Source organism: Enterobacter sp. B79-1 (genome assembly GCF_057444735.1).
On the sequence record NZ_JBYAZJ010000001.1, the window covers coordinates 1 to 229,542 of the forward strand.

General features: G+C 53.8%; 219 protein-coding genes, 2 tRNA genes, 1 other RNA gene, 2 pseudogenes and 1 other annotated feature (1 of these 225 only partly in view). Of the genes and pseudogenes, 147 read left to right on the forward strand and 77 right to left on the reverse strand.

Annotated features, from left to right (window positions below):
* The 12 genes from AC2T6E_RS00005 to AC2T6E_RS00060 all read left to right on the forward strand — a co-directional run.
* Positions 1-948, forward strand: a 948-nt coding sequence (locus AC2T6E_RS00005) for a type VI secretion system Vgr family protein (protein ID WP_486690077.1), incomplete at its 5' end; no start/stop codon positions are given.
* A gap of 75 nt (positions 949-1,023) precedes the next feature.
* Positions 1,024-1,464 (forward strand): DcrB-related protein, encoded by a 441-nt coding sequence (locus tag AC2T6E_RS00010; protein WP_182400746.1) that lies wholly within the window; start codon positions 1,024-1,026, stop codon positions 1,462-1,464.
* Between the two features lie 3 nt (positions 1,465-1,467).
* Positions 1,468-5,877 carry an RHS repeat-associated core domain-containing protein gene (locus AC2T6E_RS00015; RefSeq protein WP_486690079.1) on the forward strand — a complete coding sequence of 1,470 codons (4,410 nt, stop codon included), beginning with the start codon at positions 1,468-1,470 and terminating at the stop codon, positions 5,875-5,877.
* Positions 5,878-5,879: 2 nt separating this feature from the next.
* Complete coding sequence (locus AC2T6E_RS00020) at positions 5,880-6,329, forward strand: hypothetical protein (RefSeq protein ID WP_126816992.1); 450 nt, start codon at positions 5,880-5,882, stop codon at positions 6,327-6,329.
* A gap of 93 nt (positions 6,330-6,422) precedes the next feature.
* On the forward strand, positions 6,423-6,845 hold the full coding sequence (locus tag AC2T6E_RS00025) for a hypothetical protein (RefSeq protein WP_486690081.1): 423 nt from the start codon (positions 6,423-6,425) through the stop codon (positions 6,843-6,845).
* A 364-nt stretch (positions 6,846-7,209) separates the two neighbouring features.
* Positions 7,210-7,416: a hypothetical protein gene (locus AC2T6E_RS00030; RefSeq protein ID WP_486690083.1), complete on the forward strand. Its 207-nt coding sequence runs from the start codon at positions 7,210-7,212 to the stop codon at positions 7,414-7,416.
* Between the two features lie 565 nt (positions 7,417-7,981).
* Complete coding sequence (locus AC2T6E_RS00035; RefSeq protein WP_126817000.1) at positions 7,982-8,227, forward strand: hypothetical protein; 246 nt, start codon at positions 7,982-7,984, stop codon at positions 8,225-8,227.
* Between the two features lie 145 nt (positions 8,228-8,372).
* Entirely contained in the window at positions 8,373-8,855 is a 483-nt protein-coding gene (locus AC2T6E_RS00040; protein ID WP_486690085.1) for a hypothetical protein, read from the forward strand.
* A 26-nt stretch (positions 8,856-8,881) separates the two neighbouring features.
* Positions 8,882-9,358 (forward strand): hypothetical protein, encoded by a 477-nt coding sequence (locus AC2T6E_RS00045; protein WP_486690087.1) that lies wholly within the window; start codon positions 8,882-8,884, stop codon positions 9,356-9,358.
* Positions 9,359-9,440: 82 nt separating this feature from the next.
* Positions 9,441-9,821: a hypothetical protein gene (locus AC2T6E_RS00050; RefSeq protein WP_108417836.1), complete on the forward strand. Its 381-nt coding sequence runs from the start codon at positions 9,441-9,443 to the stop codon at positions 9,819-9,821.
* A gap of 16 nt (positions 9,822-9,837) precedes the next feature.
* Positions 9,838-10,203: a hypothetical protein gene (locus AC2T6E_RS00055; protein WP_486690090.1), complete on the forward strand. Its 366-nt coding sequence runs from the start codon at positions 9,838-9,840 to the stop codon at positions 10,201-10,203.
* A 99-nt stretch (positions 10,204-10,302) separates the two neighbouring features.
* Positions 10,303-10,596 (forward strand): YciI family protein, encoded by a 294-nt coding sequence (locus AC2T6E_RS00060; protein ID WP_103791397.1) that lies wholly within the window; start codon positions 10,303-10,305, stop codon positions 10,594-10,596.
* Between the two features lie 54 nt (positions 10,597-10,650).
* Here the strand turns inward: AC2T6E_RS00060 and ychF are convergent, their stop codons facing one another.
* Both ychF and pth read right to left on the reverse strand, forming a co-directional pair.
* The gene (gene ychF / locus AC2T6E_RS00065; protein ID WP_010432886.1) at positions 10,651-11,745 is read right to left on the reverse strand and encodes a redox-regulated ATPase YchF; all 1,095 of its coding nucleotides are present in this window, start codon (positions 11,743-11,745) and stop codon (positions 10,651-10,653) included.
* 126 nt (positions 11,746-11,871) lie between these two features.
* The gene (gene pth / locus AC2T6E_RS00070; RefSeq protein WP_095451149.1) at positions 11,872-12,456 is read right to left on the reverse strand and encodes an aminoacyl-tRNA hydrolase; all 585 of its coding nucleotides are present in this window, start codon (positions 12,454-12,456) and stop codon (positions 11,872-11,874) included.
* Positions 12,457-12,730: 274 nt separating this feature from the next.
* Here pth and ychH point away from each other — a divergent pair, with 274 nt between their 5' ends.
* Positions 12,731-13,006, forward strand: coding sequence for a stress-induced protein YchH (gene ychH / locus AC2T6E_RS00075; RefSeq protein ID WP_042713911.1), 276 nt, complete (start codon positions 12,731-12,733; stop codon positions 13,004-13,006).
* Positions 13,007-13,126: 120 nt separating this feature from the next.
* Positions 13,127-14,185: a MerR family transcriptional regulator gene (locus AC2T6E_RS00080; protein WP_486690094.1), complete on the forward strand. Its 1,059-nt coding sequence runs from the start codon at positions 13,127-13,129 to the stop codon at positions 14,183-14,185.
* Here the strand turns inward: AC2T6E_RS00080 and dauA are convergent.
* The 4 genes from dauA to lolB form a co-directional block, all read right to left on the reverse strand.
* A complete protein-coding gene (gene dauA, locus AC2T6E_RS00085) occupies positions 14,171-15,850 on the reverse strand; it encodes a C4-dicarboxylic acid transporter DauA (protein ID WP_464357723.1) in 1,680 nt (559 codons plus the stop codon). The genes AC2T6E_RS00080 and dauA overlap by 15 nt on opposite strands.
* A 124-nt stretch (positions 15,851-15,974) precedes the next feature.
* Positions 15,975-16,922 (reverse strand): ribose-phosphate diphosphokinase, encoded by a 948-nt coding sequence (prs, locus tag AC2T6E_RS00090; RefSeq protein ID WP_003856663.1) that lies wholly within the window; start codon positions 16,920-16,922, stop codon positions 15,975-15,977.
* A 125-nt stretch (positions 16,923-17,047) separates the two neighbouring features.
* The gene (gene ispE / locus AC2T6E_RS00095; RefSeq protein ID WP_486690097.1) at positions 17,048-17,917 is read right to left on the reverse strand and encodes a 4-(cytidine 5'-diphospho)-2-C-methyl-D-erythritol kinase; all 870 of its coding nucleotides are present in this window, start codon (positions 17,915-17,917) and stop codon (positions 17,048-17,050) included.
* A complete protein-coding gene (gene lolB, locus AC2T6E_RS00100) occupies positions 17,914-18,525 on the reverse strand; it encodes a lipoprotein insertase outer membrane protein LolB (RefSeq protein WP_010432909.1) in 612 nt (203 codons plus the stop codon). Before lolB ends, ispE begins: the two co-directional genes overlap by 4 nt.
* A 201-nt stretch (positions 18,526-18,726) precedes the next feature.
* On the opposite strand from lolB, the gene hemA reads away from it, so the two are divergent.
* From hemA to kdsA, 6 genes and pseudogenes are all read left to right on the forward strand, one after another.
* Positions 18,727-19,983 carry a glutamyl-tRNA reductase gene (hemA, locus tag AC2T6E_RS00105; protein WP_010432912.1) on the forward strand — a complete coding sequence of 419 codons (1,257 nt, stop codon included), beginning with the start codon at positions 18,727-18,729 and terminating at the stop codon, positions 19,981-19,983.
* 41 nt (positions 19,984-20,024) lie between these two features.
* Entirely contained in the window at positions 20,025-21,107 is a 1,083-nt protein-coding gene (gene prfA / locus AC2T6E_RS00110) for a peptide chain release factor 1 (RefSeq protein WP_486690100.1), read from the forward strand.
* Positions 21,107-21,937, forward strand: a complete 831-nt coding sequence (gene prmC, locus AC2T6E_RS00115) for a peptide chain release factor N(5)-glutamine methyltransferase (RefSeq protein ID WP_486690103.1) — start codon at positions 21,107-21,109, stop codon at positions 21,935-21,937. The genes prfA and prmC overlap by 1 nt, the downstream gene beginning before the upstream one ends.
* Positions 21,913-22,056 (forward strand): annotated as a pseudogene (locus AC2T6E_RS00120) (SirB2 family protein); the annotation flags it as partial. The gene prmC and the pseudogene AC2T6E_RS00120, both read left to right, overlap by 25 nt.
* Before the next feature lie 14 nt (positions 22,057-22,070).
* On the forward strand, positions 22,071-22,880 hold the full coding sequence (gene sirB1 / locus AC2T6E_RS00125; protein ID WP_089599489.1) for an invasion regulator SirB1: 810 nt from the start codon (positions 22,071-22,073) through the stop codon (positions 22,878-22,880).
* A 36-nt stretch (positions 22,881-22,916) separates the two neighbouring features.
* Complete coding sequence (gene kdsA / locus AC2T6E_RS00130; RefSeq protein ID WP_029741601.1) at positions 22,917-23,771, forward strand: 3-deoxy-8-phosphooctulonate synthase; 855 nt, start codon at positions 22,917-22,919, stop codon at positions 23,769-23,771.
* A gap of 94 nt (positions 23,772-23,865) precedes the next feature.
* Here the strand turns inward: kdsA and chaA are convergent, their stop codons facing one another.
* Positions 23,866-24,966: a sodium-potassium/proton antiporter ChaA gene (gene chaA / locus AC2T6E_RS00135; protein ID WP_010432924.1), complete on the reverse strand. Its 1,101-nt coding sequence runs from the start codon at positions 24,964-24,966 to the stop codon at positions 23,866-23,868.
* A gap of 270 nt (positions 24,967-25,236) precedes the next feature.
* Between chaA and chaB the strand changes: the two genes are divergently transcribed.
* Together chaB and AC2T6E_RS00145 are read left to right on the forward strand one after the other, a co-directional pair.
* Entirely contained in the window at positions 25,237-25,467 is a 231-nt protein-coding gene (chaB, locus tag AC2T6E_RS00140; protein WP_042715159.1) for a putative cation transport regulator ChaB, read from the forward strand.
* A 177-nt stretch (positions 25,468-25,644) separates the two neighbouring features.
* On the forward strand, positions 25,645-26,340 hold the full coding sequence (locus tag AC2T6E_RS00145; RefSeq protein WP_089601438.1) for a gamma-glutamylcyclotransferase: 696 nt from the start codon (positions 25,645-25,647) through the stop codon (positions 26,338-26,340).
* Between the two features lie 30 nt (positions 26,341-26,370).
* On the opposite strand, the gene AC2T6E_RS00150 is transcribed toward AC2T6E_RS00145, so the two are convergent.
* From AC2T6E_RS00150 to AC2T6E_RS00160, 3 genes are all read right to left on the reverse strand, one after another.
* Entirely contained in the window at positions 26,371-26,610 is a 240-nt protein-coding gene (locus tag AC2T6E_RS00150) for a hypothetical protein (RefSeq protein WP_486690108.1), read from the reverse strand.
* Between the two features lie 194 nt (positions 26,611-26,804).
* Complete coding sequence (locus AC2T6E_RS00155; RefSeq protein ID WP_486690111.1) at positions 26,805-28,589, reverse strand: methyl-accepting chemotaxis protein; 1,785 nt, start codon at positions 28,587-28,589, stop codon at positions 26,805-26,807.
* Positions 28,590-28,695: 106 nt separating this feature from the next.
* Positions 28,696-29,049, reverse strand: coding sequence for a DsrE/DsrF/TusD sulfur relay family protein (locus AC2T6E_RS00160; protein WP_108417817.1), 354 nt, complete (start codon positions 29,047-29,049; stop codon positions 28,696-28,698).
* 73 nt (positions 29,050-29,122) lie between these two features.
* Here AC2T6E_RS00160 and nasR point away from each other — a divergent pair, with 73 nt between their 5' ends.
* The 7 genes from nasR to AC2T6E_RS00195 all read left to right on the forward strand — a co-directional run bounded on the left by nasR (position 29,123) and on the right by AC2T6E_RS00195 (position 41,544).
* Entirely contained in the window at positions 29,123-30,307 is a 1,185-nt protein-coding gene (nasR, locus tag AC2T6E_RS00165) for a nitrate regulatory protein NasR (RefSeq protein ID WP_375147954.1), read from the forward strand.
* 227 nt (positions 30,308-30,534) lie between these two features.
* Positions 30,535-31,782, forward strand: coding sequence for a CmpA/NrtA family ABC transporter substrate-binding protein (locus AC2T6E_RS00170; protein ID WP_486690114.1), 1,248 nt, complete (start codon positions 30,535-30,537; stop codon positions 31,780-31,782).
* A gap of 2 nt (positions 31,783-31,784) precedes the next feature.
* Positions 31,785-32,663: a nitrate ABC transporter permease gene (gene ntrB / locus AC2T6E_RS00175; protein WP_431643492.1), complete on the forward strand. Its 879-nt coding sequence runs from the start codon at positions 31,785-31,787 to the stop codon at positions 32,661-32,663.
* A 9-nt stretch (positions 32,664-32,672) separates the two neighbouring features.
* Positions 32,673-33,461: an ABC transporter ATP-binding protein gene (locus tag AC2T6E_RS00180; protein ID WP_486690116.1), complete on the forward strand. Its 789-nt coding sequence runs from the start codon at positions 32,673-32,675 to the stop codon at positions 33,459-33,461.
* A 13-nt stretch (positions 33,462-33,474) separates the two neighbouring features.
* A complete protein-coding gene (gene nirB / locus AC2T6E_RS00185; RefSeq protein WP_486690118.1) occupies positions 33,475-37,461 on the forward strand; it encodes a nitrite reductase large subunit NirB in 3,987 nt (1,328 codons plus the stop codon).
* Positions 37,458-39,935 carry a nitrate reductase gene (locus AC2T6E_RS00190; RefSeq protein WP_486690120.1) on the forward strand — a complete coding sequence of 826 codons (2,478 nt, stop codon included), beginning with the start codon at positions 37,458-37,460 and terminating at the stop codon, positions 39,933-39,935. The genes nirB and AC2T6E_RS00190 overlap by 4 nt, the downstream gene beginning before the upstream one ends.
* Positions 39,936-40,137: 202 nt before the next feature.
* A complete protein-coding gene (locus AC2T6E_RS00195; RefSeq protein WP_174339697.1) occupies positions 40,138-41,544 on the forward strand; it encodes a YchO/YchP family invasin in 1,407 nt (468 codons plus the stop codon).
* A gap of 1 nt (position 41,545) precedes the next feature.
* Here the strand turns inward: AC2T6E_RS00195 and narL are convergent, their stop codons facing one another.
* Both narL and narX read right to left on the reverse strand, forming a co-directional pair.
* Positions 41,546-42,196, reverse strand: a complete 651-nt coding sequence (narL, locus tag AC2T6E_RS00200; protein ID WP_028018756.1) for a two-component system response regulator NarL — start codon at positions 42,194-42,196, stop codon at positions 41,546-41,548.
* Positions 42,189-43,985 (reverse strand): nitrate/nitrite two-component system sensor histidine kinase NarX, encoded by a 1,797-nt coding sequence (gene narX, locus AC2T6E_RS00205; RefSeq protein ID WP_486690123.1) that lies wholly within the window; start codon positions 43,983-43,985, stop codon positions 42,189-42,191. Before narX ends, narL begins: the two co-directional genes overlap by 8 nt.
* A 309-nt stretch (positions 43,986-44,294) precedes the next feature.
* On the opposite strand from narX, the gene AC2T6E_RS00210 reads away from it, so the two are divergent.
* The 5 genes from AC2T6E_RS00210 (at position 44,295) to narI (ending at position 52,732) form a co-directional block, all read left to right on the forward strand.
* Positions 44,295-45,692: a NarK family nitrate/nitrite MFS transporter gene (locus AC2T6E_RS00210; RefSeq protein WP_108417810.1), complete on the forward strand. Its 1,398-nt coding sequence runs from the start codon at positions 44,295-44,297 to the stop codon at positions 45,690-45,692.
* Between the two features lie 380 nt (positions 45,693-46,072).
* On the forward strand, positions 46,073-49,816 hold the full coding sequence (locus tag AC2T6E_RS00215; RefSeq protein ID WP_486690126.1) for a nitrate reductase subunit alpha: 3,744 nt from the start codon (positions 46,073-46,075) through the stop codon (positions 49,814-49,816).
* Positions 49,813-51,348 carry a nitrate reductase subunit beta gene (gene narH / locus AC2T6E_RS00220; RefSeq protein ID WP_089599043.1) on the forward strand — a complete coding sequence of 512 codons (1,536 nt, stop codon included), beginning with the start codon at positions 49,813-49,815 and terminating at the stop codon, positions 51,346-51,348. The genes AC2T6E_RS00215 and narH overlap by 4 nt, the downstream gene beginning before the upstream one ends.
* Positions 51,345-52,055: a nitrate reductase molybdenum cofactor assembly chaperone gene (narJ, locus tag AC2T6E_RS00225; protein WP_454539563.1), complete on the forward strand. Its 711-nt coding sequence runs from the start codon at positions 51,345-51,347 to the stop codon at positions 52,053-52,055. The genes narH and narJ overlap by 4 nt, the downstream gene beginning before the upstream one ends.
* Positions 52,055-52,732 (forward strand): respiratory nitrate reductase subunit gamma, encoded by a 678-nt coding sequence (gene narI, locus AC2T6E_RS00230; RefSeq protein ID WP_010432973.1) that lies wholly within the window; start codon positions 52,055-52,057, stop codon positions 52,730-52,732. The genes narJ and narI overlap by 1 nt, the downstream gene beginning before the upstream one ends.
* Here the strand turns inward: narI and AC2T6E_RS00235 are convergent.
* Positions 52,729-53,625 (reverse strand): DMT family transporter, encoded by an 897-nt coding sequence (locus AC2T6E_RS00235; RefSeq protein WP_108417807.1) that lies wholly within the window; start codon positions 53,623-53,625, stop codon positions 52,729-52,731. The two genes, narI and AC2T6E_RS00235, sit on opposite strands and share 4 nt — an antisense overlap.
* 107 nt (positions 53,626-53,732) lie before the next feature.
* Between AC2T6E_RS00235 and AC2T6E_RS00240 the strand changes: the two genes are divergently transcribed.
* Positions 53,733-54,176 carry an Lrp/AsnC family transcriptional regulator gene (locus AC2T6E_RS00240; protein ID WP_010432979.1) on the forward strand — a complete coding sequence of 148 codons (444 nt, stop codon included), beginning with the start codon at positions 53,733-53,735 and terminating at the stop codon, positions 54,174-54,176.
* A gap of 96 nt (positions 54,177-54,272) precedes the next feature.
* On the opposite strand, the gene AC2T6E_RS00245 is transcribed toward AC2T6E_RS00240, so the two are convergent.
* The 5 genes from AC2T6E_RS00245 to AC2T6E_RS00265 form a co-directional block, all read right to left on the reverse strand.
* Positions 54,273-54,403, reverse strand: a non-coding RNA gene (locus AC2T6E_RS00245) — RtT sRNA.
* Between the two features lie 45 nt (positions 54,404-54,448).
* Positions 54,449-54,533, reverse strand: a tRNA-Tyr gene (locus tag AC2T6E_RS00250).
* A 35-nt stretch (positions 54,534-54,568) separates the two neighbouring features.
* Positions 54,569-54,653, reverse strand: a tRNA-Tyr gene (locus AC2T6E_RS00255).
* Positions 54,654-54,810: 157 nt separating this feature from the next.
* Positions 54,811-55,653, reverse strand: a complete 843-nt coding sequence (purU, locus tag AC2T6E_RS00260; RefSeq protein WP_010432980.1) for a formyltetrahydrofolate deformylase — start codon at positions 55,651-55,653, stop codon at positions 54,811-54,813.
* Positions 55,654-55,701: 48 nt separating this feature from the next.
* Positions 55,702-56,160, reverse strand: a complete 459-nt coding sequence (locus tag AC2T6E_RS00265; RefSeq protein WP_416719173.1) for a YchJ family protein — start codon at positions 56,158-56,160, stop codon at positions 55,702-55,704.
* A 113-nt stretch (positions 56,161-56,273) separates the two neighbouring features.
* On the opposite strand from AC2T6E_RS00265, the gene rssA reads away from it, so the two are divergent.
* The 3 genes from rssA (at position 56,274) to galU (ending at position 59,390) form a co-directional block, all read left to right on the forward strand.
* Complete coding sequence (gene rssA / locus AC2T6E_RS00270) at positions 56,274-57,176, forward strand: patatin-like phospholipase RssA (protein WP_174339693.1); 903 nt, start codon at positions 56,274-56,276, stop codon at positions 57,174-57,176.
* A gap of 92 nt (positions 57,177-57,268) precedes the next feature.
* Positions 57,269-58,282, forward strand: coding sequence for a two-component system response regulator RssB (gene rssB / locus AC2T6E_RS00275; protein WP_042716774.1), 1,014 nt, complete (start codon positions 57,269-57,271; stop codon positions 58,280-58,282).
* A gap of 199 nt (positions 58,283-58,481) precedes the next feature.
* Complete coding sequence (gene galU / locus AC2T6E_RS00280; RefSeq protein WP_010432990.1) at positions 58,482-59,390, forward strand: UTP--glucose-1-phosphate uridylyltransferase GalU; 909 nt, start codon at positions 58,482-58,484, stop codon at positions 59,388-59,390.
* 205 nt (positions 59,391-59,595) lie between these two features.
* On the opposite strand, the gene hns is transcribed toward galU, so the two are convergent.
* Positions 59,596-60,009 carry a histone-like nucleoid-structuring protein H-NS gene (hns, locus tag AC2T6E_RS00285; protein WP_003856724.1) on the reverse strand — a complete coding sequence of 138 codons (414 nt, stop codon included), beginning with the start codon at positions 60,007-60,009 and terminating at the stop codon, positions 59,596-59,598.
* A gap of 550 nt (positions 60,010-60,559) precedes the next feature.
* Here hns and tdk point away from each other — a divergent pair.
* The gene (gene tdk / locus AC2T6E_RS00290; protein ID WP_010432994.1) at positions 60,560-61,174 is read left to right on the forward strand and encodes a thymidine kinase; all 615 of its coding nucleotides are present in this window, start codon (positions 60,560-60,562) and stop codon (positions 61,172-61,174) included.
* Between the two features lie 75 nt (positions 61,175-61,249).
* Here tdk and adhE read toward each other — a convergent pair whose 3' ends face one another.
* Positions 61,250-63,928, reverse strand: a complete 2,679-nt coding sequence (adhE, locus tag AC2T6E_RS00295; RefSeq protein WP_108417803.1) for a bifunctional acetaldehyde-CoA/alcohol dehydrogenase — start codon at positions 63,926-63,928, stop codon at positions 61,250-61,252.
* 478 nt (positions 63,929-64,406) lie between these two features.
* Between adhE and AC2T6E_RS00300 the strand changes: the two genes are divergently transcribed.
* The 7 genes from AC2T6E_RS00300 (at position 64,407) to AC2T6E_RS00330 (ending at position 72,290) form a co-directional block, all read left to right on the forward strand.
* Entirely contained in the window at positions 64,407-65,054 is a 648-nt protein-coding gene (locus tag AC2T6E_RS00300; protein WP_010433000.1) for a YchE family NAAT transporter, read from the forward strand.
* Between the two features lie 771 nt (positions 65,055-65,825).
* A complete protein-coding gene (gene oppA, locus AC2T6E_RS00305) occupies positions 65,826-67,454 on the forward strand; it encodes an oligopeptide ABC transporter substrate-binding protein OppA (RefSeq protein ID WP_010433002.1) in 1,629 nt (542 codons plus the stop codon).
* A gap of 84 nt (positions 67,455-67,538) precedes the next feature.
* Entirely contained in the window at positions 67,539-68,459 is a 921-nt protein-coding gene (gene oppB / locus AC2T6E_RS00310) for an oligopeptide ABC transporter permease OppB (protein WP_089599049.1), read from the forward strand.
* A gap of 12 nt (positions 68,460-68,471) precedes the next feature.
* A complete protein-coding gene (gene oppC / locus AC2T6E_RS00315) occupies positions 68,472-69,380 on the forward strand; it encodes an oligopeptide ABC transporter permease OppC (protein WP_014884161.1) in 909 nt (302 codons plus the stop codon).
* An 11-nt stretch (positions 69,381-69,391) separates the two neighbouring features.
* Positions 69,392-70,405, forward strand: a complete 1,014-nt coding sequence (oppD, locus tag AC2T6E_RS00320) for an ABC transporter ATP-binding protein (protein ID WP_120158320.1) — start codon at positions 69,392-69,394, stop codon at positions 70,403-70,405.
* The gene (oppF, locus tag AC2T6E_RS00325) at positions 70,402-71,406 is read left to right on the forward strand and encodes a murein tripeptide/oligopeptide ABC transporter ATP-binding protein OppF (protein WP_010433006.1); all 1,005 of its coding nucleotides are present in this window, start codon (positions 70,402-70,404) and stop codon (positions 71,404-71,406) included. The genes oppD and oppF overlap by 4 nt, the downstream gene beginning before the upstream one ends.
* Before the next feature lie 14 nt (positions 71,407-71,420).
* Complete coding sequence (locus AC2T6E_RS00330) at positions 71,421-72,290, forward strand: ion transporter (protein ID WP_182400729.1); 870 nt, start codon at positions 71,421-71,423, stop codon at positions 72,288-72,290.
* A gap of 31 nt (positions 72,291-72,321) precedes the next feature.
* Here the strand turns inward: AC2T6E_RS00330 and AC2T6E_RS00335 are convergent, their stop codons facing one another.
* A complete protein-coding gene (locus AC2T6E_RS00335) occupies positions 72,322-72,651 on the reverse strand; it encodes an HI1450 family dsDNA-mimic protein (protein WP_148401187.1) in 330 nt (109 codons plus the stop codon).
* A 33-nt stretch (positions 72,652-72,684) separates the two neighbouring features.
* The gene (gene cls / locus AC2T6E_RS00340; protein WP_089599052.1) at positions 72,685-74,145 is read right to left on the reverse strand and encodes a cardiolipin synthase; all 1,461 of its coding nucleotides are present in this window, start codon (positions 74,143-74,145) and stop codon (positions 72,685-72,687) included.
* Positions 74,146-74,288: 143 nt separating this feature from the next.
* On the opposite strand from cls, the gene AC2T6E_RS00345 reads away from it, so the two are divergent.
* From AC2T6E_RS00345 to leuE, 3 genes are all read left to right on the forward strand, one after another.
* Positions 74,289-74,462 carry a YciY family protein gene (locus tag AC2T6E_RS00345; protein WP_017384232.1) on the forward strand — a complete coding sequence of 58 codons (174 nt, stop codon included), beginning with the start codon at positions 74,289-74,291 and terminating at the stop codon, positions 74,460-74,462.
* A gap of 127 nt (positions 74,463-74,589) precedes the next feature.
* A complete protein-coding gene (locus AC2T6E_RS00350) occupies positions 74,590-75,000 on the forward strand; it encodes an Exc2 family lipoprotein (RefSeq protein ID WP_126816961.1) in 411 nt (136 codons plus the stop codon).
* Between the two features lie 69 nt (positions 75,001-75,069).
* Entirely contained in the window at positions 75,070-75,705 is a 636-nt protein-coding gene (gene leuE / locus AC2T6E_RS00355; RefSeq protein WP_089599054.1) for a leucine efflux protein LeuE, read from the forward strand.
* Between the two features lie 109 nt (positions 75,706-75,814).
* Here the strand turns inward: leuE and AC2T6E_RS00360 are convergent, their stop codons facing one another.
* Both AC2T6E_RS00360 and AC2T6E_RS00365 read right to left on the reverse strand, forming a co-directional pair.
* Positions 75,815-76,825 (reverse strand): phage integrase, encoded by a 1,011-nt coding sequence (locus tag AC2T6E_RS00360; protein WP_486690137.1) that lies wholly within the window; start codon positions 76,823-76,825, stop codon positions 75,815-75,817.
* A 96-nt stretch (positions 76,826-76,921) separates the two neighbouring features.
* On the reverse strand, positions 76,922-77,218 hold the full coding sequence (locus AC2T6E_RS00365) for a helix-turn-helix domain-containing protein (RefSeq protein WP_000613396.1): 297 nt from the start codon (positions 77,216-77,218) through the stop codon (positions 76,922-76,924).
* A gap of 135 nt (positions 77,219-77,353) precedes the next feature.
* Here AC2T6E_RS00365 and AC2T6E_RS00370 point away from each other — a divergent pair, with 135 nt between their 5' ends.
* The 6 genes from AC2T6E_RS00370 to AC2T6E_RS00395 all read left to right on the forward strand — a co-directional run bounded on the left by AC2T6E_RS00370 (position 77,354) and on the right by AC2T6E_RS00395 (position 82,541).
* The gene (locus tag AC2T6E_RS00370) at positions 77,354-77,629 is read left to right on the forward strand and encodes a regulatory phage cox family protein (protein ID WP_047723235.1); all 276 of its coding nucleotides are present in this window, start codon (positions 77,354-77,356) and stop codon (positions 77,627-77,629) included.
* Positions 77,630-77,795: 166 nt separating this feature from the next.
* The gene (locus AC2T6E_RS00375) at positions 77,796-78,296 is read left to right on the forward strand and encodes a hypothetical protein (RefSeq protein WP_029883441.1); all 501 of its coding nucleotides are present in this window, start codon (positions 77,796-77,798) and stop codon (positions 78,294-78,296) included.
* 66 nt (positions 78,297-78,362) lie between these two features.
* Positions 78,363-78,572, forward strand: a complete 210-nt coding sequence (locus tag AC2T6E_RS00380) for a DUF2732 family protein (protein ID WP_486690140.1) — start codon at positions 78,363-78,365, stop codon at positions 78,570-78,572.
* Positions 78,573-78,603: 31 nt separating this feature from the next.
* A complete protein-coding gene (locus AC2T6E_RS00385; protein WP_062934567.1) occupies positions 78,604-78,867 on the forward strand; it encodes a DUF5405 family protein in 264 nt (87 codons plus the stop codon).
* A 1-nt stretch (position 78,868) separates the two neighbouring features.
* Complete coding sequence (locus AC2T6E_RS00390; RefSeq protein WP_486690143.1) at positions 78,869-81,154, forward strand: replication endonuclease; 2,286 nt, start codon at positions 78,869-78,871, stop codon at positions 81,152-81,154.
* Between the two features lie 103 nt (positions 81,155-81,257).
* Positions 81,258-82,541: a hypothetical protein gene (locus AC2T6E_RS00395; RefSeq protein WP_486690145.1), complete on the forward strand. Its 1,284-nt coding sequence runs from the start codon at positions 81,258-81,260 to the stop codon at positions 82,539-82,541.
* A gap of 335 nt (positions 82,542-82,876) precedes the next feature.
* On the opposite strand, the gene AC2T6E_RS00400 is transcribed toward AC2T6E_RS00395, so the two are convergent.
* Both AC2T6E_RS00400 and AC2T6E_RS00405 read right to left on the reverse strand, forming a co-directional pair.
* The gene (locus AC2T6E_RS00400; RefSeq protein WP_486690147.1) at positions 82,877-83,902 is read right to left on the reverse strand and encodes a phage portal protein; all 1,026 of its coding nucleotides are present in this window, start codon (positions 83,900-83,902) and stop codon (positions 82,877-82,879) included.
* Position 83,903: 1 nt separating this feature from the next.
* Positions 83,904-85,673, reverse strand: a complete 1,770-nt coding sequence (locus AC2T6E_RS00405) for a terminase ATPase subunit family protein (RefSeq protein WP_486690149.1) — start codon at positions 85,671-85,673, stop codon at positions 83,904-83,906.
* Positions 85,674-85,839: 166 nt separating this feature from the next.
* On the opposite strand from AC2T6E_RS00405, the gene AC2T6E_RS00410 reads away from it, so the two are divergent.
* From AC2T6E_RS00410 to AC2T6E_RS00460, 11 genes are all read left to right on the forward strand, one after another.
* A complete protein-coding gene (locus tag AC2T6E_RS00410; RefSeq protein ID WP_486690151.1) occupies positions 85,840-86,694 on the forward strand; it encodes a GPO family capsid scaffolding protein in 855 nt (284 codons plus the stop codon).
* 55 nt (positions 86,695-86,749) lie between these two features.
* A complete protein-coding gene (locus AC2T6E_RS00415) occupies positions 86,750-87,817 on the forward strand; it encodes a phage major capsid protein, P2 family (protein ID WP_193136869.1) in 1,068 nt (355 codons plus the stop codon).
* Between the two features lie 3 nt (positions 87,818-87,820).
* On the forward strand, positions 87,821-88,576 hold the full coding sequence (locus tag AC2T6E_RS00420) for a phage terminase small subunit (RefSeq protein WP_486690154.1): 756 nt from the start codon (positions 87,821-87,823) through the stop codon (positions 88,574-88,576).
* 99 nt (positions 88,577-88,675) lie between these two features.
* Positions 88,676-89,182 (forward strand): head completion/stabilization protein, encoded by a 507-nt coding sequence (locus tag AC2T6E_RS00425; RefSeq protein WP_333027861.1) that lies wholly within the window; start codon positions 88,676-88,678, stop codon positions 89,180-89,182.
* Positions 89,182-89,385: a tail protein X gene (locus AC2T6E_RS00430; protein WP_486690156.1), complete on the forward strand. Its 204-nt coding sequence runs from the start codon at positions 89,182-89,184 to the stop codon at positions 89,383-89,385. Before AC2T6E_RS00425 ends, AC2T6E_RS00430 begins: the two co-directional genes overlap by 1 nt.
* Positions 89,376-89,597, forward strand: a complete 222-nt coding sequence (locus AC2T6E_RS00435; protein ID WP_017382980.1) for a phage holin family protein — start codon at positions 89,376-89,378, stop codon at positions 89,595-89,597. The genes AC2T6E_RS00430 and AC2T6E_RS00435 overlap by 10 nt, the downstream gene beginning before the upstream one ends.
* On the forward strand, positions 89,581-90,090 hold the full coding sequence (locus AC2T6E_RS00440; protein WP_486690158.1) for a lysozyme: 510 nt from the start codon (positions 89,581-89,583) through the stop codon (positions 90,088-90,090). The genes AC2T6E_RS00435 and AC2T6E_RS00440 overlap by 17 nt, the downstream gene beginning before the upstream one ends.
* A complete protein-coding gene (gene lysB, locus AC2T6E_RS00445) occupies positions 90,087-90,512 on the forward strand; it encodes an Rz-like lysis system protein LysB (RefSeq protein ID WP_486690160.1) in 426 nt (141 codons plus the stop codon). The genes AC2T6E_RS00440 and lysB overlap by 4 nt, the downstream gene beginning before the upstream one ends.
* Positions 90,400-90,645: an Rz1-like lysis system protein LysC gene (gene lysC / locus AC2T6E_RS00450; RefSeq protein WP_486690162.1), complete on the forward strand. Its 246-nt coding sequence runs from the start codon at positions 90,400-90,402 to the stop codon at positions 90,643-90,645. Before lysB ends, lysC begins: the two co-directional genes overlap by 113 nt.
* Positions 90,608-91,075: a phage tail protein gene (locus AC2T6E_RS00455; protein WP_486690164.1), complete on the forward strand. Its 468-nt coding sequence runs from the start codon at positions 90,608-90,610 to the stop codon at positions 91,073-91,075. The genes lysC and AC2T6E_RS00455 overlap by 38 nt, the downstream gene beginning before the upstream one ends.
* Positions 91,068-91,532, forward strand: coding sequence for a phage virion morphogenesis protein (locus AC2T6E_RS00460; RefSeq protein WP_486690166.1), 465 nt, complete (start codon positions 91,068-91,070; stop codon positions 91,530-91,532). Before AC2T6E_RS00455 ends, AC2T6E_RS00460 begins: the two co-directional genes overlap by 8 nt.
* Positions 91,533-91,550: 18 nt before the next feature.
* Here the strand turns inward: AC2T6E_RS00460 and AC2T6E_RS00465 are convergent, their stop codons facing one another.
* Both AC2T6E_RS00465 and AC2T6E_RS00470 read right to left on the reverse strand, forming a co-directional pair.
* A complete protein-coding gene (locus AC2T6E_RS00465) occupies positions 91,551-92,225 on the reverse strand; it encodes a HEPN domain-containing protein (RefSeq protein ID WP_486690168.1) in 675 nt (224 codons plus the stop codon).
* Positions 92,222-93,265, reverse strand: a complete 1,044-nt coding sequence (locus AC2T6E_RS00470; protein ID WP_486690169.1) for a GmrSD restriction endonuclease domain-containing protein — start codon at positions 93,263-93,265, stop codon at positions 92,222-92,224. The genes AC2T6E_RS00465 and AC2T6E_RS00470 overlap by 4 nt, the downstream gene beginning before the upstream one ends.
* A 342-nt stretch (positions 93,266-93,607) precedes the next feature.
* Here AC2T6E_RS00470 and AC2T6E_RS00475 point away from each other — a divergent pair, with 342 nt between their 5' ends.
* From AC2T6E_RS00475 to AC2T6E_RS00500, 6 genes are read left to right on the forward strand one after another with little or no spacing between them, the layout of a single operon-like run.
* A complete protein-coding gene (locus AC2T6E_RS00475) occupies positions 93,608-94,249 on the forward strand; it encodes a phage baseplate assembly protein V (RefSeq protein ID WP_486690171.1) in 642 nt (213 codons plus the stop codon).
* Positions 94,246-94,596, forward strand: coding sequence for a GPW/gp25 family protein (locus tag AC2T6E_RS00480; RefSeq protein ID WP_486690173.1), 351 nt, complete (start codon positions 94,246-94,248; stop codon positions 94,594-94,596). Before AC2T6E_RS00475 ends, AC2T6E_RS00480 begins: the two co-directional genes overlap by 4 nt.
* A gap of 5 nt (positions 94,597-94,601) precedes the next feature.
* Positions 94,602-95,510, forward strand: coding sequence for a baseplate assembly protein (locus tag AC2T6E_RS00485; protein ID WP_486690175.1), 909 nt, complete (start codon positions 94,602-94,604; stop codon positions 95,508-95,510).
* A complete protein-coding gene (locus AC2T6E_RS00490; protein WP_058686971.1) occupies positions 95,503-96,033 on the forward strand; it encodes a phage tail protein I in 531 nt (176 codons plus the stop codon). Before AC2T6E_RS00485 ends, AC2T6E_RS00490 begins: the two co-directional genes overlap by 8 nt.
* Positions 96,034-96,044: 11 nt before the next feature.
* Entirely contained in the window at positions 96,045-97,877 is a 1,833-nt protein-coding gene (locus AC2T6E_RS00495) for a tail fiber protein (protein ID WP_486690177.1), read from the forward strand.
* Between the two features lie 2 nt (positions 97,878-97,879).
* The gene (locus AC2T6E_RS00500) at positions 97,880-98,395 is read left to right on the forward strand and encodes a tail fiber assembly protein (protein ID WP_486690179.1); all 516 of its coding nucleotides are present in this window, start codon (positions 97,880-97,882) and stop codon (positions 98,393-98,395) included.
* 23 nt (positions 98,396-98,418) lie between these two features.
* On the opposite strand, the gene AC2T6E_RS00505 is transcribed toward AC2T6E_RS00500, so the two are convergent.
* Positions 98,419-98,541 carry a hypothetical protein gene (locus AC2T6E_RS00505; RefSeq protein ID WP_255303433.1) on the reverse strand — a complete coding sequence of 41 codons (123 nt, stop codon included), beginning with the start codon at positions 98,539-98,541 and terminating at the stop codon, positions 98,419-98,421.
* Positions 98,542-98,768: 227 nt separating this feature from the next.
* Between AC2T6E_RS00505 and AC2T6E_RS00510 the strand changes: the two genes are divergently transcribed.
* From AC2T6E_RS00510 to AC2T6E_RS00545, 8 genes are all read left to right on the forward strand, one after another.
* Positions 98,769-99,962 carry a phage tail sheath protein gene (locus AC2T6E_RS00510; RefSeq protein ID WP_486690182.1) on the forward strand — a complete coding sequence of 398 codons (1,194 nt, stop codon included), beginning with the start codon at positions 98,769-98,771 and terminating at the stop codon, positions 99,960-99,962.
* A gap of 12 nt (positions 99,963-99,974) precedes the next feature.
* Entirely contained in the window at positions 99,975-100,493 is a 519-nt protein-coding gene (locus AC2T6E_RS00515) for a phage major tail tube protein (RefSeq protein WP_032666293.1), read from the forward strand.
* A 56-nt stretch (positions 100,494-100,549) separates the two neighbouring features.
* Positions 100,550-100,843, forward strand: a complete 294-nt coding sequence (locus tag AC2T6E_RS00520) for a phage tail assembly protein (RefSeq protein WP_063214425.1) — start codon at positions 100,550-100,552, stop codon at positions 100,841-100,843.
* A gap of 32 nt (positions 100,844-100,875) precedes the next feature.
* Positions 100,876-100,998 carry a GpE family phage tail protein gene (locus tag AC2T6E_RS00525; RefSeq protein WP_032658721.1) on the forward strand — a complete coding sequence of 41 codons (123 nt, stop codon included), beginning with the start codon at positions 100,876-100,878 and terminating at the stop codon, positions 100,996-100,998.
* Positions 100,988-103,435: a phage tail tape measure protein gene (locus AC2T6E_RS00530; RefSeq protein ID WP_486690185.1), complete on the forward strand. Its 2,448-nt coding sequence runs from the start codon at positions 100,988-100,990 to the stop codon at positions 103,433-103,435. Before AC2T6E_RS00525 ends, AC2T6E_RS00530 begins: the two co-directional genes overlap by 11 nt.
* Before the next feature lie 13 nt (positions 103,436-103,448).
* A complete protein-coding gene (locus AC2T6E_RS00535) occupies positions 103,449-103,913 on the forward strand; it encodes a phage tail protein (protein ID WP_032658712.1) in 465 nt (154 codons plus the stop codon).
* Entirely contained in the window at positions 103,910-105,079 is a 1,170-nt protein-coding gene (locus AC2T6E_RS00540; RefSeq protein WP_486690188.1) for a phage late control D family protein, read from the forward strand. The genes AC2T6E_RS00535 and AC2T6E_RS00540 overlap by 4 nt, the downstream gene beginning before the upstream one ends.
* Positions 105,080-105,155: 76 nt before the next feature.
* The gene (locus AC2T6E_RS00545) at positions 105,156-105,377 is read left to right on the forward strand and encodes a DNA-binding transcriptional regulator (protein ID WP_180260804.1); all 222 of its coding nucleotides are present in this window, start codon (positions 105,156-105,158) and stop codon (positions 105,375-105,377) included.
* Positions 105,378-105,450: 73 nt separating this feature from the next.
* Here AC2T6E_RS00545 and AC2T6E_RS00550 read toward each other — a convergent pair whose 3' ends face one another.
* Entirely contained in the window at positions 105,451-107,490 is a 2,040-nt protein-coding gene (locus AC2T6E_RS00550; RefSeq protein WP_486690191.1) for a hypothetical protein, read from the reverse strand.
* 430 nt (positions 107,491-107,920) lie between these two features.
* On the opposite strand from AC2T6E_RS00550, the gene AC2T6E_RS00555 reads away from it, so the two are divergent.
* Positions 107,921-108,874, forward strand: a complete 954-nt coding sequence (locus AC2T6E_RS00555) for a bifunctional helix-turn-helix transcriptional regulator/GNAT family N-acetyltransferase (RefSeq protein ID WP_486690193.1) — start codon at positions 107,921-107,923, stop codon at positions 108,872-108,874.
* A gap of 39 nt (positions 108,875-108,913) precedes the next feature.
* Here AC2T6E_RS00555 and AC2T6E_RS00560 read toward each other — a convergent pair whose 3' ends face one another.
* A complete protein-coding gene (locus AC2T6E_RS00560) occupies positions 108,914-109,210 on the reverse strand; it encodes a YciI family protein (protein ID WP_089600585.1) in 297 nt (98 codons plus the stop codon).
* Between the two features lie 221 nt (positions 109,211-109,431).
* On the opposite strand from AC2T6E_RS00560, the gene tonB reads away from it, so the two are divergent.
* Positions 109,432-110,154: a TonB system transport protein TonB gene (gene tonB / locus AC2T6E_RS00565; protein ID WP_486691170.1), complete on the forward strand. Its 723-nt coding sequence runs from the start codon at positions 109,432-109,434 to the stop codon at positions 110,152-110,154.
* Positions 110,155-110,190: 36 nt separating this feature from the next.
* Here tonB and yciA read toward each other — a convergent pair whose 3' ends face one another.
* The 4 genes and pseudogenes from yciA to AC2T6E_RS00585 form a co-directional block, all read right to left on the reverse strand.
* Positions 110,191-110,586, reverse strand: a complete 396-nt coding sequence (gene yciA, locus AC2T6E_RS00570) for an acyl-CoA thioester hydrolase YciA (RefSeq protein ID WP_089600589.1) — start codon at positions 110,584-110,586, stop codon at positions 110,191-110,193.
* Between the two features lie 96 nt (positions 110,587-110,682).
* Positions 110,683-111,222, reverse strand: coding sequence for a septation protein A (locus AC2T6E_RS00575; protein ID WP_486690196.1), 540 nt, complete (start codon positions 111,220-111,222; stop codon positions 110,683-110,685).
* Positions 111,223-111,235: 13 nt separating this feature from the next.
* Complete coding sequence (locus AC2T6E_RS00580; protein WP_042719117.1) at positions 111,236-111,979, reverse strand: YciC family protein; 744 nt, start codon at positions 111,977-111,979, stop codon at positions 111,236-111,238.
* Positions 111,980-112,004: 25 nt separating this feature from the next.
* Positions 112,005-112,094: pseudogene (locus AC2T6E_RS00585) on the reverse strand (YkgJ family cysteine cluster protein); the annotation flags it as partial.
* 183 nt (positions 112,095-112,277) lie between these two features.
* Here AC2T6E_RS00585 and ompW point away from each other — a divergent pair.
* On the forward strand, positions 112,278-112,910 hold the full coding sequence (gene ompW / locus AC2T6E_RS00590) for an outer membrane protein OmpW (protein ID WP_010433029.1): 633 nt from the start codon (positions 112,278-112,280) through the stop codon (positions 112,908-112,910).
* 43 nt (positions 112,911-112,953) lie between these two features.
* Here ompW and yedF read toward each other — a convergent pair whose 3' ends face one another.
* The 8 genes from yedF to trpL form a co-directional block, all read right to left on the reverse strand.
* A complete protein-coding gene (gene yedF, locus AC2T6E_RS00595; protein WP_003856774.1) occupies positions 112,954-113,187 on the reverse strand; it encodes a sulfurtransferase-like selenium metabolism protein YedF in 234 nt (77 codons plus the stop codon).
* Positions 113,184-114,395, reverse strand: coding sequence for a selenium metabolism membrane protein YedE/FdhT (gene yedE, locus AC2T6E_RS00600; RefSeq protein WP_108417798.1), 1,212 nt, complete (start codon positions 114,393-114,395; stop codon positions 113,184-113,186). Before yedE ends, yedF begins: the two co-directional genes overlap by 4 nt.
* A gap of 169 nt (positions 114,396-114,564) precedes the next feature.
* Entirely contained in the window at positions 114,565-115,374 is an 810-nt protein-coding gene (trpA, locus tag AC2T6E_RS00605; RefSeq protein WP_042719119.1) for a tryptophan synthase subunit alpha, read from the reverse strand.
* Positions 115,374-116,567 (reverse strand): tryptophan synthase subunit beta, encoded by a 1,194-nt coding sequence (gene trpB / locus AC2T6E_RS00610; protein WP_010431806.1) that lies wholly within the window; start codon positions 116,565-116,567, stop codon positions 115,374-115,376. The genes trpA and trpB overlap by 1 nt, the downstream gene beginning before the upstream one ends.
* Positions 116,568-116,577: 10 nt before the next feature.
* The gene (trpCF, locus tag AC2T6E_RS00615; RefSeq protein WP_458667028.1) at positions 116,578-117,936 is read right to left on the reverse strand and encodes a bifunctional indole-3-glycerol-phosphate synthase TrpC/phosphoribosylanthranilate isomerase TrpF; all 1,359 of its coding nucleotides are present in this window, start codon (positions 117,934-117,936) and stop codon (positions 116,578-116,580) included.
* A 3-nt stretch (positions 117,937-117,939) separates the two neighbouring features.
* On the reverse strand, positions 117,940-119,535 hold the full coding sequence (gene trpD, locus AC2T6E_RS00620) for a bifunctional anthranilate synthase glutamate amidotransferase component TrpG/anthranilate phosphoribosyltransferase TrpD (RefSeq protein ID WP_089600596.1): 1,596 nt from the start codon (positions 119,533-119,535) through the stop codon (positions 117,940-117,942).
* The gene (locus AC2T6E_RS00625; protein WP_148401194.1) at positions 119,535-121,097 is read right to left on the reverse strand and encodes an anthranilate synthase component 1; all 1,563 of its coding nucleotides are present in this window, start codon (positions 121,095-121,097) and stop codon (positions 119,535-119,537) included. Before AC2T6E_RS00625 ends, trpD begins: the two co-directional genes overlap by 1 nt.
* Before the next feature lie 23 nt (positions 121,098-121,120).
* Positions 121,121-121,215: a sequence feature (Trp leader region), on the reverse strand.
* Positions 121,192-121,236, reverse strand: coding sequence for a trp operon leader peptide (gene trpL / locus AC2T6E_RS00630; RefSeq protein ID WP_106993556.1), 45 nt, complete (start codon positions 121,234-121,236; stop codon positions 121,192-121,194). It overlaps the preceding feature by 24 nt.
* Before the next feature lie 139 nt (positions 121,237-121,375).
* Between trpL and rnm the strand changes: the two genes are divergently transcribed.
* Complete coding sequence (gene rnm, locus AC2T6E_RS00635) at positions 121,376-122,257, forward strand: RNase RNM (protein WP_174339680.1); 882 nt, start codon at positions 121,376-121,378, stop codon at positions 122,255-122,257.
* Complete coding sequence (locus tag AC2T6E_RS00640) at positions 122,254-122,874, forward strand: L-threonylcarbamoyladenylate synthase (protein WP_003856793.1); 621 nt, start codon at positions 122,254-122,256, stop codon at positions 122,872-122,874. Before rnm ends, AC2T6E_RS00640 begins: the two co-directional genes overlap by 4 nt.
* A 36-nt stretch (positions 122,875-122,910) precedes the next feature.
* Here AC2T6E_RS00640 and AC2T6E_RS00645 read toward each other — a convergent pair whose 3' ends face one another.
* Entirely contained in the window at positions 122,911-123,555 is a 645-nt protein-coding gene (locus AC2T6E_RS00645; protein WP_312960050.1) for a LysE family translocator, read from the reverse strand.
* A 428-nt stretch (positions 123,556-123,983) separates the two neighbouring features.
* Between AC2T6E_RS00645 and rluB the strand changes: the two genes are divergently transcribed.
* The gene (rluB, locus tag AC2T6E_RS00650) at positions 123,984-124,859 is read left to right on the forward strand and encodes a 23S rRNA pseudouridine(2605) synthase RluB (RefSeq protein ID WP_008502809.1); all 876 of its coding nucleotides are present in this window, start codon (positions 123,984-123,986) and stop codon (positions 124,857-124,859) included.
* Positions 124,860-124,894: 35 nt separating this feature from the next.
* Here the strand turns inward: rluB and cobO are convergent, their stop codons facing one another.
* Both cobO and AC2T6E_RS00660 read right to left on the reverse strand, forming a co-directional pair.
* Positions 124,895-125,485: a cob(I)yrinic acid a,c-diamide adenosyltransferase gene (gene cobO, locus AC2T6E_RS00655; protein WP_108417791.1), complete on the reverse strand. Its 591-nt coding sequence runs from the start codon at positions 125,483-125,485 to the stop codon at positions 124,895-124,897.
* A complete protein-coding gene (locus AC2T6E_RS00660) occupies positions 125,482-126,243 on the reverse strand; it encodes a YciK family oxidoreductase (protein ID WP_126546007.1) in 762 nt (253 codons plus the stop codon). The genes cobO and AC2T6E_RS00660 overlap by 4 nt, the downstream gene beginning before the upstream one ends.
* Positions 126,244-126,495: 252 nt before the next feature.
* Between AC2T6E_RS00660 and sohB the strand changes: the two genes are divergently transcribed.
* Positions 126,496-127,542 (forward strand): protease SohB, encoded by a 1,047-nt coding sequence (gene sohB, locus AC2T6E_RS00665; RefSeq protein WP_253178701.1) that lies wholly within the window; start codon positions 126,496-126,498, stop codon positions 127,540-127,542.
* 34 nt (positions 127,543-127,576) lie between these two features.
* Here sohB and AC2T6E_RS00670 read toward each other — a convergent pair whose 3' ends face one another.
* Positions 127,577-127,828 carry a YciN family protein gene (locus AC2T6E_RS00670; RefSeq protein WP_010431772.1) on the reverse strand — a complete coding sequence of 84 codons (252 nt, stop codon included), beginning with the start codon at positions 127,826-127,828 and terminating at the stop codon, positions 127,577-127,579.
* 399 nt (positions 127,829-128,227) lie between these two features.
* Here AC2T6E_RS00670 and topA point away from each other — a divergent pair, with 399 nt between their 5' ends.
* The 5 genes from topA to acnA all read left to right on the forward strand — a co-directional run bounded on the left by topA (position 128,228) and on the right by acnA (position 135,717).
* A complete protein-coding gene (topA, locus tag AC2T6E_RS00675; protein WP_108417789.1) occupies positions 128,228-130,825 on the forward strand; it encodes a type I DNA topoisomerase in 2,598 nt (865 codons plus the stop codon).
* 188 nt (positions 130,826-131,013) lie between these two features.
* On the forward strand, positions 131,014-131,988 hold the full coding sequence (cysB, locus tag AC2T6E_RS00680) for an HTH-type transcriptional regulator CysB (RefSeq protein ID WP_010431770.1): 975 nt from the start codon (positions 131,014-131,016) through the stop codon (positions 131,986-131,988).
* Positions 131,989-132,325: 337 nt separating this feature from the next.
* Positions 132,326-132,466 (forward strand): YmiA family putative membrane protein, encoded by a 141-nt coding sequence (locus AC2T6E_RS00685; RefSeq protein ID WP_218307473.1) that lies wholly within the window; start codon positions 132,326-132,328, stop codon positions 132,464-132,466.
* A gap of 312 nt (positions 132,467-132,778) precedes the next feature.
* Complete coding sequence (ymiC, locus tag AC2T6E_RS00690) at positions 132,779-132,877, forward strand: small membrane protein YmiC (RefSeq protein ID WP_042713577.1); 99 nt, start codon at positions 132,779-132,781, stop codon at positions 132,875-132,877.
* Between the two features lie 164 nt (positions 132,878-133,041).
* Positions 133,042-135,717, forward strand: a complete 2,676-nt coding sequence (acnA, locus tag AC2T6E_RS00695; RefSeq protein ID WP_486690205.1) for an aconitate hydratase AcnA — start codon at positions 133,042-133,044, stop codon at positions 135,715-135,717.
* A 37-nt stretch (positions 135,718-135,754) separates the two neighbouring features.
* On the opposite strand, the gene ribA is transcribed toward acnA, so the two are convergent.
* Entirely contained in the window at positions 135,755-136,345 is a 591-nt protein-coding gene (gene ribA / locus AC2T6E_RS00700; RefSeq protein ID WP_013096372.1) for a GTP cyclohydrolase II, read from the reverse strand.
* Positions 136,346-136,542: 197 nt separating this feature from the next.
* On the opposite strand from ribA, the gene pgpB reads away from it, so the two are divergent.
* The 5 genes from pgpB to yciH all read left to right on the forward strand — a co-directional run bounded on the left by pgpB (position 136,543) and on the right by yciH (position 140,192).
* A complete protein-coding gene (gene pgpB / locus AC2T6E_RS00705) occupies positions 136,543-137,310 on the forward strand; it encodes a phosphatidylglycerophosphatase B (RefSeq protein WP_100166145.1) in 768 nt (255 codons plus the stop codon).
* 148 nt (positions 137,311-137,458) lie between these two features.
* Complete coding sequence (locus AC2T6E_RS00710; RefSeq protein ID WP_010431755.1) at positions 137,459-137,767, forward strand: LapA family protein; 309 nt, start codon at positions 137,459-137,461, stop codon at positions 137,765-137,767.
* Positions 137,768-137,773: 6 nt separating this feature from the next.
* Entirely contained in the window at positions 137,774-138,943 is a 1,170-nt protein-coding gene (gene lapB / locus AC2T6E_RS00715; RefSeq protein WP_100166146.1) for a lipopolysaccharide assembly protein LapB, read from the forward strand.
* Positions 138,944-139,128: 185 nt separating this feature from the next.
* Complete coding sequence (gene pyrF / locus AC2T6E_RS00720; protein ID WP_148401204.1) at positions 139,129-139,866, forward strand: orotidine-5'-phosphate decarboxylase; 738 nt, start codon at positions 139,129-139,131, stop codon at positions 139,864-139,866.
* On the forward strand, positions 139,866-140,192 hold the full coding sequence (gene yciH / locus AC2T6E_RS00725; protein WP_108417787.1) for a stress response translation initiation inhibitor YciH: 327 nt from the start codon (positions 139,866-139,868) through the stop codon (positions 140,190-140,192). The genes pyrF and yciH overlap by 1 nt, the downstream gene beginning before the upstream one ends.
* Before the next feature lie 102 nt (positions 140,193-140,294).
* Here yciH and osmB read toward each other — a convergent pair whose 3' ends face one another.
* The 3 genes from osmB to AC2T6E_RS00740 all read right to left on the reverse strand — a co-directional run bounded on the left by osmB (position 140,295) and on the right by AC2T6E_RS00740 (position 141,758).
* Positions 140,295-140,513 (reverse strand): osmotically-inducible lipoprotein OsmB, encoded by a 219-nt coding sequence (osmB, locus tag AC2T6E_RS00730; RefSeq protein ID WP_010431738.1) that lies wholly within the window; start codon positions 140,511-140,513, stop codon positions 140,295-140,297.
* Between the two features lie 267 nt (positions 140,514-140,780).
* Positions 140,781-141,533, reverse strand: coding sequence for a DNA-binding transcriptional regulator YciT (gene yciT, locus AC2T6E_RS00735; protein WP_108417786.1), 753 nt, complete (start codon positions 141,531-141,533; stop codon positions 140,781-140,783).
* Between the two features lie 42 nt (positions 141,534-141,575).
* The gene (locus AC2T6E_RS00740; RefSeq protein ID WP_486690211.1) at positions 141,576-141,758 is read right to left on the reverse strand and encodes a YciZ family protein; all 183 of its coding nucleotides are present in this window, start codon (positions 141,756-141,758) and stop codon (positions 141,576-141,578) included.
* A gap of 193 nt (positions 141,759-141,951) precedes the next feature.
* On the opposite strand from AC2T6E_RS00740, the gene AC2T6E_RS00745 reads away from it, so the two are divergent.
* Complete coding sequence (locus tag AC2T6E_RS00745) at positions 141,952-142,821, forward strand: crotonase/enoyl-CoA hydratase family protein (RefSeq protein WP_120158298.1); 870 nt, start codon at positions 141,952-141,954, stop codon at positions 142,819-142,821.
* On the opposite strand, the gene pdeR is transcribed toward AC2T6E_RS00745, so the two are convergent.
* The 7 genes from pdeR to crrC form a co-directional block, all read right to left on the reverse strand.
* The gene (pdeR, locus tag AC2T6E_RS00750) at positions 142,818-144,806 is read right to left on the reverse strand and encodes a cyclic di-GMP phosphodiesterase (RefSeq protein WP_100166150.1); all 1,989 of its coding nucleotides are present in this window, start codon (positions 144,804-144,806) and stop codon (positions 142,818-142,820) included. The genes AC2T6E_RS00745 and pdeR overlap by 4 nt on opposite strands.
* A 318-nt stretch (positions 144,807-145,124) precedes the next feature.
* Positions 145,125-147,059, reverse strand: a complete 1,935-nt coding sequence (locus tag AC2T6E_RS00755; protein ID WP_182400717.1) for an exoribonuclease II — start codon at positions 147,057-147,059, stop codon at positions 145,125-145,127.
* An 88-nt stretch (positions 147,060-147,147) separates the two neighbouring features.
* Entirely contained in the window at positions 147,148-148,134 is a 987-nt protein-coding gene (locus AC2T6E_RS00760; protein ID WP_120158296.1) for a CMD domain-containing protein, read from the reverse strand.
* A gap of 157 nt (positions 148,135-148,291) precedes the next feature.
* Positions 148,292-149,080, reverse strand: a complete 789-nt coding sequence (gene fabI, locus AC2T6E_RS00765) for an enoyl-ACP reductase FabI (RefSeq protein ID WP_014832208.1) — start codon at positions 149,078-149,080, stop codon at positions 148,292-148,294.
* Positions 149,081-149,350: 270 nt separating this feature from the next.
* Positions 149,351-152,446 (reverse strand): multidrug efflux RND transporter permease subunit, encoded by a 3,096-nt coding sequence (locus AC2T6E_RS00770; RefSeq protein ID WP_316383614.1) that lies wholly within the window; start codon positions 152,444-152,446, stop codon positions 149,351-149,353.
* 4 nt (positions 152,447-152,450) lie between these two features.
* Positions 152,451-153,362, reverse strand: a complete 912-nt coding sequence (locus tag AC2T6E_RS00775) for an ABC transporter six-transmembrane domain-containing protein (protein WP_423240774.1) — start codon at positions 153,360-153,362, stop codon at positions 152,451-152,453.
* A 123-nt stretch (positions 153,363-153,485) separates the two neighbouring features.
* Positions 153,486-153,872: a colistin resistant protein CrrC gene (gene crrC / locus AC2T6E_RS00780; RefSeq protein WP_120158359.1), complete on the reverse strand. Its 387-nt coding sequence runs from the start codon at positions 153,870-153,872 to the stop codon at positions 153,486-153,488.
* Positions 153,873-154,145: 273 nt separating this feature from the next.
* On the opposite strand from crrC, the gene AC2T6E_RS00785 reads away from it, so the two are divergent.
* Together AC2T6E_RS00785 and AC2T6E_RS00790 are read left to right on the forward strand one after the other, a co-directional pair.
* Positions 154,146-154,850 carry a response regulator gene (locus tag AC2T6E_RS00785; protein WP_126816211.1) on the forward strand — a complete coding sequence of 235 codons (705 nt, stop codon included), beginning with the start codon at positions 154,146-154,148 and terminating at the stop codon, positions 154,848-154,850.
* Positions 154,847-155,911: an ATP-binding protein gene (locus AC2T6E_RS00790; protein ID WP_174339670.1), complete on the forward strand. Its 1,065-nt coding sequence runs from the start codon at positions 154,847-154,849 to the stop codon at positions 155,909-155,911. Before AC2T6E_RS00785 ends, AC2T6E_RS00790 begins: the two co-directional genes overlap by 4 nt.
* Here the strand turns inward: AC2T6E_RS00790 and AC2T6E_RS00795 are convergent.
* The 7 genes from AC2T6E_RS00795 to pspF form a co-directional block, all read right to left on the reverse strand.
* Positions 155,892-156,833, reverse strand: a complete 942-nt coding sequence (locus AC2T6E_RS00795; RefSeq protein ID WP_174339669.1) for an ATP-grasp fold amidoligase family protein — start codon at positions 156,831-156,833, stop codon at positions 155,892-155,894. The genes AC2T6E_RS00790 and AC2T6E_RS00795 overlap by 20 nt on opposite strands.
* 180 nt (positions 156,834-157,013) lie before the next feature.
* Positions 157,014-157,820, reverse strand: a complete 807-nt coding sequence (gene sapF, locus AC2T6E_RS00800) for a putrescine export ABC transporter ATP-binding protein SapF (RefSeq protein WP_089600634.1) — start codon at positions 157,818-157,820, stop codon at positions 157,014-157,016.
* Position 157,821: 1 nt separating this feature from the next.
* Positions 157,822-158,814: a putrescine export ABC transporter ATP-binding protein SapD gene (gene sapD / locus AC2T6E_RS00805; protein WP_089600637.1), complete on the reverse strand. Its 993-nt coding sequence runs from the start codon at positions 158,812-158,814 to the stop codon at positions 157,822-157,824.
* The gene (gene sapC / locus AC2T6E_RS00810) at positions 158,814-159,704 is read right to left on the reverse strand and encodes a putrescine export ABC transporter permease SapC (protein ID WP_089600639.1); all 891 of its coding nucleotides are present in this window, start codon (positions 159,702-159,704) and stop codon (positions 158,814-158,816) included. Before sapC ends, sapD begins: the two co-directional genes overlap by 1 nt.
* Positions 159,691-160,656: a putrescine export ABC transporter permease SapB gene (sapB, locus tag AC2T6E_RS00815; RefSeq protein ID WP_458667016.1), complete on the reverse strand. Its 966-nt coding sequence runs from the start codon at positions 160,654-160,656 to the stop codon at positions 159,691-159,693. Before sapB ends, sapC begins: the two co-directional genes overlap by 14 nt.
* A complete protein-coding gene (gene sapA / locus AC2T6E_RS00820; protein ID WP_108417778.1) occupies positions 160,653-162,293 on the reverse strand; it encodes an ABC transporter substrate-binding protein SapA in 1,641 nt (546 codons plus the stop codon). The genes sapB and sapA overlap by 4 nt, the downstream gene beginning before the upstream one ends.
* Positions 162,294-162,381: 88 nt before the next feature.
* Complete coding sequence (gene pspF / locus AC2T6E_RS00825; RefSeq protein WP_089600643.1) at positions 162,382-163,359, reverse strand: phage shock protein operon transcriptional activator; 978 nt, start codon at positions 163,357-163,359, stop codon at positions 162,382-162,384.
* 166 nt (positions 163,360-163,525) lie between these two features.
* Here pspF and pspA point away from each other — a divergent pair, with 166 nt between their 5' ends.
* The 15 genes from pspA to AC2T6E_RS00900 all read left to right on the forward strand — a co-directional run bounded on the left by pspA (position 163,526) and on the right by AC2T6E_RS00900 (position 177,964).
* Positions 163,526-164,194, forward strand: a complete 669-nt coding sequence (gene pspA / locus AC2T6E_RS00830; protein ID WP_010431699.1) for a phage shock protein PspA — start codon at positions 163,526-163,528, stop codon at positions 164,192-164,194.
* A 49-nt stretch (positions 164,195-164,243) separates the two neighbouring features.
* Positions 164,244-164,468, forward strand: a complete 225-nt coding sequence (gene pspB / locus AC2T6E_RS00835) for an envelope stress response membrane protein PspB (RefSeq protein ID WP_010431698.1) — start codon at positions 164,244-164,246, stop codon at positions 164,466-164,468.
* Positions 164,468-164,827, forward strand: coding sequence for an envelope stress response membrane protein PspC (gene pspC / locus AC2T6E_RS00840; protein ID WP_089600645.1), 360 nt, complete (start codon positions 164,468-164,470; stop codon positions 164,825-164,827). Before pspB ends, pspC begins: the two co-directional genes overlap by 1 nt.
* A gap of 12 nt (positions 164,828-164,839) precedes the next feature.
* Positions 164,840-165,061, forward strand: coding sequence for a phage shock protein PspD (gene pspD / locus AC2T6E_RS00845; protein ID WP_010431696.1), 222 nt, complete (start codon positions 164,840-164,842; stop codon positions 165,059-165,061).
* A 200-nt stretch (positions 165,062-165,261) separates the two neighbouring features.
* The gene (locus AC2T6E_RS00850; RefSeq protein ID WP_431643230.1) at positions 165,262-166,959 is read left to right on the forward strand and encodes a sugar phosphorylase; all 1,698 of its coding nucleotides are present in this window, start codon (positions 165,262-165,264) and stop codon (positions 166,957-166,959) included.
* A gap of 14 nt (positions 166,960-166,973) precedes the next feature.
* Positions 166,974-168,266, forward strand: coding sequence for an ABC transporter substrate-binding protein (locus AC2T6E_RS00855; RefSeq protein WP_486690223.1), 1,293 nt, complete (start codon positions 166,974-166,976; stop codon positions 168,264-168,266).
* Positions 168,267-168,287: 21 nt separating this feature from the next.
* Entirely contained in the window at positions 168,288-169,169 is an 882-nt protein-coding gene (locus tag AC2T6E_RS00860; RefSeq protein WP_100166161.1) for a carbohydrate ABC transporter permease, read from the forward strand.
* The gene (locus AC2T6E_RS00865; protein ID WP_120158286.1) at positions 169,156-169,998 is read left to right on the forward strand and encodes a carbohydrate ABC transporter permease; all 843 of its coding nucleotides are present in this window, start codon (positions 169,156-169,158) and stop codon (positions 169,996-169,998) included. The genes AC2T6E_RS00860 and AC2T6E_RS00865 overlap by 14 nt, the downstream gene beginning before the upstream one ends.
* Positions 169,999-170,026: 28 nt before the next feature.
* Positions 170,027-171,079, forward strand: a complete 1,053-nt coding sequence (gene ycjQ, locus AC2T6E_RS00870) for a D-guloside 3-dehydrogenase (RefSeq protein ID WP_431643235.1) — start codon at positions 170,027-170,029, stop codon at positions 171,077-171,079.
* 17 nt (positions 171,080-171,096) lie between these two features.
* Positions 171,097-171,885 carry a 3-dehydro-D-guloside 4-epimerase gene (gene ycjR, locus AC2T6E_RS00875; RefSeq protein WP_458667012.1) on the forward strand — a complete coding sequence of 263 codons (789 nt, stop codon included), beginning with the start codon at positions 171,097-171,099 and terminating at the stop codon, positions 171,883-171,885.
* 11 nt (positions 171,886-171,896) lie between these two features.
* The gene (gene ycjS, locus AC2T6E_RS00880) at positions 171,897-172,955 is read left to right on the forward strand and encodes a D-glucoside 3-dehydrogenase (RefSeq protein WP_431643239.1); all 1,059 of its coding nucleotides are present in this window, start codon (positions 171,897-171,899) and stop codon (positions 172,953-172,955) included.
* Positions 172,949-175,231: a glycoside hydrolase family 65 protein gene (locus AC2T6E_RS00885; RefSeq protein ID WP_431643241.1), complete on the forward strand. Its 2,283-nt coding sequence runs from the start codon at positions 172,949-172,951 to the stop codon at positions 175,229-175,231. The genes ycjS and AC2T6E_RS00885 overlap by 7 nt, the downstream gene beginning before the upstream one ends.
* Positions 175,221-175,898, forward strand: coding sequence for a beta-phosphoglucomutase (gene pgmB / locus AC2T6E_RS00890; protein ID WP_312960010.1), 678 nt, complete (start codon positions 175,221-175,223; stop codon positions 175,896-175,898). Before AC2T6E_RS00885 ends, pgmB begins: the two co-directional genes overlap by 11 nt.
* A 2-nt stretch (positions 175,899-175,900) precedes the next feature.
* Positions 175,901-176,983, forward strand: coding sequence for an ABC transporter ATP-binding protein (locus AC2T6E_RS00895; protein WP_126816223.1), 1,083 nt, complete (start codon positions 175,901-175,903; stop codon positions 176,981-176,983).
* 66 nt (positions 176,984-177,049) lie between these two features.
* Positions 177,050-177,964: an OmpG family monomeric porin gene (locus AC2T6E_RS00900; RefSeq protein WP_348572801.1), complete on the forward strand. Its 915-nt coding sequence runs from the start codon at positions 177,050-177,052 to the stop codon at positions 177,962-177,964.
* A 34-nt stretch (positions 177,965-177,998) separates the two neighbouring features.
* On the opposite strand, the gene AC2T6E_RS00905 is transcribed toward AC2T6E_RS00900, so the two are convergent.
* Positions 177,999-179,009 (reverse strand): LacI family DNA-binding transcriptional regulator, encoded by a 1,011-nt coding sequence (locus tag AC2T6E_RS00905; RefSeq protein WP_108417766.1) that lies wholly within the window; start codon positions 179,007-179,009, stop codon positions 177,999-178,001.
* Positions 179,010-179,162: 153 nt separating this feature from the next.
* On the opposite strand from AC2T6E_RS00905, the gene AC2T6E_RS00910 reads away from it, so the two are divergent.
* From AC2T6E_RS00910 to tyrR, 3 genes are all read left to right on the forward strand, one after another.
* A complete protein-coding gene (locus AC2T6E_RS00910) occupies positions 179,163-180,560 on the forward strand; it encodes a YcjX family GTP-binding protein (RefSeq protein ID WP_120158278.1) in 1,398 nt (465 codons plus the stop codon).
* The gene (locus AC2T6E_RS00915; protein ID WP_100166171.1) at positions 180,557-181,609 is read left to right on the forward strand and encodes a YcjF family protein; all 1,053 of its coding nucleotides are present in this window, start codon (positions 180,557-180,559) and stop codon (positions 181,607-181,609) included. Before AC2T6E_RS00910 ends, AC2T6E_RS00915 begins: the two co-directional genes overlap by 4 nt.
* A 113-nt stretch (positions 181,610-181,722) precedes the next feature.
* On the forward strand, positions 181,723-183,264 hold the full coding sequence (gene tyrR, locus AC2T6E_RS00920; protein ID WP_174339659.1) for a transcriptional regulator TyrR: 1,542 nt from the start codon (positions 181,723-181,725) through the stop codon (positions 183,262-183,264).
* A gap of 37 nt (positions 183,265-183,301) precedes the next feature.
* Here the strand turns inward: tyrR and AC2T6E_RS00925 are convergent, their stop codons facing one another.
* Both AC2T6E_RS00925 and tpx read right to left on the reverse strand, forming a co-directional pair.
* On the reverse strand, positions 183,302-184,510 hold the full coding sequence (locus AC2T6E_RS00925) for an aldose 1-epimerase family protein (protein WP_214605214.1): 1,209 nt from the start codon (positions 184,508-184,510) through the stop codon (positions 183,302-183,304).
* A 283-nt stretch (positions 184,511-184,793) separates the two neighbouring features.
* Positions 184,794-185,300: a thiol peroxidase gene (tpx, locus tag AC2T6E_RS00930; RefSeq protein ID WP_108417762.1), complete on the reverse strand. Its 507-nt coding sequence runs from the start codon at positions 185,298-185,300 to the stop codon at positions 184,794-184,796.
* A 107-nt stretch (positions 185,301-185,407) separates the two neighbouring features.
* Between tpx and ycjG the strand changes: the two genes are divergently transcribed.
* Positions 185,408-186,373: an L-Ala-D/L-Glu epimerase gene (gene ycjG, locus AC2T6E_RS00935; RefSeq protein WP_431643249.1), complete on the forward strand. Its 966-nt coding sequence runs from the start codon at positions 185,408-185,410 to the stop codon at positions 186,371-186,373.
* Here ycjG and mpaA read toward each other — a convergent pair.
* Complete coding sequence (gene mpaA / locus AC2T6E_RS00940) at positions 186,364-187,077, reverse strand: murein tripeptide amidase MpaA (RefSeq protein WP_431643251.1); 714 nt, start codon at positions 187,075-187,077, stop codon at positions 186,364-186,366. The two genes, ycjG and mpaA, sit on opposite strands and share 10 nt — an antisense overlap.
* A gap of 185 nt (positions 187,078-187,262) precedes the next feature.
* Between mpaA and AC2T6E_RS00945 the strand changes: the two genes are divergently transcribed.
* The 24 genes from AC2T6E_RS00945 (at position 187,263) to AC2T6E_RS01060 (ending at position 218,196) form a co-directional block, all read left to right on the forward strand.
* Complete coding sequence (locus tag AC2T6E_RS00945) at positions 187,263-188,879, forward strand: peptide ABC transporter substrate-binding protein (RefSeq protein ID WP_431643253.1); 1,617 nt, start codon at positions 187,263-187,265, stop codon at positions 188,877-188,879.
* A gap of 701 nt (positions 188,880-189,580) precedes the next feature.
* A complete protein-coding gene (gene tssB / locus AC2T6E_RS00950) occupies positions 189,581-190,072 on the forward strand; it encodes a type VI secretion system contractile sheath small subunit (RefSeq protein ID WP_174339655.1) in 492 nt (163 codons plus the stop codon).
* Positions 190,073-190,106: 34 nt separating this feature from the next.
* On the forward strand, positions 190,107-191,648 hold the full coding sequence (tssC, locus tag AC2T6E_RS00955) for a type VI secretion system contractile sheath large subunit (RefSeq protein WP_376765392.1): 1,542 nt from the start codon (positions 190,107-190,109) through the stop codon (positions 191,646-191,648).
* Between the two features lie 13 nt (positions 191,649-191,661).
* Positions 191,662-192,999, forward strand: coding sequence for a type VI secretion system baseplate subunit TssK (gene tssK, locus AC2T6E_RS00960; protein ID WP_174339653.1), 1,338 nt, complete (start codon positions 191,662-191,664; stop codon positions 192,997-192,999).
* Positions 192,996-193,649 (forward strand): type VI secretion system protein TssL, short form, encoded by a 654-nt coding sequence (gene tssL / locus AC2T6E_RS00965; protein WP_174339652.1) that lies wholly within the window; start codon positions 192,996-192,998, stop codon positions 193,647-193,649. Before tssK ends, tssL begins: the two co-directional genes overlap by 4 nt.
* A 3-nt stretch (positions 193,650-193,652) precedes the next feature.
* Positions 193,653-195,374: an OmpA family protein gene (locus tag AC2T6E_RS00970; protein WP_431643257.1), complete on the forward strand. Its 1,722-nt coding sequence runs from the start codon at positions 193,653-193,655 to the stop codon at positions 195,372-195,374.
* 5 nt (positions 195,375-195,379) lie between these two features.
* On the forward strand, positions 195,380-195,871 hold the full coding sequence (gene hcp, locus AC2T6E_RS00975) for a type VI secretion system effector Hcp (protein WP_042716788.1): 492 nt from the start codon (positions 195,380-195,382) through the stop codon (positions 195,869-195,871).
* Between the two features lie 161 nt (positions 195,872-196,032).
* The gene (gene tssH / locus AC2T6E_RS00980; protein ID WP_431643259.1) at positions 196,033-198,675 is read left to right on the forward strand and encodes a type VI secretion system ATPase TssH; all 2,643 of its coding nucleotides are present in this window, start codon (positions 196,033-196,035) and stop codon (positions 198,673-198,675) included.
* Position 198,676: 1 nt separating this feature from the next.
* Positions 198,677-199,249, forward strand: coding sequence for a DUF2778 domain-containing protein (locus AC2T6E_RS00985; protein WP_427353090.1), 573 nt, complete (start codon positions 198,677-198,679; stop codon positions 199,247-199,249).
* A 29-nt stretch (positions 199,250-199,278) separates the two neighbouring features.
* Positions 199,279-199,506: a hypothetical protein gene (locus AC2T6E_RS00990; RefSeq protein ID WP_427353089.1), complete on the forward strand. Its 228-nt coding sequence runs from the start codon at positions 199,279-199,281 to the stop codon at positions 199,504-199,506.
* Positions 199,507-199,584: 78 nt separating this feature from the next.
* Complete coding sequence (locus tag AC2T6E_RS00995) at positions 199,585-202,098, forward strand: type VI secretion system Vgr family protein (RefSeq protein ID WP_431643260.1); 2,514 nt, start codon at positions 199,585-199,587, stop codon at positions 202,096-202,098.
* 43 nt (positions 202,099-202,141) lie between these two features.
* On the forward strand, positions 202,142-204,364 hold the full coding sequence (locus AC2T6E_RS01000) for a hypothetical protein (RefSeq protein WP_486690236.1): 2,223 nt from the start codon (positions 202,142-202,144) through the stop codon (positions 204,362-204,364).
* Positions 204,365-204,369: 5 nt separating this feature from the next.
* Positions 204,370-205,212, forward strand: a complete 843-nt coding sequence (locus AC2T6E_RS01005; protein ID WP_032643626.1) for a formylglycine-generating enzyme family protein — start codon at positions 204,370-204,372, stop codon at positions 205,210-205,212.
* A gap of 36 nt (positions 205,213-205,248) precedes the next feature.
* On the forward strand, positions 205,249-205,515 hold the full coding sequence (locus AC2T6E_RS01010; RefSeq protein WP_072164040.1) for a PAAR domain-containing protein: 267 nt from the start codon (positions 205,249-205,251) through the stop codon (positions 205,513-205,515).
* Positions 205,516-205,518: 3 nt separating this feature from the next.
* A complete protein-coding gene (locus tag AC2T6E_RS01015; RefSeq protein ID WP_427353085.1) occupies positions 205,519-206,679 on the forward strand; it encodes a hypothetical protein in 1,161 nt (386 codons plus the stop codon).
* Positions 206,666-210,085 carry an ImcF-related family protein gene (locus AC2T6E_RS01020; protein ID WP_486690239.1) on the forward strand — a complete coding sequence of 1,140 codons (3,420 nt, stop codon included), beginning with the start codon at positions 206,666-206,668 and terminating at the stop codon, positions 210,083-210,085. The genes AC2T6E_RS01015 and AC2T6E_RS01020 overlap by 14 nt, the downstream gene beginning before the upstream one ends.
* The gene (tssA, locus tag AC2T6E_RS01025) at positions 210,085-211,680 is read left to right on the forward strand and encodes a type VI secretion system protein TssA (RefSeq protein WP_431643267.1); all 1,596 of its coding nucleotides are present in this window, start codon (positions 210,085-210,087) and stop codon (positions 211,678-211,680) included. Before AC2T6E_RS01020 ends, tssA begins: the two co-directional genes overlap by 1 nt.
* A 50-nt stretch (positions 211,681-211,730) precedes the next feature.
* Entirely contained in the window at positions 211,731-212,474 is a 744-nt protein-coding gene (locus tag AC2T6E_RS01030; RefSeq protein ID WP_174339643.1) for a YidX family protein, read from the forward strand.
* Positions 212,475-212,489: 15 nt separating this feature from the next.
* A complete protein-coding gene (gene tssF / locus AC2T6E_RS01035) occupies positions 212,490-214,253 on the forward strand; it encodes a type VI secretion system baseplate subunit TssF (RefSeq protein ID WP_454539578.1) in 1,764 nt (587 codons plus the stop codon).
* Positions 214,208-215,311, forward strand: a complete 1,104-nt coding sequence (tssG, locus tag AC2T6E_RS01040) for a type VI secretion system baseplate subunit TssG (RefSeq protein ID WP_431643269.1) — start codon at positions 214,208-214,210, stop codon at positions 215,309-215,311. Before tssF ends, tssG begins: the two co-directional genes overlap by 46 nt.
* The gene (tssJ, locus tag AC2T6E_RS01045) at positions 215,292-215,828 is read left to right on the forward strand and encodes a type VI secretion system lipoprotein TssJ (RefSeq protein ID WP_431643270.1); all 537 of its coding nucleotides are present in this window, start codon (positions 215,292-215,294) and stop codon (positions 215,826-215,828) included. The genes tssG and tssJ overlap by 20 nt, the downstream gene beginning before the upstream one ends.
* Positions 215,821-216,273, forward strand: coding sequence for a type VI secretion system baseplate subunit TssE (gene tssE, locus AC2T6E_RS01050; RefSeq protein WP_431643283.1), 453 nt, complete (start codon positions 215,821-215,823; stop codon positions 216,271-216,273). The genes tssJ and tssE overlap by 8 nt, the downstream gene beginning before the upstream one ends.
* A 23-nt stretch (positions 216,274-216,296) precedes the next feature.
* The gene (locus AC2T6E_RS01055; protein ID WP_486690243.1) at positions 216,297-217,610 is read left to right on the forward strand and encodes a VasL domain-containing protein; all 1,314 of its coding nucleotides are present in this window, start codon (positions 216,297-216,299) and stop codon (positions 217,608-217,610) included.
* 106 nt (positions 217,611-217,716) lie between these two features.
* Complete coding sequence (locus AC2T6E_RS01060) at positions 217,717-218,196, forward strand: hypothetical protein (protein WP_486690245.1); 480 nt, start codon at positions 217,717-217,719, stop codon at positions 218,194-218,196.
* A 74-nt stretch (positions 218,197-218,270) separates the two neighbouring features.
* Here AC2T6E_RS01060 and AC2T6E_RS01065 read toward each other — a convergent pair whose 3' ends face one another.
* The 3 genes from AC2T6E_RS01065 to AC2T6E_RS01075 all read right to left on the reverse strand — a co-directional run bounded on the left by AC2T6E_RS01065 (position 218,271) and on the right by AC2T6E_RS01075 (position 221,941).
* Positions 218,271-218,411: an Ecr family regulatory small membrane protein gene (locus AC2T6E_RS01065; RefSeq protein ID WP_010431575.1), complete on the reverse strand. Its 141-nt coding sequence runs from the start codon at positions 218,409-218,411 to the stop codon at positions 218,271-218,273.
* Between the two features lie 75 nt (positions 218,412-218,486).
* Complete coding sequence (locus AC2T6E_RS01070) at positions 218,487-219,719, reverse strand: diguanylate cyclase domain-containing protein (protein ID WP_486690247.1); 1,233 nt, start codon at positions 219,717-219,719, stop codon at positions 218,487-218,489.
* Between the two features lie 92 nt (positions 219,720-219,811).
* Entirely contained in the window at positions 219,812-221,941 is a 2,130-nt protein-coding gene (locus AC2T6E_RS01075) for a putative bifunctional diguanylate cyclase/phosphodiesterase (RefSeq protein WP_486690249.1), read from the reverse strand.
* A 361-nt stretch (positions 221,942-222,302) separates the two neighbouring features.
* Between AC2T6E_RS01075 and AC2T6E_RS01080 the strand changes: the two genes are divergently transcribed.
* From AC2T6E_RS01080 to dbpA, 4 genes are all read left to right on the forward strand, one after another.
* Positions 222,303-223,439, forward strand: coding sequence for a methyl-accepting chemotaxis protein (locus AC2T6E_RS01080; RefSeq protein ID WP_348552756.1), 1,137 nt, complete (start codon positions 222,303-222,305; stop codon positions 223,437-223,439).
* 143 nt (positions 223,440-223,582) lie between these two features.
* Complete coding sequence (zntB, locus tag AC2T6E_RS01085) at positions 223,583-224,566, forward strand: zinc transporter ZntB (protein ID WP_108417755.1); 984 nt, start codon at positions 223,583-223,585, stop codon at positions 224,564-224,566.
* A gap of 279 nt (positions 224,567-224,845) precedes the next feature.
* Positions 224,846-225,022, forward strand: a complete 177-nt coding sequence (gene ynaL, locus AC2T6E_RS01090; protein WP_010431564.1) for a proline-rich small protein YnaL — start codon at positions 224,846-224,848, stop codon at positions 225,020-225,022.
* A 27-nt stretch (positions 225,023-225,049) separates the two neighbouring features.
* On the forward strand, positions 225,050-226,423 hold the full coding sequence (gene dbpA / locus AC2T6E_RS01095; RefSeq protein ID WP_320744066.1) for an ATP-dependent RNA helicase DbpA: 1,374 nt from the start codon (positions 225,050-225,052) through the stop codon (positions 226,421-226,423).
* A gap of 41 nt (positions 226,424-226,464) precedes the next feature.
* Here the strand turns inward: dbpA and ttcA are convergent, their stop codons facing one another.
* The 5 genes from ttcA to AC2T6E_RS01120 form a co-directional block, all read right to left on the reverse strand.
* Positions 226,465-227,400 (reverse strand): tRNA 2-thiocytidine(32) synthetase TtcA, encoded by a 936-nt coding sequence (gene ttcA / locus AC2T6E_RS01100; RefSeq protein WP_214598523.1) that lies wholly within the window; start codon positions 227,398-227,400, stop codon positions 226,465-226,467.
* A 49-nt stretch (positions 227,401-227,449) separates the two neighbouring features.
* Entirely contained in the window at positions 227,450-228,688 is a 1,239-nt protein-coding gene (locus AC2T6E_RS01105; protein WP_429165741.1) for an Arm DNA-binding domain-containing protein, read from the reverse strand.
* Position 228,689: 1 nt separating this feature from the next.
* On the reverse strand, positions 228,690-228,902 hold the full coding sequence (gene xisR, locus AC2T6E_RS01110) for an excisionase family protein (RefSeq protein WP_014884030.1): 213 nt from the start codon (positions 228,900-228,902) through the stop codon (positions 228,690-228,692).
* 64 nt (positions 228,903-228,966) lie between these two features.
* Entirely contained in the window at positions 228,967-229,209 is a 243-nt protein-coding gene (locus tag AC2T6E_RS01115) for a DUF4060 family protein (protein ID WP_020882485.1), read from the reverse strand.
* A 38-nt stretch (positions 229,210-229,247) separates the two neighbouring features.
* A protein-coding gene (locus AC2T6E_RS01120; protein WP_429165743.1) for a RecT family recombinase crosses the window boundary here: on the reverse strand, positions 229,248-229,542 show its final stretch. 791 nt of this gene lie beyond the right edge of the window; the window shows 295 of its 1,086 coding nt (coding positions 792-1,086); its start codon lies beyond the right edge, outside the window; it ends in the stop codon at positions 229,248-229,250.

Here is a 229,542-nt window from a genome sequence, read left to right on the forward strand (position 1 = left end):
GAGAACCGCTACGCCAGCGGTGAAGGTGAAACCATTCACCGCACCGATTTCACGGTCATCCCGGCGTCGGTCTCTTATCGCCCGGCGCAGAGCACGGCGTGGCCGCGCACCTACGGCCCGCAGACCGCGAAAGTGGTCGGGCCGCAGGGGGAGAGTATCTGGACGGATAAATATGGTCGCGTGAAGGTGAAGTTCCACTGGGACCGTCTGGCGAAGGGTGATGACACCAGCTCCTGCTGGGTGCGCGTGTCGAGCGCGTGGGCCGGCCAGGGCTACGGCGGTGTGCAAATTCCGCGCGTGGGCGATGAGGTGGTGGTGGACTTTATCAACGGCGACCCGGATCGTCCGATTATTACCGGGCGCGTGTATAACGAAGCCAGCATGCCGCCGTGGGCGCTGCCGGCAGCGGCGACGCAGATGGGCTTTATGAGCCGCACGAAAGACGGCTCGGTCGACAACGCCAACGCGCTGCGCTTTGAGGACAAGGCAGGTGCAGAGCAGGTGTGGATCCAGGCCGAGCGCAACATGGACACCAGCGTTAAGAATGATGAAACGCACAGCGTCGGTGGCGAGCGCAGCCATTACGTTAAGAAAAACGAGCTGCATCGCGTGGAGGCTAATCAGATCCAGGCGGTGAAAGGTGGAACCGAGATCCTGACGGGGAAAGGCAAGCTGGATGCGGCGGTGGAGCAGTACGTTATCGCTTCCGGAACAAAGCTGAGACTTGTCTCCGGCGAGAGCGCCATTGAGCTTAACGCGAACGGCAAAATTAGCCTGATCGGCAAAGAGTTTAACTTCTTTGTTGAAGGGGATGGTCATATCACGACGGGCGGAAAGCTGCACCTGAATACCTCAGGCACAAAACCGGGCACCACGGCGCCGGGCGCGGGGCATAAAGGGGATATTGATGCGGCGGTGCAGGCGAAATTCACGCCGCCGAAAGAATAACCGCTTTCTGTCTGCCACCATGTTGTCCATAACGGTCCTTAAAATTCTTCAGCATTCTTAGACGCGGATTCACCAATGAAATATACCCTCCAGGAAGGTTCGTTTTCCCTTTTCCCTGCGGCCTGGCAGGATAACAGCATGAATATTATTCGCGATGACGAAAGCGGGCTGTCCGTTGTGGTCAGCCGCGGCGTTATCCCGGATGGCAGCGATTATGAGGAAGAGTTCCACCGCCAGTGGGACGTGATGCGCCCTCAGATGGGCGAGGTCGTTCAGAGCGAGTTCCAGAGTGTGAAAACCGGGCCTGACGGCAACATCAGCGGTCTGGAAGTTGAAACCAACTTTGACCATAACGGGCAGCGCCTGTGGCAAAAACAGCTGGCCGTGCAGACGCCGGGCAAACCGGTGTTGATGATTTTTACCCTCTCAGCGCTCAGAGCATTCACTGAAGAGGACGAGGTGCGCTGGAGCGCGCTTAAGCAGAGCCTGACGCTAAACGACAACCGGAATGTGTAAGGCATGAGCGATAACAACGCGGCCCGTAAGGGCGATGAGATTATTCACTCCAGCATTTTTGCTGACATCACCAGCATTGTGGCGGAAGGTGCCGCCTATGCGGTGATCGGCGCGGCGGTGGGTGCCGCAGCTACCGTGGCAGCGCCATTGCTGGGGGCAGGGGCGGCAGCCGCAGGCGTGGCGGCGATTGGCTCCAGTTGTCTGTTAAGCGGCATCATTGGCGGCGTGCTGGCAAACGTGGCGGGGATCACAGACGATATCAGCAACGCCGCCGAAGGGTTAGGCAACGCGCTTTTCCCGCCGTCGCCTGCGGGGAAAATCACAACGGGTTCGAATAACGTTCTGACGAATGCGATCCCTGCCGCGCGCGCGGCCGGAACGCTGACGCCAGCAGATACCCCTTCACCTGAGCCGCAGTCTCCGGGCAGCTTTGCCGATTACGCGGGCATGCTGCTTTCCGCTGCCGGACAGTTTGGTAGCGAAATGTGGCAGCCGAGCGTGGCGTCTGCCGCCGCGGGCACCTCACCGCTGGAAGAAGACAAGGTGGCGTGTGAAAAGCACTCCGGACCGCAGTATCTGGCGGAAGGCTCGAAAAGCGTCTTCATTAACGGCCAGCCTGCGGTGCGTGCGAAAGATCGCACCACCTGCGAAGGGACCGTTTCTGATGATGTCTCCCCGAACGTGATCATCGGCGGCGACACGCTCACGGTTCGCGATATCAAAAGCGGCAAAACGCCGGGTCTGGCGCTGGGGATGATTGCGCTCTCCCTGCTCCGCGGCCGTCCGGGCAAGATCCTGAAAAACATGCCCTGCGCGCTGGCGGCAGCCGGCGGCGGGATGCTGGCCGATATGGCCGTCAATGCCGTGTTTGGCTCCTCGCACCCGGTGCATGCCGCCACCGGTGTGAAGGTGCTGAATGACGATGATGAACTCGATTTCTCGCTGCCGGGCCGCTTCCCGCTTCGCTGGCAGCGCAGCTACAACAGCCTGACCACCCGCGAAGGGTTGTTTGGCCTGGGCTGGGCTACCGCCTTTGACAGCTATCTGACGCTGGAAGAAAACAACGCCACCTGGTACGACGAAACCGGACGCGAGCTGAGCTTCGAGCTGCCGCCTGTTGACCGCGCGTTTTACAGCATCAGCGAAGGCATCATTATCCGCCGTAATGAGAGCGGCGACGTGGCGATTGCTGACGATGACGGCGCGGTGTGGCGTCTGTATAAACCTACCCGGGCGAATCCATCCATCCTGCGTCTGGCCTCCCTCAGTGACGAGTACGGCAACGCGCTGCTGACAGAGTGGGACGAGCACGGCAGGCTGGTCGGTCTTCACGACGAGCCGCGGGCGATAGACGTCACCCTGCGCTATGAAGACGAACGATTCCCGCAGCGCGTGACCGCTGCCAGCCATTTCGACGGCAACCAGACATGGCCGCTGATGCAGTGGGGCTACGATGCGCGCGGACAGCTGGCGAGCGCGACGGATGCCTCCGGCGTCGTTACCCGCGAATACCGCTATAACGACCACGGCCTGATGGTCTGGCACCGCCAGCCGGGCGGGCTGGAGAGCGAGTACCGCTGGAAAAAATTCGATCACTGGCGCGTGGTGGAAAACCGCACCAGCACCGGCGACGGTTGCCGCTTTAGCTACGATTTTGCCGCCGGGCTGACGACCGTTGAGCACTACGACGGTCAGACGCGCCGCCACTACTGGAACGCGCAAAATCTGATCGTCCGCTACGTTGACGAGCGCGGTGAAAACTGGCGCTACGAGTGGGATGACAACGAACTTCTGACGCGTCGCATCGATCCGCTCGGGAATGCCGTTACCTTCGTTTATGACGAGATGGGCAACCGGGTGCAGGAGATCGACGCCGACGGCAATGCCCGCGCAACGAACTGGTTTGAGCACCGCGCGCTGCCGTCAGCCATCGTTGAAGCCGACGGCAGCGCCACCCGGTTCTGGTACGACGAACATCACGGGCTGAAGCGTGTGGTGGATCCGATGGGACAGACCACACAGCTGCGCCGGGACGAGTTTGGTCAGGTCGTTGAAGAGGTCGATGCCGCCGGCAACAGCCGCTACCAGGAGTACAACGAGGCCGGGCAGATCGTTCGTGCGACTGACTGTTCCGGGCGTATTACCCGCTACCGCTATCATCCGCTGGGCTGGCTGGTGGCAGAGATAAGCGCTGACGGCGAAGAGACCTGTTACCGCTACGACGCCGCAGGTCGCCCGGTGCAGCTCGATCGCCCGGAAGGCTGGACGGAGTCGCTCAAATGGAACGAACGCGGTCTGCCGGTGAAGCATGCTGGCGCGGACGGTAAAGAAAGTGAGTTCAGATACGATGAGGCCGGGCGCTTAACCGCCACGCGTAATACTCAGGGTGAGGAGGTTCGCCGCCGCTGGGACAGCCGAGGGCGTCTGGTTGCTCTTGAAAACGAAAACGGCGAAGCGTATCAGTTCCGCTGGGGAGCAGATTCGCTGCTGCTGGAAGAGGTAGGGCTCGATGGTGTGGCCTCGCAGTACCGCTACGACGCCTGCGGGCGCACGATAGCGCGTACCTTTGCCGCCGGTCATCCCGAGGCCATTACCCACGCCTTTGCCTGGAGCGCGAGCGGCCAGCTGGTCGCCCGCACCACGCCGGAAGGCCAGACACGCTACCACTACACCCCGTCAGGGCTGCTGAGCCGGATTGGGCTGCATCCTGCGCTTTCAGCCGACGCGTGGAGCACCGAGGCAGAGCAGGAACTCGCCTTTGAATATGACGCGCTCGGTCGCGTGACGCGCGAAGCGGGCGAGCACGGCGAGCTGGCGTGGGAGTATGACACGCTGGGCAACCGCACCTCCGTCACGCTGCCCGATGGCCGCGAGCTGAAGCAGTTCTACTACGGCAGCGGACATCTGCTCAGCATTGCTCTCGATAAGCTGTCGGTCTCCGATTTTACCCGTGACGAACTCCACCGTGAAACAAGCCGCACGCAGGGGCTGCTGACCACCCGCAGCGAATACGACCGTCTCGGCCGCCTGCATCGCCGGGACGTCTTTACCGGCAATGCCCAGCGCCCGTCGCCGCGCCGCTGGTCCCGCCGCTGGGATTACGACTATCGCAATAACCTGGTGCGGGAAGAGCGGGACGATAACCCGTTCAGCTGGTACCGCTGGCAGTACGACAGCGCCGGGCGTATGCTCGTTCAGGACGGTACGCTGCCCGGCCAGGAGCAGTGGCGCTGGGACGCTGCAGGTAACCCGCTCGAAGGCTCTGCCGAGAAGGTTACACACAACCGCCTGACGCAGCTGAACGGCATTCGCTGGCGCTATGACAACCACGGCCGCACCGTGGAGAAAGATAACGGTCAGACTCGCTGGCACTACCGCTATGACGGCGAACATCGCCTGACGGAGGTTATCAGCCAGCCGCGGGATCGCAACAGGCCGCAGACGCAGGTCAGCTTCCGCTACGATCCGCTCGGACGACGCATCAGCAAAACGCGCCGCCAGATACTGGGTGGTCAGCCAGTCGGCAAGCGGGTCACCACCCGGTTTGTCTGGGAAGGGTTCCGCCTGCTGCAGGAGCTGCACGGTGACGTGCCGCTGACCTACGTCTACAGTGACCAGGACAGCTATGACCCGCTGGCGCGTATTGACGGCGCTGATGCCCCGGAGATCTTCTGGTTCCACTGCCAGCCCAACGGCACGCCGGAGCGGATGACAGATATCGAAGGGCAGGTGCGATGGGAAGGCGTTAACAGCGCCTGGGGCAAGCTGCTGCGGGAAAGCGAGACGCAGCTATCAGGATATTCCCAGAACCTGCGGATGCAGGGGCAATACCTGGACCGTGAGACAGGGCTGCACTACAATCTGTTCCGGTATTATGACCCGGACTGCGGGCGGTTTACGCAGCAGGACCCGATAGGTTTAAGTGGCGGTATAAATACTTACGTTTACGCCATTAATCCTCTGAATTGGGTTGATCCATTAGGATTGAAAGCGAAGTGTGCACCGACTCGAGCAAACGACCATAACCAGGCGGCATTTGGTAGGCAGTGGCAAGGAAGAGGGATTTATCAAGGCCGTGATTCCTGGTCAAACACAATGCTTAAAGAAGGCGATATTGTTTATGGTGGAGCGCCTGGGCAGTCAGGATTTTATTTCGACAAAGCCACTTTAGATGCTGCTAATGGTAGTCGACAAAAATTATGGGAAAGCTTACAAGTCCTACCTCATGAAAAATTTGGGTTTAGAAGTAAGATTCAGATGTATAGAGTCAAACGAGATGCTATTGCTGGTACGGGACAAGCTTTGTCACAAGATACTGAAATGTTTGGCAGCGGTGGCGGTACCCAGTTCTTCCTTTCGAATTATAAAAAAGTTCTGGAACCTATTGGCCTTCCATTTGATATTGGGATATGAAAATGAATTTTGACGCAGTAACTGGTGTTCTTCAATTTAATAATAGGGTGCTATTAGGACCAAGAGTTACTAAGGCAGAATTGTTTTATAATACAAATGTAGGGTGGGAGGGGTGGCCTGAGAAAAAAGACAATAAAACAGTCTCATACAGAACTATCCTTAAAGGCGACCATGAGTACGGAGATATATATATCATAATTGATTTCTTGGTTCCTAATGATCCTAACTCATTAATTCGCAGTTGGCGCTTCGCCCCAGAAAAATTATTGATGGGAAAACAGAATAAACCCGAAGGGAAAGTCACCCGATGTTTAAGGGAATGGTTCAAAGCTAAATCGGCTATTGTTCTTCCTGTATCAAGGGAGTGGGGACATGTTGATGCTGCTTATGACCCTCACAACCTAACTGGAACAATTGTCTGTCACTATTGCTTAGGCCATCATGAGTTGTAAGTGGAGAACTGGTAAAATTATATGATTCAATTGAAGTTGCTTATATGGCTATGTCATAGCATTTCAATATAAATTAAACAGTTGCCATTCTAAATGAGGTATCTCGAAGATGACGGTTCGATTAACGCATGGGTGCCTAAAACATTTGAATTCAAATCCGCACCAGTCACATATTTTGGTTTTGATAAATTAGACTCCGGGTGCACAGAAAGAGATGCATTCCAGATTAAAGGAGCAGATAAATTGAATTCACTTGATCCTTTTGATAAATCATGGAGTGAGGGTCGTCTTAGAGCTGAGTTTGATACGCTTCAATTATATGAAAATGGTGTTCCGCAAGTGCGAGACCAAGAATGTTCGGCGATAGACCAGGAGCGCCACTTGAACTGTTTGCTAAGGCATACCCTGAATACGGGCAAGGAAATGTTCAACAGCTGCATGCTGAAAATAGAGTTATTAATTTCGACAAGTTTGATATTCTGCCAGTGGAACCATGATAAATTTACAATCTTATAATGAAGTGTTAGATTTCCTGGTTCTGTTTTTTCAAAAATATATTCTTGATTCTAATTGTCTACATGATATGCAATATATTTTAGATGATTGTCGAAAAGAAAAAATGGTGGCTATTCGAGCTATAGACTCATGTTTTATGGAATATAGGCGAAAGACTCAAGATTATAGAGTCCCTACTTATGAGGAACAGGAGATATGGAGACGGTTATTCAATATATGGCAGTGAAATATTAAATAAAAAATGGCTGGATGGTTTTTTACTTAATATCCCGTGTTATTTTACTCAGGTTATACTATTACCATCGATTTCAGGAGGTAATCTGTTTTTTTGGGAATGTGTTAGTATAATTCCGGAGTAAAAGCGATGACAGAAGAAAAGTTACGAAAGAATCTTGTTTTTCTAATAAAAAAATATTTTCGGGAAAGTCAACAGGAAGCATTTTATGATGACATATCAAAGCCTGATTTGCCAGTGAAAGGTATTTTAGCTGACTTTAATAAAGTCAAAACAAGAACCGTTGATGAAGCGGATGGAGATTTGATACGTGATATTTATTTTTATTTTTGCTAACTAATAGTCATGTGAGGAATTGATTTTTTCAGGTTGTTTATTATGTTTGTTTTTTATGGAGGCTGAGCAGGTTGATGCATGGGGCAGGGTAAATGACTCTTGACTCTTCCCAATCCTTATCCTCCTCTCTGAGAGATATTGGGATTATATCAATTACGGCTTTTGTTTTATATATCACGCACTACGCTGATTTCCTCCTTTTCACTTAATTCACAATCTGTTCGCCGCTGATGATAATCCGCTCGAAGAACGATTGAGAAAATTACCCATAACCGCCTGCTGCAGAAGGTACACGGGGACGTGCCGCTGACCTAAGTATACTGCGACCAGACAGTGATGACCCGCTGGCACATATTGATGGCGTTAATGCTCCAGAGATCTTCTGGTTCCACTGCCAGCCCAACGGCACGCCAGAGCGGAGAGTGGATATCGAAGGGAGATGCGCAGGGAAGGGGCGAATAGAGCCTGAGGTAAGCTGCTGCTGGAAAGCGAGACGCAGCTATCAGGATATCCCCAGAATTGGATGTGCCAAACAAATCAGTGTATGAAGTCAGGAATGCCTATCATGAATTACGATTCATATAATGAAGTACACGATTATCTCAAGGTTTTTTTCAACGAAAGAGTGGATTCATCAATTTATTTAGAAAAACTAATGACTTTGATTGAAGGTTCTCGCTCTGAAAAAACCGTGACTATAAGAGCTATCTATGAAACGTACATGAAGTATGTAAAACAAAATAGAGATGGCATAAAAGTTATCGCTGGGGAAAAAGAAATGTGGATTGACTTACTGTACCATTGGCAATAAGACCTTATTGTTGTGCGGATGTCATTGTAAATGATTATAACAAATGTAATTTGTACAAGGGAAATTCTCCTCATATGGTTGTTATCATGTGAGTCGCTTATATCATTAAGATTTTGTCAGACAATCAAAAGTAAATCAGGGTCACATGATTGACTTAAAATTTAAACCGATTACAGGTGAACTATATCTTGATGGTTTGCCTTTGGAAATTGATACTGAAGAAGGCTTTTGTAAGTGTGATATATACCACGAATTAGTAAAGAAAAAAGCTATAAAGAAAACCATGCCAAATCACTACCTTGTTGACTCAGTAGCGTTTTTCGACAAAGAATTTCAAGTTAATATACGGCCAGTATGCTATGGCTTTCCTTTTATGCTTCATCTTGTTGATAAAAATAGTCAATACTATAAAGCATTTAATGATTGGAATGCTCGAACTAATATTCACATGCTAAATAAATCAGTCAAAAGCTTGTCTGATTGGTTGAATGGATCACTAAACCTGGACACGCCTGATATTACGGAAACAGACATCATTAGGTGGAACTATGAGTGGGGGCGGGTTTCAGTCTCATATGAGACAAAGTCATTTAATCATGGGATGTATATAGTTTGGAATACAACGTAGTCACTTCCAGGCAAGGTGGTTTAGATATGTTAGAAATGAACCTTGATGTTCATACTGGTTTTGTGGCAATTAACAGCTACCCACTCGAGTTAAAAGATGTTGATACTTTTAAAAATTCCGCATTTTACAAATTCTTCTCGCCATTGACTCCGATAGGACCTTTTTATTTCTCTATCGATAATATTAAATGGAAAGATCAAATTTTCATTTTGGAACTGAGGCCTTCAGTATTTTCTTTTTCTCCATCAATATTCCTTACCAGTAAGGATGGAAGTTTTTATAAAACTCTAGATGATTGGGATAAAAGGGCTAATCTGAGTAATTTATTGGATGAGCGGCAGCGTTTGACAGCATGGGTTGAGAATGAAATAACCTCGAAGCCTAAGCTTAAAATTACAACCCCTCCATATGGAATTCAATGGGAGCATGAATGGGGAAGTATTGTTGTACAGTCTAATGAAAAAAGCTTCGATTGTGGTATTTATATCGAATGGAATGTTTGACATAAATAATGTTATTAATTAATAAAGTCCCTCATTTTCTTCTCGCCTTACTTTTTTATTAATAAAATTAAAAGATCAAAAAATGAAAATAACTAATCGACTAAAGAAAAAGTTATTAGTCCTCGATGGCATTGACAATGATTTCATAGAGTATGGAAAGGAAATAGCATGCCCTGAATGCGAGGGTGTAATAGTCTACTCTATCGTAAACTCATATGATTTTGACACGCTCACTGAAGAGGTAAAATGCTTTTTGGTTAAGAAAATGAGAGGTGTGAAGCTTGTTAGTGAACATAAGAAATATAGCTATGATGAAAGCCAATTAGATGTTTCGAAAAACACATGTTCAAAGTGTTTAAAAGAGTTTTCCACTGTATTAACGTATAAAGAAGTGCAGCCAGCCCGATACCGGGTATATCTTGTGGGGCTTTTTGAAGGGGATTTGAAGCAGATCAAACTTTAAAAGTTGAGGTTTACCAATGATTGAAAATCTCATTTGTATTAAAGAAAAAGACCTGCTTCAATGGGCGTGTGGTGAAAGTAACATACTGGTTAGTATGCCATTTTTTGACTATGCAATGGTCGACTCAACACGCCAGTTAGTCTTTGCGTTAAGCGAGTCAAAGCCACTACCAACCGTTTTGACCATCTTCAATGCGCAGGGCGAAAAACTATTTTGGTCAGCACCTCCTGAAGGCGCATTTTTCTATTACTTAACTTTCAACCTGTCAAAGGAAGTGGTTGTGGTCTGTAGCTATGCGGAAAAGCAAAACGGCTGGCATGAGTGGTTTTATTCCTGGGATATGAAGCGTAATGCTTTGTCTCAATTGGGCCCAGCGTATTAACATCAAAAGCGCCAAAAAACGATAACAATAACCGGTAGCAAAAGAGGGCTGCATAAGCAGTTCCAACAACCGGTTTAAAACAGAGCTATGAGGCAAAGGATGAGTACGGTTTACATTGTCATATTGACCTATATCAAACCCCTTGAAGAGGTTGACGCAGCGATTCCTGCTCATGTGGAGTGGCTAAAAAAGGGGTATGCAGAGGGGATATTTCTGGCATCGGGTAGACGGATCCCAAGAACCGGTGGAGTCATACTCGCTAAATGCGAGAGTCTGGTCTCTCTCGAAGAGCGCTTGCGCGAGGATCCTTTTCAGGCGTTGAAGCTTGCGACTGCCGAAATCATTCCCTTTGAACCCAGCATGAAAACAGAACTATTAGAAAATGTGTTTTAACCCCGCAATAAAAAAATCCACGCCAGGGCGTGGATTTTTTTCATTCAAGACGACTCAGACGTTGAACAGGAAATTCATTACGTCGCCATCTTTAACGATATAATCTTTCCCTTCCGCACGCATCTTGCCTGCTTCTTTCGCGCCTTGCTCACCCTTGTAGGTGATGAAGTCTTCAAACGCGATGGTCTGCGCACGAATAAAGCCTTTCTCGAAGTCAGTGTGGATTTTACCAGCCGCTTGAGGCGCCGTTGCACCTACAGGGATGGTCCACGCACGCACTTCTTTCACGCCAGCGGTGAAGTAGGTCTGCAGGTTCAGCAGCTCATAGCCTGCGCGAATTACGCGGTTCAGGCCCGGCTCTTCCAGACCCAGCTCGGCCATGAACTCTTCACGGTCGGCGTCGTCCAGCTCGGCGATGTCGGATTCAACGGCAGCGCAAACTGCCACAACCACAGAACCTTCTGCCGCTGCAATTTCACGCACTTTGTCGAGGTACGGGTTGTTCTCGAAACCGTCTTCGTTAACGTTGGCGATGTACATGGTTGGCTTAAGGGTCAGGAAGCTCAGGTATTTGATTGCCGCTTTGTCTTCTTCAGTCAGGTTTTTCAGCGCGCGCAGCATGCCCGCGTTTTCCAGCTGTGGCAGACATTTTTCCAGCGCAGCCAGTTCCGCTTTCGCGTCCTTATCGCCGCCTTTGGCTTTCTTCTGCACGCGATGAATCGCGCGTTCGCAGGTGTCGAGGTCAGAGAGCGCCAGCTCGGTGTTGATGACGTCGATGTCGTCAGCCGGATCCACTTTGTTGTTAACGTGGATAATGTTGTCATTCTCGAAGCAGCGCACAACGTGGCCGATCGCTTCGGTTTCACGAATGTTGGTCAGGAACTGGTTACCCAGGCCTTCACCTTTGGATGCGCCTTTTACCAGGCCCGCGATGTCCACGAACTCCATGGTGGTTGGCAGAATGCGCTGCGGCTTCACGATTTCCGCGAGCTGGTCCAGACGCGGATCCGGCATTGGCACAACGCCGGTGTTAGGTTCGATGGTACAGAACGGGAAGTTCGCCGCTTCGATACCCGCTTTGGTAAGCGCATTAAACAGGGTGGATTTGCCCACGTTTGGCAGACCGACGATACCGCATTTGAATCCCATTTCTAAATCACCTTAATATCTTGATAATCAATCCGTTAACGATAACCGATTGATGAAAAGTAAATAACTACGCCTATTATACACGTAACCCGCATGACGCGCGGTAAAAATGCCGTACCGGGTGGATTATTGCGCTTTGAAAGCGTGCAAGCGGTTTGTCGCCTTGGTTAACCCATCTTTCAGCCAGATTTCGGTGCAGCGCGCCGCTTCGTCTACCGCTTCGTCAATCAGTTTCTGCTCAGAAACCGGGGGCTTACCGAGTACGAAACCGACAACTTTGTTTTTATCGCCCGGATGACCGATTCCGACGCGCAAACGGTGGAAATTCGGGTTATTGCCCAGCTTACTGATGATGTCTTTAAGACCGTTGTGGCCGCCGTGCCCGCCGCCCAGCTTGAATTTTGCTACGCCGGGTGGGAGATCCAGCTCATCGTGAGCCACCAGAATTTCATCCGGATTGATGCGATAAAAGGTTGCCATCGCCGCAACGGCTTTACCGCTCAGGTTCATAAAGGTGGTGGGCACCAGTAAGCGAACATCCGCGCCTGCAAGATTGATACGTGAGGTATATCCGAAGAATTTAGGTTCTTCACGCAGGGGAGCACGTAACCGCTCGGCCAGCAGATCGACGTACCATGCCCCAGCGTTGTGGCGAGTGGCCGCATATTCTGCGCCCGGGTTGGCGAGGCCGACAATCATTTTAATCGTCACGATTCAATTCCTAATGGGTTCCAGATCTGGCGCGTAGTTTACTGTCTGGCGCGCCGCTTGACAAAATTCTGCGACCATCATAACGAAATGCGAATAATTTCAGGTTTGAACAATTAGAATTTCAAGCTGTTCAAAGCCTTATTTGTAAACTTTTGTTTGGGCGTTATCTGTAATTGTGATCATTCACGCAACTCATAAAAGGGGCGTTGTCTATACTTTACACACAAGGATTAGGGGCTTTTCCCCTGACAACCCAAAGTTCCGGAGGTGACACATGAAACGCAAAAACGCTTCGATACTCGGTAACGTGCTAATGGGGTTGGGGCTGTTCGTGATGGTAGCCGGGGTGGGTTATTCAATTTTAAACCAGTTACCACAGTTTGATCTCCCGCAATACTTCGCGCATGGCGCGATATTGAGCATCTTCATTGGTGCGGTATTATGGCTGGCGGGGGCTCGCGTGAGCGGCCATGAGGAAGTGTGTGACAAGTACTGGTGGGTGCGCCACTACGACAAACGCTGTCGTCGCGACCAGCATAAGCACAGCTAGTGCTACGATGAAGAACACCGAAACGGTTCCCTGGGGAGCCGTTTTTTTTTGCATCATGGGTTGACCCTCACGTAACGTAAGGCTCCAGAGTGGCGCCACTGGCAAAGAAAAGGAGCAGTTATGTTGATTCAGGTGGGTGAGCTGGCGAAACGTGCCGGGATCACCGTGCGGACATTGCACCACTATGAGCAAACAGGGTTGTTGCTGCCTTCTGCCAGAAGCGCGGCAGGTTACCGGCTTTATAACCTGGCGGATGTCCAGCGTCTGCACATGATCCAGGCGTTGGCAAAAGCGGGGCTGGAACTTGCTGAAATCAGGGATTTCCTGGAACAGGAGTCGCTGTCGTTAACCGAGTTACTCGATGCGCAAATCACGCTGCTGGATAAACAACTGCGCAGCATACATACGCTGCGCGACCGGCTGGTGGAGTTGCGGACCGGGCTTATCGACGATGCGACGCCGGATCTGGAATCCTGGCTACAGACTCTGGAGTTAATGAATATGTACGATCGCTGGTTTAGCAAAGAAGAGTTACAGCAGCTGCCGTTTGCAGTGCAGAAGGATGCGCTGGCGGCTATCTGGTCAGGACTGGTTGCACAAGCCAAAACGCTTCTGGAGCAAGATATACCCATTACGGACGCGCGAGCCATGGATCTGGCGACGCGCTGGATGGAACGCCTGGAGCAGGACACGGCGGGCAAGCCGGAGTTTCTCACCCGGCTGAACGAGATGCACAGCGTTGAACCGCAGATGCAGGCGCAAACCGGCATCACGCCGGAGATGACGGATTACATCACGCGCGCATTTGCGGAATCCAAGCTCAGCATATGGGAGAAGTATCTCACTGCAGAAGAGATGGCCTTTACCCGGGCGCACTACTTTGACCGCATGATGGAGTGGCCACCGCTGGTGGCGAAACTGCTTCATGCGCAGCGGGAAAATATCGATCCCGTCACGGAGGAGGCGCAAAAGCTGGCCGAAAACTGGCTGGCATTGTTCCAGTCTTACGCAAGTACCAACCCGGAGACCCAGCAAAAGTTTCGCACTGCCATGCGGCAGGAGCAGCACCTGATGAAAGGAACATGGATGACGCCTGCCGTGATTGCATGGCTACAGCAGGCGATCGGGGTGATGATGCAGAGACGTTTCTCTGCATCAGGTGACTCACAGATCCGCTAACGCAGCTTCGCGGTTAGGGTAGAAGGAGAGTCGGCCAGGGATAGGCTGCACGCCCGCGCGCGCCATGGTGCGCAGTGGCTGGAATTCCAGGTTACTCACCCGCAGCTCACAGCCTTCCGGCAGACGTGCCACAAAGCGCTGGAAGGCATCCAGGCCGCCTGCATCCAGGACCGGTACGGCATCCCATTTAAGCACGACAACCCGTTTGCCCACGATGCGGGACTCCAGATCGCTGAACAGGCCTTCCGCCGCAGCGAAGAACAGCGGGCCAATCACGCGCAGCACCAGCACATCGTCAGGCACCTCCACGTTAACCGGGGAGAGGCGCGTCATCTGCGCGATGCGGCGCATAAACAGCAGGGACGCCAGCACGATCCCGACGCTGATGGCGATAACCATATCGAACAGCACGGTCAGCGACATGCAGATCAGCATCACGATGATGTCGTCTTTCGGCGCGCGACGCAGCAGGTTCACCACCTTGTGCGCCTCACTCATGTTCCACGCTACCATCAGCAGCAGGGCAGCCATGGCGGAAAGCGGCAGCCAGGAGAGCAGCGGGGCGAGGACCAGCAGCGCCAGAATCACCAGTAGGGAGTGAATGACCGCAGAGACCGGTGACGTCGCCCCTGCGCGGACGTTCGCGGCAGAACGGGCAATCGCAGCCGTAGCCGTAATACCGCCGAAGAAGGGCGCGATAATATTACCTAATCCCTGACCGACCAGCTCGCTGTTGGCTTTGTGTTTGGTGCCGGTCATGCCGTCGAGCACCACGGCACAGAGCAGGGACTCAATCGCCCCCAGCATCGCCATAGAAAATGCGGCGGGAAGCAAAGCGCGCAGGGAATCCCAGCTTAGGGTAAAGCTGGAGCCGGGCATGTCCCACGGCAGCACCAGCTGCGGCAACAGCTGCGGAATGCCGCTACCCTGTGAACCGTCCGCCAGAACATAGTGGAACTGCGAGCCGATGGTCGCGACATGACCACCGAACATATTGACGATAGCCATTACCGCGCAGCCCAGCAGCAGTGCGGGCAGATGGCCCGGGAGACGGATCCCCAGACGAGGCCAGACGATCAGCGTACCCAGCGTCACAATCCCAATGGCAGCGTCGCCCAGGTTGGCGGTCGGCAGCGCCATAAACAGCGCCCCCACTTTCTGTAAATAGTGCTCAGGAACATGAGTCATCTGCAGGCCGAGGAAATCCTTGATCTGCATGGTTCCGATGGTGATACCAATCCCCGAGGTGAATCCCAGCGTCACGGAAAGGGGGATGTACTCTATCAGTCGACCAAAGCGGGCCAGGCCAAACAGAATCAAAAAGACGCCGGACATCAGGGTGGCGACCAGCAGGCCTGCCAGACCAAACTGCTGCGAAACCGGGTAGAGGATCACCACAAAGGCGGCGGTCGGGCCGGAGACGCTGAAGCGCGAGCCGCCCGTAAGGGCGATGACGATCCCGGCAACGGCCGAGGTGTACAGACCATACTGCGGTGCAACGCCGCTGCCAATCGCCAGCGCCATCGCCAGCGGGATGGCGATAATGCCGACGGTGATCCCGGCAATCAGGTCACGTACAAAGCGTGATGAGGTGTACTTCTCTTTCCAGCAGGCGTCGATGAGGGCGCGAAAGGGCAGAACATGTGAGGAGGTTACGTTTTTCACAATTATCTATCATCCGTATGCGCATCATCTGTCATGTGAATGGCAGGTGAAGGAGGCATTAATCATACAAATAAAACCCAGAGACAAAAAAACCCGCCGCAGCGGGTTTATCGGCCGTGTTCGATTAGTGTTCGAACATTGCTGAGATGGATTCTTCGTTGCTGATACGACGAATCGCTTCGGCCAGCATCCCGGACAGGGTCAACGTACGCACGTTTGGCAGTGCTTTGATCTCGTCGCTCAGTGGGATGGTATCGCATACCACCACTTCGTCAATGACGGAGTTGCGCAGGTTGTTTACCGCGTTACCGGAGAAGATCGGGTGGGTCGCGTAAGCGAACACGCGCTTGGCACCACGCTCTTTCAGCGCTTCAGCTGCTTTACACAGGGTACCGCCGGTATCGATCATGTCGTCAACCAGCACACAGTCGCGGCCAGCAACGTCACCGATGATGTGCATCACCTGAGAAACGTTAGCGCGCGGACGGCGTTTGTCGATGATCGCCATGTCGGTATCGTTCAGCAGCTTAGCGATAGCACGGGCACGTACCACGCCGCCGATGTCCGGAGAAACCACGATTGGGTTGTCCAGGTTCAGCTGCAGCATGTCTTCCAGCAGGATTGGGCTGCCGAATACGTTATCAACCGGGACGTCGAAGAAGCCCTGGATCTGCTCTGCGTGCAGGTCAACGGTCAGTACGCGGTCAACACCGACGCTGGACAGGAAGTCAGCGACAACTTTAGCGGTGATTGGCACACGTGCGGAACGGACGCGACGGTCCTGACGGGCATAGCCGAAGTAAGGGATTACAGCAGTGATACGGCCTGCTGAAGCGCGACGCAGGGCGTCGACCATAACAACCAATTCCATCAGGTTGTCGTTCGTTGGAGCACAGGTGGACTGGATGATGAAAATATCACCACCGCGTACATTTTCGTTAATTTGTACGCTGACTTCGCCGTCGCTAAAGCGACCTACGGCGGCGTCGCCGAGGGAAGTGTACAGGCGGTTGGCAATACGTTGTGCTAGTTCCGGGGTGGCGTTACCAGCAAAAAGCTTCATATCAGGCACGAGAAGAACCTCAGGCATGCGTCCAGTGGTGGATAGCGTTCGCCGCAAACTGTGCGGGCCAGGCGAAGGCTATCCAGGCGGTGTATTAAAGAGCGCGATGCAACGTCTGGAACAGGGTGACGTTGTCACCGAAACTCAGTCTGCGCCAGAATGGCCTGCTGTAGGGGGGAGGTGTTCATCCCGCGTGCTACAAAACCATGCAGCCAAACCGGCGCTTGCTCAAGCACCTGACGAGCGGCGGATTCGGTGTCAAATTCAGCAAAGACACAGGCCCCTGTACCCGTAAGGCGCGACGGCGCGTATTCTAACAGCCAGGAAAGCACCGCATCAACCTCGCGAAAACGTTTTCTTGCGATATCCTCGCAATCGTTGCTGAATTCACAATTTAATAACGTTTCTATTGACCGTTCCGGGGTATTTCTTTTCAGGTCAGGATCTTTAAAGATGACCGGTGTTGGAATGCTCACGCCAGGGTGGGCAACCAGATACCATTTTTCCGGCGGGTCGACTGGCGTGAGGATCTCGCCTACGCCCTCGGCAAAAGCCGCATGACCGCGAACAAACACCGGGACATCAGCCCCCAGCGTCAAGCCTAAGGCTGCCAGTTCGTCCTGTGACAGCCCGCAGCCCCAGAGATGATTCAGCGCAACCAGTACGGTCGCGGCGTTAGATGAGCCACCGCCCAACCCGCCGCCCATCGGCAGACGCTTCTCGATACGGATATCTGCCCCGCTTCCCTCGGGCAGACGGCCAGATTTCGCTGCGGCTTTCATCAGAAGGCGCGCGGCGCGCACGATCAGGTTGTCCTCATGCGCCACGCCTTCAACGGGCGTCAGCAGACATATCTGTCCATCCTGGCGCAGCTCAATGGCGATCGTGTCGCCATAATCAATAAACTGAAACAGCGTCTGCAGGGTGTGATAACCGTCAGCACGCTGGCCGGTGATGTATAAAAACAGGTTCAGTTTTGCCGGAGAGGGCCAGTGGGTCATCATTTAACGATCCAGTTGTCCATTTTCAACTTAATGCGCTGGCTGCCTTGCGTCAGCTCCATATTCGACGGCAACGACGGTTTACTCTTGCTGTCATAGGCGCTGTACACCACTTTCCACGTCTTGCCATTCTGAGTGTAGTTCACCTGGCTGAGACGGTATTGATCGTCAAGCTGGTAGTCTGTTGCCTCACCCGGCAGGCCAAGGATCCACTGACGCAGGCTGTTGAGCGGGATAGGCATCCCGGTCAGCTTGCCAATCATCTCTTCGGCGTCTGTCGCGGTGTAGTGCTGGCCTTTGTTATCGGTGATCTGCGCTTCGCCCGGTTTGGCGATAAGCTCCAGTTCGGTGCTGCCCAGCGGATTTAACAGCAGCAGGCGATAGTTGTCCTGACCCGTTTGCTGCCAGAAGAAACGTGCATAAACCTTTTGCTCGTCAGAGAGATAAGCGAAAGCGCCGCGGGTCTGGTACTGGCTCAAATTACGGACGTCCTGCTGGTGCTGACGCCACTGCGGTGAATCAGGGCTTTTGCCCGGGCCTTTTGGTTGGGTGACGGTACATGCGGTCAGAACCAGTGCCGCCAGCGGCAGCAGGCGAATCAGTCGGGTCATAATGAGGACAAATCCTTGAGATACGTTGCAGTTATGACTGTTAATGCTAGCGTCCCACAGTGCTACCGTCTACGTTCAAATTATCTCAAAGCGTTGTGTAACCTATTACTCCGAAAGGGGGCAGTCCCTTTTATTGATCTCGCGCATCCTGTATGATGCGTTCTGCTAACCTTATTAACGCTGGTACTACTCCCGCTCAACATGACCCTATTAGCACTCGGCATCAACCACAAAACAGCCCCGGTTTCACTGCGAGAACGCGTGACGTTTTCGCCGGATACGCTCGACCTGGCGCTGGATAGCCTGCTTGCACAACCGATGGTGCAGGGTGGCGTGGTGCTCTCGACGTGCAACCGTACCGAGCTGTATCTCAGCGTGGAAGAGCAGGATAACCTGCACGAGGCGCTGATCCGCTGGTTATGCGACTACCACAACCTCAACGAAGAAGAACTGCGCAATAGCCTGTACTGGCATCAGGACAACGATGCGGTCAGCCATCTCATGCGCGTGGCCAGCGGGCTGGATTCGCTGGTGCTGGGCGAACCGCAAATTCTTGGGCAGGTGAAAAAGGCGTTTGCGGATTCGCAAAAAGGGCATCTGAAGGCCAGCGAGCTGGAGCGTATGTTCCAGAAGTCGTTCTCCGTGGCAAAGCGAGTGCGAACCGAAACCGACATTGGTGCCAGTGCGGTTTCTGTTGCTTTCGCGGCCTGTACCCTCGCTCGTCAAATCTTTGAATCTCTGTCGACCGTCACCGTGCTGCTGGTGGGCGCGGGCGAAACCATCGAACTTGTGGCGCGCCATCTGCGCGAGCATAAAGTGAAAAAGATGATTATCGCCAACCGCACCCGCGAGCGTGCGCAGGTGCTCGCGGACGAAGTGGGCGCAGAGGTCGTTGCGCTGAGCGACATCGATGAACGCCTGAAAGAGGCGGATATTATTATCAGTTCTACCGCCAGCCCGCTGCCGATTATCGGTAAAGGGATGGTGGAGCGTGCGCTGAAATCCCGCCGTAATCAGCCGATGCTGCTGGTCGATATTGCCGTCCCGCGTGATGTTGAACCCGAAGTGGGCAAACTGGCGAACGCCTATCTCTACAGCGTGGATGACCTGCAAAGCATCATTTCGCACAACCTTGCCCAGCGTAAAGCGGCAGCGGTGCAGGCGGAAACCATCGTTGAGCAGGAAACCAGCGAGTTTATGGCCTGGCTGCGCGCGCAAAGCGTCAGCGAGACCATCCGCGAGTACCGCGGGCAGGCTGAACAGGTGCGTGATGACCTGACAGCCAAAGCGTTAGCGGCCCTGGAACAGGGCGGTGACGCAAATGCAATCATGCAGGATCTGGCGTGGAAACTGACCAACCGCCTGATCCATGCACCAACCAAATCTCTTCAGCAGGCTGCCCGTGACGGGGATGATGAACGCCTGACTATTCTGCGCAACAGCCTCGGGCTGGAATAGCGCCCTACACCCATTTTCTATTACAAGGTGCACTTACGCCTATGAAGCCTTCTATCGTCGCTAAACTGGAAGCTCTGCATGAGCGCCATGAGGAAGTACAGGCGCTGCTCGGCGATGCCGGGACCATCGCAGACCAGGAACGTTTTCGCGCACTGTCGCGTGAATATGCGCAGTTGAGTGATGTGTCTAAATGCTTTACCGACTGGCGACAGGTTCAGGAAGATATTGAAACCGCGCAAATGATGCTCGACGATCCTGAGATGCGCGAGATGGCGCAGGAAGAGCTGCAGGACGCAAAAGCGCGTTCTGAAGAGATGGAACAACAGCTCCAGGTGCTTCTGCTGCCGAAAGATCCGGACGATGAGCGTAACGCGTTTGTGGAAGTGCGCGCCGGTACCGGCGGTGACGAAGCCGCGCTGTTTGCTGGTGACTTGTTCCGTATGTACAGCCGCTACGCCGAAGCGCGTCGCTGGCGCGTAGAGATCATGAGTGCCAACGAAGGCGAACATGGTGGTTTTAAAGAAGTTATCGCCAAGATCAGCGGCGACGGCGTGTACGGTCGTCTCAAGTTTGAATCCGGCGGCCATCGCGTGCAGCGCGTACCGGCTACCGAATCTCAGGGACGCATTCACACCTCAGCCTGTACGGTAGCGGTGATGCCGGAGCTGCCAGAAGCAGAACTGCCGGACATCAATCCGGCAGACCTGCGTATTGATACTTTCCGCTCCTCTGGCGCGGGTGGTCAGCACGTTAACACCACCGACTCCGCCATCCGTATTACCCACCTGCCAACCGGTATCGTCGTCGAATGCCAGGACGAGCGCTCACAGCATAAAAACAAAGCCAAAGCGTTGTCCGTGCTGGGCGCGCGCATCCACGCAGCCGAAATGGCGAAACGCCAGCAGGCGGAAGCGTCCACACGTCGTAACCTGCTGGGCAGCGGCGATCGCAGCGACCGTAACCGCACCTATAACTTCCCGCAGGGCCGTGTAACCGACCACCGCATCAACCTCACGCTGTACCGTCTGGACGAGGTGATGGAAGGGAAGCTGGATATGCTGATCGAGCCTATCGTGCAGGAATACCAGGCCGACCAGCTGGCGGCACTGTCCGAGCAGGAATAATGGATTTTCAGCGCTGGTTACGTGAGGCGGTCAGTGAGCTTTCAGAAAGCGAAAGCCCGAAACGCGACGCCGAAATATTGCTTGAGCATGTGACGGGGAAATCCCGCACGTACCTGCTGGCTTTTGGTGAGACGCTGCTGACCGCCGAGCAGGAAGCGCAGCTCGCCGCGCTGCTTGCCCGCCGTAAGACGGGCGAGCCGGTGGCGCACCTTGTCGGCGAACGCGAGTTCTGGTCGTTCCCGCTGTACGTCTCGGCGGCAACGCTGATCCCACGTCCTGACACCGAGTGTCTGGTGGAGCAAGCGCTGGTGCGTTTACCCACAGCGGCCTGTAGCATTCTCGATCTCGGTACTGGCACAGGCGCTATTGCGCTCGCGCTCGCCACTGAGCGGCCCGATTGCACAGTAACGGCGGTGGATGTGATGCCAGACGCGGTGACGCTGGCGCAGCGTAACGTGGAACGTCTTGGCCTCGGCAACGTGACGGTACTGCAAAGTAGCTGGTTTACCGCGCTGGGGAATCGCTTATTTGCGCTGATTGTCAGCAACCCGCCTTACATCGACGAACATGACCCACACCTTGCGCAGGGCGATGTTCGTTTCGAACCACTGACTGCGCTGGTCGCGGCCAATGAAGGCTTAGCCGATCTTGATCACATTGTGACAACGTCACGACAACATTTGCTTCCCGGTGGCTGGCTGCTGGTGGAACATGGCTGGACGCAAGGGAACGCGGTGCGCGCGCTGTTCTCCAATGCGGGTTATCGCGCAGTGGCAACCTGCCGCGATTACGGCGGCAATGAACGTCTGACGCTGGGACAGTGGGTATGAATCACCGCTATCTGCCATTAACTGATAAAGGCGCATGGCTGACTGAAAAGTGGTTTGGCGTTATCATCTACATCGTTTTGAGTTTTATCGCGTCTGGACGTCATTGTACGCGCAGTCGTTACTGGGGTAAGTCATGAGGTCCTTAGCCGATTTCGAATTTAACAAAGTGCCGCTGTGTGAAGGCATGATCCTGATTTCTGAAATGATTCGCGATGATTTTACGTCGCAGTACGTCCACGCGGAGCTGGAGAATCTGGTCAGCCTGGCACGGGAGGAGATCAGTCAGGCGCGTCCGCAGGACTGGCAATTAGAGAAGCTGCTAGAGCTTTTCTACGGCGAATGGGGTTTCTGCGACACGCGTGGCGTGTATCGCCTGTCAGACGCATTATGGCTGGACCAGGTCTTAAAGAATCGTCAGGGCAGCGCCGTCGCGCTGGGATCCATTTTGCTGTGGGTCGCCCATCGTCTGGATATTCCGCTGGTGCCGGTCATTTTCCCGACGCAGATGATACTGCGTGCGGAGTGGCTGGACGGCGAGATGTGGCTCATTAATCCCTTCAACGGTGACACGCTGGATGAGCACACGCTGGACGTGTGGCTGAAAGGCAATATCAGCCCGGTGGCCGAGCTCTTCAACGAAGATCTCGACGAGGCGGATAACGCCGAAGTGATCCGCAAGCTGCTGGATACGCTGAAGTCTGCGCTAATGGAAGAGCGTCAAATGGAGCTTGCGCTGCGTGCCAGCGAAGTGCTGCTGCAGTTCAACCCGGAAGATCCGTACGAAATTCGCGACCGCGGCCTGATTTATGCGCAGCTCGATTGCGAGCATGTGGCGCTAAGTGATTTGAATTATTTCGTCGAGCAATGTCCGGAAGACCCGATTAGCGAAATGATTCGTGCGCAGATCAACGCGATCTCGCACAAACAAATTACACTGCATTAATCTTAATTCCGATTCACACCTGAATAAGGCGATCCTATGAAACAAAAAGTGGTTAGCATTGGTGATATCAAGGTAGCAAACGACCTGCCGTTCGTGCTGTTTGGCGGCATGAACGTGCTGGAATCCCGCGATCTCGCCATGCGTATCTGCGAGCACTACGTGACCGTGACCCAGAAGCTGGGCATCCCGTACGTGTTTAAGGCCTCTTTTGATAAAGCCAACCGCTCCTCCATCAACTCTTACCGTGGCCCGGGCCTGGAAGAAGGGATGAAGATTTTCCAGGAGCTGAAGCAGACCTTTGGCGTGAAAGTGATCACCGACGTGCATGAAGCCTCTCAGGCGCAGCCTGTGGCTGACGTGGTAGACGTGATTCAGCTTCCGGCATTCCTGGCGCGTCAGACCGACCTGGTTGCGGCGATGGCGAAAACCGGTGCGGTCATCAACGTGAAGAAACCGCAGTTCGTGAGCCCTGGGCAGATGGGTAATATCGTCGACAAGTTCATTGAAGGTGGCAACGACAAGGTGATCCTGTGTGACCGTGGCGCAAACTTCGGTTACGACAACCTGGTTGTGGATATGCTGGGCTTTAGCGTGATGAAGAACGTCTCCGGCCAGTCTCCGGTGATTTTCGACGTGACGCACGCTCTGCAGTGCCGCGACCCGTTTGGCGCAGCCTCTGGCGGCCGTCGTGCCCAGGTTACCGAGCTGGCGCGTGCCGGTATGGCGACCGGACTGGCAGGCCTGTTCATTGAAGCGCACCCGGATCCGGCTAATGCGAAATGCGATGGTCCTTCCGCACTGCCGCTGGATAAGCTGGAGCCGTTCCTGAAACAGATTAAAGCGATTGACGATCTGGTGAAGAGCTTCGACGAGCTGGATACCAGCAACTAATAAAAAAACCCGCTTCGGCGGGTTTTTTTATATTTACTCCCTCTCCCTGTGGGAGAGGGTTGGGGTGAGGGCATCAGGCCGCACCGGATCAATCTCACGCAAAAATCGTCATCAAATACGCAATAAACAACGCCATATGCGCCGCGCCGTTCAGCACGTTGGTGCGTCCGGTGGAGAATGAAATCTGGCACAGCAGCAACGAGGCCACCATCACAATCATCTCCGGCGCACCCAGCGCAAACTGCAGCTCGTTGCCCGTCATAAAGGCAATCAGCGTTACCACCGGAACGGTAAGTGAAATCGTCGCCAGTACGGACCCGAAGAACAGGTTCATTGCGCGCTGCACCTGATTATTCAACACCGCTTTCAGCGCGCCCAGCCCTTCAGGGGACAGGATCAGCAGCGCCACCAGGAAGCCGGTAAACGCCACGGGCGCGTTCAGCTCGGTTAACAGCGTCTCCAGCGGGTTGGCGTTCATCTTGGTGACGGCAATCACCGCAATTAGATGCACGATCAGCCAAACCGTATGCCACGCGCTGCTGTGGGCCGACGGCTTACCGTGGTGCGGGTCATCGTCGTCGCCGTCGTCTTCATGCTCATACACAAACAGGCTCTGGTGCGTTTTCGTCTGAATCAACAGGAACACGCCATACATGGCGGCGGAAATGAGTGCGACCAGCAGCGCCTGACCGGTAGAGAAGTTTGCACCCGGAAGCGCCATTGGGAACACCAGCACGATAATCGCCAGCGGGAAGAGGGCAATCAGATACTGTTTAATGCCGAACAGGTTCATATACTGGGTCGCGAACTTGCGGCCGCCCAGCAGCAGAGAGAAGCCCACCAGGCCGCCCGTCACAATCATAATGATCGAGTAGAGCGTGTCGCGCATCAGCGTCGGCGCGGCATCGCCGGTGGCCATTAGCGCGGAAATCAGGCTGACTTCGAGAATAACAACGGAAAGGCTGAGAATTAACGAGCCGTACGGCTCACCCAGACGGTGGGCTAATACGTCCGCGTGACGAACTACGCTAAAGGCGCTGGTTAAGATGCCGACCAGCGCAAGAATATTGATACCAACCACCACTGGCAGTGACTGACTGCTTCCCCAGAAGAGCAGCACAGCCAGTGCCAGAACCGGGAAAATGAGCGACGTCTCCTTGTGGCGGGTCTTAACCGCCTCGTGTGTTGTTGTCATGTGCTTCTCCATCAATGCAGGTGCTTGTAATTATAGATAGATTTTTGAGGGCATTAAACTAACAGATATCTGATAAATACCGTTGAAGTTTTACTTAATTTTACGGTTTGGCGTTAATATTTATTATCACTCCCATAAAGAGTAATTATCAATAAAATAGCGCTGTATTACAGTTAATTAGATTTGTTGATTAAGCATAAATGAAATCGACCTGGCAGGCGCGGGTATCCTCAACCACACTTATCTCTTTAGCAAAAAGAGAGGTTTTCGATGCCATACAAAACGAAACGCGAGTTACCCGATAGCGTGCAGCACGTCCTCCCTGCCCACGCGCAGGATATCTACAAAGAAGCCTTTAATAGCGCCTGGGATCAATACAAAGATAAGGACGATCGCCGGGATGATGCCAGCCGTGAAGAGACGGCGCACAAGGTCGCCTGGGCCGCCGTAAAACATGAATACGAGAAAGGCGACGATGATAAATGGCACAAAAAGAAATAGCCGCAAAATAATAAGCTGCCTGCATTTTGACTTTTCAGGCGGTTCAACTTCCGTTGTATTGCAACTGGTCCGCTAATTGCTTATCGTTATTTAACTGCTGGCAAAATGACCAGCATAGAATGCCGGGAAGGCGAATTACAGATGTCGCAAGGAAGCATGCAGTGGCGGAGGTGTAATGTGTTAACGCGTGATTTCTTAATGAAGGCAGATTGTAAGACGGCATTTGGTGCTATTGAGGAATCGCTTCTCTGGTCAGCTGAACAACGGGCGGCGTCACTTGCTGCCACGCTTGCCTGCCGCCCGGATGATGGCCCGGTATGGATTTTTGGCTACGGTTCCCTGATGTGGAACCCGGCCCTCGAATTTGTCGAATCGGCAACGGGAACGCTGCCTGGCTGGCATCGCGCGTTTTGTCTGCGCCTGACGGCCGGACGCGGCAGCGCGTGCCAGCCGGGGCGCATGCTTGCACTGAAAGAGGGCGGGCGCACCACGGGTGTCGCTTACCGCCTGCCGGATGCCACGCTGGAGGAGGAGCTGACGCTGCTCTGGAAGCGCGAGATGATCACCGGCTGCTATATGCCGAGCTGGTGCAAGCTGGAACTGGATGACGGACGCACCGTCAATGCGCTGGTATTTATTATGGATCCGCGCCACCCGCTGTATGAAGCGGATACCCGTACGCAGGTGATCGCGCCCTTAATTGCCGCGGCCAGCGGGCCGCTGGGTACCAACGCGCAATATCTGTTTTCACTCGATCAGGAACTGACGCGTCTGGGCATGCAGGACGAATGTTTGAATGAGCTGGTCATGAAGGTGAAAGCGCTGCTGGAAGGGAACCTGCTTAATAACCCGCTACGTCCGGGTTTTGCCTGAAAAAACGCCCGGCTAAACCGGGCGTTCGTTTTATGCGGCAACGTAGCTGACCGAATGCTCCAGTGACTGACTGTGGCTGTCAATCAGGACATCCCAGGTGCCGGTATAAGGCACGGTCAGCCACGCCTTGTCATCCTGCACCGTCAGAATATCCGCCTGCGATTGCTTCTGCGCTTTTGAACTCATGAGATGAATGTGGCAGCGTTCTGAGCAACGCACCACGACCGTATCCCCGCCAAACAGTTTCAAACTTGTCTTCACCAGTGCCATTTTTTACCCCGTCGATTTTGCCCATCCCGAGCGTGATATTGTTCACAATTTACTCATTGCATAACACCAAAGGGGAGGGGGAAGGATGATGATTTTGATCAAAAAATGGCATGACGTTTAAACAAAAATGACAAAATGCCTGAAAGCATTCAGCTGGCGCGTGTTTTACCCGGTTAACCCGCGCCAGAAGAAAATTAAATGCGGAAATGGCCGGCGGTTTCAGCAAGGTCGCCCGCCTGACTCTGCAGCGCGCTGGCCGCTGCGGCAGACTGCACCACCAGTTCGGCGTTCTGCTGCACCATTCTGTCCAGATGCGTTACCGCGTGGTTGATCTCGTGAATGCCTTTCATCTGCTCGCTGGTGGCAATCGAGATTTCACGCATAATCCCCGAGACGCTACCGATGCTGGAGCGGATCTCATCCATACTTTCTCCGGCCAGATGCACGTAGCGCGAACCCGTTGCCACGCTGTCGGTTGTAGAATCGATAAGGGATTTGATCTCTTTCGCCGCCTGAGCGCTGCGGCTGGCGAGGTTTCGCACTTCTCCAGCCACCACCGCGAAGCCGCGGCCTTGTTCGCCCGCGCGCGCCGCTTCGACCGAGGCGTTCAGCGCCAGAATGTTGGTCTGGAAGGCAATGCCGTCGATGACGCTGGTGATATCGCCAATCTTCGCCGAGGCCACCTCAATCGACTGCATGGTAGTGATAGCCTGAGAAACCACTTCACCCCCGCGCGACGCTGCAGCAGAGGCTTTGCTTGCCTGCTCGTTCGCTTCTGCCGCAGATTCATTTGACTGGGTGACGGAGGCGGTGATCTCTTCGACGGCGCTGGCGGTTTCGCGAAGGCTTGATGCCGCTTGCTCTGTGCGCCCGGAGAGATCCTGGTTACCGGCTGCGATTTCCTGCGCCGCATTTTTCACCGAGGCGCTGGCGTCGCGCAGCTGGACCATCACGACCGAGAGCTTATCGCTAAACGCGTTGAACGCCTGGGCAATTTGCGCCACTTCGTCATCACCGCTGTCCGGCAGGCGCTGCGACAGGTCATTGGTGCCGTTAGCGATGTTATGCATGGCGTCCCGAATATCGGACAAACGCTTCAACAGGCGGGCTATCAGGAAATGAACAATCGCGCCGCTCAGCAAGGCGAGGATCACCAGCGACAGCGCAGAGGCTTTCAGCAGCGAGCGCATGCCGGAGGTGGCATCGTTGTTATCGAGCGCCACAGCCAGCATCCAATGCGTGCCCGGCACGGCGGTCGCCACGAAGGTTTTTTCGCTGCCGTTGAACGTCCCCTTAACCAGGCTACCGCTTTTCAGTGCCGCAAAATCGGTCCCTTTGATGGTTTCAGCGAATGGCTTGAGCGTGAGCGCCGGATCGCTGGCGGCAATCACCGTTCCATCGCTATCAAGGAGTAACCCGCTGCTGGCAGGCGTAGGGTGAATACCACGTACGTTAGCCACCACGCTGTCCATCGCCACGTCGCCTGCCACAACCGCTTTCAGCGCACCGTTCTCCTTCACCGGCACCGCAAAGGTCACCACCAGTTTCCCGGTGCCCGCGTCCACGTACGGGGCGGTCACTACCGGGCCATCAGTACTCACCACCTGCTGATACCAGGGACGGATCGTGGGATCATAATCTGCCGGGACGCCCGCCGGGTCGGAGAACTTCGCCGTTTTGCTGGCGTAGCCGACATAGACGTTGGTGAAGCCACCCGCCTGCGCAAGCTGTTTGAATACCGGAACCGGATCGTCATTCAGCGCAACGGTCTGCGCGGAGGCTATCACCGTCATTTTGCTTTTAACCCAGTCTGCAATCGCCATGTTATGGCTGGCGCTGGTGCTGGTCAGAATATCGCGCTGCGACTGCTGGTTATCCTGGCGCGTAACCTGGAAATTAATGACGGTATTGAGAAGAAGGGCGACGATCAGGCAACCTGTCGTCGCGGCAATAATACGGGCACGAATGGATCTGAACATAAGTGAAATACCTGCTGTGTTGTTTCCATGCCTATCGGCAGCCGCGCAGGTAAACTTGATGCTGAAACCGCGTCCATAAGAAAATAATATTTTTACGGGTTTATTATTAAAAAGTTAATACTTTATCGGCGGCCAGGGTCCACTCGGCCAGCTCAACCAGCGTCCCAATCTCGACGCCATCAATCAGCGGCAGTCCGGTGATACCGCGCCCGTCGGTGCAGGTCTTACAGAGTTTGACCGGCACATTTTGCGCGGTCAGGATCTCCAGCATCTGCTGGATGTTGTAGCCCTCGGCGGGTTTTTGTCCCTTCAGGCCTGCGGTGACGGCGTCCGACATCAAAAAAAGGCGCAGCTCAGGCGCGCTCTCTTTCTCGCGCAGCGCTATCGCCAGTCGCAGGCTGTTGAAAAGGGATTCGCTGCCGTAGGCCGCACCGTTGGCGACGATCACAATCTTCTGCATGTTGACTCCTGTTGTTTGAAAGGCACGAATATTGCTTAACTCTCCGGGAGATTCGCTACCCGGGAGAGTAAGCATGACATTAATGGCGGGCAGTTCACCCGCGGCAACCGAGTGGTTCCAGCGCGCGACATTACTTCGCCGGGAGCAGCTCGGCAGGCTGGCTGCGTTGGGCGTGCTGGTTAACGGCATCAGCCGCCTTGTGCATATGCTCCAGTGCGAGCGCGGGGCATCCAACGTCTGGCTCTGCTCTCAGGGTAAGCTGTATGCCCCCGAATGCAAAGCCAGTCGTGGGCTGGTGGATGAAAACCTCACCGCGCTGCAGGCCATGCTGAAAGCACAATTCCCGGTCACGGGGAGCGGCGTTTGTGAGCGCATCGCCTGTGCGTTACTCAGCCTGGAAACACTGCCTTTGCTGCGTGACGGGATAAACAGCCAAAGCATAACGGCACCTCAGGCAATGGATCATTACTGCCGGATGCTTCGCCATCTGCTCAGTATCGTACCGCAACTCAATGACAGCATTGACGATCCGCAAATCGCGGGCCGTTTTGTCGCCCTTTATAGCCTGATGCAGGGCAAAGAGCTGGTGGGGCAAGAGCGGGCACTCGGGGCGATAGGCTTCACGCAGGGGTTTTTCACTGATGAAACCCGCCAGCGACTGGTAGACAGGATTGACGGGCAGCAGGCCTGTTTTGAGATCTTTTTATCCCACAGCCACGCTGAGGTGCAAAACACCTTTGCCCACAACTGCCAGCCCGATCGAGAAACAGAGCAACTCCGGCGCGTCGCCTGCACCCGTCAGCCCGCCGCCGACAATGGCAATACCGCGCTGAACTGGTTTGCCCTGCAAACCTCGCGTCTTGAACATCTGCGCACGCTTGAAGAAATGGTGATTGCCGATCTGATGGTAGCGGTGGATGACGCGATTCAGGCGTCCGGTGAAGCCACGATGAGTGGCGAAGAGCATGACGATCCTCTTGCGCTTTACCCGGATAAACCCTTGCTGCTGCTGGTTCGCCAGCAGGCGCGAGAGATAGACCAGCTCTCCCGTCAACTGGCATCACTCCGCGATACGCTGGAGGAGCGTAAGACCATTGATAAAGCCAAAAGCGTGCTGATGACGCATCACAGCATGAGTGAGGAACAGGCGTGGACGGCACTGCGCAAAATGGCGATGGACAAGAACCAGCGCATGGTCGATATCGCGCGCGCACTGCTCACAGTAAAGAATCTGTGGCAGCTAACACCAAAGGAGTAGTTGCACAATCAGTGGGCATTTAATGCCTGATTGAGGTGCGCTAACGCGACAGCTATCAGGTTAACGCCCCGAAAGCAGGGCCTTAAAACCTGGCATTCCCTTTGCATTATCTGTTTAACCATTTTCGACGATGCGCCAACGGCGGTGCATGCGTCTTCGGGATAAAGGCGTCCAGCGGTGCTCCGGCACGGCGGGCGCTTTTTTTTGGCTTTTTTTCAGGAGTGGTCATGGCGGATTTGTCGAGACGGCGGTTTTTGCAGGCCAGCATGCTGGCGAGTGGTGCAATGCTGCTACCGGGTGTCATGCAGGCCGCGTGGGCGGCAGGCTCGGATAAACCGGAGCAGGAAACGGTGCGCATCGGGTTTATCCCGCTGACCGACTGTGCCCCGGTGGTTATCGCGGCGCTGAAAGGGTTTGATAAAAAATACGGCATTACCATCGTGCCCACCAAAGAGGCGAGCTGGGCGGCGGTGCGCGACAAACTGGTGGCGGGCGAGCTGGATGCCGCGCACATTCTCTACGGCCTGCTGTATGGGCTGGAACTGGGCATCGCCGGCAAGCCACAGCAGATGGCGAACCTGATGACCCTTAACCAGAACGGTCAGGCCATCACGCTCTCCAGCGATCTGGCGGAGAAGGGCGTTCACGATCTCGACGGGCTGAAAAAGCTGATTGGGCAGCAGGCGCCTGGTACCTACACCTTCGCGCACACCTTCCCGACCGGGACGCACGCCATGTGGCTTTACTACTGGCTGGCCAGTGCGGGCATTAACCCCTTCGACGATATCCGGACCGTGGTGGTGCCGCCGCCGCAGATGGTGATGAACATGCGCATTGGCAACATGGTGGGCTTTTGCGTCGGCGAGCCGTGGAACGCGCGGGCGATTAACGACCGCATCGGCTTCACCGCCGCCACGTCGCAGTCCATCTGGGCCGACCATCCGGAAAAAATCCTCGGCACTCGCCGCGACTGGGTGGAGAGGAACCCGCATACCGCCCGGGCGCTGGTGAGCGCCGTGATGGAGGCCGCGCGCTGGGTCGACGCCTCCCCGGAAAACAAACGCGAGACCGCGCGGATCCTCTCCCGCCGCGCCTGGCTCAACTGCAAAGAGCAGTACCTCACCGGAAGGATGCTGGGCGAGTACGACAACGGCCTGGGCCAGCGCTGGCAGGACGCGCACCCGATCCGCTTCTTCAACGAGGGAGCCGTCAGCTACCCGTATCTCTCTGACGGCATGTGGTTCCTGACCCAGTTCCGCCGATGGGGTTTGCTTAAATCTGCACCGGACTACGCGGGCATCGCGCAGCGGATTAACCAGACCGCAACCTGGCAGGATGCTGCCACCGCGGTGGGGGGCATTACCGCACCGGCATCACCACTGCGCAACAGCACACTGATGGACGGCACCGTCTGGAACGGTACCGACCCGGAAGGATACGCCAACCGCTTCGCCATTCATCGTAAAGGGGCCTGATTATGCAGCATCTGCAAAAGACGACATCACAAGAGACACCCGTGAGTGGGGAAGTCATCCCCCTGCCACCCGTGCAGGTTCGCCGTCGCACCCCGGCATTTTCGCGCCGGATTAACGACCTTCTCCAGCGCATCATTCCGGCGTCGCTGGGCCTGGGACTGCTGGTGCTGCTGTGGCAGCTGGCGGCCATCAACAGCAAAGGCTTCCCGACGCCGCTGAGCACCCTGGATTCGGCCATCACCCTGTTTGCCGACCCGTTCTACCGCGACGGGCCAAACGATATGGGCATCGGCTGGAACGTGCTGGCCTCTTTACAGCGCGTGGCGGTGGGGTTTGGTCTCGCGGCGTTAGCCGGTATTCCGCTCGGCTTTCTCATTGGCCGTTTCACCTTTTTCTCGCGCATGTTCAACCCGCTGATTGCGCTGCTACGCCCGGTTAGCCCGCTGGCCTGGTTGCCTATCGGTTTATTGCTGTTCCAGAAAGCGGAGCCCGCGTCGAGCTGGACCATTTTTATCTGCTCCATCTGGCCGATGGTGATCAACACCGCCGAGGGCGTGCGCCGTATTCCGCAGGATTACCTCAACGTGGCCCGCGTGCTTCAGCTCTCCGAGTGGACCATCATGCGCCGCATCCTCTTCCCGGCCGTGCTGCCTGCGGTACTGACCGGGGTGCGCCTCTCCATCGGCATCGCCTGGCTGGTGATCGTCGCCGCCGAGATGCTGACCGGCGGGCTGGGCATCGGCTTCTGGATCTGGAACGAGTGGAACAACCTCAACGTCGAAAACATTCTCATCGCCATCGTCATCATTGGCGTGGTCGGGTTGCTGCTGGAGCAGGGGCTGATGCTGATCGCCCGTCGCTTTAGCTGGCAGGAAAAATAAGGAGCGAACATGAAACCATTAATTCAGGTCCAGGCCGTGAGCCAGCGTTTTTCCACCGCCAGCGGCGAGTTTCTGGCACTGCAAAACGTCTCTTTTGATATCCACGAGGGCGAAACCGTCAGTCTGATCGGTCACTCCGGCTGCGGCAAATCGACGCTGCTGAACCTCATCGCAGGGATCACGCTGCCAACGGAAGGGGGGCTGATTTGCGACAACCGCGAAATCGCCGGGCCAGGGCCCGAGCGCGCGGTGGTCTTTCAGAACCACTCCCTGCTGCCGTGGCTGACCTGCTTCGACAACGTGGCGCTGGCGGTGGATCAGGTCTTCCGTCGCACCATGAGCAAGGCCGAGCGCAAAGAGTGGATTGAGCACAGCCTCGACCGCGTGCAGATGGGGCACGCGCTGCACAAGCGCCCGGGGGAGATCTCCGGCGGCATGAAGCAGCGCGTCGGCATAGCCCGCGCGCTGGCGATGAAGCCTAAAGTGCTCCTGATGGATGAACCCTTCGGGGCGCTTGATGCGCTGACGCGCGCCCATCTGCAGGACTCGGTGATGCAGATCCAGCAGGCGCTCAACACCACCATCGTGCTCATTACCCACGACGTGGACGAGGCGGTGTTGCTCTCCGATCGCGTGCTGATGATGACCAACGGCCCGGCGGCCACCGTGGGAGAAATCCTGCGCGTTGACCTGCCGCGCCCGCGCAACCGGGTGCAGCTGGCGGACGACAGCCGCTATCACCACATGCGCCAGCAGATCCTGCATTTCCTCTATGAAAAGCAGCCGAAAGCGGCGTAGCGAGGGGGCGTTAATGCGACTGGTCATTATCGGAAATGGCATGGCGGCCACGCGGCTGATTACCTCGCTCACCGGGCGTGCTGCCGGTCATTTCGCTATCACCGTCATCGGTGACGAGCCGGAGCATGCCTATAACCGCATCCAGCTTTCGCCGGTGCTGGGCGGTGAAAAAGCGGCGGCGGATATCTGCCTTCAGGATGATGAGTGGTACCAGGCGCGCGGCGTGACGGTGCTGCGGGGCGAAAAGGCGATTGCCGTGAACGTGGATACACGGGAAGTGCAAACCGCCGCCCGCACGCTGGGCTGGGATGCGCTGGTGTTCGCCACCGGGTCAACGCCCTTTATTCCTCCCATCCCCGGCGGCGATGCGCCACACGTATTCACGTTTCGTACTCTGGAGGATACCCAGGCCATTCAGGCAATCGCCGGTCCGGCGGTGGTGCTGGGGGGCGGCGTGCTCGGGGTTGAGGCGGCGGCAGCCCTGGCGCGCTCAGGTGACAGCGTCACGCTTGTTCATCGCGGTCCGTGGCTAATGGAGCAGCAGCTGGACCAGCAGGCGGGCATGCTGCTGGAAGAGGCGCTGGCGGCGCGGGGCGTGCGCTGCGAGCTTTCCTCAGGCATCGCGGCCATTAACGGCAGTAGCGTGACGCTGCTCAACGGGCACAGCATCGCCGCCACGCGCGTGGTGTTGGCGACCGGCGTGCAGCCGAACGTTGCGCTGGCGCACGCCAGCGGCATTCGCTGCGCGCGCGGCATCGTGGTGGATCACCAGATGCAGACCTCCGCACCGAACGTCTACGCCATTGGCGAGTGCTGCGAAATTGACGGCCAGACGTTTGGCCTGGTCGCCCCCTGCATGGCGCAGTCGGATATCCTCGCCGCACGGCTGGCCGGGGACGTTACTGTGCCGTTTACCCTCACCGACAACGGCGTGCGCCTCAAGGTGACCGGCGTGGAGTTGTTTAGCCTCGGTCGCGCGGCAGAGCAGGAGGACGATGTGGTCTGGAGCGCATGGGATCCGCTGACCCGTCACTACCGACGTTTACTGATCCATCAGGGGGCGCTGGCAGGCGTGCTGCTGATGGGCGACTGCCGCAGTGCGGCAACATTTACCGATTTACTGGCAACGGCTGCGCCCGCCCACGCGGACTGGCTGTTCGATCGTTTCACTACGCAACCGCAGGTTGCAGGACAGAACGCTATGACAAAACCTACTCTGGTGGTGGTTGGGCACGGTATGGTCGGCCATCATTTCCTCGAAGACTGCGTTAACCGCAATTTGCATCAGCAGTATCAGATCGTTGTCTTTGGCGAGGAGCGCTATGCCGCCTACGACCGCGTGCATCTGTCGGAATATTTTGGCGGGCGCAGCGCGGCATCGCTCTCGCTGGTGGAAGGGGATTTCTTTGCCGACAGCGGCATTGAGCTGCGCCTGTCGCAGCAGATTGTCGCTATCGACCGCGACGCGCGCGTGGTGCGTACCGCCAGCGGGCATGAAACCCACTGGGACAAGCTGGTGCTGGCGACAGGCTCTTATCCGTTCGTCCCACCGGTTCCGGGCAACGATCTGCCGGGCTGCTTTGTTTATCGCACCCTCGACGATCTCGATAATATTGCCGCGCATGCGAAGGGCTCGCGTCGCGGCGTGGTGATTGGCGGCGGCCTGCTGGGGCTGGAGGCGGCGAACGCCCTGAAGCAACTCGGGCTGGAAACCCACGTGGTTGAGTTTGCGCCCAATCTGATGGCGGTGCAGCTCGACAACGACGGCGCGGCGATGCTGCGCAGGAAAATCGAGGCGCTGGGCGTTGGCGTTCACACCAGTAGAGCGACGACGGAGATTGCCACCGCGGACGGTGGACTGGTGCTGCGCTTTGCCGATGGTGAACAGCTGGAAACGGACATGGTGGTCTTTTCTGCCGGTATTCGTCCGCAGGACGCGCTGGCGCGCAGTAGCGGGCTGGCTATTGGCGAGCGCGGCGGGATCGGCATTGACGACGGCTGCCGGACCTCCGATCCGGACGTGCTGGCCATCGGCGAATGCGCTCTGTGGGAGGGGAAAATCTTCGGTCTGGTCGCGCCCGGTTATCAGATGGCGCGGGTGGCCGCCGCCGCGCTGGCGGGTGAGGAGAAGACCTTCACCGGGGCGGATATGAGCACCAAACTCAAGCTGCTCGGCGTGGACGTGGCCTCGTTCGGCGATGCTCACGGGCGCACGCCGGGGGCGCTGAGCTACCAGTGGACGCACGGTCCGCAGCAAATCTACAAGAAAATCGTGGTCAGCCACGACGGCAAAACGCTACTCGGCGGCGTGCTGGTGGGTGACGCCAGCGAATACGCCACGCTGGTGCAGATGATGCTCAACGGGATAGCCCTGCCAAAAGAGCCGGAAACGCTGATATTACCCGCGTCGACGGGCAGCGCGCCAAAAGCGCTCGGCGTGGCGGCGCTGCCGGAAAGCGCGCAAATCTGTTCGTGCCATAACGTCAGCAAAGGCGATATCTGCCAGGCGGTGAGCGCGGGGGCAACGGATATCGGTGCCATCAAGCAGTGCACCAAAGCGGCGACCGGCTGCGGGGGCTGCAGCGCGCTGGTGAAGCAGGTGATGGAGTTCCAGCTGGCGGCGCAGGGCGTGGAGGTGAAAAAGGATATCTGCGAACACTTCCCGTACTCGCGCCAGGAGATTTACCACCTGGTACGCGTTAACCATATTCGCACCTTTGACCAGCTGATTAGCCGCTACGGGCAGGGGCACGGCTGTGAGATCTGCAAGCCGCTGGTGGGGTCGGTGCTTGCCTCCTGCTGGAACGAGTATCTGCTGAAACCGGCACATCTGCCGCTGCAGGATACCAACGACCGCTACTTCGCCAATATCCAGAAGGACGGGACCTATTCCATCGTGCCGCGCATGCCCGCCGGGGAAGTGACGGCAGACGGGCTGATCGCCATCGGCCAGATTGCGAAACGCTATGATCTTTACAGTAAAATTACCGGCGGGCAGCGTATCGACCTGTTTGGCGCCACCCTGGAACAGCTGCCGGCGATCTGGCAGGCGCTGGTGGAAGCCGGGTTTGAAACCGGACACGCCTACGGGAAATCCCTGCGCACGGTGAAATCCTGCGTCGGCTCGACCTGGTGTCGCTACGGCGTGCAGGACTCCACCGGCCTCGCGGTCCGGCTGGAGCACCGCTACAAGGGGCTGCGCGCGCCGCACAAGATCAAAATGGCGGTTTCCGGCTGCACCCGCGAATGCGCGGAGGCGCAGAGCAAAGACGTGGGGGTGATTGCCACCGATAAGGGCTGGAACCTCTATCTGTGCGGCAACGGCGGGATGAAGCCGCGCCATGCGGACCTTTTTGCCAGCGATCTGGACGATGAAACGCTGATCCGCACCGTCGACCGTTTCCTGATGTTTTACATCCGCACGGCGGATCGCCTGCAGCGCACCAGCACCTGGATGGACAACCTGGAAGGCGGCCTCGACTACCTGCGGGAGGTGATCGTCAACGACAGCCTGGGTATCGCCCACGAGCTGGAGCAGGAGATGGCGCGGGTGGTAGAGACGTATCAGTGCGAATGGCAAACCACGCTCAGCGATCCCAATCGTCTGGCGCTGTTCCGCACCGCGGTGAACGCCGCGCCGTCGGATGTAAGCAAGCGCTGGCAGGAAATCTGCGGCATCGACGATATTCCCGAGCAGGCGGGCATTGGCGCGCGTCTTGGCCGCAAACCGATCGCCCTGTTCCGTTTCGGACAGCGAGTCTACGCCCTCGACGATATGGAGCCGGGCAGCAGCGCGAATGTGCTTTCACGCGGTATCCTCGGCGATGCGGCGGGCGAGCCGGTGGTGATTTCACCGCTCTACAAGCAGCGTATTCGCCTGCGCGATGGCTGCCAGGTGGATAACGGTGAACCTGCGGTACGCGCCTGGCCTGTGAAGATTGAAAACGGCAAGGTGTGGGTCGGGAACCACGCGATGGTAATGCGTGCGGAGGCCTCATGACGGAAACCCGGACAACGTGCCCCTACTGCGGGGTGGGCTGCGGCGTGGTCGCCAGCGTGGAAAGCGGAGCGGTAAGCGTTCGGGGAGACGAAACCCATCCTGCAAACTTTGGTCGCCTGTGCGTGAAAGGATCGGCCCTGGGGGAAACGACGGGGCTACAGGGGCGATTGCTGCGCCCCGTTGTTGACGGTGTTGAGGTGGGCTGGTCGCAGGCGCTGGGGGCGGCAGGCGAGCGACTCCAGGCGATCATCGACAAATGGGGGCCGCAGGCCGTGGCGTTTTACGCCTCCGGCCAGCTATTAACCGAGGACTATTATGTTGCCAACAAGCTGATGAAAGGATTTATCGGCGCGGCAAACATTGATACCAACTCCCGGCTCTGCATGTCTTCGGCGGTGGTCGGCTACAAGCGCGCCTTCGGCGAAGACGTGGTGCCGTGCAGCTATGAGGATGTGGAAAACAGCGATCTGGTCGTGCTGGTGGGATCCAACGCTGCATGGACCCATCCGGTGCTGTATCAGCGGCTGGTGCAGGCAAAGCACAGCAATCCGCAGATGAAGGTGGTGGTGATTGACCCGCGCAGCACCGCCACCTGCGATATCGCCGACCTGCACCTGGCGCTTGCGCCGGGGAGCGATGCCGGATTATTTGTCGGCCTGCTGAACCTGATTCAGGGAGCGGATGAGTGGCCCGTTGAGCGCGTGGCGGCATTTTGCGGTCTTTCGCCGCAGGATATTGGCACCTTTTACGACTGGTTTATGACGGCACCTCGCGCTATCACGCTCTACACCATGGGGATCAACCAGTCCACCCGCGGCAGCGACAAGTGCAACGCTATCATCAACGTCCATCTTGCCAGCGGCAAATTCAATCGTCAGGGCTGCGGCCCGTTTTCGCTGACCGGGCAGCCTAACGCGATGGGCGGGCGCGAAGTGGGCGGGCTGGCGAACCAGCTGGCGGCGCACATGAGCTTCGAGCCGGACGATCTCTCGCGGGTGGCGCGTTTCTGGGGAACCGAGCGGCTGGCGCAGACGCCAGGCCTGATGGCGGTGGAGCTGTTTGACGCCATCGCCCGCGGCGAGGTGAAGGCGGTGTGGATTATGGGGACCAACCCCGCCGTATCGCTGCCGGACAGCCACGCGGTGTGTCAGGCGCTGACGGCCTGTCCGCTGGTGATCGTTTCTGAAGTGATGCAGGAGACGGACACCAGCCGGTTTGCCCATATTCGTCTTCCGGCGCAGGGCTGGGGCGAGAAAAACGGTACGGTAACCAACTCAGAGCGGCGCATTTCGCGCCAGCGCGCGTTTCTGCCCGCACCGGGCGAGGCAAAGCCGGACTGGTGGATTATTGCCCAGGTCGCTAAAAGGCTGGGCTATGGCGAAGCCTTTGCCTGGGAACATCCGCGGGATATTTTTTGTGAACATGCGGCGCTAACGGCGTTTGAAAATAACGGCGAGCGCGCGCTCAATCTGGGTGAACTGGCGACGTTAAGCCGCGAGGAATGGGATGCGCTGGAGCCTTATCAATGGTGCGCCGGTCATTTTCCCCGAAGACGGATTGTCCCGGTGATCCCCTCGTTGCCCGCCGCGGGGATCAATGCCCTGTACCCGCTGATGCTCAACACCGGCCGTATTCGCGACCAGTGGCATACCATGACCCGCACGGGATACGTCGCACGATTAATGCAGCATATCGCCGAGCCGTTGGTTGACATCTGCCGTTCAGACGCCGCGCGATATGGAGTGTGCGAGGGGCTGCTGGCGCGAATCGTTTCCCCGCGCGGGGTGATGGTTGCCCGGATCCATATTAACGATGCTCAAAAGGCGGGAGAGCTGTTTCTCCCGATGCACTGGAATGCGCAATTTTCCCGTCAGGGGAAGGTCAATGCCCTGGTGGAAGGCCGCATTGACCCGGTTTCAGGCCAGCCAGAGAGTAAACAAACCGCGGTCCGGATCCTGCCCTGGCAGCCGGGCTGGCAGGGGGAGCTTTACGCGCGTGACTTACCGGAACTCCCGTCCTTTGTGTACTGGTGGCGCAAAGCGACTCGCCTGACGCTGGCGGGTAATAAACCGTTCCTGCCATGGGTCATGGATTACGCCAGCGGCAGGGGCTGGCAGCTGCAGGTTGCGCAGACCGGCGAGCGTAGCAGCGTGCTGGCCTGGCATAACGGCAAGCTGATGCTTGCCTTCTGGGAAGGAACCGCGCGACCGGAGCTGGCGCACCCGGTGATTGAAGCGGCTTTTCAGTCGCCCCCCTTAACGCCTGCTGCACGTCATGCGCTCCTCAACGGGCAGGGCGTGGGGGAGGTGGTGGATCCGGGGCGCATTATCTGTAGTTGTTTCAGCGTCGGGGAAAACGCGATACGCGAGGCGATTGCCGGAGGGTGCGATTCCATTTCGGCGCTGGGGGCACGTTTGCGCTGCGGAACGAACTGCGGTTCGTGCGTGCCCGAGCTGAAAGCGCTGTTTGGATAGCGGTGTAAGGGCGTTGGGTGGCGGCTGCGCCTTACCCGACCTACAAATTCGTGCCGCCCCGTAGGTCGGGTAAGGCGCAGCCGCCACCCGACAATAATGTTCAGGATAATCCTGGAATTTCCGTTAAGCCTGCATTTCACTGCTTATCGCGTTAACATAAAAAGAATTGCCTTATGAACACAGGTCCTTATTTACGACGTTGATGGCTGTATCGTCCCGCATTCATTTGCTGTTTTTGCTCTCCCTTCTTACGGCCGGAGCCGTTCACGGTGCGCCGAATTCCTTTATGCAGCAAGCGCAAAATCCGTTTGATAATAACGGCGACAGCTTACCCGATCTCGGTATGGCAGCCCCAACAGGCGAGGGCGAAAAGCACCTTGCTGAAATGGCCAAGGCCTTTGGCGAAGCCAGTATGACCGACAACGGCCTGACAACAGGCGAGCAGGCGAAGCAGTTTGCACTGGGTCAGGTACGGGATGTGGTGAGCGGGGAAGTGAACGAGCAAATTGAATCCTGGCTTTCCCCCTGGGGTAACGCCAGCGTAAATCTGCTGGTAGATGATGAGGGCAATTTCAATGGCAGCAGCGGAAGCTGGTTTATTCCCTGGAACGATAACAATCGTTACCTGAGCTGGAGCCAGCTGGGCCTGACGCAACAGACGGACGGTCTGGTGAGCAATGCCGGGATTGGCCAGCGATGGGTCGCCGGAGACTGGCTGCTGGGCTATAACACCTTTTACGATAACCTGCTTGAAGAAAACCTGCAGCGCGCCGGGCTGGGGGCAGAAGCGTGGGGGCGAAATCTACGCCTGTCGGCGAACTACTATCAGCCGTTCGCCAGCTGGCGCGACAGCGCGGATCTGCAGGAGCAGCGCATGGCGCGCGGGTATGACATCACTGCTAAAGCCTGGCTGCCGTGGTTCCATCATCTGAATACCAGCGTCAGTTTTGAACAGTATTTTGGCGATAACGTCGATCTGTTTAGCAGTGGAACCGGCTACCACAACCCGATGGCGGTCAATCTGGGACTCAACTATACCCCCGTTCCGCTGGTGACCCTGACGGCTGCCCATAAGCAGGGAGAGAGCGGCGTCAGCCAGAATAACCTCGGGCTTAAGCTCAACTATCGGTTTGGCGTGCCCCTGGTCAAACAGCTGTCCGCCAGCGAAGTGGCTGTGACGCGTTCGCTGCGCGGCAGTCGCTACGATTCGCCAGAGCGGGAGAACCTGCCGGTCATGGAGTTCCGCCAGCGCAAAACGCTGTCGGTCTATCTGGCAACGCCGCCGTGGGATCTGAAAGGGGGCGAAACCGTTATGCTGAAGCTGCAAATACGCAGCAAGCATGGTATTCGCCAGCTGCACTGGCAGGGGGATACGCAGGCGCTGAGCCTGACCGCACCGGCTGACAGTACCAGCAGCGACGGCTGGAGCGTTATTATGCCCGCGTGGGATAACGCTGAGGGTGCAACTAACCAGTGGCGGTTGTCGGTGATCGCGGAAGATAAAGACGGGCAGCGCGTCTCTTCCAATGAGATCGCGCTAACGGTGGTTCAACCGCTGGTCGCATTGCCCAACGACGATCCACGGTGGAAGCTGCTGCCGGATGAGTAAGTTAAAAAATCCGTTCCTGATGGACCCACACGGCGGCTTCGACGCGGGACTTTAACTTCATCTTCTTCAGCATGTGCTTCACGTGCACTTTTACCGTGCTTTCGGTGATGTCCAGACGGCGGGCGATCATTTTGTTCGGCAGGCCCTGGGCAATCAGCTTCAGAATATCGCGTTCGCGCGGGGTAAGCTGGCTTACGTCACGGTCTGAGGTTGCGCGGTTGGCGCGCAGGCTGGCGGCCAGTACCGGCGTTAAGGCTTCGCTCAGCACCATCTCTCCGGCAGCGGCCTGCTGCAGCGCCTTGAGCAGATCTTCCGGCTCCATATCTTTCAGCAGATAGCCGTCCGCGCCGCGCTTCAGCGCCGTCACCACGTCTTCTTCATGATTTGACACGCTAAACACCACCACGCGGCCAGACAGGGATTTTTCGCGCAGTTTGTCCAGCGTCTCCAGACCGTTCATGCCCGGCATGTTGAGATCGAGCAGGATCAAATCAGGATCGAGCGCTTCAGCAAGCTCAATACCCTGTTCGCCGTTGCTGGCTTCGCCAACGACGGTAATATCGGGCGCCATGCTGACCAGCTGTTTCACCCCGGTGCGCAACATGGGATGGTCGTCGATCAACAGGATGGATGCCGGTTCCTGATTAGTCATGGTGTTCTCCTTGGACAGTTGTAAGCGGTTTTTCGGGAATAAAGGTGACGACCACTTCCGTGCCACCCGTGTCTCTCCGGCGAACCTGGCAATCACCGCGCAGGCTTTGCGCGCGGTCTCGCATGATAATTAAACCATAGTGGTTGGTTCTCTCGGCATTTTCCGGCACGCCGCAGCCGTCGTCCTGAATCGTCAGCTTCACCTGATTATTGTGCTGGCTGACGGTTACCGTTACCGCCGTCGCGCTGGCGTGTTTGAGCACGTTGCTCAGGGCTTCGCGGGCGATCTGCAGTAAATGAATCGCCTGATGGGAGGGGACAAAACGCGGCGGAAGCTGGTAGTCGAGCTTCACCGGGAACCCCAGCCGGGCGCTAAATTCGTGACAGCTGGACTCCAGCGCGGGGCGAAGGCCCGGCTCCGTCAGCTGCAGTCGGAAAGTGGTTAACAGCTCACGGAGCTGAACCCATGACGTGTTCAGCTCGTTGCGGATCTGGCTCAGGAGCTGTTTATTGCTTTCCGGCATCTCCGCGTCCTGCATCTGCAGGCAGCTGACCTGCATCTTCATGCAGGAGAGCGATTGGGCGATGGAGTCATGCAGCTCCCGCGCGATGGTGGCCCGCTCTTCCATGACAATCAGCTGCTGCTGTTTTTCCTGATGCCTGTCCAGCGCCAGCGTGGCTGTGAGCTGTTCCACCAGGGTATCCACCAGCTGCTGCTGGTCGTGGCTCAAATGCCTTCCGGCGGGCAGGGTAGCCAGCAGAATGCCGTACTGGGTGTGGCTGTCCGTCAGACGCCACTTCAGCGTGGTGCCCGTCGTCGTTAGCGGTGGTACACCCCGCGGGCAAAGGTGACAACCTTTATCATCACAGGACATGTCAGACTGACAGGTAAATTCCTGATGATTTTCTTCGTCTTCAACGTCGTAGACCCGCAGCTCCAGATCGTGCAGCAGCGTCAGGTTTTGCAGGCCGTTCAGCACCGGCGAGAGGCGCTCGCACAGCGGTACCTGCATGTGCAAACGGCGGTTGGCCTGCCACAGGAAAGAGAGAATTTCGTTTTTCTGTTCGAGTCCGGCGGTTTTTTCCTGAACCCGCTGTTCCAGTACCGCATAGCTTTCAGACAGCTCTTCCGACATGGTGTTGAGCGCCTGGCCGAGCATCGCCATCTCGTTACGCCCGCTGATATGCGTGCGCTGGGTAAAATCTCTGTTCGTTACGGCGCGTGCCATTGCCAGCAGCTGTTTCCAGGGATTCAGCAGCCTTGCGCGCAGCCAGACGATGGTGAAAATCAGCAGCAGGCCCATAAACAGCGCCATCACCCGGTGGATCATAACCACTCGGTCAATGCGTAATTCGGTGGTTTGATCGAAAGAGGAGACCAGCGTATCAATGCTTGAGACGAAACCGGCAACGTCGCGCGCGACGGCGTCGGGGCTGTTCGCCTGCTTTAAGCCTGGCTCCAGCTGCGTGTGCCAGTAGCCCTGAAGGGCCTTGAGCTGGGATTTCTGACCAGCGCGAATGGCGGCACTTTCCAGCTCGGGGCTGAAAGCCGTATGCTCCATATCGTCGATCAGCTTCTGGTCGTCCTGCGTTAAGGGCACCGAGGCCAGCAGACGATAACTCTGCATGCGTAGCGAGCCTGCCTCGTTGATGGCATGCGCATTACCCTGTACGCCCTGGACCAGCCAGCCGGAAATCGCCATGCCGGTGACACCGATCGCGGTGGACAGCAAGACAATAAGCGCCAGTTGGTTAACCAGCGTCAGCGGGGATAGACATCTTTTTAACATGGTGTTGCCGGGCTCCTGACGTGACCTGACTGCAGGAATGGCGCTATTCTGGTGCATACCCTGGAGTATACCCATACCAATAAAGGATTACCTCTAAATTGCCCGAGGGGTAACGGTTAGGGGGAGGGAGTAGCCAGGATGGCTCAGCACCGTGAAAAACCACATCTTTTTTATCCCTTACTCCTACTCACTAAGAGTAATGCCTTTTTTTTCGCCACAAAACCCCGCACTTTTCCTTTGATTTATATCAACTTACCGCCGCCCTAAAACCCTAATGTTTGCAGCATCATTCGAGAATCAGAGGTGTCTATGAGTCACTCATCCGCTCCCGACAGGGAAAATGGTCCCGTTATTACAGAATGGCGACCAGAGGATCCGGCGTTCTGGCAACAGCGCGGCCATCGTGTAGCAAGTCGTAATCTGTGGATTTCCGTTCCGTGCCTGCTGTTAGCGTTTTGCGTATGGATGTTGTTTAGTGCGGTTGCGGTAAACCTGCCAAAAGTCGGCTTTACGTTCACGACCGATCAGCTGTTTATGTTGACCGCGCTGCCGTCCCTGTCCGGTGCGTTGCTGCGTGTGCCTTACGCGTTTATGGTGCCGGTGTTTGGCGGACGCCGCTGGACGGCTTTCAGTACCGGCATCATGATCGTGCCGTGCGTGTGGCTCGGTTTTGCGGTGCAGGATACCTCCACGCCGTTTAGCGTGTTTGTGATCATCTCTCTGCTGTGCGGTTTTGCGGGCGCGAACTTTGCCTCCAGCATGGCGAACATCAGCTTCTTCTTCCCGAAAGCGAAGCAGGGTGGTGCGCTGGGCATTAACGGCGGTCTGGGGAACATGGGCGTGAGCGTGATGCAGCTGATTGCCCCGCTGGCGATTTCGGTTTCCATCTTTGCGGCCTTTGGCGGCGGCGGTGTGACCCAGCCGGATGGTTCTTCTCTGTTCCTGCAGAACGCGGCCTGGATTTGGGTACCGTTCCTGGTGGTCTTCACGCTGGCGGCCTGGTTCTTTATGAACGATTTGTCCGCGTCGAAGGCGTCCCTGAGCGAACAGTTACCGGTCCTGAAACGCGGTCACCTTTGGGTCATGGCGCTGTTGTATCTGGCAACGTTCGGCTCGTTTATCGGGTTCTCTGCGGGCTTCGCCATGCTGTCGAAAACCCAGTTCCCGGACGTGCAGATCCTGCAATTTGCCTTTTTTGGTCCATTTGTCGGCGCGCTGGCACGTTCTCTTGGCGGGATGATCTCCGACCGTCTGGGCGGGACGCGCGTGACGCTGGTGAACTTCATGGTGATGGCGATCTTCTGCGCGCTGCTGTTCCTGACGCTGCCAGCCAACGGGCAGGGCGGCAACTTTATTGCCTTCTTCGGCGTGTTTATGGTGCTGTTCCTGACGGCCGGGCTGGGAAGTGCCTCCACGTTCCAGATGATCTCCGTCATCTTCCGTAAGCTGACCATGGATCGCGTTAAAGCGCAGGGCGGCACCGAAGAGCAGGCCATGCGTGAAGCGGCGACCGACACCGCAGCGGCGCTGGGCTTTATCTCTGCGATTGGCGCAATTGGTGGCTTCTTCATCCCGAAAGCGTTCGGTATCTCACTGGACCTGACCGGCTCTCCGGCAGGGGCCATGAAAGTATTCCTCGTCTTCTATATCGCCTGCGTTGTGATTACGTGGCTGGTATATGGCCGTAATACCAAGAAAAATAAGTAAGTGTGATTATCCGTTTGCGCGGCCTTCGGGCCGCGTTTTTTTGTGTTGAAAATAGTTACAACATACTGATGACCTTTACAGCGGCAGCCAGCGGGTAACACTGTGATCGCCATCGCTTTCCAGTGGGGTCTACCCCTTAATACCTGAGATGTTAAATTTAGCCCTGCTTTTTGTACGATAAATATAAAATATCAATATTAATCATCATGATACGAATTTTACATTTATACCGCTTTGGTGGTATTTGATGTAACACCCACCTCCAGAGACCCCGTCCGCCTTGATCGTTATCAATTCTCCCGCGCTTTCAGAGCGTTACCTTCGCAGCAAATCAGCAATGTCGATTTAGAGAGCCACAGGCTCCACACAGGAGATACCCGATGAGCAAATTTTTAGACCGGTTTCGCTACTTCAAGCAGAAGGGCGAGACGTTTGCCGATGGGCACGGTCAGCTTCTGGAGACCAACCGCGACTGGGAAGACGGCTATCGCCAGCGCTGGCAGCATGACAAAGTGGTCCGTTCAACCCACGGCGTCAACTGCACGGGTTCGTGCAGCTGGAAGATTTTCGTCAAGAATGGTCTGGTGACCTGGGAAGTCCAGCAAACCGACTACCCGCGTACCCGTCCCGACCTGCCGAATCATGAACCGCGCGGCTGTCCGCGTGGCGCAAGCTACTCCTGGTATCTCTACAGCGCTAACCGGCTGAAATACCCTCTGATGCGTAAGCGCCTGATGAAAATGTGGCGTGAAGCGAAAGTCCAGCACAGCGATCCGGTTGATGCATGGGCGTCCATCATTGAAGACACCGACAAAGCGAAGAGCTTCAAGCAGGCTCGCGGTCGCGGTGGCTTTGTCCGTTCCTCCTGGAAAGAAGTGAACGAACTGATTGCGGCGTCTAACGTCTACACCGTCAAAACCTACGGCCCGGACCGCGTGGCAGGCTTCTCGCCAATCCCGGCGATGTCGATGGTCTCTTACGCGTCTGGCGCGCGCTATCTCTCCCTGATTGGCGGGACCTGCCTGAGCTTCTATGACTGGTACTGCGACCTGCCACCTGCGTCTCCGCAGACCTGGGGCGAGCAGACCGACGTGCCGGAATCCGCCGACTGGTATAACTCCAGTTACATTCTGGCCTGGGGCTCTAACGTTCCTCAGACCCGTACCCCGGATGCCCACTTCTTTACCGAAGTGCGTTACAAAGGCACCAAAACCGTTGCGATTACCCCTGACTATGCGGAAATCGCCAAGCTGTGCGACCTGTGGCTGGCACCTAAGCAGGGCACCGATGCGGCGATGGCGCTGGCGATGGGCCACGTCATGCTGCGCGAGTTCCACCTGGACAAGCCTAGCCAGTACTTCACCGACTACGTGCGTCGCTACACCGACATGCCGATGCTGGTAATGCTGGAAGAGCGCGACGGCTACTACGCTGCCGGTCGTATGCTGCGCGCCGCTGACCTGGTGGATTCACTTGGTCAGGAAAATAACCCGCAGTGGAAAACCGTTGCCTGTAACAGCAATGGCGAACTGATTGCGCCAAACGGCTCTATCGGTTTCCGCTGGGGCGAAAAGGGCAAATGGAACCTGGAGCAGCGTAACGGCACCACCGGCGAAGAGACCGAACTGCGCCTGAGCATGCTGGGCAGCCAGGATGAGATCGCTGACGTCGGCTTCCCGTACTTCGGTGGCGAAGGCACCGAGCATTTCAACAAGGTTGAACTGAATAACGTTCTGATGCACAAACTGCCGGTGAAGCGTCTTCAGCTCGCCGATGGTTCAACGGCGCTGGTCACCACCGTTTACGATCTCACCATGGCGAACTACGGCCTTGAGCGCGGTCTGAACGACGAAAACTGTGCAAGCAGCTACGATGACGTGAAAGCGTACACCCCGGCATGGGCGGAGCAGATCACCGGCGTGCCGCGCGCGCAGATCACCCGTATCGCGCGTGAGTTCGCGGAAAACGCCGACAAGACCCACGGTCGTTCCATGATCATCGTCGGTGCCGGTCTGAACCACTGGTATCACCTCGATATGAACTATCGCGGCCTGATTAACATGCTGATCTTCTGCGGCTGCGTCGGTCAGAGCGGCGGCGGCTGGGCGCACTACGTCGGCCAGGAAAAACTGCGTCCGCAGACCGGCTGGCAGCCGCTGGCGTTTGCCCTCGACTGGCAGCGTCCGGCGCGCCACATGAACAGCACTTCCTACTTCTATAACCACTCCAGCCAGTGGCGCTACGAGACGGTTACCGCAGAGGAACTGCTGTCGCCAATGGCGGATAAATCCCGCTACAGCGGTCACCTGATTGACTTCAACGTGCGTGCGGAACGTATGGGCTGGCTGCCGTCGGCTCCTCAGCTTGGTACCAACCCGCTGCGCATCGCGCAAGCGGCGAAGAAAGCGGGCATGACCCCGGTGGACTACACCGTTAAGTCGCTGAAGGAAGGTTCGATTCGCTTTGCGGCGGAACAGCCGGAAAACGGTAAAAACCATCCGCGCAACCTGTTCATCTGGCGCTCAAACCTGCTGGGTTCTTCCGGTAAAGGTCACGAGTTCATGCTGAAGTATCTGCTCGGTACGGAACACGGTATTCAGGGCAAAGATCTCGGCAAGCAGGGCGGCGTGAAGCCTGAAGAAGTGGAATGGAAAGACAACGGCCTGGACGGCAAGCTGGATCTGGTAGTGACGCTGGATTTCCGTCTGTCGAGCACCTGCCTGTACTCTGATATCGTTCTGCCGACGGCAACCTGGTATGAAAAAGACGACATGAATACCTCGGATATGCATCCGTTTATTCATCCGCTGTCTGCTGCCGTTGACCCGGCGTGGGAATCCAAAAGCGACTGGGAAATCTACAAAGGCATCGCCGAGAAATTCTCTGAAGTCTGCGTGGGGCACCTGGGCAAAGAAACCGACGTGGTGACGCTGCCCATTCAGCACGACTCCGCCGCCGAACTGGCGCAGCCGCTGGACGTGAAGGACTGGAAAAAAGGCGAGTGCGATCTGATCCCAGGCGTGACGGCGCCGCACATCATTCCAGTTGAACGTGACTACCCGGCGACCTACGAACGCTTTACCTCTATCGGCCCGCTGATGGAGAAAATCGGCAACGGCGGGAAAGGGATCGCCTGGAACACCCAGAGCGAAATGGACCTGCTGCGTAAGCTCAATTACACCAAATCAGACGGCCCGGCCAAAGGCCAGCCAATGCTGAACACGGCGATTGATGCCGCAGAGATGATCCTGACCCTGGCACCGGAAACCAACGGCCAGGTCGCAGTAAAAGCCTGGGAAGCACTGAGTAAAATCACCGGTCGCGACCACAAGCATCTGGCCCTGAACAAAGAAGACGAGAAAATCCGCTTCCGCGATATTCAGGCCCAGCCGCGCAAAATTATCTCCAGTCCGACCTGGTCTGGTCTGGAAGATGAGCACGTCTCTTATAACGCGGGTTACACCAACGTTCACGAGCTGATCCCGTGGCGTACCCTGACCGGTCGTCAGTCTCTGTATCAGGATCATCAGTGGATGCGTGACTTCGGCGAAAGCCTGCTGGTTTACCGTCCGCCAATCGACACCCGTTCGGTGAAAGCGGTAATGGGCGAGAAGTCCAACGGTAATCCGGAGAAAGCGCTGAACTTCCTGACGCCGCACCAGAAGTGGGGGATCCACTCCACCTACAGCGACAACCTGCTGATGCTGACGCTGGGACGCGGCGGTCCGATTGTCTGGATGAGCGAAGCGGATGCCAAAGATCTGGGGATTGTGGATAACGACTGGATCGAAGTCTTCAACAGCAACGGGTCATTGACCGCTCGTGCAGTGGTTAGCCAGCGTGTTCCCGCAGGGATGACCATGATGTACCACGCGCAGGAACGTATCGTGAACATTCCTGGCTCAGAAATCACCGAGCAGCGCGGCGGTATTCATAACTCGGTCACCCGTATTACGCCGAAGCCGACCCATATGATCGGTGGCTATGCGCAGCTGGCCTACGGCTTTAACTACTACGGCACCGTAGGATCTAACCGCGATGAGTTCGTGGTGGTACGTAAGATGAAGAATATTAACTGGTTAGACGGCGAAGGTAATGACCAGGTACAGGAGAGCGTAAAATGAAAATTCGTTCACAAGTCGGCATGGTGCTGAATCTGGATAAATGCATCGGCTGTCATACCTGCTCAGTCACCTGTAAAAACGTCTGGACCAGCCGCGAAGGGACCGAGTACGCCTGGTTCAACAATGTGGAAACCAAGCCGGGCACCGGCTTCCCGACCAACTGGGAAGATCAGGAGAAATACAAGGGCGGCTGGATCCGCAAAATCAACGGCAAAATCCAGCCGCGCATGGGCAACCGCGCGATGCTTCTGGGAAAAATCTTCGCTAACCCGCATCTGCCGGGTATCGACGATTACTACGAGCCGTTTGATTTTGACTATCAGAACCTGCATAACGCAGCGGAAGGGAAACATCAGCCGATTGCTCGTCCTCGCTCGCTTATTACCGGTCAACGCATGAACAAGATCGAGAAAGGCCCGAACTGGGAAGACGATCTGGGCGGTGAGTTCGAGAAGCTGTCGAAAGACAAAAACTTCGAGAACATGCAGAAGGCGATGTACGGTCAGTTCGAAAACACCTTCATGATGTACCTGCCGCGTCTGTGCGAGCACTGCCTTAACCCGGCGTGCGTGGCGACCTGCCCGAGCGGTGCCATCTACAAGCGTGAAGAAGACGGCATCGTACTCATCGACCAGGACAAGTGCCGCGGCTGGCGCATGTGCATCACCGGCTGTCCGTATAAAAAAATCTACTTCAACTGGAAGAGCGGCAAGTCAGAGAAGTGCATCTTCTGCTACCCGCGTATTGAAGCCGGTATGCCGACCGTCTGTTCAGAAAGCTGCGTAGGCCGTATTCGCTACCTCGGCGTGCTGCTGTATGACGCGGACGCGATTGAAACGGCAGCAAGCACCGAGAACGAGAAAGATCTGTACCAGCGTCAGCTGGACGTGTTCCTCGATCCGAACGATCCGAAGGTGATCGAGCAGGCGCTGAAGGACGGCGTGCCGCAGAGCGTGATCGACGCCGCGCAGCAGTCTCCGGTGTACAAAATGGCAATGGACTGGAAGCTGGCGCTGCCGCTGCATCCTGAATACCGCACGCTGCCGATGGTCTGGTACGTGCCGCCGCTGTCGCCGATTCAGTCTGCAGCCGACGCGGGTGAACTGGGCGGCAACGGCATTCTGCCGGACGTGGAAAGCCTGCGTATTCCGGTTCAGTACCTGGCGAACCTGCTGACCGCGGGCGATACCCAGCCGGTCCTGCTGGCGCTGAAGCGTATGCTGGCGATGCGTCACTTCAAGCGTGCTGAGACCGTTGACGGCGTTACCGATACCCGCGCGCTGGAAGAGGTCGGTCTGACCGAAGCGCAGGCGCAGGAGATGTACCGCTACCTGGCGATTGCGAACTACGAAGACCGTTTCGTCGTACCGAGCAGCCACCGCGAACAGGCGCGCGACGCCTTCCCGGAGAAAAACGGATGTGGCTTTAGCTTCGGTGACGGTTGCCACGGCTCAGACACCAAATTCAACCTGTTCAACAGCCGCCGCATCGACGCCATGGATGTGACCAGCAAAACGGAGCCGCACCAATGATTGAACTCGTCATTGTTTCGCGTCTGCTCGAGTACCCGGATGCTGCGCTTGCGCAGCATCAGCAGGAACTCTTTGATGCACTCGCGTCATCTGAAAACCTGGATAAAGCGGATGCCCAGAAGCTGAGCGTGTTCCTCCGCGATCTGTTAGCGCGCGATCTCCTGGACGCGCAGTCGGACTACAGCCAGCTGTTTGACCGCGGGCGTGCGACGTCGCTGCTGCTGTTTGAACACGTTCACGGTGAATCCCGCGATCGCGGTCAGGCGATGGTCGACCTGATGTCCCAGTACGAGCAGCACGGCCTGCAGCTTGACAGCCGTGAGCTGCCGGACCACCTGCCGCTGTACCTGGAATATCTGGCGCAGCTGCCGAAAGAAGAGGCGCTGGGCGGTTTGCAGGACATCGCGCCGATCCTGGCGCTGCTCGGCGCGCGTCTTCAGCAGCGCGAAAGTGCTTATGCGGTGCTCTTTGACCTGCTGGTGAAGCTGGCTAACGCCGCCGTTGATAGCGAAAAAGTAGCGGAAAAAATCGCGGACGAAGCGCGCGACGACACTCCGCAGGCGCTTGATGCGGTCTGGGAAGAAGAGCAGGTGAAGTTCTTTGCTGACCAGAACTGCGGCGAGTCTGAAATCTCCGCTCACCAGCGTCGTTTTGCCGGGGCCGTTGCTCCGCAATATTTGAATATCTCTAACGGAGGACGGCAATAATGCACTTCCTGAATATGTTCTTCTTTGACATTTACCCGTATATCGCGGGCACCGTATTCCTGGTGGGAAGCTGGCTGCGTTATGACTATGGCCAGTATACCTGGCGGGCGGCCTCCAGCCAGATGCTGGACCGCAAGGGGATGAACCTCGCCTCTAACCTGTTCCATATCGGGATCCTGGGGATTTTTGCCGGTCACTTCCTGGGCATGCTGACACCGCACTGGATGTACGAAGCCTGGCTGCCGATTGAAGTGAAGCAGAAAATGGCGATGTTTGCGGGCGGTGCCAGCGGCGTGATGTGCCTGGTCGGCGGTCTGCTGCTGCTGAAACGTCGTCTGTTCAGCCCGCGCGTGCGGGCCACCACGACCGCTGCGGACATCCTGATCCTCTCCCTGTTGATGGTGCAGTGTGCGCTGGGTCTGCTGACAATTCCGTTCTCTGCGCAGCATATGGACGGCAGCGAAATGATGAAGCTGGTCGGCTGGGCGCAGTCCGTGGTGACCTTCCATGGCGGCGCATCTGAGCATCTGGACGGCGTGGCCTTTATCTTCCGCGTGCACCTGGTGCTGGGGATGACGCTGTTTGTGCTGTTCCCGTTCTCCCGCCTGGTGCACATCTGGAGCGCGCCGGTTGAGTACCTGACGCGCAAATACCAGATTGTGCGCGCCCGTCGCTAATTTGCCGTTTTGATACCCACCCCGCACTCGCGGGGTTTTTTTTCGCCCCAGCCCAGGTTGTTGCCCGCAGCGGCAAACAAAATCAGCGCGCCGCCCGCAAGCTGCGTGAGGTTCAGCGAGTGTCCGAACACCAGGTTATCAACAGCAATGGCGACCACCGGATAGATAAACGACAGCGATCCGGTGACTGGCGTGGGGAGTTTCTGAATGGCGCTATACAGCAACTGGTACATGATGCCGGTATGGACAATGCCCAGCGTCAGCAGTATCGTCCAGGGGAAATCGCCCGAAAGGGAAGGCATATGCGCCAGCGGAAGAAGCATCACCACCCCTGTCAGGACCTGAATAAAGGCGATATGCTGCGGTGCGATGGATTTCAGTTTGCGGGCGATAATGGCAGTCAGCGCGTAAAAGAATGCTGCACCCAGCGCCAGCCCGATACCTGCGAGCCATTCACTGCCATGCGTGCCGCTCAGCTCGCTGGAAAGCAATATCACCACCCCGCCGAAGGCGAGGATCAACCAGCCCCACTTCACCAGACTGACGCGTTCGCCTAAAAGCATCCCCATCATCACCAGCATAAACGGCTGGGTGTTATAGACCACGGTTGACAGGCCAATCGAGATCCTCTCATAGGCTGCAAACAGCAGCAGCCAGTTCACCACGAGCGCTACGCCGCCAAAAATGGCCAGCAGCAGCGTGGTGCGGGTGAGGGGACTGAAGGGCTTTCGACTTAACCGGATAAACATATAAAGCGTCACCGCGCCGATAACGCAGCGCCAGAACACCACTTCCGTTACCGGCAGACCGGAGAGTAAAACAAACGCGCCGATAGAACCGGAAATTAACATCGCCAGGCTCATCTGCCCGACGCCTTTTTGTAAATCACGCATTATCCACCTCCTGATTAATGACCCTATTGTCGAAAATCGCTGTCGGGTTTTACAGGGCTGATATAAGGTGAAACAGGCTAATGACTTTTTAAAATTAGGTGAAAGCGATGGAATACCTGCTTGATGATATCGATCGGCAAATATTGGCTTGTCTGGTAGAGGACGCGCGCGCGTCGCTGAAGGTGCTGAGTGGTCGTGTGGGATTGACGTCACCCAGCACGGCAGAACGTTTGAAGAGGCTGGAAGAGCGCGGTGTGATTCAGGGGTATGGTGCGAGGGTGAACCTGGCGGCGCTGGGATACACCTTGCAGGCGCTGGTGCGCGTGCGCCCATTGCCGGGGTTATTGCATAAGGTGGATAAATACATTCAGGCCATGCCGGAGTGCATTGAGAGTGACAAAGTCACGGGTGAGGACTGTTTTGTGATCAGGCTGGTGGTACGGTCGATAGAACAGCTGGATGTGTTGCTGGACGGCCTGGCAGAGCATGCCCAGTGTAATACGTCGATTGTGAAGAGCTCGCCGGTGAAGCGACGGTTGCCGCCGATGTAGGTTTCTGTTGCCGGGTGGCGGCTGCGCCTTACCCTGCCTACGAAGGCGGATTCGGTTAAGTTTTATAATGATTTTTTTGGATTATTCGGGAAATGATGGTGGTGGGGGAAGGATTACTCGGCGCGTTGCGCCTCGCCCTTCGGGTCGTTGCCTGCGGCAACGCTTTCTCGCTACGCTCGAATCGAACCTTAGTCGAAGCTTCTCGTCCTTCCCCGTTACGGAAAAGCATGATGCCCGGTGCGAACAGAAAGTTAAGCGTTATTTGGAAATGATGGTGGTGGGGGAAGGATTCGAACCTTCGAAGTCGATGACGGCAGATTTACAGTCTGCTCCCTTTGGCCGCTCGGGAACCCCACCCGGGGTAATTCAAATTTTGAGGTAATGCTGAGAGATGGTGGTGGGGGAAGGATTCGAACCTTCGAAGTCGATGACGGCAGATTTACAGTCTGCTCCCTTTGGCCGCTCGGGAACCCCACCACGGGTTAATGCTTTTTACAGGCCTGCTTCCTGTTGGAAGCGGGGCGCATCATATCAAATGAGACGCCCCTGTAAAGCATTCCTTTAGGGAAATGACGCTGTTTGCCTGCTTTTTATCCGCAAAGGTGCAAAGCTAATCAATTCATTTTCCGAAAGATTAAAGAATGATGGTTCTGTTGCCGTAAACGAAGACGCGTTGGGCAAGCACCTGATACAACGCACGGCTTAAGACGTTTTTCTCAACGTCGCGCCCAGCGCGCATCATGTCTTCTGCGGTATAGGTGTGATCCACATGAATCACGTCCTGCATGATGATGGGACCTTCATCCAGATTGTCATTCACGTAGTGGGCCGTCGCACCGATGATCTTCACGCCGCGCTCGTACGCCTGGTGGTACGGGCGCGCGCCGATAAAGGCGGGAAGGAACGAGTGATGAATGTTGATGATCTTATTCGGGAAACGCGATACGAAGGAGGGCGTTAATACGCGCATATATTTCGCCAGCACCACGTAATCTGGATTATGCGCTTCAATCGCCTGCGCCATCAGATCGTCGTGCTCTTCACGGGTATGTCCTTCGTGGCTGACCAGTTCGAATGGAATATCAAAACGCTCGACCAGCGTACGCAGCGTCTCGTGGTTGCCGATAACAGCGGCAATTTCGACATCAAGACCGCCGTAGTTGGCTTTCATCAGCAGGTCGCCCAGGCAGTGTGCCTCTTTGGTCACCAGGATCACAATGCGACGACGGCCAGCAGGCGTCAGTTCACGCACGGAACCTTCCGGCAGGGCGCTATCCAGATCGGCAAGCAGGGTGGTGTCGTTGAAAATACCCTCGAGCTCGGTGCGCATAAAGAAGCGACCGGTACGGTGGTCAACGAACTCGTTGTTCTGCACGATATTCAGTTCATGTTTGTAACAAATGTTGGTAATTCGTGCGATCAGTCCTTTTTGATCGGGACAGATGGTGCGCAGAACTTTACGTTGTAGTGATTGCATCGCCGGGAAATCCTGTTTGTGTATTTGCGAAGTCTGGGTTGTCAGGCATTACTGCCCGCAACACTTTTTAAATTTTTTACCTGAACCGCAAGGGCAGGGATCGTTACGACCGAACTGGGGGCGCGTTCCGTCAATATAATACCATTGCCCGCTTTCCTTTAAGAAACGGGAACGTTCAATAATGGCGCCGGGTTTCTGCTGTTCGGTAAAACGGGCAACAAAACTCACGTAACCCTCGTTTTCATCATGACCGGGGGCTGCATCAAAGATCGTGAGACCGAGCCAGTGGATATTGGCGAAGCCCGCTTCAATGTCTTGCTGAAAATCAGCTGCATGGCAAGTGGGGTGCCAGGTCTTGACTAAATAATCTGCGTCTTTGATCACAAAAGCAGTATACCGCGAACGCATCAGGTGTGACGGGTCTGGAGCAACCTGCTCGCCAATAAGATATCGCTGGCAACATAGGCTATACTCCAGAGCGCTACCACAGGGGCAGAGTTGAGACACGATTCTCTTCCTGGAACAAAAATAAGGGCGTTTAACGCTTAGGGTAGCACTATGTTAACTGAGCTGTTGCGTTGACGCTATGTTGGGGATCCAGGGGAAGTAAAACAGGGCTAATGAGAAAAGTAAAAATTGGACTGGCGTTAGGCTCAGGTGCAGCCAGAGGCTGGTCGCATATTGGCGTTATCAACGCCTTGAAACAGATGGGTATTGACGTTGATATCGTTGCAGGCTGTTCGATTGGTTCGCTAGTCGGGTCAGCATATGCCTGCGGTAAGCTACCGGAGCTTGAGAAATGGGTACGTTCCTTCAGCTACTGGGATGTGCTGCGCCTGATGGATCTCTCCTGGCAGCGTGGCGGCCTGCTGCGCGGCGAGCGCGTGTTTAATCAGTTCCGTCAGATTATGCCCCTTGATGACTTTACCCACTGTCAGTTGCCGTTTGGCGCGGTGGCCACGAACCTCAGTACAGGACGTGAGCTGTGGCTCACCGAAGGCGATCTGCATCTTGCTGTCCGTGCGTCCTGCAGCATGCCGGGATTAATGGCCCCTGTGCCACATAACGGCTACTGGCTGGTCGATGGCGGGGTAGTCAACCCGGTCCCTGTTTCCCTGACGCGTGCCATGGGCGCGGATATTGTGATTGCCGTGGACCTGCAACATGATGCCCACCTGATGCAGCAAGACCTCATGCCCGTTAATCTGCAAAGTGATGATGCCGAAGGTGAGAAGCTCGCCTGGCATGCGCGTTTGCGCGGAAGAATTGGACGCCTGGCAACTCGCCGAGCAGTAACGGCACCCACCGCCCTGGAAATCATGACCACGTCAATTCAGGTGCTTGAGAATCGCCTGAAGCGAAACCGTATGGCGGGCGATCCTCCCGATATTCTGATTCAACCTTATTGTCCTCAAATCTCTACCCTTGATTTCCATAGAGCTGAGGCCGCGATTTCAGCGGGTTCCTTAGCCGTCGAAAAGAAAATAGATGAATTGTTGCCATTTGTGCGAACAGCACTTTAAGCATCCTTTATTTGATTACTTCAGCAAAATCTGACAGGCGATAGTACCAATAGCATGCCACTATTGAGTAACTGTCAGCCAGGGGAGGAACCATGACGCAGCCATTGGTCGGAAAACACATTTTAATCGTTGAAGACGAGCCCGTTTTCCGCTCTTTGCTGGATTCGTGGTTATCCTCACTGGGTGCGGATACTTCTCTTGCCGAGGACGGCATCGACGCGCTGGAGAAAATGACGTCTATCGCCCCGGACTTGATGATCTGCGACATCGCGATGCCGCGAATGAATGGCCTGAAGCTGGTTGAGCATCTTCGCAACGAAGGAAACCAAATGCCTGTACTGGTGATCTCTGCGACGGAGAATATGGCGGATATCGCGAAAGCGCTACGGCTGGGGGTACAGGATATTCTGCTCAAGCCCGTCAAGGATTTGAACCGTCTGCGTGAGACGGTACTCGCTTGCCTTTATCCCAACATGTTCAATTCTCGCGTTGAAGAAGAAGAACGTCTGTTTCAGGACTGGGATGCGTTGGTCAGTAATCCGCTTGCCGCAGCCAAATTGCTACAAGAGCTTCAGCCGCCGGTACAACAAACGCTTTCCCATTGCCGGATAAATTATCGACAACTCGTGGCGGCAGACCAGCATGGTCTGGTGCTCGATATAGCGCCGTTATCCGATTCCGATCTTGCTTTTTATTGTCTGGACGTGACCCGGGCAGGAGACAATGGTGTTTTAGCCGCATTGTTACTTCGTGCGCTATTTAATGGATTATTGCAGGAGCAGTTATCCCATCAGGGACAGCGGCTTCCTGAATTAGGCAGTTTGCTTAAACAAGTAAATCAGCTTTTCCGCCAGGCTAATTTGCCTGGGCAGTTTCCGCTTCTCGTCGGTTATTATCACAGCGGACTGAAAAATCTGATTCTTGTTTCTGCGGGTTTAAACGCTTCTCTGAATACTGGGGAGCATCATATTCAGGTGAGTAACGGCGTACCGCTGGGAACACTGGGGACGGCTTACCTCAATCAAATTAGCCATCGCTGTTCCTCCTGGCAGTGCCAAATTTGGGGTGCTGGCGGGCGGTTGCGCTTAATGTTGTCCACGGAATAAGCAGTTGAGTTTTATTCTTGAGATTGCTTTTCCAGTGTTTAGTTGGCGGTGCTACTATCGCTGCCAGATTCATGCGTATTTATCCTAATTGATCGGCAACGCGTTCTTTTCAGACCCGTACTAAAGGCTGAGGCTGATATACTCAACGCGTTATTTAATGCATAAAAGTTCAAAACTTGAACAGCTCAGGAGAATTTGAATGGCTGCCCTAAATTCGAAAGTCAGAAAGGCCGTCATCCCGGTAGCGGGATTGGGGACCAGGATGTTACCAGCAACGAAGGCAATCCCTAAAGAGATGCTGCCTTTAGTTGATAAGCCATTAATCCAGTACGTCGTAAATGAATGTATCGCGGCAGGGATTACTGAGATTGTGCTGGTTACGCATTCATCTAAAAACTCTATCGAAAACCATTTTGATACAAGTTTTGAACTTGAAGCGATGCTGGAAAAACGTGTTAAGCGCCAGCTGTTAGCGGAAGTTCAGTCTATTTGTCCTCCACACGTCACCATTATGCAGGTTCGTCAGGGGCTGGCGAAAGGTCTGGGTCATGCTGTGCTGTGTGCACACCCGGTTGTGGGTGATGAGCCGGTTGCTGTTATTCTGCCGGACGTTATTCTGGACGAATTTGAATCAGATCTGTCTCAGGATAACCTGGCTGAGATGATCAAGCGCTTCGACGAAACAGGCAGCAGCCAGATCATGGTTGAGCCTGTAGAAGACGTTACCGCCTATGGTGTTGTGGACTGCAAGGGCGTTAATCTGGAGCCAGGCGAAAGCGTTCCTATGGTAGGTGTCGTTGAGAAACCGAAAGCGGACGTCGCGCCATCTAATCTGGCGGTTGTGGGTCGTTACGTGCTGAGTGCTGAGATTTGGCCGCTGCTGGCGAAAACGCCTCCGGGAGCGGGTGATGAAATCCAGCTGACCGATGGCATCGATATGCTGATCGAAAAAGAAACCGTAGAAGCTTACCATATGAAAGGTAAGAGCCATGACTGCGGTAATAAACTCGGTTATATGCAGGCATTCGTTGAATATGGTATTCGCCACAATACCCTGGGCGAAGAATTTAAAGCCTGGCTCAAAGAAAACGTGGGTATTAAGAAATAGTCTGATACTCAGTTGAACAAGACCGGTGTGGCGATGCCCACCGGTTTTTTTATGCCCATAACGAGGCTCAGTGGCTGCTGGAGAGGGATTGTAAAAGACATTAAATAGTCTGTGGCGACATATGACAGAGTGTAAAGGGTTGCTTAGCGGAATTTCGCGTAAAAAAAATCCCGCATTAAGCGGGATTTTTGTAATTAGATTAGGATTAATCCTTGATCAGGAAGTCATCCAGTTGTTTACCCTGCTCATCCATTGCTTTCTTGATAACAGCTGGAGTACGACCCTGGCCGGTCCAGGTTTTCTCTTCGCCGTTCTCATCAATGTAGCTATATTTAGCCGGACGAGCAGCGCGTTTTGCTTTGGTACCGGTTTTCGCCGCAGCCATGCTGTTCAGCAATTCGTTTGGATCGATACCATCTGCAATCAGCATTTCGCGATATTGCTGCAGTTTACGAGTGCGTTCTTCGATTTCAGCAGCAGCTGCGCTTTCTTCTTCACGACGCTCATTAACTACAACTTCTAATTTTTCCAGCATTTCTTCAAGCGTTTCAAGGGTACATTCTCTTGCCTGCGCACGAAGAGTACGGATGTTGTTCAGAATTTTAAGTGCTTCGCTCATTGTAGTAATCTCAAACTTATAATGGGGGGTGGTTTGTTGTCCTAATAATAGAGCGATAAATTGAGTTGTGCAATAGGTGGGAATGTAAGGAATTCAAAAAATACGAAATCGTCGGCGCTATTATTAATTACGCTAACTTAAATTTCACCGTGTGTCTGGTCTGATGATTTCACGTCAAACGGCAAAAACCAGCGGTATGCATGTTTGGTTTTGTGACATTTCCCCCAGGAATTATAGTTGCGGCGGATAAATATCAGCCTTTTGTATTACTTCAGGGACGCGCGGGTAAGACAAAAATAGTTAATAAATAGTGAATTTTAATGAACGTAAATTCCAGTATAAAAAGAAGTGTTATGTTTGGCTGCATAAGTTGCTTATTGGCAGCCCGATAAGCGTTTAATGTATGTTTTAACGCATTATTTTCTAAAAGTACCGAGGGTTAATCACGGGTTCAGCGGCATAGTCTGTGCGGTGCATCGCTGATGACGGGACAAAATATGGTACAATGATTCATCGGGAATATTACACATTGATTAGGGTTCTTCGGCCAATGGCACAACTTTATTTCTACTATTCGGCAATGAATGCAGGGAAATCGACGGCGTTACTGCAATCCTCATACAATTATCAGGAGCGGGGGATGCGCACCGTTGTATACACCGCTGAAATCGACGATCGCTTTGGTGCAGGGAAGGTAAGTTCAAGAATTGGACTTTCGTCGCCAGCAAGGCTGTATAACCCGCAAACAGATTTACTGGATGATATCCGCACTGAACACGCCGCTAAGCCTATCCATTGTGTTCTGGTAGATGAAAGCCAGTTCCTGACGCGTGAACAGGTTCATGCACTTTCTGAAGTCGTTGACGAACTGGATATTCCCGTACTCTGTTATGGTCTACGCACCGATTTTCGCGGCGAGTTATTTGCTGGCAGCCAGTATTTGCTCGCATGGTCGGATAAGCTCGTTGAGCTGAAGACTATCTGTTTCTGCGGCCGTAAAGCCAGTATGGTGCTTCGTCTCGATCAATCGGGTAAACCCTACGCGGATGGCGAGCAGGTCGTTATAGGGGGCAACGAGCGCTATGTATCGGTCTGTCGCAAGCACTATAAAGAAGCACTTGTTGTCGGTTCACTGACGGCTATCCAGAGCGATAATCGGAAATAGGGCAGAGCAAATTTCTTTGCCGTTCAGCAGGCATAAAAAAACCCGCCATTGGCGGGTTTTTTATTAGGCTGTCAATTAAGCGCTTTTCTTCGCTTTTTTGTCAGCTTTAACAACAGGTGCTTCAACTTTTGCCGCGACAGTGTCATTTTCTTTGAACTCGCGACCGTAGTAGGTATCCAGCAGAATCTGTTTCAGCTCGGAGATCAGTGGGTAGCGCGGGTTAGCACCAGTACACTGGTCATCAAATGCGTCTTCAGACAGCTTATCTACGTGAGCGAGGAAGTCAGCTTCCTGAACGCCTGCTTCACGGATAGATTTAGGAATACCCAGCTCAGCTTTAATGCTGTCCAGCCATGCCAGCAGTTTCTCAATCTTAGCAGCAGTGCGGTCGCCCGGTGCGCTCAGACCCAGGTGGTCAGCGATTTCAGCGTAACGACGACGTGCTTGTGGACGGTCGTACTGGCTGAATGCAGTCTGCTTGGTTGGGTTGTCGTTCGCGTTATAACGGATAACGTTGCTGATCAACAGGGCGTTCGCCAGACCGTGAGGAATGTGGAACTGAGAACCCAGTTTGTGTGCCATTGAGTGACAAACACCCAGGAAGGCGTTCGCAAACGCGATACCAGCGATGGTTGCAGCACTGTGTACACGCTCACGCGCTACCGGGTTTTTAGACCCTTCGTTGTAAGACGCTGGCAGGTTCTCTTTCAGCAGTTTCAGAGCTTGCAGAGCCTGACCGTCAGAGAATTCGGACGCCAGTACAGACACATAGGCTTCCAGGGCGTGAGTCACGGCATCCAGACCACCGAAGGCACACAGCGATTTCGGCATATCCATCACCAGGTTGGCATCAACGATAGCCATATCTGGGGTCAGCGCGTAGTCAGCCAGTGGGTATTTCTGACCTGTTGCATCATCTGTTACAACCGCAAACGGCGTCACTTCTGAACCGGTACCGGAAGTGGTGGTGACAGCGATCATTTTCGCTTTCACGCCCATTTTCGGGAACTTATAGATACGTTTACGGATATCCATAAAGCGCAGCGCCAGTTCTTCGAAGTGAGTTTCCGGATGCTCGTACATGACCCACATGATTTTCGCGGCGTCCATTGGGGAACCGCCACCCAGTGCGATAATCACATCTGGTTTGAAGGAGTTAGCCAGTTCAGCACCTTTACGAACAACGCTCAGGGTTGGGTCAGCTTCAACTTCAAAGAAGACTTCAGTTTCAACGCCAGAGGCTTTCAGTACTGAGGTGATCTGATCAGCGTAGCCGTTGTTGAACAGGAAACGGTCAGTCACGATGAGCGCACGTTTGTGGCCATCAGTAATCACTTCATCCAGCGCGATTGGCAGAGAGCCACGGCGGAAGTAGATAGATTTCGGAAGTTTGTGCCACAACATGTTTTCAGCTCGCTTAGCAACGGTTTTCTTGTTGATCAGGTGTTTTGGACCAACGTTTTCAGAGATGGAGTTACCACCCCAGGAACCACAACCCAGAGTCAGGGAAGGTGCGAGTTTAAAGTTGTACAGGTCACCGATACCACCCTGAGAAGCAGGGGTGTTGATCAGGATACGTGCAGTTTTCATCTTCTGACCGAAGTGAGCAACACGTTCTGGCTGGTTATCCTGGTCGGTGTACAGGCAAGAGGTGTGGCCGATACCGCCCATGGCAACCAGTTTCTCTGCTTTCTCTACCGCGTCATCGAAATCTTTCGCACGGTACATTGCCAGAGTAGGGGACAGTTTTTCGTGAGCGAACGGTTCGCTTTCATCGACAACTTTCACTTCACCAATCAGGATCTTGGTTGTTGCCGGAACGGTGAAGCCTGCCAGCTCAGCAATTTTATATGCTGGTTGACCTACGATAGCAGCATTCAGTGCGCCATTTTTCAGGATGATGTCCTGAACGGCTTTCAGCTCTTTACCCTGCAATAGGTAGCCGCCGTGGCTTGCGAAACGTTCACGAACGGCATCGTACACGGAATCAACAACCACAACAGACTGCTCGGACGCACAAATAACGCCGTTGTCGAAGGTTTTTGACATCAGTACAGACGCAACGGCACGTTTGATATCCGCCGTTTCGTCGATAACAACAGGGGTGTTACCTGCGCCTACGCCGATGGCTGGTTTACCGGAGCTGTATGCAGCTTTAACCATACCAGGACCACCGGTCGCCAGAATCAGGTTAATGTCCGGGTGATGCATCAGTGCATTGGACAGTTCAACAGACGGCTGATCAATCCAGCCAATCAAATCTTTTGGTGCGCCAGCGGCAATTGCAGCCTGCAGAACGATATCTGCTGCTTTGTTGGTCGCGTCTTTTGCACGTGGGTGCGGGGAGAAGATGATTGCGTTACGGGTTTTCAGGCTGATCAGTGATTTGAAGATAGCAGTAGACGTTGGGTTAGTGGTTGGAACGATACCGCAAATGATGCCGATAGGTTCTGCAATAGTGATGGTACCGAAGGTGTCGTCTTCAGACAGCACGCCACAGGTTTTCTCATCTTTATAGGCGTTGTAGATATACTCTGAAGCAAAGTGGTTTTTGATCACTTTATCTTCAACGATACCCATACCGGATTCGGCAACGGCCATTTTAGCGAGAGGGATTCGAGCATCTGCAGCAGCCAGTGCGGCCGCGCGGAAGATTTTATCAACCTGTTCTTGGGTGAAATTGGCATATTCACGCTGGGCTTTTTTAACGCGCTCGACGAGTGCGTTCAGTTCAGCGATATTAGTAACAGCCATAATGCTCTCCTGATAATGTTTAAACTCTTTTAGTAAACCAGCGCTCGATACGTCACACAGTATAGACAGAGCCGATACCACTTGCGTAACACACAGTAAAACAAGGGCTTACTTCTCGTTCCAGCTCACTAATTTACTAAAAGAGCCTTACCTTAGCATCATACCTTTTTGATAGGTGATCTCCCTGGCGGCGTAATCAGATTACTCACTTCTGAGTACGGAAATCATGATCTGCATCAATTTTTCCCCAAGCTGATACCTTTCAGCAGCCTATTTCGGCAAGAATTTTCCACTGTTAAATAATTACGTAACTATTAGAAGTGACGCTATCATTGATTCTACAAATGTTTAACATCATGAAATGATAACGTTTTGGCACAGATTTCTGGTGAAGAATGCTGCAAAAAAGCGTATCTTCAGCGCGGTTTTATCATGACATATTTTCTGTCCCTGAACATGCTCATTAGCGGAGCTAAATGTGATTCAAACGCTCTTTGATTTCCCTACATATTTTAAGTTTTTTATTGGTTTGTTTGCACTGGTGAACCCTGTGGGGATTATCCCTGTCTTCATCAGTATGACCAGCTACCAGACAGCCGTTGCCAGAAACAAAACCAACCTGACGGCAAACTTATCGGTAGCGATTATTCTGCTGACGTCGCTTTACCTGGGCGACGCCATTCTGCAGTTGTTCGGTATCTCTATTGATTCCTTCCGTATTGCGGGCGGGATTCTGGTTGTCACCATCGCCATGTCGATGATCAGCGGTAAGCTGGGTGAGGATAAACAGAACAAACAGGAGAAATCAGAAACAGCGGTTCGTGAAAGTATCGGTGTCGTTCCGTTGGCCTTGCCGCTGATGGCGGGTCCGGGGGCCATTAGCTCGACGATAGTGTGGGGGACGCGCTATCACAGTCTGATGCACCTGATCGGTTTTTCCGTGGCGATTGCGCTTTTCGCGCTCTGCTGTTGGGGCGTATTCCGCATGGCCCCCTGGCTGGTGCGGCTGTTAGGGCAAACAGGCATCAACGTTATTACCCGTATCATGGGTCTGCTACTGATGGCGCTGGGTATTGAGTTTATCGTTACCGGCATTAAAAGCATTTTCCCTGGGTTATTGCATTAAAACTTCATATGAAAGGACGGAGCCAGGGGCTCCGTTTTTTTTACGTCATTATCAGCAAATCATATAAATAAAGTTGAAATGTGAACATGACATAATAAATTCTACTAATAACCCTCTTTTCTTGTATTTCAACGAGTTAATTCTTTCTTACCCACCCGCCTGCACATAAATCCTTCGAATGCTCTGTTATTTTACTCACATGATAGTCTGGGGCTTGCTGAGTGATATCCGAAATGATATTAGTAATTTCAATGTTCCCCTAGAGGAATGTGCTAAATAATAACCAGTTGTTAAGTTTTTGTGCAAAATCTACCTGGAACGACGCATTGAAGTGCGCGCAGAAAAGGTTTTTTACATCTTATTGAATTTCCACTAATTTTTTGATAAGCGCTGTCCAGTGAGACGATTGTCAGAGAAACGGCATCCTTCGTAAAAGAGAATTGCTTAACAAATTTGCAAAATGTATTGGCGGGCGTTTGCGCCATTTGATACTTTCCGGCCTTATATTTTGCAGAATTAAACAAGTAGATGAGAATTATTTTCATATAGTTTTCGTCTCAGAAATCCATAACACGCCGCAGACGGGGCGGCGTGTTGAGAATCGACGCAAGACGGCCATACGAGCGGTCAGTAATAAAAAAGTCGGTGATAGCAGAAGTAGAAAAAAGAACCTGGCAGCAGCATAAAAAAACTCCTGCGCTGTACAGGCCCCAACAGGGGATTACACAGCTGGCGAAGGCCAGTAATTATAATGAGTGGAGTACCAACACAATGACCATCATCACAAAAAAAAATCTGGTAGCGGCGGGGATTTTAACTGCGCTAATCGCGGGCAACGCAATGGCTGCGGATGTGCCTGCAGGGGTACAACTGGCGGAAAAACAGACGCTGGTGCGTAACAACGGTGCGGAAGTTCAGTCTCTGGACCCGCACAAAATTGAAGGGGTTCCTGAGTCGAACGTTAACCGCGATCTGTTCGAAGGTCTGCTGGTCACTGACGTAGACGGCCACCCGGCTCCGGGTGTGGCTGAGAAATGGGAAAACAAAGATTTCAAAGTCTGGACCTTCCATCTGCGTAAAGATGCTAAATGGTCCGACGGCACTCCGGTCACCGCTGAAGATTTCGTGTATAGCTGGCAGCGCCTGGCGAATCCAAATACCGCCTCTCCGTATGCGAGCTATCTGCAGTATGGTCACATCGCCAATATTGATGACATTATCGCAGGCAAAAAACCTGTTACCGATCTGGGCGTAAAAGCCATTGATGCGAATACCTTTGAAGTGACGTTGAGCGAACCTGTTCCGTACTTCTATAAGCTGCTTGTTCACCCGTCCGTCTCCCCGGTACCAAAATCCGCCGTGGAGAAATTTGGTGAAAAATGGACGCAGCCAGCCAATATCGTGACCAACGGTGCTTATAAGCTGAAAGACTGGGTGGTCAACGAACGTATGGTTCTGGAGCGTAACCCTCAGTATTGGGACAACGCGAAAACCGTGATCAATCAGGTGACTTACCTGCCAATTTCTTCTGAAGTGACGGACGTTAACCGCTACCGCAGCGGCGAGATCGACATGACCTATAACAACATGCCGATTGAACTGTTCCAGAAACTGAAAAAAGAGATCCCGAAAGAAGTTCACGTCGATCCGTACCTGTGCACGTACTACTACGAAATTAACAACCAGAAAGCACCGTTCACCGACGTGCGCGTTCGTACCGCGCTGAAGCTGGCGCTGGATCGCGATATCATTGTTAACAAGGTGAAAAACCAGGGCGATCTGCCCGCTTACAGCTACACCCCGCCTTACACCGACGGTATGAAACTGGTTGAACCTGAGTGGTTCAAATGGTCCCAGGAAAAACGTAACGAAGAAGCTAAAAAACTGTTGGCTGAAGCAGGGTATACCGCTGATAAGCCTCTGACGTTTAACCTGCTGTACAACACGTCAGATCTGCATAAAAAACTGGCTATTGCCGTCGCGTCTATCTGGAAGAAAAACCTGGGTGCGAACGTCAAACTGGAAAACCAGGAGTGGAAAACCTTCCTCGATACCCGTCATCAGGGGACGTTCGACGTGGCACGTGCTGGCTGGTGTGCGGACTACAACGAACCGACATCCTTCCTGAACACGATGCTCAGTGACAGTTCGAATAACACTGCACACTATAAGAGCCCGGCTTTCGATAAGATTATCGGTGATACGCTGAAAGTGACTGACGATGCGCAACGCGCAGAGCTGTACGCGAAATCAGAAGAACAACTCGATAAAGACTCTGCAATTGTACCGGTTTACTACTACGTGAACGCCCGTCTGGTGAAACCGTGGGTAGGAGGTTATACCGGTAAAGACCCGTTGGATAATATTTCCGTTAAGAATCTTTATATTATCAAGCATTAATGGCAATGAGTGGGGCGAGGGTACTTGCCCCACGGTGTCTAACCAACGTCACATAATATAGGCACACGCCAGAAGGTACGGGCAATGTTGAAATTTATCCTACGTCGCTGTCTTGAAGCGATTCCAACGCTATTTATTCTCATCACGATTTCCTTCTTCATGATGCGTCTTGCACCGGGAAGCCCTTTTACCGGTGAACGTACGCTGCCGCCAGAAGTCATGGCTAACATCGAAGCGAAATACCATCTGAACGATCCTATCTCTACCCAGTACTTCAACTATCTGAAGCAGCTGGCACACGGGGATTTTGGGCCGTCATTCAAATATAAAGACTACTCCGTTAACGACCTGGTGGCGTCAAGCTTCCCGGTATCGGCTAAATTGGGTGCTGCAGCATTCCTGCTCGCCGTCGTTCTCGGGGTTGCTGCGGGCGTTATCGCCGCCTTAAAACAAAATACCAAATGGGATTATGCCGTCATGGGGGTCGCAATGACCGGGGTGGTTATCCCAAGCTTCGTTGTCGCACCGTTGCTGGTCATGATATTTGCCATCACGCTGAAATGGCTGCCGGGCGGCGGGTGGAACGGTGGGGCGCTGCAGTTCATGATACTGCCAATGGTGGCATTATCGTTGGCATACATCGCCAGTATCGCGCGTATCACGCGCGGGTCGATGATTGAGGTTCTGCACTCCAACTTTATCCGTACCGCGCGCGCGAAAGGCTTACCGATGCGCCGGATTATTTTACGGCATGCGCTGAAGCCTGCGCTGTTACCCGTCCTGTCTTACCTGGGGCCAGCTTTTGTCGGCATCATTACGGGGTCAATGGTTATCGAAACCATTTACGGACTGCCGGGCATTGGTCAGCTGTTTGTTAACGGTGCCCTTAACCGTGACTACTCGCTGGTGCTGAGCCTGACGATTTTGGTTGGCGCGCTGACCATTCTGTTTAACGCCATTGTCGATGTGCTGTATGCCGTTATCGACCCTAAAATCCGTTACTAACTGGAGCACGCCATGATGTTGAGTAAGAAAAACAGCGAGGCGCTGGAAAACTTCAGTGAAAAACTGGAAGTCGAAGGTCGTAGCCTCTGGCAGGATGCGCGTCGTCGCTTTATGCACAACCGTGCTGCCGTCGCGAGCCTGGTCGTACTGGTGATCATTGCCCTGTTTGTGACGCTGGCACCGATGCTGTCGCAATTCACCTATTTCGATACGGACTGGGGCATGATGTCCAGCGCGCCAGATATGGAGTCCGGGCACTATTTCGGTACCGATTCATCCGGTCGTGACCTGCTGGTGCGCGTGGCCATCGGTGGCCGCATTTCGTTGATGGTCGGTATTGCTGCCGCGCTGGTGGCGGTGATCCTCGGCACGCTCTACGGATCGCTTTCCGGTTATCTCGGCGGGAAAGTGGACTCCGTCATGATGCGTCTGCTGGAAATCCTCAACTCCTTCCCGTTCATGTTCTTCGTGATCCTGCTGGTGACCTTCTTTGGTCAGAACATCCTGTTGATTTTCGTGGCCATCGGGATGGTGTCCTGGCTCGATATGGCGCGTATCGTGCGCGGTCAAACGCTGAGCCTTAAGCGCAAAGAGTTTATCGAAGCGGCACAGGTGGGTGGGGTATCGACCAGAAATATCGTGGTTCGCCACATTGTGCCGAACGTTCTGGGCGTGGTGGTGGTGTATGCCTCACTGCTGGTGCCGAGCATGATCCTCTTTGAATCCTTCCTGAGCTTCCTGGGGCTGGGCACGCAAGAGCCGTTAAGCAGCTGGGGCGCGTTGTTGAGTGACGGTGCAAACTCGATGGAAGTTTCACCGTGGTTGCTGCTGTATCCGGCGGGCTTCCTGGTTGTCACCCTGTTTTGTTTCAACTTTATCGGCGATGGCCTGCGTGATGCCCTCGACCCGAAAGACCGTTAAGGAGCGCCGTCATGACGATTATTGAAACGGCCACTGCGCCAATGGCGCAACAGCAGAGCAATATGCTGCTGGATGTAAACGATCTCCGTGTCACCTTTAAAACGCCGGATGGTGATGTCACCGCGGTAAACGACCTTAATTTTAACCTGCGCGCCGGGGAAACGCTGGGGATCGTGGGGGAGTCTGGCTCCGGTAAATCTCAAACCGCATTTGCGCTGATGGGTCTGCTGGCGTCTAACGGCGTGATTGGTGGTTCTGCGAAATTCAACGGTCGTGAAATCCTCAACCTGCCGGAACACGAGCTGAATAAGCTTCGCGCTGAGCAGATTTCGATGATTTTCCAGGACCCAATGACCTCTTTAAACCCGTACATGCGCGTCGGCGAGCAGCTGATGGAAGTGCTGATGCTGCACAAAGGTATGGGTAAAGCGGAAGCCTTTGAAGAGTCGGTGAAAATGCTGGATGCGGTAAAAATGCCGGAAGCGCGCAAGCGCATGCGCATGTTCCCGCACGAATTCTCTGGCGGTATGCGTCAGCGCGTGATGATTGCGATGGCGCTGCTTTGCCGGCCAAAACTGCTGATTGCTGATGAGCCGACCACTGCGCTGGATGTAACCGTTCAGGCACAGATCATGACCCTGTTGAACGAGCTTAAGCGGGAATTCAACACGGCAATTATCATGATCACCCATGACCTGGGCGTGGTTGCAGGTATCTGCGACAAAGTGCTGGTGATGTATGCCGGTCGTACCATGGAGTACGGTCAGGCGCGTGATGTCTTCTATCAGCCTGCACATCCGTATTCTATCGGCCTGCTGAATGCAGTACCGCGTCTGGATGCGGAAGGTGAATCCCTGCTGACGATCCCGGGTAACCCGCCAAACCTGCTGCGTTTGCCAAAAGGTTGTCCATTCCAGCCACGTTGTCCGCATGCGATGGAGATTTGTAATAGCGCTCCGCCGCTGGAAGAGTTTGAACCAGGCCGCCTGCGCGCCTGCTTTAAGTCGCATGAGGAGCTGGTATGAACGCATTAGATGAAAAAAGAAATGTGCTGCTCGAAATTGCCGATCTTAAAGTCCATTTCGATATCAAAGACGGCAAACAGTGGTTCTGGCAACCGCCTAAAACCCTCAAAGCCGTTGATGGCGTAACGCTACGCCTGTACGAGGGCGAAACGCTGGGCGTGGTGGGTGAGTCTGGCTGCGGGAAGTCCACTTTTGCCCGTGCCATTATCGGTCTGGTGAAAGCCACCGACGGCAAAGTGGCCTGGCTGGGCAAAGACCTGCTGGGGATGAAACCGGACGAGTGGCGCGACGTGCGCAGCGATATTCAGATGATTTTCCAGGATCCGCTGGCGTCACTGAACCCGCGTATGACCATCGGCGAAATTATTGCCGAGCCGCTGCGCACCTATCATCCGAAGATGTCGCGTCAGGAAGTGCGCGATCGTGTGAAAGCGATGATGATGAAAGTGGGCCTGCTGCCAAACCTCATCAACCGCTATCCGCACGAATTCTCCGGCGGTCAGTGTCAGCGTATTGGCATTGCGCGTGCGCTCATCCTGGAACCGAAGCTGATCATCTGTGATGAGCCGGTCTCCGCGCTGGACGTGTCCATTCAGGCACAGGTGGTTAACCTGCTGCAGAAGCTGCAGCGTGAGATGGGGCTCTCGCTGATCTTCATCGCTCACGATCTGGCCGTGGTGAAGCACATTTCAGACCGTGTACTGGTGATGTATCTGGGGCACGCGGTGGAACTGGGCACCTATGACGAGGTGTACCACAACCCGCTGCATCCTTATACCAAAGCGCTGATGTCGGCAGTGCCGATCCCCGACCCGGATCTGGAAAAAAATAAAACTATTCAGCTGCTGGAAGGGGAACTGCCTTCGCCGATTAATCCGCCGTCCGGCTGCGTATTCCGCACGCGCTGTCCAATGGCCGGCCCGGAATGTGCAAAAACACGACCGGTGCTGGAGGGCAGTTTCCGACATGCGGTTTCCTGCCTTAAAGTAGACCCGTTATAATCGCAAGGGCTGACATGACGTCAGCCCTTATTTTTTGCGAGGTTACTGTGTCGCGTTTATTCACGTCAGCCCGTCGGCGGCTTTATCATTTTTTATTCGATCCTGAAACGGTATCCGGGCGACGCTTCGAAGGTCTTTGCGGTTTATTTGCGCTGCTCAGCGTGGTTGTCATCTTTATTGAATCGGGTGCCGGGACGCAATACCACCTGACGTTTGACGAATGGCATATCTTTGTCTGGCTTGAACTGGCGATTACCCTGGTCTTTACCGCCGAATATCTCCTCAGAGTGATAGCCTGGCCCAACCCGGCCAGATATGTTTTCAGCTTCTGGGGATTTATCGATTTAGCTACCATCCTGCCGCTCTATGTCATGTGGCTTTGGCCGGAGATCAGCCTGAGCTATGTCTTCGCCTGGAGAGCGATGCGCGTGATTCGGGTATTACGTATTCTGAAATTACTGCGTTTTATGCCGTCATTACGCGTGTTCTGGAGTGCGATCGTCAGTGCGCGGCATCAGCTTATTTTGTTCTACTCGTTTATTGCCATCGTCATGATTGTTTTTGGCGCGCTGATGTATCTAATAGAAGGGCCCAAATATGGCTTTACGACGCTTAATGCGTCCGTCTACTGGGCCATTGTGACCGTTACAACCGTTGGCTACGGCGATATCACACCGCATACGCCGCTTGGGCGTATTGTGGCATCGGTCCTGATTTTGATTGGCTATTCGGTGATCGCGATCCCGACGGGACTGATTACCACCCACATGAGCAGTGCATTTCAGAACCGCAAGCAGCAGCGTAAATGTTCGAACTGCCATCAGGGTGAGCATGAACACAGCGCGCGTTTCTGTAACCGCTGTGGTAGTGAATTACCGGATTAAATAAAAAAGGCTGCCATCGCAGCCTTTTTTATTATTCGCGCCAGAGAATATGGCACAGCTTATGGTCTTTATCGCGACACAGCAGAACGCGGGCGAAAATGTCGTTAATTTCACCGCCATCTTCATCGGCCAGCCCAATCACCACTTCAGCAAAGAAGTCCGGATTGAGATCAAAATCAACATGCTCAGCCCAGTCTTCTGAAGGGTCGAACAGCTCGGCACCGCCGCGTTCTTCAAACTGCAGATTAAAGAGGATCACATCTGCGGGATCGAGGTTATCAACCGCCAGTTCGAGAAAAATGTCATAGGCCTGCTCGAGCGTTTCGTCTTCGGTCAGGCGATTGTTCAGATCCATTTCCATGATGACTACCTGTTAAACATCGTTGGGCACGTTTTACAGCAACGGACTAAAGAAGTAAAACAGTCGTTCAGCAATTCTCTGCCAGAGAGGGCGTTTCACCCACAGTCTGGCATCCAGCAGGCGCGAGCGGGAGATATAATCATCCTGGACCGCTGCCAGATCGCCACCAAATCCGGCATCGTCAATCACGAGGGTGATTTCAAAGTTTAGCCACAGGCTGCGCATATCAAGATTGACTGTGCCCACGAGGCTCAGCTCACCGTCCACCAGCACGCTCTTGGTATGCAACAGTCCGCCTTCAAACTGATAAATTTTCACCCCTGCGGCAAGGAGTTCGCTAAAGAACGCGCGGCTTGCCCAGCCGACCAGCAGCGAATCGTTTTTGCGCGGCATAATAATACTGACGTCGACACCACGCTGCGCGGCAGTACAAATAGCGTGCAGCAGATCGTCGCTGGGAACGAAGTAAGGCGTCGTCATAATCAGATACTCACGCGCAGAATAGGTCGCCGTGAGTAATGCCTGGTGGATGAGGTCTTCCGGGAAACCCGGCCCGGAGGCAATGGTATGAATGGTGTGTCCGCTGGCCTCTTCAAACGGCATAATATTGCCGTCCGGGGGCGGCGGTAAAATACGCTTACCGGTTTCTATTTCCCAGTCGCACGAGTAGACGATCCCCATCGAGGTGGCGACCGGGCCTTCCATTCGCGCCATCAGATCGATCCATTGACCGACACCGGAATCCTGCTTGAAGAAGCGCGGGTCGACCAGGTTCATACTGCCGGTGTAGGCAATATAGTTATCAATCAGAATCATTTTGCGGTGCTGGCGAAGATCCATGCGCCGCAGGAAAACACGCAGCAGATTAACCTTCAGCGCCTCAACCACTTCTATACCGGCATTACGCATCATTCCCGCCCACGGGCTGCGGAAAAACGCGACGCTGCCAGCGGAATCCAGCATCAGGCGGCAGTGAATACCGCGACGAGCGGCGGCCATCAGTGATTCAGCAACCTGATCCGCCATGCCCCCCGGCTGCCAGATATAAAAAACCATCTCGATGTTATGACGCGCCAGCTGAATATCGCGGATAAGCGCCTGCATCACATCGTCGGACGAAGTCATTAATTGCAGCTGATTACCCTTAACGCCCGCGATACCCTGGCGGCGTTCGCACAGCTTGAATAATGAAGAGGCGACGCTGCTGTTCTCCTCGGCAAAGATATGTTTGCAGGCTTTAAGATCGCTCAGCCATTTCGCCGTCGAGGGCCACATCGCGCGGGCGCGCTCGGCGCGGCGTTTACCCAGATGGAGCTCACCGAAAGAGAGATACGCGATAATGCCCACCAGCGGCAGAATGTAAATAATCAGAAGCCAGGCCATGGCAGAAGGTACGGCTCTGCGCTTCATCAGGATGCGTAACGTCACCCCCGCGATTAACAGCCAGTATCCCAGAATGACCAGCCAACTCACCACGGTGTAGAAGGTTGTCATAAGTAAAAAATCCTTTTGAAAGCGTATTGTTATGAGTGTACGCATCAGGATTCATCTGGCAAATAAAAACGGCAGATAAAAGCGCTGGTTTGCGACGGGGTTGAGCTTATAATGGCGTCTCTGTGAGTGAAAGAGTTGTCGATATGAAGCGCAGTAGAACAGAAGTAGGGCGCTGGCGTATGTTGCGACAGGTGAGTCGTCGTAAGGCTCGTTGGCTGGAAGCACAATCCCGCCGCAATATGCGTATCCACGCTATCAGAAAATGTGGACTAAACAGACACCGCAACGCGTTGCTGTTCGCCGTCCAGGATATCTGAGAACCATGAGGGCACCGTCAAGGTGCCCGCTGATTTTATAAGACTATCATTTTTCGCAGTCTCTTCCCGACCTCATTCCGCGATATACTCCTCTTGCTTAACCTCATGAATTTAAAAGGAACAGAGGATGAATGGAAAAGTGGTCGCGGTACTTATGGGGATCGCTGTACTCAGCGCCTGCAACAGCAATAAACCCTCACCTGAAAGACATGCCTATTATTTCGTCTCGCATCAATCCAATTTTACGGGCGGGAATTATACCTCCAGTATTTCGCAAAATTACCGTCTCAATGTGCCGCAGTTTCGTGAGCTGTATAAGCAGGGGAAAGCTGACCGCGCCGCTGGGCAACCGCCGTCTTACGCTCAGCAGTATGCACAGGCTATTCGCGATCGGTTGAAGGAAGAGGCCAAAACGGAGCACGCCTTCACGGGGAATAGTGAAAGCAAATGGACCTCGGAAATGGAGCCGAAGGATGCCATTTTATACGGCAACGAACTGGCCACGACTTATCTTGACGGCTATAACGGCGTACAATAACGCGATAGTTTTCGGGAATATCGTTTTTGCAGCGATATTCCCGTTGTTTTTCAGCAAAAGGAGGGAGAGGTGTTTGCGGAGTTTGGTGTACTGAATTTCTGGACGTACGTGGTCGGCGCATTTTTCATTGTGCTGGTACCGGGTCCTAATACGCTGTTTGTATTGAAAACGGGTATTGGTCACGGCGTCAAAAAAGGCTATCTCGCCGCGACTGGTGTGTTTATCGGCGATGCGGTTTTGATGTTTCTGGCATGGGCAGGCGTCGCGGCCTTAATCCAGACCACGCCGGTGCTGTTCAATATTGTTCGCTATCTGGGGGCGTTTTATCTGCTGTGGCTCGGCGGCAAAATGCTGTGGTCGGTCATTACCCGACAGACTAATGGGCACGAAAGTGGAACCGAGCCTGCCAGCGCCATCATGAAACGCTCCCTGGTATTGAGCCTGACGAATCCGAAAGCGATTCTGTTTTACGTGTCATTCTTCGTACAGTTTATTGACGTGAATGCGCAAAACACAGGAACCTCTTTCCTGATCCTCGCGACCACGCTTGAGTTGATTAGCTTTATGTACATGAGCTTCCTGATCTTCTCTGGCGCGTTTGTCACCCGCTACCTGAAAACCAAAAAGAAACTGGCGAAGCTGGGAAATGGGCTGATAGGACTTTTATTTGTCGGCTTTGCGGCGAGATTAGCGTCGCTACATTGACAGAAGAAAGGCTCCTGAGGGAGCCTTTTTAATGTCTGGCGTAGCTGGAAAGCCGCGCCAGACAAGGCTTCACGTTTTACTACTAGCAGCCAAAAGCCATAAAAAGCGGCTAGGGTGTGGACACATTGTGGACACTCTTACCACCATTAGCACCCTTCAGCGGGTTAAGCGAAATGGCGTCCTGCAGGTACTGAGGAGCGAAGTGCGCATAGACCATCGTTTGCGCAATTTTCGTATGACCTAAGATCCTCTGCAGTGTGATGATGTTGCCCCCGTTAATCATAAAGTGCGTCGCGAAAGAGTGTCGTAGCGCATGTGTTGCTTGTCCGGCCGGTAAATCGGGCTTAACCTCTTTGAGGGTTCGCCTGAAGTCAGCATAACTGGCCTCAGGAAACAGAAAACCTCGTGTTTTGCCGACTACGTAAGCCGCAACGTCATCAGAGATCGGGACCGTGCGCGGTGTGTTGGTTTTCGTCTTAACGAAAGACACCCGGTTATGAATCACATTCTCCGCCTTCAATCGCGCAGCTTCTCCCCATCTTGCTCCGGTACTCAAACACAAAACCGCAATTTTACGATTATCACCTGAGAGCGCAGCAAGTAAGGCGTCAATTTCCTCAAGAGTGAGATAGCCCGTTTCGGCTGTCTGCTCTTTCAGTTTTTTGAATCCCCTGAATGGATGCTCACCGTTATACAGTTCTGACTCAATCAGGGTTGTGAACATCCCACCTAGCGTGATCAGGTCGCGGTTGATGGTAGTTGGCTTAATACCTTCACCCCGACGTTGAGCACAATATTGCGTGATCAGGCTCTTGGTGATCTGGAAAGCGCATGGGTTACCGGTCATCGTTTCGAAACGCTCAATTTTCCTGAGATACGATTGACCGTGCTCCTCATGTTTACCTTTCAGCTTCCACCATAACTCTTTCAGTTCCGACAATTGGCGTTTGTCCGTTGGTTTTGACAGCCATTCCTTTGAGTGATGGTTATATTGAGTATGCTTTTCAAAAGCCATCGCCTCGCTTTTCTTGTCGAACTTCCGACGGATGCGTTTTCCGTTACGCCCAGCCGGTCTAATGTCCACTTCATATCGACCATCATCGAGCTTTTTAACAGACATAAAGCCTCCCGATGATGTTACTGCGTACTTCAATTTCCTGATTTAAATAGCAAAAACTCACTGTGCATTTACTGCACAAATAAGCGCCGTAAATAGTTAGCCAGTTTTCTGGTCTGAGTGGGGTGACGTTGTTGTCTGCTGCCCAAAGTGCGCGAGAGCCGGTGCAATCTGCCCAGCTTCAGGTGATATCGTCTCTGTCATGAACCACATCGTGTATTTTTTGAACTGAGGATGATTCAAAATCTTCATCACCGCCTGTATGCCCATATCTTTTACGCCCTTCTCGTAACTCGAGAGAGAGCTGTATGGAACACCGGTTAAGTCACTGAATTCTTTTCTATTCATACGTTCCGACTCACGCATGATCGCAAGCTTCTCATTGACGGGTATCATCGTAATTAACACTCCACTATTGATAGAAAAACGATAACGGAGTAATCTTCTATTCGTTATCGCAAGTTAATGGCTCCAATATGGCAATTAATAGCCATTAGGAGCAATTAAAACACTAACGAGGAATACTCACAAATGAATAGGGTCATTGATAGTGCGAGCGACGCCGTCCCATATCAGGAATTCGCGCGTCTTATTGGCAAAACTCCTGCAGCAGTCAAAGGGATGATTGAGAAGGGTAAGCTGCCCGTGGTTGAGATGACTGATCCTCAGTCAACAAGCGGCCGAGCAGGGGAATACTGGGTTTACCTGCCAGCGTGGAACAAGGGTATGAAGATGGCCTATGACAGTCGCCCGAAAGAAATTCGGGACGGGTGGCTGATGTGGCTCGGATTAGGGGAGCCAGTATGAAGAATGAACCCCGTTGCATTGCTCAACTACTGCGTAGAGAAAGCCCTAGTCAGATTAACTTCACTATCACTCACGGTCGCGGACGCAAGGGCATCATTATCCGAACCCGTAAGACGGGTGTTATCGAGAAGCTTCGTAGCTTAGTCAAGAAGAGAGGACTGTGGTTATGACGGTAATGACACTTGATGTTATCCAGAAACAACCAACAGCGCTTCGCGGTCTGGTCTGCAAGTATCTGGCTCAGCCTCGCTGGCAGGACACTTGCGATTTTTACAATCAGATGATGGAGCGGGAGCGTCTTACGGTTTGTTTCCACGCTCAATTAAAGCAGCGTCACTCTGTCATGCGCTTAGAGGAAATGACCGAAGCCGATCGTGAGCGTCTTGTTTGCGCGCTTGATGAATTGAGAAATGCATTCGCCCGGCACCGCCAACTTGGCGTGTCGAAAGCAACTTTCATCAGCCGCCTGACCGTTAGCCAAAGGCGATCACTGTTTCTTCATGCGGGACTGACAGAGCAGGAATTTATGATGCCGCACTGGCGTTTGAATGAAGAGGGCTGTTATTGGCGCGACAAACTTTTCCGCGCGCTGCGAGAGCTGTTTAGCCTTTTTGAGTACGCACCTACCATTTTAACCTCGGTAAAACCTGAGCAGTATTTACATTAATTAATCTGGATTCGTTTTATTACGCGCCTTATAGCGTGGGGACTCCTTTTGTCTGGAGATAGGCAAATGCAAACACAAAACACAGTACCAGATGGCATGTTTTCCGCTCTCCTGGAGCAGGCAGTAAACGAAGCACAGCGCGACCTAGCGACACGATTCTCATCTCGATTTGACGGGATTATCGCGCATATCAGCAAGTCTGAGCTCAATCGTACCGAGATTATCGAGTTATTAGGTCAAGAGTCGGCAAATCTGCACAACTCAATTTTCGATTGAGCGGGCTAACCACTTTTAAAAGGAAGAAAAAATGAGCCTACGCATTGAGATAAATAACCAGTACGTCATTACCAGCGACCGCTATCAATTCATTTTGCAGGAGAAGAAGACTGCCACATCCGGTAAGAATGAAGGTAAGGAATGGCTGGACGTTGTGGGTTACTACCCAACTATCCCTAAGCTTATCTCAGGCTTGGCATTGCATGATCTTTTGACCAGCGATCTTACCGGCTTCTCAGCGTTGGAAGCTCGAATTGAACGCTTGGGGAAGCAATGTCTGGACGCCTTTAAATAATATGTCCAACGAACCTCGGGGGCGTGTTGCCCCCTCGCCACCACCACCATTTTTGAAGGGCACCAGTGATACATTCGTTGGTGCTTATCCCTGGAATAACGTCACAAAAGAGGCCATTGGCCGCGACAGACCCCTTACACGTGCCGAACTCCGTCAGGTGCAAGGTGTTTTAAACCGTATTGACCGTCTGCCATTTTTCCTGCAAACCCTGTTTACATCGCGTTATAACTTCATCCGCCGTAAAAAGAGCCCTTTGGGTGGGCTGTATTTCCTTAAAAACACGTTTGAGCGCAAGCTGCTGCCGCGTCTTGAGCGTGTTAATGAGCTGTGCGGGATGAATGAATCCGCCTCGATTGGTTTTCTGTCCGAGCGCGACCAGTATGCGCGCTTACCAGATATGAATGACAAAGAACTCAGGAAATTTGCGGCCAGAATTGCCTCTCAGCTCTGGAGCAAATACGAGGAGTTAAGCGACGCCTGGACGGATGCTCACGGCGGGAAAGAGACACTTTTCACCGATGAAGCTCAGTCGCACCTATACGGGCAAGTGGCCGGTGTTGCTCGCGCATTTAACATCACCCCGATGTACTGGAAAAAATACCATAAGGGTCAGATGACGATCCGCATGGCATTTTCCGCTATTTCACGACTGATTAAAGACGAGTGGTGGGTCAACCAGCTCAAGGCGCAGCGGATGCGCTGGCGCGAGGCGCTGCTCATCGCAGCAGGTGAGGTCAACAAAGACCGTTCACCTTACGCAAGCAAAATAGCGATCCGCGATGTTCACGCGCGCCGCTTGGCTAATCTCGAATACCTGAAATCCTGCGAATTGGAAAACAAAATCACTGGCGAACGTATTGACCTCATAAGCAAGGTCATGGGGAGTATTTCGAACCCTGAAATACGTCGTATGGAGCTGATGAATACTATCGCCGGGATTGAACGCTACGCGACCAGCGTTGGTGACGTGGGGATGTTTGTCACCCTGACCACACCCTCGAAATATCATCCGACCCGACAGGTCGGCAAAGGCGAAACCAAAACGGTGCAGCTTAATCACGGCTGGAACGAAACAGCATTCACACCCAAAGACGGCCAGCGCTATCTATGCCGAATCTGGAGCCTGATGCGTACAGCTTTCAAAGATAACGATTTAGATGTTTACGGGATGCGCGTTGTCGAACCGCACCACGACGGCACGCCACACTGGCACATGATGCTTTTTTGCAAACCCGGTCAGCGTAAAGCCATTAACGAAATTATGCGTCGTTATGCCCTCAAAGAGGACGGACACGAAAAGGGCGCGTCAAAACAGCGCTTTGAGTCACGCCATCTTAATCAGGGCGGAGCGGCGGGTTATATCGCTAAATACATTGCAAAAAATATCGACGGTTACGCGCTCGACGGCCAGCTCGATCACGACACCGGCAAGCCTCTGAAAGATACGGCCGCAGCCGTCACCGCATGGGCGTCAACATGGCGTATCCCTCAGTTTAAACCGATTGGTCTCCCGACGATGGGCGCTTACCGTGAACTGCGCAAACTGCCGCGCGGGGTGAGTATTGCCTGCGAGTTTGACGACAGGGTCGAGGCCGCGCGAGCTGCTGCAGATGAGGGGGACTTTGAGCGGTACATCATCGCGCAGGGTGGGGCAAACATGCCGCGTGATGCTCAGGCGGTCAGGGTCGCCCGTAAGGTGACGGATGAGGTCAACGAATACGAGGAAGATATCGAGAGGGTTGTCGGGATTTATGCCCCTCATCTCGGGGCTAATCGTGTCCATGTAACCCGTACAGCCGAATGGCGCATCGTTCCAAAGGTTTTGGCCGTTGAGCCTTTGACCTTAAAAAGCGGCTCTGCCGCGCCTCGGAGTCCTGTCAATAACTGTGGAAAGCTCACCGGCGGTGGCGATCCTGTTATGACCCCCACACCGTCTGAGCAAGCCGCAGCGGTGTTAAATCTGATTGAGCGCGGGGTTATCGGCTGGAATGAGCCAGACGTCGTGAAAGTGCTTAACGGCGCGTTAAAAGCTGGTTCACCGCGCAAAAATCGCCAGCAAAGAAGCAATGCGCCGCTTAAAACGAGCGAACAAGCACCATCAGCCAGGATGACGAAGCCCGAAAGGGATCGAATCGCAAAAATTCGTTTCGAGTTAGCTCAGGAAGGTATTGTCCCTGAACGATGGGAGGTTGAAGCTCTGGCGAGAGGGGCAACAGTAATTTATGGGGATAAACGGTTTTGTTTTGCTGTACAGGAAAACTGGATGGTGTTTCCCTTAAACTGGTGAGAAAATGTAAATTAGCAAACTCGAAGGAAAACGCTGTAACTTAAGGTAACACTCAAATTTAACAGGGTGACCATCGATGGTTAAATTAAGGGGTGATGTTTCAATGAAGATTGCTTTCGCGAGAGGTATGATAAACAGATTATGCAGGTGTTTTTTTTATAGGCATGATAAAGAGATACCTTGTATTCAAGTAGGTAAACCACTGCAAGATATAATTTTTTGGCTCAAATACAATGATGAGGAAGTGGCAAAATGCGCTAGCGCTCTGTTAAGGAATTATGGGAAAAAATTAGGGATAAGTGACCTTCATAGCGCTAAACAGTTGTTGTTAAGCTTTTGCTCTGAAGCCTTCAACTGTATAGATGCCGATTTCTTATCGCTTAACCCAGAGCAAAGATCCGTTGATAGTATAATATCAAAGGTGCACAGGGAAAATCTCTGTGAAATGTTTGGTTATTATATAACCTCACAAATGAAACTTCACCCTTATATATACAATCTTGGGTGTGTTAGGTTTGATGGACAATTAAAGTTACAGGATAATCTTTATCTCTATGGCCCGGGGCAGGGTACGGCTTTATTGTCTAATATTAAATCTAAAGCTGGCATTGACGTTTATGAATCCTTCTTTGATGAAAAAGATATACGAGATGAACCGATTGGGAGATATTTCAATCATTCATACTCGACAGCTGTACTTATCTATGCACCATCTCAACAGGATGCAGTTGAGATGCTGAATCTGCTATTCGGTGGATTATGTGTTACTGTAAATAATCCATTCGCTATTAACTCCTGTGATGTTAATAATAAAATTGAGAGCTTCTCTGAGGGGAGGTATCATATTTCTAATTTTCGTGTAAACATTCCATCATTGTTAATTTTAAATATTGATGGTTTGGTTTGCGAACGGTTAGTAAAAATATTATCTAGATCTGATAAGCGTGTTTTATCTGCTCTTTCGTTCATTGCTCATGGTTGGGGGAGTGATCGTCGTGAAAGGTTTTTAAATCAATTTATAGCTCTTGATGCAATGTATGGTAATAATGCAGGTAACAAAACATCTATTATCGGTGGCGTCTGTTGTGATGCGATAAGTATTTTTGATGTGAGATCTAAAATAGAAATAATCTACGAGCTTAGATGCAGGTTTGTGCATGGCGATATTTCCACTTTATCGGCACATGTAAAATATCTAAAATTTGTTGATTGCCACGGGAGCGACCCTGTTGAGTCTCTTTTTGAAATACTTAAAGAGTGCGTTCTCAATTATCAAGGTGTGTATGAAGCATCAAAAGAATATAGTAACTCTCGGACAATGAATGTACCCGTTGAGCTTGCTGAGGATGTGAAAAAGATGATTGAGAGCTTCAAAAGTGGCAAGTGAAGTGATAGCGAAGCTTAGTTTTAGCTATGCATCTATCAGGTGCATGTATTTGCATCAGTTTTTTAGTTCGTTTTTTGTGAGCTGGCTCCAGTGTTCGCGTGGCTCGGGACTCCTGATGCACCTGCATTAAAAGCGACCCATTAAGCGGGCAGGCGAGGCGGGGATAGCACTGCGCGCCAGACGGGGTGACAGGATTTATTTTGCGCGTCTGTGCGCGTCGTGGCGGCGCGCTGAGCGATGAGGTCGAATCGTAGGCGGTAGCGGGGTTGCGTCGCGTGTGCGGCGTCTGGCTTGCTCTGAGGGTGTGCCGCCCGGAGGCGGCATTTTGGGCGGGTTTAGTCGGTCTCGATGCTGTAATCCTTAAAGCGGATCACCTCCATTCCTAACCAATCATTAATCTCTTTAAACCGCTCCTGCAGCGGCGTCAACTCGTTACGCACAAACACCCGCGCCACCTTCTCGATATCGCCCATCGAGCCGATATTTTCAGGCTTGCCGCCCATAAGCTGGAACGGTACTCGGTGCGCATCGAGCAGGTCGGCGGCGCTCACCTTCTTGATGTTAAAAAAATCATCCTTCGTGGCGACTTCACTCAACGGCACGATCTTGATGCCGTCCGGTTTTCCGTTCGGGGCATAGAAGAACAGGTTTTTGAAATTACCGAGCCCTTTCGAATCCCGCATCGCGGAGCGCAGCGACTCAACGTCAGTGCTGCTCTGCGCCGCGTCGGTCACGTACATGATGTAACCCGCGTGCGCGCCGTTCTGGTAATACTTGCGACGAAACAGCGTGGCGGATTCATTCAGCCAGGCTGAATTGAGCGCGCTCAGATATTCGGGCATCCCGTAGAGCTCCTGATTGATATCGGGCTCCAGCAAATGGCATACCGAGCCGGGCGCAAACTGGTGCGGGTGTGTGAAGTCAGACACGTACCAGTAAACACCATCCTCGATGCCACGGCGGGTATATTTGGCCGGTGAGGTTTCCAGCTTCAGGAGCTGGCCGGTGACGCTCATGCGCTTTTCGAGATAGCCGTTGGCAAAGACCAGATAGTCGAGCACAAGGCGACTGAAATCCTGACGTGACAGCAACGGGTGAGGGATGTAGGTACTCGTCAGGATGTTGCGCTTTACGTAAATCGGAGAGCTGTGGTGCACGGCGGCGCGCAGGCTTTTCGCCAGCCCGGAGAAGTTGACCGGCGGCTCGTACCATTTGCCGTTATTGATGCATTCGACATAGTCGAGGATGTCGCGGCGATCCAGAACGGGTAACGGTTCGCCAAAGGTGAACGCCTCGATTTTCTGCGGTTCGATGGCGGTCATGTTGGTCTGCTTTGTCTGTTTCTTTTGACGTTTTTTCATCTTAGTTGATGTCCAGAATTGAGCTTGATTGCATACCGCTACCGGCTGAAAGCGGCTCGTTTAACAGGGCGTGCATGGTCGCCCACGCGATATCCGCGTGGCTGGCTTCCTCACTGCGGCTGGCTTCATAGGTGGCGCTGCGGCCACTGCTGGTCATGGTTTTGCGGATAGCCATAAATGACTGAGTGATGTCGGTTGCACCGGCGTCATATTCCAGACACCCGCGCCTGATGGTGTCTTTTGCTTTCAGCACCATCGCGGTTTTCATTTCCGGCGTGTAGCGGATGGCACGCGCCGCCGGGAAGAATGAGCGCACGAGCTGGTAAACACCCTGGCCGATGCCGGTCGCATCAATGCCGATATAGTCGACGGTGTATTTCTCGGTCAGCGCCCGGATGGCCTCGGCCTGCGCGGCAAAGTCCATGCCTTTCCACTGGTGACGCTCAAGGATGCGGAACTTGCCACCGGCAACCAGCGGCGGAGCCAGTACCGCGCACCCGGCGCTGTCGCCGGTGTGTGACGGGTCATAGCCAATCCAGACCGGTCGCCAGTTAAACGGACGGTCGGCGAATGGCTCGAAGTCCTCCCATTCTTCCATCGCATCGACCATGCAGCGCTGCAGCTCCTCGAACGGGAATACCGACGCCTTATCGTCGACAAACTCGCACATAAACAGGTTACGGAAGTCATCCGCGCTGTTTTCCTGCTTAAGCTGGTTGAGGTTAAACAGGGTGCAGCCACCGGCGAGCGCGTCCTCAATGGTGACAATCTGCCGCCACTGTCCATCACCGCACAGCACCCCACCGGCAAGCGCCTGATGACTGATATCGATGTCGACACGTTCGTCGCGGTTGCTGCGGCCACGGTTAAACAGCTCGCCTGACCAGAACGGGTAAGCGCTGTGCGCCAGCGTCGACGGGGTCGAAAAATAGGTGGTGCGCAGGTGCGACTGCGAGGCCATGCCCGAGGCGACTTTGCGCAGCTTCTGGAAGTTGGGTATCCAGAAAATTTCATCGACGTACAAATCCCCGTTGTGACTCTGCGCAGTGTTGGAATTGGTCCCGAGAAAAATCAGCTCAGCGCCATTGTTGCCGATGACGATCGGGTCGCCTGACAGATCGACGTCAACCAGACGGGCAAAGGCGATGATGTACTTACGGAACACGTAAGCCTGCGTTTTACTGGCCGACAAAAATATCTGGTTTTGCCCGGTCTTAAGCGAGCGCAGGAGTGACTCACGCGCAAAGTAGAACGTCGCGCCAATCTGGCGGGATTTCAGGATGTGGCGGATGCGGTGCTCTAATCCCGCTTTATGCCAGCGGAGCTGATAGTCGAACGACTGGTCGAAGAAAATCTCTTCCAGCTTTTCAATCGCTTCATCACTGAAGAAATTGCGTTTCGGCTTTTTGCGATCCCCTTTATTACGGCTGGCAATATTGGGGTTTAAATCCACCTCGTTTCCGGTCTGGCCGTAGCGGTTAATGCGCGCGAGCCGCTCCATCTGGCGCGACAAAAAATCAGCAACTTTGAAGTCATGCGCGGTCAGGTCTGGCTTTGCGTAGAGCTGAATAAGCCGCGCCTCTATCGTCGATTCCACGCGGTTAATAGGGGCGGTTTCTTCCCATCCATCGCGCTGTTTCCAGCTCTGCACGGTCGGGCGCTTGAGCTGCAGCATGTCGCAGATTTGCGGCACGGCGAACCCCTGCCAGTACAACAGCCGCGCCTTTCGTCGCGGGTCATTTAACAAAGAAAGGTCAGTTGAAATGGTCATGCTTGCCTCGTTTTTGGTGTGACGTGGCAAGGCTAAGGAAATAGGGGGGTATTCGCGCTAAGTGACTGTTGTGTCAGATCTAATCAGATCGTAAGCAGTGGCTGATACGGGTCAGAGTCGGGAAACTAACCCTGACCCGAAAACCCAACATCAGGACACCTGAACAATGGCAAAGAAAGTTTCTAAATGGTTTCGCATCGGCGTCGAAGGTGACACCTGCGATGGCCGCGTCATCAGTGGCGATGATATTCAGGATATGGCCGACACGTTCGACCCGCGCGTCTACGGCTGCCGCATTAACCTCGAACATATCCGGGGGTTGATGCCTGACAGTCAGTTTAAACGTTATGGCGATGTGACCGAGCTTAAGGCGGAGATTATCAGCGATGGCTCTGCGCTCGATGGCAAAAAAGCGCTGTTTGGCAAAATCCAGCCCCTTGACGAGCTCGTCAGCATGGTTAAGGCAGGTCAAAAGGTTTACACCTCAATGGAGATCCGCCCGAACTTTGCCAACAGTGGCAAGTGCTATCTGGTTGGCCTTGCCGTCACCGATGACCCGGCAAGCCTCGGCACCGAATACCTCGAATTCTGCAGCCGCGCCATGCAAAACCCGCTCGCCGGTAAAAAAGACCAGCCGGATGACGTTTTTTCTGTGGCCTCACTGGCTGAGCTGGAATTTGAGGACGTTCCCGACACCATGCTCAACAGCCTGACCGATAAGGTTAGAGCCATTTTTGGCCGTAAGCAGGCCAGCGATGACGCCCGTTTCGCCGATGTGCATGAGGCGGTAACCACCGTTACCGAGCAGGTGCAAACCAATCTCAACGCCACTGACCAGCGCGTCACCGAGCTGGAAACCGAACTGGCGAAGCTTAAGCAGGACGTGACCAGCAAGGCCGATGAAAGCGCGCAGGCGTTTAATGACCTCAAAAACTCCCTCGATAACACCGAAAGCAAGGGCCAGCCACGCCGCGAGCTTTCAAAAGGCGGCACGGGCGACGAGCTGCTGACCAACTGCTGATAACCCGCCGGGCGTGCTGCCCGGCCTGATACCTATTACCTGAACAGGAATAACCATGCGTAAAGATACCCGCTTCAAATTCAATGCCTACCTCTCCCGCGTCGCGGAGCTGAACGGCGTTTCCACCGATGACGTGGCGAAGAAATTCACCGTCGAGCCGTCGGTCACGCAAACCCTGATGACCACGCTGCAGATGTCATCCGCGTTTCTGACCAAAATCAACATCGTGCCGGTCGACGAGCTGAAAGGCGAAAAGGTCGGGGTGGGCGTTAACGGTACGATTGCCAGCACTGCCGATACTGCCGGTGATGATGAACGTAAGACCGCTGATTTCACCGCGCTGGAGTCCAATAAATACGAGTGTGCGCAGATTAACTTTGACTTCCATATCCGCTACAAACAGCTCGACCTGTGGGCGCGATTCCAGGACTTCCAGACTCGTATCCGCGACGCGATTATCAAGCGTCAGTCGCTCGATTTCATCATGGCCGGTTTCAACGGCATCGAGCGCGCGGCGACGTCCGACCGCAAAAAGAATCCGATGCTGCAGGACGTGGCGACCGGCTGGCTGCAGAAGTACCGCAATGAAGCGCCAGCGCGCGTGATGTCAAAAATTACCGACGAGGAAGGGGCGGTAATTTCTGAAGTGATCCGCGTGGGTAAAAACGGCGACTATGCGAACCTCGACGCGCTGGTCATGGATGCCACCGGCAATCTGATTGACGAGATTTATCAGGATGACCCGGAGCTGGTTGTCATCACCGGGCGTAAGCTGATGGCGGATAAATATTTCCCTATCGTTAATCAGGAGCAGGCAAACACCGAGTCGCTGGCCGCTGACATCATCATCAGCCAGAAGCGAATCGGCAATCTGCCAGCCGTGCGCGTGCCGTACTTCCCGGCTAATGCCCTGATGGTGACGCGCCTCGACAACCTGTCTATTTACTTCATGGATGACGCACACCGCCGCGCCATCATCGAAGAGCCGAAAAAAGACCGCGTCGAAAACTACGAGTCAATGAATATCGACTACGTGGTCGAGGCTTACGCCGCCGGATGCCTGATTGAAAACATCACGCTCGGTGACTTCACCGCACCTGCAGCACCGGAAAGCGGAGAGTAAGCCATGACGAGTCCCGCAGCGCGTCACATGATGCGGGTCTCGGCCTCTGAAACAGCGCAGCAGGCTGCCGTCCCGCTGCGCAATGCAACTGCCTATGAGCAGATGCTCGTTAAGCTGGCCGCAGACAACCGCACGCTAAAACAAATCAGCTCTAAAGAGCGCAAAGCCGCGAAAAAGCGCGAGCTGTTGCCGTTCTACCTGCCGTGGGTGGCTGGCGTCCTCGAAAACGGCAAAGGCGCACAGGATGACATCGTAATGACGGTGATGCTCTGGCGTCTCGATGCTGATGATATCGCCGGGGCGCTGGAAATCGCCCGTTACGCCATGACCTATGGACTCACCATGCCGGTCGGTCGCCGTCCGACACCGTGCCTGCTGGCCGAAGAGGTCACGCTCGCCGCGCAGCGTCTGCTCGCTGCAAAACAGCCGGTCGAACTGGCGAACCTCCTCGACACCATCGCCCTGACGGAGCGCGCGGATATGCCCGATATCGTGCGTGCGAAGCTGCACAAAATCACCGGCTACGTGCTGCGTGATGCGAAGCAACTGCCCGAGGCGCTGGCGCACCTGCAGCGTGCGATCCAGTTAGAAAGCACTATCGGGGTGAAAAAGGATATCGAGCAGTTAGCGCGTCAGCTCAGGCCAAAAACTGAACCCGCCCCGAAAACCAAAACGACTCAACCGCGCACGCGCAAACCTGCCGCTAAACCGGCGGCACGGCGCGGGCGTCCACCAAAGGCGGCAAAAGCCGCAGGTTAACCGAGCGCTCCCCGAGCCGGGCGGCACGCCGTTCAATGCGGGTATTCCTTACCCTGACTGCGAACGGCGTCCACCGCCCACCTATTACCCGAGGTTGTCATGACGACGCTGATTATTGAGCAAAATAAAGAGCCGCAGGATGTGCCGGGCGTGGTGATACCGCCACCGGGCGTGAGCGAGCCGGTAATCAAAAATACCCCGTTTTTTCCTGACGTGGATCCGAAGCGCGTGCGGGAGGAGATGCGGTTAGAGCAGACCGTTTCCCCCGTGCGCCTGCGCCGGGCGATTAAGACCGCCATCGCGGAGACGAATGCGGAGCTGGGCGAATGGCGCGAGCGTCAGCTCGAAGCCGGTCACGCCACGCTGGCGGATGTCCCGACCGACCAGCTCGACGGCGAGAGCGTGCGCGTTTTCCACTATTTCAACGCCGTGTGTGCCATGACGACCGCCACGCTCTATGAGCGCTTTCGCGGCGTGGATGCGACCGCCAAAGGTGACAAAAAGGCCGACAGCATCGACAGCACTATCGATGAGATGTGGCGGGATATGCGCTGGTCAGTGGCGCGTATCCAGGACAAAGCGCGCTGCATAGTGGGGCAAATCTGATGAAAGCGTATGCGCTGCAGGGCGACACCCTCGACGCGATTTGCGCCCGGTATTACGGGCGCACCGAGGGGGCAGTCGAAGCTGTGCTGGCGGCTAATCCCGGCCTGTCTGAGCTCGGCGTCATTCTGCCGCACGGCACGGCAATTGAGCTGCCCGAGACCGACAGCGCGGCCAGAACCGAAACGGTGAATTTATGGGATTGAGCATGGAAAAAATCACCACGTTTATCGCCTACTGGCTGGCCGTCGCGCTGGCGTACCTCGGCGCAATGTCGCCCGAAAAGATGGCGCTTTACGTGGGCGGCGGATGCGCCATTTTTACCGCGCTGACGAATTACTGGTTTAAGCGCAAAACGTACCTCTATCTGACGTCACTCGGACTCGACAAGGGGGCTATTCGTGAAATCAATCGTTAAACGTTGCAGTGTGGCCGTAGTGCTGGCGCTGGCGGCGCTGATGCCTGACTTTCGTCTGCTTAACACCTCGCCCGAGGGGCTGGCGCTGATTGCCGACCTTGAAGGTTGTCGCCTGACGCCTTACCAGTGCAGCGCGGGAGTGTGGACGTCAGGCATCGGCCACACTGCCGGGGTCGTTCCGAAAGGGGAAATCACCGAACGGCAGGCGGCGGCGAACCTCGTCGCGGATGTGCTGAACGTCGAGAAACGTCTGGCCGTATGCGCGCCGGTGAAAATGCCGCCGCACGTTTACGACGCGCTGGTCAGTTTTTCATTCAACGTGGGAACCGGTGCGGCCTGCCGGTCGACGCTGGTCTCGCTTCTCAAGCTCCAGCAATGGCCGCAGGCGTGCGACCAGCTCACCCGCTGGGTTTACGTGAATGGCGAAGTAAACAAAGGGCTGGGATACCGCCGCGCGCGTGAACGTGCCTACTGCCTCAGGGGGATTCAATGAAAATGATGTTGTTTTTACTGGCCGCGCTGATGGCGGTTGTGCTCTGGCAGCGTCATGAAAACGGCAATCTGACGCGTTCATTTGAACAGGCGAACAAAGTCGCCACCGAACAAAAAAACGTGATCGGGATGCTGAAAAATCAGCTTTCCATTTCGCAGGGAATTGCCAGGAAAAACGAAACCGCGCAGGTCACGTTACGCGGTGAGTTAATCGCCGCCGGTGCGATGGCCGTGCGGCGTGAAGAAACCATTACGAGGCTGATTAATGAGAATGAAACCTTACGCCGCTGGTATAGCGATAAGCTGCCTGATGTTGTGCGTCGGTTGCACACCCGCACCGCCTGCGCCTCCGCCGGTCATTGTTTACAGCGCCTGCCCGAAGGTGAGCTATTGCGCGATGCCGGAAAGCGATCCGGTCACTAATGGCGACCTGAGTGCAGATATCCGCAGGCTTGAGCACGCGCTCGCCGCCTGCGCGCTGCAGGTTGAAACCGTAAAAGACTGTCAGGATAAACTCGATGAAGAAAGCAATCAGCCTGCGCAAGGCGTTAATTGACGCCGTCCCGCAGCTTAAAACCAATCCAGAGATGATGCGCATCTTTGCCGATGAGGGCAATATCGATGCGCGTCTCGCGGCCTCGCTGTCGCATGAGAAAATTTATACCCTGAATGTGATCGTGTGTGACTTTGTGGGCGACCCTGACCTGATTTTTGTGCCGGTGGCCGCATGGCTCAGGGAAAACCAGCCGGATATCTGCACGCTCGATGACGGCCGCAAAAAGGGCTACCGTTTCCAGATGGATTTAAACGACGGTGACAGCGTCGATATCAGCATCAGCCTGCAGCTCACCGAGCGCACCCTCATCAAAGAGGAAAACGGCGCGCTGCACGTAAGCTATGCCCCTGAGCCGCCGCTGCCGGAGCCCGTCACCCGGCCAAAAGAGCTTTATATCAACGGCGAACTGGTGAGCAAATGGGATGAGTGAATTTAAGCCCTTTGACGAGCGGCTCAATGGTCTGATTGCTGCCCTGTCACCGGCTGCACGCCGTAAGCTGGCCGGAGAGATAGCAAAGGAGCTGCGCAAATCGCAACAACAACGCATCAAGCTGCAGAAAGCCCCGGACGGCTCGCCGTATCAGGCTCGAAAACGCCAGCCGCTCAGGGCTAAGACCGGGCGTATTAAACGGGCGATGTTTCAGAAGCTGCGCACTAACCGGTACATGAAAGCCAGTGGCCGCGAAAACAGTGCGGTCGTGGAGTTTGCGGGCAAAGTGCAACGCATTGCGCGGATTCACCATTACGGGCTAAAAGACCGACCGAACTTACGCTCTGAGAATGTGTTTTATGCGGAGCGCAAGTTACTTGGGTTTCGCGAAGAGGATAAAAAAATTGTATTAGGAATGATTGTTGAGAACCTCCGAAATAATAATGCGCCCCGGTGAATGTTGGTGTAGAGGAAGTCAACGTTGCCTAATGATTTTTAGATAACGTTGATTTATACAATGTTCACTTAGGCTTAGATAAAATGCCATAATAGCTTCATCTGCAGCGTTGTAAATGTTAGTTAACTCTTCAAGAGAATATCGCTCCCCCACTTCTGCAGCGCTTTCTCGGCCATGTGCTACCGCGTTCCGCCGTTCACGCAACGCATTTACTCTACCTATTGATGCCGGGGATACGTTAAACTCAGGAGCTCCAAAAAGACCGAGAACCCAGGACATAGTTCTTGCATCTACGTTTTGTAAACTCTCGGCCAATGGATTATCAGTTACCCTTAAGACAGTCTCGCTCAGAGTGGCCTGAAATAAAGAGACGGATTTATCAAATATTTTGCTTTTCCCACATTCATTTATGGATTTGATTTCACTAAAATGGAAGATGCTATGAAGTGAGGCGATACAGTCTATACTCCGATTGTTATGGCCAGAAATCACTTCGAGTGCAGCTTCAATTATTGCATTTACAGCTCGTTCTACAGCTGAGTAGATGGAGACAATCCATAACCCTTTTAACGACTTAATATTTTCACTTGTTGGTTGTAGTGGTTCTGGGCCATTTTCACGTAAATATATCAAAAGTGAATTTGCCTCTGCAAACCTATCCCTTACTTCTATTTGGGCATTTTCAAAACTCATATGGTAGCTCGCTGAGATACTAAGTCTATTCTTCCAGTAAGCTTAGGAAGACTATTGGTTGCCCCAGTAGTCAGGTCTTTGAGGGCGGCATCTTCTAATAAGTTGTTCAGTTCATGCACATCAACTTGATTGCCAGCGGAAAGTATATCTGCAACACCAACAGCTATCGCTTCGAAAAGAACTAGCGGGGTTGAGTTTAAACGATTTATACGAACAATACCATTAGGTAAGGCTTGTCTGATTTGCAAGAATGTATTTTGGAAAATATCGCGCAATTCGTTTTCATTCACAAAAGATTTGGTTTTTTTCTCCATGTAGTCATTGAGGAATTCTTTTACAGAGTGTTTAAATAACGATCTATCTTCAAAATAGGCAAAAAATTTCAATGCTAACTCTTCTAAATTCCCTCTGCCATTTCGGTCGCTTCTTTTAATAACAGAATCGAAATCAGGGTTTTTTACACATTCCTTAATAAAATCAGAAAAACGACCACGAAAAACACAATTGCGTATTTCTTGGTCGTGAAGAATAATTCCGCCGGTATTTAATCTTTCGAACAAATCAAATCGAACTTGGAAATCACTCTGATCATTTAGAACTGTAATTCGAAGCGGGCGAGTTAAAAAGTTCAATTTCAGATTGCTTGGCATGTCGTCGAAGGAAACCCCATTTAGTGAAGGTGTTTTTTCTAAACCTTTAAGGACTAAGGGGCCTAGATTTTTCCCATCTATAACAGCAAGATCAGATGAAACAAACCGAAGGATTGTTGTTATACGTTGTAATCCGTCAATTACTTCCCAAGATGCGTCAGGGTTGGTAGCCATGAAAATATTAGGAATAGGAATTCCAAGAAAAATTGATTCAATTAGTTGTGACTGTCGAGTAGCATCCCAAACAAATCGTCTTTGATAATCGGGAGAAACATTAATGTTGTTTTCAGCAACCATGTCTACAAGTTGTTTGATAGTGATATCATAAGTATCAAATCCAACCGCTCGCCTTTCTTTTTGTATTTCTGCAAGGGCATCTGAAAAATTCATAGTTACATACTCTCTACATGTTTAAATAATCTCAACTATAACAAAATCAATCACAAAAAACGATGTTCCAAGATCAAATCTTCTACGGGAGAGCATATGCTCTTGAAGGTAAGTCGTATCTTTTGTATAAGTCTCTATTTTTCAACCTCATAGGTTTGTTTATGGGCTCAAGTTACTGTTCTGGGGGAAATACCAAGCCGATAGTTTTCCGATAAAACATTTCCAGTTTACCAGTGTGTTGAGAGTATTTTAGAACGAGACATTCCGGCTTCTGTTGTTGTCCTAAACACAACAAAACACCGCTACATTGCCGCTGGCCTTACCCGGCGGCATCCTCTCCCCATGAATAATTTAAATTCTCTGCAGGAAATCGCACGCGCGATCCGCAACCTTATCCGCACCGGCATTGTGACCGACGTTAACCTCGACGAGGGGCTGTGTCGTGTCCAGACCGGCGGTATGCAAACCACCTGGTTAAACTGGCTCACCTGCCGCGCCGGTCGTTCTCGCGTGTGGTGGGCTCCCTCGGTCGGTGAGCAGGTGTTATTGCTGGCCATCGGTGGCGAGCTCGATACGGCCTTTGTGCTGCCGGGCATTTTCTCTGACGACCATCCCGCGCCGTCTGTCTCCCCTGATGCGCTTCATGTTTCCTTTCCTGACGGGGCGGTTATCGAGTACGAGCCCGAAAGCGGCGCGCTCACCGTGTCCGGTATCAAAACCGCCGACGTCACCGCGTCGGATTCCATTACGGCCACCGTGCCGGTAGTGCTGGTGAAAGCCGAAACCCGCATCACGCTCGACACACCCGAGGTGGTATGCACCAACAAGCTGACAACCGGCACGCTCGAAGTGAAGAACGGCGGGACTATGTCCGGGAACATCGAGCACACCGGCGGGACACTGAAATCAAACGGCGTGCAGGTGGATAACCACGCGCACGGCAATGTACAGAGCGGCGGAAGCTGGACTAAGGGGACGCAATGACGGTGCGTTATCTGGGAATGAACAGCCAGACCGGCCTCAGTATCTCTGAGGTCGAGCATATCAGGCAAAGCGTGCGCGACATTCTGGTTACGCCGGTTGGCTCGCGCGTCATGCGCCGTGAATACGGCTCGTTCCTGTCAGCACTGATTGACCAGCCGCAGACCCCGGCGCTGCGCCTGCAGATTATGGCCGCGTGCTATTCCGCGATCCAGAAATGGGAGCCCCGCGTCAGCCTGACAAGCATCACCTTTGAGCGGTCGGAAAATGACGGCGGGCTCTATGTCGACATCACCGGCACGCGCTCGGCCAGCGGCCAGCCCTTTTCCCTCACCATTCCACTGAGTTAAACGCTATGGCAATTGTTGACCTTAACCAGCTCGCCGCGCCCGATGTCGTGGAAGTGCTGGATTATGAGAGCATCCTGAGCGAACGCAAGGCAACGCTCGTCTCGTTATACCCCGAAGAACAACAGGAGGCCGTCGCGCGCACCCTGACGCTCGAATCAGAGCCGATTGTTAAGCTGCTGCAGGAAAACGCCTACCGGGAAGTTATCTGGCGACAGCGCGTCAACGAGGCCGCGCGTGCGGTCATGCTGGCGTATGCAGAAGATGCCGACCTTGACCAGATAGGCGGAAATTATAACGTCGAGCGCCTCGTCATCACGCCTGCAGACGACACGACATTACCGCCGACGCCTGCTGTGATGGAATCGGACACCGACTACCGGCTGCGCATTCAACAGGCTTTTGAGGGACTGAGTACCGCAGGCTCAACCGGCGCATATCAGTTTCATGGCCGCAGCGCTGACGGGCGTGTCGCGGATATTTCCGTCATCAGTCCCGAGCCTGCGTGTGTGACCGTGTCGGTGCTGTCGCGTGAAAATAACGGCGTGGCCTCTGACGAGCTGCTCGCCATCGTGCGCACTGCGCTTAACGACGAGGACGTCCGGCCGGTTGCCGACCGCGTGACCGTGCAGTCAGCAAAAGTTGTCGACTATAAAATCACCGCGTCGCTTTACCTTTACCCCGGCCCCGAAAGCGAGCCGGTGCTCAGTGCGGCAAAAGCAAAGCTGCAGGCGTATATCACCGCGCAGCACCGGCTCGGGCGTGACATCCGTAAATCTGCCATCTATGCAGCGCTTCACGTCGAGGGGGTGCAGCGCGTCGAACTGGCCGCGCCGGTGGCCGACATCGTTCTCGATGAGACTCAGGCGTCATGGTGCACCGAGTACAGCGTGACCATCGGGGGTAACGATGAATGACACCCGACTGTTGCCGGTGGGCTCGTCACCGCTTGAGGTTGCCGCCGCGCGTGCCTGCGCAGAAATCGAAAACACCCCCGTTCCCCTGCGCCGTCTCTGGAGCCCTGACGACTGCCCGGCAAACCTGCTGCCGTGGCTGGCGTGGGCGTTTTCCGTCGACCGGTGGGATGAGAGCTGGCCGGAGGACACAAAGCGGGAAGTCATCCGCGCGGCGTGGTTTATCCACGCGCACAAGGGGACGATTGGCGCAGTGCGCCGCGTGGTGGAGCCGCTCGGCTATCTGATTAACGTCTCTGAGTGGTGGGAGACAAACGACCCGCCCGGCACGTTTCGCCTCGATATCGGCGTGCTGGAGACGGGCATTACCGAGGAAATGTACTACGAAATGGAGCGGCTTATTGCCGATGCAAAGCCCGCCAGCCGCCATTTAATTGGCCTCAATATTATTCAGGATATCCCCGGCTACCTCTACACCGGCGCTCTGTCCTATGACGGCGACATCATCACGGTTTACCCCGGATAAGTGAGAGCACAATGACAGTGAAATACAAAACGGTCATCACCAAAGCCGGTGCAATCAAACTGGCTGCAGCGACCCTCCCGAACGGGAAAAAGGTGAACCTGACGGCGATGGCCGTGGGTGACGGTAGCGGCACGCTGCCGGTGCCTGACCCGAACCAGACAAAACTCGTTAAAGAGGTCTGGCGTCACGCGCTGAACAAAATCAGCCAGGACAAAAAGAATAAAAATTATGTCGTGGCGGAGCTGCTTATCCCGCCGGAGAACGGCGGTTTCTGGATGCGAGAGCTCGGGCTCTATGATGACACCGGCACGCTGATTGCGGTCGGCAATATGGCCGAAAGCTACAAGCCAGCGCTGGCGGAGGGGTCAGGCCGCGCGCAGACCGTGCGTATGGTTATCATGGTGAGCGACATCGAGTCAGTCGAGCTGACGATTGATACCACAACGGTGATGGCAACGCAGGACTACGTCGACGACAGGCTCGCGGAGCATGAGCAGTCCCGCCGCCATCCTGACGCCACGCTCACCGCAAAGGGCTTTACTCAGCTAAGCAGCGCGACCGACAGCGCGTCAGAGAGCGTCGCAGCGACACCGAAAGCGGTTAAGACGGCGTATGACCTTGCGAAAGGGAAATACACGGCTCAGGACGCCACCACGGCGCAAAAGGGTATCGTCCAGCTCAGCAGTGCGACAGACAGCACGTCTGAGAGCGTCGCAGCGACGCCGAAAGCGGTTAAGGCGGCGTATGACCTTGCGAAAGGTAAGTACACGGCTCAGGACGCCACCACGGCGCAAAAGGGTATCGTCCAGCTCAGCAGCGCGACCGACAGCACGTCTGAGGCGCTGGCAGCGACGCCGAAAGCCGTTAAAGACGCAAACGACAATGCTAACGGGCGGGTACCGTCAGGGCGTAAGGTCAATGGCCGGGCGCTGAGTGCCGATATCAATATTACCGCGCAGGATATCTTTAACGGTCAGGCTGTGGGGATTGGTAATGCTGAGGACTTAAACGCCTACAGCACGCCGGGGCTGTATTACCAGCCAGCAAACGCGCAGGCGCAAACCGGGAAAAACTACCCTGAGACTGCTGCAGGCTCACTTGAGGTTTATAAACATGCAGGTATTACGCAGATTTACCGTCTCTATAACAGTTCTCGCGCCTACATCCGCTCGTTATATAGCGGAACGTGGACAGCCTGGATAAAGCAGTATGACGCGGCCAATAAACCCACTCCTGCAGATATAGGAGCACTAGCCAGTAATGGTAACGCAGTATCAGCCACTAAATTACAGACGTCACGCACGATTGGTGGCGTAGCCTTTGACGGAACGGCGAACATTAATTTGCCGGGGGTGAATACCGGCGGGAACCAGAGCACGACAGGTAATGCGGCCACTGCAACCAAACTACAGACCGCGCGCACGATTGGTGGCGTTGCCTTTGACGGAACGGCGAACATTAATTTACCGGGGGTGAATACTGGCGGGAACCAGAGCACGACAGGTAATGCAGCCAGTGCAACCAGATTACAAACCGCACGCACTATTGCAGGCGTGTCATTTAACGGCACGGCAAATATCGCGATCCCTGCAGGTAATGTAGGCGCTTACACGAAAGCCGAATGTGATGCGCGATATGGGATTGTCAACGGTATCCGCCGGGGTGGTCAGCAAATCCGAAACCCGACTGATACATGGTTTGATAACTGGGAATCACCTGCTGGCTGCGTAGTGACGGGAATTCAAATGAACGGCAGAAGTGATGGCCGAAAACTCGGTGTTTATTTCCGTCAAATGCAGTATCTGAATAAACAAACTGGCGCATGGGTTAACCTTGGGGATTAGATATGGATACGTTTATTAATCCAGTTATTTATAAATATGAACATGCTGAAATAAACGGCGTAATGCGTACCGGACTCTATTTTCAGGATGTGCATGGCCGGGACTGGTATGAAACCTTAACGGGCTGGAAAGGCGCGGTCTCTCTGGATGATGACGGGATTGTCATCGCTTATGAAAAGGATGTTTCGTATATGGGTATGGAGGAAGGGCGCGATGTCTATGAGGTCGAGCCCCTGAACGTGCCAGATGATGTGTCAGGGAATTTCAAATACGCGGACGGCGTTTTTTATGATATCCGGCCTGATGCGGCAACGCTTGCCGAACAAACACAAAAGCAGCTCATTGAGGATGCGGGGCTCACCATTTCCGTTCTGCAGGGTGCCGTCGATGAGTCGATGGCTACTGATGCTGAAAAGGCCAGTTTATCGGCGTGGAAGAGATACCGGGTATTACTATACAGGGTTGATACCAGTAAGCCCGAAGATATTGCATGGCCTGAGCCACCCTCGAAAAGCTAATAAAAAACCCGCGTTAAGCGGGTTTAGTCGTAGGGGCATTCTTCATAGTCATTTTCTGTTTCATCACCGGCAAACAGTCTGAGCCAGCAAAAGCCAAAGAGACACCATGCAGTCAGACCACCAACAATCCAGAGTAAAATCGTCATTCTCGCTCCCTCGTTAATGGCGCAACGATAGCGACAATATCCCTTCATTGATAATGGTTATCGGCGATCAATTCCCCCTGATTGATCGCTGAAAACGATCAATCATCTTTCCGCACGCCCCGGCCGCTCGCTGCCCGTTGTGCTGTCACTCCTCCAACGGCATTACGTTTCGCACACCTCGTGCACAACAGAAAATAGTTGCACCCCTTAACCACGGAGTTATACGGATGAGCGACTATCATCACGGCGTCGAGGTCATCGAGATTAACGATGGCACGCGCACCATTTCCACCGTCTCGACGGCCATCATCGGCATGGTCTGCACGGCCAGCGATGCTGACGACGTAACATTCCCGCTTAATGAGCCGGTGCTGATTACCAGCGTGCAGAACGCTATCGGTAAGGCCGGTAAACTTGGCACCCTGTCAAAATCCCTGCAGGCCATTGCCGACCAGTGCAAGCCGGTCGTTGTGGTTGTGCGCGTTGCCGAAGGTATCGACGACCCGGAAGACCCGGAAGCGGCGCAGAAAGAGACCATTTCCAACATCATCGGCACGACTGACGAAAACGGCAAATACACCGGGCTTAAGGCGCTGCTGGCTGCAAAAACCGTCACCGGCGTTAAACCGCGCATTCTCGGCGTGCCGGGGCTGGATTCTCAGGAAGTGGCGACCGCGCTCGCGGCAACCTGTCAGAGCCTGCGCGCGTTTGGCTATATCAGCGCATGGGGCTGCAAAACCATTTCTGAAGCCATTGCCTACCGCGAGAATTTCAGCCAGCGCGAGTTGATGGTCATTCACCCTGATTTTCTGGCATGGGACACCACGGCGAACGATACCGATATTGCATGGGCGACCGCCCGCGCGCTCGGCCTGCGTGCCAAAATCGACCAGGAGACCGGCTGGCACAAAACGCTGTCTAACGTCGGCGTGAATGGCGTCACCGGCGTCAGCGCCTCGGTCTCGTGGGATTTGCAGGAGAAAGCCACCGACGCAAACCTGCTTAATCAGGCCGGTGTCACCACGCTTATTCGTAACGACGGCTTTAAATTCTGGGGCAACTGTACCTGCTCAGATGATCCGCTTTTCATGTTTGAAAACTACACCCGCACGGCGCAGGTACTTGCCGACACGATGGCGGAGGCGCACGCGTGGGCGATTGATAAACCCGTCACCGCAACGCTTATCCGCGACATCGTCGCCGGTATGAATGCGAAATTCCGCGAGCTGAAAAACAACGGTTATATCGTTGACGGCTCCTGCTGGTACGACCCGGAGTCAAACAGCGTGGAAACGCTCAAGGCGGGGAAACTGTATATCGATTACGACTACACCCCCGTCCCGCCGCTGGAAAACCTGACCCTGCGCCAGCGCATCACCGATACCTATCTGGCGAACCTGTCAGACTCGGTCAACAGCTAAGGAGCCCAGAGCATGGCGTTACCACGCAAACTGAAATACCTGAACATGTTTAACGACGGTCTCAGCTACATGGGCGTCGTTGAATCCGTCACCCTGCCAAAGCTGACCCGCAAGCTTGAGAAATACCGTGGCGGCGGGATGCCGGGCTCGGTGTCGATTGACCTTGGCCTCGATGACGATGCGCTGTCGCTTGAGTGGACGCTGGGCGGTCTGCCTGACGTCGAGCTGTGGGCGCAGTATGCGTCACCGGGTGCGGACACCGTCCCGCTGCGTTTTACCGGCTCATACCAGCGCGATGACACCGGCGCAATTTCTGCCGTTGAGGTGGTCATGCGTGGCCGTCATAAAGAGTATGACGGCGGCGAAAACAAACAGGGCGAAAGCGGCACGACCAAAATCTCGACCGAGTGCACTTACTACCAGCTCACGATTGACGGCAAAGAGGTCATCGAGATTGACGTCATCAACATGGTGATGAAAGTCGACGGCGTCGACCGTCTGGCGGAGCACCGTAAGGCCATCGGCCTGTAACCCCTTAACCGGTCAGTCAGGCTGGCCGGTCACTTAACTTTGACGAGACCAACATCATGGAAAACATCAACGAAACCGAAAACTCAAACATTGTGATCCTCGATAACCCTGTCATGCGCGGTGAGCAGAAAATCGAACAGGTGACCGTTACAAAACCCAACGCGGGAACCCTGCGCGGTGTGAGTCTGGCCTCGCTGGCAAATTCTGACGTCGATGCGCTGATTAAGGTGCTGCCGCGCATGACTTACCCGGCGCTCACCGAGCATGAGGTTACGCGTCTGGAAGCGTCAGACCTGATTTTGTTCGCCGGTAAGGTGGTCGGTTTTTTGTCGCCATCTTCGGCTCGCTGACGTTCCCCGATAACCTTTCGGTCGATGACCTGATGGCGGATATCGCGGTGATTTTTCACTGGCCGCCATCAGAGCTGAATTCCCTGAGCGTGACCGAGCTCATCACATGGCGCGATAAGGCGCTGCAGCGAAGCGGAAACCACCATGAGCAATAACGTCAGACTTGAGGTGCTGCTTAACGCAGTAGACCGGGCAAGCCGACCGCTCAAAGCTATCCAGAACGCCAGTAAATCCCTTGCTGGCGATATCCGCACTTCTCAAAATACCCTGCGCGATCTGAATGCGCAGGCGTCCCGAATTGACGGATTCAGGAAAGCGAGCGCACAGCTTGCCGTGACCGGTCAGTCGCTTAACAAAGCTAAACAGGAGGCTGCAGCGCTGGCCGTCCAGTTTAAAAACACGCAGAACCCCACAGCCGCGCAGGCGCGCGCGATGGAGGCGGCAAAGAAATCCGCCGCTGACCTGCAGCTCAAATATAACGGGCTCAGGCAGTCGGTACAGCGCCAGCGCACTGAGCTCGCGCAGGCTGGCATAAACACCCGCACGCTGTCGGCGGATGAGCGCCGTCTGAAATCCAGCATCAGCGAAACAACCGCGCAACTTAACCGGCAACGTGATGCACTGGCGCGCGTCAGTCAGCAACAGGCCAGACTCAGCGCGGTAAAAAGCCGCTATGAATCCGGGCAACAGCTCGCAGCCGGTGCGCGTAATGCCGGGATGGTGGGTGTCGGGGTGGCGACCGCCGGGCTTTATGGTGCGTCACGCTTTATTGCGCCGGGTATCGGTTTTGATAAGCAGATGTCAGGCACGCAGGCGATCCTCGGGCTCGATAAGGGCGACGATAAGCTCGCGGCCATTCGTCAACAGGCGCGAGATATCGGTGCGACAACCGCCTTTTCGCCGGGTGATGTAGCGCGCACGCAGACCACGCTCGCACGCTCGGGCTATAACGCCGATGACGTGCTGGCTGCGACCGGTTCGACCGTAAACCTGAGCCTCGCGGCCGATGTGGATATCGCAGAAGCCGCCGACATTATCACTAACATGCAGTCGGCATTTAACCTGCCGACCACCGAGATTGAGCGCGTCGCGGATGTGATGACGAAAGGCTTTACGTCATCAAACACCGGCCTCGTCGAGCTTGGCGAGGCGATGAAATATGTCGCGCCAATTGCTGAGGCTGCAGGTGCGAGCATCGAAGACACGACCGCCATGCTCGGCATTCTGGCTGATAACGGGATTAAAGGCTCGATGGCCGGGACGGGCGCGAGTGCCATTTTCAACCGTCTGCAGGCTCCTATGGGTAAGGCCGTTGAGGCCATTTCAGAATTAGGCGTGAAAACCCGCGACGGCAAAGGGAACATGCTGCCGGTCGAGAAAATCCTCAAAGATATTCACAAGTCCTTTGCGAAAAACAAGCTCGGCACCGCGGAGCAGGGCGAATATCTGAAAGTCATCTTTGGTGAGGAGGCCATGAAGGGGGCGATTAAACTCGTCGCCGCTGCCGGTGATGGCTCGCTCGATAACAAGCGCCAGCAAATCCGCGACTCAAAAGGCACGACCGAGCGCATTGCGAAAATACAAACGGATAACCTCGACGGCGATCTGAAAAACCTGCAGTCAGCATGGGAAGACCTGCAGATTGAGGTTTTCGAAAAAGAAGACTCAGCACTGCGTCGCCTGACGGTTTCCGCGACCAACTGGCTCGGCAAGGTGGCCGCGTGGGCGAAAGCTAACCCTGAACTGACGCAAACCCTGTTTAACCTTGTCGCCGGTGGGCTGGTGCTGGTTGGGGTGCTCGGCGGGATTGGTCTGATTGCATGGCCTGTCATCGCAGGAATAAACGCGATTATCGCTGCTGCTGGCATGCTGAGCGTCGTTTTCACTACTGCCGGAAGTGCCATTATCGCAGCATTAGGGGCAATCAGTCTGCCGGTGGTCGCGGTGGTCGCTGCCGTGGTGGCCGGTGCGCTGCTCATCCGTAAATACTGGGAACCCATCAGCGCTTTCTTCTCAGGCGTGGTGGAGGGGCTTAAAGCGGCCTTTGCGCCGGTGGCTGAAATCTTTGCCCCGCTCGCGCCGGTGTTTGACTCCATCATCGAAAAACTGCGCGGGGTCTGGCAGTGGTTCACTGACCTGATAGCGCCGGTTAAAGCGACGCAGGAAACGCTCGACCGCTGCAAAAATGTCGGGGTGGCGTTTGGTAAAGCGCTGGCCGATGCGCTGATGTTACCGCTCAAAAGCTTTAATACCTTGCGCACCGGCGTTAACTGGCTGCTGGAAAAGCTCGGGGTTATCAATAAAGAATCGAGCGATCTCGACCAGAAGGCCGCAAAAGCTAATGCCGCCACCGGGTCGCAAAATGGGTCTTATATCCCGGCAACGTCTGTCTATGGGGGTTATCAGGCATATCAGCCGGTGACGGTTCCTGCCGGAAAGACCTATGTTGACCAGAGCAAACCTGAATATCACATCACTTTACAGGGGGGCGTCGCCCCGGGCAGTGACCTCGACCGCCAGCTCAGGGAGGCCGTCGATAAACTCGACCGGGAAAATCGTGCGCGCCAGCGCTCAAGTATGCGCCATGACTGATGAGGGCTAGAGCATGTTAATGGTACTGGGTTTATTTGTATTTGAGCGCCGAACGCTGCCGCATCAGTCGATGCAGTATTCGAAGGACTACCGCTGGGCGTCTAACGACCGCATCGGCAAACCACCGGCCTATCAGTTTCTCGGGGAGGGGGAAACCTCGCGTACGCTCTCGGGCGTGCTTTACCCCGAAATCACCGGCGGTCGCCTCTCACTGACCGCCATCGAGCTGATGGCCGACGAGGGCAGGGCGTGGCCGCTGATTGACGGAACGGGCATGATCCACGGCATGTATGTCATCGATAAAGTGACCCACACGCACAGCGAATTATTCAGTGACGGCGCGGCCAGAAAAATCGAGTTTAGCCTCTCGCTGAAACGGGTCGATGAGTCGCTCGCGGCGATTTACGGCGACCTGAAAACGCAGGCCGACAATCTGGTGACGTCTGCCGGTAACTGGCTGGGAGGGCTGGCGGGATGATTACGGGTATGAATATTCAGGCCGGGGCGCAGATTGCCCCGGCGTTTATGCTGACGCTCGATGGCGATGATATCACGCAGAATTTCAGCGACCGGCTAATCAGCCTGACCATGACGGACAACCGCGGATTCGAAGCCGACCAGCTCGACATCGAGCTCGATGACAGCGACGGGCTTGTCGAGTTGCCGCCGCGCGGTGCAAAGCTGACGCTGTGGTTAGGCTGGCAGGGATCCGCCTTGCTGAATAAAGGGAGTTTCACGGTCGATGAAATCGAGCACCGGGGCGAGCCTGATACGCTCACCATCCGGGGGCGCAGCGCTGATTTTCGCGGGTCGCTTAATTCACGCCGGGAACAGTCATGGCATGACACCACGCTCGGGGTCATTGTGGAGACCATCGCTGCACGCAACAAGCTGACGGCCAGCGTGGCGGATACGCTGAAAGCGATCTCCGTGCCTCACATTGACCAGACGCAGGAATCTGACGCGGTATTTCTGGCGAGGCTGGCGGAGCGCAACGGCGCATCTGTCGCGGTGAAGTTTGGGAAATTGTTATTCCTGAAAGCCGGTAGTGCGGTGACGGCCAGTGGTAAGCCTATCCCGCAAATGACCGTAGAGCGAGGCGACGGCGACCGGCATCAGTTCGCCATCGCTGACCGGGAAGCCTACACCGGCGTCACGGCAAAATGGCTGCACACCAAAGACCCGAAGCCGCAAAAGCAAAAGGTGAAGCTCAAACGCAAACCAAAGGTACAGCACCTGCGCGCGCTGCAGCATCCGAAAGCGACCAAAACCACGGCAAAGGCAAAAGCCAAAAAAGAGCAGGAAGCGCGCGAGGGTGAGTACATGGCCGGTGAGGCTGACAACGTGCTGGAGCTAACGACCATCTACGCGACTAAGGCGCAGGCCATGCGCGCCGCTCAGGCGAAGTGGGACAAACTGCAGCGCGGCGTTGCGGAGTTTACAATCTCGCTGGCGATTGGCCGGGCAGATTTATTTCCTGAAACGCCGATCGCGGTGAAAGGGTTTAAGCGCGTCATAGATGATCAGGCGTGGATAATCAGCCGGGTGGTGCATAACCTCAACGGGAACGGCTACACAACGGGCTTAGAGCTTGAGGTTAAGGTTTCGGATGTGGAGTACGAAAGCGAAGAATTAACGCAGTGATATATCTTTAACTGTTTGTTATATAAGAATAAAGTGAGTAAAATTAACGCATCGGAAATTAAATGAGGTGCTCGCCATGTTTCACTGTCCAAAATGCCATTTCGCCGCTCACGCCCGCACAAGTCGCTATTTTACTGACACGACCAAAGAGCGGTATCACCAGTGCACAAACATCAACTGCAGCGCGACGTTTGTGACCACAGAAACGGTCGAGCGCTTTATCGTATCACCGGGGGTTGTAGTGCCAGCGCCGCCTCATCCGACATCTTCAGGACAGCAGCAAATCAATTGGATGTAAAAGTCTAAGCCCCTTAATTAAGGGGGCTTAATTAAACTGATTATAAACAGATGCGTATCAATGCTTATTTATTCTAAAAAGTATGGTGAACTAGCTTTGCTTGGGTTTCATAGTCGTCAGATTTTATGACTGGGAATAGATGATTTCTGTCCATTACAGATAATGGACCTGTTTGCTTAAGTACAAGGTAAGACTTCTCTATTTTGAAAGAATCGTTAGTGATGATTGGGATTTTTATTTGATTATATTCATAAGAGTCAATGTTTTCATTGAGTTGAGGTGGTGTGGAGATGTATTTTTTAAAATTGGATTTTAACTCATCAATATTATCATATAGCTTATACCAAGCTATCGTTTTTAATTCGTTTTGTGAGGCGACAGTCATTAACCTCATTTTGTTAGAGGTGAAGTAAGAACAAAGTATTTTTTCGTCAATTACAGGTATTCCCTCAAATTCATGGCCAACAAAAATGCTACTGCTGTTCAATATACATTGAGCAATATTGTATTTTTTGTTAGTATCATACTGCCAGTTTAGTCTTTCAAATATAGCCTCGAGGTTTTCTTCAAGGAATTTTGTTTTTCTGACAATTTGCTCTCCTGCGTGCTGGAGAACTTCGGATGTTCGATATTTTGAGATTGCAGAGTCTGTAGTTACTATTGACTTAGCTTCGCCAATAATAATCATGTCATCAATTCTTGCTAATAAATCAATTTCTTCCTCACTACCATTTATTTTCATTCTTTTTGATATGGCATCGTTGTAGTCGAGAATAAGTTGATTGCCTTTGAGAGAGTTGTTAAATTTCTCTATAATTTTTTTTTCATAAATGTATCCTTTTTCACCTAGATCTATTTTGAAAGTATCAACCCAGTGTTCGACTATTCTAAGTAGCACAGGAGAAGTTAATGCACTCACAATTATTGCAAATTTATTATTACTAACTTTGATTAAGGGTTGGCACCATAAATCATTGGTGGGTGATGGTTTAGATGTAAGAAATTCTGTAATTTTTGATATTTTGTGTGCTTCAATTCCTGTTGCATCACATAAAGCACGTTCTAATGAAGTTGCTTGTACAGTTGGGCAAAACTCTCTTAATTTGTTGACGTTCTGGGCGCTGTCGTCGTCTGGGTACTTGTGACTTGTATCGTAAGCCATCAACATTAAACACCTCATAACTTCTAATGCTTCAGTTAAGCAAAAATCTTGTCCAAAATTATCATTTAACCATGGTTCAGGAAGATAAGATTTAAGTTCATTTTCCCGGAGTCTCCAAAGCGTATTCGAAATCAATAATCCCTCGTCTGCATTGAGGATCGGTAAAGTTACCGCAGTGCGTTTTTTATTTTCTTTTCTTATAACTATGTATTTATCGTTTTTAAACAAGGCTTGTACGCGTTTTTCTCGAGCTGTTATGACGCTTTGACCCGCGATTCTTTCTTTTCGATTTGCACTTGTAAGAAATGCAGTTTCATATTTATTGTTTGGTTGTTTAATTATGAAATGCTTCGCATCACGATCAACCTCAATCAACTCATAGTTTGACCAGATTATGCACTGCCAAAAATGTGTGTATGTCCAATAAAGTTGGGATAGCATGTGTTCTTGTTGAATAAATGACATTTCTTCAATTGGTTGAATAGACGTTGTGATTTTATTTCCCTTCTCCATGTTGCTTATGCATTCTCTTATTGCTAATTGGACTCCATCCACTGCTCCATGAAAAATTTCACCCAGACCTAGCTCATTTCCTGCGATGCTCGACTTTAGTAAAATTGATTGTGCATTTGAAACTTGCGAGTTCATAGCTAACTTTAATGCAACAGATGTAGTCCTGTTAGAAATGGCTACATAAGAAAGTAATAGTTTTTCATATGAAGTTTTAGGAGCGCGCTGGTAATTTGCGGCCAGCTTTTCTCTAACCTCATTCAGGAGACTATTAATTATAATGCCTGTGGTATAGACTGTCTTGTCTCTTTCTGAGGCTGTGGACGCAATTTTCTCCCATTCTTTTTCCCATTTATCTAAAGAGAAATCAGCTCGAGTTGGGGCTTTAATTTTGTTTTTTATAACTTTCTCGGTAAAGGTGTTAATTGTATTTGAGGACATGTCTATTTTTTCTCAGATGAATTCGTGTGGGGGTTGCTAATTATGACGATTGACAACATGTACCATAATTAATCTTAATAAAATTTTAATTTTAAATTAAATATCTTACTGCTGAAGCAATCTATAAAATATAAATTTTAAAAGATCTATTTTACGCGCCTTATGTTTGCTCGGCAACTACTACCTACTAACTTAAGTGGGTTTAACTTCAAATATATAAACGAAGAATCTGGTATTCAAAAGTTGTTAGAAGCCCGCAAAAACTGGGCTTCAAGTATCGATGTGGTCAATATGTGGACACTTTATGAAATAAATCCTTTTATTTCATTGGGTTGAAGCGTTTAAAAAGTCTCCTGAGGGAGCCTTTTTGATACCCTTGACAATGCTCTGTCATTTAGTTGTATAGTACAACTAAATGACGGAGAAAATAATGCATACTGAACCCCCTGTAGTTAGCGACATTCGCGTTGCGTCACGTCTGATGGTCAGAGAGCTGGGCTTTATGGCCTCCACGCTGGCCTCTACCCATTACTCGCCCTCGGCCGTACACACCCTCGTGGAAATTGAGCTGCATAAAGAGATGACCGCAGGTCAACTGGTGCAACTGTTGGGTCTGGAAAAATCCAGCGTTAGCCGGATGCTGTCGCGCCTTATTTCCGCAGGCGAACTGGAGGAGGGGGTTTCTGCGCAAGATGCCCGTGCCAAAAGTCTCCGGCTGACAGCAAAGGGGCGCAAGACCGTTGAGCAGATTAATGCCTACGGGAGCGAGCGGGTTATTTCAGCGATACAATCACTGGATCCCATACAGCAGGAAACCATCTCTCAGGGACTGTCGCTCTATGCCAACGCGCTGCTGGCCTGCCGGGAGAGCGGCGCTGAGCGACAGCCTACGGCCCCAGTGATTGTCGCAGGCTACCGTCCCGGCATGATTGGCCGCATCGCGGAAATGCACGGCAGCTATTACGCACGCGAGCATAACTTTGGCAGCTTCTTCGAAGCCAAAGTTGCTGCGGGGCTTGCTGAATTTAGCGGACGACTTGATAAGCCGTGCAACCAGGTTTGGCTGGCTGTGATGAACGGCAGAATTGTAGGATCTGTCGCCATTGACGGCGAAGATTTAGAGCCGGGTGAGGCGCATCTGCGCTGGTTTATTCTGGACGATGGCTGCCGGGGTCATGGGGTTGGCAAAAAACTGTTGAGCGAGGCCATGACGTTTTGCGACAGCGAGGGCTTTTCTGCCGTGCATCTCTGGACGTTCAATAAATTGACCGCTGCCCGACGCCTGTACGAATCCTTTGGCTTTACGCTAGCGAAAGAGTGGGAGGGCGATCAGTGGGGCAGTCGTATCATTGAGCAGCAGTTCACCCGGTTCAAACAGGTTTAACGGTGCGATAAAAAAGGCTCCTTGCGGAGCCTTGAGGCATCAAAAGACTTTTTTGTACGGGCGCACCGTGACTTTTTCGTACACACCGGCAGCCACATACGGATCGGCGTCAGCCCAGGCGGTTGCCGCTTCCAGAGATTCAAACTCGGCAATGACCGTCGAGCCAGAAAAACCCGCGGCGCCAGGATCGTTGCTGTCTACCGCAGGCATAGGCCCCGCGGTCAATAAGCGGCCTTCATCCTGCAGCAGCTGTAGGCGTGCCAGGTGGGCAGGGCGAACAGACTGGCGTTTTTCCAGGGATTCAGCGACATCTTCAGAGTAAATCACATAAAGCACGGCGAAGCTCCTTAACCATTAAAAGTGCCAGTTACGTTATGTGAAAGGGCAAATGACTGCAATGTAAAGATAAAAACAATGTTAAAACCCTGATCTAAATGCCCCTTTTTTCACCGCTCTTGCGCTTTAATTGCGCTTAGACAAAGTGTCTTATTGAATATGATTGCTATTTGCATTTAAAATCAGGGTTCGGTTTTTTAACGTTGATGATTATGACTTCGATGACCCTTGATTTACCTCGCCGCTTTCCCTGGCCGACGCTGCTTTCTGTCGTGATTCACGGTGCCGTTGTGGCGGGTTTACTCTATACCTCGGTTCATCAGGTTATTGAAATGCCAGCGCCCGCGCAGCCAATTTCCGTGACCATGGTTTCGCCAGCGGATCTTGAGCCGCCGCAGGTTGCGCCTCCGCCGCCACAGCCGGTTGTGGAACCTGAACCTGAACCCGAGCCTGTCCCGGAACCCCCGAAGGAAGTGCCGGTGGTGATCCACAAACCGGAGCCTAAGCCGAAACCTAAGCCGAAGCCAAAACCGGTGAAGAAAGTCGAAGAGCGTCCGAAACGCGAAGTGCGCCCTGTCGAGACGCGGCCAACGCAGCCGGTAGAGAATACTGCGCCTTCGCGTCCGGTGATGAACAACACCGCAACGACCACGAAGCCGACCGTTACAGCGCCTGCGGGGCCAAGGGCGCTCAGCCGCAACCAGCCTACCTATCCGGCGCGTGCTCAGGCGCTCCGTATTGAAGGGCGCGTGCGGGTGAAGTTTGACGTGACCTCAGATGGCCGCGTTGACAATGTGCAAATCCTCTCTGCGCAGCCCTCAAATATGTTTGAGCGTGATGTAAAGGCAGCGATGCGTAAATGGCGCTATGAAGCCGGTAAGCCGGGCAGTGGATTGATAGTGAATATTGTTTTCCGCCTGAACGGCGGGGCGCAGATGGAATGAAAAAAGCCTCCGCAAGGAGGCTTTTTTGTCTGACAATCAGGTTTGAGGGAGCTGACGCGGTTTACCCGCGTTATCGACCGCCACATAAATAAACAGCGCTTCCGTGGCTTTGTAACGCTGTCCAATCGGTTCGGAAGAGACCTTTTTCACCCATACTTCAATGTTGATGGAAATTGACGTGTTGCCGCGTTTCACGCAGCGCGCGTAACAGCACACCACATCCCCCACCGCGACCGGGCGCAGGAAGGTCATGCCGTCCACCCGGACAGTCACCACCCGCCCGTGCGCAATCTCTTTTGCTAAAATTGCCCCACCCATATCCATCTGCGACATTAGCCAGCCGCCGAAAATATCGCCATTGGCATTCGTGTCCGCAGGCATTGCCAGTGTGCGTAAAACCAGTTCGCCCTGAGGGGCGTCATTTGTTGTCATTGTTTTAAACTCGTAACTGAAGACTTCAGGCGGGATGCTACTATGATTTTTAGCGGGAGAAAATAGCCCGGAACGCGCATGTTCCGGGCGTGAGAATCAGTGCTTGTCGTCCTGAGGCATGTGTCGATAGATATAAACACCGCTCAACAGCGTGAAGATAAGCGTCAACGCGGTCAGCCCGAAGACCTTAAAGTTGACCCAGATGTTCTGCGGTAGCCAGAAAGCAATGTAGATATTGGCGAGTCCGCAGAGAATAAAGAACACCGCCCAGGCGATATTCAGACGGGACCACACCTCTTGCGGCAGCGTAAGCTCTTTGCCCAGCATGCGCTGGATCAACGGCTTTTTCATTACCCACTGGCTGATCAACAACGCACCTGCAAACAGCGCGTAAATCACCGTGACCTTCCATTTGATGAATTCATCATTATGGAAGAACAACGTCAGGCCACCAAATACAGCCACCATAATGAAGGTGATCAGCGCCATTTTTTCAACTTTGCGGTAACGCACCCAGCTGTAAATCAGCACGATAGCGGTAGCAATAATCAGCGCCGTCGTTCCGGCATAAATGTCGTACAGCTTGTAAAACGCAAAAAAGACGACCAGCGGTAAAAAATCAAGAAACTGCTTCATTCTACGATCCCAATTACTGACGAATTAACATATACAGGCGGAACAAGTAGACCAGCAGAACTGCTGATATCAGGTTGCTCAGCGTATTAGCAACGACCGCACCAACGTTCGGCGTTAACACGGCAAAATTCGGTGCAAATAATAACAGTAGCGTTTTGGCAAGGAGCCAGCCGATCACAGCCGGTGCCACCAGACGCATGTTCGCCCACGCCAGTCTGATGCTGCTGCGCATCGCAGTAAAGATACCCATCTTATCCTGCACAATCATTACCGGCGCGAAAGAGAGCACGATAGCCAGTAATACACCCGGTACCACGACCAGCATAATCCCCATTTGTACCAGCAACGTGGTTAAAAAGATGACGATGAACAGCTTAGGGAGCACTGGCGCGCTGGCGCCAATGGCGCGCAGGGCACTGACGCGATGACCCGCTGAAACGAGCTGAATCATTAGCAGCACGCCGCCCGCCAGAACAGCATTACCGATCAAACCTGAAAATGTCGATGCCGCGGACGCCCGCAGCAGGATTTGCTGTTGCTCCGGCGTCATGTTTTGCACCAGTTCAAATAACCCCACGCTACCGGCAAGATGGTCGCCCTGGCTCAGGCTGGCAATCTGTTCTTCACTCGGTGAGAACGCATGACCAAGCACCACCGTGATAAAGGCGCATAGCAGCGCGATCAGTAAAAAGGTAATGAACTGATTGCGGAAAAAATTTCCCGTGTCACGGTAGACAGACTTCGCCGTGATAGACATGCACTCTCCTTGAGTATTGCAGGTGTTAATTAGCCGGCAATTGTACACCGGATAAGAGTGCCGTGGCAGCATCAAGGCTTGTATGGAAAAGCATATCTTTGTAAAGCGGCAGTAATTTTTCGCTCATCACTAAAATTTGATGTAGAACCCACCTGGCGGGTTAAGTTTGATTATCAAAAATTAACCCAGATCAATGAATGTTAACTTACTGGTTTTAATGTGATCTGTGATAGATCACTTAATACTCTTTTGTGAGTATATTCTCATCCGCACTTAAAACCACAACGATGGAGCGGATATGAAAAAATTAGCGGTGGCAGCCCTTATCTTAAGCAGTCTCTCTGGTGGCGCGTATGCGCATGAAGCAGGTGAATTCTTTATTCGAGCCGGTTCGGCAACGGTTCGCCCAACTGAAGGTTCCGATAGCGTACTGGGAATGGGCGGCTTTAACGTCAGCAATAACACCCAGTTAGGTTTGACCTTTACCTATATGGCGACAGAAAACATCGGCGTTGAGCTTTTGGCCGCAACGCCGTTCCGTCATCGCGTTGGCCTTGGGCCGACCGGCGATATCGCCACGGTGCACCATCTGCCGCCGACGTTGATGGCGCAGTGGTACTTTGGTGATGCCAGCAGCAAGGTGCGCCCGTACATTGGCGCGGGGGTGAACTACACGACCTTCTTTGATGAGAAGTTTAACGATACCGGTAAAGAAGCTGGTCTGACTGACCTTAGCCTGAAAGACTCATGGGGTATGGCGGGGCAGGTAGGTCTTGATTATCTGATTAACCGTGACTGGTTAATCAACGCCTCAGTCTGGTACATGGACATTGATACTGACGTTCGTTTCAAAGCCGGTGGCCAGCAGCAAAGCATCAATACCCGTCTGGATCCGTGGGTATTTATGTTCTCAGCAGGCTATCGTTTCTAACGCGTGCTCTTCAATGCGCCCTGTTCAGGGCGCATGTCATCGATTATTTCTGAATCAAATAACGAATCGTTGGTCCATCCTGCTGAATATCGAGCACGGTATAGCCGTGGTTTTTGGCATCCAGCGGAATGTTATTGATCGACTGCGGGCAATCGCTCACCACTTCCAGAATTTCACCTTTCTTAAGCTGCGGCAGTGCCTCAAGCGTGGCGACAGCCGGGTAAGGGCAAGGTTCACCCACCATATCGAGGCGATAGTCAGGCACGATCTCTTTCATGCGGCATTCTCCTGCGTTGCAGTTTTGACGGTGGCACGACGGAAGAAGCGTTTCTCCTGTGCAATAACCAGTAAAAAGGCGAGCAGCAGCAGGGCATAGGTCACCACGAGCCCACCGAGTGGGCCAAAGGTGTTCAGCAGATTAACCTTGTCCCAGTTCGTCGCCAGTACGGGTGACACGTCATCCCAGTAATAGGCCAGGAGGGTGGAGCCAATCACATTCCCGAGTCCCACCCACCAGTAATGCACCTGACCTTCGACGGCACGATACATCCAGCCGGTCTCGCAGCCGCCTGCCAGCACAATGCCAAAGCCAAACAGCAGCCCGCCGATGACCGCGTTAGGGCCAGCCCACATGATTTTCGGCTCGACGCCAAGCTGAACATAGCTGAAGATGCCGATCGCGCTCACGGCCATCCCGGCAATAATGGCTTTGGCCATCATGGTGCGTCCAGTGATCCACATGTCGCGAAACGCCGAGGTAAAGCAGATTTGCGCGCGCTCAATCAGCAAACCAAAGCCAACGCCGAACAGCATTGCCAGCCCCAGTTTTGGCTGATTCAGCGCAGTACACAGTGCCCAGGCGATCATGGCGAAAAAGACCAGCATACCCAGACGAAAACGGCGGCGGGCCTGAGTGGGTTTTTGCGTTAATGGCGATGCGGCGCTAACTTTGGTCATTTTTACCGGAATGCGGAAAAACGGCAGAAGCGTGAATTTTGCGCCAAAGTAAGAGCCAATTGCGGTTGCCACGGCAAAAAACCAGGCGTGCAGCGAAAACTGTGGGATCCCGGTGAAGAACGCCGCCAGATTACAGCCCATTGCCAGACGCGCGCCAAACCCTGCGATAATCCCACCGGCTACCGCCTGCAGGATGCGGATACGGCTTTTCGGCATGCGCAGCTTCACGTTGTTAGCCCACAGCGCCGCCGCGAAGCAGCCGCCGAACATCCCGATAATCATCATCCCGTCAATGCGGGTGAGCGGAGTACCGTCCAGGTGAATGAGCTTAAAGTAGCCCCACTCTTCAGCGTGGATGCCCGCCAGCTGCAGCAGCTGTCCGCCCCAGCGGGTAAATTCCCCGGTAACGGCCCAGAAGGTGCCGGTAATGCCAAAATAATAAGTAGAGAGAATACCTGCCGCGATAACGGCCGGTACAGGTGACCAGAACTTAACCAGGTAAGCCTGTTTGAAATGTTGCCATGACATGTGTAAGCCTCTGAACTCAGAAGGTATAAACAGAAAGAAACCGAATCATACGCTTACGGCAGGGTTTGAAAAGTCATTCGCACCGAGAATATCGACGCGATCAATTTTGACGTAACTCGACAGGGGTAAAAGGGGAGCCGTCTGGCAGTTGCGCCAGACGGGGAGTGCATCATGCTTTACGCGTTGCCGCTTTCATCTCGGTCACGAAGGTTTTGAGCTCGGCCAGCATCTGCTCTGGCTTATCCACGTTCTTCTCGATGATTTTTACGATGGCGGAACCTGAAATCGCCCCGGCGGCCTTCGCATCAATTGCTGCAGCAACCTGATCCGGGGATGAAATACCAAAGCCCTGCAACGGAGGCGCGGCATGATATTCAGCCAGCTTCTCTACCAGATGATGCAGCGGCAGCGCCGCTTTATTCTCGGCACCGGTCACGCCCGCACGGGAGAGCAGGTAGGTATACCCGCGTCCGTAAGAAGCAATCTGGCGCAGCAGTTCGTCGTCGGCGTTCGGCGGGCAGATGAAAATCGGCGCAACGTTATGGCGCATCGCCGCCTGGCGGAATGGGGCAGACTCCTCAACCGGCACGTCTGCTACCAGCACGGAGTCGACGCCCACGCGCGCGCACTCGGCATAGAACTCATCAATACCGCGGTTAAAGACCAGGTTGGCGTACATCAGCAGGCCGATCGGAATGGTCGGGTGCTTCTGGCGGATCGCCGCCAGCATCTCGAAACACTGGGTTGGCGTCACGCCGGAGGCAAATGCGCGCAGCGTCGCATTCTGGATGGTCGGGCCATCCGCCAGCGGGTCAGAGAACGGAATACCCAGCTCCAGCGCGTCGGCACCGGCTTCAATCAGGGTGTCGATAATCTTCAGGGACTGTTCCGGGCCCGGGTCGCCCAGGGTGACGAAGGGAACGAACGCGCCTTCCTGGCGGGACTTCAGCTCTGCAAATACGTTATCGTAGCGTTCCATCAGATTTCCCCTCGTGCTTTCAGAATATCGTGAACGGTGAAGATGTCTTTGTCACCGCGACCGGAAAGGTTCACCACCAGCAGCTGTTCTTTTTCCGGGTTCTCTTTAATCATTTTCAGCGCATGCGCCAGGGCATGAGAAGACTCCAGCGCCGGGATGATCCCTTCGCTGCGGCACAGCGTTTTAAAGGCTTCCAGCGCTTCGTCATCGGTAATGGAAACATAGTCCGCGCGGCCAGTGCTGTTCAGATACGCATGCTGTGGGCCAACGGACGGGAAGTCAAGGCCGGCAGAAATAGAGTAAGACTCTTCAATCTGGCCCTCATCGGTTTGCATCATCGGGGATTTCATTCCGAAGTAGATCCCTACGCGACCATGCTTCAGCGGCGCGCCGTGCTCACCGGATTCAATCCCGTGGCCGGCAGGCTCGACGCCAATCAGACCAACGCTGGTGTCGTCAATGAAATCAGCAAACATGCCGATGGCGTTAGACCCGCCGCCAACGCAGGCGATCACCGCATCCGGCAGGCGACCCTCTTTCTCGAGGATTTGCGCTTTGGTCTCTTCACCGATCATACGCTGGAATTCGCGTACGATAGTCGGGAACGGGTGCGGGCCTGCGGCTGTGCCGAGCATGTAGTGCGCGGTGTCGTAGCTGCCAGACCAGTCGCGCAGCGCTTCGTTACAGGCATCTTTCAGCGTGGCGGAACCGCTGTGTACCGGGATCACTTCTGCCCCCATCAGGCGCATACGGAAGACGTTCGGAGACTGACGCTCAACGTCTTTCGCCCCCATATAGATTCGGCATTTCAGGCCGAGCAGGGCGCTGGCAAGCGCAGAGGCTACGCCGTGCTGACCTGCGCCGGTTTCAGCGATGATTTCGGTTTTACCCATACGCTTCGCGAGCAGCGCCTGGCCCAGCACCTGGTTAGTTTTATGCGCACCGCCGTGCAGCAGGTCTTCACGCTTCAGATAAAGCGTGGTTTTGGTGCCTTCCGTCAGGTTGCGGCATTTGGTCAGCGCGGTCGGACGACCGGCGTAATTCTTCAGCAGGTCGGTAAATTCCGCCTGAAACGCCGGATCTTTCTGCGCGCTGACAAAGGCTTCTTCCAGCTGGCGCAGCGCGGGCATCAGGATTTGCGGGACGTACATCCCGCCGAACTCACCAAAATACGGGTTTAGTAATGTCGTCATCTTCTCTTCCTTAATATGCACGCAGAGTTTTAAAAACCGAGGCCAGTTTGTTGGCATCTTTAATACCCGGTTGGGACTCTACGCCTGAATTGAAATCGAGGCCTGCGCAGCCGGTTTTCGCGGCTTCTACGCAGTTATCCGGGCTTAATCCGCCCGCCAGCAGGACGTTGTCCAGCTTTTCGCCGCTCAGCAGTGACCAGTCAAAACGCTGGCCGGTGCCGCCCTGGCCGTTATCGAGCACATATTTATCCACATGGTTCAGGTTACGTGCGGGCAGGGTCTCGCCGACGCTTTGCGCTTTCCAAATCTGAACCTGAGGCGCCAGCGCGGCGCGCAGGGCATCGATATACGCCTGATCTTCGCTGCCGTGAAGCTGCACCGCGCTCAGGGATAACGCCTCGGCTTTTGCCGCAACGTCTTCAATATCTGCATTGCGGAAAACGCCCACGTAGCTGAGCGGAGCCGCTGAGATGACCTTACGCGCCTGCTCTTCGCTGACCGCGCGAGGGGACGAATCGACAAAGATCAGCCCGCCATAAATCGCCCCGGCTTCGTACGCGGCCTGGGCATCCTGTTCGCGGGTTAAGCCGCAGACTTTGTTTTCACCCAGTAGCACGCGACGCACAGCCGCGTTGAGATCGTCATGCTCCATCATGGCGGAGCCAATCAGGAAACCGTTAGCGAAGTGGCTCAGCTCGCGCACCTGGGCGTAGCTGTTAATGCCGGATTCGCTGATGACCGTGACGCCAGACCCGAGACGCGGTGCCAGCTGGCGCGTGCGGTTCAGGTCAATGGACAAGTCGCGCAGATCGCGGTTGTTAATGCCGACCACTTTGGCTTCCAGCGCAATCGCGCGGTCAAGCTCTTCTTCGTTGCTCACTTCGGTCAGCACGCCCATGTTCAGGCTGTGCGCGACGGCGGAGAGTTGGCGATACTGCTCGTCGTCGAGCACCGAGAGCATCAGCAGGCAGGCATCGGCCTGGTAGAAACGCGCCAGCCAGATCTGATACGGATCGATAATAAAGTCTTTGCACAGGATCGGCTGCGGCGCGATGCCGCTGACGATCGGCAGAAAATCGAAGCTGCCCTGGAAATATTTTTCATCCGTCAGCACGGAGATGGCGGACGCATGATGCTTATAAATACCGGCAATACGCGCCGGGTCAAAATCGTCACGAATAACGCCTTTCGACGGGGACGCTTTTTTGCACTCAAGAATAAACGCGGTGCGCGCACCCTGCAGGGCATCATAGAAACGTCGTTGGCTTGGTACGACGTCATTCTGGAAGCTGGCAAGCGGCTGCTGTTGCTTGCGGGCTTCTACCCAGATGGCCTTATCGGCAACGATTTTCGCTAAAACGGTTTGCATTCTTTACCCTCTTGCCGCAAGTGCGGTAACGCGATCGTAAGCTGCACCGGAGCGCAGTACGTCCAGAACTTTTTGAACGTTGGCCTTCAGGTCTTCCTCACCGTGCAAACGCATCAGCATAGCGACGTTGGCAGCCACGGCGGCCTCGTGGGCAACCTCTCCTTTACCTTGTAATAAGCGCGTGAGAATGTCACGGTTTTCTTCCGGCGTACCGCCTGCCAGCGCTTCCTGGCGATACGGCGCTAAGCCGAAGTCAGCAGCCTCAAGCTGGTAACTCATAATTTCACCGTTGTTCAGTTCGGCAACCAGCGTCGGTGCATGCAGCGATACTTCATCCATACCGCCGCTGTGTACCACGGCGGCACGTTTGTAGCCCAGCACGCGCAGTGTCTCAGCAATCGGCAGAACCAGTTCCGGGCTATAAACGCCAATCAGCGCCAGCGGTGGGTGGGCCGGGTTGATCAGCGGGCCGAGCACGTTAAACAGCGTGCGAGTTTTAAGCTGCTGTCGCACTGGCATTGCGTGGCGGAAACCGGTGTGATACTTCGGCGCAAACAGGAAGCAGACGCCCAGGTCATCCAGCGCTTCACGAGAACGCTCTGCTTTCATATCCAGGTTAATGCCAAACGCGGCGAGCAGATCGGAAGAGCCTGACCGGCTGGAGACACTGCGATTACCGTGCTTCGCCACTTTCAGCCCACACGCTGCGGCGACAAAGGCGCTGGCTGTAGAGATGTTGATGCTGTTGCTGCCGTCACCGCCGGTCCCAACGATATCGGCAAACTGATAGTCCGGACGCGGGAACGGGGCGGCATTTTCCAGCAGGGCCGTGGCGGCACCGGCGATCTCCTGCGGGCTTTCACCACGCACTTTCATGCTCACCAGCGCAGCCGCCAGCTGTTCAGGCTTCAGCTCGCCGCGAACCACGGCGGAAAAGAGCTGGTGGCTTTCCTGCTGGCTCAGGGTCTGCGCCTGATACAGTTTTTCCAGAATCGGTTGCAGGGTATTGGTTTGCTCCAGCTTCTGTAGCGCCCAGTCGAGGGTCTGTTCCAGCAGGCGCGCGCCGTTGGAGGTCAGGATCGATTCCGGGTGGAACTGCATACCGCAGACGCGATCCGCATCATGACGTACCGCCATCACCATGCCCTCAAACGAGGCATTAATGGTAAGCCCCGCAGGAATATTGCTGCCCACCAGCGAGTGGTAGCGCGCAACCGGGAGCGGATTCGGCAGCCCGGCAAACATTGCCTGGCCGTCATGTTCAATACTGGAGGCTTTGCCGTGCAGGATCTCACCCGCCTGGCCAACGTAGCCGCCGTAGGCTTCAACAATCGCCTGATGTCCCAGACAGATGCCGACGATCGGCAGCTTGCCGCGCATACGGGTCAGCAGCTCCGGCATACAGCCCGCTTCGCTCGGTGCGCCAGGCCCCGGGGAGAGCATCAGCACCGGGTTTTGCATAGTTGCCAGACGGTCAATCAGGGTCTGCGCCGGTACGTGGTTGCGGTAGATAACGACGTTGTGACCATTCGCACGCAGCTGATCTGCCAGGTTATAAGTAAAAGAGTCGATATTATCGAGCAGCAGAATGTCAGCCATCAGAAAATCTCCTGTGCGTGGTGTGCAGTCGCAATGGCGCGAAGGACCGCACGCGCTTTACTGCGCGTTTCGTCAGCTTCAGACTGCGGAACAGAATCAAGAACAATCCCGGCACCCGCCTGGACGGTGGCAATACCGTCTTCAACATAAGCGGAGCGGATAACAATGCAGGTGTCGAGGTCGCCGTGAGCCGTGAAGTAGCCCACCGCGCCGCCGTAGCTGCCGCGACGGCGTCCTTCGGCGGCGGCAATCAGCTGCATGGCGCGCACTTTCGGCGCACCGCTCAGGGTGCCCATGTTCATGCAGGCGCGGTAGGCGTGCAGAACGTCAAGGTCGTGGCGCAACTCACCCACCACGCGGGAGACGAGGTGCATCACGAATGAATAGCGGTCAACTTTGGTCAGGTCCGCCACGTAGCGGCTGCCAGGGGTACAAATTCGAGCCAGATCGTTACGCGCCAGGTCAACCAGCATCAGGTGCTCTGACAACTCTTTATGGTCAGTCCGCATTTCGAGTTCGATACGGCTGTCCAAATCGCGATCCAGCGAGCCGTCTGCGCGGCGTCCACGTGGACGAGTACCGGCAATCGGGTAGATCTCAATCTGACGGCTGGTGGCGTCGTACTTCAGCGAGCTTTCCGGGGATGCGCCGAACAGCGTGAAATCATTGTCCTGCATGAAGAACATGTACGGGCTTGGATTGCTCTTTTTCAGCACGTCGTAGGCTGCGAGCGGCGACGGGCAGGGCAGTGAGAAGCGGCGTGAAGGCACCACCTGGAAAATTTCCCCGGCGCGAATCGCTTTTTGCATCTGGCGAACCACGGCGCCGTACTGATCGTCGGTCTGGTTAACGTCGCACGTCATTTTCTCCACACGCTGCACAGGCAGCGCCGGTGGCTCTTCCGTCATCTGCTGCTGAAGCTGAGCGATGCGGTGCTCAAGACGGTTTTTCTCAGCGGTCGATGGAGTGAACAGGCTGGCCTGAACGCGGGTGTATTTTTTCTGATGGTCGATCACCAGCAGGGTTTCAGCCAGATAGAAGCAGTAATCCGGGCAGCGGTTACCCTGTTCCGTTTCCGGCAAATCTTCGAAACCTGCAACCAGGTCGTAAGCAAACAGCCCGCCAAAGAACATCGCTTCGCGTTCCTCTGCCGGCACGGTGACAAGATTCTGCAGCAGGCGGAAGGCATCGAAAACGGAAAGAGAGCAGAGCCGCGCGTCTTCGTCCAGCAGCTGGCTGACCGCCGGGAAATGCAGAATGCGCATGTCCGGCTGGCGCTCGTTTTCTATGCCAGAAGGCAGTGCGGCGTCCAGCAGTGGCAGCAGCGATGCCCCATTCTCTGATAACGCCTTGATAGTGACAGTGTCACCTAAAGCGGTAATGCGCAGCGCGCTGTCGACCAGCAGCAGGCTCTTGAGATCGTCTTTACTGTCGATATCCGCAGATTCCAGCAGTAGGGTAGCCGGACGCGCTCCGCAAACCTGATGAAACAGTGCGGTGGGGTTGTGACGATAGGCCGCCTCGCAGGTCAGCAGTTCGAGGTGTGGTTTGGCTGTTTGCATTATATTGTTCTCATTTTCTGTTCAAAAAAAAGCCCGCTGGGTAGCGGGCTGGGTATCTGTTTGCATTTCGCAGACGCGTGACACTGCCCGAAGATCAGGAAGTGCGCCACCAACCGTGCAGAGTGAAATGTGCTGTCATTTTCAGATACCTTTCTCGTGTGAACTTGCGTACTAGTTAACTAGTTCGGTGGCGTGTTGTCAACCCTTGATTTCAGAATTTCGCGTTATGTCGGTATCATGGTGTTTTCGGATGTCTCCAACCTGTTATGGGAAGTGCTTTGAGCGATACCACCTACGCCATTATTTACGATTTACACAGCCATACTCAGGCCTCTGATGGCCTTCTGACGCCCGAAGCCTTGGTTCATCGTGCCGTTGAAATGCGTGTCGGCACGCTGGCGATAACCGATCACGATACGACAGATGCCATTCCGGCGGCGCGCGCTGAGATCGCCCGCAGCGGGCTGGCGCTGAACCTGATCGCCGGCGTTGAGATCTCGACCGTCTGGGAAAACCATGAAATTCATATTGTTGGCCTCAACATTGATATAGACCATCCGGCAATGTGTGCGTTTTTGCAAGAACAAAAAACACGCCGCAACCAGCGTGCAGAGATGATTGGTGAACGTCTGGAGAAGGCCCACATTCCTGGCGCACTCGAAGGGGCGCAAAAGCTGGCGAACGGTGGGGCCGTGACGCGCGGTCATTTCGCCCGTTTTCTGGTTGAGGCAGGTAAAGCGACGACCATGGCGGACGTCTTTAAACGGTATCTGGCGCGCGGGAAAACCGGATACGTTCCGCCACAGTGGTGTACAATAAAACAAGCTATTGATGTGATTCATCATTCTGGCGGTAAGGCTGTGCTGGCCCATCCGGGACGGTATAATCTTTCTGCTAAATGGCTGAAAAGGCTGCTGGCACACTTTGCCGAATGCGGTGGCGAGGCAATGGAAGTTGCCCAGTGTCAGCAGGCACCCAATGAGCGTGCACAGCTTGCCACCTATGCCCGACAGTTCGGCCTGCTTGGGTCACAAGGGTCTGATTTCCATCAGCCCTGCGCCTGGATCGAACTGGGTCGCAAGCTCTGGTTGCCTGCTGGCGTTGAGCCGGTCTGGCAGCTCTGGGAACAGCCGCAGCAAATTGAAGAGAGGGAAGTATGAGTCAGTTTTTCTATATCCATCCTGATAACCCGCAGCCACGTCTGATTAACCAGGCCGTGGAGATCGTCCGCAAAGGCGGCGTCATTGTCTACCCGACCGATTCAGGCTACGCGCTGGGCTGCAAAATTGAAGATAAAGGGGCGATGGAGCGTATTTGCCGTATTCGCCAGCTGCCGGACGGCCATAACTTTACCCTGATGTGCCGCGATCTCTCTGAGCTGTCGACCTACGCGTATGTTGATAACGTGGCGTTTCGCCTGATTAAGAACAACACGCCGGGCAACTACACCTTCATCCTGAAGGGCACGAAGGAAGTACCGCGTCGTCTGCTGCAGGAAAAACGCAAAACCATCGGGATGCGCGTGCCATCGAATCCGATTGCGCAGGCGCTGCTGGAAACCCTCGGCGAACCGATGCTCTCCACCTCGCTGATGCTGCCGGGAAGTGAGTTTACCGAGTCCGACCCGGAAGAGATCAAAGATCGTCTGGAGAAGGTGGTTGAGCTGATTATTCACGGCGGCTATCTTGGCCAGCAGCCGACCACCGTGGTCGACTTAACTGAAGATGCGCCGGAAGTGATTCGTGAAGGCGTGGGTGATGTTAAGCCTTTCTTGTAAACCCAAGGAATAAGGGGGCACAACGCCCCCTTATTCTCAACGGCGAGTCAATGCCAGGCGTAGACCTAACCCTATAAATGTTACGCCAACAATGCGATCCAGCATTTTCTGCAATCTTCTATTCTGAGAAACTGCACCGGCGGCGCTACCTGCAAGAACAGCAAAAGCCATATCTGTCAAAAATGCTATCAGCGCGTAGACCATACCCAGAACCAGGAAAGAAGTGGTGTGATGTTCACCCCCTGGTGAAACAAACTGGGGGAAGAAGGAGATGAAGAATAAGAGCACCTTCGGATTGGTCAGGGTTGTAATAAAGCCTTTAGAAAGCAGATTCGTAAGAGTAGATTTTGTCCTCACGGGTTCAGCTTCATGGTGATTGACGGTTTGTTTTGCAAATGTTCCTAAAACCATTTTACTGCCGAGATACATCAGATAAGCCGCACCAAGATACTTAATGATGGTGAACATCAGTGGAGAAGCTGTAATCAATGCAGTTAATCCCACGGCGCTTGCAACAGCATGGGTACAGCTACCTAAAGCCACGCCTGCAGAAGAGATGATCCCCGCTCGTCTTCCGTTAGCCACACTTTGGCCTATCACGTAGGCCATGTCAGGCCCTGGGGTGATGGAAAGAAGAAAAACAGACAGGGCAAAAAGCCCAAAGTTTGTTATGTCCAGCATAGTCATCTCCGAAAACTCTACATTTAACACCTATGCTAACATTGAATTATTATGCATAAAAAGGTGTTTTTTATGCTGGCGGGAGGGTGCCTGCATCAATATAAGCACGCGTTTCATTTTTGATTGCCTCGCGGCGAATTCCATTTACATCTGGCGAAAAAGACTGGTTTGTTTCAGCACGACGTGGTTTCGACGGGTTAGCGTGTTTAGCTATCAATGCCGGGACTCAGACGCATAAAACTTGTTGAATCTTTTAGTCTAAAGTTAGTGTAGTATGTGCGCCCACGAATCATTCTGTATGGCATATTGTTTGCCATGCTGTGCACCATGAAATGGTGATATATCAGTGAGTTAAGTTGTTTTTACGCTAACTCGTTGTTTTTGAAAGTACACCAGACGCCTGTGAAGGCGACACCTGAGGAAGCTCAATGAGCGAGAAGTTACAGAAAGTGCTGGCGCGTGCTGGCCACGGTTCGCGCCGTGAAATCGAAGCCATTATTGAAGCAGGTCGCGTGAGTGTGGACGGTAAAATCGCCACGCTGGGTGACCGCGTAGAAATTGTACCGGGGCTGAAGATCCGCATCGACGGTCATCTTATCTCCGTGAAAGAGTCCGCCGAACAAATCTGTCGCGTGCTGGCTTACTACAAGCCGGAAGGCGAGCTGTGTACCCGCAACGACCCGGAAGGTCGCCCGACGGTGTTCGACCGTCTGCCTAAGCTGCGTGGCGCTCGCTGGATCGCCGTAGGCCGTCTGGACGTGAACACCTGCGGCCTGCTGCTGTTTACCACCGATGGTGAACTGGCAAACCGTCTGATGCACCCAAGCCGCGAAGTAGAACGGGAATACGCGGTGCGCGTCTTCGGCCAGGTTGACGAAAATAAACTGCGCGACCTGTCGCGTGGCGTTCAGCTGGAAGACGGCCCTGCGGCGTTCAAAACTATCAAGTTTACCGGTGGGGAAGGCATTAACCAGTGGTACAACGTGACCCTGACCGAAGGCCGTAACCGCGAGGTGCGTCGTCTCTGGGAAGCGGTAGGCGTCCAGGTGAGCCGTCTGATCCGTGTCCGTTACGGTGACATTCTGCTGCCTAAAGGACTGCCACGCGGTGGTTATACCGAACTGGATCTGACTCAAACCAACTACCTGCGCGAGCTGGTCGGCCTGACACCGGAAACCACCTCTAAAGTGGCGGTTGAAAAAGATCGTCGTCGCATGAAGGCGAATCAGATCCGTCGCGCGGTGAAGCGTCACAGCCAGGTCAGCAGCAATCGTCGCTCTGGCAGCCGGAATAACAACGGTTAATCTAAAAGCCCGGTGAACGCACCGGGCTTTTTTCTTTAGTAATCAATCCCAATTTGCGCTTTGATACCTGCATCAAACGCATGCTTGACCGGCCGCAGCTCGCTGACGGTATCTGCCAGCTCAATAATATCCCGATGACACCCGCGTCCCGTGATGATAACCGTCTGGTGCGCAGGGCGGTTCTTCAGTGCATCCAGCAGGACGTCCAGCGGCAGATAGTCGTAGGCGACCATGTAGGTTATCTCATCCAGCAGAACCATATTCAGCGAGGGATCGGCCAGCATTCGCGTTGCATGCTCCCAGACGGCGAGGCAGGCGGCTGTATCGGTTTCCCGGTTCTGCGTGTCCCAGGTAAATCCGGTGGCCATCACCTGAAATTCAACGCCGTGAGTCTCAAGTAAATTGCGCTCGCCATTGGGCCATTCGCCTTTGATAAACTGGATCACGCCCACTTTCTGCCCGTGTCCGACGGCGCGCGTCGCCGTGCCAAACGCGGCGGTGGTTTTCCCTTTACCGTTGCCGGTAAATACGATGAGGATCCCACGCTCGTCCTGGGCTGCGGCAACGCGTGCATCAACCTGTTCTTTCAGACGCTGCTGGCGCTGCTGATGGCGTTCATCACTCATTGCGAAATCCCCGGTTTGCGGTTGGGTTGGGCATCAAAAGTCATCCCGGTTTTACGGCGACTGTCATCACCCATCAGCCAGAGATAGAGCGGCATAATGTCTGCCGGCGTTTTCAGCTTTTGCGGATCTTCCGTCGGGAAAGCGCTGGCGCGCATTTTTGTCCGCGTTCCGCCAGGGTTAATGCAGTTTACGCGCAGATGACGGTTTTGATACTCCTCCGCCAGCACCTGCATCATGCCTTCGGTCGCAAATTTCGAGACGGCATAAGCCCCCCAGTTGGCGCGTCCCTCACGGCCTACGCTGGAAGAGGTGAAGACCAGCGAACCAGACTCAGAATTGAGCAATAAAGGAAGCAACGCCTGGGTGAGGAAAAAGGTTCCATTAATGTTTACCTGCATTACCTGCTGCCAAATCTCAGGATCTTGCTCATCCATCGGGCGTACTTCGCCCAATAAGCCAGCGTTGTGCAACACGCCGTCCAGACGGGGATAATGCGTGCTGATGCGCTGGGCAAGTTCCTGACAGCTAGCGGGCGTGCAGGTAAGTAAATCGAGGGTGTACCAGGAAGCAGCGATGCCGCCAGCAGATTCAATCTCCTGAGCGACTCCCCGGAGTTTTTCTTCATTACGACCCGTCAGGATGACGCTGGCCCCATATTCAGCGTACGTAAGGGCGGCTTCACGACCAATGCCGTCGCTGGCACCTGTGACAAGTATGATCCGGTTCTGGAGCAGATTTTTTTGCGGTTGATAATGCACGGTGACTCCTCTGGCGCACTGGAGCTTGATGGCGCCTTCTTTTATGACTTTTCGGCTTTATGCCCGAATTAGCCTAATAATTCAATCAGTCTACAGGACGCATTACTGTAAAATTAACAATTTGCAAATATTTAAACGCCAGACCGGGGATTCCTGAAGGCGGCTCGCAGAGGTAATGTCACGAGCGAGACGCATGGGCAGCGCTGTTGTACACTGCCGTGAAAGATTCGTGGTTAAATCAAGGTGGAACGCGTGGAATTACTTTCTCAATATGGGTTGTTTTTGGCCAAAATCGCGACGGTGGTGATTGCCATTGCGGTGGTTGCCGTTCTGATCGTCAACCTGACGCAGCGCAAGCGTCAGCGTGGGGAGTTACGCATCACCCGCCTGAGCGAGCAGTATAAAGAAATGCAGGAAGAGATGTCTCTGGCGCTGCTTGATAGCCATCAACAGAAACTCTGGCTTAAAGCGCAGAAGAAAAAGCATAAACAGGAAGCCAAAGCGGCTAAGGCAAAAGCGAAGCTTGCCGCGCCGCAGGATGAGGCAAAACCTCGCATCTATGTGCTCGATTTTAAAGGCAGCATGGATGCGCATGAAGTCTCCTCCCTGCGTGAAGAAGTGACGGCGGTATTAGCGGTAGCGAAACCGCAGGATCAGGTGGTGGTCCGTCTTGAGAGTCCTGGCGGGGTGGTCCACGGTTACGGACTGGCGGCTTCCCAGCTGCAGCGCCTGCGTGAAAAACAAATCCCGCTGACCGTAGCCGTGGACAAAGTGGCCGCGAGCGGGGGATATATGATGGCCTGCGTGGCGGATAAAATTGTCGCGGCGCCGTTCTCTATCATTGGCTCAATTGGCGTGGTCGCACAGATCCCGAACTTTAACCGCTTCCTGAAAAATAAAGAGATTGATATCGAACTTCACACCGCGGGGCAGTATAAACGCACCCTGACGCTGCTGGGAGAGAACACGGAAGAAGGGCGTCAAAAATTCCGCGAAGACCTGAACGAAACCCACCACTTGTTTAAAGATTTTGTGCACCGTATGCGCCCCTCGCTTGATATCGAACAGGTCGCAACCGGTGAACACTGGTACGGCACGCAGGCCCAGGAGAAAGGGCTGGTGGACGAGGTGGGGACCAGTGACGATCTGCTCCTGAACCTGATGGAAGGGCGCGAACTGGTTGGCGTGCGCTTCACCCAGCGTAAGCGTCTGCTGGACCGATTTACCAATAGCGCCGCAGAAAGTGCAGATCGCTTGCTGCTACGCTGGCTACAGCGCGGTCAAAAACCGCTGCTGTAAACAAAAACGCGAGGCAGTTGCCTCGCGTTTTGCATTAATCGATCAGGTGATATTTCTCTGAGAGCGTATGCGCCAGGTATTTAAACATGTTGAATACCGCGGTGCTTTTCGGGGTGGGTAAACCCTGTTCATCAAGGAAATATTCACCGCTGAAAACAAGCACGCCGTTACGCTGTTCCACGCCAGTGGCCTCAATGCCCGCCAGGGTGTCTTCATGATCGCGAATGAGTTTATTTGCTTCAATAAGCAGAGACGCTCGGTCAATAGGTTGGGTCGTACTGTGCATAATCCACTCCTTAAACAATGACCGTAGTTTACGCCCGGGGCGCGTTGGGGGCAAATTTTCCCTGTAATCTGAGAGGGTAAGGCGAAGGGGTCTGGCTGGCATGATTTGCTTTTGCATGCTAATAAAGTTGCGTAACGAATTTTATCAGGTACAGTGTGCGCTTTCGTCATTCTGGCAACAGAATTGCTTGACATTCGACCGGGAATTCGTCACGAATTATATTAAGTGCGAGAAAAATACCCGATAAGTCAATGACCTGGATGTTATCTTTCTGACGTCCGGTAAGACAAAGGGGTTGATATCCCCTGGCGCAGTCGCAATATCAATGGCTCGTCGTCAGCGGAAGGGAAATCAACGTGCGGCGTATTCCTGGAAGAATTAAATTAGGTAAAGGTGAATATGGGTAAAGCTCTCGTCATCGTTGAGTCCCCGGCAAAAGCCAAAACGATCAATAAGTATCTGGGTAATGACTACGTGGTTAAGTCCAGCGTCGGTCATATCCGCGATTTGCCGACCAGTGGCTCAGCCAGCAAAAAGAGCGCAGACTCTACCTCCACCAAAGGGGCTAAAAAGCCTAAAAAGGATGAACGTAGCGCGCTTGTCAACCGCATGGGTGTTAACCCATGGCATAACTGGGATGCACAATATGAAGTGCTGCCAGGTAAAGAAAAAGTCGTTAACGAGCTGAAGCAGCTTGCTGAAAAAGCAGACCACATCTATCTCGCAACCGACCTTGACCGCGAAGGGGAAGCCATTGCCTGGCACCTGCGGGAAGTGATCGGGGGTGACGACAAACGCTACAGCCGTGTAGTGTTTAACGAAATTACTAAGAATGCGATTCGTCAGGCGTTTGAGAAGCCGGGCGAACTGAACATTGACCGTGTAAACGCGCAGCAGGCACGTCGCTTTATGGACCGTGTCGTGGGCTACATGGTTTCGCCACTGCTGTGGAAAAAGGTTGCGCGTGGTCTGTCCGCCGGTCGTGTGCAGTCCGTAGCCGTACGTCTTGTCGTCGAGCGCGAACGCGAAATTAAAGCCTTCGTGCCGGAAGAGTACTGGGAAGTTGACGCCAATGTGACCACGCCGGGCGGTGACGCTCTGCCGCTGCAGGTCAGTCATCACAACGACAAACCTTTCCGTCCTGAAAACCGTGACCAGACTATGGCTGCGGTAGCGCTGCTGGAAAAAGCACGTTATCAGGTGCTGGATCGCGAAGATAAACCGACCAGCAGCAAGCCTGGTGCGCCGTTTATCACCTCAACGCTGCAGCAGGCGGCGAGCACGCGTCTGGGTTACGGCGTGAAGAAAACCATGATGATGGCGCAGCGCTTGTATGAAGCGGGTTACATCACTTACATGCGTACTGACTCCACCAACCTGAGCCAGGACGCTGTTAATATGGTTCGCGGCTATATCAGTGACAATTTCGGCAAAAAATACCTGCCGGAAAGTGCGAATCAGTACGCCAGCAAAGAGAATTCCCAGGAAGCGCACGAAGCAATTCGTCCTTCTGACGTTTCCGTCCTCGCGGAATCGTTAAAAGATATGGAAGCGGATGCGCAGAAGCTGTATCAGCTGATCTGGCGTCAGTTTGTCGCCTGTCAGATGACGCCTGCGAAATACGACTCCACGACGCTGACCGTCGGCGCGGGTGATTTCCGCCTGAAGGCGCGCGGTCGTATTCTGCGCTTCGATGGCTGGACCAAAGTGATGCCTGCGCTGCGTAAAGGCGATGAAGACAGAACGCTGCCTGCGGTTAATAAAGGTGACGAGTTGTCGCTTGTCGATCTGGTTCCGGCACAGCACTTCACCAAGCCGCCTGCACGTTTCAGTGAGGCCTCGCTGGTTAAAGAGCTGGAAAAACGCGGGATCGGTCGTCCGTCGACCTATGCGTCGATCATTTCGACCATTCAGGATCGTGGCTACGTCCGTGTTGAAAACCGTCGCTTCTACGCTGAAAAAATGGGTGAGATTGTCACTGACCGTCTGGAAGCCAACTTCCGCGAGTTGATGAACTACGACTTCACCGCCCAGATGGAAGACAGCCTCGATGAGGTTGCCAGCCACAAGGCGGAGTGGAAGAAGGTTCTCGACAGCTTCTTCAGCGACTTTACCGACCAGCTTGAGAAAGCCGAGAAAGACCCTGAAGAGGGCGGCATGCTGCCTAACCAGATGGTCCTGACCAGCATTGACTGTCCAACCTGTGGCCGCAAGATGGGTATCCGTACCGCAACCACGGGCGTGTTCCTGGGCTGCTCCGGTTACGCGCTGTCGCCGAAAGAGCGCTGCAAAACCACTATCAACCTGGTACCTGAGAACGAAGTGCTCAACGTGCTGGAAGGTGACGATGCAGAAACCAACGCGCTGCGCGCCAAGCGTCGCTGTCAGAAATGCGGCACGGCGATGGACAGCTACCTGATCGATCCTAAACGCAAACTGCACGTCTGCGGTAATAACCCGACCTGCGACGGATATGAGATCGAAGAAGGTGAGTTCCGCATTAAGGGCTATGACGGCCCGATCGTTGAGTGCGAGAAGTGCGGTTCTGAAATGCACCTGAAAATGGGGCGCTTCGGTAAGTACATGGCGTGCACCAACGACGACTGTAAAAACACGCGTAAAATTCTGCGTAACGGTGAAGTGGCTCCTCCGAAGGAAGATCCGGTTCCGCTGCCAGAGCTGCCGTGTGAGAAATCAGACGCTTATTTCGTGCTGCGTGACGGTGCTGCCGGTGTGTTCCTGGCGGCCAACACCTTCCCGAAATCACGTGAAACGCGTGCGCCGCTGGTGGAAGAGCTGCATCGCTTCCGCGATCGCCTGCCGGAAAAACTGCGCTATCTGGCCGACGCGCCACAGCAGGATCCAGAAGGCAACAAGACCGTTGTGCGTTTTAGCCGTAAAACGAAGCAGCAGTATGTGGCTGCGGAGAAAGAGGGTAAAGCGACCGGCTGGTCGGCGTTCTTTGTTGACGGCAAGTGGGTTGAAGGCAAGAAATAATCTTCACTTACCGTAACTTACCTGTGAAAGGGCCGGATTTCCGGCCTTTTTTTATTACGTTGTTATTATTTTTTGTTACGTACTATACAGTCAGGCTATAAATGATATAGTGGTTATAGTTAACCCTTTTCTTATTATCAAATCGTCTTAAGCGATTGACCCGCGTGCGCTAAATCGGATGGTCTGGCATGAAATTACAGCAGCTTCGTTATATTGTTGAGGTGGTGAATCACAACCTTAATGTCTCTTCTACCGCTGAGGGGCTTTATACCTCGCAGCCAGGCATCAGCAAACAGGTTCGCATGCTGGAGGATGAGTTAGGCATCCAGATTTTCGCCCGTAGCGGTAAGCACCTCACACAGGTGACGCCCGCCGGGCAGGAAATTATTCGGATTGCGCGGGAAGTGCTTTCCAAAGTCGATGCGATTAAATCCGTGGCGGGGGAGCATACCTGGCCAGACAAAGGCTCGCTCTACATCGCAACCACCCACACGCAGGCGCGTTATGCGCTGCCAGGCGTCATTAAAGGCTTTATCGAGCGTTATCCCCGTGTCTCTTTGCATATGCACCAGGGCTCTCCGACGCAAATTGCTGAAGCGGTCTCCAAGGGCAATGCGGACTTTGCCATCGCGACGGAAGCTCTTCATCTTTATGACGATCTGGTGATGTTGCCGTGCTACCACTGGAACCGCTCCATTGTCGTGACGCCCGACCACCCGCTGGCGGGTAAAGGTTCGGTGACGATTGAAGAGCTGGCGCAATATCCGCTCGTGACATACACGTTCGGCTTTACCGGGCGTTCTGAGCTTGATACGGCATTCAACCGCGCGGGCTTAACGCCGCGTATCGTCTTTACCGCAACCGACGCCGATGTGATTAAAACCTATGTACGTCTGGGACTGGGGGTAGGGGTGATTGCCAGTATGGCGGTTGACCCGGTTTCCGACCCGGATCTGGTACGCCTTGATGCGCATGATGTCTTCAGCCATAGCACGACCAAGATTGGCTTCCGCCGCAGTACTTTCCTGCGCAGCTATATGTATGATTTTATTCAACGCTTCGCCCCGCATTTAACCCGCGACGTGGTTGATACCGCCGTTGCTTTGCGCTCAAACGAAGATATCGAAGAGATGTTTAAAGACATCAAACTTCCTGCCAAATAATCACTCCCGGTATCTTTCCCCTGCGGAGAGATACCGAAATAACCTCTCAAACCTAAATCAGAATTATCATCATCTGCACTTTAGTGCCATATAATGTCAGTATCCATTAAGACTGTGTGGTTTTAATGTCGCGAATTGGCGACAAAAGTAGAAAGTATTTTACGCCTTCGCAAATATTTCTTTTCAATTATTTATTTCTGGTCAAAAGATTGAATATTCGCGGGAAGAGATACGTAAATTCACTGGCTTTTCGGCTAAAGTTTCTTTAGGATTTATCTCATCAGATGATTAATTGTACCAATTGTTTGGTCCTAAAATGATAAGCGATGTCGATTGTATGAGGTTAGCAATGCCTTCAGGAAGTGAAGAACCGCAAAGGGATCCTGCGCTCAAGCGTAAAGCCTGGCTGGCGGTCTTTCTCGTCTCTACCCTGTTTTGGGTGGTGGTTGCTCTCCTGGCCTGGAGATATTGGGGTTGAATATGGCAGTGACGGTACGTTCTGAAACGCTAAAACCAATGTGTCAACACCGTGACAACGGGCACAAAGCTCGCAAAGCACCTGCGACTACCGTACCTGCGTCCTGGAAGCTGACAGCACAGCAGCAAGCATTTATTGATGTGTTCGCGGAAGACGAACCCAAAAAACAATAATTTAGTTTTTTTGCGTAATGATGCAAATAGTCTGAATAAAGACTCTGTGCTTTTGTACTCTTTAATAAATACACATCAGCAATATAGACCTGAGGGCTGACCTCGGAATCTTTAATAATTAAAGCCTGGTGTCCCTATGATGAATAACATGACAACTCTCAAATACTGGTCATGGATCGGCGTTTTTTCCGTGTCGATTCTCTTCTGGTGTCAGCTTATCTGGCTGGCTATCCACTAAATGCTAAAACCTCGCTGCGGCGGGGTTTTTTGTTTTTATGCTTCACCAGAACCTTCCTGGATTTATCAATTTGGGTTGTTATCAAAACGTTACGACATCTTTGTGTTATCTTTAATTACGGCCCTGATGATTGTCAGGGTTTCCCTGTGATTAAGGAGGAGCTTATGTCGTTAACCCTACGCGAAGCCAGTAAGGATACGTTGCAGGCAGAAAATAAAACCTGGCACTACTATAGCTTGCCGCTGGCAGCCAACACGCTTGGAGACATTTCGCGGTTACCCAAGTCGTTGAAAGTTTTACTGGAAAACCTCCTGCGCTGGCAGGATGAAGATTCTGTCACCGCCGAGGATATTCACGCTCTGGCGGGATGGCTCAAGGATGCCCATGCTGACAGAGAAATAGCCTATCGCCCGGCAAGGGTCCTGATGCAGGATTTCACCGGCGTACCTGCCGTCGTTGATTTAGCCGCCATGCGTGAAGCGGTAAAACGTCTGGGGGGCGATACGGCAAAAGTGAATCCACTTTCTCCCGTCGATCTCGTTATTGACCATTCGGTGACCGTTGACCATTTTGGCGATGATGATGCGTTTGGTGAGAACGTGCGTCTGGAGATGGAGCGTAACCATGAGCGCTACGTTTTCCTGAAGTGGGGACAGCAGGCTTTCAGCCGCTTCAGCGTCGTTCCACCGGGCACCGGCATCTGTCACCAGGTGAACCTCGAATATCTTGGTAAAGCCGTCTGGAGCGAATTGCAGGATAAGGAGTGGGTCGCTTACCCGGATACGCTGGTTGGTACGGATTCCCATACCACCATGATCAACGGCCTGGGCGTTTTGGGCTGGGGTGTCGGCGGCATCGAAGCGGAAGCGGCGATGCTTGGGCAACCTGTCTCCATGCTCATTCCTGATGTCGTCGGTTTCAAACTAACAGGTAAGCTCTCAGAAGGGATTACCGCCACGGACCTGGTGCTGACGGTTACCCAGATGCTGCGTAAGCATGGCGTGGTTGGCAAGTTTGTTGAATTCTACGGCGACGGACTTGATTCATTGCCGCTGGCGGATCGCGCCACTATCGCCAATATGGCGCCGGAATATGGCGCAACCTGCGGCTTTTTCCCAATCGATAATGTCACGCTGGAATATATGCGTCTGAGTGGTCGCAGCGAAGAACAGGTGGCGCTGGTCGAGGCCTACACCAAAGCGCAGGGCATGTGGCGCAATCCCGGGGATGAACCGGTCTTTACCAGCACGCTGGCGCTGGATATGGGCGCGGTTGAAGCGAGTCTGGCGGGGCCAAAACGGCCTCAGGATCGCGTTGCCCTTAATGATGTGCCAAAGGCGTTTGCGGCCAGCAATGAGCTGGAAGTGAATACGGCACAAAAGGATCACCGTCCGGTCGACTATGTCATGAACGGGCATCAGTATCAGCTCCCTGATGGTGCTGTGGTCATCGCCGCAATTACATCCTGCACCAATACCTCCAACCCAAGCGTACTGATGGCCGCCGGGCTGCTGGCGAAAAAAGCGGTGGAGCTGGGCCTCAAGCCTCAGCCATGGGTGAAAGCCTCTCTCGCGCCGGGCTCCAAAGTGGTTTCCGATTATCTTGCGCAGGCCAGGTTGACCCCGTATCTGGATGAACTTGGTTTTAACCTGGTTGGCTATGGCTGTACCACCTGTATCGGTAACTCCGGTCCGCTACCGGAACCGATTGAAGTGGCGATCAAGCAGGGCGATTTGACCGTTGGCGCAGTGCTTTCGGGCAACCGAAACTTTGAAGGTCGTATTCATCCGCTGGTCAAAACCAACTGGCTGGCATCACCGCCGCTGGTCGTGGCTTACGCGCTGGCCGGGAATATGAACATCAACCTGGTTACCGATCCGATTGGTCACGATCGCAGGAACGAGCCGGTCTATCTGAAAGATATCTGGCCGTCGTCGCGAGAAATTGCGCGTGCGGTAGAAAAAGTGTCGACCGAAATGTTCCGCAAAGAGTATGCGGAGGTGTTTGAAGGCACGCCGGAATGGAAAGCCATCAACATCGTCGGCTCGGATACCTATGACTGGCAGGATGACTCAACCTATATCCGCCTGTCGCCATTCTTCGATGAAATGCAGGCAGAGCCTGCGCCGCTTCAGGATATCCACGGCGCGCGCATTCTCGCGATGCTGGGGGATTCTGTCACCACGGACCATATCTCACCGGCGGGCAGCATCAAAGCCGACAGCCCGGCTGGACGTTATTTGCAAAGCCGGGGTGTAGAACGCCGCGACTTTAACTCCTATGGTTCTCGCCGGGGCAACCATGAAGTGATGATGCGCGGGACGTTTGCCAACATTCGTATCCGTAATGAAATGGTGTCGGGTGTGGAAGGCGGCATGACGCGTCATCTGCCGGGAACGGAGGTCGTTTCCATTTATGATGCGGCCGTCAAATACCAGCAGGAAGGTACGCCGCTGGCGGTCATTGCCGGGAAAGAGTACGGCTCAGGCTCAAGCCGCGACTGGGCAGCGAAAGGTCCGCGCCTGCTCGGGGTTCGGGTGGTCATCGCCGAATCGTTCGAACGTATTCACCGCTCGAATCTGATCGGGATGGGGATCCTGCCTCTCGAATTTCCACAGGGCGTCACCCGTAAAACGCTGGGCCTGACCGGGGAGGAGCAGATTGACATTAGCGGTCTGCAAAACCTGCAGCCGGGTAAAACGGTTCCGGTGAAGCTAACGCGGGCAGAGGGGAAGATTGAGGTGCTGGAATGCCGTTGCCGCATCGATACGGCAACAGAGCTGACCTATTACCAGAACGACGGCATTTTGCACTATGTGATTCGTAAGATGCTGGATTGATGGAAAACGCCCGGCTTTTAAAGCCGGGCTTTCAGGTTTACTCGCTGAGCAGATGGCCCATCTTCGCGGCTTTGGTGTCGAGGTAGTGCGCGTTTTTCGGGTTACGTCCGACAATCAGCGGCACGCGTTCGACGATGTTGATCCCCGCCTCGGTCAGAATTTCGACCTTTTTAGGGTTGTTGGTCAACAGACGCACTTCGTCCACGCCCAGCAGCTTGAACATATCTGCACACAGGGTGAAATCACGTTCGTCAGCGGCAAAGCCCAACTGGTGGTTGGCTTCTACCGTATCGTAACCCTGATCCTGCAGCGCATAGGCGCGGATTTTATTCAGCAGGCCAATATTACGCCCCTCCTGACGGTGATACAGCAGCACGCCGCGGCCTTCTTCTGCAATGTGCGAGAGGGCGGCTTCGAGCTGGAAACCGCAGTCACAGCGCAAGCTGAACAGCGCATCGCCGGTCAGACACTCTGAATGTACGCGGGACAGCACCGGCGTCTGCCCTGAAATGTCGCCATAGACCAGCGCGACGTGATCTTGTCCGGTTGCCAGTTCTTCAAAACCCACCATCAGGAAATCGCCCCATGGGGTTGGCAGTTTGGCTTCTGCCACACGTTTAAGCTGCATGTGATTCTCCAGAATCGGCTGACACGTTTCGTGCCGTCTGCCTGTTTGGCTTTCTCTATCTGTTCATTTTGCCACAAGCTCCTCAAGTTCGCCTAATCACCACCATGCTATACGCGCGTTAAACGCACGATCCGACATATCCACCACATGGATGAATTTCAGTTATGATTGTGGTGCTTAGCATAAAAGGAGAAGACATGCTTTCAATCGCCAGACGAACGGCAGCGGGTGCGGCCGTACTACTTGTGATGCCTTTGGTTGTATGGTGCTCCGGCTGGATGTGGCAGCCGGGCCAGAATGCCATGTGGCTGAAAACGTTATACTGGATAACGGAAACGGTGACACAGCCGTGGGGGATCATTACGCATGTTCTTCTCTGCGCCTGGTTCCTGTGGTGTCTGCGTTTTCGTCTGCGCGCAGCGCTGGTGTTATTTGCTATCCTCGGCGGGGCCATTCTGGTGGGTCAGGGCGTAAAATCCTGGGTTAAAGATCGTGTACAGGAGCCGCGTCCTTTCGTCATCTGGATGGAAAAAACGCACCATGTGCCGGTGGATGAGTTCTACACTTTAAAACGTAAAGATCGCGGTGCGCTGGTAAAAGAGCAGCTTGCAGAACAACAGGATATTCCGGCATTTTTGCGTAAACACTGGCAAAAAGAGACCGGTTTCGCGTTTCCTTCCGGGCACACGATGTTTGCCGCAAGCTGGGCGTTACTCGGCGTCGGATTATTGTGGCCGCGACGCCGGACGGTCACTATTGCGATTCTGTTAGTCTGGGCAACCGGCGTGATGGGGAGCCGTTTACTGCTGGGGATGCACTGGCCGCGTGATTTAGTGGTGGCCACGCTGATTTCCTGGCTGCTGGTGACGTTAGCCACCTGGCTTGCCGAACGATTCTGTGGGCCGCTGACGCCGCCACCGGAAGAGAAGGAAGAAATCGCCGAGCGCGAGCAAAGCGGTGTCTGAAGGTTGATTTTCCGTATTTTGCCCATAAATCCATGACGGGCGCGCAACTTTTTCCGTTTCGCCCCCGTCACTAAAATGGTAGTTTATAAGGCTGATTGCGGTGAGTTGAACAGACTTTATTCGCTTGAACCACATAACGGGAAGTCATGTGAAATATTTACTCATTTTCTTACTGGTGTTGGCGATTTTTGTTATTTCCGTCACCTTAGGTGCGCAAAACGATCAGCAGGTGACCTTTAACTATCTGCTTGCACAGGGCGAGTACCGGGTATCGAGCCTGCTTGCGGTCCTGTTTGCCGCCGGTTTTATTATCGGCTGGCTGGTGTGCGGTCTCTTCTGGCTTAAAGTTCGTGTTTCGCTTGTGCGCGCTGAACGTAAAATCAAACGCCTCGAACATCAAATTGCGCCCGCGACTGACATTCCGGAGAGTTCTGGTGTGCCGGTAGCCAAGGAATAATCGAATATGCTGGAGTTGTTGTTTCTGCTTTTGCCTGTAGCCGCAGCCTATGGCTGGTATATGGGCCGCAGAAGTGCGCAACAAACAAAACAGGATGAGGCCAACCGACTCTCCCGCGACTATGTTGCGGGGGTGAACTTCCTCCTGAGCAATCAACAGGATAAAGCGGTTGATCTGTTCCTTGATATGTTGAAAGAGGATACGGGCACCGTAGAAGCGCATCTCACCCTGGGCAACCTGTTCCGCTCGCGCGGTGAGGTTGATCGCGCTATTCGTATTCACCAGACGCTGATGGAAAGCGCGTCGTTAACCTACGATCAACGTTTGCTGGCCGTTCAACAGCTGGGACGTGATTACATGGCGGCGGGGCTGTACGACCGTGCCGAAGATATGTTCACCCAACTGGTTGATGAGACCGACTTCCGTATCAGTGCGCTCCAGCAGTTACTGCAGATTTACCAGGCGACCAGCGACTGGCAAAAAGCCATAGATACAGCCGAACGTCTGGTGAAGCTTGGCAAAGATAAGCAACGCGTAGAAATTGCTCACTTCTATTGCGAACTGGCGCTTCAGCAGATGGGCAACGACGACATGGATAAAGCCATGGCACTGCTGAAGAAAGGCGCCGCTGCGGATCGCAACAGCGCGCGAATCTCCATCATGATGGGGCGCGTCTTTATGGCGAATGGCGACTACGCCAAAGCCGTTGAAAGCCTGTTGCGGGTTATCGACCAGGATAAAGAATTGGTCAGTGAAACGCTGGAAATGCTGCAAACCTGCTATCAACAGCTCGACAAGCAGGATGAGTGGGTAGCATTCCTGCGTCGTTGCGTGGAAGAAAATACTGGCGCCACCGCTGAACTGATGCTCTCAGACGTTGTTGAGCAGTATGAGGGAAGCGACACCGCGCAGGTGTATATTACGCGTCAGCTGCAGCGCCATCCGACCATGCGGGTGTTCCATAAGCTGATGGATTACCACCTGAACGACGCAGAAGAAGGGCGTGCCAAAGAGAGCCTGATGGTGCTGCGCGATATGGTCGGCGAGCAGGTACGCAGTAAGCCGCGCTACCGCTGCCAGAAGTGCGGTTTTACTGCCTACACGCTGTACTGGCACTGTCCTTCGTGCCGGGCCTGGTCAACCATCAAGCCGATTCGTGGTCTTGACGGGCAGTAATTTTTTAAAACGCCCCACTTTAGTTACAACATACTGTTGGGTTTTGTCACTGAGTCGGCACCGTGCGATTTTTCGGTCAGGCAGGAAAGGAAATCGATTCTGTCAATTTCCACCGCTGGCAGGTAGAATGCAGGCCGTTTATCTGTTCCGCGCCGCTGCGCGCCCATAGACGAAAAGGGCTGGTCATGACGTCTGTTACTTCCTCCGCTTCCCGCGTAATTACTGATTCTCCTGTTGTTGTTGCGCTTGATTACAATAACCGCGAGACCGCGCTGGCCTTTGTTGATGGTATCGATCCGCGAGATTGCCGTCTGAAAGTTGGCAAAGAGATGTTTACCCTGTTTGGTCCGCAAATTGTCCGCGATCTTCAGCAGCGTGGGTTTGACGTTTTCCTGGACCTGAAATTCCATGATATTCCCAACACCACTGCGCATGCCGTCGCTGCTGCAGCCGAGCTTGGTGTGTGGATGGTCAACGTCCATGCATCGGGTGGGGCGCGTATGATGACCGCCGCGCGCGAGGCGCTGGTGCCCTTCGGCAAAGATGCACCGCTTCTGATTGCGGTCACCGTGCTGACCAGCATGGATGAATCTGACCTGCGCGATCTTGGTGTGACGTTGTCACCCGCTGAGCAAGCTGAACGTCTGGCTCGTCTAACGCAAAACTGTGGTCTCGATGGGGTAGTCTGTTCAGCACAGGAGGCGGTGCGCTTCAAATCCGAACTGGGCCAACAATTTAAGCTTATCACGCCGGGTATTCGTCCCGCGGGCAGTGAGGTTGGCGATCAGCGCCGTATTATGACGCCAGAGCAAGCATTGGCTGCAGGTGTGGATTATATGGTGATCGGCCGTCCCGTTACGCAATCTGCGGATCCGGCGCAGACGCTAAAAGCGATCAACGCGTCATTGAAAAAGGGTGCCTGATGAGCGATTCCAACAGCCGCCTGGTCTACTCCACCGGCACCGGGCGTATCGATGAGCCAAAAGAGAAAGCTGAACGTCCTAAAGGTGATGGCATCGTGCGCATCCAGCGTCAGACCAGTGGTCGCAAGGGCAAGGGCGTGTGTCTGATTACCGGTATCGATCTGGATGATGCGGAGCTGGCTAACCTGGCCGCAGAATTAAAAAAGAAATGCGGTTGCGGCGGTGCCGTGAAAGATGGCGTGATCGAAATTCAGGGCGACAAACGCGATTTAATTAAAACGCTGCTCGAAGCCAAAGGAATGAAAGTTAAACTGGCGGGCGGCTAAATTAAAAGAGCCACGGCGTTAACCGTGGCTCTTTATACGTGTGTAAGTCAGACCTGAAAAATACTGAATATATTATTAGACCGGTGAGAGCCGTTATGGTGATTATTTGCCCACCTGGTGACCGATAATACCGCCGACAGCAGCACCACCTAATGTACCCAGCGTACTACCATCCGTTAATACCGCACCACCAAGAGCACCGGCACCCGCACCAATTGCGGTGTTACGGTCACGTTTAGACCAGTTAGAGCAGGCGCTCAGGGACATAGCTACTGTAATTGCCAGAACAGCGGCAGCGATTTTTTTGCTGGTAAAGGTCATAATACTTTCTCCTGAATTATCGATTCACGGAAAGAAGTGCACTTTAAGTATAGACAATAGTCATACTTAAATTCTGTTTTCCATGAAAGCTAGTCGCGCAGGTGTTACGTAATCACGCAAGTGATAGTCACTTCCTGTTATATCGCTAATAATAATTTTACCCCTTTAGCCCAGGTTAAACAGGTAAAAACTCTTAAAGCAGGCTTCGGAATCATCTCAGAGAGAGGGGGGGGGGATTTGCGCCCGTTATTCAGGCGCAGAGGAGAGTCAGGCAGGTTTTCTCACAATATCGACGGTCAGGCCGTCCTGCTCAAGCTGCTGGCGATGTTCATCACTCAGCCGTTCATCGGTGATCACGCGGCTAAATCGGTTTATCGGGCCCATCATATAGGGATGTACAGAACCGAATTTAGAACTGTCGGTAAGGACAATTGCTTCACACTCTTTTTCCAGCACGGCATTAACCACGTCAGAACGCATCATATCCCGACCGGTGAACCCGGTGTCAGGTTGCCAGCCATCAATGCCAATGAACGCTTTGCTGAAATGAACCTGCTGGACATACTGGCGAGTGAGTGGTCCCACCATGCTTTCACTTTTCTTCTGGTAAATACCGCCCAGCAGAATGACCTCACAGCGCGTCTCTTTCAGCAGATGCGCAATATAGCTGCTGACGGTAATAATGGTGACGTCTTTTTGATCGGCCAGGGTACGTGCCAGAAGGGCGTTACTGCTGCCATTCTCAATAAAGACCGTTTCACCATTGTTCACTAAGGACGCAGCAAATTCTGCCAGTTCTCGCTTGAGGGCATAATTGTTCATCATGCGGGTTTCAACGTCTTCACTGTCCAGTGGGACGGCATAACCATGCGCACGACGCAGGTAGCTCTGTTTTTCCAGAAGGTTAAGATCCTGACGGATTGTGACTTCAGAAACGCCGGTCGTTTTCGCGAGATCGACCACGCTTACGCGCCCCTGATCGATGACCATCTGCAAAATGATTTGTTGTCGGGAATTCATAGCATCCATTTAAAAAGCAAAACGAGGTCGGAAACGGTGGAGTCAAACTTCCCACGGGGCTTTTGGCTGAGCGCTTTCTGCCGCGGAATCGGAATCTTTGTGAGCCAGTAACTCTGATTTCAGGATCTCAAGATTACGGATCGCAGAGTGATAATCACCCGCTACCAGGATATCCAGCACCGTATCAATACGTCGTGCCACAGCCAGTGCATCAATGTCAGACATAATCTCACCCCAGGAGCGAAAAGTTAATATTTTCAATGATGCAGAAAATGGGAACAAAAGAGAAGGGAAAAAATGCAATAACTAAAGTACATAAATGAAAGTGATAATTTTATTCCCTCTCATGCAGCGGGGTTAATGAGTGGATTAGTCTAAAACTGCGCGCAAGGCGCTTTTTTTTAAGAGGAATTAGACTATGACCGTTATCAATCAAGCAACCTGCACACTGTTTACCGATACTGAACGTTTCACTCAGCTGGCGGGCTATTATGAGGCGGAGCGTCGCACTGTCTGGATGATGTTGCGGTCGCAACCGCGCCCTTGCTTCAACCACGCATTAATAGAGGAGATCATGAATTTTTCCTGGCTGGTTCGCCAGTCCGGTTTTGCGGTCGATTTTTGGGTTACCGGATCGCTGGTACCCGATATGTATAACGCCGGTGGGGACTTGCAGTTCTTCGTAGACTGTATTCAAAACGGGCGCCGGGAAGCATTACGTGCATATGCGCGTGCCTGTGTTGATTGCGTACACGCCGCATCACGGGGTTTTGATACCGGGGCAATTACGCTGGCGATGGTCGAAGGGAGCGCCTTAGGAGGCGGCTTCGAGGCTGCGCTGGCGCACCATTTTCTCCTGGCTCAGCGCGATGCCCGGTTAGGGTTCCCGGAGATCGCCTTTAATCTTTTCCCCGGGATGGGGGGCTATTCGCTCGTTGCACGCCGCTCAGGCATGAAGCTGGCAGAGGAGCTCATTTACAAAGGGGAATCCCATACGGCTGAGTGGTACGAACAGCACGGATTGGTGGATGTGCTGTTTGAACCGGGACAAAGCTACGTCACCGTCCGAACATTTATCGACACGCTGCAGCCGAAGCTGAACGGCGTAAGGGCAATGCTGCGCGCCCGTACCCGCGTGTTGCAGCTGCCACGCAGTGAACTGATGGATATTACAGAAGACTGGGTCGATGCCGCGTTTTGCCTTGAACCGAAAGATATCGCTTATATGGAACGTCTGGTTATGCTGCAAAACCGCCATCAGGCGGCGGGGTTACGCCAGGCCAGTTAACGCATCTTTCGTGACTGATAGCGCTTTAGCCATCGCTCGAAAACGGCAGCGGGCATCGGCTTAGCAAACAGAAAACCTTGCCGTTCGTTGACGCCGTTCTTAGTCAGAAAGGCGTCTTCTTTTGCACTCTCCACGCCTTCCGCAATGACCTGCAGATTCAGTGCCTGAGCAACGGCCACAATCGCACGGACCAAAGACTGCGAAATGGATTGTTTATGGATATCCCGCACAAATGACTGATCGAGCTTGATGGCATCGATAGGAAAACGCGCCAGCTGTGACAGAGATGAATAGCCTGTACCGAAATCGTCCAGATGAATTTGCGCCCCAAGCTGGCTGAACTGCTGGATGACCGAAAGGGCCAGCTCTTCGTTTTCGATAAGACAGCTCTCGGTCAGTTCAACATCGATAGGGCAATATTCAAAATTCAGATCTTTCAGCGCCTGTTTCAGGTCACTGAATATCGTCTGGTCTGCCAGTTGACGCGCTGATACGTTGACCGCCACCCGCAGGTTAATGCCTTTATCGCGCCATTTAGCCACCTGACGCACCACGTCCAGCATAACCCAGCGACCGAGCGGCACAATCAAGCCGGACTCCTCAGCGTAAGAGATAAATTCCAGCGGAGGAATAAGTCCGCGCTCTGGCGATTGCCAGCGCACCAGCGCTTCCAGGCTTCTGACTTCACCGCGCCAGGTCATTTTCGGCTGATAGTGGATCAAGAGCTGGTCGTTATCCAGCGCTTTGCGCAGGTTGGTATCCAGCCAAAGATATTCGAACACGCGCTGGTTCATCTCTGGAGAGAAAACGCAGAACTTGCCTCGCCCGTTCTCTTTCGCGGTATACATCGCGGTATCCGCGTTGCGAATGACGCTCTCGCGGTCGTTACCATGCTGCGGGGCAAGGGCGATGCCCAGAGAGCAGCCGGTGTAAATTTCAATTAAGCCGATGCGGAAGGGTTGCCGTAACCGGCTCAAAATACGCGATGCCATGGCTTCCAGTGAGCCTTGCGAGGTATCGGTTGCCATTACAATAAACTCATCACCGCCGAGTCTCGCCAGCACCTGACCTTCATCCAGACAACTCAGAATGGCAAGGGCGACGGCCTGCAATAACTGGTCGCCAAACATGTGCCCATAGGCATCGTTAACCTTTTTAAAATTATCCAGATCGAGATAGACCACGCCGACCTGAGTGTCTCCCCGGGTGGCGATGGCATCGGAAATCAGCTCGTGGATCGCGTTTCGGTTTGGCAGTCCGGTGATGGTATCCGTATTGGCCAACACGCGCAGGCGTTCCTGAGCACGCCGCTCCTCCGTGATATCGGTACCGGAACAGATGAGATAAATTTCATTTTTACCGCTGCCGCTGTGAACAAATTTATTTCTGAACAGAAACAATCGCTGCCCTTTGCGGGTCTTGACCCAGCGTTCAACTTCATAGGAACTGCCGTTACGAAAAAAACCGGCGATATTACGTCTTGAGGCAGCGGCTTCGCTGCGGGTCATAAACAGTTTGAAGACGTTTTGCCCGATCACCTCGTGCTCTTTCAGCCCGGTGTACTCTTCACTCAGGCGGTTAAAGCGCTGGATATTGCCGTTCTGGTCCAGGATAACGATTACTGAATTGGCTTCTGAGACAACCTGTTCGGCAAAAGAGAGGCCCTGCGCCAGATCGCGCGCAACGGAAGGGGTATCGTGCCAGGCAGAGGCAGTACCGGCCCACTCGTTTCGGGTAATTTTTCGCCCGACCAGATGGACAGGAACATCTTCACCGTACAAAGAGAGGGTCATCGAGATGCTGGAGGTGATGACGGTTAACTGGCGGATGAGCGCGGCCTGTTCATCATTCAGCGCGATCACTTGCGTCACATCGGCATTTTCACTGGTGGAGAGATGCAGAGCATTGCTGTCAGCGGTCAGTCGCCACCAGGGGCTGTGGGTTCCCATGTAACGAAACAGCAAATTCTGCTCCAAATCGTCCATCCTGTTTTCTCCCGCAGCTGCTCATTAGCGCACAAATCATTCATTTGTTGTCGACTTTCCGTTGTGATACAGCGGCAAAACCGAAGTGAACTTATTGTTTTTTCCCTGATTTCTAATAATAAAACGAGTCAGGTTAAAAAGGATACTCAGCGTATAAAAATTCACGTAACCGAATATGAAGTGATTCTTTTAATGTAGATAATTATGGCGATTTTGGGCGGGAGGAGACGGAAAATAGTCAGTGATTTTGTGGTTTGTGATGAGAGAAGAGTTTGTCGACCCATCCATGAGGGAAAGGGTCGACAATTTAACAGCTTATCAGGCGACCGGGCGCGCAATAATGCTGCGCGTTTCCATGCGAACTTCAGCGATATTCACATCAATCACGTCAGTGACTTTGTAAACCGTTTCGCCTTTGATTTGCACGGTTCCGTTTTCCTGGCTACAGACCAGCTCGTCGCGTACAGCATGCAGGAATGGCGCAGGAATGAAAGCAACGGCACCGTTGTCCACCAGACGTACGCGCATACCGCCGCGGCTGATATCAATGATTTCGGCCGGGAAGCGGGCATCCGTTCCTGCTTTATCATTCAGGAAGCGCGCGTACAGCCAGTCACCGACATCGCGTTCAGCCATACGGTTCAGGCGGCGGCGCTCGGCCATTTGCACGGTGGAATCATCCTGAGGACGCGCGACCGATTCCCCTTTGATAATCGCTTTCAGCAGGCGATGGTTTACCATGTCGCCGTACTTACGAATCGGAGAGGTCCAGGTGGCATAGGCTTCAAGCCCCAGACCGAAATGTGGGCCCGGTTCGATGCTGATTTCGGCAAAGGACTGGAAGCGGCGAATACGGCTGTCGAGGAAACCGGATGGTTGCGCATCGAGTTCGCGACGAAGTTTGCAGAAGCCTTGCAGCGTCAGCACTTCTTCAGGATCGACATGCACGTCATGCGTTTTCAGCAGGGCAGCCAGCGCCTCGGTGTTAGCCGGATCGAACCCGGTATGCACGTTATAGATGCCGAAGCCTAACTTGTCGCGCAATATGCGGGCGGCACAAATGTTGGCCGAGATCATGGCTTCTTCAACAATACGGTTAGCGATGCGGCGTGGTTCAGCAACGATATCCAGCACTTCGCCTTTTTCACCCAACACGAAACGGTAGTCCGGACGGTCCTTGAAGACCAGCGCATGGGTTTTACGCCATTCACTGCGGTTCAGACACACGCGATGCAACAGTCGAATTTGCGCGGCAATGGCGTCGTTTTCAGGTTGCCAGGTGCCCGTATTTTCCAGCCAGTCGGACACGTCGTCATAGGCCAGCTTGGCTTTGGATTCGATGGTCGCAGCAAAGAATTCGATATCGTCTTCAATCGTGCCGTCGGCGGCGATAGTCATGCGGCAGGCGAGTACCGGGCGCACTTCATTCGGGCGCAGCGAGCAGAGATCGTCAGAGAGTTCGCGCGGCAGCATCGGGATATTGAAGCCCGGCAGGTAGTTGGTGAACGAACGCACTTTTGCCATATCGTCCAGTTTGCTGCCTTCGACAATCCAGGCGGTAGGATCGGCAATCGCGACGGTCAGATGCACTTTGCCATCCGCAGTCTCTTCTGCAAACAGCGCATCGTCCATGTCTTCGGTACTGGCACTGTCGATGGTGACAAAGTCCAGACCGGTCAGGTCACGGCGTGACAGACCTTCGTCCTGCATTTCTGTCGCGACGCCGTCTGGCGCCTCTTTTTCAAGATTGTGACGCGCCAGCGTTACCCACCACGGGACGAAGTGGTCGTCGCCGAAGGTGATAAATTGCGTCAGCTCAGCATAGAAACCACGGTCGCCTTTGAGAGGGTGGCGGCGCATTTCAGCAACGGCCCAGTCACCCTCTTTAAAATCGTGCTCAACGCCACGCGCAGCACGGCACTGAATAGCATCTTTCAGCAGGGGATGGTCCGGCACGATGGAAAGACGGTCATCTTTTCTGTGTACCTTGCCCACGAAGCGAGTCAGGAAGGGTTCAATCAGTTCTTCTGGCTCGGCGGACTCGCGCTCCTTTTCCGTATGAATAACCGCTGTGACGCGATCGCCGTGCATCACTTTTTTCATCTGCGGAGGCGGGATGAAATAGCTCTTTTGCCCGTCAACTTCAAGGAAGCCAAAGCCCTTTTCCGTGGCTTTTACGACCCCTTCTGCACGCGGCGTCTGGGAATGCAGTTGCTGTTTAAGCTGCGCTAGCAGCGGGTTGTCCTGAAACATAATGTTCTATTTTCGTAGCCATTGAGCGGCTGACAGTTTTACGCGAATCTTACTGCTTCAGCAAGCGCTCTTTGGGTAAAAAGTACGGTTATTCCGCTTTGCCAAGCGCCACTCGCAGGCGGTCGAGCCAGCCAGTAAATGCACTTTGAGTAAGCAGATTGATGGCGCGGATATCGGCGATCCCAGCATCAATCAGCGGCGTGAATTGTGCCGCGCTAAAACGATCCGGTGAACGGGTCAGTAGCTCTACTGCCGCAGTTAGCGCCCCGTGCGTTTGTGGCTCGCTTTGACGGTGATTGATCAGAATCTCGCCCGTCAGGTTGAGTAGCGCAGGCTCGTGGCTCAGCACCGGCGTGAGCGCCTGAAGTTCCGGCTCTGCTTGCCAGCGTGAAAGCGACTCAAGCTGGAATGGGGTCGCGTAGCGCAGTTCGACGACGGGCAGTACAGGGGCCCAGACACGAATAGTCACCGGTAAGGAATGCGGCGGAATATGGTGTCCGGGCAACCAGCGTACAGGATGCCCCAGTAACGCCTGAAACACCGCCACAACGCGCGCCTGAAAGCCAATAAAGCCGATAATCTGGTTGATCAGCACAATGTCATAGGTTGTCAGGCCCACTTCATCGAGCTGTAGCTGCGCTTTGTGGTCAATGACGTCTGGTGAGCTGGCAAGTTGGCGGGCATATTGCGTGATTTGTGCCAGGCGGCGGTTGCTTTCGCGTGAGGAGTCAGGACCAGGAAGGGGGGCGAGCAGGGCAGCGTAGTGGTTACAGAGTCGCTGAACACCACACGCCTGAGCGACCGTCAACGCCGTGCTGAGCCTGTCGTACGCACTAAGCGTGTGTAGTCGGTTAACCTCAATATTGAGCGGGAACAGAAGGTGGCACAAGGCCCTGGCGGGAGCGAGCCAGCCATGGCAGGCGGTGACAATCTTTTCAGGGAGTTCTAAATCGAGCAAAAAACGATCGTCGACGTTAGCGGCTTCGGGCACCAAAGGCAGGACATCCGTTTGCGAGTGGTTGGACTGGGTTTCATGATACCAGTGGCCTTTGCCGGAAAAGCGGCGTTGTTCCATGGGCGTTCCTTGATCTCAAAATGGCGATCAATATCCTGGCGTAAGGCGAATGAGGGGAAAAATATTGTTAGGTGATAACAAATAACAGAAGGGAATAACGAAGAGCAAAGCAGGGGGGAGAGAAACTCTCTTCCCGCCCGGGAAGAGAGTCACAAACTTATTTAATTTCCAGCTCGTTCATTGCAGCGATGTTGAAACCGCCGTCAACGTGAACCACTTCGCCGGAGATACCCGCAGAAAGGTCAGAGCACAGGAAGGCTGCAGAGTTACCCACATCTTCAATGGTAACAGTACGACGAATCGGGGTAACCGCTTCGCAGTGTGCCAGCATTTTACGGAAATCTTTAATACCGGAAGCGGCCAGGGTGCGAATAGGACCTGCAGAGATGGCGTTAACGCGCACGCCTTCAGGACCCATTGCGTTCGCCATGTAGCGTACGTTGGCTTCCAGAGAGGCTTTAGCCAGACCCATCACGTTGTAGTTAGGGATAGCACGCTCTGCGCCCAGGTAGGACAGCGTCAGCAGGGCGGAGCCCGGGTTCAGCATGGCACGGCAAGATTTCGCCATCGCCACGAAGCTGTAGGAGCTGATGTCGTGCGCGATTTTGAAGCCATCACGGGTTACCGCGTTAACGTAGTCGCCGTCCAGCTGGTCGCCAGGTGCGAAGCCGATGGAGTGAACGAAACCGTCGAATTTGTCCCACGTTTTCGCCAGTTCAGCAAACATGCCATCGATGCTTTCATCTTGTGCAACATCACATTCCAGAACGATGCTGGAACCCAGCTGCGCGGCAAACTCTTCAACACGGCCTTTCAGCTTGTCGTTCTGGTAGGTGAACGCCAGCTCAGCGCCTTCGCGATGCATTGCCTGTGCGATGCCGTATGCGATGGACAGTTTGCTGGCAACGCCAGTCACCAGAATGCGCTTACCGGAAAGAAAACCCATAGCTTTAATCCTTATATTCATTGCTAATTTTGCCTTGTAATTCATAGCGTTACAGGCAGTATTTCAAAATCATTCGAAATTAGCTCGAAATTATAGCCCACTCACAGCCCCTTGTGTCACGATATTTCTCGCACTTCTCCGAAGACGCCTGCCCCGAAGAATGCACCGCGGACTCGCGGGGGCTCAAAATTTCAGCATTCGTCCAGTATATCACCCGGCAACAGCTTCGCCTCATCCAACCAGAGAGGAAGCGTGATCCCACCAGGGTATTCACGCGTTCCTGATGTTGTCGACGAAACGCGCAATGACGATAAAGAAAACGGGTACGAAGAAGATCGCGAGAAGCGTACCGCTGATCATGCCGCCAAATACGCCGGTACCGATGGCATGCTGCGTACTGTCGCTCGCCCCCCTGGCCAGCATCAAGGGAACAACCCCTAAAGTAAAGGCTAACGAGGTCATCAGAATGGGGCGCAGGCGCTGGCTGGCGGCATGAATGGTTGCCGCCAGCAGGGGCTGCCCCTGGCGATGGAGCTGCCTGGCAAATTCAACAATCAGAATGGCGTTCTTGGCTGACAGGCCGATAAGCGTAATCAGGCCGACCTTGAAGAAAACGTCATTCGTCATGCCGGCAACAGACACCGCTATCACCGCGCCGATGAGACCCAGCGGAACGACCAGCATGACCGCAAAAGGAATAGACCAGCTCTCATAGAGGGCGGCGAGTACCATAAATACGACCAGTATCGACAGGACGATAAGGCCCGGAAGCTGAGACTCCGATTTTCGCTCCTGTAATGAACTCCCGGCCCACTCGCCCGCCATGCCCTGAGGTAAATCTCTGGACAAACTCTCCATAATCTTCATTGCGGTGCCGCTGGACTCTCCCGAGGCCGCATTTCCGGTAATGCGAATAGCAGAATATCCCTGGTAACGCGTCAACTGCTGCGGCGCAACGTTCCACGAAAGCGTGGTAAACGTAGATATCGGTACCATCTGCCCCATCCGGTTTTTTACTGATAATGTCAGTATCTGCTCAGGCTGCATTCGGTAGGGCGCATCGGCCTGAATAATCACCTGCTGAACGCGGCCGCTATTCGTATAGTCATTGACGTAATTTGAGCCCAGGGTGACGGAGAGCGTCTGGTTGATTTCATCAAATGAGACGCCCATTGCTTCCGCCTTTTCTCTGTCCACTACGAGCGCAAGGCTTGTTCCTTCCGGCAGCCCGTCTATATAAACGTCACTCAGTTCAGGGCGCTGATTAGCGTGCAGGACCAGCGCGTCGGCAGCACGCTTTAACGCCTCGTAGCCCAGTCCTGCTCTGTCCTGCACGTACCAGGTGAACCCCGAGGAGGTGCCCATATCCGAAATGGCCGGCGGGAGCAGGCTCATCGTGACGGCATCCGAGACGCTCGCCATGCTGGCCTGGATATGGTCGGCTTCATCCTGAGCCGTCGAGCCCTGCCGATTTTTCCAGTCCTTCAGCGTGGTAAAGGCCATAGCCGAATTCGGTCCCGAACCTGAAAACCCAAACCCCAGGATCATTATGTTGCTTTCAATATCCGGCCGGGCCGCAATTTCCTCTTCAAACTTTTTAACCACGTTGAGGGTGCGCTGCATCGTGGCATCAGAAGGCAGCTGGATTGAGGACATAAAGTAGCCTTGATCTTCGTCCGGCAGAAAGGATGACGGTAACGAAGACATTCCCAAAAACAGCGCAGCGCAAAGCGCAACGTACAGGAACAGCATACGTCCGCTTCGCTTCAGAACAGCACCCAGCCCGACTTCGTAACAGGCCGTGAGCGAACGGAAGCGCGCGTTAAACCCTGCCGCGAATCTTCCACCTCCGCGCTTTCCTGCCTTATGCGGCTTGAGTAACGTTGCGCACAGGGCAGGCGTCAGCGTCAGGGCAAGAAACGCGGATAGCAGTATGGAGACCGCCATGGAAATACAAAATTGTCGGTAGATAATCCCGACGGATCCTTCAGCAAACCCCATGGGGATAAAGACGGCGGTAAGCACCAGCGTGATGCCTATAATCGCCGGGGTGATTTCCTGCATGGCTTGCCGCGTGGCGTCACGCGGGGACAGGCTTTTTTCCTCCATCAGTCGTTCAACGTTTTCTACGACCACAATGGCATCATCAACGATAATCCCTATCGCCAGCACCATGCCGAACATCGTCAGAATATTGATGGAGTAGCCGCTCAATAGCATCACCGTGAAGGTGCCAAGAAGTGCGACGGGAGCAACAATCGCCGGGATAAGCGTACAGCGTATCTTGTGCAGAAACAGCAGCATAACCAGGAAGACGAGGATCATCGCTTCCACAAATGTCTGGACAACTTTCATGATAGAAAGTTTTACAAACGGCGCGGTATCGAAAGGCACCGTAAACGTCATTCCGTCGGGTAACACCCGGGAAAGCTCGTCGATGCGCGCCCGTACGCCTGAAGCCGTACTCATTGCATTCGCGCCAGGCGACAGCTGGATTGCCGCCGCCGTTGCGGGCACGCCATTTTCGCGGATACCAAAGGCGTAGCTTTGCAGGCCAGATTCAATCCGCGCAATGTCGGACAGTTTCAGGCGGGCGCCGGATGCGTCAGATTTCAGGGTGATATTCCTGAACGCCTCGACCGAGGAGAGCTGTCCCTTTACGGTGATGGGATACGTTACCCCTTGTCCTTCAGTTGCTGGCTCATCTCCCGTTTTACCGGCCGAAACCAGGGCATTTTGCTGGCCAACGGCGGTAAGAACATCACTTACCGAGAGCCCATAGCTGTGAAGCGTCATGGGATCCAACCAGATACGCAGCGCTTTTTCGCCGCCAAACAGCTGAACTTTCCCTACGCCGGGCACGCGACGAAGCTCGTCACTGACGTTTCTGGCAAAATAGTCGCTTAAATCGGCTTCTTCAAATTGACCTGTCGTGGATTTCAGCCCCACCATCATTAAAAAGCCAGAATTAGCGGCCTCGACGTTAATGCCGTTTTGTCTTACCGCCTGAGGTAGACGAGGCTCGACGATCTTAATCTGATTCTGCAGGTCCATCTGCGCCAGCTTGATGTCCGTGCCTGGTTTAAACGTGACGGTAATTGATGCTGAACCGGTTGTGTCACTGGATGATTCGAAATAGAGCAAGTTATCGACTCCAGAGATTTCGCGTTCTATTAACGACACCACCGACGTATTCATGATATCGGGGCTGGCCCCCGGGTAACTGACGGAAATAATGATTCCCGGCGGTGCCACCGCCGGATACTGCGAAATCGGTAAACGGGGAATAGACAGAAGTCCCGCCAGAACGATAAAAAGCGCCACTACCCAGGCAAAAACGGGGCGTTCAATAAAAAAATGAGGCATTAAATTAACGTCCAGTTACGTGAATTTCATCATCAGTGGAAACGCGTTTACCGATGTCCCTGAGCTGCGAAAACTTCTCAAGAAGCTGCGGAGCGTCATCGAGACTCGTCGCGAACATCCACATGTAGGTCATCACGGAATAGATATGTCCGGCGGTGATGCCGGTTGAGCGCGTCATCCAGACGATGGTCAGCGTAAAAAGCACGGCAACAAGTACGCCAACCCACAAATAACCCCACGCCTCGCGGTCAGATAATGCGATACGTAAACGCGCAAGCGTGGAGTAATGTCGGTGAAGGGTGGCCGTACCCGCCTTATGAACATAATCCACTTCTTTTTCCAGCCGATTATTCAGGCGCATGAATAGCCATTCATTTTTACGGGCATATCCGGAGACAAATCCGAGCAGGATAAGTACAATCGCAAAGCACAGGACGCCGGCCCAACATTCAATAAACAGCAACATGATTGCAGCACCAAAAAGTGAACTCAGCGATGTAATAAGCAGGGGAAGGTGCATTTCAAAGAAATCCACATATTCGCGCGAGAGCGTGACTCTGGCGGCGATTGCCGAATGGTTTAGCTGGTATTTGCGCTGTGCCAGGACGACGGATACCGCAAGTCCGGCATAAATGCGTGCAAACGTGCGGGTGTCTACGCTCCGTCTGGCTGCACCGATGAACCACATACAAAGTACCATCAGGCCATACAGCGCGGCGTTAAGCGTCTCACCTGCGAGGATGGCATTTATCGCGATGCCTGCCAGAACGGGATAAAGTAAAAACGTCACGTTTTCGGCCACCACCAGCAAGAAAGTGACAACCAGTTTTTTCCGGTGCCGTATCGCGAGTTTTTTAAGCGAGTGCATCACACCGGCAGGTTCAGAAGAACGGAGATTATTATTAGGATTCATCATTATGGGTAAGTCGTGTCAGACTTTTTCAGTGTATTATTTTTGTGCAAAAAATGAGGTAGAGAGTCTACCGCGCGCCTGTTTAGCGGAAATGGGTGGTTTGTGGAGGACGTGTGGAGCTCAGATTCAAATCATTCTCATAATGAGGTACAGCGGTGTTCCACCAAAAAAAATGATCAAATAACACTCGTAATAAAAGATCAGATCTTCGATGTCGGGCATCGCATTTAACAGCACGGTGAACGTAATAATGAGATAAACAAAAATCACCATTAACCAGAAGGCGATGACAAGTAGTTCAGTCAGCGCGCCAGCTTTATTTTGGATTGTCAAAGAGACAACCGACAATGCGATGCAGCCATAAATAATGGGGGAAGAAGGTAGTGTCGAGGCGACTTTTTCGTCCAGTCTGTGTATCAGCACCAGCCAAATATATAATAATCCCCAGGACAGCATCAGGAACAGGGAATATATGCCGATTTTTTTAGGGTGGAAATATTTAGAGAGTTCCATGTTCATTATCTCAGCCAACTTCAGAATGTCTTTAAGAGACAGGATTAATTAGTTACGTTCGATGAAAAGACGGCATATGCCTGAACAGCTATTTTGAACAGGCATTGTCGAGTTTTTATTGTCAGAATGTGTATGCTGTGTGGAGAAATAACCGGGAATTGAAATCCACCCCGGAAAATTTTGTGACCACGGCACTTTTTCCCGAAGACTGTGTCTTATTGTGCTAAAGATGTCTGTAAGCGTGCTCAAAGGGATTTCACCCGCGGAGATAAAATGCACAAAAATACGCTGATCCTTGTTATTGAAGATGAAGACGAAATCGCCGATATACTGATGAGCTACTTAGAGCGTTCAGGAATGAAAACGCTCAGAGCCAGCCAGGGCGAGCAGGCAATAACGCTTAATCGCCTCCATAAGCCGGATCTCATCTTGCTGGACATTCACCTGCCCGTATGTGACGGCTGGAGCGTACTTACCACGCTTCGTCAGGAAAGTTCTGTCCCAGTTATTATGGTTTCCGCACTCGATCAGGATGTCGATAAACTCATGGGGCTGAGACTGGGCGCGGATGATTACGTGATCAAACCCTTCAACCCTTCTGAGGTTGTCGCGCGGGTTGAGGCGGTGCTGCGCAGGACGAAACCCACGCTTCAGCAGGCGGGTTCCCTGCCGCTCAGAACGCCTTTTATTACGGTCTATCCGGATGACTTCTATGTGGAAGTTACCGTTGGCGAAGAGGTTATCTCCCCGGTATTAACGACGACCGAATTTAAATTACTCACCTGGCTGGTGAGATATCCGCGAAAGGTCTGCTCCCGCGAAGAGTTACTCAACGCGTGTCTGCCGGAAGGGGATACGCTCGACAGAACGGTCGACAGCCATATGAGCAAGTTGCGAAAAAAACTGGAGCTTGCCGGTCTGTATGGTGTTCCGGAGAGCATCAGAGGCATGGGCTACCGGCTTGGGGAAAAGAAATGAACAAAGAGTCTGTCCTGAGCCGTCAGATCTTAACGTATATGCTGTTGCTGACGTTTACGATCATTGCCATCGCCATACTGGGCTCCTGGTTTTTTTACTCCTTTATTCTGGATCATCTCCCGGGTGGCGCTGCTGCGGGCGATGACGAGCAGATGACGATGTGGGACTGGGTATGGATTGGGACCGCGACAACGATCAGTCTGATTATTGCACTCTTTTTCACGGTCAAACTTTCATCGCGAATACTCACCCCGCTTAACGCAGTAGCGTCCAGCCTGAAAAAGATTTCTCAGGGCGATTTGGACGCCCGGGCATTTTGTACCAGTTCCCGGCTTGGTGAGATCAATCACCTGGTGACGGATTTCAATGAAATGGCGGAAAAATTACAGACGCTGGATATTCAGCGGAAATCCTGGAATGCCGCTATTGCGCATGAGCTGAGAACGCCGGTCACGATCTTACGCGGACGGCTTCAGGGGTTGGTTGACGGTGTTTTTACCCCAGACCCGGTACTGTTTAATAATCTTCTCAAACAGACGGAAGGGTTAACCCGTCTGATTGAGGATCTCCGGGTGATCAGTTCGGGTGGCGGAGCGGGATACACGTTATGCCAGTCCAGAATGGATCTAAAAGGAACAATACAGGATGCACTCGATACATTCATGCCCGAGTTTAACCGTAAGGCATTTACCGTTAATACAGACCTGAGGGAGCAGCAATGCGTATTCGATCCGTTACGCATCAATCAGTGTCTGACCGTTTTATTTGACAATGCCTTACATTATTCAACCTCGCGCACGCTCATCGTGAAAAATGGCGTTTCGGATAAAGGCAATTATATCCTTATTCAGGACGGCGGACCGGGCATCCCCAGGGAGTTTCATGATTTCCTGTTTCAGCCCTTTCAGCGCGATAATGGCGCCAGACATTTGAACCCGGAAGGCTGTGGTTTGGGCCTGTCGGTGGTAAAAGCCATCATGCTGGCGCATGGTGGCGATGTTACCTATACCTTATCGACGCAAAACCACTCGATATTTAAACTCACCTGGTCCGACGCGTGAGTTTCAGCGGCAGGTCAAATACGCCTGCCGGCGATAAATGCCATATTTTTCCTAACTTAGCATCCCATTCCTGCGGGGTAATCGTCAGTTTACCGCGTCTCGGGCTTAAGGTTATTTCACTGAAATAGATTTCATCTTTTTTTAGCATAAGGTCAACGCGGCAGTAGTCAATTCCATCCGCCAGCTCCTGAGAGGCCAACAACGCCTGTCGGAACAAGACCGGTTCGCCAGGATCTGCTGAAGTATTTGGATATTCCATCCGGAAGGGTTGTAAGTTCCAGTGCCTGTCATAAACGTTGATAAACCCTTTGCCGTTATCATCCGTGAAATCCGCTTCTACATAGTGGGCAACGCCATGAAAGCAATGGATCCTCAGCATTTCGGGCGTTGTATTCCTGTCAGCATCATCGAAGAGATCGACAAACGGCTCGCAAAGTATACTCGGCGTAATGTTTTTGTATTGCCATTCGCGCGTGGTGTAGTACAAGTTTTTCTTTAACGCGAGGCTCAGTTTTTTACACGCTTCCTTATAGTTAAATTGCGCTTTGTTTGTACATATTATTGTGCTGCCGCTGTCATGGTTGCACTTAAGGACGAATTTGTCAGGGAGTACTGAAAAATCAATCTGCGACGCTCGGGAATAAACGCCAATTAATGGCACCGTTTTCACTCGTTTTGTTCTGGAGGAAACGTATGCCCGAACGGCGAGTTTATCGGCGAGCATCGTGTAGAGGTTATTATGATCATAGACCAGACGATGACATATTTTTTCACTCAACGTAGTGGGTGATTGAATGTCTGGGATTCTCCCTGAGGCTTTTTTAAGCCTGGTAGTATGGAAATGCAGATCTGTGATTAAAAAAGAGCGGCATTTTCTTATTAGATATTCAGTGTATTTGAGAACGTAAGTGGCGTTATTCATTTCTTCTCCTCCGTAATTTATGGGTATTCTGGAGGGGAACTATTGATTTATTTTGTGTGAAATATGGAGCAGGAGTGGAGACGAAAAAGCAAAGGATTAAATAGCGTATGCAAACTATTTAATCCTTAATTCAGCTGAGTAATTTAGTTCAGTGCCGCCTCAGGGGCGTCTATCTTGTGCTTATCGATCTTTTCTCCACGCATCGGCGGTCAATGCTTCACCGAAATGCCCGGCGATGAGCCGTTTCGTCAAATCGTGCAGCGGAGAGGCCAGCACATCAGCCGTACTTCCTCGTTCGACAACTTCACCCTGGTGCATCACCATGACCTGGTCGCTGATGTGTTTCATCATGCCAAGATGCTGGGTCACGTAGATATAAGAGATACCCTGTTTTTCCTGTAATTCCAGCATCAGGTTAATTAACTGCGAACGCATCGACATATCCAGCGAGGCAAGGGCTTCATCGGCAATAATCACCTTTGGACGCAGAATCAACGCGCGTGCCAGCCCCAGACGTTGTTTCTGACCCGGTGCAAGCATGTGCGGGTAGTAGCTCACATGATCGGGAAGCAGTCCGACTAAACGCAGCGTTTCGACGATGCGTTTACGCCGGGCTTCAGGCTCCAGGTCGGTATTCAACCGCAGCGGGAAATCCAGGATCTGCGAAATTCGCTGGCGCGGATTGAGGGAAGTAGACGGATCCTGAAAGATCATGCGGATGCGCTGGCTGCGGAAAGAGTAGTCACCAAATTTTAGCGGGTGATCGTCAATCAGCACTTCGCCATCGGTTGGCTCAACCATGCCCGCCAGCATTTTCGCCAGCGTGGATTTTCCGGACCCGTTCTCGCCAATGATCGCCAGCGTCTGTTTCTCGCGCAGCGTGAAGCTCAGCGGCTTAACCGCCTCTACGGTCTGGCGATGAAAGAGCCCTGTGCGGTAGCGAAAGGTCTTACTCAGGTTACGAACTTCCAGTAAGGTTTCGACCATTTCACTCTCTCTCCATGTTCAGCGGGAAATGACAGGCGTACAGGTGGCTTTTCGCCCCTGTGAGACGCGGCGTCTCAATGCATTTACGCTGAGCGTAGGGACAACGTGGCCCCAGACGGCAGCCAATAGGCAACGACTCCAGCAGGGGAATGGCACCCGGCAAGGTATTCAGACGGCTTTTATGCGGCATCGCGCTACCGAAATCCGGTATCGCGCGGATCAGTGCCTGGGTGTATGGATGATGCGGTGTATTTACCAGATCTTCACTGACGGCAGTTTCGACCGTCTGACCGCAATACATCACGTCAATTTTATCCGCCCATTTGCTCAGCATCTGCAGGTCATGGCTGATCAGCAAAATGGTGGTGTTATTGTTCTGATTAAGACGCGTCAGCAGGCGGAAAATTTGCGCCTGCGTGGTGGGCTCCATCGCGTTTGTGGGTTCATCGGCAATCAGCAGGCGCGGCTGGTTTGCCAGCGCGATGGCAATCATCACTTTTTGACATTCGCCGTCGGTCAGTTCGTAAGGGAAGCTGCGCATCGCGTCTTTGTGATCTTTAATCCCGACACGGTGCAGTAGCTCAATGGCACGGCGCTTGCGCCAGCCAAAACGCTGCCACCAGCGTCCTTTATAGGTCCAGCCGGGGATGTTCTGCATCAGCTGTTTACCCACGCGCTCGGACGGGTCAAGACAGGATTGCGGCTCCTGGAAAATCATCGATACGTTATGACCCACCAGCTTGCGGCGTTCCCGAGGGGAGAGGCGCAGCAGGTCGATATCATCAAAGCGCATGCGGTCAGCGGTGACGCGCCAGTTGTCCTTCGCCACGCCGCAGATGGCTTTGGCGATCAAGCTCTTACCGGAGCCAGATTCTCCCACCAGCCCGCGGATTTCACCTTCAGCAAGCGTGATGCTGATGCGGTCCACGGCTTTCACCCAGCCTTCACCGGTCTTGAATTCGATTGTCAGGTTGCGGATATCAAGTAACGGCATTATTCCACCCCCGCATTAATCGCACGGCGAATGCCGTCGCCCAGCAGGTTGACCAGCAGTACGCTCACCATAATGGCCGCCCCTGGCAGCATGACCGTCCACGGTGCGACATAGATAAGCTCCAGGGCATCACCGAGCATTGCACCCCATTCAGGGGAGGGCAGTTGCGCCCCCAGATCGAGGAAACCCAGCGCGGCGATGTCCAGGATAGCCATCGACAGGGCGCGGGTGATCTCTGTGACCAGTCCGGCAGCAATGTTCGGCAATACGGCAAACCACAAAATATTAAACGTGGTCGCGCCGTCCAGACGGGCCGCGACAACGTACTCTTTTTCCAGTTCGTCATGCACCAGGCTGTATACCGAGCGAACCAGGCGCGGCAGGATCGCCAGCCAGACGGCAAACATCGCGTGTGACAGATGTGGCCCAGCGAACGCCACGACGATAATGGCAAGCAGCAAAGACGGAATAGAGAGCAGGGTATCCAGAATGTGGTTCAGCACCGCCGAACGCAGGCCGTGAGTAGAGCCTGCAAAAATGCCCAGCGCCAGGCCGCAGATCGTGGCCGCCAGCGTTACCACAAACGCACCGCCCACCGTCGGGGCCGCGCCGCTCAGAAGACGGCTTAACACGTCTCGTCCAAGATCGTCAGTCCCGAGGAAGAAGGAGACTTCACCATAGCGGGACCACGAAGGCGGCAAAAGTTGATAGCCGAGGAACTGCTGATCGATGCCATACGGTGCAAACCACGAACCCAACACGCACAGCAAGGCCAGGCCAGCGCAGCCGTAAAGGCCGATCATAGCCGTGGTGTCACCATAGAATTTACGCCACACGGTACGTAGCGCACCGGGCGTGCGCTTTTCACTGTATACGCTATCGTAAGGCATACCATTCCTTATGCTTCAGAGGGTTGGCCATGGCACCCAAAATATCGGAAAGAACGTTCACAATAATCACCAGTGAGCCAATCACCATCACACCGGCGGAGATCGCCGCGTAATCCTGCTGGCGAATGGCGTTGATCATCCAGCGCCCCAGACCCGGCCAGCTAAAGACCATCTCCGTGATCATCGCCAGCGTGAGCATGGTAGAGAATTGTAATCCCAGGCGGGGAATAACCGGCGGCAGCGCATTGTGCAGCACATGACGACGCAGAATGGTCAGACGCGACAGCCCGCGCGTGGCGGCAGCTTTGACGTAGTTTTGGTCGAATACCTCAATGGTGCTGATGCGCATCAGGCGGATCACTTCGGTGGTAGGCGCAACGGCTAAGGTCAGAACCGGCAGCACCATATGACGCAGCGCACTCATGATCATCTCATCGCGCCAGACCGAATCCGAAAGCCATGCATCGATGATGGCAAATCCGCTCACCGTTTTAACCGTATAAAGCAGATCGAATCGCCCGGAAACCGGCAGCCAGCCCAGCGTCAGAGAGAAGAAGAGGGTGAGCAGCAGCGCCAGCCAAAATACCGGGATTGAGAAGCCGATCAGGGCAATGGCGCTGATAAATTTATCCTGCCATTTATTGCGATAAATGCCCGCCAGCATCCCCACGGGAATGCCCACCATCAAAGCAAAGCCAAACGCCAGGATGCACAGCTCCATGGTCGCCGGGAAAACCTCTTTCAACTGTTCTGAAATCAGCTGTCCGTTAATGCTGGAAACCCCGAAGTCCCAGTGCAGTACGCCGTTAAACCAGAACAGCCACGCATCCCACAGTGACGACCCCTGAAGCGGGGCGTGGGGCGTGAAATAGCTCAGGCTAAAGCCCACGAAGGTCAAAAAGAACAGCGTAACCAGCAGCAACAGCAGACGGCGCAAGGTAAATATGATCATGGTTTCTTCACCTCTTGCTCTTTTTCACGAGTGACCCCTGCGAAGGAGGCGTTGCCAAACGGACTCAGTACCAGCCCTTTAATATCGTACCGATAGGCCTGCAAACGCAGGGATGAGGCCAGCGGGAGCACCGGGAGTTCCCGAGCCAGAATATCCTGAGCTTCGTCGTAGGCTTCTATACGCGACGCAAGCTGTTGTGAGGCGAGCGCTTTTTGTAACACGGCATCAAATTCCCGATGACACCAGTGCGCGTAGTTGGTCTGCGAGTTAATCGCGGCGCAGCTGAGCAACGGGCGGAAGAAGCTGTCCGGGTCGTTACTGTCGGTAGACCAGCCCGCCAGGGTCAAATCATGGTTCATATCCATCAGGCGAGCCTCCTGGAAACGACCTTCGACAGGGACGATGATCACTTTAACGCCTACCTGCGCCATATCGGCCTGCAACAGTTCCGCTGTTTTCAGCGGGCTTGGGTTCCACGCCTGTGAACTGGTCGGCACCCAGAGTTGCAGCGTCAGGTTTTCCGCTCCCAGAGCCTTGAGCTGTTCGCGCGCTTTCGCCGGATTGTATTCCGTAATTTTAGCTTCGCCGTCGTAGGCCCAGGAGGCTCTCGGTAAAATAGAAGCCGCCGTTTCTGCGGTACCGTAGTAAATCGACTGCATCAGACGCTGGTTATTGATCGCTAACGCTAGCGCGTGGCGAACGGCAGGATTGTTCAGCGGCGGTTTGTCGGTGTTGAACGCCAGATAGGCAATGTTCATCCCCGGACGCAATGTCAGGCGCAGACGCGGATCGTCACGCAGAATGGTCAGCTGGCTGGCTGCTGGCCAGGCAAGCACATCGCACTCACCGGTTAACAGCTTCGAAAGACGTCCTGTACCGCCAGAGCCCAGATCGACAACCACCTGGGGCATCAGCGGCGTGCCGCGCCAGAAATGTTCGTGACGCTGCAGGCGAATAAACTGCCCGGCACGATACTCTGCCAGCTGGAACGGGCCCGTGCCGACAGGCTGGCGGTCGAGCAGTTCCTGGCGATCTTTTTTCGTCAACGTAGCCGCGTACTCTGCCGACATCACTGACGCATAGTGTGTTGCCAGATGCCAGAGGAAAGAGGCATCCGGGCGAACCAGCCGGAACTCCACCGTCCGGTTATCCAGCTTGCGCACGCTTTTGACGGTATCGGCAAACTGCAGACTGTCGAAATAGGGGAAGTTTCCGCCGTTAACGTTGTGCCACGGATGGTGACGGTCAAAGATGCGCTGGAAGGTAAACACCACGTCATCCGCGTTCAGTTTGCGGGTGGGGGTAAACCATGGCGTGCGCTGGAAGTCGACATCGTCGCGGAGGCGGAAACGGTAGGTTGCGCCGTTATCCAGCACTTCCCAGCTCTCAGCAAGCTCAGGCACCAGGCGGTAGGTATACGGATCAACATCAAGCAGACGATCGTACAGCTGTGCTGCCAGCGTATCGACAATCAGGCCGCTACCCGCTTTTTGCGGGTTAAAGGTATCAACTTGCCCGCTGACGCAATAGACAAATCCGCTATCGCGAATATCAGGGAGCGCAGATCGCTCAGGCGCAGCAACAGCCAGGTTGCTGAACAGACCGAGTGCCAACAAGGACGATAAAACCAGACGCATAATTTTTAAGGTTTTTAGGTTCGATCTGCAAAGTGTATCGCACTTACACCTGCTTCGTAAAAATGTCTGCAGATTAGTGCTGATAATGTCAGCGCATTTGATGCTTTTTGAGCAATGCCCTTAATTGATGGTAGGTCAGACCCAGCAAATCAGCCGCCTGTTTCTGGTTATATTTCGCCTGCTGGAGGCTCTGTTCCAGTAACTGCTGTTCCTGTTTATGCTGAAACTGACGCAAATCGAGCGGCAGAGACGGCACGTCAGTGTTATCGACAGGCACAACAGCGGGCTGAGCGTTGCGCTTAAACGGGTCGAGAATAATGTTGTCCAGTTCGGTTTCGCTGCTGCCGTGGCGATAAACCGAACGCTCTACCACGTTTTTCAGTTCTCGAATATTCCCCGGCCACGGGTAGCCGAGCAGGGTTTCTGTGGCGTAATCGCTGAAGCCAGGGAAAAGAGGCAGACCCAGCTCACGGCACATCTGGATGGCAAACTGCTCTGCCAGCAGCATGATGTCGCTGCGCCTTTCACGCAGCGGCGGCAGTTGTACGACGTCAAACGCCAGCCTGTCGAGCAGGTCTGCGCGAAATGTATCTTCCGCCACCATTTCCGGCAGATTGGCGTTGGTCGCGCAGACCAGACGCACGTTAACCTGCAGCGGCTGGCTTCCGCCGACGCGCTCCAGCTCGCCATATTCAATGACGCGCAGCAGCTTTTCCTGAACCAGCATTGGGGCTGTCGCCAGTTCATCGAGGAACAGTGTGCCGCCATCTGCACGCTCGAACCGTCCGGGATGGCGTTTTTGTGCACCGGTAAACGCACCCGCTTCATGACCAAACAGTTCAGTATCGAGCAGATTCTCATTCAACGCCGCGCAGTTAAGGGAAATAAATGGCCCATCCCAGCGCCCGGATAAATAGTGGAGACGGTTGGCTATCAGTTCCTTACCCGTACCGCGCTCGCCGATAATTAGCACCGGTTTATTGAGAGGCGCCAGGCGCGAAACCTGTTCAAGAACTTCAAGAAAACTGTTCGCTTCACCCAGTAAGTTGTCTTTGTATCCGGTCATGATGAAATTAACCACTCCTTAGTGATATTCACCAGGTGAGGATAGTGCCATAATGTGCAAATATCAATCACATCTAATAATATCAATGAGATAAAAAGTTGGCATGGGATTTGTATTATCTCTGGAGCAGGGCATCGCCCGATAACAGAAATATGAGGATTTGATTATGGGTATTTTTTCTCGTTTTGCCGACATCGTGAACGCCAATATCAACTCACTGCTTGAGAAAGCGGAAGATCCACAGAAGCTGGTGCGTCTGATGATTCAGGAAATGGAAGACACGCTGGTTGAAGTGCGTTCCACCTCCGCTCGTGCGCTGGCTGAGAAAAAGCAGCTCACGCGTCGCATTGAGCAGGCGACCACCCAGCTCAACGAATGGCAGGAAAAAGCCGAACTGGCGTTACGTAAAGATAAAGAAGACCTCGCTCGTGCCGCGCTGATTGAAAAACAGAAGTTGTCCGATGTTGTAACCGCGCTCGAACACGAAGTGACGCTGGTTGATGACACGCTCTCTCGTATGAAGAAAGAGATCGGCGAGCTTGAGAATAAACTAAGCGAAACCCGCGCTCGTCAACAGGCGCTAACGCTTCGCCACCAGGCGGCAAGCTCTTCCCGTGACGTTCGCCGTCAGCTGGACAGCGGTAAGCTGGACGAAGCGATGGCCCGTTTCGAATCTTTCGAACGCCGTATCGACCACATGGAAGCGGAAGCGGAAAGTCACAGTATTGGTAAGCAGAAAACGCTGGATCAGCAGTTTGCCGATTTGAAAGCCGACGACGAAATCAGCGAGCAGCTGGCTGCGTTGAAAGCCAAAATGAAGCAAGACAACCAGTAATAATTCGTGCGGCACCTGAGCGTGCCGCATCATAAAACAAGGAGTACACATGAGCGCGCTTTTTCTGGCAATTCCCCTGACCATTTTCGTGCTGTTCGTTCTGCCGATTTGGTTATGGCTGCACTACAGTAACCGCTCTTCGCGTGGAGAGCTTTCTCAGAGTGAGCAACAACGTCTTGTGCAGCTTACCGATCAGGCGAATAAGATGCGCGATCGCATTCAGGCGCTGGAAGCTATCCTGGATGCAGAACATCCGAACTGGAGGGAGCGTTAATGTCTGGACTGAACCTGAACAAAAAATTGTGGCGCATCCCGCAGCAGGGCATGGTACGCGGCGTTTGTGCTGGATTGGCCCATTATCTCGATGTACCCGTGAAACTGGTGCGTGTGGTGACGGTATTGTCGATTTTCTTTGGTCTGGCTTTTATTACTCTGGTGGCCTATATCGTGCTGTCGTTTGTACTCGACCCCATGCCTGACGGTGAACTGGCGGCGGAAGGCGCCCCGACCAGCAGCGATCTGCTCAACGCCGTTGATGATCAACTGGCTGAAGGGGAGAAGCGGCTGCGGGAAATGGAACGCTATATCACCTCTGATACCTTTACGCTGAGAAGCCGTTTTCGTCAGCTTTAAGAGAGAACATTAATGAAACAAAACTGGCAACAGGCCGGTCAGAAGGTAAAACCCGGCCTGAAAATCGCAGGTAAACTGGTCCTGCTGACAGCGTTGCGTTACGGTCCGGCCGGTGTGGCGGGCTGGGCGATAAAATCTGTTGCCCGTAAACCGGTCAGAATGCTGCTTGCCGTGGCGCTGGAACCGATGCTGCAGAAACTGGCAAAACGCGTTTCTCGTCGATACTTTTCCTGACCCTTCCTGATTGCGTTAGCCCTTTCTCACCCGAGAGAAGGGCTAGCGGCGTTTCTGCCTGGCATCTCTGTCTTTTTATTCTTTCTTTGCTGTAGCTCACATTACTGCTCTGCGCTGCTTTGTTAGAGCGATTTTATGCTTCCTGGTCCGTTGACAGATATTTTCCATGGGAGTAGATTGCGATCCGTGGGACCGCTACCATGGAAAATAAAGTGAACGCAAAAATTAATAAACTCATTGATCTTATTTACGGGGAAACTTTTACTGATACACGCCGCAAGGTGTTATTGGAAAAAATCGGTAATGCCGCTTCTCTTATTACGGAAAAACGTAAATCTGGCTGGGATGAAAAAGATGTCGTCCTCATTACCTATGCCGATCAGTTTTCGGCAGCAGGGGAGAAAGCGCTGCCGGTGTTTACCCGTTTTTATAATAAGTGGCTTTCTCATTCCTTTTCTCATGTCCATCTTTTACCTTTTTATCCGTGGTCCTCTGACGATGGTTTCTCTGTTATCGATTATCATGAAGTGGCACCAGAAACCGGAACCTGGAGTGATATTGCTGAATTAAAACAGTCCACCAGCCTGATGTTTGATTACGTGTGCAATCATATGTCGGCAAAAAGCCAATGGTTTGCAAACTATCTTCAGCAAACGCCTGGCTATGAAGATTTCTTTATCTCTGTCGATCCGGAAACAGACTTATCCGCCGTGACACGCCCGCGAGCGTTACCGCTTCTGACGCCTTTTACGCTTCATGACGGCAGCGTCCGCCACCTGTGGACCACCTTTAGCGAAGACCAGATCGATCTGAACTTTGCTTCGCCGGACGTGTTAATTGCGATGGTGGATGTACTGCTTCATTACCTGATGGAAGGGGCAAATTACATCCGTCTCGATGCCGTGGGTTTTATGTGGAAAATCCCCGGAACACACTGCATCCATCTGGAACAAACCCACCAGCTCATCCAGCTCTTCCGCGCGATTACCGAGGCTGTGGCACCGGGAACGGTCATCATCACCGAAACAAACGTTCCGCATAAAGACAACATCTCTTATTTCGGCAACGGCGAAAATGAAGCGCAGATGGTGTATCAGTTCTCTTTACCGCCGCTGGTGTTGCATGCCATCCATCGTCAGGATGTCCGCACCCTGAGCCAGTGGGCCTTATCGCTGGAACTCCCTTCCACGAAAACCACCTGGTTCAACTTTTTAGCTTCGCATGATGGTATCGGCCTGAATCCGTTACGCGGGATTTTACCTGAATCCGACATCCTTTCGCTGGTGGAAAAACTTCAGCAGGAAGGGGCTCTGGTCAACTGGAAAAATAACCCTGATGGCACCCGAAGTCCCTATGAAATTAATGTTACCTATCTGGACGCATTAAGCCCAAAAAATGCAGCTGATAACGAACGTATTGCACGATTTATTCTGGCGCATGCGGTCTTATTGAGTTTCCCTGGCGTGCCTGCCATTTATATTCAAAGTGTGCTGGGCTCACGTAATGATTATGAAGGCGTTGAGCGACTTGGATATAACCGCGCAATCAACCGCAAAAAATACATTGCCGGTGAGATTGATTCAGAACTTTCAAACACAACAGGCATTCGCCATAAAATATTTAAACAGCTAAGCGAATTGATTGCGATTCGCAGAGCGGAACAGGTATTCCATCCGGATAGTCACGCACTTTTCGAAACATCCGGAAAACATATTCTTAAAATTATTCGCGTGGCAGAAAAGGGTGAGCGAATAACGGCATTTTTTAACTTTAGCCAACATATTCAGACCGTGAATTCTGAAGGGATATCCGGTACGGAGCTGATTACGAAACAGAATATTAGCGGTACGACTCTGACCCTTAATCCATGGCAGGTGATGTGGATTAAAGAAAACTAAAAAGGACCTCAAAAATGAAGATGACCAAAATTGTGCTGATGTCAACACTGGCTTCGTGCGCCCTGATATCAGGATGTAAGGACGACAAGCCATCGAACGTCACCATTGAATTTATGCATTCGTCGGTGGAGCAGGAACGTCAGGCCGTCATTACGAAACTGATTGAGAAATTCGAGAAGGAAAACCCAACCATCACGGTGAAACAGGTACCGGTGGAAGAGGATGCCTACAACACCAAGGTCATCACTCTGGCCCGTACCGGCGCATTGCCGGAAGTGATCGAAGTCAGCCATGACTACGCAAAGGTGATGGACAAAGAGCAGTTGCTGGATCGGGACGCGATCGGTGAAGCGATTAAAGCCGTAGGTGAAGACACCTTCTACGACGGCATTCTTCGCGTGGTTCGTACTGAAGACGGCACGGCGTGGACCGGCGTTCCTGTCAGTGCCTGGCTGTCCGGCGTCTGGTACCACAAAGACATCCTGGCGGCAGCGGGCATTGAAGAGCCGCATAACTGGGAGCAGTTGCTGCAAGCCAGTCAGAAACTCAACGATCCGGGCAAGAAACACTACGGCATTGCGTTGCCAACAGCAGAAAGTGTGATGACGGAACAGGCATTCTCCCAGTTCGCCCTTTCGGGAGGCGCAAACGTCTTTGATGCGAAAGGTGACGTGGAGATTGATACGCCAGAGATGACGAAAGCGCTGGCCTTTTATAAAGCGCTGGCGGCAACCACCATGCCTGGGTCAAACGATGTCATGGAGATCAAAGACGCCTTTATGAACGGCTCCGCGCCGATGGCCGTTTACTCCACCTACATCCTGCCGGCGGTCTTCAAAGACGGCAATCCCGCGAACCTGGGCTTTGTGGTCCCGACTGAAAAATCCTCTGCGGTCTACGGCATGATCACATCACTGACGATCACCACAGGCCAAACCGAAGAGGAAACCAAAGCGGCAGAGAAATTTGTCACCTGGATGGAGCAGGCTCAGAACGCAACAGACTGGGTCATGATGTCGCCTGGTGCAGCGTTGCCCGTGAACAAACTGGTTGTGGGCACGGAAACCTGGAAAAACAACGATGTGATTAAAGCGTTTGGGCAACTGCCTTACGAGCTGATCGCCCAGTTCCCGAACGTGCAGGTGTTTGGTGCCGTGGGTGACAAAAACTTCACCCGCATGGGCGATGTCACGGGTTCCGGCATTATCAGTTCTATGGTGCATAACGTCACGGTAGGTCAACAAGATCTCAGAGCAACGTTAAGCAACAGCCAGAAGCGACTGACTGACCTGATTTCACAACGATAGGAGCGCTTTGCGAAGGGAATTATGAAGACGTTGTTTTCTGGTCGTTCAGATATGCCTTTCGCCATGCTGCTGTTGGCCCCCAGCCTGATTTTGCTGGGGGGCCTGGTGGCCTGGCCGATGATTTCCAACATTGAAATCAGTTTCTTACGCTTGCCGCTCAACCCGCGCATCGATGCCGTGTTTGTTGGGCTGGATAACTACATCCGTATTCTGAGCGATGCTGCGTTCTGGCACTCGCTGTGGATGACGTTCTGGTACACCGCGCTGGTCGTTTTGGGCAGTACGGGCCTTGGGCTGGCCGTCGCCATCTTCTTTAACCGTGAATTTCGCCTGCGCAAAACGGCCCGTTCACTGGTGATTTTATCCTACGTTACGCCGTCAATTTCGCTGGTGTTTGCCTGGAAGTACATGTTCAACAACGGCTACGGCATTGTGAACTATCTGGGCGTTGACCTGCTGCATCTGTATGACCAGGCACCGCTGTGGTTTGACAACCCCGGCAGCAGTTTTGTGCTGGTGGTGCTGTTTGCCATCTGGCGCTATTTCCCCTATGCGTTCATCTCGTTTCTGGCCATTTTGCAGACCATTGATAAGTCGTTATATGAAGCGGCTGAAATGGATGGCGCGAATGCCTGGCAGCGTTTTCGCATTGTCACGTTGCCCGCGATTATGCCGGTTCTGGCAACGGTGGTTACGCTGCGAACCATCTGGATGTTCTACATGTTTGCGGATGTCTATCTGCTGACAACGAAGGTCGATATTTTGGGCGTCTATCTCTATAAAACGGCCTTTGCCTTCAACGATCTGGGTAAAGCCGCCGCTATCTCCGTGGTGCTGTTCGTGATCATCTTCGCCGTCATTCTGCTGACCAGAAAAAGGGTAAACCTCAATGGCAACAAATAAACGCGTGCTGGGCCGTATCGGTTTTTATCTGGGGCTGGCGGTGTTCCTCATCATCACGCTGTTCCCGTTCTTCGTGATGCTGATGACGTCGTTTAAAAGCGCCAAAGAGGCGATCTCGCTGCATCCGACGATTCTGCCGCAGGAGTGGACGTTGCAGCATTACGTCGACATCTTTAACCCACTGATTTTCCCGTTTGTGGATTACTTCCGCAACAGCATGGTGGTCTCGCTGACTTCATCAGTGATTGCGGTGTTTCTCGGTACATTGGGTGCTTACGCCTTGTCCAAACTGCGTTTTAAAGGACGCACGACGATCAATGCGAGTTTTTACACCGTCTACATGTTCTCCGGGATTTTATTGGTGGTGCCGCTGTTCAAAATCATCACCGCGCTCGGGATCTACGATACCGAACTGGCGCTGATTATCACCATGGTGACCCAGACGTTGCCGACCGCGGTATTCATGCTGCGCAGCTACTTCGACACCATTCCGGACGAGATAGAAGAAGCCGCGATGATGGACGGTCTTAACCGTCTGCAAATCATCTTCCGCATCACCGTGCCGCTGGCGATTTCCGGTCTGGTGTCGGTGTTTGTCTACTGCTTCATGGTGGCATGGAACGACTATCTGTTTGCCTCCATTTTCCTGTCCAGCGCCAGCAATTTCACCCTGCCGGTAGGACTCAACACCCTGTTTAGCACGCCAGATTACATCTGGGGTCGCATGATGGCGGCATCGCTGGTGACGGCACTGCCTGTGGTCATCATGTACGCGCTGTCTGAACGTTTTATTAAAAGTGGTTTGACCGCCGGTGGCGTGAAGGGCTGAGGCGGCCAATTTTAACAAGGAGTCAGTCATGAAAAAGTTAGTTGCGACAGCGCCCCGCGTGGCGGCGCTGGTGGAATATGAAGATCGTCCTGTTGCCGTTCACGAAGTGAAAATTCGTGCCCGCTTTGGCGCGCCGAAACACGGCACTGAAGTGGTGGATTTCCGCGCGGCAAGCCCGTTTATCGATGAAGAGTTCAACGCCGAGTGGCAGATGTTCACGCCACGTGAAGAGGGCGCGGCTCGCGGTATCGAATTCGGTAAATTCCAGCTGGGGAACATGATCGTCGGCGACATTATCGAATGCGGGGCTGACGTGACGGAATACCAGATCGGCGATCGCGTCTGCTGCTACGGTCCGCTGCAGGAGACGGTGATCGTTAACGCGGTGAACAACTACAAGCTGCGCAAAATGCCGCAGGGGTCGTCCTGGAAAAATGCCGTTTGCTACGATCCGGCGCAATTCGCCATGAGTGGCGTGCGTGATGCCAATGTCCGCGTAGGTGATTTTGTGATTGTTGTCGGGCTGGGGGCGATTGGTCAGATCGCGATTCAGCTGGCGAAGAAAGCTGGCGCGTCAGTGGTCATCGGTGTCGATCCTATCGAACATCGCTGTGAGATTGCTCGCCGTCATGGCGCAGACCACTGCCTGAACCCAATCGGTACTGATGTCGGTCTTGAAATCAAAAAGCTGACCGGTAAGCAGGGCGCGGATGTGATTATCGAAACCAGTGGCTTTGCCGATGCGCTGCAATCTGCACTGCGCGGTCTCGCTTACGGCGGAACCCTCTCCTACGTGGCGTTCGCCAAGCCGTTTGCGGCAGGATTCAACCTCGGTCGCGAAGCGCATTTCAACAACGCGAAAATTGTTTTCTCCCGCGCCTGCAGTGAACCGAACCCGGATTACCCGCGCTGGAGCCGCAAGCGTATTGAAGAGACCTGCTGGGAATTGCTGATGAACGGTTATCTCAATTGCGAGGATCTGATCGACCCGGTTGTCACCTTTACCACCAGCGCTGAGAGCTACATGAAATATGTCGATCAGCACCCTGAACTGAGCATCAAAATGGGCGTCACTTTTTAAGCTAAGGACAGCAAATCATGAAAATCGCAACACAAAACCAGGCCTTTTTCCCGACCAACATCATGGAAAAATTCCAGTACATCAAAGCGATGGGTTTTGATGGCTACGAAATTGATGGTCGCCTGCTGGTGGAAAACCTCGATGAAGTAAAAGCCGCTATCAAAGCCACCTGCCTGCCGGTAACAACCGCGTGCGGCGGATACGATGGCTGGATCGGTGATTTCATTGAAGAGCGCCGTCTGAACGGACTACAGCAGATTGAACGTATTCTGGAAGCGCTGGCAGAGGTGGGCGGCAAGGGGATTATCGTCCCTGCGGCCTGGGGGATGTTTACCTTCCGTCTGCCGCCAATGACCTCTCCACGCAGCCTGGACGGTGACCGCAAAGCAGTCAGCGCCTCCCTGCGCTGGCTGGATGAAGTGGCAGCACGCACCGGGACGACGGTATACCTGGAGCCGCTGAACCGCTATCAGGACCATATGATCAACACCCTGGCGGATGCGCGTCGTTACATCGAAGAGAATGCGCTCAAACACGTGCAGATCATCGGTGATTTCTATCATATGAACATTGAAGAAGATTCGCTAACGGATGCGCTGCACCACAACCGCGATCTGCTGGGTCATGTGCACATTGCAGATAACCACCGCTACCAGCCGGGCAGCGGCAGCCTCGATTTTGCCAGCCTGTTCGATCGGCTGCGTGCTGACAATTATCAGGGTTACGTGGTGTATGAGTGTCGTGTTCGTGCTGACAATCCTGCGCAGGCTTATCAGGATTCGCTCACCTATTTGCGTGAATGCTAAGGATGACATGCGTGATGAGTGCTTCAACACCTTCGCCTCTGCGCGTCGCCATCATTGGTGCCGGACAGGTCGCGGACAAAGTTCATGCCTCGTATTACGCCACGCGCAGTGATATTCAGATGGTGGCTGTCATGGACAGCCGCCCTGAACAGGCACAGGCGTTTGCGGAATGTCATGGGATCCCGTCTTCATGGCAGGATACGCGAACCATGCTGGAGACGGTCAGACCGGATGTGGTGAGCGTTTGTTCGCCTAACCGGTTTCACTTTGAACATGTTATGGCGGCGCTCGACGCCGGATGCCATGTCATGTGTGAAAAACCGCCCGCCATGACGCCACAGCAGGCCGAACAGATGCGTACCGCTGCCCGAAAGGCGGGAAAAGTGCTGGCGTATGATTTTCACCACCGGTTTGCACGCGATACGCAATTGCTGCGTGAGGCCGTGTTGAATGGCGTCCTGGGCGAGATCTACTTCACGACGGCGCAGGCACTGCGTCGATGTGGCGTGCCGGGCTGGGGCGTCTTTACGAACAAATCGTTGCAGGGCGGCGGACCGTTGATCGACATCGGCATTCATATGCTGGATGCCGCCATGTATGTACTGGGTTTCCCTGCGGTTAAACGGGTCACGGCGCACAGCTTCCAGCGGCTGGGAAACAGGAAAAACTGTGGCCAGTTTGGTGAGTGGGATCCGGCTCAGTTTACGGTCGAAGATGCGCTGTTCGGCACAATTGAATTCTGCAACGGCGGCATCCTGCGTCTGGATACCTCGTTTGCCCTGAATATTCGCGAGCAGTCGATCATGAATGTCTCATTCTGCGGTGAAAAGGCCGGGGCAACGCTGTTCCCGGCACACATTTACACTGACGAGGCCGGGGTATTACGGAACCTCACGCAGCGCGAAGAGGCTGACGACCAACGGCATTTGCGCAGTATGGACGCCTTTGTTCGTCACGTGCAGGGAGAGCCGGTCATGATTGCTGATGCGGAGCAGGGGTTGGTTATCCAGCAGCTTGTTGCCGCGCTTTATGAATCAGCAGAAACAGGGGAAAGCGTGACGTTATGCTGAACGTGTCTGTATTAACCGACCCGGGCTTTTGTCCACACAGCCTGAACAAATTCGCTTCTGTTATGGCCTGCGGCAATGGCTATATGGGCATTCGCGCTGCGCATGAGGAAGACTATACCCAGCAAACCAGAGGAATGTATCTGGCGGGGCTGTATCATCGCGCAGGTCGGAACGAGACCAATGAACTGATCAACCTGCCGGATATCACCGGCATCGAGGTTGAACTGGACGGTGTGAATTTTACCCTCCTGTCAGGGGATATCCTGAGCTGGCAGCGCGAGCTGGATTTTGCCAACGGCGAACTGCGTCGCACGGTTCTCTGGCGCGCGCCCGATGGGAAGCGCTATCGTCTGGATAGCCGTCGCTTTGTGTCACTCGATCAACTGCCGTTGGTGGCAATGCAACTGTCGATCACGCCGCTGGATGCTGCATCCCAGGTGGTGTTGAAAACAGGTATTGATGCGACCCAAACCAACAGCGGCAGACAGCATCTGGATGAAGTTTCTGTCAGAGTCTTTGACCAGCATTACCTGCAGGGTGTCTATGAAACCCAGGATCGCGCTGCAGAGGTGGTAATCTCAACAAGCTGCCGTCTATCGTCGGACACCAGCGATAGCTGCTTTAGCGCGAAAAATCGTCGCGTAATAGCACATCATTCGCTGACGCTTCCTGCCGGTGACACTGTCACCCTTGAAAAACTGGTGTGGATCACTCACCGCAAGGACAAAACGCTCTCGCAGGAAACCTATGCGCGCAATGCGCTGGCCGATCTCAAAGTATGTGCCACAAAAGGGTATGCATCGCTGCTGGAGAACTCCGCGCGTGCCTGGGAGAACGTCTGGCGTGACGCGCGGGTTGACGTGACATCCACGGACAAACAGGATCAGATGGCGCTTGATTATGCCGTCTGGCATCTGACAACCATGACGCCAGCACATGACGAGCGAAGCAGTATCGCCGCCAAAGGCTTGACCGGGGAAGGGTACAAAGGTCACATCTTCTGGGATACCGAAATTTTCTTGCTGCCTTTTCATCTTTTCACCCGGCCACAGATTGCCCGCAACCTGCTGCGCTATCGGTGGCTTAACCTCTCCGGAGCGCGTGAAAAAGCGCGTCGTAACGGTTGGCCTGGCGCGCTGTTCCCGTGGGAAAGCGCCGCGAGCGGTCAGGAAGAGACGCCGGAATTTGCGGCAATCAACATTCGTACGGGCACACGTCAGAAAGTGGCCTCTGCACTGGCCGAACACCACATTGTGGCGGATATCGCGTGGGCCGTTGTCGCTTACTGGCAGGCGACACGGGATGACGCCTTTATGCGCAATGAAGGTTTGACGTTACTGACGGAGACGGCGACGTTCTGGATGGGACGTGCCGTCGAAGTCAACGGTCGCCTGGAAATCCATGATGTGATCGGGCCGGATGAATACACTGAACACGTCAACAACAACGCTTACACCAACTATCTGGCCTGGCATAACGTCGCCTGTGCCCGCCAGTTTATGTCGATGTTTGGTCGTGACGATGACGCTTTCCTGGCGAATGCCACCCGTTTTCTGACGCGTTTATGGCTCCCGGAGGCGAATGCCGAAGGTGTCCTTCCTCAGGATGATACCTTCATGACGAAACCGGCTATCGATCTGAGTCGCTACAAAGCGAAAGCGGGTAAACAAACCATTTTGCTTGATTACTCTCGCGCTGAAGTGAATGAGATGCAGATCCTCAAACAGGCCGATGTGGTGATGCTTAACTACCTGCTGCCGGAAAGGTTTACACCACAACAGTGCGCTGCCAACCTGGCTTTCTACGAGCCACGCACCATACATGACTCGTCGCTGAGCAAGGCCATTCACGGGATCGTGACTGCGCGTTGCGGCGACACTGAAGGGGCATATGTTTTATGGCGTGACGGTGTCGCCATCGACCTGGGTGACGATCCGCACAGCAGCGATGACGGTATTCACGCCGCCGCGACCGGTGCCATCTGGTCGGGCGTTATTCAGGGTTTTGCCGGGGTGCAGATTGTGGAAGGGGAACTTCATCTCGCGCCGAAATTGCCTGCCCACTGGCGAAAACTGAGCTTCCCGCTGCGGTGGCGAAACGCGCAAATGCGTTTCTCATTTGAACATGATGCGTTGACCGTTGAATCCTCTGCACCTGTCACGCTAACGCTATGGGGTAAAACCCTTAACGTCTCGGGGCTGCAGATTTTTGCACGTAAGGATTTTCTTGCGCCTATCACTGGGACCGCTACCACGGAGGGGCGCTATGACGCTTAATGCAGTTGTATTTGATCTGGATGGCGTGATCACCGATACCGCACATCTGCATTTCCTGGCCTGGCGTAGCGTGGCACTGGAGATTGGCATCACCATCGACGAGGCGTTTAACGAGCAGCTAAAGGGAATTAGCCGCATGGATTCCCTGCAGCGGATCCTGCGACACGGTGGAAAAGAGGGGGCATTTGACGACAAGCAATGCCTCGCGCTTGCCGCGAAGAAAAACAATCTCTATGTCCAGTCCCTGGCGTCGTTGACGCAAGATTCGCTGCTTCCAGGTATCCGCGAAGTCCTGGCGGATATTCGCGCGGCGAAAATCAAAATTGGGCTTGCCTCCGTTTCCCTCAACGCCCCCGGCATATTACAGGCGTTGGGCATTCATAAGGCTTTTGATTTTTGCGCAGATGCTTCTCGTATTACCTGCTCAAAACCTGACCCGGAGATTTTCCTCGCTGCCTGCGCGGGGCTGAATGTCCGCCCTGAAGAGGCCATCGGTATCGAAGATGCGGCGGCGGGCGTTGAAGCGATCAATGCGGCAGGGATGTTGTCGGTTGGGATTGGACCTGGCCTGAACCATGCGGGATTACAACTTCACTCAACGCGGGAACTGACCTGGAAATGCCTGACGGATTTCTGGGCGTCCCGGACGGCATTGATAAGGAATTAATAATGGCTCAACTGTCTCTAAAACACATTCAGAAAATCTACGATAACCAGGTCCACGTGGTGAAGGATTTCAACCTCGAAATTGAGGACAAGGAGTTCATCGTCTTCGTCGGGCCATCTGGCTGCGGTAAATCGACGACGCTGCGCATGATCGCCGGACTGGAGGAGATCAGCGCCGGTGAACTGGTGATTGACGGCGTCTGCATGAACGATGTCCCCGCCAAGTCTCGCGACATCGCGATGGTTTTCCAGAACTATGCGCTCTATCCCCATATGACGGTCTACGACAACATGGCGTTTGGCCTGAAGATGCAGAAAATTGCGCCTGCGGTTATCGAAGAGCGCGTTAACTGGGCGGCTCAAATCCTGGGATTGCGTGAGTATCTCAAGCGTAAACCTGGCGCGTTGTCCGGCGGCCAGCGGCAGCGTGTGGCATTAGGCAGGGCGATCGTGCGTGAAGCCGGTGTCTTCCTGATGGATGAACCGCTCTCTAACCTCGACGCCAAGCTTCGCGTGCAGATGCGCGCTGAAATTAGCAAGCTGCACCAAAAGCTCAATACCACGATGATTTACGTGACCCACGATCAGACGGAAGCGATGACGATGGCTACCCGTATCGTGATTTTGAAGGACGGCTTTATTCAGCAGGTGGGGGCACCGAAGCAGGTATATAACGAGCCCGCGAATATGTTTGTCGCCGGGTTTATTGGTTCGCCCGCCATGAACTTCATTCGCGGGGCAGTAGACGACCGTTATTTTGTGACGGAAACGCTGCGTCTGGAAATCCCGGAAGAGAAGCTTGCGGCACTCAACGCTGCGGGCTACCAGCGTAAAGCCGTGGTGTTTGGGATCCGACCGGAAGATATTCTGACGCTTCAGCGCCAGGGGGAAGACATTGCCGCGAAAGTGAGTGTAGCCGAGCTGACGGGTGCGGAGTTTATGCTTTATGCCACCGTTGGCGGGCATGAACTGGTTGTTCGGGCGGGTGCGGCCAATGACTACGTTGCCGGAGACACTATCGGCATCCAGTTTGATATGAATAAGTGCCATTTCTTCGACGCGGATACCGAAGCGGCTATTAGATAAGAAAGGTGTTTGCCGGAAATGCAAATTTCCGGTTTTTTTGTTTGTTAATTATAAAGGAATATTTTAATGAGTACTCTACTACGAAGTGCTGCGCTCGTGCTGTGCGCAGGGGTTAGCTGTGCGCAAGCCGAAGAAACAGCAAAACACTGGGCGTTTAATATCGGTGCAATGTATGAAATTGAAAACGTAGAAGGTCAGGGCGACGATAAAGATGGTCTGTACGAACCCTCCGTCTGGTTTAACGCCACTTGGGATGCGTGGACAATTTCGATGGCGATGTATCAGGAAGGGCCGGTTGATTACAGCAGCATGACACGCGGAACCTATTTCGATCGTCCTGAATTTGAATTACGCTATCGCTTTATTGGAACGGATGATTTCACACTCGGCCTGACGGGTGGCTTCCGTAATTATGGATATCACTTCAAAGATGAAAAGGGCGCAAAAGACGGCAGCGCTAATATGCAGCGCTATAAAATTCAGCCTGACTGGGATATTAAATTAACCGATGACTGGCGTTTTGGCGGCTGGTTTGCCATGTATCAGTTTGCCAATGACCTGGAAAAGACCGGATATTCTGACAGCCGCGTCGAAACCGAAACGGGCTTTACCTGGACCATCAACGAAACCTTCGCGGCTAAAGTGAATTACTATTTAGAGCGCGGTTTCAATATGGACAGTTCCCGTAATAACGGCGAGTTTTCGACGCAGGAAATTCGTGCGTATCTGCCCATTTCGTTAGGCCAGACGACGCTAACACCTTATACCCGCCTTGGGCTTGATCGCTGGTCGAACTGGGACTGGCAGGACGATCCTGAACGTGAAGGACACGATTTCAACCGACTCGGTCTCCTCTACGCTTACAATTTCAACAATGGTTTATCCATGACGCTGGAATACGCCTATGAGTGGGAAAACCATGATGAAGGTGAAAGCGACCGCTTCCACTATGCGGGCGTTGGCGTGAATTACGCATTTTGATCGACACAATACCAGGGGCTAACCGCCCCTGGTATTACCGTAGGGAGGCTGCAAGTGAAAAATGGGTATCAACGAGTACCTTTTGTGGCGCAGGATGACCGGCGATACGCTTAAACAGAAGATCGCAACTCTCTTCGCCCAGCTTGCGGGTAGGAATATCAAAGCCTCCAGGTGCAGGCGTGAGAATGAGGGACAGCATCGGATCGCTGTATCCCGCAACCACAACCTGCTCTGGGATCATCAGGTTTAACTCATCCGCCGCGCGATAAAGGCCAAGTAACTTCATGCTGTCAGTCGCAAATACCGCGTCAGGCGGCGTGGTCGAGGACAATAATTGAATGGCCGCAGTAAGCGCACTCTCGTGTGTATATCCGCCATCGATGATCCAGTCTGGATTAATAGCAATGTTATTCTTTTCCAGACTGGCTTTATAGCCTGAAAGACGATCGATAGAAACATGATAATCAAGCGGCGCATGCAGGCAGGCAATTTTATGCCGTCCGTTTTTAATAAAATTATCTGTTAGCGTGGCGCTGTCATGAAAATTATCCGTGTCGACGGAGTAAATATTCGTAAAGTCGCCTTCCACTTTACCGATGACAACTACCGGTACGCCGTACGCATCCAGGGTAGTAAAAAAAGATTCATCGGCCGGTGAACTCAGCATAATGATCCCTTTAATCATTTTCTGCTTTATTTTGTTCACACATTTTAGCAGGTCGTCTTCACTGCTTTTAGAGGTCTGCAAAATAACGTCAAAACCTTCTTCTTCAGCTTTTGCCGTAATGGTATGAAGAACATCAGAGAAGAAAGGGTTACCGGCAGTCGTTTTGGTTGAACGCGTTGAAATTACCATAATGGCGTCGAAGCCAGAAGAGGTCAGGGCGCGGGCAAGTTTGTTGGGCTGATAATTTAATTCGTCAATCGCCTTCAACACTTTGTCACGCGCTTCAGGAGAAATATTCGTTTGTTTATTCAGAACGCGCGACACGGTTGATTTTGAAACGCCAGCAACCCGGGCGATATCATAGATAGTGGGTGACATACACCTCTCACTCCAGACAAACAGCAATGCCGTTCATCTTACTGGAGAGAAAACGGCAATAGCAATAAATAAGAATTGATAATCAACGATCTGCCCCCATTTATTGTATTCTGAAGCCATGCATTTCAGGTTTCCACGCAATGAAGGACGGCGATGAAGCGACTTAAAAACGAACTCAACTCTCTGGTGAACCGCGGTGTTGATCGCCATCTGCGTCTGGCGGTGACGGGACTCAGCCGCAGCGGCAAAACGGCGTTCATCACGGCGATGGTGAACCAACTGCTGAATCTGCACGCCGGGGCACGCCTGCCGCTGCTAAGCGCCGTGCGCGAAGAGCGTTTGCTGGGCGTTAAGCGCGTGCCTCAGCGCGACTTCGGCATTCCTCGTTTTACCTATGATGAAGGGCTGGCACAGCTTTATGGCGACCCGCCGACATGGCCGACGCCGACGCGCGGCGTGAGTGAAATTCGCCTTGCGCTCCGTTTTCGCTCCAATGAATCGCTCATGCGCCACTTCAAGGATACGTCGACGCTCTATCTGGAAATTGTGGATTACCCTGGTGAGTGGCTGCTTGATTTGCCAATGCTGGCCCAGGATTATCTGACGTGGTCCCGCCAGATGACGGGATTATTGCAGGGGCAACGTGCCGGGTGGTCGGCAAAATGGCGACAGCTGTGCGAGGGGTTAGATCCCCTGGCCCCTGCGGATGAAAACCGGCTGGCAACGATTGCTGAGGCCTGGACGACGTATCTGCATCAGTGCAAACAGGAAGGGCTGCATTTCATACAGCCAGGTCGTTTTGTTCTGCCGGGAGACTTAGCGGGGGCTCCCGCACTGCAGTTCTTCCCCTGGCCGGATGTGGATGCCTACGGGGAATCAAAGCTGGCGCAAGCGGACAAGCACACCAACGCCGGGATGCTGCGCGAGCGCTACAATTACTACTGCGAAAAAGTGGTCAAAGGTTTCTACAAAAATCATTTTTTACGTTTCGACCGCCAGATCGTGCTGGTGGACTGCCTTCAGCCGCTCAACAGCGGACCGCAGGCGTTTAACGATATGCGCCTTGCGCTGACGCAACTGATGCAAAGTTTTCATTATGGACAGCGCACGCTGTTCCGCCGTCTGTTCTCGCCGGTGATCGATAAGCTGCTCTTTGCCGCCACCAAGGCCGACCACGTGACGGTCGATCAGCATGCCAATTTAGTCTCGCTGCTGCAGCAGCTGGTGCAGGATGCCTGGCAGAACGCTGCGTTTGAAGGGATCGGTATGGACTGCCTCGGGCTGGCCTCGGTACAGGCGACACAGAGCGGGTTGATAGACGTTAATGGCGAAAAGATCCCTGCACTGCGGGGCAACCGTCTCAGCGACGGTGAACCATTGACCGTCTATCCGGGGGAGGTACCGGCTCGTCTGCCGGGGCAGGCATTTTGGCAGAATCAGGGCTTCCAGTTCGAAGCCTTCCGGCCACAAACCATGAGCGTCGATCGGCCGTTACCGCACATTCGTCTGGATGCGGCTCTGGAATTTTTGATTGGAGATAAATTGCGATGACGGAACCGTTAAAACCGCGCATTGACTTTACCGGGACGCTTGAGAAAGAGCATCAGGAGGCGTTTAAAACGGCGCAAACCTTTAACGGCGCGCAGGCTGATAACTTTGCTCCAGTGCTGACTGAAGAACCCAGCGTCGAGGACGGCCCGGCTGAAGCGGTGGTTGAAGCGGCCTTACGCCCGAAACGTAGCCTGTGGCGGAAGATGGTCACTGCCGGGCTGGCGTTATTTGGCGTAAGCGTGGTGGGTCAAGGCGTTCAGTGGACGATCAACGCCTGGCAAACCCAGGACTGGGTTGCGCTGGGTGGATGTGCTGCGGGTGCGCTGATTGTGGGGGCGGGTGTCGGGTCGGTTGCTACCGAGTGGCGGCGTCTGTGGCGTTTACGACAGCGCGCGCACGAGCGAGATATCGCCCGGGATCTGCTTCACAGCCACGGCACGGGAAAGGGCCGGGACTTTTGTGAGAAACTGGCCGCACAGGCCGGTATAGACAAGTCGCACCCGGCGCTTCAGCGCTGGTATGCCGCCATTCATGAGACTCAGAACGATCGCGAAGTGGTGACGCTTTATTCCCACCTGGTGCAGCCGGTGCTGGATGCGCAGGCGCGACGTGAAATCAGCCGTTCGGCGGCGGAGTCCACGCTGATGATTGCCGTCAGCCCGCTGGCGCTGGTGGATATGGCATTTATCGCCTGGCGTAACCTGCGTCTGATTAACCGCATCGCAAATCTGTACGGCATCGAACTGGGCTATTACAGCCGTCTGCGCCTGTTCAAGCTGGTGCTGCTGAATATCGCGTTTGCCGGTGCCAGCGAGCTGGTTCGTGAAGTGGGGATGGACTGGATGTCACAAGATCTGGCGGCGCGTCTGTCCGCACGGGCTGCTCAGGGGATTGGTGCCGGTTTGCTGACTGCTCGTTTGGGTATCAAAGCGATGGAGGTATGCCGTCCGCTGCCCTGGATCGATGGTGACAAACCTCGTCTGGGCGATTTCCGTCGTGAGCTCATTGGGCAACTGAAAGAAACGCTCAATAAAAAACCGACCCCGTAAAGGCCTTGCTTACTATTCGTGCTGGCTGTCAATATTTGTTGACAGCCACCTTCCAGAATACCGTGATCTGACATATCATTTTAGCGTTAATGGCTAAGAACGGTGAATTTCCCATGCGTCTGGAAGTCTTTTGTGAGGACCGTCTCGGTCTGACCCGCGAGTTACTCGATCTTCTTGTTTTACGTAGCATTGATTTACGTGGCATTGAGATCGATCCTGTCGGGCGAATTTACCTCAATTTTGCCGAAATTGAATTCAACACCTTCAGTAGCCTGATGGGGGAAATCCGCCGTATCGCTGGCGTTACGGATGTCCGTACCATCCCATGGATGCCGTCAGAGCGAGAGCACCTGGCGCTGAGCGCGCTGCTGGAAGCCATGCCTGAACCTTTCTTGTCCCTCGACTTGAAAAGTAAAGTTGAGCGCGTGAATCTGGCGAGCTGCCAGCTTTTTGCACAGAGTCAGGAGAAACTCAGCAATCATCACGCTACGCAGCTGATCCCCGGCTTTAATTTCCAGCGCTGGCTGGACAGTAACCCGCAAAACACCCATAGCGAACATGTCGTTATTAACGGGCAAAATTTCCTGATGGAGATCACGCCGGTCTACCTGAAAGGGGAAAACGACAGTCGTGTCCTGACGGGAGCCGTGATTATGCTGCGCTCCACCGTCCGGATGGGACGTCAACTGCAGAACATTTCCAGCCAGGATGTCGGCGCATTCAGCCAGATTATTGCCGTCAGCCCGAAAATGCGCCATGTGGTCGATCAGGCACGTAAGCTTGCCAATTTGACTGCACCCTTGCTGATAACGGGAGATACGGGAACCGGGAAAGATTTACTCGCGCATGCCGTACATATGGCCAGCCCGCGGGCGGCAAAACCTTACCTGGCACTGAACTGCGCGTCGATCCCTGAAGATGCCGTTGAAAGTGAACTGTTTGGCCACGCGCCGGAAGGGAAAAAAGGATTCTTCGAACAGGCCAACGGCGGTTCGGTCCTGCTGGACGAAATCGGCGAGATGTCTGCGCGCATGCAGGCTAAGCTGCTGCGCTTCCTGAACGACGGTACTTTCCGTCGCGTGGGTGAGGACCATGAAGTCCACGTCGACGTTCGCGTCATTTGCGCCACCCAGAAAAACCTGGTGGAGCTGGTGCAAAAAGGGGTGTTCAGGGAAGATCTCTATTATCGTCTGAACGTGCTGACGCTCAACATCCCGCCGCTGCGCGATTGTCCGCAAGACATCATCCCGCTGACGGAGCTGTTTGTGGCCCGTTTTGCGGATGAGCAGGGGGTGCCGCGTCCGAAGCTTTCTGCCGATCTGGGCACGGTGCTGACGCGCTACGGCTGGCCGGGGAATATTCGTCAGTTGAAAAACGCCGTGTACCGCGCGTTGACTCAACTGGAAGGATACGAGCTGCGGCCTCAGGATATCCTGTTGCCGGATTACGATGCCGGGACGGTGTCGGTAGGTGAAGAGGCGATGGAAGGCTCGCTCGACGATATCACCAGTCGTTTTGAGCGCTCTGTGCTGACGCAGCTGTATCGTAGCTATCCAAGCACACGTAAGCTGGCCAAGCGGCTTGGGGTGTCACATACCGCGATTGCGAATAAGCTGCGTGAGTATGGGCTGAACCATAAGAAAGGCGACGAATAAAAGCAAAAGCCTCCGGATGGAGGCTTTTGAATATCACTTATTCCTTCGCGATTGGGGTGGCAACGAGGTCTGGTTTTGTCTCACCCTGAATCGCCGCGATCCTGTTCTCCACCTCTTTCACCTGATCCTGGTTATGAAGCAGGGTATAGGTGAGATCGAACTGCGTACTTGCGCCAGGTTCCAGCTGCTTAACGCGTTTCTGCTCGCGTTCAATCGTGACCGGGTAGGCGTAGCTGGTACCGGGTTCAATACCCGTGACATAGCCTTGCTTCAACGTGTCGGTATTTTTCCACAACGTCAGAACCGGCAACTGGCGAGTATCAAACTGAATTGATGCCCCTTTATCACCCGCTTTGTTGACCACCGCAGCCAGCGTCTGGCGATCTTTGTCAGCCAGCGGCGTGATATTAAAGACCATCTCATCAAACCCTTTTGTCGGACCAGCATAGGTTTGCCAGCCGTTCAGACCCGCTTTGGCGTAATCGTTAAATGGACTCACGCTGGCGGCCGGAGCCAGGAAGCGAGCGCCTTCTTCAAGGATCGGCGTGCCAAAGTTGCTGTGGTAGATGATTTGATAGTCGTGCGGGTAGTCAGCATGGTTGGTCAGAACATCATGCAGGCTGAACTGGTTGCTTCCAGGAACATAACGCAGTTCGGTCATCGTTTGCAGATCGGCTTTTTTGAAGGTGCTCTCTTTAATCAGACCGCGAATGCGGATTTCATGCGGTGCAGCATCAGCGACCTCGACTTCAACCTGAGATACCGGCGTATTCCCCGCCTTACCGTGCAGCGTGTAAATCTGTCCGTCCGCTGTTACCGGGTGGCCTGTCCACTCATAGCCGCAGCGAACCATCATTTCGTTGAAACCTTCCAGCCAGCCGAGTCCATTTCGACTTTCCAGATTGATAAATGCCGGGTTAACGACCTCTTTAACCGGAGAGTCCCAGCCGAGTTTTGACCCAAAACCCTCAACGCGCAGTAAATTCATACCACGCGTTGGACTCAACGTTATTGTCAGGCCATTTTTACTGCTAATAACAATGATTTTACTGCCTTCCTGCTTACCGCCGTGGAGAACTTTTTGTTCAATGCTGAAGTTTGGCCCTTTAGCGTTCAGCTCATCACTCGAAATTCGCCAGTTTCCTTTTTCTACAGCGCTTTCAGCGCTTGTCAGCACCCATGTTTTTGCCGAGACATGACCCGAAATCAGTACTGCAACCACCGTCAACGCCAGTTTAATTTTCATATTTATCCCTTTTTGCTGAAACGATTATTTGAATACGTCAGCAAATCTAATGTTTAGAGGGGAGGGGAAATGTGATGCGGTTCACTGGTCAGGAAATAACGGTTTTTTAACCTGATAAATGAGAGTTGACTCTCCTGTTTGTTTTTCTACTAAGCAGTGTTTACATGAAAAATGTGAAGTAAAAGCATTTGTGCCTTAACGATTCAGCTTATGGGGCAATAAAAAACCCCGCCGACGCGAGGTTTCAGGACAATGCTAAGCTTTATAGAATGCTAAGCAATTATTATGCTTTCAGGGCGTCCAGCGCAGCGCTGTAATCCGGCTCGGTGGTGATTTCGTTGACCAGTTCGCTGAAAACAACGTTGTCGTTTTCGTCGATGACCAGAACCGCACGTGCCGCCAGGCCTTTCAGAGCACCTTCAGAAATGCCAACGCCGTATTTCTCCAGGAAATCAGGGCTGCGCAGGGTAGAAAGGGTGATGACGTTGCTCAGACCTTCAGCGCCGCAGAAGCGAGACTGGGCAAACGGCAGGTCAGCGGAAATGCACAGCACGACGGTGTTGTCCATTTCTGTTGCCAGTTGGTTGAATTTACGCACGGATGCGGCACAAACGCCGGTATCGATGCTTGGGAAAATGTTCAGGACTTTGCGCTTGCCAGCAAACTGGCTCAACGTGACGTCAGACAGATCTTTAGCCACCAGCGTAAAAGCCTGCGCCTTGTTACCCACCTGCGGAATGGCACCTGCAACAGAGACCGGGTTGCCCTGGAAATGAACGAGTTGTGACATAGATATCTTCCTGTTTACATATAGTTAACGTCGGGGCTAGTGTATGCCATCCGCGGATAACACGGCAAACCAATTTTTATGCCTTACCGGGCTACAAGGAGTCAGTGATGAGAAGCGTAAAGGTCTATGAAGAAGCCTGGCCATTGCATACCCCGTTTGTGATCTCCCGCGGCAGCCGCAGTGAAGCCTGCGTCGTGGTGGTCGAAATAGAGGAGGACGGCATTAAGGGGGTCGGTGAATGCACGCCTTATCCTCGCTACGGCGAGAGCCTTGCTTCGGTGATGGCCCAAATCATGACCCTGGTGCCCGATCTGCAAACGGGTCTTACCCGCGAATCGTTGCAACAGCGACTGCCTGCCGGTGCAGCGCGCAACGCGATTGACTGCGCGCTGTGGAGCCTGGAGGCCGCGCAGCAGCAGACAACCTTGCCTTCACTCTTGGGGATTACGTTGCCGGGCGCGGTGGTGACCGCACAGACGGTTGTTATCGGTGAGCCAGAACAGATGGCGGCCAGCGCAAAAGCGCTCTACGACTCCGGCGCGACGTTATTAAAGATTAAGCTCGACGATCGATTAATCAGTGAACGGATGGTTGCCATTCGTTCGGCAGTGCCGCAGGCAACGCTGATTGTGGATGCGAATGAATCCTGGCATAGCGAGGGACTGGCCGCACGCTGTCAGCTGCTGGCCGATCTTGACGTTGCCATGCTCGAACAGCCTTTACCGGCGCATGAGGATGCCGCTCTGGCGAATTTCATTCATCCACTTCCTGTCTGTGCGGATGAAAGTTGTCACACCCGCGACAGTCTGGACAGCCTTAAAGGCCGCTATGAAATGGTTAATATTAAGCTCGACAAAACGGGCGGGTTAACCGAAGCGCTTGCGCTGGCGAAAGCGGCGCAGGAGCAGGGATTTACCCTCATGCTGGGATGCATGCTCTGCACATCACGGGCGATTGGCGCTGCGCTACCGCTGGCAAATCAAGTGCGTTTTGCCGATCTCGATGGCCCGACATGGCTGGCGGTTGACGTCTCACCCGCGCTGAATTTTACCACGGGCGTGCTTCACCTCTGAGGTTCCCACCGCAGAAGTTCTGTCATCGCCTTGAGATACTTTTCGCTGGCTTCATCAGACGAGATGGGCGGGAATTCTGCGGTGATACAATGCAGCCCCAGGTCAGCGCACCAGCTGCCGAACGAGCCTGGTGTTTCGTAACCCACGCTGGTCACAAGCGGAAGGGCAAATGCCTCAGCCAGCCACTGACCCAGCGCCGTATCACGCGGATCTTCGATACAGGCCAGCGGATCGTGGAACGAGACAACCCAGGCCGGGTGGATCTTATGAATGAGCTGGCATAACGCCTGCGTCTCCGGCTCCGAGCCGGGGGTGTCTCCCGTCAGCAGGACCACATCGCGCTCTTCGGCGGAGCTGTTCCAGCGATATACCGTCTCTCCGGCGCGCCAGTTTGCAGCCGGAAAATTTCGGTTTAAGTCAATCCCCCTCGCATTGGCACGCAACCCAAGCTGACAGCCATCCGGATTGACGGTCAAAATCACGTGATGACGCCGCAGTTCGGGAGTCAGCGTTCTCAGCGCGCACGACAGCGTGACAATGGATGAATTCTCATCGCCGTGCGTACCGGCAATGATCAGACCGCTGTTACGATCGGCCTCCGGGGCAGGAAACCAGATCAAAGATGCACCAAAAAAAGAACGGCCATATTGCTCAGCGCCAGGCGGAAAAGCACCACGTTGCGCTCTTGGTCGGGTGATTGTCATACGAAATCCTGATAAAAATGTCTCTAGTGGCAGTGTTGTGCAAAACTTGCTGTTTATCAAATAGTTTCCGTGTTAGCGGAAAATTGCCAGATATCAACTTTCCGGATGAAGGTATTTGCTTTTCTCATTTGTGAAACAAATAATTACGCATCTGCTGGTTATCTGAATTCAATCAAGGGGATCTTATGAAGCATCCTGTTTCGCGTCTTTGTACTGCACTCTGGCTGTGCGGACTTTCTTCACTTTCGTACGCTGCTGATGTGCCGCAGGGCACTGTCCTGGCGCAAAAACAGGAACTGGTGAGACACATTAAAGACGAACCGGCTTCGCTCGATCCGGCTAAGGCCGTAGGTTTGCCTGAAATTCAGGTGATCCGTGACCTTTATGAAGGACTGGTGAATCAGAATGAAAAAGGGGAACTGACCCCTGGCGTGGCAACGCGCTGGCAGAGCAACGATAACCGCGTCTGGACCTTCACGCTGCGAGATAACGCCCGATGGTCTGACGGCACGCCCGTGACGGCGCAGGATTTTGTCTACAGCTGGCAGCGTCTGGTTGACCCAAAAACCACCTCACCGTTCGCGTGGTTTGCGGCGCTGGCGGGTATCAACAACGCGCAGGCGATTATTGATGGTAAAGCCGCGCCTGATACGCTTGGCGTTACGGCCGTCGATGCCAAAACGTTGCGTGTACAGTTGGATAAGCCGCTGCCCTGGTTCAGCAACCTGACGGCTAACTTTGCGTTTTATCCCGTTCAGAAAGCCAATGTTGAGAGTGGTAAAGAGTGGACGCGTCCGGGCAGCCTTGTGGGGAACGGTGCGTATGTGCTGAAAGATCGTGTGGTCAACGAAAAGCTGGTGGTGGAGCCGAATGAACACTACTGGGATAACGCCAAAACGGTGCTGAAAAAAGTCACTTTTGTGCCCATTAACCAGGAGTCTTCAGCCACAAAACGTTATCTCGCTGGCGATATTGATATCACCGAGTCGTTCCCAAAAAATATGTATCAGAAGCTGCTGAAGGATATTCCGGGGCAGGTGTATACGCCGCCGCAGCTCGGCACCTATTACTATGCGTTCAACACGCAGAAAGGCCCAACGGCTGATGCCCGCGTGCGCCTGGCGCTGAGCATGACAATCGACAGGCGTATTATGGCGGAAAAAGTACTGGGTACAGGTGAAAAACCAGCCTGGCACTTCACTCCTGAGGTCACGGCAGGTTTTACGCCGGAGACATCGCCTTTTGAGCAGATGTCGCAGCAGGAGTTAAACGCACAAGCAAGGACGCTGCTGCAGGCGGCAGGTTACGGTCCGCAGCGTCCGCTGAAGCTAACTCTGCTGTACAACACTTCAGAAAACCACCAGAAAATTGCCATCGCCGTAGCATCAATGTGGAAGAAGAACCTGGGTGTGGATGTCAAATTGCAAAACCAGGAGTGGAAAACCTACATTGACAGCCGCAACACCGGTAATTTTGATGTGATCCGCGCGTCGTGGGTAGGGGATTACAACGAGCCCTCCACGTTCCTTTCGCTGCTGACCTCAACCCACAGCGGCAATATTTCCCGTTTCAAGGACCCGGCTTACGACAAGATTATCAACCAGGCGACGCTTGAAACCACCGAGAAAGCGCGTAACGAAGATTACAACATGGCGGAAAAAATCCTGACCGAGAAAGCGCCGATAGCCCCGATTTATCAGTATACCAATGGACGTTTGATCAAGCCGTGGGTGAAAGGTTATCCGATTAATAACCCCGAAGACGTAGCCTATAGCCGGACGATGTATATCGAAAAGCACTGATCAGTGCCTGTTAGCCTAAGGCTACTACCGCTAAACCTGAGCTGGCGCGCTTACAGCGCCAGTCTCTTTATTCGAACCTCTCCCGCCGCAACGACATCCGACGAATGGTACCCAGCAATTAAGACTGGGGAATATTATTATGTTGACAGTCGCGCCACAATTGGAATAAACCTTTCGTTGACTCTTACGATCTATTACTATCAGGCATCTGAGGTGCGATTACTATTTGGAAAAGTCTTCGTCTGAATAATATATTCATGGCACGAATGATAAACATATTTTCATTACATTCTCGGAATTATTTCTTGTCCAATATTGGACTTTTTTATTGCTGATACTTTTAAGAAAATTATCGTGTTGTTATTTGCGGATTCAGAAATTTCTCAAGCATGAGGGTATCTACTGCTGTATTCATTCATTGATTTGTATCAATAATCTGCGTGTTCTTTGATATAAAAAGGATGTTTTCATCGCTAGTGGGTTTTAATTCCATGCTTCCGTAAATAAACAATTAATGCCATGTATGGTTTTTGTTTTCATGGCGTCATGCATCAATCATTAACGGATGAAAATCCTTAATAAAAGTCTTATGTCAGATCTATGGTCTGTTTAGTTGATCTTGAATGGTGTTTTGTTCTAATATGGATTTGTAAAGAAACGTTGTTATTTTCAACAAACATTCCTTAAGGAAAGGGACCGCTATGGCCGATACGTTCCAGAACGAGGTGCCGAAGGCACGCATAAATTTAAAGTTGGCACTGCACACGGGTGGCGCACAGAAGAAAGTCGAACTGCCACTTAAACTCCTCACCGTCGGTGATTTCAGTAATGGCAAAGAAAGTCGTTCATTATCTGAAAGAGAAAAAATTAACGTCAATAAAAATAACTTTAATAGCGTACTTTCGGAATTTAACCCGGAAGTAAACCTTAGTGTGCAGAATACGCTGGCAGGGGATGGTTCGGAAGAGAACGTGAAGCTGAGTTTCTCCGATATTAAAGATTTCGAACCGGAACAGGTGGCCCGTCAGATCCCTCAACTCCGTGCCATGCTGGCGATGCGTAATTTATTACGCGATCTGAAATCTAATCTCCTTGATAACGCTACTTTCAGAAAAGAACTCGAGAAAATTCTTAAAGACCCGGCGCTGTCTCAGGAATTACGCGACGAAATGAGTGCACTGGCCCCGAAATAAGCGGCGTGCGTTATTTAATGGATTAACCGGGAATATGCTGATGTCTGTAAATTCTGAAACCGCCTCCACGCAGGGGCAGACCACCGTATTGGAAAAAGAGAGCGTTTACGCCTCCCTGTTTGAAAAAATCAATCTGACCCCGGCCTCAAGCCTGGGTGATATTAACGCGTTTTTGGATGATGCGGCGCTTTCTGACGCGCCAGCAGGCGAGCGCCTGACGGCGGCGATGCAGGTATTTATGGATTGCATCCGCAAGTCCGGTCAGCAGGTTGAGAAACTCGACAAAACGCTGATTGACCATCATATCGCGGAACTGGATTTCCAGATCAGTCGCCAGTTAGACGCAGTAATGCACCATCAAGAGTTCCAGAAGGTGGAATCACTGTGGCGCGGCCTGAAGCAGCTGGTGGACAGCACTGACTACCGCCAGAACGTGAAGACTGAAATTCTGGACGTCTCGAAAGACGACCTGCGTCAGGACTTCGAAGACGCGCCGGAACTGATCCAGAGCGGACTCTACTGGCACACCTATACCGCCGAATATGACACCCCTGGCGGAGAGCCGATTGGCTCTGTGATCTCCTCCTATGAATTCGATGCCAGTCCGCAGGACGTGGCGCTGCTGCGCAACATCTCTAAAGTGTCTGCTGCTGCACACATGCCGTTTATCGGTGCCGTCGGCCCGAAATTCTTCCTGAAAGACTCTATGGAAGAAGTTGCAGCGATTAAAGATATCGGCAACTACTTCGATCGCGCTGAGTACATTAAGTGGAAATCCTTCCGTGACACCGACGACTCACGCTATATCGGCCTGGTGATGCCGCGCGTGTTAGGGCGTCTGCCATACGGTCCGGACACCGTGCCGGTGCGCAGCTTCAACTATGTCGAGCAGGTAAAAGGCCCTGATCACGAGAAGTATTTGTGGACCAGCGCGTCATTCTCCTTCGCCTCGAACATGGTGAAGAGCTTCATCAATAATGGCTGGTGCGTGCAGATCCGTGGCCCGCAGGCCGGTGGTGCGGTGAAAGACCTGCCGATCCACCTGTATGACCTTGGCACCGGTAACCAGGTGAAAATCCCGTCTGAAGTGATGATCCCAGAAACCCGCGAGTTTGAATTCGCCAACCTGGGCTTTATCCCGCTGTCGTACTACAAAAACCGCGACTACGCCTGCTTCTTCTCGGCTAACTCTGCCCAGAAACCGGCGCTGTACGATACCGCAGATGCCACCGCCAACAGCCGTATCAACGCGCGCCTGCCGTACATTTTCCTGCTGTCGCGCATAGCGCATTACCTGAAGCTGATTCAGCGTGAAAACATCGGCACCACCAAGGATCGCCGTCTGCTGGAGCTTGAACTCAACACTTGGGTGCGTGGTCTGGTGACTGAAATGACCGATCCGGGCGACGAGCTGCAGGCATCCCACCCGCTTCGCGACGCGAAAGTGGTGGTGGAAGACATCGAAGACAACCCGGGCTTCTTCCGCGTGAAGCTGTTTGCGGTGCCGCACTTCCAGGTGGAAGGCATGGACGTGAACCTGTCGCTGGTGAGCCAGATGCCGAAAGCGAAAGCGTAAGGCGGGAGCAGGGATGAAAATTTATCGTCCGTTATGGAGTGACGGGGCTTTCCTGGCCCCGCAACAGTTTCAGCAGCAGGCCCGCTGGAATGAACACGTTGCCGACATGGTCGCCGGGATGGGTATTTCTCATCCCTGGGGCGTGGTTGCGGCAGAGTTTGATGATGCTGCACTGGTGCTCTCGCGCCTGAATGCCACCCGACTGGTCGTGCGTTTCCAGGATGGCACGATAGTTGATACGGATCTGGCGGATAATCTTCCGCCGGTCTGCGATTTATCCGCTGCAAACGGCTCTGAAGCCGTTGAAGTGGTTGCTGCGCTGCCGCTGTTGAGCGCCAGTGGTGGCAACCTCGATAACGGGCAGGACAGTGAACGCCCGCGTCGCTGGAAAGCCGAACGTGTGGTGGTGCAGGAACTGGCCGGGCATGAAAGCGGGGAACTCGCGATCCTGCGTCATGCCCTGACACTGCGTCTGTCCGGCCAGGAAAACACAGCATACCTGACCTGCCCGGTCGCCCGTCTGGTACGTAATGCACAGGGGCAGTGGTGCCGTGACCCGGCCTTTATCCCGCCGATGCTTTCTGTTGCTGCTAGCCCGTGGCTTGCCACCGAGCTGGGTGACCTGCTGGTTCGTCTGCAGGCCCGCCGCCGTCGCCTGATGGCCATGCGTCGTGAAAGCAATGAACGGATGGCCGATTTTGCGGTCGCGGATGTCTCCCTGTTCTGGCTGCTCAATGCCCTGAACAGCGCCGAGCCGGTGCTGACGGAACTGCTGCAGACACCGGGCAGGCACCCGGAACTGCTGTACCGCGAACTGACCCGGCTGGCCGGCAGCCTGCTGACTTTCTCACTTGAACACGACGCCGGGGACATTCCTGCTTACAAGCATGATGCACCAGAGCGGGTATTCCCGCCGTTGCTGGCACTGCTCGATAAACTGCTGGAAGCCAGCCTGCCGTCGAGGGTGGTGAGTATCCACCTGGAGCATCAGGATCAGATCTGGAAAGGTGCCCTGCACGATGCCCGCCTGCGCGAAGGGGCGGATTTCTACCTTTCCGTACGCTCTTCCATGCCGAACCATGAACTTCAGACGAAATTCCCGCAGCTGTGTAAAGCGGGCAGCTTTGATGATGTTTCGGATGTGGTGAATGTGGCCCTGAGCGGGATGGTTATCAGGCCGCTGACCCATGTGCCGACCGCTATCCCGTTACGCCTTGAGAACCAGTATTTCTCGCTGGATCTGAGTAGTGAGGCGGCACGGGCGATGCTGGAAGCGGGAAGCTGCACCTTCTATACCCCGCGCTCACTGGGGGATGTGAAACTTGAACTCTTTGCGGTGCTGCGTACATGAATACATTAGAAATGAGTCAAATTGAGCGCATTTTCTACCCGGGCTGGCTGATGGCCAGCCAGCTGCGGGGCGGACAGGAGGTCCGTGACGGCGAAGGGCTCTATCGCCGGGCCTGCCGTCTGGTGCAGGAGGCGAAGGCTGCGCTCACGGAGGCAGGTTACAGCGACATCAGCTGTGACCATATGGTGTATGCCCTGTGTGCACTGCTTGATGAGAGCGTGATGAACCGGGGTACCACCGATGATGGCTATCTGACCTGGCACCGTGACCCGCTACAGGCCCACTTCTTTGGTACCCTAAATGCCGGTGAGGAGCTGTGGGAAAGGATCCGAGATTTGCTGAAGGAAACTGCCCCTGACGCCGCCGTCCTGACCTGTATGTACCGAACACTGCAGCTGGGGTTCGTGGGTCAGTATCGCGCCCAGGATGACGAGCGTCGGGAAGATACAATTCGCGCGCTTGCAGAACGGGTTCCGGCCTTCACGCTGGCACAGGATGCCCCTATTGTTGCCCGGGCATCACGTCTGCGCAGCGGTCGACGCGAGTACTGGCTGGCCTGGATCATGGCCGTTGTCGCCCTGGCGGCGCTCTGGTTCTTCCTCTCGTCTTCGCTTACCGAGCTGGTAAGCCAGACGGTCAGACCGGAGTAAGCGATGCGGGATGCGTACCGAAGTCTGTTAACTGTCCTGGGTGCCGTACTGGCGCTGTGGCTCATTCTGGGATTCTGGCCACTGTCTACGGGCAGCCGTGTGGCACTCAGCCTGCTGGTCGCTCTGGTCTCCGGGGTGATGTTCTGGTGCCAGCGCCGGGCTTCTCAGGCACGGGCGACCGCTGTCCGCGAGATTGTAGATGAAAACCTGCCGCCGGAAGATTTTCAGGGGGCGGTGATCCTCGTCTGCGGCGACAACAGCCCGCTGTTTGTGTCCGGCTCCTGTCACCGGGAAACCCGGCAGGGCTGGTATCTGTGGGTAAAGGATGCGGAACAACTGCCACTCCTGGCACAGCACCTGAGCCTTGTGCGCCCGGCCCTGGTGTCGCAAATCTCCGTCATGCTGGCGGTGGTACCTGAGCAACACATCTCCGGTGATGATTTTACCCAGCATCTTCGGGGCTGGCAGCGTGCTGTCGTCCGGTGCCGTGCGGCATTTGGCACACTCCCCCCGCTGTGGACCGTGACCTGGATATCCCCTCCTGTGGTCTGTGCGCAGGCTGAGCCCGTCAGGTTTACCACGATAAACCCGCGAAGCGGTATTCAGGTGTATCAGTCCGGTCAGGGCAATGTGTCACTGACGGAGTGGATCCTGGAAACCGGAACTGACGGGCGTCTTTCGCGTCTGAGTCATGTCCTGTGGCTGGACAGTCTGCTTGCCTGGCAAAACAGCGCGGTGAATGACCTGCTGTCGGTACGGCGGGGAGAGTTACCAGTGATGACGCCCTGCGTGCAGGGTATGTGCATGGTGCCGGTGACTGGTATCGTGGGCAATCTCTGGCAACAGCACATCACTTCCGTGACGGCGCTGCCACCGGATGCCGTTGTGAGCACAGAGCCACTGCCGCTGCCTGAACTACTGCTGCCGGCGTTGCCGCGCCGACGTGGCGTGAGCCGCAGGATGGTGTTCTGGCGTTATGCCGGATTACTGGGCGGGATTTTCCTGGCGCTGGCCATGCTAGCGTCCTGGGTGAACAACCAGCGCCTCATTCGTAATGTTGGCGATCACCTTGCGTTATATCACCAGCTGACGGGGCAGCCTGTTGCCCCGAAACTGCGTGCGCAGCAGCGCCTGCGGGCCGATGGTGCACTGCTGGACGACTGGGCGCGTCGTGGGGAGCCACTGCGTTATCGCATGGGTCTGTATCAGGGACTGCGATTGATTCCGCCCGTTGAGGCCGCAGTCAGTGACTGGGCACCACCGCCACCGCCTCCTCCGGTCATTAAGAAAATCATTCAGGGGCCGAAAACCCTTCGTCTCGACAGCATGTCGTTGTTCGACACCGGCAAATGGGCCCTGAAACTCGGCTCGGTGAAGCTGCTGGTGAACTCGCTGGTAGGGATTAAGGCAAAGCCCGGCTGGCTGATTGTGGTGGCAGGCCATACCGACAGCACGGGCGATGACCAGTCCAACCAGGTGCTGTCGCTTAAGCGTGCGGAGTCCGTGCGCGACTGGATGCGCGATACCGGCGACGTGCCGGAGAGCTGTTTTGCGGTGCAGGGCTACGGTGAAAGCCGTCCTGTCGCCACCAACGACACCCCGGAGGGCCGTGCGCTCAACCGCCGTGTCGAAATCAGCCTGGTGCCGCAGGCAAATGCCTGCCGGCTGCCGGGCGACACACCCGCGTCATCGGATGATGGCGCGTCAAAAAATGAAATGGAGTAATTAACATGGCAATTCCTGTTTATCTGTGGCTGAAGGACGACGGCGGCGCGGACATTAAAGGTTCCGTGGACGTGAAGGACCGTGAAGGCAGCATCGAGGTGGTGGCGCAGGAGCATAACCTGTACATCCCGACCGACAACAACACCGGCAAACTGACCGGTACGCGTATCCACACGCCGTTCCTGTTCACCAAGGAAATCGACTCCTCCAGCCCGTACCTGTACAAGGCGGTGACCACCGGCCAGACCCTGAAGTCTGCGGAGTTCAAGTGGTACAAAATCAACGACGCGGGCCAGGAAGTGGAGTACTTCAACACCAAACTGGAAAACGTGAAGCTGGTGAAAGTGAATCCGAAGATGCACGACATCAAGGATCCGGCGTTCGAGAAGCACAACCACCTCGAGCAGATTGAGCTGCGCTACGAAAAAATCACCTGGACCTATAAGGACGGCAACATCATCCATTCCGACAGCTGGAACGAACGCGCCACTGCGTAAGTCGCAAGCGGGCAGAGCTTCTCTGTCCGCTTTTTTCTTTGCTGAGCGCCTGAGAAACAGGTGTTGAGCAAAGAAAAACACAATCTGCCTGCCTGACCTGATGCGCTTTGGTGAACAGCGAGGGGCGGTAGCGTGCCCGGAACTGATAAAGAGAGAGTCTCATGGAAAATCCCGCCGTCCTGTTACGTCGTTTGAACCCTTACTGCGCCCGTGCCATGGAGGGCGCGGCTTCCCTGTGCCAGACCCGCGCCCACGCCGAAATCCTGCCCGAGCACTGGCTGCTGAAACTTCTGGAGCAGGGTGAGGGCGACCTGACGGTGCTGGCACGGCGCTACGAATGGAATATGGACGCCATCTGGCAGGATTTGCTGGCATTTCTCGACACGCTGCCCCGTTCAGTGCGCAGCCGTCCACAGCTCTCCGACAGTATTCAGAGCCTGATGCAGGACGCCTGGCTGCGGGCGTCGCTGGCGGGCGAAGAGCAGATACGCAGCATTCACCTGCTGATGGCCCTGACGGAGAAACCATCGCGGGCGTGCTGTGATGGTCTCTGGCCGCTGCTGACGCTGGGGCAGAGCCAGTTGGAGCGTCTGCGCGGGCTTCTGGATGCGCAGTCTGACGAGCGTCCGGAAGTACAGCAGGAGGCGGAACGGGCACAGGGCGGGGAAGTGGCGTTTGTCGGCCGGCCGGTCGATGCCGGAGTGAAAGAGGGTGAACTGAATCCGGCCCTGCAGAACGCCCTGGACAAGTTCACCCTCGACGTCACTGCCCGCGCCCGCGAGGGTAAAATCGACCCGGTGTTTGGTCGTGATAATGAAATCCGCCAGATGGTGGATATTCTCTCGCGGCGCCGCAAGAACAACCCGATTCTGGTGGGGGAGCCGGGCGTGGGTAAAACCGCCCTGGTGGAAGGTCTGGCGCTGCGCATTGCGGAGGGCAACGTCCCGGATGCGCTGAAGCCGGTCTCGGTACGCACTCTTGACCTTGGCCTGCTGCAGGCGGGCGCGGGCGTGAAGGGCGAATTTGAACAGCGCCTGAAAAACATCATTGAGGCAGTGCAGCAGTCGCCGCTACCGGTGCTGCTGTTTATTGACGAAGCACACACCATTATCGGCGCAGGCAACCAGGCGGGCGGCGCCGATGCGGCCAACCTGCTGAAACCCGCGCTCGCGCGTGGCGAACTCAGAACCATCGCCGCGACGACCTGGAGCGAATACAAGCAGTACTTCGAGCGTGACGCCGCGCTGGAGCGGCGCTTCCAGATGGTGAAGGTGGATGAGCCGGACGACGACACCGCCTGCCTGATGCTGCGGGGTCTGAAATCGCGATACGCGCAGCACCATGGAGTGCACATTACCGATGAGGCGGTCAGGGCGGCGGTCACCCTGTCCAGACGTTACCTGACAGGCCGCCAGTTGCCGGACAAGGCGGTGGACCTGCTGGACACGGCTTCCGCCCGCGTGCGCATGAGTCTTGACACCGTGCCGGAGCCGCTGACCCGGATGAAGGCGCAGCTCACGGCCCTGGCGATGGAAAAACAGGCGCTGATGGAAGATATTGCGGTGGGCAACATCACCCACAGTGAACGTCTGGCGGCCATTGAGCAGGACGAAGTCCACATCATCGTGGAACTCGACGCACTGGAAACTCAGTACGGCCAGGAGCTGAAACTCACGGAAGCCCTGCTCGCCTGCCGCGCGGACATCTCCCGTCAGGCGGAGATTGCCGGCCTGCAGACAGAGCTTGCCGCCGTGCAGCAGAATAACCCGCTGCTGGGGCTGGACGTGGACGTGCACACCGTCGCCACGGTGATTGCCGACTGGACCGGTGTGCCGCTCTCGTCATTAATGAAGGACGAGCAGACGGAGCTGCTGAGCCTGGAAACCAGTCTCGGTAAACGCGTGGTGGGCCAGGATGCGGCGCTGAATGCCATCGCGCAGCGCCTGCGCGCCAGTAAAACCGGGCTTGCGCCGGAGAACGGTCCGCAGGGCGTGTTCCTGCTGACCGGTCCGAGCGGCACCGGCAAGACTGAAACGGCGCTGGCGCTTGCTGATGAGTTTTTCGGCGGCGAGAAATCCCTGATTACCATCAACCTCTCTGAATACCAGGAGCCGCATACGGTCTCCCAGCTCAAGGGTTCCCCGCCGGGTTACGTGGGTTACGGTCAGGGCGGTATTCTGACTGAAGCCGTGCGCAAGCGTCCGTACAGCGTGGTGCTGCTCGATGAAGTGGAAAAGGCGCACCGGGACGTGATGAACCTGTTCTATCAGGTGTTTGATCGCGGTTTTATGCGCGACGGCGAGGGGCGGGAAATTGACTTCCGCAACACGGTGATTCTGATGACCTCGAACCTCGGCAGCGACCTTATCATGCAGATGCTGGATGAACAGTCGGAGGCGACAGAGCCGGACCTGCACGAACTGCTGCGCCCGGTGCTGCGTGACCACTTCCAGCCTGCGCTGCTGGCCCGCTTCCAGACCGTGATTTACCGTCCGCTGAAGGACGCGGCCATGCATACCATCGTAGAGATGAAGCTGGCGCAGGTCAGTAAGCGCCTGAACCGTCACTACGGCCTGACCACGCACATTGATGAGAGCCTGTATGACGCGCTGACGGACGCCTGTCTGCTGCCGGACACCGGGGCGCGCAACGTCGACAGCCTGCTGAATCAACAGATTTTGCCGGTACTGAGTCAGCAACTGCTGACGCACATGGCGGCAAAGCAGAAACCACACTCCCTGACGCTCGGCTGGAATGACGATGAGGGGATTGTACTGGCGTTTAATGAGGCGCACGGAGGCTGAAGTGCAGATTTGCATGATGGATTACGGCAACCTGTCGGCGGATGGCAAAACGGCATACCTGAAATGTTACGGCATCGGGACGTTTGAAGTGCTGTCGGGCATTGAGCGCTATATCAATAACCCTAACTGCGCCGACCATGAGAAGGCGGCTATTCCACCCGGTACATACTGGGTGACCGACAGGCCTGCCGGCAGCCTGTATAACCGTGTCAGGGCAGAGGCGATTGATGCCTGGCATGGTTACCGAAATCATCATTCTGAATGGTTTGCCTTGTTCAGCGATAAAACCAAAAAAGACAGTCTGAATGTGAATGGTCTCAACCGCACTGGCTTTCGTCTTCACCCCCTGAACAGCGATGGCACCGGCGTCTCCTGGGGCTGTATCACCCTGAGACGTTACAGCGATTTTCAGCATCTGCGCCGCCTGTTGTTGAAGCGGGGGACCTTTCCGGTGCCTGGCGGGAACGGCCTGATGGCCTGGGCGCGTATCGATGTGCGCGGTACGCCCGATTTCAGCCAGTGCGAGAAAGAGATCAGGGAAAAGGAAGACGCTGACAAGCGTCGGGCACAATAGTCCATGAAGAAACGCACGGAGATCGCAGAATGAAAATCCTGCTCGTACTGGTCCTGGCGTTGCTAGGGTCGTTCTTCCTTCCCGATGGCAACCTTACCGATTTTGTGAACAACCACCTCCCGGTGCCGGGAGACGGCGAGGTGGGGATGGATAACCTTGCGATGACGGCCATCCTGATAAAAGCCCTGCTGAGTGGTGCCGGGGCATACCTCCTGCTGACGCTGATTCACTGGCTGCGCAACCGTCTGAATAAATAGTCCGTTTTTTCTTTTCTGACCGATGCTGGCCCGTGCCAGCCCTGACGGAATAACCGAATACACAATGGAGTCAACGCCATGAGCCTGACGGATACCCTAAACACGATGGTGACCACCGTCACCGGAAAAGCCCTGAACCGCTACCGTCTCGATATTCCTTCCTGTACAGCCGATATCGACGTGGAGGACTTCAGTGGCTCAGAAGCGATGAGCGAGCTTTACTGCTATACCATCAACTTCACAAGTGCCGACAAGAACATTGATGCCCGACAGATGCTGATCAAGCCCGCGACACTGAAAATGTGCGCGGGCCACCTGCTTTCCCTGACGGATCGCAAGGTGGTTCACGGGGTGGTGACCCGTTTCGAGCGTACCGGTGGCTCCGCTGATGAAGCGCACTACTGCATCGTGCTGGAGCCTTTCTTGGCATTGCTGGGGAATCAGTTCCGCACCCATCGCTTTTTTGTCAATAAGTCGGTGCCGGAAGTGGTTGCAGAGGTGCTGCAGGAACATGGTCTGAAAGGCTGGGAATATGAGTTTACCCTCAAAGCCGACTATCCAAAGCGTGAGCAGATTAACCAGTATCAGGAAAACGACCTCGCGTTCATTGAACGCCTGCTGGCGGAGGTGGGTATTTTTTACTTCTTCACCCTGCAGCCTGACACTCAGACCGAAGTGGTGCATTTCGCAGACAAGCAGAGTGCCTGGACGTTTGGTAAGAAACTGCCGCTGAACAGCCCGTCAGGGATGAATGACAACGCGGCCGACTCGGTGTGGGGCGTACACGTCTGGCATAACGTGGTGGAGCGTTCGGTCACCGCCTGTGACTACAACCACCGCGAAGCCCAGAACGTCCTGATGTCCGTACCGGCGGACATGACACGCGGCGACGGGGAGGGGAACACCTACGGCGATGTGTACCATTATCGCCCGCGTCACCTTGAACGTGGCGACAAAATTACACCGTCGGTAGAAACCGGTAACTTCTGGGCGCGTCTGGAGCATGAGCGCTTCCTGTCCACCCAGACCACCGTGACCGGCAGCAGTACCGACCATACCCTGGGTCCGGCTCAGGTGCTGACTATCACCGAGACGGCTATCCCGCCGACACTGCCACGTGAAACCGAAAACGGTCTCGTCATCATCAGCGCCGGTTACTCCGCCAGCCGTCAGAGTGCGCTGAAGGTGGAATGGGCGGCCATGCCGTACTACGAGAACCGTTGCTGGCGCCCTGCCGCAAAAAAACGCCCTGTCGTCAGCGGTACCCTGATGGCGCGCGTGACCAGCGCCAAAGATAACGATATCTACGCCTGGCAGGATGCATCGGGCATGTACCGGGTGAAGTTTGATGCCGACCGCGATGACAAACGTCAGGGCCTGGAAAGTATGCCGGTGCGTTTTGCCAAACCTTACGGTGGCGACAAGTACGGCTTCCACTTCCCTCTGATACAGGGTACTGAAGTCGCCATTGCGTTCCATGAAGGTGATCCGGATCGTCCGTATATTGCCCATGCCCTTCACGACTCCCGCCACGTTGACCACGTCACTGAAGCCAACAGTACGCGCAACGTCATTCGAACCGCTGGCCTGAACAAGCTGCGGATGGAAGATAAGCGGGGGGAAGAGCACGTTAAGCTCAGTACAGAGTACGGCGGTAAGACGCAGCTTAATCTGGGTCACAACGTGGATGCTGACAGGGTACTTCGGGGTGAAGGTGCGGAGTTACGTACTGATAAATGGGTGGCCGTTCGCGGCGGAGCTGGTGTATTTATCACAGCAGATAAACAGCCGTTTGCCGGGGACAAGATGCTTTCGATGCAGGAAGCTATTGCCCAGTTGGAAAATGCACTGAGTATTGCCAGAAGTTTGTCTGATGCTGCTGAAACGGCACAAGCACTTCCTGCTGATATACAGAGCCAGGTGAAGTTGACTGATGCTCTTAAAGACCTTACCCAGCCAGGAATGGTGCTAAATGCGCCTGAAGGAGTAAGCATCACCAGCCCGCAGGCGGTTCGTATGGCGTCGGGTAGTGCCAGCGTTGGGATCATGTCGCAACAGAATACAGACATTAGCGCACTTAAACGATTTACCGTAGCAGCAGGTGAAGCCGTGAGTATGCTGGCCCGTAAGGCCGGAATGAAACTCTTTGCGGCTAAGGGAAAAGTAGAAATTCAGGCTCAGGATGATGCGCTTGATGCGATAGCCAAAAAGGATGTGACCGTAACCAGTACAGAAGGGCGAATTGAGATCACGGCGGCGAAAGATGTCGTGCTGAAAAATCTGGATGGGTCGTTCATCCAGTTGCAGAGTAAGAATATTATTCTGGGCTGTGAAGGTAATATCCTGTGGAAATGCGCCAATGCGCAGAAAATGAGTGCAGCCAGCGCTACATCCTCCGTACCTGATTTTCCTGGTGGGTATAGTGAGTATTTCGTGGCGCACGATGATAAAACTGGGCAGATCACACCAAACACTCGCTATCGGATTACGACTGGTAAGGGTGTTGTATATTCAGGGGTAACAGATTCTGAGGGCAAAACCGCTGAAATATTCACAGCATTATCAGACAAGATAAAAGTTGAACTCGGATAATTAGCCCGAATATATCAGAACAAATTTAACAGGAGTTGCCTCCATGAGTAATACGACAGAAAACGTTCATGGTAGTGGTAAAACAGGGATGCAAGCGAATGGCATCAAAGCCAATCATGCTACTGGCACCCGACTATATTTTCATGCTGATAGTGAAACATTTCTTGCTGTTGACGGTGATAAGCTGGAGCAGGAAAGCAATGAGCTAAATAGATTGTTAGGTGATCAGGTTGATACGCAAATGCGCATAGATGATCTAACAACTCAGTGCACAAAATTAAACTGGGGGCAGGTTGGGGAAAAGCAGACTCTCCAAACTCAGATACAACAAGAAGTCCAGAGACTTGATGATCTTAATAAAAAACTGAAAGTAAAATTGGCGACGCTTTCAGCGACAGAAGAACTTCCGAAGGCCACTCTTCTTGACAACAGCAGCAAAAGTGCTGTCGGGCTAATGGAGTTAATTGAAGTTCGCGGAAATATGAAAGGCGTTCGGTATATCTATGCCCGCTCAGATCAAATTGACAGCAAATGGCGACGTTATCCGCTTGAGGAAGGATATAAAAAGTCAGGAAGTAAAAGCTTTGTTGTCTCTGAGACATATACTGATAGTGAAGGCAACACAAAAATACGGGAAAAAATTGATTATGATAAACTTAAATCCCAGATAAGTAAGATAAAACCAAAAATGCTGAAGGCTGAACAGAAATTATTAGAACAGCATACAGGCATTCTTGGTCAGTGGGCCAGAGATATGAATGACAGCCTTAAACATTCTCCATACCAGGGGGATAGATTTGGCTTTGATTCTCAGTCACAGCTTATGCGCTGGACTTATGGTGCGGGTCTGACAGAGGAACTAAACCCGTTTGAAGTGGATTTTCGTAATCAGGGTAAAAAATTAAAAAAAGAAGCTGTCGCCAGCGGAAAAGCAAGTGCCTATGCAAGCCTTGCTCTCGCTGAGTCTAAAAGCAAGTTAACCCTGTCGCTTCCTGACATACATGGTATTACGATGACCTACCCGCTGAAGCCAGAAATGGGTGGGGGAACCGGTAATTTGAGTACGCTGCGTTTTGACTTTGAACTGGCTTTGGCCGGTAGTGTTGGTGCAAGCTTAGGTGTTGAACTCGGCGTATCGATGAAAAGTAACTGGGCAAAAGGAGTTCCCGGGTCTTCATACAATACAGGCGCTCCCGGAGAGCGAAAAATAGATATAAGCAAAGTTGTTGAGGATCCAGAAGTCACGGGAGAATTAACCGTCTTTGCCGGAGCCCAAGCCTCAGCGAACCTTTCAGGCTCAATCAAATGGTGCAACCCAGAGAAAAGCAAAGAATATACCACTCTTGCAAGAGTAGCTGTAGGTGCGACAGCCCAAATGGGTGTTGGATGGAGTGGCACGTTCAGATTCAGCTATGAAAATGGGAAAGTCCAGGTTCTAGCGCGTGGAGGTATGTGCTGGGGAGGGGGAGGAAAAGGAAGTGCGGCTTTTGATATTGATGGTGTGGCTATAATTACCGATTTCATGCCATGCTTGACCTATATGCTTCGAAATGCTGACTACATAAAACTCTCTGAGAATGTAGTTCGTAAAGGTGACTTTTATGCATTTTGCGCATTACCTTTATTAATGACGATGCATGGTGGTGTTGCTTTATTGAATAACTTGGAGAATGAAACTGGACTTCTATTAATGAAGTTAGAAAATGATTGGGGTGATAAAGAGAAGAGGGTTGCCTTAATGCAGGAGATTATAAACTCCAATGGTGATTGCTTGAAATATTCCCCACCTGAAAGTAAAGGTGGGGCGATAGCATCCCTGATAGAACATAATTTTTGGGATGAATTTGCCAGCCCGGCTTCGAATGCACAGACAGACTGTGAAGGGTTAGTTATGTTTAGCGCCAGAAAACGTGCCGTTTTGTTGTGCTTGCGTTGGGTTCAATCCAAACGTGAGTACGAAAATGTAATGCAGCATCTATCCAAGGATTTTAAAGCTGTTGGCTCGTGGCAAGCAAACCAGCAGAAAGTTGCAGATTTTCTTGCTCTGGGGGAACAGGATCGCGTTTATGGTTCTTCACGTATCGTGCCTAATGCATCCGAAATAAAGATACTTCCAAGCCATTATGCCAAAAACCTTATGGATATTTGGGGCAGCTTACCAGATACAGAGGAAATAAAGGGGGGTGAAATGCATAAATTAAAAGAAATTTCTCCAGTGCTCATGCAAAGTTGCACTAGAGTAATCGTTGGTGGGCACGAGTTATGAATGTAATGAATAAATATAAAGTACTGACGCTTGTATCCTTGTCAGCAATCACCCTTGCTGGGTGCGATAATGCTAAAAGCGATGCGGAGAACCATAAATTTGCTAACAATATTGTTAATTCAATGGTCGTGGTTAAAGGTGGGCGCTTTCAGATGGGGGATTTTGGTCCTTTGGTAGGAGAAAAATTGCCATTTAGCCCTGATCAGAACAATAAACCATTGCACTGGGTTGAGCTTTCTGATTTCCATATGTCAGCAAAGCGTATTACTTGGCGAGAATTTAATGAATGGTTAGAACTTGCGGGCAGGGGTAAAAGCAAGTACTACTTGTGGGCTACCGAAAAGGATAGGAGTGAACGGTTCAAAAAAACAACAGGAGACGATTTTCCAGCTGTTGCAAATTGGAAAGACGCATCTGATTTTTGCCAATGGATAGGGACTATATCTAATAAAAAAATAACCCTGCCTACTGAGGCACAATGGGAATATGCCGCGCGAAGTGGAGGTAAATTTAACCAATTTGCAAACGGAGATAATTATTACAATGTGAGCTGGCCTGATGAAAAACAGAATTTCACTTTTGATTTCGCCCCTGTAGGTAGTTTTGCCCCGAATTCTCTAGGCCTCTTCGATATGATGGGTAATGGTCATGATTGGGTTAATGACTGGTATGCTGAGGATTATTACCAGCATTCACCTGAAAGGGATCCTCAGGGGCCAGCTAATGGGACTGAAAAAGTAGTAAGAGGTTACTTAGGCTCAATGTTTGGTCTGTATGATATCACGCGAGGAAGCAATAAGCCTGAAACTGAAGGTCCTGGGTACGGTTTCCGCTGTGTCGAAAATTAATCAGTAAAAACAAATTTTACTTTGTTGGGAGCTCATATGTCCAAAGGATTTGTATTGCTAGGAGATAAAACTACTCACGGCGGTGAGGTTATATCTGCATCTTCAACCATGACTGTTAACGGAAATAAAGTGGCTCTTGTTGGCGATGAGATTAATTGCCCTGTTGTAGGTCATGGTATTAATGCCATTATCGAAGGATCACCAGAATGGATCTCTGATGGGAAGCCTGTTGTTGTGGATGGCTGCGAATGTGAATGTGGCTGCCATGTTATCTCCAGTGCGCCGGATTGTTCAGTAGGATAAGTTATGAGCTGGGAGCGTCAGAAAGCCACAATTGCTGCAGAACCTGATGAGCCTTCACTGGTCATCTGGCTGATTGCAGGCCTTGTTGCTGTTATTGCTGGAGTGTTGCTCTTTGTACTCCACGCCAATCAGTTTCTTGGTGAATTGCAAAAATTTAACCTCTGGATTGTTGCAGGAAGTCCTCTTTTCATCTGGTTCGTGACGATTTGTATTCGCGGCTGGATGTATAACCACGCAATGGATCGTCACCAGTTTGAATCTGATGAAGCAGATTATGCACAACAGCAATGGGTTTCCTGGGCCGGGCGTTATCTGGCGGTTCTGAATAGCCGGGTTATTCTGCCTGATAAATTGACACCATCAAGATTTCTGCAGACCTCCAAAGATCTCGAGCAGAGTAGCTCTCTTTCTCGGAGAATAACGTTACCTAATGGCGAAGATACTTTTTCAGCCTTGATTGGGGGACTGGACATATCAGAATTACAGCGCTTATCAGACCTCCCTTTCCACGCAACCTTACTGACTGATTCATACGATCCTGATGAGACATTGCAGAGAGAATTTACAGCATGCTGGCTCCAGGTAGTTGGAATGGCCTATCCCGTACCGTTACTGACGATTCTTAAAGGCCGGGCCTTCGATTGGGTGGGCGAACGCCTTAAAGCCCCGATTCTGGATGTTGAGCTTTTGTTGGTTCACCAGACTCAGGGAGGGAATGAGTACAGTGATTCGCTCTCGGCTTTAATGTTGACCTCTGATGATGTAGCAACGAAGTATCAGCTAAAGCATCACGCTCGCCTGCTTCGGCCTATGTCGATTGAATCAACCCAAATGCTGAGTAAAGAGCTCGATACCTTTTTCTCGACCCAGTCACAGGCTATTGCTGCGCGTGCAATTGTGGGTGACAGCATGGAGTGGGGCGATGATTTTTCCGCTCTTCTGACCAGTGCAAAACAATATGAAGGCAGCTGGAAACCTCAGCAGTGCCACTGGCTGGAAAAATATGCCGGACTAAGTGGTCCCTTCTCACCGTGGATTATGGCCGCCGTCGTCAGTGATATAGCTCTGCTCACAAAAGAAGATTGCCTGATGCTTTCGGGTGACAAAGAGCAGCGATTTGTAAATACCGTAACTACAGGGAATCTGATGAATGGCGAAGGATAGTTCAGTGTGGCGTGGTAACTGGGGGCGCCTCAGCATTACCACACTAATTGCTGTTGCGATAGGATTGGTCATCTGGAAAAAGGGTGATGCGTTCGGACTGACAAGCAATAGACTAAAGTTGCTGGGATCTGTGGCAGCTATAATCCTTCTTTTGCTTGTCCGCCATGGCAAAATCATGAGTCTCGCGATTAAACAACAGTGGTCGCGTTTTCAGGGGACGCGTAAAAGTGTCCTGCCGGCCGATGAAGATCGTGTCAAGCAGACAGCACCACGCAATGTCACCGTTGATACAATCCGTGACGCCATGCGTAACCTCTACGGTCGTCGCTGGGCCCGTAAAACACGCATCCTGCTGATCACTGGCACCGTCTCTGAGGTAGAACTGCTGACCCCTGGCCTGACAGGCCAGCTCTGGCAGGAAGACCGCGGCACACTTTTGCTGTGGGGCGGTGATCTCAATACGCCAGCAGACAGTGCCTGGCTTACAGCGCTGCGCAAACTGCGCAGTCGCCCGGTGGACGGGCTGGTGTGGGTCACCTCGGCTTTTGACCAACTCTCAGCACCAGGGCTGGGACAGCCGTTGCCGGTACCGTCTGAAAGCACCATGGATTCCCTGTCCCACGCCATCAGCGATCGGATGGAAGCGCTTGGCTGGAAACTTCCTCTCTTTGTCTGGTCCCTGCATCCGCGCGCCGGTAAACCGGAAGGGCGCATTACTCAGGCTATCGGTTGTCTGTTACCTGCCGGCTGCCGCCCCGAAGGGCTGGCAGAGCAACTGTCCGCCCTGACGCCAGATTTGACTTCACAGGGTCTTCAGCAGACCTGCGGTGAAGTGAAACATAACTTCCTGCTGACGCTTGCCGACCAGCTCATTCGTGAGCCGGAAAGCGTGACCGCACCGCTGGCGGTGATGCTCAATCCGTACCGCCCGCTGCCACTGGCCGGTGTGGTGTTCAGTCAGCCTTCTGCCGGCGCTGAACGTGCCGTGACACACCACTGGGGCATGGATAAACGCTGGGATGTTTTGCCTGAATCGGTCCGGACACTTCCTGCCGGACTGCGTCCACGCAAGCCGGGTATTCCATGGCGCAAAGTGTTTGCGTCGGTTGTCGCTTTGTCGATGGTGGGCTGGGCTGCGTGGATGGGGCTTGCGTATGTCACCAACCGCAGCCAGATTGCCGGTGCGAATGCCCAGGCCGCACTTGCCGCCCGGCAGAATCAGCCCCTGGCTCAGCGCCTGCATGCGCTGTCTGAACTGCAAAAAACGCTGGCTCGCCTGCAGTACCGCGCTGAGCACGGTGTGCCATGGTACGAGCAGGCCGGGCTGAGCCAGAACAATGTGCTGCTGGCGGCACTCTGGCCGCGTTACCAGGACAGCGCGCTGCCGCTGTTGCGGGATGCCGCCGCTGATCATCTGCAGGGACAACTGAGTGCCTTTAATGCGTTGCCACCGGGCAGCCCGCTGCGTGAGCAGATGGCCAGAACCACATATGACCAACTCAGGCTCTACCTGATGCTGGCGCGTCCGGAACATATGGACGCGGCCTGGTTCAGCTCTGCATTGCTGAATGACTGGCCGATGCGTGACGGTGTAAAAAACGGCATCTGGCAGGGTATGGCCCCGTCGCTGCTGTCGTTCTATGGCGCACAACTGGTCACACATACTGAGTGGAAACTGCGAGCCGATGAAAACATGGTCAGCCAGGCGCGTTCCCTGCTGGTTCGCCTGATGGGGGTACGTAACAGCGAATCGACCCTGTACCAGAAAATGCTCTCTCAGGTGGCGCACCTGTATGTCGATATGCGCCTTGAAGACATGACCGGCGATACTGACGCCGCCCGCCTGTTCAGAACCACCGAAATCGTGCCGGGGATGTTTACCCGCCAGGCCTGGGAGCAGGCGGTACAGCCCGCCATCGAAAAGGTGGTGAAGGCGCGCCGGGACGAGCTTGACTGGGTACTGACTGACAGCAAGCGGCAGGTGAATAAACAGGATCAAACCTCTCCGGAAGCGCTGAAAAAGCGCCTGACGGAGCGTTACTTTGCCGACTTCGGCGGGGCATGGCTTGAGTTCCTCAATAGCCTGCATTGGAATCAGGCCGTCACGCTGTCAGACTCCATTGACCAGCTGACCCTGATGGCCGATGTGCGTCAGTCACCACTGGTGGCGCTGATGAACACCCTGAATGTGCAGGGGCGCACCGGGCAGACCGGTGAAGCCATTTCGGATTCGCTGGTGAAATCAGCGAAAAATTTGCTGGGCGGTGATAGTCAGGATGTCATTGACCAGAGTGCCGGCGTTCACGGTCCGCTGGATGCGACCTTTGGCCCGGTGCTGGCGCTGATGGAAAAAAATCGCACGGGTGCACAGGAACTGAGCCTGCAATCCTACCTGACCCGGGTGACGCAGGTGCGTCTGCGCCTGCAGCAGGTGACCAATGCTGCCGACCCGCAGGCAATGACCCAGACTATTGCCCAGACTGTATTCCAGGGCAAAGCCGTGGACCTGACCGAAACTCGTGACTACGGTAGTCTGATTGCAGCAGGTCTGGGACAGGAGTGGAGCGGTTTTGGCCGTACCGTGTTTGTTCAGCCGATGGAGCAGGCCTGGCAGCAGGTACTGACTCCGGCGGCCGACAGCCTCAATGCCCAGTGGCGACAGGCGGTGGTGGCTGAGTGGAACAGTGCCTTCGGTGGACGCTGGCCGTTTAATAATTCCAGCAGTGATGTCTCCCTGCCGCTGCTGGCTAAATACCTCAATGCAGATTCCGGGCGTATTGCCCAGTTCCTGCAGACCCGCCTCAAAGGTGTGCTGCACAAAGAGGGCAACCACTGGGTGCCGGACTGCATCAACTCGCAGGGGCTGGCCTTTAACCCGGCATTCCTCAATGCCATTAACACCCTGAGCCATATCTCGGATGTCGCCTTTACAGAAGGCAATGCCGGGATGAACTTTGAACTGCGCCCGGGTACCGCTGGTGGCGTGATGCAGACGGATATGGTTATCGACAGCCAGAAGCTGATTTATGTGAACCAGTTGCCGGCATGGAAGCGCTTCGCCTGGCCTGCGGATACCGAAGCACCCGGTGCGAACCTGAGCTGGATAAGCACGCAGGCAGGAACCCGTCAGTACGCCGATATCCCTGGCGCCTGGGGCTGGATACGTCTGCTTGATAAAGCTGTGGTCAGTGCTTACCCGGGCGTGGACAGCAGTTACAGTCTGAGCTGGAAAGCGCAGGACGGACGTACGCTCAATTACACCCTTCGTACCGAGGCGGGCGAGGGACCGCTGGCGCTGCTGAAACTGCGTAATTTCCGTCTGCCGGAAACCATCTTCAGCACCACCGGTGCAACATCGCCAGACCAGGTTGCCAGTGCAGGTAATAATACAGAGGACGTATATTGATGAACACGCTAAATGCCTTAATCAGCGCCTGCCAGACTGAGCAGGCACCTCTACTTGCGGCAACCCGTGAGCGCGTGGCGCAGTGGGACAACTGGCTGCAGCCGCTGTCCGTTTCATCGCCCGCTGGCGAAGACCCGGGCTATGACGATGACTTCCAGCAAATGCGCGAAGAGGTCAACAAACTCTCCGGCGCGGATACCGAACTCATCTGCCGGCTGGCGGAGAAACTGCTGACCACGACCGCGAAAGACATTCGCGTCGCGACGTACTACTGCTGGGCGAAGCTGCACCGCGAAGGCGAGCAGGGACTGGATGAAGGACTTGAGCTGCTGGCCGGTCTGCTGGAGCGCTTTGGACCACAGCTGCACCCGCAGCGTGACCGCAGTCGTAAGGCGGCGCTGGAATGGCTGGCGTGTTCGCGTATGACGGATTCTCTCTCCCTGTACCCGGAAGTGGTCAGGAACGATGCGATGCGTACCACAGGGGCGCTGCTGCTGATAGCACAACTGACCGAAAATGAGCCGGATGAAACCCGTCCGGAACTTAACGCGCTGTACGGTGCGCTGGAAAGCCGTCTGCAGAAAGCGGGGGGCGTGGATGCGGTGGTACCGCAGAACGCCGATACCAGCGACACACTTGCCATGACCAGCCACAGCGACGCCCCGGCAATCGGGCGGATCACCTCCGGCCAGGATTTGCTGGCCCAGGCCCGCACCCTCACCGAATACCTGCGCGAGCAGCCGGATGGCTGGCTGTCAGCGCATCATCTGATGAAAAGCCTGCGTCACGACACTCTGCGGGCTATTCCGGCCCCGGATGCGCAGGGGCGTACACGCATTGAGCCGCCACGGGCAGACCAGCGGGCACTGCTCAAACGCCTGTACCTGCAGCAGAACTGGGCTGAAATGCTGGAAACGGCGGACAGCACGTTTTCCCGTGGTGCCAATCACCTGTGGCTGGATTTGCAGTGGTATATCCATCAGGCGCTGACGAAATCCGGTCAGGACACGCTGGCCGGTATTATCACGGCTGACCTGAAAGGGCTGCTGACCCGTCTGTCCGGGCTCGAAACACTGGCCTTCAGTGACGGCACGCCATTTGCGGATGACGTGACGCTGGACTGGATCCAGCAGAGCGTGCTGGATACGGTCGGCGGTTGGGACAACGACACGCCATCAGCTTCGGTAACTGCCGGTAAAGATGACATTCTGGCGCTGGAGCCGGAAGCGGTGGCACTGGCCGACAGTGAAGGCCCGGATGCGGCACTGGGCTGGTTGCAGACCCGTCCCGGCAACACCACCGTACGGCAGCAGTGGCTGCTGCGCCTGCTGATGGGGCGTATCGCGGAGCAGTACGGCAAAAATGACCTGGCGGTGCATCTGTTTGCGGAACTGGGCGAGCGGGCCGGTGAGCTCACCCTTACGAACTGGGAGCCTGAGCTGTTGTTTGAGGTACAGGCCCGTCATCTGAAACTCCTGCGGCTGAAAGCCAGTCGCAGTGAGGCTGATAAGGCCCGCCTTACACCGTTAATGGACCAGTTACTTGCCGGGCTGATTGCCGTCGATCCAGCCCGTGCCGCCGTGCTTTGCGGATGATAATGAGTCATACCTTCAGGAAAAAAATCAGAATCAAGGGAAATTAAAAAATGAAACGTCTTAGAATATTTACTTGTTTAGGTGTGATGTTCTTGCTTTCAGGTTGTACTGCACTACTGTGGGGAGGGAATAAGGTCGCCGAGCCAAAAACAGAAAGGCATATTCAGATTAAGGATAGTGTAACCGGTGTTTTTCAGTATAAAAACCTTGCTCTTTCTGCTGTTCAGGGAAGCAAAAAAACGACTATTAAAGTTCCCTCTGAAGGTGTTGCCTTTGTCGGTGAAAAAAATATATACATTCTGACCCAGGGGGCAGATGAACTTTTGTTCCTGAATAAACTTGCAAGCAAAATTCCTCTGATATCAGGTCGGGAAGAGAACACCCTTAAGTTTCGGATAAACAAACCGTCAGGCAGCGACAGCGTGCTTCAGTTCAGCGATGCACTACCTGTCGACGTCAATAAATCCTCCAGGATGCTTTCAACAGAAGAGTTAAATACTGTTCAGCATGCAGGCTTCCGGAGCAACGGTGTCCGGTATGCCCGGGATGTATATATCACGGGAGTAATTATTCCCAAAGCGAGCCTTAATTATACTTTTGATAAGACTGAATCTTTGGGTAGAACGTACAGCATTCAGTTTTATTCGCTAGAGTCTGGAACCGATTTTCACCCCGTAAATCTGGCGACCAATATTGTCGTTACCCCGTTAGCACTCTCTGCTGATATTGTTTTTTTCCCGATATCATTAAGTCTGCTTCAGCTCATTAATGGCCCTTCACCATTCGGACATTAATCAAACAGGTGTTTTATGGAAGATTTAACCCTGCGCTATTTCGATGCAGAAATGCGCTACCTGCGTGAAGCCGCAAAAGAGTTCGCGCAGACCCATCCCGATCGCGCAGCTATGCTCGACCTGGATAAAGCTGGTACACCGGATCCGTATGTCGAGCGTCTGTTTGAAGGCTTTGCTTTCTCGATGGGGCGACTGCGCGAAAAGATTGACGACGACCTGCCAGAACTCACCGAAGGGCTGGTCAGTATGCTCTGGCCGCATTATCTGCGTACCATTCCGTCGCTTTCGGTGGTGGCGCTGACACCGGCGCCGAATACCGTAAAAATGGCCGAAGTCGTCCCTGCGGGGCTGGAGGTGTACTCCCGCCCGGTGGGGCCGAAGAACACGGTCTGTCGTTACCGTACAACCCAGGATGTAATGCTCAATCCCCTGAGTGTCTCAGCGGTTACCATGACCACCGAGCCTGACGGTCGTTCGCTGTTGCGGATGCGCCTGGCCTGCAGCAGCCAGGCCGACTGGTCACACACTGACCTCAGCCGTCTGAACCTGTATCTCGGGGCGGACGCACCCGTAAGCAGTCAGCTGCACCTGATGCTGACGAAGCGCCAGGCGGCACTGTACATGCGTCTGCCCGGGCAGACCGACCGCATCCGTCTTGACGGGTACTTCTCGCCGGGAGGATTTGCCGAGGAAGACGGGCTGTGGCCGAAAGGGGATACCGCTTTCAGTGGCTACCAACTGCTGCTGGAGTACTTCACCTTCCGCGACAAGTTTATGTTTGTCCACCTCAACGGCCTGGACGGCATTACGCCGCCTGCCGGGGCAGAGTACTTCGACATTGAAGTGGTGTTCAGCGCGCTGTGGCCGACTGACCTGCCGGTCACCGGTGACGCCATTCGTCTGCACTGCGTGCCGGTCATTAATCTGTTCACGCTGGAGGCGGACCCGCTCACCATTACGGGCCTTGAAAGTGAGTACCTGCTGCGTCCCAAACGGCTGCAGGACGGACACACCGAGATTTACTCCGTGGATTCGGTCACTGGCTCAAACCGGACGAACGACGCGGAGTACGTGCCGTTCAGCTCCTTCCGCCATAAAGGCGGGATGATGCGCCGCCAGGCACCACCGCGTTACTACCACACCCGCGTGAAGCGCAGTGTGACCGGGTTGTATGATACCTGGTTAATACTGGGAGGACATCAGTGGGAAGATGACCGCCTGTTTGAGCGTGAAGCCGTGTCGCTGCAAATCACCGGCACCAACGGTCAGTTACCACGCCGGGCATTGCAGAGCACGCTGCTGGACTGCTGTGAGCAGGTGGTCAGCACACAGCTTTCGGTACGCAACCTCTGCAAGCCGACGCTACCGGTCTACCCGCCTGCAGAAGACCGTTTCCACTGGCGGGTGCTGAGCCACCTGGGCTCCGGATTCCTGAACATGATGAGTACCGCCGAAGTACTGCGCGGAACGCTTGCGCTCTACAACTGGCAGGAAGATGAACTGAACACCCGGCGTCTGGAGGCGATACAGCATGTGGCGCATCACCGTCTTCAGCGTTTTGAGCAGGGCTTCCTGCTGCGCGGCCTGGATATCGAAGTGACACTCAACAGCAACGGGTTTACGGGGGAGGGCGATATTCATCTCTTCGGCGAAATGCTCAACCGGTTCTTTGCCCTCTACGCCGACATGAACCAGTTCAACCAGCTCACCCTCATCGTTCAGCCAGAAGGAAAATGCATCAGGTGGAAAGAGAATCACAGTCCGCGCCTGCCCGGCTGATGGAGCGGCTGGGTGACCGGCTGCCATATATCAATTTTTACCGCTTCTGCCAGTTACTGGAGCAGAGCCAGCCGGACAAACCGGTTACGGGCAGCACCTGGCAGGTACGTCATGAACCGGTGCGTTTTCGGCCACTCCCGGGGATGGGCTTCCCGGCCTCCGAAATCAAAGAGATTGAACCACCGGAGCACCCGCATCTGCCGCCGAGGGTACGTATCACCTTTATGGGGCTCTATGGCGTGGAGTCTCCGCTGCCGACGCACTATATCGATGACATCACCCAGCGGCGGGAAGGGTACGAAGCCACTGCGGATTTCCTCGATATCTTCAACCACCGGCTGATTGCTCAGTACTACCGCATCTGGCGGAAATATTCGTATCCGGCAGCCTTTGAGGAAGGCGGTAAGGACAACACCTCGCAGTATCTTCTGGGGCTGGCCGGGCTCGGGATTAACGGCTGCACGGACAATATCGCGACCCCGGCTTCGCGCTTTCTGGCACTACTGCCAGTCATGTTGCTGCCGGGGCGTACCGCAGAAGGCATGGCCTCGCTGGTGCGCCTGCTGGCACCCAACACGCAGGCGAAAGTCTGGCACCACGACAAACGCCGTGTGCCGCTGAAGAAGCTCCTGACCATGAGCGTCAGTCAGCCCGTCACCCTGACAAACCGTCCGGTGATGGGCAGCTATGCCACCGACGTAAACAGTCAGGTGCTGATGCATCTGACCACCACTAACCCGACAGAAGTGCAGGGCTGGTTACCGGGTGGGGAGCTTCACACGGACCTGATGGCGCTGCTGCACGTGTATCTTGGGGCGCGACTCGATGTCCGCCTGCAGCTGTGCGTCGACCGAACTTTGCTGCCTGACGCGACCATGAGCAGTAAACCCAACGCCGGGGCGGTGCAGCTGGGCCGCACTGCCGTGATGCGACCGCTGAATGCGGCTAAGACCGCATCAAACTCCAAAACGATCACCATTAATCTGGGCCGCTATGAGCGGGTACAGGAAAATATTCACCGCAGGGAGACCGATGAAGATGGCGAGTACCGCTGGTAAATTTCCTCTGGCTGCGCTGGTTGCAGGTATCACATTGATACTGGCGGGCTGCGGGCTGACGCAAAAAGTGACAGACGGCACCGTGGCCGTCACTAAATCAATCTTTTATAAACAGGTGAAAACCCTGCACCTCGACATTCGCGCCCGCGAGGGGGTGAACCACAACGCCGGTGGGGTGGCGTTGTCCACTGTGGTGCGTATTTACCAGTTGAAGGACCGCAAGACCTTTGACAGTACAGACTATCCGTCACTGTTTAAGGCTGACAGTCAGGCCATTAAATCAGACCTGGTGGCTGAGAAAGATATCCGCCTGCAGCCGGGGGGAACGGTGATGGTCGATATGCCAATGGAGAAAGATGCGCAGTATGTGGCGGTGGCTGGGATGTTTATGTCGCCGGACCAAGCAAACAACACCTGGCGCGTGGTGCTTAGCCGTGACGACCTTGATCCGGATAAGGCACGCGTCATCGAAGCGGGCAATAACCGGTTGACCCTGCAGGCGGTGAATGATGAATGAGTTATCCCGTCCTTCACTGTATGAAATGCTCTATGGCAACTTTGCGGGCGACCACGATCTTAATCAGGTTAGTGAGCAAAATCAGGTCATCCTTTCGGTACTTGATAACATGCAGCGTGTCCTAAACTGTCGAGCCGGAACGCTGGCACATCTGCCTGATTACGGGCTGCCCGATATGACGAAAATCCTGCAGGGCATGCCGGGCACGGCCCATGAGCTTATGGGCACATTGTCTGCCGTCCTGCTCAAGTATGAGCCACGCCTGAAAAAGATAGACGTTGTACTCCTGGAGCAGAACGTCCCCGGCGAGCTGCGCTATGCCATTGACGCCGAACTCAAAGGCATCGGCCTGGTACGTTACGGCACCGAGTTTATGCCCGAAGGGCGCGTGCTCATTCGCCACCTCAAACAGCAGCAGTATCTGGATGCCCGCTCCGCAATCTAGTTTTTATTCTGGCTGAAACCGACATGACAACATACCCTGAGCGTCACCTTAAACCCGGCGGTGACCCGCGCACGCTTGCCGATTATGTATCCCTGCGCGATGAAATGAGCAAGCTGACGCATCCGGCACGTCCGGACGTAAACTGGCCGCACGCGGAAACGCTCTGCCTTTCGCTCTTTGAACACAACGGTGTGGAGCTGCAGACCGCCGCCTGGTATACGCTTGCGCGCACGCATCTCTCCGGTTTGTACGGCATGAATGAAGGACTGGCGATTATGGATGCGCTTCTTTCACGTCAGTGGGGGAACATATGGCCTCAGCCGATGCATGCCCGGATGGAAATTATCAGTTCCCTCAGTAAGCGGCTACAGCAGGTGATGCGTACCCTGACGCTGAGCTATGCCGACCTCAGCCAACTGTACCAGGCAGAGGCTTATTTGAATGCGCTGGGTGACGTGTTACAGCGTTTGGAGTTAAAGCATACCAGCCAGCTTGATGACCTGCGCATACTGATCCATAACGCAGCGGTCCGGCTGGAAAACAGCGAAAACGCTGGCGTGAGCCTCCCGGGTGAGGCCGTGTCCCTTGCGCAGGCAGATCGAGTGAAGCGGGTGTACGTTATTGAACCTGATCCTCAGCCGCATGTGCAAATGGAGACGGAATCTCCAGCGCCCGTAAAACCCTGGAAGCCGTTTATTGCCGGAATGCTGAGCATGCTGCTACTGTCCGGCTCGACGGTCCTGGGATGGCAGATAATGCATAAGCCTGACCCAGCACAAATGCAGTTTGCGGCAACGCTTGCCCCGTTACCCGCAGCGCTTTCGGATGAACAAATCCGGCTTTTCCGTCAATCCATTCCTTCGCCTGATACGGGCATCAGGCAGACACAGCAGCAGCTCACGCGGCTTGTGCAGTTAAAACCGGACTGGGCCATCAGTTATAGTGATGAACTTCTGAAGCAGGCGCTGATGCTGTGGCCAGAACAGGCGAAACCGCTGGTGCAGCAGTGGCAGCGACAAATCGCGATCGCGGCATTTCCTGAGGACAATCTTAATGGTTGGCATCAGGGAATGACGCAGCTAGAGCAGCTGGCGAAGCGGCTGAATGCCCTTGATGAACAGAGGGGCAAGTACATGACGGTTAGCGAGCTGAAATCGGCCGTGTTTGCCATGTCGCAGTCGTTCAACAGCGCTGTGCCGGTCGAGGAGCAGCTGCGTCAGCTGTCCGCGTTACCGCAAAATCAACCCTGGCCTGCAGCGCTGCAGAGCCAGACGGAACAGCATCTTCAACAGCTGATTACCCGCTATGCTGCGCTGAAACAAAAAACAGTGGAATAGGCAAAGAAGGCGATGGAGCGGTTAAGAAAAAAAGATAATGGCCGGTCAGCGTTTCCCACGCTGAATCTGGCTCAACAGTGTGCGAAATGTTAACAGGGACGACAACGTGTCAGCCAGAGACCGGTTTTTCAAAAGAGTACAGCAGAAAAATGACAGTATCCCGCCCGATCACGAATCAGCTGAGGGTGAAATCAGGGCATTCCGTCAGCGGATGGATGCGCTGGCACAGCAGATTTGTGTGTGGTTTGAGGGAAGTGGAATTGAGGTCATTGTGTCGACAAAGCATATTCATGACCTGAGTACTCTTGGTTACAGCCTTAGCAGCGGCATATGCCGGTATGACATCACCACCATCCGGCTGGTGAACGGAGATTGCAGCGTGAGTATTATGCCAGAGCAACTCTGTCGTAGCGCGGAGAGGGGCTGTGTGACAATGCGGGTTGATGCGCCCGGCATCAGCCAGGTGTTTTGCCTGAGCATGGCACCGGAGGAAGGCTGGTTTATCCGGCGTGAACAGCAGGGCGTAAAAGAGAATGCCATTATGACGGAAAATCATTTTTTCCTGGCAGTGGACTGTCTGGCCTGAATATTCCAGCCGGGTATCCGGCACATTGAGCACTGTAATGTAAGACATCACTGGCGCAAGGCTTTAAACGAGCCTTACGGCGCTTCAATGGTCGGATAAAGGCTATTTTCAAAATAGGCGACCAGCACCCAGATTTCACCGCTAAAAATAAACCACAAACCCAATATAATAAGGCAGAGAATAATTAAGGTGAGGAGTATTTCTGTTTTTCCCATCTAAGCAATTACCCACCTGAAGTCTGTTTCAGCCCTGGCTGGGATTCTAACGGGGCTTTCTTCACAACTCCAGCTTCATGCGGCCAGCACTTTGTTGCGACCGTCATTCTTGGCGCGGTAGAGCGCATCATCGACACGTTTGAAGAGGTCATCAATGCTTTCGCCCTGGTTGTGTCGTGCAACGCCGATGCTGACGGTGAAGCGGGGCAATCCAGGGATCGTAATATGCGCTACCGCGGCGCGAATGGTTTCCGCTATCTGCATCGCGGTTTCAAGCGTGGTTCGCGGCAGCAGGAGCACGAACTCTTCGCCACCCCAGCGGAAAACGTAGTCATCGGGACGGCTGCAGGCTTCCAGCGTGCGCGAAAGCGAAATGAGTACCTCGTCACCCTTAAGATGTCCGAAGAGGTCATTGATGTTTTTGAAATGGTCAGTATCTACCAGCATCAGGCTAAACTGCTGCTGTGCCGGGAGGTGAGAAAGCGTGGTTTGCTCTGTGATGTTGTAAAACTGTCGGCGATTAAGCAGGCCGGTCATTGAATCTCGCAGGGCTGCATGTTCCAGCTCCTGCTCGAGCCGCTTTTGTTCAGTGATATCGTGAATAATGCACAACATCAGCTTATCGCCGTAGATCTCAATGGGTCCGGCGTAGGTCTGTACGTGTCGGGTCGAACCATCCGCCAGTCGGTGGACAAAATTTAGCGGTTTATGTCCTCCGGGCAGGCTGGCGATCTCCGTCATAATAGGCAAGATGTCGCGCCCAAGCGTGTTGATTTCCCAGGTATGTTTACGGCACATTTCCTCATGGGTGTAGCCATAAAAATTAAGCGCAGCCAGGTTGGCGTCAACAATGTGGCCATCACGTGCCGTATCGATTAACAACATTGGTGCGCTGTTAGTAAGAAAAAAGCGCGCGTAGAATCCCTGTTTTTTTCGCTGATAGGTTGCTGAACGGCTGGCTTTAAGCCCGGAAGGCGCCTGCTGCGAAAGCCCCTCAAACACAATCACATCACCATAAGGTGCCAGATGCGTAAGCGTCAGACGACAGCTCAGCGTACTCTCTTGATTGTCTCGCCAGACGGTGAGTATTTCGACGATATCCAGTTCGCTTTTAAGTTCGGGAACATACATTGAGAGAGCGGTTTGCGCATTAGCGGAATAGATCCCAGTGCGCATCTCGGTCAGCGTTTTATCACCCATAAGTTTAGTCGCCGCAGTATTGGCAAATAGAATATTTTCCGCGACGGGTGAAATCAGCCACACCGGGTTTTTAATAACATTCAGCGCATCGAAGCAATATTGCGACATAGGGAATTCCTGTACATCGGCACGGTATACCTGACGATCACGCCGGAATTGACTCGCGTGGGCTCCTTTGAAACATACCTTACTTCATCACATCAGGCGTGGTTTTTTTGTGAAATAAAAGGGGATTCCGCCTGAATTTTACCGATTGGTATAATCTGTCTTTCAGACGTTTTTTGCAGCAGCAGCCACGGAACCTGTTCTGCAGGTAAAGGGCGGGAGTACAGGAACCCCTGGAGATAATCACAACCCAGACTCACCAGCATTGCCCGCTGCGCTTCGGTTTCAATTCCTTCTGCAACGACATTCATCTCCAGAGTCCGGGCGATGGTAATTATCGTTTCCACAAGCTTTCTGCTTTTCTCATTTTCAAACATTGAACTGACAAAACTTTTGTCGATTTTTAGCTCTTTCGCCGGTAAGACGCTGAGCATGAGAAGATTCGAATAACCCGTACCAAAATCATCTATCGAAACGGTAATCCCTGCCTGGTTGAACGCGGTGAGCAATTCAATGCTGCGATCGAGGTTTTTTAGCGCCGTGCTTTCCGTCACTTCAAGGATCAACCGGGAGGGGGCCAGGTTATATTTTTGCAGCATGGACGAGATAACCTGAAAGATATCCTGCTGCTCAAATTGCATCGGCGACAGGTTGAATGACAATGTCCATTGGCTGAACCCTTGTTCAGTCCAGAAACTCAGCTGTTTACAGGCCGCTTCAATCGCCCAGTTACCAACGGGAATAATCAACCCGGTTTGTTCCAGCGACGGTAAAAAGAGAGTGGGCAGTAAAACACCTTGTTCCGGGTGACGCCAGCGTAGCAGTGCCTCAAACCCGTGAATGGTGTTCTCTTCTGCCAGCCAGGTTGGCTGATACCACATTTCAAACTGATCGCGTTCCAGCGCCAGGGATAACTCCTGCAAAAAGGCAGGTTCAGCCGGAACCGTCGTCGACATCTCTGCGCGATAAATGGCCCAGCCGTTACGACCTTGCTTTTTCACGTTATGCATCGCCGCATCGGCCTTAAGCTTTAGCTCATGCAGGGTTTCACCGTGTTGAGGATAGAGGCTTACTCCTGCGCTGAGCGTGATGGTTAACGTATGCCCGCAAAGGGAAAGTGGACGGCGGATATCGTCCAGCAGGGGTGAAAGCAGCGCGTTCAGCTTGTCGTCATCGCATTCTGGGACCAGCAAAATGAAAGCATCACCACCCAGGCGTGCCAGCGTCATTTCGCGTGTTAACCGTGCAGTCACGCGATGAGCCACGTTTATCAGCAGTTCATCGCCAATGTGATGACCCCAGATATCATTAATCCGTTTGAAATGGTCAATATCGAAAAATATCACCGCAAACGGCTTTTTGCTCAGCAGTGCGCTGTGCAGGCAGTCCTGCATCCGCACGTCCATCTGGTGACGATTGGCAAGTCCGGTAAGCACATCAAAACGTGCCTGCAACTCCAGCTGTCGGTTGAGCTGGCGCAAATTATCCGTCAGCCGGTTAGTCCGCCAGTGTGAATCCATCAGCGAGATAATCAACATCACACCGAGTAAACATAATGTGGTGACGGATACCCAAATTGATAATCCCAGTTCACTGATACCGCCTGGTAATGTGTTTTCCATTTCGTGGAAATGCGCGGCGTTCATTCCGGTGTAATGCATGGCGCAAATGGCTGCAGCCATCACTAGCGCAGCCGCAAGGCGGTTGATGTACGCGCCTTTACGCTTTTCTCGTAAATGGAAGGCTAGCCACAGTGCCGCGCCGGACGCGATGACGGCAATCAGCACCGATAAGAGGACAATGCGTCGATCCCAGATAATGCTGCCCTTCAGCATTAATGCGGCCATGCCGACATAGTGCATGGAAACGACACCCGCGCTGAGGATCAGCGTAGCGAGGATCAGTCGAAAAGGGGAAAGCGATTTCTCGGGAACGGCGATGTTAATGGCAAGCGTAGAAGCAACGACGGCAATACCCAGCGAGCCGACGGTGAGCCAGAGGTGGTAGCTCATGATCATCGGCATTTTCATCGACAGCATGCCGATGAAATGCATAGACCAGATCCCGATACCTAAGGTCACGCCACCGGCCATACGCCAGAACAGTGCTGCCTTACGGGGGGCAAGGGGGATTTTACCCGCGCTGTCTAAAGCCACAAATGAGGCGATAAACGCCACCAAATAAGAAATGGCTATTAAAACAGGGTCCCACGATACGTTGAGCATTATGTCATCCCACGCCAAAAGTTACGGAGTTATCAATTAATAAAGAATATAAAATATATTAAACAAATTACTCTTTTAAGTGCGACTAAACAGTATCCCGTTTTTAATGCAATGCCTCTTAAATACGTATGAATATCTATCGCGTGGTGTAAGAACAGAGTATCGCGTCCGGGTGGCATAAACCAGAGCGGCAGCATGTCGAGCATTGCATTTCCTCTAAAACCCGCTTTTGTTCTCTCTTAAGTGAAATTGCGATAATCAAACTGCGAAACAACAAACTCGAGCAGAACGTGAGGACAAAGCTATCGTGCAATGCTATAAATTTTAATGCCGATAAAAATATAAAGTCGTAGGAAAATGTATGCTAAGAAATATTAGTGTTAGAACTTTTATTGTCTATTTCCTTTTATGCCTCTTTTTGGTTAATAACGGAGTGATTGCATTGTTTGCTAATGGCGTGTCACTTTTTATTGCCGTGAATACTGCACAACTCATTGCTCTGATTTTACTTTGGGCGTACATGACAAAATATCTTGTGACGCCGATCAATACTGTGAAAAAAAGTATTGAAGAAGTGACGTCGGGCAATCTTGGCGTCTCTATCCCTGAATTTGGCAATAACTGTGCCGGGCGTTTGATTCCAGGGATTAATAGCTTGTCCAGTAACATCGCAACGCTGGTCAGCGAGATCAGATCCTCTTCACAAACGGCCATGACGCTTGCGGAGCAACTCTCGTCCCGCAGTGCAGAGCTGTCGGTAAAGACCGAACAGCAGTCAGCGTCATTGATCCAGACGGCGGCCAGCATGGAACAAATGGCTGCGAGTACCCGAAACAATGCAGACAATACCCGTTTAGCCAGTGAGCAAGCGAATGCCGCGACGTTACAGGCACAAAAAGGCGGACAATTAATGGGGCAGGTTGCTAACAACATGCAGTCTATAACCGAATGTGCCCTGCAAATGACGGAAATTATTTCCCTTATCGATGGTATCGCTTTCCAGACCAATATTCTGGCGCTTAACGCGGCGGTAGAGGCTGCGCGCGCGGGCGATCATGGCAAAGGATTTTCCGTGGTGGCGGGTGAAGTTCGTAATCTCGCACACCGAAGCGCCGAAGCGGCGAAAAACATCAAGTCGCTGATTGATGTGACCAGCAATAACGTGACGCAGGGCGTTAACGTTGTCTCGCAAGCGGAGAGAAATATGCAGGATATCGTGGCGGGGTCGAACAACGTCAGCCGGTTAATGGACGATATTTCTGCCTCTACGTCAGAACAGGAAAAGGGGATTTCGCAGATAACGCAGGCGCTGTCTGAACTGGAACGCGTGACGCAGAGCAATGTCGCCATGGTGGAGGAACTCAACGGATCCTCCGATGTGCTGCGTAACCAGGTGATTGAACTGCAAACCCGCACGCGTAATTTCCGGCTTGACCAGCGACATCTCGCGGATGAGCCCTCACCGCGACGTCAACGTTCCCCGATCCCCTCCCTCTGATAAAAAGCCTGGCTTGCCAGGCTTTTTCTTTGATGCGAAAAGTACAATTCCTGAGCGCATTCAGCGCGATGCTGAACATATCTATTGCTTAAGCCTGGACGAAAGCTAGACTGACACCGTGAAGATGAAAAGCGGGAGGCGCTGTGGAGAGCATTAAAGGGTCCGAAATTAACGTGCCTGACGCAGTTTTTGCGTGGGTGTTCGATGGCCGTGGTGGCGCGAGGCCGCTGGAAGACAGTGATGATATTGATAGTGAACATCCCTGCTGGCTGCATTTGAACTACACCCATCCAGACAGTGCCCAGTGGCTGGCATCGACGCCGCTCTTACCCAATAACGTGCGTGATGCGCTCGCAGGAGAGAGCCTCAGGCCACGCGTCAGCAGAATGGGCGAGGGGACATTAATTACGCTGCGCTGCATTAATGGCAGCACGGATGAACGTCCCGACCAACTGGTTGCCATGCGCCTCTATATGGATGAGCGGATGATTGTCTCCACCCGGCAGCGTAAGGTGCTGGCGCTGGATGACGTGGTTAACGATCTGAAAGAGGGCACGGGCCCGACGGATTGTGGCAGCTGGCTGGTGGACGTCTGCGATGCCCTGACCGATCATGCCAGCGAGTTTATCGAAGAGCTGCACGATAAGATTATCGATCTGGAGGACAATCTGCTCGATCAGCAGATCCCCCCACGCGGTTTTCTGGCGCTTTTGCGCAAACAGCTGATCGTCATGCGTCGCTACATGACGCCACAGCGCGATGTGTACGCGCGACTGGCCAGCGAGCGGCTGAGCTGGATGAACGATGACCAGCGTAGACGAATGCAGGACATTGCTGACAGGCTCGGACGAGGGCTGGACGAGATCGACTCCTGTATTGCCCGAACGGCGGTAATGGCGGACGAAATAGCCCAGGTGATGCAGGAGTCACTCTCGAGACGAACTTATACGATGTCGCTCATGGCGATGGTCTTTTTGCCCAGCACTTTTCTGACGGGGCTGTTTGGCGTCAATCTCGGCGGAATACCCGGCGGAGAATACCACTATGGTTTTACGACCTTTTGCGTCATGTTAGTGGTTTTGATTGGTGGTGTTGCATGGTGGTTGCATCGCAGTAAATGGTTGTAAATTTACACTTTTTGGGTCAGTAGATTGCTTCAAAACGACATTTTAATTGAGCGAAGTCAATAAACATCGACCCCGCAAGGTGCAATATTACTCCCGCAGGTGAATGCAACGTCAAGCGATGGGCGTTGCGCTCCATATTGTCTTACTTCCTTTTTTTGAATTACTGCATAGCACAATTGATTCGTACGACGCCGACTTAATAGTCGGCTTTTTTTTTGCCTGCCGTTCCCCAGCGACTACCCTAAAAGGGTCAACAAAAAACTGGAGGAAGAGATGAGCATGCTACTCGCGCTGCAATTCATGAATACACGCCAGTCCGATCCGGTACCTACCGACCCAACGCCGATGCCCGATCCCATCCCGCGTCCTCAGCCTATGCCGGACCCGCCGCCTGATGAAGAACCGATTAAAATGTCGCATCCAACCCTGATATCTGCGAGGATACGCGCCATCTGACTGCGAAGATGACCACGAGAGAATACTGTGACCGCTTTTTCTACCCTGAACGTTCTGCCTGCTGCCCAACTTGATAACCTTAACGAGTTGGGATACCTCACTATGACCCCTGTACAGGCGGCTGCGCTGCCGGCCATCCTGGAAGGCCGTGACGTACGCGTGCAGGCAAAAACCGGCAGTGGGAAAACGGCTGCATTTGGTCTCGGGCTGCTGCAGCATATTGATGCGGCGTTATTCCAGACGCAGTCGCTGATTCTGTGTCCGACCCGCGAACTGGCGGACCAGGTCGCCGGAGAGTTGCGCCGTCTGGCACGTTTTCTGCCGAACACCAAAATTCTAACCCTCTGTGGCGGGCAGCCTTTTGGCGCACAGCGTGATTCTCTGCAGCATGCGCCGCACATTATTGTTGCCACGCCGGGACGCCTGCTCGATCACCTGCAAAAAGGGACGGTTTCGCTTGATGCCCTGCAGACGCTGGTGATGGATGAAGCCGATCGTATGCTCGACATGGGCTTTAGCGATGCCATTGATGAGGTGATCCGCTTTGCGCCGCAGGATCGTCAGACGCTGTTGTTCTCCGCGACCTGGCCTGAAGCCATCGCGGCAATCAGTGGTCGTGTGCAGAAGAATCCGTTGACCATTGAAATTGATAGCGTTGACGCTCTGCCCGCCATCGAACAGCAGTTCTTTGAAACGTCGCAGCATGGCAAAATCTCGCTGCTGCAAAAGCTGCTGAGCCAGCATCAGCCTGCTTCCTGCGTGGTGTTTTGCAACACTAAAAAGGATTGTCAGTCGGTCTGCGATGCCCTGAATGCCGCTGGTCAAAGCGCACTGTCATTGCATGGGGATTTGGAGCAGCGCGACCGCGATCAGACGCTGGTGCGTTTTGCTAACGGCAGTGCGCGCGTTTTGGTCGCGACTGACGTTGCCGCCCGCGGTCTGGACATTAAATCGCTCGAGCTGGTAGTTAACTTTGAACTGGCCTGGGATCCCGAGGTACACGTCCATCGTATTGGTCGTACAGCGCGTGCGGGTAACAGCGGTCTCGCCATCAGTTTCTGCGCGCCGGAAGAGGCGCAGCGCGCCAATATCCTTTCTGAAATGCTGCAGATTAAACTGAACTGGATGAATGCCCCCGGCAATATCAGCATTGTCCCGCTGGAGGCTGAAATGGCGACGCTGTGTATCGACGGCGGCAAAAAAGCCAAGATGCGTCCGGGTGATGTGTTAGGGGCGCTGACCGGAGATATCGGTCTGGACGGGGCGGATATCGGAAAGATTGCGGTTCATCCGGCGCACGTTTACGTGGCAGTTCGCCAGTCGGTGGCGCATAAAGCCTGGAAGCAGCTGCAAAACGGTAAAATTAAAGGCAAAGCCTGCCGCGTTCGTCTGCTGAAGTAACGGAAAAAAGCGTCTCAGATATCTCTCTGAGACGCTTCGTTTTATTTCACTTCCAGCACATTCAAACGCAGTTCTTCTAACTGACTGTCATCTTCTTCCGGCTGCCAGCCCGCAGGCTGCATTGGGATCTCTTCCCGGTCAAACGCCAGATCGCCACCGTTAACCACTTCTGATTCGTGGTTTATGCCTTTGAAGTCGAATAACTCTACATCCGCGAGATGGGAAGGGACGACGTTCTGCATCGCGCTGAACATGGTTTCGATCCGACCCGGATAACGTTTGTCCCAGTCGCGCAGCATGTCACCAATCACCTGACGCTGCAGGTTCGGCTGCGAGCCGCAGAGATTACATGGAATGATCGGAAAACCTTTAGCCTGAGAAAAACGCTCAATGTCTTTTTCACGGCAGTAGGCGAGGGGGCGGATGACAATGTGTTTGCCGTCATCGCTCATTAGCTTAGGTGGCATGCCTTTCATCTTGCCGCCGTAGAACATGTTCAGGAACAGCGTTTGCAGGATATCGTCGCGGTGATGTCCGAGCGCAATTTTGGTCGCGCCCAACTCCGTCGCGGTACGGTAGAGGATCCCGCGGCGTAAGCGAGAGCACAGCGAGCAGGTTGTTTTCCCTTCCGGGATCTTCTCTTTAACAATGCCGTAGGTGTTTTCTTCGACGATTTTGTACTCAACACCCAGATTTTCAAGATACTCTGGCAGAATGTGCTCAGGGAAGCCTGGCTGTTTCTGGTCGAGATTCACCGCCACCAGGGAAAAATTCACCGGTGCGCTTTGCTGAAGATTACGCAAGATCTCCAGCATGGTGTAGCTGTCTTTACCCCCTGACAGACAAACCATGATGCGGTCGCCTTCTTCAATCATGTTGAAGTCCGCAATGGCTTCGCCCACGTTACGGCGCAAACGCTTTTGCAGCTTGTTCAGGTTGTATTGCTCTTTCTTTGTATTTGATTGATTTTCTTGCATTTATTACTACCTTCGGAGCCAATAGGGGCATAATAGGGGCAAAAATTTTTCAGCGTGCCAGCTTATCGTTAAGCATCAGCACCTGTTCGCCATTCATTTCTTCAATCCACGCACCGTAGACTTCATAAACCATTTGCGCGTTTTCATGCCCCATCTGGCTGGCTATGAAAGACGGGTTAGCGCCGGCAGATAAAAGCCAGCAGGCAAAAGTATGCCGCGTATGGTACGGATTCCGGCGGCGAATACCAGCACGTTTTACAGCTGCGTTGAATCTCGCACCGATACTCGATAAAGAGTAGTAGGCTTTCTGTTCTCCTTTGCGCATCCGGGGTATGAAAACGAAACGCAGGCTTTGATGTTCCACTGCGCCATACTCGCGATGATTAAAGACAATTTCGGTTTTAGGCTGCAGCGCTGTTAGCTTGCGCTGTGCTTTCAAGGCTTCAAGTGCCGGCTCTAAAAGGGTTATAACCCGGTTACCTGCTTCGGTTTTTGGTGGGCCGAACATGCCCAAGGCATTAAGATTGCGCTGTATATGAGCCGTGCCTTTTTCCCAATCGATATCTTCCCAGGCAAGAGCTGCGAGCTCTCCGTGACGCACACCAGTATAAACAGCGAACGTCCACATATTGAGGCTTTGGCCACGCTCGGATTTCGAGAGAAAACTAAACTCCTGCTTCGTTAAAGGATCCGGTTTTACTTTCCCTTTGTGTAGTTTCTTGATCCCTTCAAAGGGTTTGCTACTGATAAAGCCAGATTTGTGTGCAAACCGAAGCAGGGAGCATAGAAGCGATATATAGTTGTTCACGGTACGCACAGTGCGTCCCTGTTTGTTGCTTCTGGGATTTGCCAGGTAAAGTGTCTCACCGTTCAACAGCTCCTTTCTGTATTTCAGAATGTCGCTGTGGCGTATAGTTGAAACAGGCGTATCTCCGTTGATGATATGCATTAACGTACCGAGTTGTGAGCGCGTCTTACGCATGGTATTCGCGCTAATTTCGGTTTCTTTAATGCTCGTCCACAGTTCACACAGCTCTGAAAAGGTTTGAACTGAAACAGTGGTTACGGTTTTTTTTGCTCTGGATGATGAAGGAAAGCGCTGGTTGTAATCAAACTCTCCAAGGTTGATTTCGCTAACAATCACAGCCCGAAGGTTCCCGGCTTTTTTGATGTTCGCCGGGGTGTTAATCCAACCTTTGAGAATTTCGCGGCAACGCTTTCCCCGGTACATAAACCAGATACAAATCTTATTGTTTCTGATTTCGACACCTGTAGGCAAAGCTGCCATCTTACGCATCCCTTATTAACTGATTAATTCTCGGATAGTTGTACCAGGTTGTGCCACGCAAGGTTTTTTCTCCGGAAGGAGAAACCCGTTTAAAATGGACACCTTCCACCCAACAGCCCTGGCGATACTTCTCAATCTGTCGTTCGGTCAGGCCTGTTTTTTCTGTGAGTCTTGCGCCAACAACCCATTCTTCGTTAAAAATCACCTGCGACATGGTTCACCTCAGGTAACCGGCATGAGTATAGATATGCCGGTCTGTAGTCGTTGATATTTCAGTTTCAGTTTGCCTGGCCGGGCAGGGAACGCAGTCGGCGCATGCCGGTCATTGCTGTGGCCACGTAGCTTGCCTTGCAGTTGACCACTTCAACCCAGACCTTCACGCCTTCCACTCTCACCGTATAGGTCTCTTTCATCTTGCTGCGCCCATAGTCGCCGTATCTTTGCTGGTGGGCTGCGAGTGCGATTTCACATGCCTGGCGAGCCAAAGGGGATTGCTTACTGCCTCGATTAATCAGTCGCATTTCTTCTCCTTGAGGGAGGGTTTCCCCTCCCGATCTCGTTAGTCCACGTATTCCGGTTTCATATCCGCCAAGGTGATGCTGAACTGACCATGCAGTTCGTCGCCCAGATGGCGTTTCGACGATGCAAGAACGCGCTCTACCTCTGCGAACCGCGCAGCTGCATCGGGTTCATCTGAAGATGGCAAGGAATTGATGGCTGCTTCGACTTTGTTCCGTGCATCAACAAGGTAATAACGCTTCACGGCCTTGTTTTTCAGCTCAGTGAACAGGGCAGAACCCAGCGTTGCTTTCACGGTTTCAATATCTGCGCGCAGAGCTTTAGCGCTATCCACA

Bases quoted from the DNA above. Each gene is read 5' to 3' on its own strand.
- AC2T6E_RS00010 (WP_182400746.1), top strand. From the start codon at position 1,024: ATGAAATATACCCTCCAGGAAGGTTCGTTTTCCCTTTTCCCTGCGGCC.
- AC2T6E_RS00015 (WP_486690079.1), top strand. From the start codon at position 1,468: ATGAGCGATAACAACGCGGCCCGTAAGGGCGATGAGATTATTCACTCC.
- AC2T6E_RS00020 (WP_126816992.1), top strand. From the start codon at position 5,880: ATGAATTTTGACGCAGTAACTGGTGTTCTTCAATTTAATAATAGGGTG.
- AC2T6E_RS00025 (WP_486690081.1), top strand. From the start codon at position 6,423: ATGAGGTATCTCGAAGATGACGGTTCGATTAACGCATGGGTGCCTAAA.
- AC2T6E_RS00030 (WP_486690083.1), top strand. From the start codon at position 7,210: ATGACAGAAGAAAAGTTACGAAAGAATCTTGTTTTTCTAATAAAAAAA.
- AC2T6E_RS00035 (WP_126817000.1), top strand. From the start codon at position 7,982: ATGAATTACGATTCATATAATGAAGTACACGATTATCTCAAGGTTTTT.
- AC2T6E_RS00040 (WP_486690085.1), top strand. From the start codon at position 8,373: ATGATTGACTTAAAATTTAAACCGATTACAGGTGAACTATATCTTGAT.
- AC2T6E_RS00045 (WP_486690087.1), top strand. From the start codon at position 8,882: ATGTTAGAAATGAACCTTGATGTTCATACTGGTTTTGTGGCAATTAAC.
- AC2T6E_RS00050 (WP_108417836.1), top strand. From the start codon at position 9,441: ATGAAAATAACTAATCGACTAAAGAAAAAGTTATTAGTCCTCGATGGC.
- AC2T6E_RS00055 (WP_486690090.1), top strand. From the start codon at position 9,838: ATGATTGAAAATCTCATTTGTATTAAAGAAAAAGACCTGCTTCAATGG.
- AC2T6E_RS00060 (WP_103791397.1), top strand. From the start codon at position 10,303: ATGAGTACGGTTTACATTGTCATATTGACCTATATCAAACCCCTTGAA.
- ychF (WP_010432886.1), bottom strand. From the start codon at position 11,745: ATGGGATTCAAATGCGGTATCGTCGGTCTGCCAAACGTGGGCAAATCC.
- ychH (WP_042713911.1), top strand. From the start codon at position 12,731: ATGAAACGCAAAAACGCTTCGATACTCGGTAACGTGCTAATGGGGTTG.
- AC2T6E_RS00080 (WP_486690094.1), top strand. From the start codon at position 13,127: ATGTTGATTCAGGTGGGTGAGCTGGCGAAACGTGCCGGGATCACCGTG.
- ispE (WP_486690097.1), bottom strand. From the start codon at position 17,917: ATGATGACCCACTGGCCCTCTCCGGCAAAACTGAACCTGTTTTTATAC.
- lolB (WP_010432909.1), bottom strand. From the start codon at position 18,525: ATGACCCGACTGATTCGCCTGCTGCCGCTGGCGGCACTGGTTCTGACC.
- hemA (WP_010432912.1), top strand. From the start codon at position 18,727: ATGACCCTATTAGCACTCGGCATCAACCACAAAACAGCCCCGGTTTCA.
- prfA (WP_486690100.1), top strand. From the start codon at position 20,025: ATGAAGCCTTCTATCGTCGCTAAACTGGAAGCTCTGCATGAGCGCCAT.
- prmC (WP_486690103.1), top strand. From the start codon at position 21,107: ATGGATTTTCAGCGCTGGTTACGTGAGGCGGTCAGTGAGCTTTCAGAA.
- sirB1 (WP_089599489.1), top strand. From the start codon at position 22,071: ATGAGGTCCTTAGCCGATTTCGAATTTAACAAAGTGCCGCTGTGTGAA.
- kdsA (WP_029741601.1), top strand. From the start codon at position 22,917: ATGAAACAAAAAGTGGTTAGCATTGGTGATATCAAGGTAGCAAACGAC.
- chaA (WP_010432924.1), bottom strand. From the start codon at position 24,966: ATGACAACAACACACGAGGCGGTTAAGACCCGCCACAAGGAGACGTCG.
- chaB (WP_042715159.1), top strand. From the start codon at position 25,237: ATGCCATACAAAACGAAACGCGAGTTACCCGATAGCGTGCAGCACGTC.
- AC2T6E_RS00150 (WP_486690108.1), bottom strand. From the start codon at position 26,610: ATGGCACTGGTGAAGACAAGTTTGAAACTGTTTGGCGGGGATACGGTC.
- AC2T6E_RS00155 (WP_486690111.1), bottom strand. From the start codon at position 28,589: ATGTTCAGATCCATTCGTGCCCGTATTATTGCCGCGACGACAGGTTGC.
- AC2T6E_RS00160 (WP_108417817.1), bottom strand. From the start codon at position 29,049: ATGCAGAAGATTGTGATCGTCGCCAACGGTGCGGCCTACGGCAGCGAA.
- nasR (WP_375147954.1), top strand. From the start codon at position 29,123: ATGACATTAATGGCGGGCAGTTCACCCGCGGCAACCGAGTGGTTCCAG.
- AC2T6E_RS00170 (WP_486690114.1), top strand. From the start codon at position 30,535: ATGGCGGATTTGTCGAGACGGCGGTTTTTGCAGGCCAGCATGCTGGCG.
- ntrB (WP_431643492.1), top strand. From the start codon at position 31,785: ATGCAGCATCTGCAAAAGACGACATCACAAGAGACACCCGTGAGTGGG.
- AC2T6E_RS00180 (WP_486690116.1), top strand. From the start codon at position 32,673: ATGAAACCATTAATTCAGGTCCAGGCCGTGAGCCAGCGTTTTTCCACC.
- nirB (WP_486690118.1), top strand. From the start codon at position 33,475: ATGCGACTGGTCATTATCGGAAATGGCATGGCGGCCACGCGGCTGATT.
- AC2T6E_RS00190 (WP_486690120.1), top strand. From the start codon at position 37,458: ATGACGGAAACCCGGACAACGTGCCCCTACTGCGGGGTGGGCTGCGGC.
- AC2T6E_RS00195 (WP_174339697.1), top strand. From the start codon at position 40,138: ATGGCTGTATCGTCCCGCATTCATTTGCTGTTTTTGCTCTCCCTTCTT.
- narL (WP_028018756.1), bottom strand. From the start codon at position 42,196: ATGACTAATCAGGAACCGGCATCCATCCTGTTGATCGACGACCATCCC.
- narX (WP_486690123.1), bottom strand. From the start codon at position 43,985: ATGTTAAAAAGATGTCTATCCCCGCTGACGCTGGTTAACCAACTGGCG.
- AC2T6E_RS00210 (WP_108417810.1), top strand. From the start codon at position 44,295: ATGAGTCACTCATCCGCTCCCGACAGGGAAAATGGTCCCGTTATTACA.
- AC2T6E_RS00215 (WP_486690126.1), top strand. From the start codon at position 46,073: ATGAGCAAATTTTTAGACCGGTTTCGCTACTTCAAGCAGAAGGGCGAG.
- narH (WP_089599043.1), top strand. From the start codon at position 49,813: ATGAAAATTCGTTCACAAGTCGGCATGGTGCTGAATCTGGATAAATGC.
- narJ (WP_454539563.1), top strand. From the start codon at position 51,345: ATGATTGAACTCGTCATTGTTTCGCGTCTGCTCGAGTACCCGGATGCT.
- narI (WP_010432973.1), top strand. From the start codon at position 52,055: ATGCACTTCCTGAATATGTTCTTCTTTGACATTTACCCGTATATCGCG.
- AC2T6E_RS00235 (WP_108417807.1), bottom strand. From the start codon at position 53,625: ATGCGTGATTTACAAAAAGGCGTCGGGCAGATGAGCCTGGCGATGTTA.
- AC2T6E_RS00240 (WP_010432979.1), top strand. From the start codon at position 53,733: ATGGAATACCTGCTTGATGATATCGATCGGCAAATATTGGCTTGTCTG.
- purU (WP_010432980.1), bottom strand. From the start codon at position 55,653: ATGCAATCACTACAACGTAAAGTTCTGCGCACCATCTGTCCCGATCAA.
- rssA (WP_174339693.1), top strand. From the start codon at position 56,274: ATGAGAAAAGTAAAAATTGGACTGGCGTTAGGCTCAGGTGCAGCCAGA.
- rssB (WP_042716774.1), top strand. From the start codon at position 57,269: ATGACGCAGCCATTGGTCGGAAAACACATTTTAATCGTTGAAGACGAG.
- galU (WP_010432990.1), top strand. From the start codon at position 58,482: ATGGCTGCCCTAAATTCGAAAGTCAGAAAGGCCGTCATCCCGGTAGCG.
- hns (WP_003856724.1), bottom strand. From the start codon at position 60,009: ATGAGCGAAGCACTTAAAATTCTGAACAACATCCGTACTCTTCGTGCG.
- tdk (WP_010432994.1), top strand. From the start codon at position 60,560: ATGGCACAACTTTATTTCTACTATTCGGCAATGAATGCAGGGAAATCG.
- adhE (WP_108417803.1), bottom strand. From the start codon at position 63,928: ATGGCTGTTACTAATATCGCTGAACTGAACGCACTCGTCGAGCGCGTT.
- oppA (WP_010433002.1), top strand. From the start codon at position 65,826: ATGACCATCATCACAAAAAAAAATCTGGTAGCGGCGGGGATTTTAACT.
- oppB (WP_089599049.1), top strand. From the start codon at position 67,539: ATGTTGAAATTTATCCTACGTCGCTGTCTTGAAGCGATTCCAACGCTA.
- oppC (WP_014884161.1), top strand. From the start codon at position 68,472: ATGATGTTGAGTAAGAAAAACAGCGAGGCGCTGGAAAACTTCAGTGAA.
- oppD (WP_120158320.1), top strand. From the start codon at position 69,392: ATGACGATTATTGAAACGGCCACTGCGCCAATGGCGCAACAGCAGAGC.
- oppF (WP_010433006.1), top strand. From the start codon at position 70,402: ATGAACGCATTAGATGAAAAAAGAAATGTGCTGCTCGAAATTGCCGAT.
- AC2T6E_RS00330 (WP_182400729.1), top strand. From the start codon at position 71,421: ATGACGTCAGCCCTTATTTTTTGCGAGGTTACTGTGTCGCGTTTATTC.
- AC2T6E_RS00335 (WP_148401187.1), bottom strand. From the start codon at position 72,651: ATGGAAATGGATCTGAACAATCGCCTGACCGAAGACGAAACGCTCGAG.
- cls (WP_089599052.1), bottom strand. From the start codon at position 74,145: ATGACAACCTTCTACACCGTGGTGAGTTGGCTGGTCATTCTGGGATAC.
- AC2T6E_RS00345 (WP_017384232.1), top strand. From the start codon at position 74,289: ATGAAGCGCAGTAGAACAGAAGTAGGGCGCTGGCGTATGTTGCGACAG.
- AC2T6E_RS00350 (WP_126816961.1), top strand. From the start codon at position 74,590: ATGAATGGAAAAGTGGTCGCGGTACTTATGGGGATCGCTGTACTCAGC.
- AC2T6E_RS00360 (WP_486690137.1), bottom strand. From the start codon at position 76,825: ATGTCTGTTAAAAAGCTCGATGATGGTCGATATGAAGTGGACATTAGA.
- AC2T6E_RS00365 (WP_000613396.1), bottom strand. From the start codon at position 77,218: ATGATACCCGTCAATGAGAAGCTTGCGATCATGCGTGAGTCGGAACGT.
- AC2T6E_RS00370 (WP_047723235.1), top strand. From the start codon at position 77,354: ATGAATAGGGTCATTGATAGTGCGAGCGACGCCGTCCCATATCAGGAA.
- AC2T6E_RS00375 (WP_029883441.1), top strand. From the start codon at position 77,796: ATGACGGTAATGACACTTGATGTTATCCAGAAACAACCAACAGCGCTT.
- AC2T6E_RS00380 (WP_486690140.1), top strand. From the start codon at position 78,363: ATGCAAACACAAAACACAGTACCAGATGGCATGTTTTCCGCTCTCCTG.
- AC2T6E_RS00385 (WP_062934567.1), top strand. From the start codon at position 78,604: ATGAGCCTACGCATTGAGATAAATAACCAGTACGTCATTACCAGCGAC.
- AC2T6E_RS00390 (WP_486690143.1), top strand. From the start codon at position 78,869: ATGTCCAACGAACCTCGGGGGCGTGTTGCCCCCTCGCCACCACCACCA.
- AC2T6E_RS00395 (WP_486690145.1), top strand. From the start codon at position 81,258: ATGAAGATTGCTTTCGCGAGAGGTATGATAAACAGATTATGCAGGTGT.
- AC2T6E_RS00400 (WP_486690147.1), bottom strand. From the start codon at position 83,902: ATGAAAAAACGTCAAAAGAAACAGACAAAGCAGACCAACATGACCGCC.
- AC2T6E_RS00405 (WP_486690149.1), bottom strand. From the start codon at position 85,673: ATGACCATTTCAACTGACCTTTCTTTGTTAAATGACCCGCGACGAAAG.
- AC2T6E_RS00410 (WP_486690151.1), top strand. From the start codon at position 85,840: ATGGCAAAGAAAGTTTCTAAATGGTTTCGCATCGGCGTCGAAGGTGAC.
- AC2T6E_RS00415 (WP_193136869.1), top strand. From the start codon at position 86,750: ATGCGTAAAGATACCCGCTTCAAATTCAATGCCTACCTCTCCCGCGTC.
- AC2T6E_RS00420 (WP_486690154.1), top strand. From the start codon at position 87,821: ATGACGAGTCCCGCAGCGCGTCACATGATGCGGGTCTCGGCCTCTGAA.
- AC2T6E_RS00425 (WP_333027861.1), top strand. From the start codon at position 88,676: ATGACGACGCTGATTATTGAGCAAAATAAAGAGCCGCAGGATGTGCCG.
- AC2T6E_RS00430 (WP_486690156.1), top strand. From the start codon at position 89,182: ATGAAAGCGTATGCGCTGCAGGGCGACACCCTCGACGCGATTTGCGCC.
- AC2T6E_RS00435 (WP_017382980.1), top strand. From the start codon at position 89,376: ATGGGATTGAGCATGGAAAAAATCACCACGTTTATCGCCTACTGGCTG.
- lysB (WP_486690160.1), top strand. From the start codon at position 90,087: ATGAAAATGATGTTGTTTTTACTGGCCGCGCTGATGGCGGTTGTGCTC.
- lysC (WP_486690162.1), top strand. From the start codon at position 90,400: ATGTTGTGCGTCGGTTGCACACCCGCACCGCCTGCGCCTCCGCCGGTC.
- AC2T6E_RS00455 (WP_486690164.1), top strand. From the start codon at position 90,608: ATGAAGAAAGCAATCAGCCTGCGCAAGGCGTTAATTGACGCCGTCCCG.
- AC2T6E_RS00460 (WP_486690166.1), top strand. From the start codon at position 91,068: ATGAGTGAATTTAAGCCCTTTGACGAGCGGCTCAATGGTCTGATTGCT.
- AC2T6E_RS00465 (WP_486690168.1), bottom strand. From the start codon at position 92,225: ATGAGTTTTGAAAATGCCCAAATAGAAGTAAGGGATAGGTTTGCAGAG.
- AC2T6E_RS00470 (WP_486690169.1), bottom strand. From the start codon at position 93,265: ATGAATTTTTCAGATGCCCTTGCAGAAATACAAAAAGAAAGGCGAGCG.
- AC2T6E_RS00475 (WP_486690171.1), top strand. From the start codon at position 93,608: ATGAATAATTTAAATTCTCTGCAGGAAATCGCACGCGCGATCCGCAAC.
- AC2T6E_RS00480 (WP_486690173.1), top strand. From the start codon at position 94,246: ATGACGGTGCGTTATCTGGGAATGAACAGCCAGACCGGCCTCAGTATC.
- AC2T6E_RS00485 (WP_486690175.1), top strand. From the start codon at position 94,602: ATGGCAATTGTTGACCTTAACCAGCTCGCCGCGCCCGATGTCGTGGAA.
- AC2T6E_RS00490 (WP_058686971.1), top strand. From the start codon at position 95,503: ATGAATGACACCCGACTGTTGCCGGTGGGCTCGTCACCGCTTGAGGTT.
- AC2T6E_RS00495 (WP_486690177.1), top strand. From the start codon at position 96,045: ATGACAGTGAAATACAAAACGGTCATCACCAAAGCCGGTGCAATCAAA.
- AC2T6E_RS00500 (WP_486690179.1), top strand. From the start codon at position 97,880: ATGGATACGTTTATTAATCCAGTTATTTATAAATATGAACATGCTGAA.
- AC2T6E_RS00505 (WP_255303433.1), bottom strand. From the start codon at position 98,541: ATGACGATTTTACTCTGGATTGTTGGTGGTCTGACTGCATGGTGTCTC.
- AC2T6E_RS00510 (WP_486690182.1), top strand. From the start codon at position 98,769: ATGAGCGACTATCATCACGGCGTCGAGGTCATCGAGATTAACGATGGC.
- AC2T6E_RS00515 (WP_032666293.1), top strand. From the start codon at position 99,975: ATGGCGTTACCACGCAAACTGAAATACCTGAACATGTTTAACGACGGT.
- AC2T6E_RS00520 (WP_063214425.1), top strand. From the start codon at position 100,550: ATGGAAAACATCAACGAAACCGAAAACTCAAACATTGTGATCCTCGAT.
- AC2T6E_RS00525 (WP_032658721.1), top strand. From the start codon at position 100,876: ATGGCGGATATCGCGGTGATTTTTCACTGGCCGCCATCAGAGCTGAAT.
- AC2T6E_RS00530 (WP_486690185.1), top strand. From the start codon at position 100,988: ATGAGCAATAACGTCAGACTTGAGGTGCTGCTTAACGCAGTAGACCGG.
- AC2T6E_RS00535 (WP_032658712.1), top strand. From the start codon at position 103,449: ATGTTAATGGTACTGGGTTTATTTGTATTTGAGCGCCGAACGCTGCCG.
- AC2T6E_RS00540 (WP_486690188.1), top strand. From the start codon at position 103,910: ATGATTACGGGTATGAATATTCAGGCCGGGGCGCAGATTGCCCCGGCG.
- AC2T6E_RS00545 (WP_180260804.1), top strand. From the start codon at position 105,156: ATGTTTCACTGTCCAAAATGCCATTTCGCCGCTCACGCCCGCACAAGT.
- AC2T6E_RS00550 (WP_486690191.1), bottom strand. From the start codon at position 107,490: ATGTCCTCAAATACAATTAACACCTTTACCGAGAAAGTTATAAAAAAC.
- AC2T6E_RS00555 (WP_486690193.1), top strand. From the start codon at position 107,921: ATGCATACTGAACCCCCTGTAGTTAGCGACATTCGCGTTGCGTCACGT.
- tonB (WP_486691170.1), top strand. From the start codon at position 109,432: ATGACCCTTGATTTACCTCGCCGCTTTCCCTGGCCGACGCTGCTTTCT.
- yciA (WP_089600589.1), bottom strand. From the start codon at position 110,586: ATGACAACAAATGACGCCCCTCAGGGCGAACTGGTTTTACGCACACTG.
- AC2T6E_RS00575 (WP_486690196.1), bottom strand. From the start codon at position 111,222: ATGAAGCAGTTTCTTGATTTTTTACCGCTGGTCGTCTTTTTTGCGTTT.
- AC2T6E_RS00580 (WP_042719117.1), bottom strand. From the start codon at position 111,979: ATGTCTATCACGGCGAAGTCTGTCTACCGTGACACGGGAAATTTTTTC.
- ompW (WP_010433029.1), top strand. From the start codon at position 112,278: ATGAAAAAATTAGCGGTGGCAGCCCTTATCTTAAGCAGTCTCTCTGGT.
- yedF (WP_003856774.1), bottom strand. From the start codon at position 113,187: ATGAAAGAGATCGTGCCTGACTATCGCCTCGATATGGTGGGTGAACCT.
- yedE (WP_108417798.1), bottom strand. From the start codon at position 114,395: ATGTCATGGCAACATTTCAAACAGGCTTACCTGGTTAAGTTCTGGTCA.
- trpA (WP_042719119.1), bottom strand. From the start codon at position 115,374: ATGGAACGCTACGATAACGTATTTGCAGAGCTGAAGTCCCGCCAGGAA.
- trpB (WP_010431806.1), bottom strand. From the start codon at position 116,567: ATGACGACATTACTAAACCCGTATTTTGGTGAGTTCGGCGGGATGTAC.
- trpCF (WP_458667028.1), bottom strand. From the start codon at position 117,936: ATGCAAACCGTTTTAGCGAAAATCGTTGCCGATAAGGCCATCTGGGTA.
- trpD (WP_089600596.1), bottom strand. From the start codon at position 119,535: ATGGCTGACATTCTGCTGCTCGATAATATCGACTCTTTTACTTATAAC.
- AC2T6E_RS00625 (WP_148401194.1), bottom strand. From the start codon at position 121,097: ATGCAAACAGCCAAACCACACCTCGAACTGCTGACCTGCGAGGCGGCC.
- AC2T6E_RS00640 (WP_003856793.1), top strand. From the start codon at position 122,254: ATGAGTCAGTTTTTCTATATCCATCCTGATAACCCGCAGCCACGTCTG.
- AC2T6E_RS00645 (WP_312960050.1), bottom strand. From the start codon at position 123,555: ATGCTGGACATAACAAACTTTGGGCTTTTTGCCCTGTCTGTTTTTCTT.
- rluB (WP_008502809.1), top strand. From the start codon at position 123,984: ATGAGCGAGAAGTTACAGAAAGTGCTGGCGCGTGCTGGCCACGGTTCG.
- cobO (WP_108417791.1), bottom strand. From the start codon at position 125,485: ATGAGTGATGAACGCCATCAGCAGCGCCAGCAGCGTCTGAAAGAACAG.
- AC2T6E_RS00670 (WP_010431772.1), bottom strand. From the start codon at position 127,828: ATGCACAGTACGACCCAACCTATTGACCGAGCGTCTCTGCTTATTGAA.
- topA (WP_108417789.1), top strand. From the start codon at position 128,228: ATGGGTAAAGCTCTCGTCATCGTTGAGTCCCCGGCAAAAGCCAAAACG.
- cysB (WP_010431770.1), top strand. From the start codon at position 131,014: ATGAAATTACAGCAGCTTCGTTATATTGTTGAGGTGGTGAATCACAAC.
- AC2T6E_RS00685 (WP_218307473.1), top strand. From the start codon at position 132,326: ATGAGGTTAGCAATGCCTTCAGGAAGTGAAGAACCGCAAAGGGATCCT.
- ymiC (WP_042713577.1), top strand. From the start codon at position 132,779: ATGAATAACATGACAACTCTCAAATACTGGTCATGGATCGGCGTTTTT.
- acnA (WP_486690205.1), top strand. From the start codon at position 133,042: ATGTCGTTAACCCTACGCGAAGCCAGTAAGGATACGTTGCAGGCAGAA.
- ribA (WP_013096372.1), bottom strand. From the start codon at position 136,345: ATGCAGCTTAAACGTGTGGCAGAAGCCAAACTGCCAACCCCATGGGGC.
- pgpB (WP_100166145.1), top strand. From the start codon at position 136,543: ATGCTTTCAATCGCCAGACGAACGGCAGCGGGTGCGGCCGTACTACTT.
- lapB (WP_100166146.1), top strand. From the start codon at position 137,774: ATGCTGGAGTTGTTGTTTCTGCTTTTGCCTGTAGCCGCAGCCTATGGC.
- pyrF (WP_148401204.1), top strand. From the start codon at position 139,129: ATGACGTCTGTTACTTCCTCCGCTTCCCGCGTAATTACTGATTCTCCT.
- yciH (WP_108417787.1), top strand. From the start codon at position 139,866: ATGAGCGATTCCAACAGCCGCCTGGTCTACTCCACCGGCACCGGGCGT.
- osmB (WP_010431738.1), bottom strand. From the start codon at position 140,513: ATGACCTTTACCAGCAAAAAAATCGCTGCCGCTGTTCTGGCAATTACA.
- yciT (WP_108417786.1), bottom strand. From the start codon at position 141,533: ATGAATTCCCGACAACAAATCATTTTGCAGATGGTCATCGATCAGGGG.
- AC2T6E_RS00740 (WP_486690211.1), bottom strand. From the start codon at position 141,758: ATGTCTGACATTGATGCACTGGCTGTGGCACGACGTATTGATACGGTG.
- AC2T6E_RS00745 (WP_120158298.1), top strand. From the start codon at position 141,952: ATGACCGTTATCAATCAAGCAACCTGCACACTGTTTACCGATACTGAA.
- pdeR (WP_100166150.1), bottom strand. From the start codon at position 144,806: ATGGACGATTTGGAGCAGAATTTGCTGTTTCGTTACATGGGAACCCAC.
- AC2T6E_RS00755 (WP_182400717.1), bottom strand. From the start codon at position 147,059: ATGTTTCAGGACAACCCGCTGCTAGCGCAGCTTAAACAGCAACTGCAT.
- AC2T6E_RS00760 (WP_120158296.1), bottom strand. From the start codon at position 148,134: ATGGAACAACGCCGCTTTTCCGGCAAAGGCCACTGGTATCATGAAACC.
- fabI (WP_014832208.1), bottom strand. From the start codon at position 149,080: ATGGGTTTTCTTTCCGGTAAGCGCATTCTGGTGACTGGCGTTGCCAGC.
- AC2T6E_RS00770 (WP_316383614.1), bottom strand. From the start codon at position 152,446: ATGCCTCATTTTTTTATTGAACGCCCCGTTTTTGCCTGGGTAGTGGCG.
- AC2T6E_RS00775 (WP_423240774.1), bottom strand. From the start codon at position 153,362: ATGATGAATCCTAATAATAATCTCCGTTCTTCTGAACCTGCCGGTGTG.
- crrC (WP_120158359.1), bottom strand. From the start codon at position 153,872: ATGGAACTCTCTAAATATTTCCACCCTAAAAAAATCGGCATATATTCC.
- AC2T6E_RS00785 (WP_126816211.1), top strand. From the start codon at position 154,146: ATGCACAAAAATACGCTGATCCTTGTTATTGAAGATGAAGACGAAATC.
- AC2T6E_RS00790 (WP_174339670.1), top strand. From the start codon at position 154,847: ATGAACAAAGAGTCTGTCCTGAGCCGTCAGATCTTAACGTATATGCTG.
- AC2T6E_RS00795 (WP_174339669.1), bottom strand. From the start codon at position 156,833: ATGAATAACGCCACTTACGTTCTCAAATACACTGAATATCTAATAAGA.
- sapF (WP_089600634.1), bottom strand. From the start codon at position 157,820: ATGGTCGAAACCTTACTGGAAGTTCGTAACCTGAGTAAGACCTTTCGC.
- sapD (WP_089600637.1), bottom strand. From the start codon at position 158,814: ATGCCGTTACTTGATATCCGCAACCTGACAATCGAATTCAAGACCGGT.
- sapC (WP_089600639.1), bottom strand. From the start codon at position 159,704: ATGCCTTACGATAGCGTATACAGTGAAAAGCGCACGCCCGGTGCGCTA.
- sapB (WP_458667016.1), bottom strand. From the start codon at position 160,656: ATGATCATATTTACCTTGCGCCGTCTGCTGTTGCTGCTGGTTACGCTG.
- sapA (WP_108417778.1), bottom strand. From the start codon at position 162,293: ATGCGTCTGGTTTTATCGTCCTTGTTGGCACTCGGTCTGTTCAGCAAC.
- pspF (WP_089600643.1), bottom strand. From the start codon at position 163,359: ATGACCGGATACAAAGACAACTTACTGGGTGAAGCGAACAGTTTTCTT.
- pspA (WP_010431699.1), top strand. From the start codon at position 163,526: ATGGGTATTTTTTCTCGTTTTGCCGACATCGTGAACGCCAATATCAAC.
- pspB (WP_010431698.1), top strand. From the start codon at position 164,244: ATGAGCGCGCTTTTTCTGGCAATTCCCCTGACCATTTTCGTGCTGTTC.
- pspC (WP_089600645.1), top strand. From the start codon at position 164,468: ATGTCTGGACTGAACCTGAACAAAAAATTGTGGCGCATCCCGCAGCAG.
- pspD (WP_010431696.1), top strand. From the start codon at position 164,840: ATGAAACAAAACTGGCAACAGGCCGGTCAGAAGGTAAAACCCGGCCTG.
- AC2T6E_RS00850 (WP_431643230.1), top strand. From the start codon at position 165,262: ATGGAAAATAAAGTGAACGCAAAAATTAATAAACTCATTGATCTTATT.
- AC2T6E_RS00855 (WP_486690223.1), top strand. From the start codon at position 166,974: ATGAAGATGACCAAAATTGTGCTGATGTCAACACTGGCTTCGTGCGCC.
- AC2T6E_RS00860 (WP_100166161.1), top strand. From the start codon at position 168,288: ATGAAGACGTTGTTTTCTGGTCGTTCAGATATGCCTTTCGCCATGCTG.
- AC2T6E_RS00865 (WP_120158286.1), top strand. From the start codon at position 169,156: ATGGCAACAAATAAACGCGTGCTGGGCCGTATCGGTTTTTATCTGGGG.
- ycjQ (WP_431643235.1), top strand. From the start codon at position 170,027: ATGAAAAAGTTAGTTGCGACAGCGCCCCGCGTGGCGGCGCTGGTGGAA.
- ycjR (WP_458667012.1), top strand. From the start codon at position 171,097: ATGAAAATCGCAACACAAAACCAGGCCTTTTTCCCGACCAACATCATG.
- AC2T6E_RS00885 (WP_431643241.1), top strand. From the start codon at position 172,949: ATGCTGAACGTGTCTGTATTAACCGACCCGGGCTTTTGTCCACACAGC.
- pgmB (WP_312960010.1), top strand. From the start codon at position 175,221: ATGACGCTTAATGCAGTTGTATTTGATCTGGATGGCGTGATCACCGAT.
- AC2T6E_RS00895 (WP_126816223.1), top strand. From the start codon at position 175,901: ATGGCTCAACTGTCTCTAAAACACATTCAGAAAATCTACGATAACCAG.
- AC2T6E_RS00900 (WP_348572801.1), top strand. From the start codon at position 177,050: ATGAGTACTCTACTACGAAGTGCTGCGCTCGTGCTGTGCGCAGGGGTT.
- AC2T6E_RS00905 (WP_108417766.1), bottom strand. From the start codon at position 179,009: ATGTCACCCACTATCTATGATATCGCCCGGGTTGCTGGCGTTTCAAAA.
- AC2T6E_RS00910 (WP_120158278.1), top strand. From the start codon at position 179,163: ATGAAGCGACTTAAAAACGAACTCAACTCTCTGGTGAACCGCGGTGTT.
- AC2T6E_RS00915 (WP_100166171.1), top strand. From the start codon at position 180,557: ATGACGGAACCGTTAAAACCGCGCATTGACTTTACCGGGACGCTTGAG.
- tyrR (WP_174339659.1), top strand. From the start codon at position 181,723: ATGCGTCTGGAAGTCTTTTGTGAGGACCGTCTCGGTCTGACCCGCGAG.
- AC2T6E_RS00925 (WP_214605214.1), bottom strand. From the start codon at position 184,510: ATGAAAATTAAACTGGCGTTGACGGTGGTTGCAGTACTGATTTCGGGT.
- tpx (WP_108417762.1), bottom strand. From the start codon at position 185,300: ATGTCACAACTCGTTCATTTCCAGGGCAACCCGGTCTCTGTTGCAGGT.
- ycjG (WP_431643249.1), top strand. From the start codon at position 185,408: ATGAGAAGCGTAAAGGTCTATGAAGAAGCCTGGCCATTGCATACCCCG.
- mpaA (WP_431643251.1), bottom strand. From the start codon at position 187,077: ATGACAATCACCCGACCAAGAGCGCAACGTGGTGCTTTTCCGCCTGGC.
- AC2T6E_RS00945 (WP_431643253.1), top strand. From the start codon at position 187,263: ATGAAGCATCCTGTTTCGCGTCTTTGTACTGCACTCTGGCTGTGCGGA.
- tssB (WP_174339655.1), top strand. From the start codon at position 189,581: ATGGCCGATACGTTCCAGAACGAGGTGCCGAAGGCACGCATAAATTTA.
- tssC (WP_376765392.1), top strand. From the start codon at position 190,107: ATGCTGATGTCTGTAAATTCTGAAACCGCCTCCACGCAGGGGCAGACC.
- tssK (WP_174339653.1), top strand. From the start codon at position 191,662: ATGAAAATTTATCGTCCGTTATGGAGTGACGGGGCTTTCCTGGCCCCG.
- tssL (WP_174339652.1), top strand. From the start codon at position 192,996: ATGAATACATTAGAAATGAGTCAAATTGAGCGCATTTTCTACCCGGGC.
- AC2T6E_RS00970 (WP_431643257.1), top strand. From the start codon at position 193,653: ATGCGGGATGCGTACCGAAGTCTGTTAACTGTCCTGGGTGCCGTACTG.
- hcp (WP_042716788.1), top strand. From the start codon at position 195,380: ATGGCAATTCCTGTTTATCTGTGGCTGAAGGACGACGGCGGCGCGGAC.
- tssH (WP_431643259.1), top strand. From the start codon at position 196,033: ATGGAAAATCCCGCCGTCCTGTTACGTCGTTTGAACCCTTACTGCGCC.
- AC2T6E_RS00990 (WP_427353089.1), top strand. From the start codon at position 199,279: ATGAAAATCCTGCTCGTACTGGTCCTGGCGTTGCTAGGGTCGTTCTTC.
- AC2T6E_RS00995 (WP_431643260.1), top strand. From the start codon at position 199,585: ATGAGCCTGACGGATACCCTAAACACGATGGTGACCACCGTCACCGGA.
- AC2T6E_RS01000 (WP_486690236.1), top strand. From the start codon at position 202,142: ATGAGTAATACGACAGAAAACGTTCATGGTAGTGGTAAAACAGGGATG.
- AC2T6E_RS01005 (WP_032643626.1), top strand. From the start codon at position 204,370: ATGAATAAATATAAAGTACTGACGCTTGTATCCTTGTCAGCAATCACC.
- AC2T6E_RS01010 (WP_072164040.1), top strand. From the start codon at position 205,249: ATGTCCAAAGGATTTGTATTGCTAGGAGATAAAACTACTCACGGCGGT.
- AC2T6E_RS01015 (WP_427353085.1), top strand. From the start codon at position 205,519: ATGAGCTGGGAGCGTCAGAAAGCCACAATTGCTGCAGAACCTGATGAG.
- AC2T6E_RS01020 (WP_486690239.1), top strand. From the start codon at position 206,666: ATGGCGAAGGATAGTTCAGTGTGGCGTGGTAACTGGGGGCGCCTCAGC.
- tssA (WP_431643267.1), top strand. From the start codon at position 210,085: ATGAACACGCTAAATGCCTTAATCAGCGCCTGCCAGACTGAGCAGGCA.
- AC2T6E_RS01030 (WP_174339643.1), top strand. From the start codon at position 211,731: ATGAAACGTCTTAGAATATTTACTTGTTTAGGTGTGATGTTCTTGCTT.
- tssF (WP_454539578.1), top strand. From the start codon at position 212,490: ATGGAAGATTTAACCCTGCGCTATTTCGATGCAGAAATGCGCTACCTG.
- tssG (WP_431643269.1), top strand. From the start codon at position 214,208: ATGCATCAGGTGGAAAGAGAATCACAGTCCGCGCCTGCCCGGCTGATG.
- tssJ (WP_431643270.1), top strand. From the start codon at position 215,292: ATGGCGAGTACCGCTGGTAAATTTCCTCTGGCTGCGCTGGTTGCAGGT.
- tssE (WP_431643283.1), top strand. From the start codon at position 215,821: ATGAATGAGTTATCCCGTCCTTCACTGTATGAAATGCTCTATGGCAAC.
- AC2T6E_RS01055 (WP_486690243.1), top strand. From the start codon at position 216,297: ATGACAACATACCCTGAGCGTCACCTTAAACCCGGCGGTGACCCGCGC.
- AC2T6E_RS01065 (WP_010431575.1), bottom strand. From the start codon at position 218,411: ATGGGAAAAACAGAAATACTCCTCACCTTAATTATTCTCTGCCTTATT.
- AC2T6E_RS01070 (WP_486690247.1), bottom strand. From the start codon at position 219,719: ATGTCGCAATATTGCTTCGATGCGCTGAATGTTATTAAAAACCCGGTG.
- AC2T6E_RS01075 (WP_486690249.1), bottom strand. From the start codon at position 221,941: ATGCTCAACGTATCGTGGGACCCTGTTTTAATAGCCATTTCTTATTTG.
- AC2T6E_RS01080 (WP_348552756.1), top strand. From the start codon at position 222,303: ATGCTAAGAAATATTAGTGTTAGAACTTTTATTGTCTATTTCCTTTTA.
- ynaL (WP_010431564.1), top strand. From the start codon at position 224,846: ATGCTACTCGCGCTGCAATTCATGAATACACGCCAGTCCGATCCGGTA.
- ttcA (WP_214598523.1), bottom strand. From the start codon at position 227,400: ATGCAAGAAAATCAATCAAATACAAAGAAAGAGCAATACAACCTGAAC.
- AC2T6E_RS01105 (WP_429165741.1), bottom strand. From the start codon at position 228,688: ATGGCAGCTTTGCCTACAGGTGTCGAAATCAGAAACAATAAGATTTGT.
- xisR (WP_014884030.1), bottom strand. From the start codon at position 228,902: ATGTCGCAGGTGATTTTTAACGAAGAATGGGTTGTTGGCGCAAGACTC.
- AC2T6E_RS01115 (WP_020882485.1), bottom strand. From the start codon at position 229,209: ATGCGACTGATTAATCGAGGCAGTAAGCAATCCCCTTTGGCTCGCCAG.